The 199846-nt window shown below is 38.0% G+C and carries 181 protein-coding genes, 1 tRNA gene and 1 riboswitch (1 of these 183 running past the window's edge); of the genes, 74 read left to right on the top strand and 108 right to left on the bottom strand.

Annotated elements, in window-relative coordinates; all coding sequences use genetic code 11:
• Window positions 1-86: 86 nt before the first annotated feature.
• The 3 genes from ACFO5T_RS10815 to ACFO5T_RS10805 all read right to left on the bottom strand — a co-directional run bounded on the left by ACFO5T_RS10815 (window position 87) and on the right by ACFO5T_RS10805 (window position 3184).
• Window positions 87-752 carry a suppressor of fused domain protein gene (locus ACFO5T_RS10815; protein WP_380034291.1) on the bottom strand — a complete coding sequence of 222 codons (666 nt, stop codon included), beginning with the start codon at window positions 750-752 and terminating at the stop codon, window positions 87-89.
• Between the two features lie 48 nt (window positions 753-800).
• Window positions 801-2642, bottom strand: coding sequence for a hypothetical protein (locus ACFO5T_RS10810; protein WP_380034289.1), 1842 nt, complete (start codon window positions 2640-2642; stop codon window positions 801-803).
• Between the two features lie 158 nt (window positions 2643-2800).
• Window positions 2801-3184, bottom strand: a complete 384-nt coding sequence (locus ACFO5T_RS10805) for a VOC family protein (protein ID WP_380034287.1) — start codon at window positions 3182-3184, stop codon at window positions 2801-2803.
• A 204-nt stretch (window positions 3185-3388) separates the two neighbouring features.
• Between ACFO5T_RS10805 and ACFO5T_RS10800 the strand changes: the two genes are divergently transcribed.
• A complete protein-coding gene (locus ACFO5T_RS10800; protein ID WP_375251912.1) occupies window positions 3389-5725 on the top strand; it encodes an ATP-dependent helicase in 2337 nt (778 codons plus the stop codon).
• Between the two features lie 83 nt (window positions 5726-5808).
• Here ACFO5T_RS10800 and ACFO5T_RS10795 read toward each other — a convergent pair whose 3' ends face one another.
• Window positions 5809-6732 carry an alpha/beta hydrolase fold domain-containing protein gene (locus tag ACFO5T_RS10795; protein ID WP_380034285.1) on the bottom strand — a complete coding sequence of 308 codons (924 nt, stop codon included), beginning with the start codon at window positions 6730-6732 and terminating at the stop codon, window positions 5809-5811.
• A 106-nt stretch (window positions 6733-6838) separates the two neighbouring features.
• On the opposite strand from ACFO5T_RS10795, the gene ACFO5T_RS10790 reads away from it, so the two are divergent.
• Window positions 6839-7054, top strand: a complete 216-nt coding sequence (locus ACFO5T_RS10790; protein WP_021778714.1) for a hypervirulence associated TUDOR domain-containing protein — start codon at window positions 6839-6841, stop codon at window positions 7052-7054.
• Window positions 7055-7128: 74 nt separating this feature from the next.
• On the top strand, window positions 7129-7746 hold the full coding sequence (locus ACFO5T_RS10785) for an L-threonylcarbamoyladenylate synthase (RefSeq protein WP_380034282.1): 618 nt from the start codon (window positions 7129-7131) through the stop codon (window positions 7744-7746).
• Between the two features lie 85 nt (window positions 7747-7831).
• On the opposite strand, the gene ACFO5T_RS10780 is transcribed toward ACFO5T_RS10785, so the two are convergent.
• The 4 genes from ACFO5T_RS10780 to ACFO5T_RS10765 form a co-directional block, all read right to left on the bottom strand.
• The gene (locus ACFO5T_RS10780) at window positions 7832-8593 is read right to left on the bottom strand and encodes a leucine-rich repeat domain-containing protein (protein WP_380034280.1); all 762 of its coding nucleotides are present in this window, start codon (window positions 8591-8593) and stop codon (window positions 7832-7834) included.
• A gap of 241 nt (window positions 8594-8834) precedes the next feature.
• The gene (locus ACFO5T_RS10775) at window positions 8835-9698 is read right to left on the bottom strand and encodes an OmpA/MotB family protein (RefSeq protein WP_021778717.1); all 864 of its coding nucleotides are present in this window, start codon (window positions 9696-9698) and stop codon (window positions 8835-8837) included.
• Window positions 9699-9781: 83 nt separating this feature from the next.
• The gene (locus tag ACFO5T_RS10770; protein WP_380034278.1) at window positions 9782-10771 is read right to left on the bottom strand and encodes a glycosyltransferase family 2 protein; all 990 of its coding nucleotides are present in this window, start codon (window positions 10769-10771) and stop codon (window positions 9782-9784) included.
• A gap of 63 nt (window positions 10772-10834) precedes the next feature.
• On the bottom strand, window positions 10835-11278 hold the full coding sequence (locus ACFO5T_RS10765) for a type I restriction enzyme HsdR N-terminal domain-containing protein (protein WP_021778719.1): 444 nt from the start codon (window positions 11276-11278) through the stop codon (window positions 10835-10837).
• A 36-nt stretch (window positions 11279-11314) separates the two neighbouring features.
• Here ACFO5T_RS10765 and holA point away from each other — a divergent pair, with 36 nt between their 5' ends.
• The gene (holA, locus tag ACFO5T_RS10760) at window positions 11315-12319 is read left to right on the top strand and encodes a DNA polymerase III subunit delta (RefSeq protein ID WP_380034275.1); all 1005 of its coding nucleotides are present in this window, start codon (window positions 11315-11317) and stop codon (window positions 12317-12319) included.
• 14 nt (window positions 12320-12333) lie between these two features.
• Here holA and ACFO5T_RS10755 read toward each other — a convergent pair whose 3' ends face one another.
• On the bottom strand, window positions 12334-12714 hold the full coding sequence (locus ACFO5T_RS10755; protein WP_021778721.1) for a Rid family detoxifying hydrolase: 381 nt from the start codon (window positions 12712-12714) through the stop codon (window positions 12334-12336).
• 51 nt (window positions 12715-12765) lie between these two features.
• Window positions 12766-15555 carry a putative LPS assembly protein LptD gene (locus ACFO5T_RS10750; RefSeq protein ID WP_380034273.1) on the bottom strand — a complete coding sequence of 930 codons (2790 nt, stop codon included), beginning with the start codon at window positions 15553-15555 and terminating at the stop codon, window positions 12766-12768.
• Between the two features lie 181 nt (window positions 15556-15736).
• Here ACFO5T_RS10750 and ACFO5T_RS10745 point away from each other — a divergent pair, with 181 nt between their 5' ends.
• The 9 genes from ACFO5T_RS10745 (at window position 15737) to bshA (ending at window position 25729) form a co-directional block, all read left to right on the top strand.
• On the top strand, window positions 15737-16858 hold the full coding sequence (locus ACFO5T_RS10745) for an N-acetylmuramoyl-L-alanine amidase family protein (protein WP_380034271.1): 1122 nt from the start codon (window positions 15737-15739) through the stop codon (window positions 16856-16858).
• Window positions 16859-16924: 66 nt separating this feature from the next.
• Window positions 16925-17869 (top strand): MlaD family protein, encoded by a 945-nt coding sequence (locus ACFO5T_RS10740; RefSeq protein WP_021778724.1) that lies wholly within the window; start codon window positions 16925-16927, stop codon window positions 17867-17869.
• Between the two features lie 24 nt (window positions 17870-17893).
• Window positions 17894-19240, top strand: a complete 1347-nt coding sequence (locus ACFO5T_RS10735; RefSeq protein ID WP_021778725.1) for a 4Fe-4S dicluster domain-containing protein — start codon at window positions 17894-17896, stop codon at window positions 19238-19240.
• Window positions 19230-19568, top strand: coding sequence for a hypothetical protein (locus ACFO5T_RS10730; protein ID WP_380034269.1), 339 nt, complete (start codon window positions 19230-19232; stop codon window positions 19566-19568). Before ACFO5T_RS10735 ends, ACFO5T_RS10730 begins: the two co-directional genes overlap by 11 nt.
• The gene (locus ACFO5T_RS10725) at window positions 19561-19995 is read left to right on the top strand and encodes an LNS2 domain-containing protein (protein ID WP_021778727.1); all 435 of its coding nucleotides are present in this window, start codon (window positions 19561-19563) and stop codon (window positions 19993-19995) included. The genes ACFO5T_RS10730 and ACFO5T_RS10725 overlap by 8 nt, the downstream gene beginning before the upstream one ends.
• A gap of 32 nt (window positions 19996-20027) precedes the next feature.
• Window positions 20028-20819 carry a (Fe-S)-binding protein gene (locus tag ACFO5T_RS10720; RefSeq protein WP_021778728.1) on the top strand — a complete coding sequence of 264 codons (792 nt, stop codon included), beginning with the start codon at window positions 20028-20030 and terminating at the stop codon, window positions 20817-20819.
• Between the two features lie 122 nt (window positions 20820-20941).
• A complete protein-coding gene (locus ACFO5T_RS10715) occupies window positions 20942-21436 on the top strand; it encodes a hypothetical protein (protein ID WP_035324540.1) in 495 nt (164 codons plus the stop codon).
• A 150-nt stretch (window positions 21437-21586) separates the two neighbouring features.
• Window positions 21587-24508, top strand: a complete 2922-nt coding sequence (locus ACFO5T_RS10710) for a glycoside hydrolase family 3 N-terminal domain-containing protein (protein WP_380034266.1) — start codon at window positions 21587-21589, stop codon at window positions 24506-24508.
• Window positions 24509-24601: 93 nt separating this feature from the next.
• Window positions 24602-25729, top strand: coding sequence for an N-acetyl-alpha-D-glucosaminyl L-malate synthase BshA (gene bshA, locus ACFO5T_RS10705; protein WP_035324541.1), 1128 nt, complete (start codon window positions 24602-24604; stop codon window positions 25727-25729).
• A gap of 7 nt (window positions 25730-25736) precedes the next feature.
• On the opposite strand, the gene ACFO5T_RS10700 is transcribed toward bshA, so the two are convergent.
• Window positions 25737-26231 carry a hypothetical protein gene (locus ACFO5T_RS10700; RefSeq protein ID WP_380034263.1) on the bottom strand — a complete coding sequence of 165 codons (495 nt, stop codon included), beginning with the start codon at window positions 26229-26231 and terminating at the stop codon, window positions 25737-25739.
• A gap of 86 nt (window positions 26232-26317) precedes the next feature.
• Here ACFO5T_RS10700 and ACFO5T_RS10695 point away from each other — a divergent pair, with 86 nt between their 5' ends.
• Window positions 26318-29230: an FAD-binding and (Fe-S)-binding domain-containing protein gene (locus ACFO5T_RS10695; protein WP_380034261.1), complete on the top strand. Its 2913-nt coding sequence runs from the start codon at window positions 26318-26320 to the stop codon at window positions 29228-29230.
• Here ACFO5T_RS10695 and ACFO5T_RS10690 read toward each other — a convergent pair.
• Both ACFO5T_RS10690 and ACFO5T_RS10685 read right to left on the bottom strand, forming a co-directional pair.
• Window positions 29227-30063 carry a hypothetical protein gene (locus tag ACFO5T_RS10690; RefSeq protein ID WP_380034259.1) on the bottom strand — a complete coding sequence of 279 codons (837 nt, stop codon included), beginning with the start codon at window positions 30061-30063 and terminating at the stop codon, window positions 29227-29229. The two genes, ACFO5T_RS10695 and ACFO5T_RS10690, sit on opposite strands and share 4 nt — an antisense overlap.
• Window positions 30064-30111: 48 nt before the next feature.
• A complete protein-coding gene (locus ACFO5T_RS10685; RefSeq protein WP_380034257.1) occupies window positions 30112-30930 on the bottom strand; it encodes a UDP-2,3-diacylglucosamine diphosphatase in 819 nt (272 codons plus the stop codon).
• Between the two features lie 171 nt (window positions 30931-31101).
• Between ACFO5T_RS10685 and aroC the strand changes: the two genes are divergently transcribed.
• The 7 genes from aroC (at window position 31102) to ACFO5T_RS10650 (ending at window position 39460) form a co-directional block, all read left to right on the top strand.
• A complete protein-coding gene (gene aroC / locus ACFO5T_RS10680; RefSeq protein ID WP_021778736.1) occupies window positions 31102-32166 on the top strand; it encodes a chorismate synthase in 1065 nt (354 codons plus the stop codon).
• Between the two features lie 110 nt (window positions 32167-32276).
• The gene (locus tag ACFO5T_RS10675) at window positions 32277-33578 is read left to right on the top strand and encodes a dicarboxylate/amino acid:cation symporter (RefSeq protein ID WP_380034254.1); all 1302 of its coding nucleotides are present in this window, start codon (window positions 32277-32279) and stop codon (window positions 33576-33578) included.
• Window positions 33579-33722: 144 nt separating this feature from the next.
• Window positions 33723-34412, top strand: a complete 690-nt coding sequence (locus tag ACFO5T_RS10670) for an HAD family hydrolase (protein ID WP_021778738.1) — start codon at window positions 33723-33725, stop codon at window positions 34410-34412.
• A 39-nt stretch (window positions 34413-34451) separates the two neighbouring features.
• Entirely contained in the window at window positions 34452-34850 is a 399-nt protein-coding gene (locus tag ACFO5T_RS10665; protein WP_021778739.1) for an acyl-CoA thioesterase, read from the top strand.
• Window positions 34851-34951: 101 nt separating this feature from the next.
• Window positions 34952-35923, top strand: a complete 972-nt coding sequence (locus ACFO5T_RS10660; RefSeq protein WP_380034252.1) for a hypothetical protein — start codon at window positions 34952-34954, stop codon at window positions 35921-35923.
• 3 nt (window positions 35924-35926) lie between these two features.
• Window positions 35927-36856, top strand: coding sequence for a hypothetical protein (locus ACFO5T_RS10655; RefSeq protein ID WP_380034250.1), 930 nt, complete (start codon window positions 35927-35929; stop codon window positions 36854-36856).
• 105 nt (window positions 36857-36961) lie between these two features.
• A complete protein-coding gene (locus ACFO5T_RS10650) occupies window positions 36962-39460 on the top strand; it encodes a zinc-dependent metalloprotease (RefSeq protein ID WP_380034248.1) in 2499 nt (832 codons plus the stop codon).
• On the opposite strand, the gene ACFO5T_RS10645 is transcribed toward ACFO5T_RS10650, so the two are convergent.
• A complete protein-coding gene (locus ACFO5T_RS10645; protein ID WP_375251892.1) occupies window positions 39461-40024 on the bottom strand; it encodes a M15 family metallopeptidase in 564 nt (187 codons plus the stop codon).
• Between the two features lie 127 nt (window positions 40025-40151).
• Between ACFO5T_RS10645 and ACFO5T_RS10640 the strand changes: the two genes are divergently transcribed.
• Window positions 40152-41360, top strand: a complete 1209-nt coding sequence (locus ACFO5T_RS10640; RefSeq protein ID WP_380034246.1) for a class I SAM-dependent rRNA methyltransferase — start codon at window positions 40152-40154, stop codon at window positions 41358-41360.
• 19 nt (window positions 41361-41379) lie between these two features.
• Complete coding sequence (locus ACFO5T_RS10635) at window positions 41380-42930, top strand: family 20 glycosylhydrolase (RefSeq protein WP_380034244.1); 1551 nt, start codon at window positions 41380-41382, stop codon at window positions 42928-42930.
• Here ACFO5T_RS10635 and ACFO5T_RS10630 read toward each other — a convergent pair.
• A complete protein-coding gene (locus tag ACFO5T_RS10630; protein WP_380034242.1) occupies window positions 42920-43351 on the bottom strand; it encodes a hypothetical protein in 432 nt (143 codons plus the stop codon). The two genes, ACFO5T_RS10635 and ACFO5T_RS10630, sit on opposite strands and share 11 nt — an antisense overlap.
• 116 nt (window positions 43352-43467) lie before the next feature.
• A complete protein-coding gene (locus ACFO5T_RS10625) occupies window positions 43468-44523 on the bottom strand; it encodes a vWA domain-containing protein (protein ID WP_380034240.1) in 1056 nt (351 codons plus the stop codon).
• A 241-nt stretch (window positions 44524-44764) separates the two neighbouring features.
• Here ACFO5T_RS10625 and ACFO5T_RS10620 point away from each other — a divergent pair, with 241 nt between their 5' ends.
• Complete coding sequence (locus tag ACFO5T_RS10620) at window positions 44765-45469, top strand: hypothetical protein (RefSeq protein WP_380034238.1); 705 nt, start codon at window positions 44765-44767, stop codon at window positions 45467-45469.
• A 1-nt stretch (window position 45470) separates the two neighbouring features.
• On the opposite strand, the gene ACFO5T_RS10615 is transcribed toward ACFO5T_RS10620, so the two are convergent.
• Together ACFO5T_RS10615 and ACFO5T_RS10610 are read right to left on the bottom strand one after the other, a co-directional pair.
• Window positions 45471-47297 (bottom strand): ABC transporter ATP-binding protein, encoded by a 1827-nt coding sequence (locus ACFO5T_RS10615; protein ID WP_380034236.1) that lies wholly within the window; start codon window positions 47295-47297, stop codon window positions 45471-45473.
• A gap of 36 nt (window positions 47298-47333) precedes the next feature.
• Window positions 47334-49061, bottom strand: coding sequence for a phospho-sugar mutase (locus tag ACFO5T_RS10610; RefSeq protein ID WP_380034235.1), 1728 nt, complete (start codon window positions 49059-49061; stop codon window positions 47334-47336).
• A gap of 94 nt (window positions 49062-49155) precedes the next feature.
• On the opposite strand from ACFO5T_RS10610, the gene ACFO5T_RS10605 reads away from it, so the two are divergent.
• A complete protein-coding gene (locus ACFO5T_RS10605) occupies window positions 49156-51804 on the top strand; it encodes a T9SS type B sorting domain-containing protein (RefSeq protein WP_380034233.1) in 2649 nt (882 codons plus the stop codon).
• On the opposite strand, the gene ACFO5T_RS10600 is transcribed toward ACFO5T_RS10605, so the two are convergent.
• Window positions 51799-52740, bottom strand: coding sequence for a glycosyltransferase family 2 protein (locus tag ACFO5T_RS10600; RefSeq protein WP_380034231.1), 942 nt, complete (start codon window positions 52738-52740; stop codon window positions 51799-51801). The two genes, ACFO5T_RS10605 and ACFO5T_RS10600, sit on opposite strands and share 6 nt — an antisense overlap.
• 9 nt (window positions 52741-52749) lie before the next feature.
• A complete protein-coding gene (locus ACFO5T_RS10595; RefSeq protein ID WP_380034229.1) occupies window positions 52750-53292 on the bottom strand; it encodes a DUF4199 domain-containing protein in 543 nt (180 codons plus the stop codon).
• 181 nt (window positions 53293-53473) lie between these two features.
• Here ACFO5T_RS10595 and ACFO5T_RS10590 point away from each other — a divergent pair, with 181 nt between their 5' ends.
• From ACFO5T_RS10590 to ACFO5T_RS10575, 4 genes are all read left to right on the top strand, one after another.
• On the top strand, window positions 53474-53725 hold the full coding sequence (locus ACFO5T_RS10590) for a type B 50S ribosomal protein L31 (RefSeq protein WP_021778754.1): 252 nt from the start codon (window positions 53474-53476) through the stop codon (window positions 53723-53725).
• 185 nt (window positions 53726-53910) lie between these two features.
• Window positions 53911-54999, top strand: a complete 1089-nt coding sequence (locus ACFO5T_RS10585; protein WP_380034226.1) for a hypothetical protein — start codon at window positions 53911-53913, stop codon at window positions 54997-54999.
• Between the two features lie 161 nt (window positions 55000-55160).
• Window positions 55161-56489, top strand: a complete 1329-nt coding sequence (gene ffh / locus ACFO5T_RS10580) for a signal recognition particle protein (protein ID WP_021778756.1) — start codon at window positions 55161-55163, stop codon at window positions 56487-56489.
• A 78-nt stretch (window positions 56490-56567) separates the two neighbouring features.
• On the top strand, window positions 56568-57461 hold the full coding sequence (locus tag ACFO5T_RS10575; protein ID WP_021778757.1) for a bifunctional 5,10-methylenetetrahydrofolate dehydrogenase/5,10-methenyltetrahydrofolate cyclohydrolase: 894 nt from the start codon (window positions 56568-56570) through the stop codon (window positions 57459-57461).
• On the opposite strand, the gene ACFO5T_RS10570 is transcribed toward ACFO5T_RS10575, so the two are convergent.
• The 5 genes from ACFO5T_RS10570 to ACFO5T_RS10550 all read right to left on the bottom strand — a co-directional run bounded on the left by ACFO5T_RS10570 (window position 57462) and on the right by ACFO5T_RS10550 (window position 60062).
• Entirely contained in the window at window positions 57462-57671 is a 210-nt protein-coding gene (locus ACFO5T_RS10570) for a hypothetical protein (protein ID WP_380034224.1), read from the bottom strand.
• Between the two features lie 79 nt (window positions 57672-57750).
• Window positions 57751-58443 (bottom strand): hypothetical protein, encoded by a 693-nt coding sequence (locus tag ACFO5T_RS10565; protein WP_380034222.1) that lies wholly within the window; start codon window positions 58441-58443, stop codon window positions 57751-57753.
• A gap of 80 nt (window positions 58444-58523) precedes the next feature.
• Window positions 58524-58916, bottom strand: coding sequence for a hypothetical protein (locus tag ACFO5T_RS10560; protein ID WP_021778760.1), 393 nt, complete (start codon window positions 58914-58916; stop codon window positions 58524-58526).
• A 384-nt stretch (window positions 58917-59300) separates the two neighbouring features.
• Window positions 59301-59441 carry a hypothetical protein gene (locus ACFO5T_RS10555; protein WP_380034220.1) on the bottom strand — a complete coding sequence of 47 codons (141 nt, stop codon included), beginning with the start codon at window positions 59439-59441 and terminating at the stop codon, window positions 59301-59303.
• A gap of 198 nt (window positions 59442-59639) precedes the next feature.
• Complete coding sequence (locus tag ACFO5T_RS10550; RefSeq protein WP_380034218.1) at window positions 59640-60062, bottom strand: hypothetical protein; 423 nt, start codon at window positions 60060-60062, stop codon at window positions 59640-59642.
• A 109-nt stretch (window positions 60063-60171) separates the two neighbouring features.
• Between ACFO5T_RS10550 and ACFO5T_RS10545 the strand changes: the two genes are divergently transcribed.
• Window positions 60172-60606 carry an Lrp/AsnC family transcriptional regulator gene (locus tag ACFO5T_RS10545; RefSeq protein WP_021778763.1) on the top strand — a complete coding sequence of 145 codons (435 nt, stop codon included), beginning with the start codon at window positions 60172-60174 and terminating at the stop codon, window positions 60604-60606.
• On the opposite strand, the gene ACFO5T_RS10540 is transcribed toward ACFO5T_RS10545, so the two are convergent.
• On the bottom strand, window positions 60599-61168 hold the full coding sequence (locus ACFO5T_RS10540) for a hypothetical protein (protein WP_380034215.1): 570 nt from the start codon (window positions 61166-61168) through the stop codon (window positions 60599-60601). The genes ACFO5T_RS10545 and ACFO5T_RS10540 overlap by 8 nt on opposite strands.
• A gap of 342 nt (window positions 61169-61510) precedes the next feature.
• On the opposite strand from ACFO5T_RS10540, the gene guaA reads away from it, so the two are divergent.
• On the top strand, window positions 61511-63043 hold the full coding sequence (gene guaA / locus ACFO5T_RS10535; RefSeq protein WP_375252167.1) for a glutamine-hydrolyzing GMP synthase: 1533 nt from the start codon (window positions 61511-61513) through the stop codon (window positions 63041-63043).
• A 9-nt stretch (window positions 63044-63052) separates the two neighbouring features.
• On the top strand, window positions 63053-65107 hold the full coding sequence (locus tag ACFO5T_RS10530) for an amino acid ABC transporter substrate-binding protein (RefSeq protein ID WP_380034213.1): 2055 nt from the start codon (window positions 63053-63055) through the stop codon (window positions 65105-65107).
• Window positions 65108-65183: 76 nt separating this feature from the next.
• On the opposite strand, the gene ACFO5T_RS10525 is transcribed toward ACFO5T_RS10530, so the two are convergent.
• Window positions 65184-65957 carry a zinc metalloprotease gene (locus ACFO5T_RS10525; protein WP_380034211.1) on the bottom strand — a complete coding sequence of 258 codons (774 nt, stop codon included), beginning with the start codon at window positions 65955-65957 and terminating at the stop codon, window positions 65184-65186.
• Between the two features lie 43 nt (window positions 65958-66000).
• Here ACFO5T_RS10525 and ACFO5T_RS10520 point away from each other — a divergent pair, with 43 nt between their 5' ends.
• Window positions 66001-66531, top strand: coding sequence for a DUF2059 domain-containing protein (locus tag ACFO5T_RS10520; protein WP_380034209.1), 531 nt, complete (start codon window positions 66001-66003; stop codon window positions 66529-66531).
• Here ACFO5T_RS10520 and ACFO5T_RS10515 read toward each other — a convergent pair.
• Window positions 66524-67234 carry a class I SAM-dependent methyltransferase gene (locus ACFO5T_RS10515; protein ID WP_380034207.1) on the bottom strand — a complete coding sequence of 237 codons (711 nt, stop codon included), beginning with the start codon at window positions 67232-67234 and terminating at the stop codon, window positions 66524-66526. The genes ACFO5T_RS10520 and ACFO5T_RS10515 overlap by 8 nt on opposite strands.
• A gap of 23 nt (window positions 67235-67257) precedes the next feature.
• On the opposite strand from ACFO5T_RS10515, the gene ACFO5T_RS10510 reads away from it, so the two are divergent.
• Entirely contained in the window at window positions 67258-67752 is a 495-nt protein-coding gene (locus ACFO5T_RS10510) for a YkgJ family cysteine cluster protein (protein ID WP_021778770.1), read from the top strand.
• Window positions 67753-67768: 16 nt separating this feature from the next.
• Here the strand turns inward: ACFO5T_RS10510 and crcB are convergent, their stop codons facing one another.
• Both crcB and ACFO5T_RS10500 read right to left on the bottom strand, forming a co-directional pair.
• On the bottom strand, window positions 67769-68140 hold the full coding sequence (crcB, locus tag ACFO5T_RS10505) for a fluoride efflux transporter CrcB (protein WP_021778771.1): 372 nt from the start codon (window positions 68138-68140) through the stop codon (window positions 67769-67771).
• A 6-nt stretch (window positions 68141-68146) separates the two neighbouring features.
• Window positions 68147-69178, bottom strand: a complete 1032-nt coding sequence (locus ACFO5T_RS10500; protein ID WP_021778772.1) for an SRPBCC family protein — start codon at window positions 69176-69178, stop codon at window positions 68147-68149.
• A gap of 87 nt (window positions 69179-69265) precedes the next feature.
• Between ACFO5T_RS10500 and ACFO5T_RS10495 the strand changes: the two genes are divergently transcribed.
• Window positions 69266-71293, top strand: a complete 2028-nt coding sequence (locus ACFO5T_RS10495) for a dipeptidyl-peptidase 3 family protein (RefSeq protein WP_380034204.1) — start codon at window positions 69266-69268, stop codon at window positions 71291-71293.
• A 137-nt stretch (window positions 71294-71430) separates the two neighbouring features.
• Here ACFO5T_RS10495 and ACFO5T_RS10490 read toward each other — a convergent pair whose 3' ends face one another.
• Window positions 71431-72831 (bottom strand): fasciclin domain-containing protein, encoded by a 1401-nt coding sequence (locus ACFO5T_RS10490; RefSeq protein WP_380034202.1) that lies wholly within the window; start codon window positions 72829-72831, stop codon window positions 71431-71433.
• Window positions 72832-72900: 69 nt separating this feature from the next.
• Here ACFO5T_RS10490 and ACFO5T_RS10485 point away from each other — a divergent pair, with 69 nt between their 5' ends.
• The 4 genes from ACFO5T_RS10485 to ACFO5T_RS10470 all read left to right on the top strand — a co-directional run bounded on the left by ACFO5T_RS10485 (window position 72901) and on the right by ACFO5T_RS10470 (window position 77603).
• The gene (locus ACFO5T_RS10485; RefSeq protein ID WP_380034200.1) at window positions 72901-73593 is read left to right on the top strand and encodes a toxin-antitoxin system YwqK family antitoxin; all 693 of its coding nucleotides are present in this window, start codon (window positions 72901-72903) and stop codon (window positions 73591-73593) included.
• A 209-nt stretch (window positions 73594-73802) separates the two neighbouring features.
• Window positions 73803-74996 carry a tRNA 2-thiouridine(34) synthase MnmA gene (mnmA, locus tag ACFO5T_RS10480; protein WP_380034198.1) on the top strand — a complete coding sequence of 398 codons (1194 nt, stop codon included), beginning with the start codon at window positions 73803-73805 and terminating at the stop codon, window positions 74994-74996.
• 46 nt (window positions 74997-75042) lie between these two features.
• Window positions 75043-76656: a S8 family serine peptidase gene (locus ACFO5T_RS10475; RefSeq protein WP_380034196.1), complete on the top strand. Its 1614-nt coding sequence runs from the start codon at window positions 75043-75045 to the stop codon at window positions 76654-76656.
• Entirely contained in the window at window positions 76656-77603 is a 948-nt protein-coding gene (locus ACFO5T_RS10470; RefSeq protein ID WP_380034194.1) for an NAD(P)H-dependent flavin oxidoreductase, read from the top strand. Before ACFO5T_RS10475 ends, ACFO5T_RS10470 begins: the two co-directional genes overlap by 1 nt.
• 102 nt (window positions 77604-77705) lie before the next feature.
• Here the strand turns inward: ACFO5T_RS10470 and ACFO5T_RS10465 are convergent, their stop codons facing one another.
• From ACFO5T_RS10465 to lysA, 3 genes are all read right to left on the bottom strand, one after another.
• A complete protein-coding gene (locus tag ACFO5T_RS10465) occupies window positions 77706-78269 on the bottom strand; it encodes a PhnA domain-containing protein (protein ID WP_380034192.1) in 564 nt (187 codons plus the stop codon).
• A gap of 74 nt (window positions 78270-78343) precedes the next feature.
• Complete coding sequence (locus ACFO5T_RS10460; protein ID WP_380034190.1) at window positions 78344-79483, bottom strand: serine hydrolase; 1140 nt, start codon at window positions 79481-79483, stop codon at window positions 78344-78346.
• A 46-nt stretch (window positions 79484-79529) separates the two neighbouring features.
• Window positions 79530-80735 (bottom strand): diaminopimelate decarboxylase, encoded by a 1206-nt coding sequence (lysA, locus tag ACFO5T_RS10455; RefSeq protein ID WP_380034188.1) that lies wholly within the window; start codon window positions 80733-80735, stop codon window positions 79530-79532.
• 139 nt (window positions 80736-80874) lie between these two features.
• Between lysA and ACFO5T_RS10450 the strand changes: the two genes are divergently transcribed.
• The gene (locus tag ACFO5T_RS10450) at window positions 80875-81525 is read left to right on the top strand and encodes an LON peptidase substrate-binding domain-containing protein (protein WP_380034186.1); all 651 of its coding nucleotides are present in this window, start codon (window positions 80875-80877) and stop codon (window positions 81523-81525) included.
• A gap of 374 nt (window positions 81526-81899) precedes the next feature.
• Window positions 81900-82772, top strand: coding sequence for a M57 family metalloprotease (locus ACFO5T_RS10445; protein WP_380034184.1), 873 nt, complete (start codon window positions 81900-81902; stop codon window positions 82770-82772).
• A gap of 126 nt (window positions 82773-82898) precedes the next feature.
• On the opposite strand, the gene ACFO5T_RS10440 is transcribed toward ACFO5T_RS10445, so the two are convergent.
• The 5 genes from ACFO5T_RS10440 to ACFO5T_RS10420 all read right to left on the bottom strand — a co-directional run bounded on the left by ACFO5T_RS10440 (window position 82899) and on the right by ACFO5T_RS10420 (window position 87372).
• Window positions 82899-84398 (bottom strand): S10 family peptidase, encoded by a 1500-nt coding sequence (locus ACFO5T_RS10440; RefSeq protein ID WP_380034183.1) that lies wholly within the window; start codon window positions 84396-84398, stop codon window positions 82899-82901.
• Window positions 84399-84468: 70 nt separating this feature from the next.
• Complete coding sequence (locus ACFO5T_RS10435) at window positions 84469-85197, bottom strand: DUF3307 domain-containing protein (protein WP_380034181.1); 729 nt, start codon at window positions 85195-85197, stop codon at window positions 84469-84471.
• The gene (locus ACFO5T_RS10430) at window positions 85197-85889 is read right to left on the bottom strand and encodes a response regulator transcription factor (RefSeq protein ID WP_375252152.1); all 693 of its coding nucleotides are present in this window, start codon (window positions 85887-85889) and stop codon (window positions 85197-85199) included. Before ACFO5T_RS10430 ends, ACFO5T_RS10435 begins: the two co-directional genes overlap by 1 nt.
• 102 nt (window positions 85890-85991) lie before the next feature.
• Window positions 85992-86219 carry a hypothetical protein gene (locus ACFO5T_RS10425; RefSeq protein ID WP_380034179.1) on the bottom strand — a complete coding sequence of 76 codons (228 nt, stop codon included), beginning with the start codon at window positions 86217-86219 and terminating at the stop codon, window positions 85992-85994.
• Between the two features lie 145 nt (window positions 86220-86364).
• The gene (locus tag ACFO5T_RS10420) at window positions 86365-87372 is read right to left on the bottom strand and encodes an amidohydrolase family protein (protein ID WP_380034177.1); all 1008 of its coding nucleotides are present in this window, start codon (window positions 87370-87372) and stop codon (window positions 86365-86367) included.
• 137 nt (window positions 87373-87509) lie between these two features.
• Between ACFO5T_RS10420 and ACFO5T_RS10415 the strand changes: the two genes are divergently transcribed.
• A complete protein-coding gene (locus ACFO5T_RS10415; protein ID WP_298348496.1) occupies window positions 87510-87905 on the top strand; it encodes a TerB family tellurite resistance protein in 396 nt (131 codons plus the stop codon).
• 121 nt (window positions 87906-88026) lie between these two features.
• Window positions 88027-88461: an Hsp20/alpha crystallin family protein gene (locus ACFO5T_RS10410; RefSeq protein ID WP_375253675.1), complete on the top strand. Its 435-nt coding sequence runs from the start codon at window positions 88027-88029 to the stop codon at window positions 88459-88461.
• 55 nt (window positions 88462-88516) lie between these two features.
• Here ACFO5T_RS10410 and uvrB read toward each other — a convergent pair whose 3' ends face one another.
• The 3 genes from uvrB to ACFO5T_RS10395 all read right to left on the bottom strand — a co-directional run bounded on the left by uvrB (window position 88517) and on the right by ACFO5T_RS10395 (window position 92398).
• Window positions 88517-90517, bottom strand: coding sequence for an excinuclease ABC subunit UvrB (gene uvrB, locus ACFO5T_RS10405; protein ID WP_380034174.1), 2001 nt, complete (start codon window positions 90515-90517; stop codon window positions 88517-88519).
• A gap of 84 nt (window positions 90518-90601) precedes the next feature.
• A complete protein-coding gene (locus ACFO5T_RS10400; protein WP_380034172.1) occupies window positions 90602-91801 on the bottom strand; it encodes an aspartate aminotransferase family protein in 1200 nt (399 codons plus the stop codon).
• 18 nt (window positions 91802-91819) lie between these two features.
• A complete protein-coding gene (locus ACFO5T_RS10395) occupies window positions 91820-92398 on the bottom strand; it encodes a tetratricopeptide repeat protein (protein ID WP_380034170.1) in 579 nt (192 codons plus the stop codon).
• Window positions 92399-92596: 198 nt separating this feature from the next.
• On the opposite strand from ACFO5T_RS10395, the gene rpmH reads away from it, so the two are divergent.
• Window positions 92597-92758 carry a 50S ribosomal protein L34 gene (gene rpmH / locus ACFO5T_RS10390; protein ID WP_021778793.1) on the top strand — a complete coding sequence of 54 codons (162 nt, stop codon included), beginning with the start codon at window positions 92597-92599 and terminating at the stop codon, window positions 92756-92758.
• A gap of 106 nt (window positions 92759-92864) precedes the next feature.
• Window positions 92865-95717 carry a carbamoyl-phosphate synthase large subunit gene (carB, locus tag ACFO5T_RS10385; protein ID WP_021778794.1) on the top strand — a complete coding sequence of 951 codons (2853 nt, stop codon included), beginning with the start codon at window positions 92865-92867 and terminating at the stop codon, window positions 95715-95717.
• Window positions 95718-95834: 117 nt separating this feature from the next.
• Here carB and ACFO5T_RS10380 read toward each other — a convergent pair whose 3' ends face one another.
• The 6 genes from ACFO5T_RS10380 to ACFO5T_RS10355 all read right to left on the bottom strand — a co-directional run bounded on the left by ACFO5T_RS10380 (window position 95835) and on the right by ACFO5T_RS10355 (window position 101240).
• The gene (locus ACFO5T_RS10380) at window positions 95835-96200 is read right to left on the bottom strand and encodes a 6-phosphogluconate dehydrogenase (protein ID WP_380034167.1); all 366 of its coding nucleotides are present in this window, start codon (window positions 96198-96200) and stop codon (window positions 95835-95837) included.
• 6 nt (window positions 96201-96206) lie between these two features.
• Complete coding sequence (locus tag ACFO5T_RS10375; RefSeq protein ID WP_380034165.1) at window positions 96207-97613, bottom strand: DNA recombination protein RmuC; 1407 nt, start codon at window positions 97611-97613, stop codon at window positions 96207-96209.
• Window positions 97614-97720: 107 nt separating this feature from the next.
• Window positions 97721-98245 carry a hypothetical protein gene (locus tag ACFO5T_RS10370; RefSeq protein WP_380034163.1) on the bottom strand — a complete coding sequence of 175 codons (525 nt, stop codon included), beginning with the start codon at window positions 98243-98245 and terminating at the stop codon, window positions 97721-97723.
• Between the two features lie 4 nt (window positions 98246-98249).
• Window positions 98250-99044, bottom strand: coding sequence for an ABC transporter ATP-binding protein (locus ACFO5T_RS10365; protein ID WP_380034161.1), 795 nt, complete (start codon window positions 99042-99044; stop codon window positions 98250-98252).
• A complete protein-coding gene (locus ACFO5T_RS10360; RefSeq protein WP_380034159.1) occupies window positions 99044-100069 on the bottom strand; it encodes a FecCD family ABC transporter permease in 1026 nt (341 codons plus the stop codon). Before ACFO5T_RS10360 ends, ACFO5T_RS10365 begins: the two co-directional genes overlap by 1 nt.
• Window positions 100062-101240, bottom strand: coding sequence for an ABC transporter substrate-binding protein (locus ACFO5T_RS10355; protein WP_380034157.1), 1179 nt, complete (start codon window positions 101238-101240; stop codon window positions 100062-100064). The genes ACFO5T_RS10360 and ACFO5T_RS10355 overlap by 8 nt, the downstream gene beginning before the upstream one ends.
• Window positions 101241-101327: 87 nt before the next feature.
• Window positions 101328-101533, top strand: a riboswitch (cobalamin riboswitch).
• A gap of 34 nt (window positions 101534-101567) precedes the next feature.
• Here ACFO5T_RS10355 and ACFO5T_RS10350 point away from each other — a divergent pair.
• Together ACFO5T_RS10350 and ACFO5T_RS10345 are read left to right on the top strand one after the other, a co-directional pair.
• Window positions 101568-103424: a TonB-dependent receptor gene (locus ACFO5T_RS10350; protein ID WP_380034155.1), complete on the top strand. Its 1857-nt coding sequence runs from the start codon at window positions 101568-101570 to the stop codon at window positions 103422-103424.
• An 8-nt stretch (window positions 103425-103432) separates the two neighbouring features.
• Window positions 103433-104503: a YncE family protein gene (locus tag ACFO5T_RS10345; protein WP_380034153.1), complete on the top strand. Its 1071-nt coding sequence runs from the start codon at window positions 103433-103435 to the stop codon at window positions 104501-104503.
• Between the two features lie 56 nt (window positions 104504-104559).
• On the opposite strand, the gene ACFO5T_RS10340 is transcribed toward ACFO5T_RS10345, so the two are convergent.
• The 3 genes from ACFO5T_RS10340 to ACFO5T_RS10330 form a co-directional block, all read right to left on the bottom strand.
• Entirely contained in the window at window positions 104560-106002 is a 1443-nt protein-coding gene (locus tag ACFO5T_RS10340; RefSeq protein ID WP_380034151.1) for a S41 family peptidase, read from the bottom strand.
• Window positions 106003-106100: 98 nt separating this feature from the next.
• Window positions 106101-106751 carry a hypothetical protein gene (locus tag ACFO5T_RS10335; RefSeq protein WP_380034149.1) on the bottom strand — a complete coding sequence of 217 codons (651 nt, stop codon included), beginning with the start codon at window positions 106749-106751 and terminating at the stop codon, window positions 106101-106103.
• A complete protein-coding gene (locus tag ACFO5T_RS10330) occupies window positions 106744-108006 on the bottom strand; it encodes an exo-beta-N-acetylmuramidase NamZ family protein (RefSeq protein ID WP_380034147.1) in 1263 nt (420 codons plus the stop codon). Before ACFO5T_RS10330 ends, ACFO5T_RS10335 begins: the two co-directional genes overlap by 8 nt.
• Here ACFO5T_RS10330 and ACFO5T_RS10325 point away from each other — a divergent pair, their 5' ends adjacent.
• The gene (locus ACFO5T_RS10325; protein WP_038596993.1) at window positions 108007-109239 is read left to right on the top strand and encodes an ABC transporter permease; all 1233 of its coding nucleotides are present in this window, start codon (window positions 108007-108009) and stop codon (window positions 109237-109239) included.
• 7 nt (window positions 109240-109246) lie between these two features.
• Here ACFO5T_RS10325 and ACFO5T_RS10320 read toward each other — a convergent pair whose 3' ends face one another.
• The 3 genes from ACFO5T_RS10320 to ACFO5T_RS10310 form a co-directional block, all read right to left on the bottom strand.
• The gene (locus ACFO5T_RS10320) at window positions 109247-110866 is read right to left on the bottom strand and encodes a M1 family metallopeptidase (RefSeq protein WP_380034145.1); all 1620 of its coding nucleotides are present in this window, start codon (window positions 110864-110866) and stop codon (window positions 109247-109249) included.
• 45 nt (window positions 110867-110911) lie between these two features.
• A complete protein-coding gene (locus ACFO5T_RS10315; RefSeq protein ID WP_380034143.1) occupies window positions 110912-111451 on the bottom strand; it encodes a DsrE family protein in 540 nt (179 codons plus the stop codon).
• 99 nt (window positions 111452-111550) lie between these two features.
• Window positions 111551-112846 carry a DUF2254 domain-containing protein gene (locus ACFO5T_RS10310; RefSeq protein ID WP_380034141.1) on the bottom strand — a complete coding sequence of 432 codons (1296 nt, stop codon included), beginning with the start codon at window positions 112844-112846 and terminating at the stop codon, window positions 111551-111553.
• A gap of 372 nt (window positions 112847-113218) precedes the next feature.
• Between ACFO5T_RS10310 and ACFO5T_RS10305 the strand changes: the two genes are divergently transcribed.
• Window positions 113219-114100 carry a hypothetical protein gene (locus tag ACFO5T_RS10305; RefSeq protein ID WP_021778809.1) on the top strand — a complete coding sequence of 294 codons (882 nt, stop codon included), beginning with the start codon at window positions 113219-113221 and terminating at the stop codon, window positions 114098-114100.
• 62 nt (window positions 114101-114162) lie between these two features.
• On the opposite strand, the gene ACFO5T_RS10300 is transcribed toward ACFO5T_RS10305, so the two are convergent.
• From ACFO5T_RS10300 to hutI, 5 genes are read right to left on the bottom strand one after another with little or no spacing between them, the layout of a single operon-like run.
• The gene (locus tag ACFO5T_RS10300) at window positions 114163-114954 is read right to left on the bottom strand and encodes an MBL fold metallo-hydrolase (protein WP_380034139.1); all 792 of its coding nucleotides are present in this window, start codon (window positions 114952-114954) and stop codon (window positions 114163-114165) included.
• Between the two features lie 6 nt (window positions 114955-114960).
• Window positions 114961-115428, bottom strand: coding sequence for a GNAT family N-acetyltransferase (locus ACFO5T_RS10295; RefSeq protein ID WP_375251800.1), 468 nt, complete (start codon window positions 115426-115428; stop codon window positions 114961-114963).
• Window positions 115409-116410, bottom strand: a complete 1002-nt coding sequence (locus ACFO5T_RS10290) for a formimidoylglutamase (protein WP_380034137.1) — start codon at window positions 116408-116410, stop codon at window positions 115409-115411. The genes ACFO5T_RS10295 and ACFO5T_RS10290 overlap by 20 nt, the downstream gene beginning before the upstream one ends.
• Window position 116411: 1 nt before the next feature.
• Window positions 116412-116990 carry a hypothetical protein gene (locus ACFO5T_RS10285; protein ID WP_375251802.1) on the bottom strand — a complete coding sequence of 193 codons (579 nt, stop codon included), beginning with the start codon at window positions 116988-116990 and terminating at the stop codon, window positions 116412-116414.
• Window positions 116987-118216, bottom strand: a complete 1230-nt coding sequence (gene hutI, locus ACFO5T_RS10280; RefSeq protein ID WP_380034135.1) for an imidazolonepropionase — start codon at window positions 118214-118216, stop codon at window positions 116987-116989. The genes ACFO5T_RS10285 and hutI overlap by 4 nt, the downstream gene beginning before the upstream one ends.
• Window positions 118217-118382: 166 nt before the next feature.
• On the opposite strand from hutI, the gene ACFO5T_RS10275 reads away from it, so the two are divergent.
• Together ACFO5T_RS10275 and bshB1 are read left to right on the top strand one after the other, a co-directional pair.
• Entirely contained in the window at window positions 118383-119558 is a 1176-nt protein-coding gene (locus ACFO5T_RS10275; RefSeq protein WP_380034133.1) for a trans-sulfuration enzyme family protein, read from the top strand.
• Window positions 119559-119608: 50 nt separating this feature from the next.
• On the top strand, window positions 119609-120325 hold the full coding sequence (bshB1, locus tag ACFO5T_RS10270; RefSeq protein ID WP_380034131.1) for a bacillithiol biosynthesis deacetylase BshB1: 717 nt from the start codon (window positions 119609-119611) through the stop codon (window positions 120323-120325).
• 64 nt (window positions 120326-120389) lie between these two features.
• Here the strand turns inward: bshB1 and ACFO5T_RS10265 are convergent.
• The 6 genes from ACFO5T_RS10265 to ACFO5T_RS10240 form a co-directional block, all read right to left on the bottom strand.
• Window positions 120390-120465 (bottom strand) — tRNA-His (locus ACFO5T_RS10265).
• Window positions 120466-120582: 117 nt separating this feature from the next.
• Complete coding sequence (locus tag ACFO5T_RS10260) at window positions 120583-121653, bottom strand: M28 family metallopeptidase (RefSeq protein WP_380034129.1); 1071 nt, start codon at window positions 121651-121653, stop codon at window positions 120583-120585.
• Window positions 121654-121819: 166 nt separating this feature from the next.
• On the bottom strand, window positions 121820-122938 hold the full coding sequence (gene dnaN, locus ACFO5T_RS10255; protein WP_021778818.1) for a DNA polymerase III subunit beta: 1119 nt from the start codon (window positions 122936-122938) through the stop codon (window positions 121820-121822).
• Between the two features lie 119 nt (window positions 122939-123057).
• Window positions 123058-125487, bottom strand: coding sequence for a gliding motility-associated ABC transporter substrate-binding protein GldG (gldG, locus tag ACFO5T_RS10250; protein ID WP_380034127.1), 2430 nt, complete (start codon window positions 125485-125487; stop codon window positions 123058-123060).
• 56 nt (window positions 125488-125543) lie between these two features.
• A complete protein-coding gene (locus ACFO5T_RS10245) occupies window positions 125544-126212 on the bottom strand; it encodes a SanA/YdcF family protein (RefSeq protein WP_380034125.1) in 669 nt (222 codons plus the stop codon).
• The gene (locus tag ACFO5T_RS10240; RefSeq protein ID WP_380034123.1) at window positions 126212-126607 is read right to left on the bottom strand and encodes an acyl-CoA thioesterase; all 396 of its coding nucleotides are present in this window, start codon (window positions 126605-126607) and stop codon (window positions 126212-126214) included. Before ACFO5T_RS10240 ends, ACFO5T_RS10245 begins: the two co-directional genes overlap by 1 nt.
• 90 nt (window positions 126608-126697) lie before the next feature.
• Here ACFO5T_RS10240 and ACFO5T_RS10235 point away from each other — a divergent pair, with 90 nt between their 5' ends.
• The 4 genes from ACFO5T_RS10235 to fsa all read left to right on the top strand — a co-directional run bounded on the left by ACFO5T_RS10235 (window position 126698) and on the right by fsa (window position 129579).
• Window positions 126698-127330, top strand: a complete 633-nt coding sequence (locus ACFO5T_RS10235; RefSeq protein WP_380034121.1) for an NAD(P)H-dependent oxidoreductase — start codon at window positions 126698-126700, stop codon at window positions 127328-127330.
• A 95-nt stretch (window positions 127331-127425) separates the two neighbouring features.
• Window positions 127426-127869, top strand: a complete 444-nt coding sequence (locus ACFO5T_RS10230) for a thioredoxin family protein (protein WP_021778823.1) — start codon at window positions 127426-127428, stop codon at window positions 127867-127869.
• A gap of 168 nt (window positions 127870-128037) precedes the next feature.
• Window positions 128038-128841 carry an SDR family oxidoreductase gene (locus ACFO5T_RS10225; RefSeq protein WP_380034119.1) on the top strand — a complete coding sequence of 268 codons (804 nt, stop codon included), beginning with the start codon at window positions 128038-128040 and terminating at the stop codon, window positions 128839-128841.
• 81 nt (window positions 128842-128922) lie between these two features.
• On the top strand, window positions 128923-129579 hold the full coding sequence (fsa, locus tag ACFO5T_RS10220) for a fructose-6-phosphate aldolase (RefSeq protein ID WP_298348572.1): 657 nt from the start codon (window positions 128923-128925) through the stop codon (window positions 129577-129579).
• A gap of 68 nt (window positions 129580-129647) precedes the next feature.
• Here the strand turns inward: fsa and ACFO5T_RS10215 are convergent, their stop codons facing one another.
• Window positions 129648-131060, bottom strand: a complete 1413-nt coding sequence (locus ACFO5T_RS10215; RefSeq protein WP_380034117.1) for a TlpA family protein disulfide reductase — start codon at window positions 131058-131060, stop codon at window positions 129648-129650.
• 167 nt (window positions 131061-131227) lie between these two features.
• Here ACFO5T_RS10215 and ACFO5T_RS10210 point away from each other — a divergent pair, with 167 nt between their 5' ends.
• Window positions 131228-132847 carry an ABC-F family ATP-binding cassette domain-containing protein gene (locus ACFO5T_RS10210; protein WP_380034115.1) on the top strand — a complete coding sequence of 540 codons (1620 nt, stop codon included), beginning with the start codon at window positions 131228-131230 and terminating at the stop codon, window positions 132845-132847.
• A 10-nt stretch (window positions 132848-132857) separates the two neighbouring features.
• On the opposite strand, the gene ACFO5T_RS10205 is transcribed toward ACFO5T_RS10210, so the two are convergent.
• From ACFO5T_RS10205 to pheT, 3 genes are all read right to left on the bottom strand, one after another.
• Complete coding sequence (locus ACFO5T_RS10205) at window positions 132858-133376, bottom strand: putative signal transducing protein (protein ID WP_380034113.1); 519 nt, start codon at window positions 133374-133376, stop codon at window positions 132858-132860.
• A gap of 4 nt (window positions 133377-133380) precedes the next feature.
• Window positions 133381-134103, bottom strand: coding sequence for a hypothetical protein (locus ACFO5T_RS10200; RefSeq protein ID WP_035324617.1), 723 nt, complete (start codon window positions 134101-134103; stop codon window positions 133381-133383).
• A 212-nt stretch (window positions 134104-134315) separates the two neighbouring features.
• Window positions 134316-136742, bottom strand: a complete 2427-nt coding sequence (gene pheT, locus ACFO5T_RS10195) for a phenylalanine--tRNA ligase subunit beta (RefSeq protein WP_380034111.1) — start codon at window positions 136740-136742, stop codon at window positions 134316-134318.
• 320 nt (window positions 136743-137062) lie between these two features.
• Here pheT and ACFO5T_RS10190 point away from each other — a divergent pair, with 320 nt between their 5' ends.
• Window positions 137063-138223: a hypothetical protein gene (locus ACFO5T_RS10190; RefSeq protein WP_375251813.1), complete on the top strand. Its 1161-nt coding sequence runs from the start codon at window positions 137063-137065 to the stop codon at window positions 138221-138223.
• 80 nt (window positions 138224-138303) lie between these two features.
• Here the strand turns inward: ACFO5T_RS10190 and recG are convergent, their stop codons facing one another.
• The gene (gene recG / locus ACFO5T_RS10185; RefSeq protein ID WP_380034109.1) at window positions 138304-140406 is read right to left on the bottom strand and encodes an ATP-dependent DNA helicase RecG; all 2103 of its coding nucleotides are present in this window, start codon (window positions 140404-140406) and stop codon (window positions 138304-138306) included.
• Window positions 140407-140488: 82 nt separating this feature from the next.
• Between recG and ACFO5T_RS10180 the strand changes: the two genes are divergently transcribed.
• Entirely contained in the window at window positions 140489-142585 is a 2097-nt protein-coding gene (locus ACFO5T_RS10180) for a M1 family metallopeptidase (protein WP_380034107.1), read from the top strand.
• Here the strand turns inward: ACFO5T_RS10180 and ACFO5T_RS10175 are convergent, their stop codons facing one another.
• Together ACFO5T_RS10175 and ACFO5T_RS10170 are read right to left on the bottom strand one after the other, a co-directional pair.
• On the bottom strand, window positions 142586-143104 hold the full coding sequence (locus tag ACFO5T_RS10175; RefSeq protein WP_380034105.1) for a DUF7935 family protein: 519 nt from the start codon (window positions 143102-143104) through the stop codon (window positions 142586-142588).
• 79 nt (window positions 143105-143183) lie between these two features.
• A complete protein-coding gene (locus ACFO5T_RS10170; RefSeq protein ID WP_380034103.1) occupies window positions 143184-144785 on the bottom strand; it encodes an FMN-binding glutamate synthase family protein in 1602 nt (533 codons plus the stop codon).
• Between the two features lie 110 nt (window positions 144786-144895).
• Here ACFO5T_RS10170 and ACFO5T_RS10165 point away from each other — a divergent pair, with 110 nt between their 5' ends.
• The 3 genes from ACFO5T_RS10165 to ACFO5T_RS10155 all read left to right on the top strand — a co-directional run bounded on the left by ACFO5T_RS10165 (window position 144896) and on the right by ACFO5T_RS10155 (window position 150313).
• Window positions 144896-145972: a DUF3810 domain-containing protein gene (locus ACFO5T_RS10165; protein ID WP_380034101.1), complete on the top strand. Its 1077-nt coding sequence runs from the start codon at window positions 144896-144898 to the stop codon at window positions 145970-145972.
• An 89-nt stretch (window positions 145973-146061) separates the two neighbouring features.
• A complete protein-coding gene (locus ACFO5T_RS10160) occupies window positions 146062-149022 on the top strand; it encodes an amidohydrolase family protein (RefSeq protein WP_380034099.1) in 2961 nt (986 codons plus the stop codon).
• 1 nt (window position 149023) lies between these two features.
• Window positions 149024-150313, top strand: a complete 1290-nt coding sequence (locus tag ACFO5T_RS10155; RefSeq protein ID WP_298348599.1) for an amidohydrolase family protein — start codon at window positions 149024-149026, stop codon at window positions 150311-150313.
• Between the two features lie 64 nt (window positions 150314-150377).
• On the opposite strand, the gene ACFO5T_RS10150 is transcribed toward ACFO5T_RS10155, so the two are convergent.
• Both ACFO5T_RS10150 and thrA read right to left on the bottom strand, forming a co-directional pair.
• On the bottom strand, window positions 150378-151334 hold the full coding sequence (locus tag ACFO5T_RS10150; protein ID WP_380034096.1) for a homoserine kinase: 957 nt from the start codon (window positions 151332-151334) through the stop codon (window positions 150378-150380).
• A gap of 7 nt (window positions 151335-151341) precedes the next feature.
• On the bottom strand, window positions 151342-153777 hold the full coding sequence (gene thrA / locus ACFO5T_RS10145; RefSeq protein ID WP_380034094.1) for a bifunctional aspartate kinase/homoserine dehydrogenase I: 2436 nt from the start codon (window positions 153775-153777) through the stop codon (window positions 151342-151344).
• Window positions 153778-154108: 331 nt separating this feature from the next.
• On the opposite strand from thrA, the gene ACFO5T_RS10140 reads away from it, so the two are divergent.
• Window positions 154109-155749, top strand: coding sequence for an NAD(P)H-hydrate dehydratase (locus tag ACFO5T_RS10140; RefSeq protein WP_380034092.1), 1641 nt, complete (start codon window positions 154109-154111; stop codon window positions 155747-155749).
• A 78-nt stretch (window positions 155750-155827) separates the two neighbouring features.
• On the opposite strand, the gene ACFO5T_RS10135 is transcribed toward ACFO5T_RS10140, so the two are convergent.
• From ACFO5T_RS10135 to ACFO5T_RS10095, 9 genes are all read right to left on the bottom strand, one after another.
• Window positions 155828-156388: a type 1 periplasmic binding fold superfamily protein gene (locus ACFO5T_RS10135; RefSeq protein ID WP_380034090.1), complete on the bottom strand. Its 561-nt coding sequence runs from the start codon at window positions 156386-156388 to the stop codon at window positions 155828-155830.
• Window positions 156389-156425: 37 nt separating this feature from the next.
• Window positions 156426-158822 (bottom strand): TonB-dependent receptor, encoded by a 2397-nt coding sequence (locus ACFO5T_RS10130; protein WP_380034088.1) that lies wholly within the window; start codon window positions 158820-158822, stop codon window positions 156426-156428.
• Window positions 158823-158860: 38 nt separating this feature from the next.
• Window positions 158861-159193: a hypothetical protein gene (locus ACFO5T_RS10125; protein WP_380034086.1), complete on the bottom strand. Its 333-nt coding sequence runs from the start codon at window positions 159191-159193 to the stop codon at window positions 158861-158863.
• A 3-nt stretch (window positions 159194-159196) separates the two neighbouring features.
• Complete coding sequence (locus tag ACFO5T_RS10120; RefSeq protein WP_380034084.1) at window positions 159197-159715, bottom strand: DUF6787 family protein; 519 nt, start codon at window positions 159713-159715, stop codon at window positions 159197-159199.
• Window positions 159716-159733: 18 nt separating this feature from the next.
• Entirely contained in the window at window positions 159734-160141 is a 408-nt protein-coding gene (locus ACFO5T_RS10115) for a DUF6146 family protein (protein WP_038596968.1), read from the bottom strand.
• A gap of 204 nt (window positions 160142-160345) precedes the next feature.
• The gene (locus ACFO5T_RS10110; protein ID WP_021778848.1) at window positions 160346-160981 is read right to left on the bottom strand and encodes a DUF937 domain-containing protein; all 636 of its coding nucleotides are present in this window, start codon (window positions 160979-160981) and stop codon (window positions 160346-160348) included.
• A gap of 158 nt (window positions 160982-161139) precedes the next feature.
• Window positions 161140-162090, bottom strand: coding sequence for a D-2-hydroxyacid dehydrogenase (locus ACFO5T_RS10105; protein ID WP_021778849.1), 951 nt, complete (start codon window positions 162088-162090; stop codon window positions 161140-161142).
• Window positions 162091-162121: 31 nt separating this feature from the next.
• Window positions 162122-163186 (bottom strand): 3-phosphoserine/phosphohydroxythreonine transaminase, encoded by a 1065-nt coding sequence (serC, locus tag ACFO5T_RS10100; protein WP_380034081.1) that lies wholly within the window; start codon window positions 163184-163186, stop codon window positions 162122-162124.
• A gap of 67 nt (window positions 163187-163253) precedes the next feature.
• On the bottom strand, window positions 163254-164339 hold the full coding sequence (locus ACFO5T_RS10095) for an acyl-CoA reductase (protein ID WP_380034079.1): 1086 nt from the start codon (window positions 164337-164339) through the stop codon (window positions 163254-163256).
• 62 nt (window positions 164340-164401) lie between these two features.
• On the opposite strand from ACFO5T_RS10095, the gene ACFO5T_RS10090 reads away from it, so the two are divergent.
• The gene (locus tag ACFO5T_RS10090; protein WP_380034077.1) at window positions 164402-164755 is read left to right on the top strand and encodes a 4Fe-4S dicluster domain-containing protein; all 354 of its coding nucleotides are present in this window, start codon (window positions 164402-164404) and stop codon (window positions 164753-164755) included.
• 150 nt (window positions 164756-164905) lie between these two features.
• Here the strand turns inward: ACFO5T_RS10090 and ACFO5T_RS10085 are convergent, their stop codons facing one another.
• The 11 genes from ACFO5T_RS10085 to ACFO5T_RS10035 all read right to left on the bottom strand — a co-directional run bounded on the left by ACFO5T_RS10085 (window position 164906) and on the right by ACFO5T_RS10035 (window position 173953).
• Window positions 164906-165238, bottom strand: coding sequence for a hypothetical protein (locus ACFO5T_RS10085; protein ID WP_380034075.1), 333 nt, complete (start codon window positions 165236-165238; stop codon window positions 164906-164908).
• 22 nt (window positions 165239-165260) lie between these two features.
• On the bottom strand, window positions 165261-165608 hold the full coding sequence (arsC, locus tag ACFO5T_RS10080; RefSeq protein WP_380034073.1) for an arsenate reductase (glutaredoxin): 348 nt from the start codon (window positions 165606-165608) through the stop codon (window positions 165261-165263).
• 7 nt (window positions 165609-165615) lie between these two features.
• Window positions 165616-166248, bottom strand: a complete 633-nt coding sequence (locus ACFO5T_RS10075) for an HAD family hydrolase (RefSeq protein WP_380034071.1) — start codon at window positions 166246-166248, stop codon at window positions 165616-165618.
• A 4-nt stretch (window positions 166249-166252) separates the two neighbouring features.
• Window positions 166253-167008 carry a DJ-1/PfpI family protein gene (locus ACFO5T_RS10070; protein ID WP_380034069.1) on the bottom strand — a complete coding sequence of 252 codons (756 nt, stop codon included), beginning with the start codon at window positions 167006-167008 and terminating at the stop codon, window positions 166253-166255.
• A 34-nt stretch (window positions 167009-167042) separates the two neighbouring features.
• A complete protein-coding gene (locus ACFO5T_RS10065; RefSeq protein WP_380034067.1) occupies window positions 167043-168251 on the bottom strand; it encodes an MDR family MFS transporter in 1209 nt (402 codons plus the stop codon).
• Window positions 168252-168490: 239 nt separating this feature from the next.
• Window positions 168491-168751, bottom strand: a complete 261-nt coding sequence (locus ACFO5T_RS10060) for a hypothetical protein (RefSeq protein WP_380034065.1) — start codon at window positions 168749-168751, stop codon at window positions 168491-168493.
• 31 nt (window positions 168752-168782) lie between these two features.
• Complete coding sequence (locus ACFO5T_RS10055) at window positions 168783-171302, bottom strand: M14 family metallopeptidase (protein WP_380034063.1); 2520 nt, start codon at window positions 171300-171302, stop codon at window positions 168783-168785.
• A gap of 111 nt (window positions 171303-171413) precedes the next feature.
• Window positions 171414-172157, bottom strand: a complete 744-nt coding sequence (gene ppgK, locus ACFO5T_RS10050; protein WP_375251838.1) for a polyphosphate--glucose phosphotransferase — start codon at window positions 172155-172157, stop codon at window positions 171414-171416.
• A 104-nt stretch (window positions 172158-172261) separates the two neighbouring features.
• The gene (locus ACFO5T_RS10045; protein WP_380034060.1) at window positions 172262-173299 is read right to left on the bottom strand and encodes an AI-2E family transporter; all 1038 of its coding nucleotides are present in this window, start codon (window positions 173297-173299) and stop codon (window positions 172262-172264) included.
• Between the two features lie 3 nt (window positions 173300-173302).
• Complete coding sequence (locus ACFO5T_RS10040; RefSeq protein ID WP_380034058.1) at window positions 173303-173719, bottom strand: VOC family protein; 417 nt, start codon at window positions 173717-173719, stop codon at window positions 173303-173305.
• A gap of 42 nt (window positions 173720-173761) precedes the next feature.
• Complete coding sequence (locus ACFO5T_RS10035; protein WP_375251841.1) at window positions 173762-173953, bottom strand: hypothetical protein; 192 nt, start codon at window positions 173951-173953, stop codon at window positions 173762-173764.
• Between the two features lie 218 nt (window positions 173954-174171).
• On the opposite strand from ACFO5T_RS10035, the gene hisF reads away from it, so the two are divergent.
• Window positions 174172-174927 carry an imidazole glycerol phosphate synthase subunit HisF gene (hisF, locus tag ACFO5T_RS10030; protein ID WP_380034056.1) on the top strand — a complete coding sequence of 252 codons (756 nt, stop codon included), beginning with the start codon at window positions 174172-174174 and terminating at the stop codon, window positions 174925-174927.
• Window positions 174928-174949: 22 nt separating this feature from the next.
• Window positions 174950-175549 (top strand): bifunctional phosphoribosyl-AMP cyclohydrolase/phosphoribosyl-ATP diphosphatase HisIE, encoded by a 600-nt coding sequence (gene hisIE / locus ACFO5T_RS10025; RefSeq protein WP_021778865.1) that lies wholly within the window; start codon window positions 174950-174952, stop codon window positions 175547-175549.
• Between the two features lie 232 nt (window positions 175550-175781).
• Here hisIE and ACFO5T_RS10020 read toward each other — a convergent pair whose 3' ends face one another.
• Both ACFO5T_RS10020 and ACFO5T_RS10015 read right to left on the bottom strand, forming a co-directional pair.
• Window positions 175782-176585: a DUF1853 family protein gene (locus tag ACFO5T_RS10020; RefSeq protein ID WP_380034054.1), complete on the bottom strand. Its 804-nt coding sequence runs from the start codon at window positions 176583-176585 to the stop codon at window positions 175782-175784.
• 87 nt (window positions 176586-176672) lie between these two features.
• Window positions 176673-177107 carry a hypothetical protein gene (locus ACFO5T_RS10015; protein ID WP_380034052.1) on the bottom strand — a complete coding sequence of 145 codons (435 nt, stop codon included), beginning with the start codon at window positions 177105-177107 and terminating at the stop codon, window positions 176673-176675.
• Window positions 177108-177196: 89 nt separating this feature from the next.
• Between ACFO5T_RS10015 and ACFO5T_RS10010 the strand changes: the two genes are divergently transcribed.
• The 3 genes from ACFO5T_RS10010 to ACFO5T_RS10000 all read left to right on the top strand — a co-directional run bounded on the left by ACFO5T_RS10010 (window position 177197) and on the right by ACFO5T_RS10000 (window position 179446).
• Window positions 177197-177976 carry a tRNA pseudouridine synthase A gene (locus tag ACFO5T_RS10010; protein WP_380034050.1) on the top strand — a complete coding sequence of 260 codons (780 nt, stop codon included), beginning with the start codon at window positions 177197-177199 and terminating at the stop codon, window positions 177974-177976.
• 141 nt (window positions 177977-178117) lie between these two features.
• Window positions 178118-178666, top strand: coding sequence for a type 1 glutamine amidotransferase domain-containing protein (locus ACFO5T_RS10005; RefSeq protein WP_380034048.1), 549 nt, complete (start codon window positions 178118-178120; stop codon window positions 178664-178666).
• A gap of 96 nt (window positions 178667-178762) precedes the next feature.
• Window positions 178763-179446 carry a DUF2461 domain-containing protein gene (locus ACFO5T_RS10000; RefSeq protein ID WP_380034046.1) on the top strand — a complete coding sequence of 228 codons (684 nt, stop codon included), beginning with the start codon at window positions 178763-178765 and terminating at the stop codon, window positions 179444-179446.
• Between the two features lie 159 nt (window positions 179447-179605).
• On the opposite strand, the gene ACFO5T_RS09995 is transcribed toward ACFO5T_RS10000, so the two are convergent.
• Together ACFO5T_RS09995 and ACFO5T_RS09990 are read right to left on the bottom strand one after the other, a co-directional pair.
• Window positions 179606-180028, bottom strand: coding sequence for a glyoxalase (locus tag ACFO5T_RS09995; RefSeq protein ID WP_380034044.1), 423 nt, complete (start codon window positions 180026-180028; stop codon window positions 179606-179608).
• A gap of 145 nt (window positions 180029-180173) precedes the next feature.
• Window positions 180174-181472 carry an OmpA family protein gene (locus ACFO5T_RS09990; RefSeq protein ID WP_380034042.1) on the bottom strand — a complete coding sequence of 433 codons (1299 nt, stop codon included), beginning with the start codon at window positions 181470-181472 and terminating at the stop codon, window positions 180174-180176.
• A 273-nt stretch (window positions 181473-181745) separates the two neighbouring features.
• Between ACFO5T_RS09990 and ACFO5T_RS09985 the strand changes: the two genes are divergently transcribed.
• Window positions 181746-182342, top strand: coding sequence for a nitroreductase family protein (locus ACFO5T_RS09985; protein ID WP_380034040.1), 597 nt, complete (start codon window positions 181746-181748; stop codon window positions 182340-182342).
• A gap of 72 nt (window positions 182343-182414) precedes the next feature.
• On the opposite strand, the gene ACFO5T_RS09980 is transcribed toward ACFO5T_RS09985, so the two are convergent.
• From ACFO5T_RS09980 to ACFO5T_RS09970, 3 genes are read right to left on the bottom strand one after another with little or no spacing between them, the layout of a single operon-like run.
• Window positions 182415-182876, bottom strand: coding sequence for an arsenate reductase family protein (locus ACFO5T_RS09980; RefSeq protein ID WP_380034038.1), 462 nt, complete (start codon window positions 182874-182876; stop codon window positions 182415-182417).
• Between the two features lie 11 nt (window positions 182877-182887).
• Window positions 182888-183193, bottom strand: a complete 306-nt coding sequence (hpf, locus tag ACFO5T_RS09975) for a ribosome hibernation-promoting factor, HPF/YfiA family (RefSeq protein WP_021778878.1) — start codon at window positions 183191-183193, stop codon at window positions 182888-182890.
• 17 nt (window positions 183194-183210) lie between these two features.
• On the bottom strand, window positions 183211-184113 hold the full coding sequence (locus tag ACFO5T_RS09970) for a mechanosensitive ion channel family protein (protein ID WP_380034036.1): 903 nt from the start codon (window positions 184111-184113) through the stop codon (window positions 183211-183213).
• A 163-nt stretch (window positions 184114-184276) separates the two neighbouring features.
• Here ACFO5T_RS09970 and ACFO5T_RS09965 point away from each other — a divergent pair, with 163 nt between their 5' ends.
• Window positions 184277-185632 (top strand): NAD-dependent succinate-semialdehyde dehydrogenase, encoded by a 1356-nt coding sequence (locus ACFO5T_RS09965; protein WP_380034034.1) that lies wholly within the window; start codon window positions 184277-184279, stop codon window positions 185630-185632.
• Between the two features lie 80 nt (window positions 185633-185712).
• Here ACFO5T_RS09965 and ACFO5T_RS09960 read toward each other — a convergent pair whose 3' ends face one another.
• Window positions 185713-188799, bottom strand: a complete 3087-nt coding sequence (locus ACFO5T_RS09960) for a WD40/YVTN/BNR-like repeat-containing protein (protein ID WP_380034032.1) — start codon at window positions 188797-188799, stop codon at window positions 185713-185715.
• 85 nt (window positions 188800-188884) lie between these two features.
• Entirely contained in the window at window positions 188885-189640 is a 756-nt protein-coding gene (locus tag ACFO5T_RS09955) for a hypothetical protein (protein ID WP_021778882.1), read from the bottom strand.
• Between the two features lie 176 nt (window positions 189641-189816).
• Here ACFO5T_RS09955 and ACFO5T_RS09950 point away from each other — a divergent pair, with 176 nt between their 5' ends.
• The 4 genes from ACFO5T_RS09950 to ACFO5T_RS09935 all read left to right on the top strand — a co-directional run bounded on the left by ACFO5T_RS09950 (window position 189817) and on the right by ACFO5T_RS09935 (window position 194373).
• Window positions 189817-190719: a DUF72 domain-containing protein gene (locus ACFO5T_RS09950; protein WP_380034029.1), complete on the top strand. Its 903-nt coding sequence runs from the start codon at window positions 189817-189819 to the stop codon at window positions 190717-190719.
• Entirely contained in the window at window positions 190719-191219 is a 501-nt protein-coding gene (locus tag ACFO5T_RS09945; protein ID WP_380034027.1) for a gluconokinase, read from the top strand. The genes ACFO5T_RS09950 and ACFO5T_RS09945 overlap by 1 nt, the downstream gene beginning before the upstream one ends.
• Window positions 191220-191222: 3 nt before the next feature.
• A complete protein-coding gene (locus ACFO5T_RS09940; RefSeq protein WP_380034025.1) occupies window positions 191223-192569 on the top strand; it encodes a GntP family permease in 1347 nt (448 codons plus the stop codon).
• A 154-nt stretch (window positions 192570-192723) separates the two neighbouring features.
• On the top strand, window positions 192724-194373 hold the full coding sequence (locus ACFO5T_RS09935; RefSeq protein WP_380034023.1) for a hypothetical protein: 1650 nt from the start codon (window positions 192724-192726) through the stop codon (window positions 194371-194373).
• 85 nt (window positions 194374-194458) lie between these two features.
• Here ACFO5T_RS09935 and purB read toward each other — a convergent pair whose 3' ends face one another.
• The 5 genes from purB to ACFO5T_RS09910 all read right to left on the bottom strand — a co-directional run.
• The gene (gene purB / locus ACFO5T_RS09930) at window positions 194459-195802 is read right to left on the bottom strand and encodes an adenylosuccinate lyase (RefSeq protein ID WP_380034021.1); all 1344 of its coding nucleotides are present in this window, start codon (window positions 195800-195802) and stop codon (window positions 194459-194461) included.
• 77 nt (window positions 195803-195879) lie between these two features.
• The gene (locus ACFO5T_RS09925) at window positions 195880-197214 is read right to left on the bottom strand and encodes a DUF58 domain-containing protein (RefSeq protein WP_380034298.1); all 1335 of its coding nucleotides are present in this window, start codon (window positions 197212-197214) and stop codon (window positions 195880-195882) included.
• A gap of 8 nt (window positions 197215-197222) precedes the next feature.
• Window positions 197223-198269, bottom strand: a complete 1047-nt coding sequence (locus ACFO5T_RS09920) for an AAA family ATPase (RefSeq protein WP_380034019.1) — start codon at window positions 198267-198269, stop codon at window positions 197223-197225.
• Window positions 198269-199486, bottom strand: a complete 1218-nt coding sequence (locus tag ACFO5T_RS09915) for a DUF4350 domain-containing protein (protein ID WP_380034017.1) — start codon at window positions 199484-199486, stop codon at window positions 198269-198271. The genes ACFO5T_RS09920 and ACFO5T_RS09915 overlap by 1 nt, the downstream gene beginning before the upstream one ends.
• A protein-coding gene (locus ACFO5T_RS09910) for a DUF4129 domain-containing protein (RefSeq protein ID WP_380034015.1) crosses the window boundary here: on the bottom strand, window positions 199483-199846 show its final stretch. Its footprint extends 443 nt past the window's final position; 364 of the gene's 807 nt are visible here — the last part of the coding sequence; its start codon lies off the right edge, out of view; the stop codon is at window positions 199483-199485. The genes ACFO5T_RS09915 and ACFO5T_RS09910 overlap by 4 nt, the downstream gene beginning before the upstream one ends.

Genomic DNA, 199846 nt, shown 5'->3' with positions numbered 1-199846 from the left:
TAGGTAACATATCTCCTAAAGAATATATGCCCAGGTTTGATGAAGAATTTAAATTCTTCATCAAACCTGATCTAAATAATAATTATTTATCGAATTTTAAGGTGTCCTAAAAAGGGGAAGCCTACAAGTGCTTCTACACCTTTTTTCATTTTTAATTCTACTTCTTTGCTATAAAGAGGTATTAATGAATAAAAGTCAATTTTTTTATTCGGTAATTCCAAAGTATGAAAATCTTCACTAAACATAATTGTAGGTAAGAGTACCACTGTATTGAGCTTTGTATTAGAAGCAAAAGGTTCAGCTGGGTCGCCATTTGGAATTGTATGTCCATAACCAAGCCAAGTATTATATTCGTGAGGAAACCTCGCTAGGTACTTTAACCATCTAATAGGCCAATAATTACTTTCATCTTTAAAGTCCTCTTGAGATATTTTCCATTCTGGAGGTAAGCAAATACTTATTTCTGTATAATCACAATTTATGACATCATCTGGTGTATTCATTGGCTTATCACTCATACCGGATGTAACTAACGTATGAAATGGTTTTTCTTTTGTAGGCTTTACCCAGTGTATATCTATATGAACTTGATCTGATATGATTTCGTGAAATACCATATGAATTTCTCCAATATGTTTTTCAATATGATCTGATATTTCTTGTATTGATTCTCCTCCAGTAGCTATCTCAAAATCATTCTTTTTGGATGCCGTATAACGATATATTGGTGCGCCAGATTCAGATTTTTCCATTTAATATAAGGTAGTTTATACTTAGCTCTCTTTTAGGAATTAGTTTTTTTATTTACTCAGCGCTTTTATAATTCGTTCTTCATTAATCACAATATCGCGAAATAAAACGTGTGGAAATTCAGAATACTTTGATGATTTAAAAGCCTCTGAAATGTTTGAAAGTGTAGATGCAGTTATAAGTGATAAATTCATTTCTGTATCCATCTCACAATCTGTAACAAAATCATCACTAAACTCTGGTGCAACAAGCAGAATTTTTACAATTCGTAAATCATTTTTTAAAGCTACGTTTTGGTAAGATTTTAATTGTCTTGAGACAGAACTAAACTTGTTGTAACCTCTTTCTTTACTTGTTTTACACTCAACAATTATTTCATTGTTTTCTAAGTTTAAAAGAATATCCATCATATCCTTTTTAGTATTTAGTTTGTTTTTTAAGATTTCGTCCACATTAAAACCTAAACCACTAAAAATAGTCTTTGTCAATTCTTCAAATTTTAAACCGAGTTCACTTTCTTTTACAGTTATTCCATTTTCCTTTAAAAGGTTTAAATTCCTGTAAGCAACGTTTTCATAATTCTCTAAATATAAATTCTCAACATCTTTATAATGCTCTAGTATATTTAAAATATCATCACCACGTTGTTTAATTCCGTTGTCTTTGATGAATTTGGTTAAATCTTGTTTAACGATTAGATCTAAGATATCTCTTGGTTTAATATTGTAATCAAGCAAGAAATCCGCTTTTAAAACAAATTCGTCTTGAAGTTCAAATTGCTCTCTTATCTGTTTATTAAGTTTTGGCAACGACTGATTTAATTCTGTAAGAAGTTTTTCAAATCCATCTAAGGAAATACCAACTTTTTCGTCTCGTTCAACACTTTCAAAATGTTCAATTAGACTGCTGATTTTTTCTTCGAGAACACTTCCTTTTAGATTTTGAATATTCAAGCCTTTTTCGCACAATTCGTTCAGTGTTTTTTTCTTTTCAGTTAACGTACTTTCTGGCTTATAAATATCTTCTGAAAGTAAACTTGTAAATGAAACACCTTCTTTTATTATTTCTTCAATTTTTTGAGAATAGGTTAATTTTCTGTCAATGTTATGTTCGCGTGCAATTTGGTTAATAATTGGTGCTCTAAGAAGTTTTAACGTTCTACGGTAGAATTTTTCAGCTACTTCTTTTTGTCTAACTCTTCGTAGCATTCTAACCATTTCATCAGCTACATAGATTGTATTTTCTTTATTTGAATAAAAAATAACGCCAATATTTTTTAGTCCCTTAATTACATCTTGAATATCAAGCTTTTTAATAGGTAAAATGGAATAATTAATCAACTTTACTTCTTCTTGTGAGAGACTTAATTGTTTAGAAAGTGTAAGTATTATTGATAATTCATCTGAAGTTATTTTAGCATCTCTATTGTTCTCGACATCATTGTGATAAGCAGTGTGTAAACACGCTTTGTAAATTTTATAGTCTCTTTTCCTAGAAGCACTTAACTCTGATTTGTCATTTTCAAAATCTGCATTTAATGTTTTTATTCTACTTTTTATATGCTTGATTTCGGTTTCATATAAACGAGAAAACCAATCCTGTTTCATTATGCAATTTCCATCGCGAATTATGATGTCAATTAAAATGTCTAGTTGTGATGTGATTTCCTGAAACTCACATTTTATATGTTCTTGAAATTCGCCTGCTGTTAGAGCAAAAATTTTCGAAATATTTTGATTGTCAACAGATTTTAGACCTTTATCTGACGAGCTTAAAATCTTGTCAATTTGTTTTGCGTTTTTTGGACTTTTAGATATTATGTTATCAATTATCTTAATGAAAGAGTTCTTTTCTATCGAACCGAGTTTATCCAGAATCTTCTCTAATTTCATATATTTTTATTTTTTTACTATCGTTACTTTAGCTTACTCATAACTAGTCTATAAACACTATTGCTAATATACCCCATATAACCCCCTCACTATTACGGATTTCCGTAAAGCGGGTCTTAATATTTTCTTAAATTAAGTACTTGTAAAAAACGGAGAGGCTACACATCATCATTTACCTCTACCCAGTAGCCATCTGGATCTTGAAAGTATACCTGCTGTATGCCATCGTTGCGCACATAATCTTTAGTAGGCGTGCCGCGCCAGTCTGAGTAGTCTATGGCCAGGGTTTTGAGGTGGGAGATAAAACCGCCCAGGTCATCTGTGGCTAGGGCAAAGTGCACCGCTTTATTAGTCTTTATTTCGGCATCTGGGCGCGGTATGAGGTGTAGTTGTTTGCCATTACCCATCGCGAGCCAGCGGGTGGGAGAGACAGAGGCGGTGTTTTCTATCTCGGTAAACCCAAAGACTTTTTGGTAAAAAGCCACAGCCGCCGCCACATCTGTCACAGAGAGCGCTATATGGTTAAAGGTAAATGTATGCATAGGTGATGATTGTGAGGTTTAAAGATCATCATTTTTTTGGGTACAGGCAAGCCGGTGGTGCGGCTATCTGTCTCGGGGTAGGTGGGGTTATGGGGTGTTACGCTTTCGCGAAAGCGTACCCACATCCATTGTTAAAAAAATGGCTATAAAAGTCTCTTTTTGGGTTTTAATTCACGGGTGGAGTCCGTAATTTAGATCCCTGCTATGGATTCAAAATTAGAAGTATATATTGAGGGCTTAAATGATGCCCAGCGTGCACCTACACTACATAAAGATGGTGCTCTTATTGTGATTGCTGGAGCGGGTTCTGGTAAAACACGTGTGCTCACAATGCGCATCGCATACTTGATGTCACAAGGGGTGGATGCCTTTAATATCTTATCGCTCACCTTTACAAATAAGGCGGCACGTGAGATGAAAAAACGTATTGCCGGTATTGTGGGTAATAATGAGGCAAAAAACCTATGGATGGGAACCTTTCACTCCATATTTGCCAAAATATTGCGTATCGAGGCAGATAAGCTAGGCTACCCGTCTAACTTTACTATTTATGATACCCAAGACTCACAACGCCTTATAAGTGCCATTATCAAGGAGATGCAGCTAGATAAGGATATCTATAAGTACAAGCAGGTACAAAACCGTATCTCTTCTTTTAAAAATAGCTTGATCACCGTGCGTGCCTATGCAAATAATCCAGAGCTAGTAGAGGCAGATGCAATGGCAAAACGCCCGCGTATGGGAGAGATCTATGCAGAGTATGTAGATCGCTGTTTTAAAGCCGGCGCAATGGATTTTGACGATTTACTGCTACGCACAAATGAGCTGCTCAACCGCTTTCCAGAGGTGCTTAATAAATACCAAAACCGTTTTAAATACATACTGGTAGATGAGTATCAAGATACAAACCATAGCCAGTACCTCATTGTAAAGGCACTCTCAGATAAGTTTCAAAACATCTGTGTGGTGGGTGATGACTCGCAGAGTATATATGCCTTTAGAGGGGCAAACATTAATAACATTCTTAACTTCCAGAAGGATTATGAGAATGTGGCAATGTACCGCCTGGAGCAAAACTATCGCTCGTCAAAAAATATTGTGGAGGCGGCAAACAGCGTGATAGAAAAAAATAAAACCCGTCTTGATAAAACCGTATGGACGGCAAACGAAGATGGAGGCCAGATTATCGTGCACCGCTCGCCTACAGATGGTGAGGAGGGGCGCTATGTGGCAAGCTCCATTTTTGAAAATAGAATGAACCACCAGCTTAACAATGGTGACTTTGCGATACTGTACAGAACAAATGCACAGTCTCGTGCAATGGAGGATGCCCTGCGCAAGCGTGACATCCCGTACCGTATTTATGGTGGACTATCCTTTTACCAGCGCAAGGAGATAAAGGATGTACTGGGCTACCTGCGTGTGCTGGTTAACCCAAAAGATGAGGAGGCACTCAAGCGTGTGGTAAACTACCCTGCCCGTGGTATAGGCGGTACCACCTTAGACAAACTTACGGTGGCGGCAAAGCATTATGGCCGTTCCATCTTTGAGGTGATGGATAAAATAGAACAACTAGGTCCGTCGATGAATATAAATCGCGGTACACAGACCAAGCTTAAAAACTTTGTCACGATGATTAAGAGTTTCCAGATTCTTAATGAAGAGAGTGACGCCTTTACCGTAGCAGAGACGGTTGCAAGAAAGACAGGTCTATTACAAGAACTTAAAAAAGACGGTACCCCAGAGGGAATTGCTCGTATAGAAAATATAGAGGAGCTCCTTAACGGTATGCGCGACTTTGTAGAAGAGCAAAAAGAGCTGGCAGATGCCACTGGCTCGCTGGCAGAGTTTCTAGAAGATGTAGCGCTCGCTACCACACTAGATAATGATACGGGTGATGATGACCGTGTGGCACTTATGACTATACACCTTGCAAAGGGGCTGGAGTTTCCATTTGTATACATCGTGGGGATGGAAGAAGATCTCTTTCCTTCTGGTATGAGTATGAGTACACGTAGTGAGCTAGAGGAGGAGCGACGTCTCTTTTATGTAGCTCTCACTAGAGCAGAGAAGCAGGCATACCTTACCTACACAGAGTCTCGCTATCGCTGGGGTAAACTGGTAGATGCAGAGCCTAGCCGCTTTATAGAGGAGATAGATGATAAGTATCTGGACTACCAGACACCTATGGAGAGCTACCGCTATAAACCGCTTATAGATGCAGATATCTTTGGCGATGTAGATAAGAGTAAACTGCGTCTCAAGAAGCCGGTAAGTGGCACACCGCCTAAGGTGGGAACACCTACACAAGACCAACTACGTAAACTCAGAAAGATACGTCCAGCCGCTGGAGATAGCGCTACGCCATCACTGGCAGGTAGCTTAGAACCAGGTACTGTTGTAGAGCACATACGTTTTGGAAAAGGAATTGTAGCTGGTATAGAAGGTAAAGGTCAAGACCAAAAAGCCGAAATCAATTTTGAAAACGGCGGACTTAAAAAACTACTCCTGCGCTTTGCAAAACTTAAGATTGTAGAGTAATAGGTGAGGAGTGATAAGGGTTTTTGTTACGCTTTCGCGAAAGCGTAAACAGCCTCATTACATCTTACTCGCAAGACAGTTGTTTATTCTTCTATCGCAAGGTAGAGGTCTATGTATTGCCCTATCTTGGTACGTACGTCTAGGTAACTTGTCTCATCCCAGTTACCGTGACCACCATCATATACTGTAAAGATGTGAGGTACATTATTGTTAGATAATGCCGTATCTAGTCGCTGCCCGTTTGTGAGGGGAACCAGCGGGTCTTCATTACCATAAAACTGTAGGGTAGGGCTGCTATCTACATTTGCTACGATGGCAGGACTTAGTGCTTCGGCAAGGTTTGTATTTGCTGGGTATGCGCTCTCATCTGTAAGTGCATCTAGATATTGCTCAAAACCAGGCTCATCTGCATAAAAAGGATCTGTAAAATCTGCGGGTCCCACTATGTTTGCTACAAATTTTATTTGGTCTTGTGTATCATAGGTATAATCATACATCATAGCCAGATGTGCCCCAGCACTAAGGCCTATAAACCCATACTCGTTAAGAAAGCTTAGCTCCTCGTGGGTGTCGTCTAGTTGATCTACCACCGCCTGCACATCTAGAAACTGGTTAGGAAACGCAGGCACACTAGGAGGGTTTGCCAGCACATAATTCATATTTACCACTGCGTGATCTGGGTGTTGCGATTGCACGAGGTCTATAAAAGCAGTAACATCTTCCTTATCTCCTTCTACCCAGCCACCACCGTGTATAAGGATAATGGTTTTAGTCTTAGTAGCCTTACGACCAGCAGGGAGGTAGATGTCATACACCTGTAATGGGTCATCACCATATGACACGTCTGTGAGTACTACGGCTTCTAGATCTGCCTCTTCTGTAGGACCATCATCTGTGGCAACGACATCATCTGTGATAACCTCTGGTACTAGCTCCTCGTTATCAGAACAGTTTATTGTTAAGAATGATAGTAATACAGCAAGTAGGAGTGTGTGTAGCGGTCTCATTAAGATAGTTTTAAGTACTAACGTATAGATGTGCTTTTTATGTTAAGGTTGCGTTAGTTTTTTATAGAGTTTGTGGCAAACTCCCTAACTTTAAATAAAAAACAAGATGATTAAAGAAGGAACAAAAGTAAAATGGAGCTGGGGAAACGGCACAGCAGAGGGTAAAGTACAGTCTACATTTACAAAGAGTGTCACCCGCACCATAAAAGGAAACGAAGTTACCCGCGATGGCGAAGAAGGAAACAAAGCCCTCTACATAGAGCAAGAAGACGGTACAAATGTACTCAAGCTAGAAAGTGAAGTAGAACGCGCAGACGCATAATACTTCCTAATTATACACAGCGTCTTTATGGCGCTGTTATTCTTTGTAATTTTAACCTATCTAAATGTTATGCTATGTCACAGTTTATAAAACTCTACGAAGAAAACCCAAACCCTAAAGATCTCAAGCAAATTGTAAAGATCTTAAAAGCTGGTGGTCTTATTATTTACCCAAGTGATACTGTATATGCACTGGGCTGTGATATCACAAACGCAAAAGCACTGGAGAAGGTGGCGCAGATAAAGGGTGTAAAGCTTGCAAAGGCAAACTTTTCCTTTGTATGTGAAGATTTGAGCAACCTCTCAGATTATGTGCGACAGATAGACACAAAGACTTTTAAAATATTAAAACGTGCCCTGCCGGGACCGTACACCTTTATATTACCTGGAAATAATAACTTGCCTAGCTCTTTTAAGAAAAAGAAGGAAGTAGGTATACGTGTACCAGATAATGAGATTACAAGAGCCATTGTACGTGCACTAGGAAATCCTATTGTATCTACCTCTATTTATGATGAAGATGAGGTGATAGAGTACACCACAGATCCAGAGCTCATCTTTGAGAAATGGCAAAATAGGGTAGACGTAATAGTAGACGGGGGTTACGGTGGTAATATACCTTCTACCGTAATTGATCTTACTGGTGATGAGCCTATTCTTATAAGGGATGGAAAAGGAAGCCCAGAGCTATAAATAGAAAAACCTCTTCAAAGGAAGAGGCTCTTAACTAAATCTAATAAAAAGATTTGGGGGGCTTACTAGCTCGTAAGCTAGTAAATTATTCTCCGCCAGCAAGGGCGTCTGATGCTATTGTAGAGAAGTTGTTATCGTGATAAACTAACTCATCTAAGCTTAATGTGTTGATGCTGTTTGGAAATTCACCGCTAAAATCATTATCAAAAACACTTAGTTTCTTTAATGATGGTAACATTGCGATTCCTTCTGGTAACTCACCAGTAAACTTGTTACTGTTAATTTGTAATTCTTTTAAGTTCGTAAGGCTTGTGATAGAACTAGGTAATTCACCTTCTAAATCATTGCTGTAAATACTTAATCTTTTCAGTTTCTTTAGTCCAGAAAGATCTGCTGGTAATGAACCTTCAAGACGGTTAAAGAAAAGATCTAAATACTCAAGCGAACCCATTGCAAGAATATTTGTAGGTATTGTTCCTTCTAGTCTATTAAGAGATAAGTTAATTGTTTTTAACCCTTTTATAGTAGCAAGACTTGCTGGTATTGTTCCTTCTAGTTTGTTGTTGTGTAAGTTAAGTACTTTAAGAGAAGTTAAGTTACTTAATGAAGTAGGTAATGTACCCGTTAAGTTATTGTCTCTTAAACTTACTGCAAGAACTTGATCTCTAAAGATAGTTACACCTTTCCAGTTTTCTGGAGAATCGTTAAGATCCCAAGAGTTTGTCCACTCATTACCATTTGTACTGTTGTATAAATCTACAAGGGCTTGTTTTTGAGCTGGGCTAATTTCTGCAATTGCAAAAGCTGTAAAAAAGAAGCAAAGGATCGTTAGTGTAATTGATTTCATAGTTCTCTTGTTTATGATTGGGTTACTCAAATGTAAGTATGTTTAATCGGTAAACAACACCATTTTCTCGATTATCGACGAAATACACGATTTTTTAACATTTAATCGTATAATTTGTGTATTTAATCGATGATTTTGGATTTAACAGTGTCTTTTATCGAGTAAAAACTGTGTATATAAACGAAAAAAGGCTACCGTTAATCGGTAGCCTTTGATGAAATCTTGTTAAAATGAAGATGAATTAGTTTCCTTCTTCTTCAGACATATTTTTCATTTCTTCCTCGATCATATTATAAAATTGATCAATTTTAGGAAGTACATAAATCTTAGTTCTTCTGTTTGTAGATTTATTTTCTGGTGTGTCATTTGGTACAAGTGGCACAAACTCACTTCGTCCAGCTGCAATAAGTTGTGCAGGGTTTGCACCTAGCTCAACAAGCTTACGCACAATGGCCGTTGCTCTTTTTGCACTTAAGTCCCAGTTGTCTATAAGAACACCTCTATTATAGGGTACGTTATCTGTGTGACCTTCTACTAACGCCTCAAAATCTGGTTTACTATTTATAACTGTAGCCACTTTGCCTAAAATCTCTTCTGCTCTAGAGGTAATCTGGTAGCTACCACTCTTAAAGAGTACTTTATCAGAAAGCGATATAAATACGACTCCTTTCTCTACATTAATCTCAATGTCTTGGTCATTTATACCTACCTCACGTTTAAGACTAGTTACTAGAGCAAGAGTTACACTATCTTTTTTAGTAAGTGCATCTTGTAGTCTATTAATCTTAAGATCCTTTTCTTTTAGGCTCTCTAGTGATTTCTCAAGATTTACAGCGCCTTGTTTAGTAAGAACTGTAAGATCTTTAGAACTTTGTATAAGATTGTTCTTATCTTTTCTCATCTCGGCTACACGCTCTTCAAGTGATTTTACACGAGTGGTTGCACTCGCTTTTTCTTCAAGGCAAGCGTTAAGCTTAACCGTAGCAGAGTTTAAAAGGTCTTGAGTTTCTTGCTGTCTTGCTTCTAGCGCAGCATATTCTTTTTTAGAAACGCAAGAAGTTAAGAGTAAAGCGCTGGTGATACCAGCAATCAATAATCGTTTCATATGTTGTATAACTTTTAAATGTTTGATAAATGTACGAAACCCACTTGCTTGTGGATCATTGTTAACACTTATTTATAGATTTCTTACAGGTCCTTAAAGTACTGCTTTTTTTGAACAAAGTACTTCCAGACTATTGAGAAGGTCTGCGCGTAAGGTGTAGGATGTTTAAGCGTCATACGTTTAACGAGTAAGGAAGGTAGGTGGTAGTAAAAACTAAAGTGCGCTTTTATAATGGCAAGTAAATGCTTGGGCTTTCCTGCAAAAAGGTATTTAAGACCAGCAATACCGTCAAGTATAAGTCGTGCAAAGACGATAAAGAAAGCTCTTATTCCCTTTACGTTCTTCATCACGTTAAACAAGGTATTCCTAAAATTATAAAATGTCTTCTTAGGATTTTCTGATGGAAGTGTAGCGCCACCTAGATGTAATACTTCACTATCACCACTTGCGAGCACTTGATATCCCATATTACGTAAACGCCAGCAAAGATCTATCTCTTCTTGATGTGCAAAAAAAATTTCGTCTAGCGCCCCTGCTTGCCAGAAGTAGGGTGCTCTTACAAAAAGACAAGCTCCGCTTGCCCACTGTACCTCCCTTGTGTCATTATATTGCCCTGTATCTTCTTCACAGGTATCAAAAATTCGCCCGCGACAAAATGGATAACCAAATGCATCTAGATAGCCGCCGGCCGCTCCAGCATACTCAAAGTGTGTAGGCTTCTTAAGATCTTTTATTTTAGGTTGTGCAGCACCTACTAGCGGATTGTCAAATAATGCAATCATAGGTTTTAACCAGCCTTCGGTAACCTGTACGTCGCTGTTAAGCAAGACATACACATCACTCATAATATGTTTAAGGGCATCATTATACCCCTTTGCATAGCCACCGTTTTCTGAGTTTTGTATGATTTTTACCTCTTTAAATTGCTCTTGAACATAGGCAACAGAAGTATCTGTACTCGCATTATCTGCGACATAGATTTCGGCGTTTGGGCTATAGGCTATTACAGAAGGTAAAAATCGTTCTAGTAGCGATTTACCATTCCAGTTGAGGATGACGATTGCAATTTTCACGGTGCAAATAAAAGCTTTTTTATGTTAATACGCTTTCGCGAAAGCATAATAAAACCCATTAAGTTATTTATAATCTGGTAGTTCTCTTAAAAAGTCATAACGCTCTGCAACGCTATCTACTTTACAATAGTAATGTGAGAGACCATTTGTAACCATAAGCAGGTCTGCTTGCAACTCTAGATTATACCTGGCTATCTGGTCAAAGGTAGCTTGTGTGATTTGCACTTTTGGCGCCTTGCACTCTACTATGATATACAGAGATCCATCGGGTTTAAAAACGACAATGTCATAACGTTTACGCGTATTTCCTACGCGTATCTCTTTTTCTACATTGATAAGACTTATGGGATATCCCTTATCGTTTGTTAACCATTGTAGTACGTGCTGTCGCACCCATTCTTCTGGAGTTAACACTAAGAATTTTTTGCGTATGAGGTCAAATATATACGGTTTGTTTTCGCTATTTTTGAGCCTAAAGGAGTATGCAGGAAAAGAGAGCTGTTGCATACCACAATAGTACGAGTTCTACGGGAAAAGCCAAAGGTGAAGCACGCAAAAAACATAGTAGACGATATTAAAAATGGGATCATAAAACCTATCTATTTTTTAAGTGGAGAGGAACCCTATTTTATAGATCAAATCACAGATTACATAGAGCATAACCTCCTTGATGAAGCCGAAAAAGGGTTTAATCAAGTAGTACTTTATGGCCGTGATGTCTCTATAGATGATATTGTGAGCAATGCAAAGCGATACCCTATGATGGCTGAGAGACAGGTGGTGATTGTAAAAGAAGCGCAAGACCTCTCCCGTACAATAGAAAAGCTTGCAGATTATGTAAAAAAACCACAGCCTACTACAGTACTGGTTGTGGCTTATAAGTATAAGAAGCTAGACAAGCGCAAAGGACTCTCAAAAGCACTTAAAACGCACGGAGTGCATTATGAGAGCAAGAAGCTTTATGAAAACCAAGTAGGTGACTGGCTGCGCCGTGTACTTATAGACGAAGGCTACCACATACAGCCTAAGGCAGCACAAATGCTAGTAGATTACCTAGGTAATGATTTAAGTAAAGTAGCAAATGAGCTCAATAAATTGATGCTTATTTTACCTAAGGGGAGTGAGATCACTCCACAAGCCATAGAGGAGAACATAGGTATAAGTAAGGACTTTAATATTTTTGAGCTTCGCAAAGCCATCTCAGAAAAAGATGTTGTAAAAGCACAGCGCATCGCACAGTACTTTACACAAAACCCAAAAGATAATCCGCTAGTACTTACCGTGGGGCAACTTTTTAGCCTTTTCTCAAGTATATTAAAATATCACGGCTTACCACAAAAGGATAAAGCTACTGTGGCAAAAACACTAGGAGTATCTCCCTTTTTTGTAGGTGAGTACATCACTGCCGCTCGTAACTACCCTATGAAAAAAGTGAGCGCCTGTATCGCCCTCATAAGAGAGGTAGATGTAAAAAGTAAAGGAGTAGGAGCAAGTGCCTTTGCAAGTAATGATTTACTCAAAGAATTGCTCGTAAAGATTATGAACTAAGGGCTAGCCACCTATTATTCGGCGGCGATTACGCTTATTTCTACATTTACGTATTTAGGTAGGTTTGCCACTTCTACGGTTTCTCTAGCAGGTGCTGTTGCCTCGTTAAAGTACTTACCATACACACTGTTTATCTTCCCAAAGTTTTCCATATCACTTATGAAGATGGAAGTCTTTACCACATTTTCAAAGGTCATTCCTGCTTCGGTAAGAATCGCTTTTACACTTTGCATTACAAGCTCAGTTTCCTCTTCTATACTTCCTTTAAAAAGTTCGCCAGTTGCTGGTATAATGGCAATCTGCCCGCTAGTATATAACATTCCGTTTACAAGGGTTGCTTGATTGTACGGTCCTATAGGTGCTGGGGCGTTTGAAGTTGTGATTATTTTTTTCATTAGTATGGTTTTTAGTACGCTTTCGCGAAAGCGTAATTACTGCTATCTCTATTATAATTGCTGGTCTGGGGTACGACGTTTGTCATATTTTATATCACTAAGCAGGTTACCGGTAATCCCAATAAAGAAATTCCACGAGGTTCTACTCAGGTCATTATTTACGGGTGGTACCCAGCTAAAGCGCATATTCCAACTCTCAAGATCTCTCGCAAAGTTAAGTGAGGTGTAAGTAATACCAGGGTTTGCAAGGTCATACCCAGTAGATCCTCCTACGGTCCAGCGGTTACCTAGCTTTATATCACCACTTATTACTATAGAGTGGGTGCTTATCTGGTCTTGTCTGGCACTGTTTGCATAACCTACTTGATAGCCAAAACGTAAATTCCACGGCACTTTAAAGGTGTAGAATTCTACTTCTTTTTCTTCCTCATCCTCATCTGGTTCATCTCTTCCGGCATTTCTATTTCCGGTAATATCTACTCCTTGACCCAGTAAGTCATCTGGGCGGCCACCACCAGCAAAGGTTGAGTTTTCTGTACGATCTGTATTACGACCGGGATCTTTTTTACCACCTTTCTCAAAGTCTCTACTTGAAAAACTGTAACCAAAACTCGCTTGCCCAGAAGTAAGTCTAAAAAGACTACCACCATTATTTATGTTGAGCCTGTCTATTCTTCTGTTAGAACTATTAAGGGCATAGATATCTAGATTTCCACCAAAGTTGATATCGAGCTTGTCTTGTATAATAGGTATAGAGCCATTAATATTTATAGGAGAAAGCCTGAGGCTATCTGCCGCAATATTATAAGAGGTCCTTATGTTAAGGTTGTTTATAAGATTGATTTTACGGGGCTCTGTAGCTGTGCTGTCTTTGCTTCTCACTTTAGCCTCAAGTGTATTTGCTAGACTAAAAGAAATTGAGTTAGACACCTGGTTACTAGGTGCTCCAAAAAAACCTCCATCAAAACGCGAGTACTCAACAGTCTCATCAAATACGTCACTCAATGGATCGTTAGGGTCATTGCGCTCATAGGTGTCATAAAACTGGCTAAAGGCAGGAGTATATGACCACCCTATAGAAGGCCTTACTACGTGGCGTATGGTTTGTATTTTACTACCTTCTTTAAAGTTAAAAGTACCATATACAGTTGTCCCTAGGCTTATACCTCCTCTATAAGTGCGGTAGGCATCAAACCCATTTACAGTATCGCGCACCACTGTTTTTGTGTCTTGATCAAAACGCTGATCTATAGTCTTAAAAACCCAGCTTTCTTCAAAATTACCGCTCACAGAAGCACTTATGTAATTAAAGAGCTTAAAGTTAGTAGAGATCGGGATGCTGTGCCTTATACCTGTCTGAGCACTCTCAAACATCTCTGAGGTAAAAAACTCATCATCTGTGGTATTAAAACGATTATCTGCTCGCAGAGCATAGCTTAGGTTTACATTTTTAATAAGTCCTTTTTTAGACCCAGACTTACCTGCAAAGGGATAGATTCTATCTACGTTGAGCTGTGTGGTAGGTAGCGACATTGTAATTTGCTCCGTCTGTGAGTTTTGAGAGTGTGTTGCTGCTACTGTAAGATTTACAGGTACCGTACCCGGGAAGGTACGTGAGTAAGAGACTGAAGAACTAAAGTTGTTATTTAAAAAGTTACCTGTGTTTGCCTGGCTTAACGACTGTCTGTAAAAATTACTACTACCTAAGTTTACAGAGGCAGAAAATCTACTGTTAGGACTAGACTTTGTGTCTTGAGAGTGGTTCCAGCGTATGTTATAGGTATTTGTTTCAGAAAAATCTGGTAAGCCTCGCTCACTAAAAAGAATACGCTCAGAGCTAAAACTAAAACGCCCACTAAATTTGTAACGCACCTTATACTCACTATCTGCACGTAGGGCATAACTACCATTTGTATAATAGTCTCCAGTAAGTGCAAGGTTAAAGTAATCGCTTAGTGCAAAGTAATAACCTCCATCTGTTACAGAGTAGCCGCGCTCATTACTCTCACCCACACCAGGTACAATAAAGCCAGAGACACTACGCTCTTTCTCCATAGGGAAAAAAGCAAAAGGAATCCCTATGGGTGTAGGCACATCTGCGATGTACATATTAGTAAGCCCCGCAACTAGCTTTTTACCAGGTACAAACTTTACGCGCCTTGCATAAAAGTAATATTCTGGATTGTCTAGATCTTCTGAAGTGGTGATCTTTACATTACTCATAAACACCACAGAGTCGTTTACACGTTTACTACGTTCGGCTTTGAGATTTATTTGTTGCCCTCCAGCACCTTCTACGCGTGAGCCATAGATGAGGGCGCGCTGTGTGTCAAAATTAAATTTTATAGAGTCTGGCTGTACTTCATTTACACCCTGTATAAAGACTGGTATTTGAGAATAATTCCCAGCAGAGTCTTTTATACCTTTTGCAAACACCGTGTTAGACTCATAATCAAGTATAATCTCTCCGGCATTAATTTTCATATCCTCATAAAGAATCTCGGCTTCATTGTATAAGTATATCTTCTTCTTGCGCTGTGAGATGCGCTGGTAATCTGTAGCCTTATAGGTTACCTTATCTGTAAGTGTTTCTGGTTTTTTCTTTAAAGAGTCTTGAGGTGTTGAGAGTAGTTCCTCTACGGTAATATCTTTTGTAGTTAGAGTGTCTACTGGTTTAGCAAGCGTTTTAAAACCTTCTGTGGCACTCTGTATAAGCGTTGTGTCTTGAGGTGGGACACGTCTGGCATCATTCTTGGATGGAACGTCCTGAGCATTTACTGTAAGAAGCGGCAGCAAGCAAAGTGAGCAGATAATAAGAAGGAGTCCAGTTTTTGTTTGCAATGGGATTAGCCTATTTTTGTGCGAATATCAATCAATTAAAGTGCCAAAATTACGTATATTTTTTTCGGCTTTTGCCTTAGAAAATATTTTTTGAAAATAACACCCGTATTCAGTACGTTACATCAGTAAACGAGTTTAATTTTATACCTAACGCTTAAAAGAGTAAGATTTGATACAAAGGATGCGTAAAAAAGACACATTTAAGATTTATTTAACCATTGGGCTACTCGTGTGGAGTTGTTTTAATGGCGCTTTCGCGAAAGCGCAATCATCTTCAACCAGTAAAAAATTTAAGGTCGTGCTTGATGCCGGTCACGGTGGTGACGACAGCGGAAACCGTGGAAATGGGTATTATGAAAAAAATATTGCGCTAGACATTGTACTCGCCGTAGGTGCCGAACTTGAAAAGCAAAAAGACGTAGAAGTAATCTATACTAGAAAGAAGGATGTCTTTATACCACTAGCAACCAGAGCAGATATCGCAAACGAGGCAAATGCAGATCTCTTTATAAGTGTGCACTGTAACTCACACTCTAGCCAGGCAAAGGGTACAGAGACGTTTGTAATGGGTATTGATAAGAATGAAAAAAATATGCGCATCGCCAAAAAGGAAAATGCGGTAATCCTTCTTGAAGATAATTATGAAGAGCGCTATGCTGGCTTTGATCCTAATAAACCAGAAACAATGATAGGGCTGGAGCTTATGCAAGAGGAGTATCTAGACCAGAGTTTAAACCTAGCGAGTTTTATAGAAAAAGAATTTACGAGTGCTGTAAAAAGAAGCAGTAGAGGAGTAAAGCAAGGTCCCTTCTGGGTACTGCACAGGTCTGTAATGCCTAGTGTGCTTGTAGAGACTGGTTTTCTTACTAACAATGAAGAGGGAAGATTTTTAAATTCAAATGCTGGTAGAGTTAAGATGGCAAAGGCCATAAGTACCGCGGTGACTAATTACAAGAAGGCTATACAAGCGACAGAAAGTATTACAGTAGCGGCAGATGCGCCTGTGGCAAATAAACCAGTGCGTGTTGAAAAATCTAAGGTGTATAAAGATGTTACTTTTAAAGTACAGCTAGCGGCAAGTAAGCGTAAACTTGAGACTAAATCTTACAATTTTAAGGGACTTAAGAATGTGAGTCGTATCAAAGATGGGAGACTTTATAAATATTATTATGAAGCAACCTCAGATTATACGCTGGCTAGAAGATTTTTACAAGATGCAAAAGCAAAGGGGTATAAGGAAGCTTTTATTGTACCTTTTGATAAAAGTAACAAGAAGTTACAGCTTAAGCAAGTGTTAAATTAGTCTTATCTGTAAGGTAGACCTTTAACAATTCACCTACATTTGTTTTTATAACCATCATCTCAATTAATGTCTAAAGAAATCAAAACCGCCATACTAGTAATTGCAGCATTGCTGTTACTTATTTTTGGCTACAATTATCTTAAAGGAAATAATCTACTAGATAAGAGTAAAATTCTCTACGCAAAATATGATAATGTAGAAGGTCTTGCACCTTCATCACAAGTGACTATTAATGGATTGCCAGTGGGTAGAGTATTATCTATAGACTTTGCAGACAGTTCTGGTAAGCTTGTCGTAAAGTTTGTGGTTGAGAAAGATTTTGAGTTTTCAAACCAGAGTCTTGCTAGAGTCTACGGTGGAGGATTAATAGGAGGTAAGTCACTAGCGATAGTTCCTACCTATGAGAAGGGACAAAATGCAAAAACTGGAGATACATTACCAGGTGAGATGGGAGAAGGAATTATGGAGCTCGTAAATGAGCGCCTTACGCCATTACAAAATCAAGTTGAGAAGGTAATAGGCGATACAGATTCTCTTCTGGTAAACGTAAATTCTGTACTAGATAGAGATACAAGAGCAAACTTAAGAGACGCGATTGCAAACTTTACAACGGCTTCTAGAGAGCTTAAAGGAATATCTGGCTCTGTAAATGCCTTATTATCAGAAAACCAAGTAAAATTAGACCGTACCATAGCAAATCTTGACAAAATGAGTGGTAATTTTGCAACATTATCAGATTCGTTGTCACAGATACAAATGGGGACAATGGTTGCAGATTTAGAAAAAACTATAGCAGATTTTCAAGAAATCTCTAATAAGTTAAATTCTCCAGAAGGAACCGTAGGTAAACTTTTGAATGATGAGCAACTTTACTTAAATTTGGATCGTACAGCAAATCAGATGGGGGACTTACTTCAGGATATGAAGCTCAACCCAAAGAGATATGTTCATTTTTCGCTTTTTGGTAAAAAACCGGGAGCGTATACTCCGCCTAAAGATTCGTTACAGTAGGCGCGAGCTTAACTAACGAATTTTATGCAATACATTCAAAATTTTATTTTCCTTGTAGCCCTAGTTCTTGGGGTTGGTTTCTTTGTAAAAAACATTAAAAAGCTTTCCCGTAATATAAATCTGGGAAAAGATGTAGATCGTTCTGATAACAAGCCACAGCGCTGGAAGAATATGGCAAAGATTGCCTTAGGCCAGTACAAGATGGTAAAAAGACCAGTATCTGGTATTCTACACGTTGTTGTTTACGTAGGTTTTATCATTATAAACATAGAAGTGCTAGAGATCATTATAGATGGTCTTTTTGGTACACACAGAGTATTTAGCTTCTTAGGAGGGTTATATGATTTTCTTATAGGTAGCTTTGAGATTCTTGCATTTTTAGTACTTGTAGCTGTAATCATTTTCTGGTTACGTCGTAATGTGATTAAAATACAGCGATTCTTAAAACCAGAGATGAAGGGATGGCCTAAGTCTGATGGTAATATTATACTCTATTTTGAAGTAGTATTAATGGGGCTTTTCCTCACAATGAATGCTGCCGACTTACAATTACAAACTATGGGAGCTGCTCACTATGCATCTGCAGATGGCAGTATAATGGGTTCTTTCCCTATAAGTAGTTTTATAGCACCCCTTTTTGAAGGAATGTCTGAGAGTGCTCTTATAATCGTAGAGCGCGCTGCCTGGTGGATACACATCTTAGGAATATTAGTTTTCTTAAATTACCTATACTACTCAAAACACTTACACATCTTACTTGCATTCCCAAACACTTGGTATGCAAAACTTAAACCACAAGGTGAGTTTAATAACCTACAAGCTGTTACAGATGAGGTAATGCTTATGATGGATCCTAATGCAGACCCATTTGCCGCACCACCAGAAGGAGCAGAAGAGGCAGAGGTAGGAAAATTTGGTGCAAGTGATGTGACAGATCTTAACTGGGTACAACTTATGAACTCTTACAGTTGTACAGAGTGTGGACGTTGTACGAGTGAGTGTCCTGCAAACCAAACAGGAAAAAAACTAAGCCCTCGTAAGATTATGATGGATACTCGTGATCGTCTTGAGGAAGTTGGTAAAAATATAGATAGCAATAATGGCGTGTTTGTACCAGATAACAAGCAGTTGCTAGATGATTATATCACAAAAGAGGAGCTTTGGGCTTGTACTACGTGTAATGCTTGTGTTGAGGCTTGTCCTATAGGTATTGATCCATTGAGTATCATTGTAGATATGAGACGTTATATGGTGATGGAAGAAAGTGCAGCACCTACAGATTTAAATAATGCAATGACTAACATAGAGAATAATGGTGCACCGTGGCCGTTTAATCAGTTAGACAGAGGAAACTGGATCAATGAGGCGTAAACTTTTTATAATAGTAGGAGTGTTTTTTTTCGCTTTCGCGAAAGCGCAAACCCCTACAAAAAATTATAAAATAGATAGTTTACAGTTTAAGATGTACACACGTCTCTTCGTAGGGCCGCAGTTACAAGTAGATAGTATTACCGTCAAAAAGATATTTTGTGATTGGTGTACAGAGACCCAGATGCAAGTCTTAAGAGATGAGGCAATGCGACAATCTATGATAGAGCGTCACAACCCTCGATATAAAAAACCTGGAGAGCATAGACTGGCCCTCTACGTAAGATTTAGTAAAGAAGATTTTAAAAACCTAAACAATACCAATGAATAAAGAAGACGTAGACAAGCTATTAAGCGAAAAGCTAGAAGACGGAGAACACGTAAGTCCAGTACTTCCAGAAGGTGTTAAAAATTATCTTATTGATATAGATGGTACCATTACAGAAGATGTTCCTAATGAGGAGCCAGAGCGTATGGGTACTTGTGAGCCTTTTCCAGATGCATTAAAAACGCTTAACAAGTGGTATGATGAGGGGCACATTATCTGTTTCTTTACTTCAAGAACAGAAGAGCACAGAGATGTAACTACAGAGTGGTTAAATCGTCACGGGTTTAAATTTCATAGCCTTTTGATGGGGAAACCTAGAGGAGGAAATTATCACTGGGTAGATAATCACCTAGTTAAAGCAACACGCTACAAAGGTAAATTTACGGACCTAGTAGAGAAGAAAGTGACCATAGAGGTCTTTGAAGATTAAATTATAATTAGATTACATAGTAATATACGCATATGAGTGAGACACTTAAAGTACCCACAATGGCCGAATATCTGGCGCAAGGAAAGCAGCCAGAAGTACTCTTTTGGGTAGGTTGTGCAGGGAGTTTTGATGACAGAGCAAAGAAAATTACAAAAGCATTTGCTCGTATATTAAATAAAGCAAACGTAGATTTTGCAGTTTTAGGCGCAGAAGAAAGTTGTACTGGAGATCCAGCAAAAAGAGCAGGAAATGAATTCTTGTTCCAGATGCAGGCAGTTACAAATATTGAAGTGCTTAATGGTTATGAAGTAAAAAAAATAGTAACGGCTTGCCCGCACTGTTTTAATACACTTAAAAACGAGTATCCATCACTAGGTGGAAACTATGAAGTAGTACACCATACACAGTTTTTAAAATCACTACTTGATGACGGTCGTCTTACAGTAGAGGGAGGTAAGTTTAAAGGAAAGCGTATCACCTTCCACGATCCTTGCTATTTAGGACGTGCAAATGGAGTCTATGAAGCACCTAGAGAATTACTACGTAAACTTGATGTAGAGCTTGTAGAAATGCGCAAGTGTAAGACTAATGGTTTATGTTGTGGAGCTGGTGGGGCACAGATGTTTAAAGAGCCAGAGCCAGGTAATAAAGATGTGAATATAGAGCGTACAGAGCAAGCACTAGAGGTGAAGCCAGACGTGATAGCAGCAGGATGTCCTTTTTGTAATACAATGATGACAGATGGTGTTAAGAATAAAGAAAAGGAAGGTAGCATCGAGGTAATGGATGTTGCAGAGATGATTGCTTCTGCAGAAGAATTGTAGAGCACCTGTCATTTCAAGAAATAAGTAGTGCGGTTATGGTATCGTTTTAACGTGCACTTTAATATCAATTTATTTTCAAAGCGGATGTAACATCCGCTTTTTTTACTTTTAAATAGAATAGTATGCTTGTAGATTTTAATTCACTTTCAGACACATCAAGAATCTGGTTATACCAGTCTGATCAAAAATTTACAGATGAGCAAGTAGCTCAACTAGAGAAAGATTTGAGTACATTTTTAACTGGCTGGACAGCGCACGGAGCAAGTCTTAAAGCAGGTTTTGAAATAAAATATAATCGTTTTATAGCCATAGGCCTTGATCAAACAGAAGCTGCCGCTAGTGGATGCTCTATAGATAGCCAGGTGCGATTTATTATATCATTACAAGAGGAGCTCGGTGTAGATCTTCTTGATAAAATGAATGTGACTTATTATCAAAATGATCGCATACATTATAAAACACTTCTTGATTTTAAAAAAATGATCAAAGATGGTGCAGTAGGTAAGAACACTATAGTGTTTAATAATCTAGTAGCTACTGTAGGTGAGTATAAAGTAAACTGGGAGATTGCTGCAAAAGATAGCTGGCATTCTCGCTTTCTTAAAAAAGGAAAATAGCTAGTCTCTCTTAGTTCATAAGATGTTGTTAAGATTTCTAATTTTTAAGAACAGGGTTACAATAAACCCCCTATTTTTATATTAGTAATTAGAAAGCGCTTCTTGGCGTTATTTTTGATTTCTACAAGACAACTTAAAAACTTAGACTATATGGCGTTTACACGCAATCTTACCATACTATTATTTCTTTTATTTACCACCTTTGCTTTCGGTCAAGAGCGATACCCCTTATATGCAAATGATATTGTGGCTCAACGCGCTTGGGTTGATTCTGTTTATCAACAAATGACTCCAAAAGAGCGAATAGGTCAACTATTTATGGTGGACATATTCTCAAGTGATCCTCAAGTCAAGATAGATAAAATCAAAAAGCTCATTAAAGAAGAGCACATAGGCGGTCTCATCTTTTCCAAAGGTGGCCCTATGCGACAGGCAAAACTCAATAATGAGTTTCAAGCAATGTCAAAAACAAAACTGCTCGTGGGTATGGATGCAGAGTGGGGACTTGCAATGCGACTAGATAGCACATATGCTTTCCCTTGGAATATGACACTTGGTGCCATACAAGATAATAATATTGTAAAGAAGGTGGGGAGACGCATAGGCGAGCACTCAAAGCGTCTTGGTGTACACATTAACTTTGCTCCTGTAGTAGATATAAATATCAACCCTGCAAATCCTATTATAGGTAACCGCTCTTTTGGAGAAGATAAAATAAATGTTACAGAAAAGGCAATTGCCTTTATGGAAGGAATGCAAGAGGCGGGTGTATTAGGCAGTGCAAAGCATTTTCCTGGTCACGGAGATACAGATAAAGACAGTCATAAAACGCTTCCTACTCTCAATTTTACAAAAGAGCGACTTCAAGGTGTAGAGATGTACCCCTATAAACCTATTATAGAAAATGGTATTGCCAGCATTATGGTAGCACACCTCAATGTACCAGCACTTGTGCCAGAAAAAGGTGTACCCACAAGTATATCACCTACGGTGGTTACAAAAATACTCAAGGAAGATTACCTCTTTCACGGTTTAATATTTACAGACGCCCTTAATATGAAAGGCGCTGCAAACTTTAAAGAACCTGGAGATATTGATCTCGCAGCCTTTAAGGCAGGTAATGATATCTTACTTATAAGTGAAAATGTTCCTTCGGCTTCCGCCAAAATTTTAAATGCATTACAACAAGGTGAGATTACAGAAGAGCGGTTAGCCCATTCTGTTAAGAAAATACTATATGCAAAATACAAAGTAGGACTACATAATTATACACCTGTCACAACTAAAAATCTAGTAAATGACCTGAATTCTAGATATGATGATATCGTATATAGCGAGGCAATCGAAAATGCAATTACTGTTACAAAAAACAATAATAACGTTATCCCAGTTACAAATATTGATCAGAAAAAGATAGCTTATGTAGGTCTTGGTGATGATGACGGTTCGGCTTTTAAACAGCAACTACGCAAGTATGCTTCTATTGAAAATATTACAACAAAAACCCTAGAGGCCACTCAAGAAAAACTAACCGATTTTAACTATGTGATTATTGGTTTTCATAGATCTAACGCAAACCCTTGGAAGTCTTATAAGTTTACAAAAGAAAACATACGCTGGATTAAGGAGATAGCCAAAACAAAAACGGTCGTATTAGATCTTTTTGTGCGTCCGTATGCAATGCTAGACTTGCAAGACACACAAGATATAGAAGCGATAATACATAGTTACCAAAACAGTAAACTAGCACAAGAAAAAAGTGCACAGCTCATTTTTGGAGCAATCCCCAGTAAAGGAAGATTACCCGTATCGCTAGGGGAGACACCTATACGCACAGGGTTACAGTCTGGAACCTTAAGAAGAATGTCTTACGGTATACCAGAAGAGGTAGGTGTAGACTCAGACACGCTCAATATTAAGATAGACTCTCTTGTTAATCTAGGGATTAAAAGAGCAATGATGCCTGGAGCACAGGTGCTTGTAGCGCGCAGAGGTAAGGTGATTTATGATAAAAGTTTTGGTTATCACACCTATAATAAAAAACAACCTGTACGTCCAGAGAGTATGTATGACATCGCCTCTATGACAAAAATTCTTGCCTCATTACCGCTCTTAATGGAGCTTGAGAGCGAGGGAAGTATCGATCTAGAAGACAAGTTAGGCACGCTTATACCAGAACTAAAAGGTAGTAATAAAGCAAACATAACACTTAAGAAGGCCCTTTCTCATTATGGTAGATTCAAGGCGTGGATTCCGTTTTACGTGAGCACGCTAGACTCGGTTACAAAAAAACCGCTAGATGATTACTACAGCACCTCATACTCGCCTAATTATAATATTAAGGTGGCAGAGAAGATGTACCTGCGCACTGGATATACAGATACCATCATAAAGAAAATAGCCGACAGTGACTTACGCTCTCGCTTATCTTATAAGTATAGCGACTTGCCTTATTATCTGATGAAAAAATTTCTTGAAGATTATTATGGTAAGAATCTTCAAGAGATCACAAGTAGTCATTTTTATAACTCAATAGGAGCAAACTACACTGGATATAGGCCCCTTAGAAAGTTTAGAAAAGAAATGATTGTACCATCAGAAAATGATACCTACTGGCGCAATCAAAAAGTACAAGGATATGTACACGATATGGGAGCAGCGATGCAAAGCAATATGGGTGGCCACGCCGGGTTGTTTTCAAACTCAAATGATGTAGCAAAGTTGATGCAAATGTATCTTCAAGATGGTTATTATGGAGGCAAACGCTATTTCTCAAAAGAAACAATGGACCGCTTTAACACCTGTAATTATTGTGATAATAAAGTGCGCAGAGGTGTAGGCTTTGATAAACCACAACTTAGTGGTGGAGGCCCTACTTGCGGTTGTGTGCCTATGACGAGTTTTGGACATAGCGGTTTTACAGGGACTTACACCTGGGCAGACCCAGAAAATGAGTTAGTTTACGTGTTCTTATCTAACAGAACATTTCCTACTATGGAGAATAGAGCACTTATAAAATCAGGGTTGAGAACCACCATTCAAGAGGTGATTTATCAATCTTTAATTGATTAAATTTGTAAGGCTATGAGCTACTTGTACTACTTATAAAGTGTATGAGTCCGCTTTCGCGAAAGCCTAAAAAGAAACAACCCAAAAAACCGTACTATGAAAATTGCAATTGTCTGTTACCCAACCTTTGGAGGAAGTGGTGTAGTAGCAACCGAACTTGGAATCGCTTTATCAAAAAGAGGTCACGAGGTACACTTTGTTACCTACAAGCAGCCAGTGAGACTTGCATTGCTTAATGACAATATTCATTTTCACGAGGTAAATGTACCAGATTATGCGCTGTTTCATTATCAACCTTACGAGCTTGCTTTGTCTAGTAAGTTAGTACGTATTATAAAAAAAGAGAGCATTGATATCTTACACGTGCACTATGCAATACCACACGCATATGCGGGTTATATGGCAAAAGAAATGCTCAAGCAGGAGGGAATAGAAGTGCCTATGGTAACCACACTTCACGGTACAGATATAACTCTTGTAGGGAGTCACCCTTTTTATAGACCAGCGGTAAGTTTTAGTATTAATAATAGTGATGTTGTTACCTCTGTTTCAGAAAGTTTAAAGCAGGATACACTTCGCTTATTTGATATCACAAAAGAAATAGATGTGGTGCCTAACTTTATAGACTATACCGCTGTAGATGATAGTTTTACAGACTGCCAGCGCAGCCTTATGGCAAATGAAGATGAGCGTATAGTAACTCACATAAGTAACTTTAGAAAGGTAAAGCGTATCTCAGATGTTATCGAAGTGTTTTATCGATTACAACTTGAGATTCCTTCTAAGCTTCTTATGGTAGGTGAGGGGCCAGAACGTGAAGCGGCAGAGCAGCGCGTGAGAGAACTAGGTATAGAGGAGAAAGTACGATTTTTAGGTAATAGTAACGAGGTAGATAAAATACTTTGCTTTTCTGATCTTTTCTTACTGCCATCTGAGGCAGAGAGTTTTGGGCTTGCAGCGCTAGAGGCTATGGTAAACCGTGTACCAGTTATTTCAAGTAATGCCGGTGGTATACCAGAAGTAAATGTAGATGGTGTAACAGGTTATTTAAGTAACGTAGGTAACATTGCAGATATGGCTCAAAATGCTATACGCATACTTGAGGATGATGCTACCTTGGAACAGTTTAAAACTAATGCCAAAAAAGAAGCGGCCAAGTTTGATATTCAAAACATTGTACCGCTTTATGAGGAGTTATATGAAAGAGCTTTAGTAAAAGCTTAGATTTCTCTTAAAAAAGGTATCTTATACCTAGTGCTACATCAAACTCAAGACTATCATCAAAGTCATTAAGTATTGCTATCTCTGGTCTAAAATCTAGAGAGAGTAGCAGTGGGAAGTCAAACCTATATTCAATTCCGATATCACCAGCCGCGTTGAGAAAAAACTCACTGTCGTTATTATCAAATCCAGGAAAATCTTCGTCTACATCAAAAGATCCTACAGATGCACCTGCTCCGGCATACCAGTTTAAGCCACCATCTATATTCCATACCCACTGATAAATACCTGTACCTTTTATAGCATCAAAGTTATTACCCGTTCTCCACGAGAGGCCTAACTCTAGTCTATTATTCTCACTTAGTGCTCGCTGGTAGTTTACCTCTGTGCTAAAACCGTTATTATCGCCTAGTCTTAATCCTATAGCATTTGGAGAGATCTCTTGCCCTATAGCCGTTGCGCTAATTCCTATAAAGAGAAGTAGGGTATATATTGTATGTTTCATAGTTATTTATTTTAAGTGTAAAATTATTAAGAACACTACCTCTATAACGTTAACGACTGCATAAAATTTTATCTATTTTTATCCCTGTGAAAATATTATTAAAAAAATTACAGGCTCAATTAGAAGGAGAACTTTACTATGATAACCTTCATAAAACTATTTATGCGACAGATGCATCTGTATATCGTAAAATTCCGCTAGCTGTTGCTCTTCCTAAAACAGCGCAGGATATTAAAGTTTTATGTGAGTTTGCTTTACAAAATAGCATCACACTCATACCACGCACCGCAGGAACATCCCTAGCGGGACAGTGTGTAGGAGATGGGATTGTGGTAGATGTGTCAAAACACTTTACAAACATTATCTCTTTTGATAAAGAAAAGAAACAGGTTGTTGTACAGCCCGGAGTGATACGCGATGAGCTTAATTTATTTTTAAAGCCTCACGGCTTGTTTTTTGGACCTAATACATCTACTGCAAACCGCTGTATGATAGGGGGTATGGTAGGTAATAACTCTTCCGGAACCACCAGTATTCAGTATGGCGTGACCAGAGATAAGACGGTAAGACTTAAAACTATATTATCTGATGGGAGTGAGGCTACTTTTGAGAATTTAGATGAAGTACGCTTTCGCGAAAAGTTGACACACACCACCCTAGAAGGAAGTATATACAACACAATTTATACATCTCTAAAAGACGAGGAGTCAAGAGCAGAAATTGCAGCACATTTTCCAAAACCAGAGATACATAGAAGAAATACGGGCTATGCCCTAGATTACTTGGCACAAATGAACCCTTTTCACGTAAGTGGAAAAGATTTTAATATGTGTAGTTTACTCGCAGGAAGTGAGGGTACGCTTGCTTTTACTACAGAAATCACTTTACAACTTGACGAGTTACCTCCAGCATATAATGTACTTGTAGCCGCGCATTTTGAGGATTTAACTAGTTGTCTTAAAGCTGTTGTACCTGCGATGCGTCATAATCTCTTTACCTGCGAGATGATGGATAAAGTGATTTTAGACTGTACAAAAAACAATCGTGATCAGCTTAAAAATAGATTTTTTGTAGATGGTGATCCGGCAGCAATATTAATGCTAGAAGTTTGTGACCATACACTAGAAGGAGCAAGAGCACAAGCAAGTGCTGTTATTACAGATTTACAAAAGGAGCAAATAGGTTATGCCTTCCCAATACTAGAAGGACCAGAAGTAGCTCAAGCTATAGAGTTGCGTAAAGCAGGCCTGGGGCTCTTAGGAAATATAATAGGAGATAAAAAGGCTGTAGCTTGTATAGAAGATACGGCGGTGGCTCTAGAAGATCTAGCGGCTTATATAGATGAGTTTACCGCTATTATGGACCGTTATGAGCAAGATGCAGTGTATTATGCACACGCGGGCGCTGGAGAGTTGCATTTACGACCCATACTTGATTTAAAGAAAAAGGAAGATGTATCGCTCTTTAGACAGATTACTACAGATGTAGCGCATCTGGTTAAAAAATATTATGGCTCAATGAGTGGTGAGCACGGTGATGGTATTGTACGTGCAGAGTTCATACCACTTATGGTGGGTAAAAAAAATTATGAGATGATGAAAGCAGTTAAGAGTGCTTTTGACCCTCATCATATTTTTAATGCCGGAAAGATAATAGATGCTTTCCCTATGGATCAAAATTTGCGCTATGAAGTTGGTCGTCAAGAACCAGAGGTAGAGACGCTATTAAATTTTAATGACAATCAAGGAATACTACGCCTAGCCGAAAAATGTAATGGTAGTGGTGATTGTAGAAAGATGCCTAGCGCTGGAGGTGCTATGTGCCCTAGTTATCGTGCGACTCGTGATGAGAAAGATACAACTAGAGCGAGGGCCAATACCTTACGTGAGTTTTTAACAACTTCAGAAAAGGCAAATAAGTATAATCACAAGGAACTTAAGGATGTTTTTGACTTATGCCTTAGTTGCAAAGCGTGTGCAAGCGAGTGTCCAAGTAATGTAGATGTTGCTACGCTCAAAGCAGAGTTTGAGTATCAATATCAAAAATCTAATGGGAGTAGTTTACGCACCAAATTATTTGCGCATAACACAAAGATTAATAAGCTAGGAGCTGTAGCTCCTAGGTTTTATAATACAATGCTAGCGGTAACTGGTGGTGTTGCAAAAGCCACTTTAGGTATTGCAAAAAAGCGTAGTTTGCCTAAACTTGAGGTGTTTTTAAATCCTCAAGAGAGTAATGTAGCTCGCTGTACTAATTTGAGTACTCCAGCTATATCCAAAACTAAAGTTGTTCTTTATATAGATGAGTTTACACAATATCTAGATGGATCAATAGCGCAAGATGCTGTTGTACTTTTAACTAAGCTTGGATACGACTTGCAGGTAATTACAAACCACGATAGTGGTCGTTCTTACATCTCAAAAGGATTTTTAGATGAAGCAAAAGTTTTGACAAATAAAAACATTGCGGCGTTTAAAGATATTGGTGATGATACTGTTATAGTGGGTATAGAACCTTCGGCGTTGCTTACGTTTAGAGATGAATATATTCGACTGGCAGATGACGTAGAGATAGCAAAACAAATAGCTGCAAAGGCTTTTCTTATAGAAGAGTTTTTACATAATGAAATTAAAAAAGGAGTAATTACTGCCGAGCAGTTTTCCGCGAAAGCGAAAAAACTCAAAATACACGGGCATTGCCATCAAAAGGCACTCTCATCTGTATCACACACATTTGCAATACTTAATTTACCGGTAAACTATGTGCCTACCATTATACCATCTGGCTGCTGCGGTATGGCGGGCAGCTTTGGGTATGAGAAGGAGCATTATGAAGTGAGTATGAAGGTAGGTGAGCAAACCTTATTTCCCGCAGTGCGTAAGGCAGGTAATGACACTGTTATAGTTGCAAACGGGACTAGCTGTAGACATCAAATAAAGGATGGTACACAGCGTGTAGCTTTACATCCTGTTACGGTTTTAAGACAAGCCCTTAATTAATCATCACCAGCGACATCATAAGTAGTAATCACTTGATTAGTAAAACTAGAAGCACTCTCAGGAAATGGCAGTGTTACACCAAAGCTGCTTAAGTCCTCAAATTCATATTGAAAATCTAAATCAGAATTTACAAGACCAATATTTTGAGCATAGGTGTTTGTAGTTATGATAACATCTTGTGACTCAAGAAGTGTTACTTGTACACCTAATATAGATGCGCTTATAGTAGCATTAATAGTAAGTGTTGCTGTCAGAACACGTGGGAATGTCACTCCATTTATACTACTATTTTCTATTGTATTACCACTAGTAGATGTAACAAATGCATCTATAGTAACAGGGATTCCTTCTATTTCTTGAGTAATAGTTTGTGTAATCTGGTCAACTTGTGTGCCTGCTGTCGTAATTGATTGATCATATAATTTTATTACTGGTATAAGCAGCGAGATATTATTAGTCTCATCTAGAGGTATAGTAACTTCTCCAGAGTAACGTAAGGTACCTTCACTTTCTACAAGTCCACCAGCAGCGATAAGATTGGTAATAAAGCCTGCGCTATCTACATTTGACTCAAAACCTGTAAAGCTTGTTCCATTAATTTCGGTGAGTCCTATTACCTCAAGATTGTCTTGTGTAGTATCCATATCATCTGTGGTGACGTCATACTGCCAGTTATCTCCAGTGGTTAAAGAGTAGTAGCTATATACTGGAGCATCTTCCATCTGGTCCTCACTCTCACCCATATCTGTAGTGCTCTGAGTATCCTCATCTGAGTCACTGCAACTTATAAAAGTTATAAAAAGGGATAAGGCGAGTAGTGTGTGAAATTTCATAATGTACTTATTTGCTTTAAAACAAATATAGTAAACAATGCCTTGCTGCTATTTTAGAACATTAGGTAACAACGCGCTAAGATCATACATAGGGTCTAAAGCTTCTTCAACGTAAGAGGTTTTATCAAACTCTGCTCTGTAGTTTTTGAGACTCCACTCTTTATCGTGATATTCTAGGTATGTTAGATTTTCAATCCAGTCTCCACTATTAAGATATAAGGTACTTCCTTTATGATTTTTTACCTTACGTATAGCAGGCTGGTGTATGTGGCCACATATTACATAATCAAACTTGTTTTCTATAGCAAGATCTGTAGCCGTGTTTTCAAAATCGTTTATAAACTTAACAGCTCCTTTTACACTATTCTTTATTTTTTTAGAAAGCGAGTATTTCTCTCTTCCCATTTTTACAAGCCATTTATTAAGTAGTCTATTAAATAGTATTAAAAAGTCGTAACCCCATCCGCCTAGTTTTGCAATCCACTTGGTGTGCTGTATGGAGACATCAAAAACATCTCCGTGAAAAAACCACGCTTTTTTACCATCTAGGTTAAGTACTAACTTGTCTATGAGATGGATATTACCCATCACAGCATCGCTAAATTTGCGAAGCATTTCATCGTGATTACCCGTAATATAATAGACCTTGGTACCCTTTGAGGCGAGTGTGATAATCTTTTTAATAACCTTAAGATGCTCTTTTGGGAAAAACCGTTTTCTAAACTGCCAGATGTCTACAATATCACCGTTAAGGATAAGAATTTCTGGTTTTATTGAGTTTAGATATTGAAAAACCTCTGTAGCGTGACAGCCGTAAGTGCCTAAATGTATGTCTGAAAGTACAACTATTTCTACAGGTCTCTTCAATGTATCGTTTTGAATGCAAGTTCTTTATAAAACATAATGTAGTTGTTAATAAGCGGTTAAGTGCTCAAAAAGTTTTTGTTATGATTTTTGAGCTACTTTAATTAATCATTAAGTGAGTTATTAGTTTTTGATTATGAGCTTTTCAATTTACATTTGTTGAAAACAAGTACAATGGCTGGTAATACCTACGGAACTATATTTAAACTCACCACTTTTGGCGAGTCTCACGGTAAGGCAATAGGAGGAATCATAGATGGATGTCCTGCAGGTCTTGAGATAGATTTTGATGCAATACAAAGAGATCTTGATCGTCGTAAACCAGGACAATCTAAAATTGTAACCCAGCGTAAGGAGCCAGATACGGTAGACTTTTTATCTGGTATTTTTGAAGAAAAGACTACAGGGACTCCTATAGGTTTTCAAATTGTAAACACAAATCAGAAATCTAAAGATTACGGTCATATAAAAGACACCTATAGACCAAGCCACGCAGACTATACGTATGATAAAAAATATGGTAACCGCGATTATCGTGGTGGTGGGAGATCTTCGGCTAGAGAGACTGCGAGTAGAGTAGTAGCTGGGGCGATTGCAAAGCAATTTTTAAAAGGCATAACCTTTCACGCATTTACAAGTGCGGTAGGAGATCTATCTATGGATACTCCATATCAAGAACTTGACTTTAATGAGATTGAAAAAAATGATGTGAGATGTGCTGATCCCGCTTTCGCGAAAGCGTGTGAAGAAAAAATTAAAGTAATTAAAAAACAAGGTGATACCATAGGAGGTGTTATAACTTGTGTGATACAAAACGTACCTATAGGGTTAGGAGAGCCTGTGTTTGATAAACTACACGCAGAGTTAGGTAAAGCTATGCTTTCTATAAATGCTGTAAAGGGCTTTGAGTATGGAAGCGGTTTTGAGGGAGCAAAGATGAAGGGCTCAGACCATAACGACCATTTTAATAATGACGGTACCACAAAGACCAATCTTAGTGGTGGCGTACAAGGCGGTATCTCAAACGGGATGGATATTTATTTTAAAGTAGCGTTTAAGCCTGTAGCTACTGTAATGCAAAAGCAAGAAACGATTAATGCCGCTGGAGAAACTGTAGAGATGCAAGGTAAAGGGCGTCACGATCCTTGTGTAGTCCCTAGAGCGGTGCCTATAGTAGAAGCAATGGCAGCACTTGTGATTGCAGATTTTGTACTACGAGATAAATCTGTTAGATTGTAGCATAATTTATTTATTTAATAAAAAGCTCACTTACTAAAAAGTAGGCTTTTGTATAAACTATATCGATATAGCGTGGCTTTACGTCGTGCCTAGTAAATATTAAGACCTTTATGAAAAAACTTGCGTTACACTGGAGAATATTAATAGGAATGGTTTTAGGAGTTGTTTTTGCTCTCATTATGACAAATTTTGAGTGGGGAAAGGACTTTGTAAGTGACTGGATAAAACCCTTTGGGACCATCTTTATTAACTCTTTAAAGTTAATTGCAATACCATTAATACTTGCCGCGCTCATCAAAGGAGTGTCAGATCTTAAAGATATATCTAAGCTCTCACAGATGGGAGGGCGTACTATAGGGACGTATGTTGTCACTACGGTTATTGCAGTGTCTATAGGGCTTGTTTTAGTAAATATTGTATCTCCAGGTAAATCTATCTCAGACGAGACGCGTACAGAGCTTGTAGAAGGTTATACAGATAGTACAAATAAATATAAAGAAACTGCAAAGGCACAGAAAGAAACAGGACCATTGCAGGCTCTTGAAGACCTTGTACCACAAAATATATTTTCGGCAGCGACAAGTAATCGTAATATGCTGCAGGTAATCTTTTTTGCAGTATTCTTTGGCATAGGGCTTATTTTAATACCTGAAGAAAAGAGTAAGACGGTAAAAAGCTTTTTTGATGGTGTAAATGAAGTGATACTTAAAATGGTAGATCTCATTATGCTCGCAGCACCCTACGGTGTGTTTGCACTTCTTGCAGCCCTTGTGGTAGAGTCGCCTAATGCAGATCTTTTTAAAGCCCTGGGCTGGTATGCATTTACGGTTGTACTTGGTCTATTGTGTATGATAGGCGTTTATATGCTCATCGTTATCATCTTTACAAAAAGAAGTCCAGCATCATTTCTTAATGGTATTTCTCCAGCACAACTATTAGCATTCTCAACAAGTTCTAGCGCTGCTACATTACCAGTAACAATGGAGCGAGTTACAGAACACTTAGGTGTAGAGGAAGAGGTGGCTAGTTTTGTCTTACCTGTAGGAGCGACTATCAATATGGATGGTACTAGTTTATATCAAGCAGTAGCGGCAGTATTTATAGCACAAGCTTTTGGTATGGATCTTACACTAGGTACACAACTGGGTATTATAGCAACAGCAACACTGGCTTCTATAGGTAGTGCTGCAGTACCTGGTGCAGGTATGGTAATGCTTGTGGGTGTACTAGGTTATGCAGGAATACCTGAGGCAGGACTTGCACTTATTTTTGCGGTAGATAGACCTCTTGATATGTGTCGTACAGTAGTAAATGTGACTGGTGATGCTGCGGTATCTATGGTAGTTGCAAAGTCTGTAGATAAGCTAGGTGATCCTAAGGTAAAAGACTGGGATGACAACTACAAGGGATAGAAGCGCTAGCTTTTATTTGTCATTATCAATATCATAATTTAAGAAGGTTTATTGCGTCGTTTTTTGCGAGTCTAGTATTGTAGTTTTAGGAGATTTTCTCCTTGTATTCTGTACTTTTATAGTCACTAAGATGATTGTAAAATAATGAAGAATATAAAGACTATTGCTTTTGATGCAGACGATACTCTATGGGTAAACGAAACTTTCTTTAGAGATGCAGAACATACTTTTTGTGAACTGCTAAGCGATTATATAGACTACGATAATTGCCAGAAGCGTCTTTTTGAAATGGAGATGCGCAACCTAGCACTATATGGTTATGGTATCAAGCCTTTTACATTATCACTAATAGAATGTGCGCAAGAGGTGTCTGATGGGAAAGTTTCTAATGCCATTATAGGCGATATTATAGATCTAGGTAAGGATATGCTCAACGCGCCTGTTACCTTACTACCGCATATAGAAGAGGTGCTAGAGGAGCTATCAAAGCATTACAAGCTTGTAGTTGCTACTAAAGGTGATTTACTAGATCAAGAACGTAAGCTCGAGAAATCTGGTCTGTCAAAATATTTTCACCACATAGAGGTAATGTCTGATAAACAACCGGCAAATTATCTAAAGCTTATAAAACATCTAGATATAGACCCTACTTCATTTTTAATGGTAGGGAACTCTTTAAAGTCTGATGTGTTGCCGGTGCTTGAGGTAGGTAGTTATGCGGTGCATATTCCTTTTCATACTACTTGGGCTCACGAGCAGGTAGATATAGAAGTGTCTCACGAGCGTTTTAAAAGTCTTGAAGATGCTAGGTCTTTAAGTTCCATTTTATCTTAGTTTTATACGAGTAGATTAAAAATATAAAAATAAAAACCTATGAATTTTCACACACGCAAATGGATTAAACCAGAAGACTTAAACCCAAATGGAACTTTGTTTGGAGGAAGGTTGTTAGAGTGGATAGATGAAGAAGCTGCATTATATACTATAATTCAGATAGAGAACCCTCGATCTGTCACAAAGTATATGAGTGAGATAGATTTTCGCGCAAGCGCAAAAAAAGGTGACATTATTGAGATAGGTCTTGAGGCTACTAAGTTTGGGACAGCATCTGTTACTCTTAAGTGTGAGGTGAGAAATAAAATGACACGAGAGACTATTATTACTATAGAACGTATTGTGATGGTAGGACTAGATGAAGAAGGTAAGCCCCAACCACACGGTAAGACAGAAATAGAGTATGTAAAAAATAGACTAGGTGCATCTACAGAGTAGAGAAGGTAATTCTTCTTAAGAATGGGTTAACTCTTATCGGTTGCACCTATAAATGAATATTTTACGTTTAGTTTTATTGTGTCAAAATGATGCTTTACTAAATGAAAAAACTATTACTACTTGTATTACTTATTATTATCACATCTTGTGATGAGGGAGATGTCGTCTCTACCGAAACTATTGCAGAGGAGATTACAAGAGGGGCTGTTTTAAGAACGCAGGAGTACATAAATAATGACTACTTAATTACAGATCTACAAAGCGATTTTCACGTTGTAATTGAAGAGCAAGATCTTGAAGATGGAGACTTGCTAGATGAGGTTGAGGTTTATATACAGTACATAGGTAATACTTCGGTCACAGAGGCACTTTCTACACAAGAGGTATTATATGATGTTATACCGGCTTCAGATTTTTATGAAGGCGAATTTGGTTTACCTCGATATGAACTTAATATATCATTTCAAGAGGCACTTTCCTTTGTAGACTTACAGCTTAGTGATGTTGCTGTAAAAGATCAATTTATATACAGGCTTAATTTAAAACTTACTGATGGTAGAAATTTTACCACAGGTACTTCTAGCTCTATAATAATCGCTTATGATACGTTCTATAGTTCCCCATTTCTTTATACTATTAATGTAGTATCACCCATAGATGATACGGCATACACGGGGGTGTATGCCGTAGAGTCTATACTGGATGGACCAGCCCCAGATGGAGAAACCTTTGTAGATTGCTATACGGTAGAAATTACAAAAGGGCGATCTAATACCACAAGACAATTTTATGCCTGGCATTGGAGGTATCATAGGGGAATAGAGCAAAAACGAAGATGGGAGTTTAATATAGTGGGAGATGAGATTGTTTTTGGTAAAAATCAGCTGTCTTCACCAGAAGGTTATTGCAGCTCTACAGCGCCTATTTTACTTGGGCCTGATACAGAAAATGGGAGTGCAGATATTGTAGATGATACTGTTTTTGAACTCTGGTTTGTAGAGGGCTACCTTAACTTTGATGGTGGTTGTGGATTTAACACCGCACCATCTAGATATAGATTTACAAAACAATAAATTATGAAAAAAATATACTTTATAATCTTAGTAGGCATTTTAACAACCTGTAGTGATGACGAAAAAGCGATAGAGGTTGTTACTGAGGAAATAGAACGTGGTGCCGTGTTGAGAAACATCACTCGTATTCAAAACAATTTTGAAGCAGGAGATCTTACTAGTGCATTTGCTGTAGAGATAGAAGAGCAAGATGAAGAAGATGGAGCATTGTTAGACTTTGTACGAGTTTATACAAAGTATATAGATCGTGACGTGTCAAACGGAAATGACACATCTCCAGAGATTATACTTAAAGATATTGAAGCTTCAAGCTTTACCACAGGACCAGTGGGTTTACCTAGGCACACATTAAATGTGAGCTATGAAGAGACTGTCACTTCGCATAATCTAGATTTAAACGCAATTCAACCAGGAGATCAGTTTGAGGTAAGGCTAGAGGTTTTCTTAACAGATGGTCGTAGTTATAGTAATGATAGTGGCTCTGCTTCTATACTTACAGACTTTTGTTTTTTTAAATCCCCATATCGTTATGTGATTAATGTGATAGAACCCATCCCTGATGCAGATTTTACAGGCACCTATTTTTACGAAATTATAAGTGATCAAGATGACACGGGTGTAAATGCTGAAGGCTTTATTACTATAAATAGTACCTCTATGTCTAACGTACGTTATATGCCATTATATACAGATGCGTTAGAATTTACTATTGCTGGAACTTCTATTTATCCAAAAATTTATGGATCATATAATGGTTTTTGTAGGGACTCGACTTTTCATATTCTTACAGGGCCAAGTGATACGTCCTTTGGACAAGTAAACTTAATAGATGATACCGTTTTTGATATGACTATCGTGATAGGTTATGAAGGTTGGGATGGACAGTTAGGAAATAACGTGAGAGAGTTTACTTATAGATTTACAAAGCAATGATATGTTTACGCTTTCGCGAAAGCGTAATACCCAATTGTTAATATTATCTAAATTAAATTAACTCCCAGCAGTCAATTCTTATTTTCGAGTAGAAATACACTATCGATGAAAAGAATACTACTCCTTTGTTTACTAGCCACTTTTTTTACAGCACAAGATTCCTTTGCACAAGGCAAAAAAACACGCCGTAAAAAATCTAAAAATAAGACTGAAACGAAGGCTCCAGAAGAAAAGCCAGATAAGAGTGGTTTTAAACCATACAATAAAGTAATCACAAAAGAAGCGGTTACAGATTCTGGATTATTTCAAGTACATAAAGTTAAGGATGAGTTCTTTTATGAGGTTCCTTTCTCACAGCTTAACAAAGATATGCTGTGGGTAACCCGTATTGCTCAAATTCCTAATGGATTAGGGGGAGGTTATATAAATGCTGGCTCAAAGACCAATGAGCAAGTAGTGCAGTGGGAGCGTTTTCAAGATAAAATACTTATTAAAATTAAATCGTATGCCAGTGTAGCAGATAGTACAAAGGCGATAAGTAATTCTGTACGTGTAAATAATTATGAGCCTACACTCTACGCGTTTGACATCAAGGCTTTTGATAAAGACTCTACAGCAGCTGTTATTAATGTAACAAAGCTATTCTCGTCTGATGTAAAGGGTATAAGTGCACTATCTGGTCGTTTACGTAAACAGTATAAAGTAAAAAAACTAGATGCGAGTCGCAGTTTTATAAACAGTGTTAAGAGTTTTCCAGAAAATATAGAGGTAAAACAAGATTTTACATATGATGCGGCAGAGCCACCTACAGAGAGGGCTGCAGAGAGTATAAGCCTTCAGGTAAACCAGTCTATGATATTACTGCCAAAGCAACCTATGCAACCTAGATTGTACGACCCAAGAGTAGGCTTCTTTACAGTAAAGCAATATGATTACGGTAGTGAGGCGCTCAAGGCAGATCAAAAAACATACATACGTCGCTGGAGACTAGAGCCTAGTGATGTAGAAGCATATAAGCGAGGAGAACTTGTAGACCCTGTAAAACCTATTGTATATTATTTAGATCCTGGAACGCCAGAGTCACTTAAGGAGTATATAAAACAAGGTATAGAGGACTGGCAAAAACCGTTTGAAACAGCAGGTTTTAAAAATGCCATTATAGCAAAAGATGCTCCTACACCAGAAGAAGATCCTGAGTTTAGTCCAGAAGATATACGTTACTCTGTAGTGCGCTATGTAGCCAGTACAACTCGTAATGCCGTAGGCCCTAGCGTGTCTGACCCACGTAGCGGGGAGATTATAGAGAGTGACATTATCTGGTATCACAATCACTTAAGAAGTTATAGAAACCGTTATTTACTAGAGACTGGTGCGGCAAACCCAAGCGCACGCACACTAAATACTCCAGAAGAGGAGATAGGGGAGATGATGCGTATGGTGATAGCTCACGAGGTAGGTCACGCACTTGGTTTTCCTCACAATATGGCGGCAAGTTATGCATATAATGTAGAGTCATACCGTGATGGAGCATTTACTCAAAAAAATGGTATCGCAGCGAGTCTTATGGATTATGCTCGTTATAACTATATCGCACAGCCAGGAGACACAAACATTCGCTTTGTGAGACAGATGGGACCTTATGATCACTATGCTACAAACTGGGGTTATAGATGGATACCAGATGCTACCTCACCGTTAATGGAGAAAGCAACCCTTAACCAGTGGATTCAAGAAAAAGCTGGAGATCCAATCTATAAATTCGGGAGACAGTCTAGTAGCTTTGACCCACAATCACAAACGGAGGCGATAGGTAATGACCCTGTAAAGGCAAGTACGTATGGTATTAAAAACCTACGCTACGTAGCGCAAAACTTACCGTCGTGGACATCTAGCAAAACAAACGATTACCAAGACCTAGAAGAACTCTATGGAGAACTCATAGGGGTGTATAGTAGATTTGTAGGTCACGTGGTGACTAACGTAGGTGGCGTATATGAAAACATCAAAACTCCTGCACAGGGAGGCGTGGTGTACACGCACCTAGATGAAGCATCACAAAAGGAATCTATGCAATGGTTACAGAATAACCTTTTTGAAACACCTATCTGGCTTGTAGACCCTGCTATCTTACAAAATATAGACCACGCCGGTTATGCAGAAAAAATAAGAAGAACACAATCTAGATACTTAAATAGACTTTTAAGTTTTGATAGATTAGGGAGATTAATAGATGCAGAGACTACACAGACAGAATATTATAGTGCTCTAGAGATGCTTTCAGACCTGAGGTCTGGTATCTGGTCTGAGACAAGAAGAGGTGCTTCTGTAGATATCTATCGTCGTAACTTACAGCGATCATACTTAGATCGTATGGCGTTTTTAATGACAGATGAAGGGCCAAAATCAAGATCTGGAAGACCAGGTTTTGAGGGAGCTTTACGTTATGATATAAGCGCATCAGATGTAAGACCCCTTGTACGTGGAGAGTTGCAAAAACTTAAAAAGATATTAAGGTCAGCGCGCAATGCAAGTGTAGATACAATGACTAAGTACCATTATGAAGATGCAATTGCACGTATAGATCAATTACTTGATCCAAAATAATTACTCACAGTCAAAGTCTATGTCGAGCACTTTTAACCCGTAATTTTTTGCGTCATAGTTAAAGTGCCACCATTCGGTACGTATAGGTGAAAAGCCAAATTTTTTCATCACAGACCACAGCTGTTTTCTATTTGCCGTAATGGTATCGTTATGTGGGTGGTCTATATGAGCTTCTTTTCCAAAAAAGTCATAGTCACTACCCATATCTAGCTGCGTGCCGTCCAGCTTTACAATGGTCATATCTATTGCAGCACCACGGTTATGTATAGACCCACTACCGTAAGGATTGCCCACGTAGCCAGGGTTAGGGTAAATCTCCCACATCTTTTTTTGTACAGAGAGTGGGCGATAGCAATCATATAGCTGTATCATATACCCTAGCTCGCAAAAGTAGTTATTTGCCTCAACGAGCGCCTCTGCAACCTCTGGTATAAGGAGACACTGCACACAGTCGTAAACGGTTTGTTCTAGAAAATTATCATCTGTAGCATAGCGTACATCATATGAAAATTTTGAATCAAATTCGGCTATATTAACCAGCGGACTTTTTTGATCGCTTTGCATTGCAAGAAAAAAAAGTGCTGATAGTACTAAAAAAAACGTGCGATATATCTTCATACTGGAAAATTACGATTAATTTGGTTTTTTACGCTTTCGCGAAAGCGTAATTTTAATAATACAATGCTCCTTAATGATTGATTTACCTAAAATTGAAACCAAACGTCTTGCTGTAAAGCTCACTGCTAGAGCCGAAAAGCTTGTTAAACAAGGGCACCCTTGGGTTTTTGATAATAGTATTGCAAAACTCAATAAGGAAGGTCAAGCTGGAGATCTTGCCATTCTTTTTGATAACAGGGCAGATAAGGTGTATGGTATCGCTCTTTATGATCCAGATTCACCCATACGTCTTAAGGTACTAAGTAGTACCCCAGCTACTGCAAATGAAGCATTTTTTAAGGATAAAATTCAAGTAGCTTTTAAAAAAAGAGCTAAACTCTTACGTACAGATACTAATAGTTATCGACTTCTTTTTGGTGAGAATGATGGTTTTCCTGGTCTCATTGCAGATGTGTACGATAACGTGATTGTAGTAAAAGTATATAGCGCTATCTGGTTTCCATACCTAGAGATGGTATTACCCCATTTACTAGCTATTTCTCATACTGAGATTATGGTGTTAAGGTTGAGTCGTAATGTGGGTAAAGGCAATACTTATGGTCTTACAGATGGACAGGTGATACACGGCGTACTTAAAAACGACGTTGTCACTTTTGTGGAGCACGGTGTAAAATTTTCGGCAAATGTGATTTATGGTCATAAAACAGGTTACTTTTTAGATCATCGCAACAACCGTAAGCGTGTGGGAGAACTTTCTAGAGGAAAGAGTGTGCTAGACGTTTTTAGTTATGCCGGAGGATTTTCTGTACACGCGCTTGCTGGTGGAGCAAAAGAGGTAGTGAGTCTTGACATAAGCGCACAGGCGCTAGAAGTGGCCGTACAAAATGGAAAGTTAAACCCGCATAAGGGTACGCATAAAACGATGGCTATAGATGCTTTTGTGGGATTACAGCAACTTATAGATGAGCAACAGCAGTTTGATATTGTTGTGATAGACCCGCCTAGTTTTGCAAAAAGTGCGAGAGAAGTGCCTACTGCTAGAAATAGTTATGCAAGACTGGCACAACTGGGAGCGCAGCTCACTAAGAGAAATGGGTTACTGGTACTAGCATCTTGCTCTTCTAGAGTTGAGGCTCAGGTCTTTTTTGATATATGTGAGGCACATATAAGAAAGTCTAATAGAACCTTTAATGTAGAAGATAAAACCTACCACGACATAGATCACCCTATAGGTTTTCCAGAAGGTGCTTATCTCAAATGTGGGTACTACAGGCTTAATTAATTACACTAAAAATAAACATATGCGTTGCCTACTAGTTCTTTTTATATCGATAGCTATACTTTCTTGTAAAGAAGAAAAACCGCTTGTAGAAACCACTATAGAAGATGTAAATTTTATCCCCATACCTAATGAGGTAAAAGCGCACCCGTATGGTTTTCTTTTTGATATAGAAACAGTAATAGTAAGTGACACGCTCACAGAAGTTAGAAATGTGGCTAGTGATTTTAAAAAGTACTTTAAGGCAACACCATTTTTAAAAGAAGCCGTACAAACCACCCAGAAAAAAGAAAATGTTATCTCATTTTCTCTGGTCTCTCCAGATAGTATTCAATCTGAAGAGGGTTATGTGCTAGACATAACGCATCATAAAATTGCCCTTGCAGGATCTACAGAAGCGGGACTTTTTAAAGGTGTGCAAACATTAACCCAGCTACTTCCAGACAGTCTAATAGCTGCTAAGCGTATGGATAGTCTTGTTATACCGGGTATACGTATTGTAGATGAGCCTAGATTTGCATATAGAGGGATGATGCTTGATGTAGCCAGACACTTTTTTACCGTAAACCAAGTAAAGCGTGTCATAGATCAAATGGCGTCTTATAAGCTCAACAAGCTACACTTGCACCTTACAGATGATCAAGGATGGCGTATTGAAATTAAATCTTGGCCCAAACTTACAGAGATAGGAGGAAGCTCATCTGTACGTGATGAGAGTCCAGGCTTTTACACACAAGAAGATTACAAGGAAATTGTGGCTTATGCACAAAGTAAATATATTACGGTAATTCCCGAAATAGATATGCCAGGTCATACTAATGCAGCTCTTGCATCATACCCAGAGCTTAATTGCAATGGCAAAGCGACAAAACTTTATAGAGGTATGCGTGTAGGTTTTAGTACGCTATGTGTAGATAAAGATATCACGTATAAGTTTATAGATGATGTAATAAGAGAAGTAGCAGCAATAACTCCTGGAGAGTATATACATCTAGGCGGTGATGAATCTCACGTTACTTCAAAAAAGGACTATAATATATTTTTGCACAAGGTTTTTCCTATTGTAAAAAAGTATGGTAAAAGTGTTGTGGGCTGGGAAGAAATACAAAGTGCAAATATAGATAGTACCTACGTAATACAGCACTGGCAAAAAGAAGCTACCGCTCAAAAAGGAATCGATAAAGGGGCAAAAGTGATTCTCTCACCGGCTAAGAAGATGTACTTAGATATGAAATATACAAAACTGTCTCCCATAGGTCTTACTTGGGCGGGTATGGTAGAGGTAGATAGTGCTTACATCTGGCAACCGTCTTCTATATTTAAGGATATAGATACCTCGCAATTACTAGGTTTAGAATCACCATTATGGGCAGAGACAATACAAACATCAGACGATATTGAGTATCTGGCCTTTCCTAGAGTTATAGGACACGCAGAATTAGGCTGGAGTAATCCAGCAAATTATAATTGGGATAATTACCGAGTGAGATTACAAAAACACTATGCTAGAATGGATATATTAGGTGTAAACTTCTATAAATCTCCACTTATTAATACTTCTCTTAAGCAGTAGTTTTGCGATCATCATATTTTAGTTGCTCACTTATAGCCCATTTTACAGCTTCTTCTAAATCAAAGAATTTTTTAATTTTTGATTTGAAAAATAAACGTTCTAGTAAAATATTAGATCGTTCTTGCTGGCTGTATGAGACCACAGCAAAAGCACTAATAAAGTTTTTAGCTTTAAAAAACTTAAGCCAGTCTTGAGGAACAAGTGAGTATGGATGTACTCTGTTAGAAATATAAGCTATCTTTTGACCTACCCCATAGTATGACTCTGCAATAGCAATAATTTCTTGAGCCATCTCCCAGTCAAACAACACCCCTTCTTTAACTTCTGATATGATAAAATTATCAAAGAAGTAAAAAGTGCCATTATCTAGAATATAGATGTCTTGTAATTCGTAATTAAGATTTGATTCGGATACTAACATATGTCAAAATTAAATCTTTAGTAATAATCTGAAATTTAAAAATTTATGATGAATGTGTCAATAGATAACAAGATTAAAAAACCCGATAAAGTGCTATAAATGAGTAAAATATTGTGTTATTCACAGCCACTAGTGAACCCTGTTGCATCAAAAGAGGTTTGAACAATACCATCTCTGTCACCAGTTATGACTTGTATAATAAGATCATTATCACCACTACCATCACGTTTTGGGCTACAATATTCAAAAAGATAGAAACTATTTGCCTGCCCAGCGACTCCGTTTGATATGTCATTAAAAACAGCTTCCAGTTCGTTACTATTTTCGGCAAAAGCGCTACCCGTTTTACCTATAGCTGTTAGAACCTCCTCATCTATTTCTGAGCCTAAACCTATGGTAAAAAAACTTATATCTTCTCCGGCGTTACTTACAGCATCTAGTGCTTCTTGCTCACTATATCTAGCAGCTTGATCTGTTCCATCTGTAAATATTACGACAGATGCAGCTGCAAATAAATCTTCATTTTCTAAGGTATCTACTATATTTTCGGCATTTGTAGCTGCTTTTATTACAGCTCCATACAAGTCTGTAGAGGGGTCATTACTTATATCATCTGTAATGCCATCTATAGCCTCTTGAAGTTGAGTAGCGCTCGTAGTGAGTGGTTGCAACTCGTGTAGTACATCTTCTCCATCAAACCAATAAATAGCCATTTTAAAAGATTCTGTAGGTACGGCTGGCATCACATTAGTAATAAAACTGGTAGAGGCCTGCTTTAATTCTTGTAGACTTGAACTCAACACGCTATTACTTAAATCAAGAACAAGGAGTGTATTGTTTGAAAATATTTGAGCATTAGGAGATATCGCGGCAGATGCTTCTGAGCTAGAAATCTCATTATAACAATCATCATTACGACCTTGTTCAAATATGGTAAAGTTAGAAGGAGTTAATCCGGCCACAGGGCTTCCATCTGTGCCATTTACTTTAAAAAATACAGAAACCTTAGAGGGTAAGGTTGTGTATGATTCTTGAATTGTAATATCTAATTCTTGAGTGCCTAAGTTAAGACAGGCTATGCTATCATCACCACCTCCGTCATCGTCTCTTGAGCTACAAGAGGTTAAAATTGAAATACTTAAAAGGGCAAAAATTGCGATGTATAATTTCATAATTATTCATTTGGGATTGATGCTTAGAGAACGTCTTACTTTTCTATTTATTTCTTCCATTCTGTAATGTATGCATCTTTTTCACTATTCAATTAAGGGCTAATGAGTTGTAAATATTTTATATTTGAATGTTGGTAAAAGTGATTACGCTTTCGCGAAAGCGTACTAATAGTAACTAATGGCACACTTTGTGTAATACCCTAATTACATAAAGTCATATTGTAAAAACGTATTACATCCCTTGAAAACCTTTTCTCCCATAACGTTATCTCTCATTGTAGCATTGCTACTTGTATGCGTTACAACCACTGCCACAGCACAGATAGATGCGCCCAGAGCCTCTATAGAAATAAAAGGAGAACAACCCAATGAGGTGCCTACAGAGGTTTTTATGTCACCTACAGCTCCAAAAAAGGATAACACGATCCAGTCTGGATCTCTTGTTTTTAAGAGTAAGATAAAGTTAAGCGACCCTTTTGCTGCAAAAGAAAAACGTGAAATCAATCTTATAAAAGGAGACGATTTTGCAAAAAAAGACTTTAGTGCACTTGAGAATAAAATGAATAACTCAAATGCAAAAGATAAAGAAAAGTTAAGGCCAGAGTATTATAGAGATCAATATCTAGGAGATTTTAAAAGTGGCTCTAAGTTTGTAAACTTTACATATCGTGATCACGGTACTGTAGATGGTGACCTTGTGAGTGTAAGCGTTAATGGTACAGTGGTTCACCCCCGTATCTTTTTAGAAGGAGAGTTTCAAGGTTTTTATCTTGATCTTGTAAAAGGGTTTAATAAAATAGAAGTAAAGGCTTTAAATCAAGGTTCTGTAGGAGCAAATACTGCACAGTTTGTGATGTATGATGATGAGCGACAGGTCATCTCGTCAAACGCTTGGTTTCTTGCTTCTGGATTTACCGCTACCGTTATTATAGTAAAAGAAGAGTAATCTACTCCTCAAAGGATTGCATAGATACCAGTTTGTGGTACATTCCTTTCTGATTTATTAATTCTTGGTGTTTTCCTTGTTCTACAATTTCACCTTTTTGCATAACCACAATCTCATCTGCATTTTGAATAGTTGAGAGTCTGTGAGCAATCACAATAGAGGTGCGATTCTTCATCATATTTTCTAGTGCCTTTTGCACGAGACGCTCACTCTCTGTATCAAGAGCAGAGGTAGCTTCATCAAGTATCATAATAGGCGGGTTTTTAAGCACTGCTCTCGCGATAGACAGTCGCTGCTTTTGTCCACCACTTAGCTTGTTACCACTATCACCTATATTAGTGTCAAGACCCTCTGGAAGCTCTTTTACAAACTCCCAAGCATTTGCAATTTTAAGCGATTCTATAATTTCCTCATCTGTTGCAGTTGCTTTACCTACAATCATATTATTGCGTAGTGAATCGTTAAATAGAATAGCATCTTGTGTTACAATACCTATATTTTTTCTTAAGTCTTTAAGAGACATATCGCGTATGTCTACTCCATCTACTGTAATATCACCAGACACAACATCATAAAAACGGGTAAGTAGGTTTGCAATGGTACTCTTACCAGAACCAGACTGGCCTACTAGTGCAACTGTTTTGCCTTTTGGGACGTTAAGTGTGAAATTCTTAAGAACTAGTTGTTCTTCATACTTAAATGAAATATTATTAATTGCAATAGCCTTTGCAAAGCCTTCTACCGGTGTTGTGATGTCTTTATTTGTAATCCTATTTTCTGTTTCAAGAATTTCTAGAATACGTTGCGCAGAGGCATTACCACGTTTAACACTGTAACTAGCTTTAGAAAATGCTTTAGCTGGCGTTAATATCCCATAAGCGAGTCCCATAAATGCAATAAAGGTAGGGCCATCTAGAGTTTCTTCTGTAAGCACCATATTACCACCAAACCATAGTAAAACACCTATCACCACAATTCCTAAAAACTCACTTGTAGGCGAGGCAAGAGCCTGGCGTTGCATCAAACTGTTTGCATAATCATTAAAGCGCTTTGTGCTCGTGTTAAAGCTATTTTGAAAACGATCTTCGGCATTAAAACTTTTTATGATTTTGAGTCCGCCTAGAGTTTCTTCTAGTTTTGATAAAATCTCTCCTTGCTCACGTTGCACACGGTCAGACTTCCTTTTGAGTCTTTTACCTATAAGTGATATTACAAATCCCATAATAGGTATAAACGTAAGTACAAATACTGCCAGCTGCGGGCTGAGTAAAAACATAGTTCCCAGCGCAAATATGATGGTAAGAGGCTCTCGTACAATGAGCTCTAGTATGCTTAAAAATGAATGCTGTACCTCCTGAACATCTGATGTGACACGAGCAATGGTGTCACCCTTTCGTTTTTCTGTAAAGTATGCCACAGGTAGTGAGACAATTTTCTCATACATAGCATTTCTAATATCCATCAAGACGCCATTTCTTAAAAAGGTAATGAAGTACATCGCTAGATAACCGAAAAGGTTTTTGAGTAAGAATACCGCAATCACAAATCCTATCATTAGCGTGAGGGCTTGCACTTTATCATCTTTTGCAATTTCTGTGACATAATATCCCAGAGAGTCTTCCATAAAGTCTTTTGCTTTGAGAAGGCCGTTCCACTCTGGTTTTTCGGTAACTGTTTTTGTTTTATCAAAAAGGACCTGTAGCATAGGTATAAGTGCTACAAAACCTAAGGTGCTAAATAATGCATAAAAGACATTACAAATGATATTGAGAATCCCATATCCCTTGTAAGGCATTGCGTAAGAAATAATCTTCTTAAAATATTCCATAAAGTATGTGTGCGCTTTCGCGAAAGCTAAAAAAGTTTATACCCCTAATGCAGTTTTTATACCAGCAATGCGATTTTCTAGTATAGCAGAAACACTGTCATACTCTCCTAGTGTAGTAAGCGGTGTATGAACGCTTATATAAAATTTGATTTTGGGTTCTGTACCACTTGGTCTAGCAGCTACTTTACTACCATCTTGAGTGTAATAAATAAGCACGTTAGACTTAGGTATGTCAATGGTAGTAGTCTTTCCAGTGGTTAGATCAAGTGATGTAGACGCTTGATAATCTTCTACGCGCGTCACCTTACTGCCATTTATTTCTTGCATAGGGTTCTCGCGTAGGTCTTTGAGCATTTGTTTTATTTCGGCTGCGCCAGATTGTCCTTTTTTAACAAGTGAGATAAGCGTTTCTTGATAAAAGCCGTGCTTTAGGTAAAGCGTTTTAAGTTTTTCAAATAGTGTTTGTCCATTTTTCTTTGCTTCGGCTGCAATGGTACAAGCGAGTAGGGTAGCAGTTACGGCGTCTTTATCTCTCACAAAATCACCTACCATAAAGCCAAAGCTTTCTTCACCACCACCTATAAAGTGTTGTTGTGGGTAGTCTTCAATCATTTTTGCTATCCACTTAAAGCCAGTAAGTCCAGTTTTACATTCTACATTATAAGAGGCAGCAAGTACATCCATCATAGGTGTAGATACGATTGTACTCCCTACAAATGGTTGTGGGTGCTGGTTTGCGCTTTCGCGAAAGCGTTCTAAAAGATAATCTGTCATTAAGATCATAGTCTGGTTACCGTTTAAGATGGTAAGTTTACCATTATCACCTCTTACAGCTATACCCAGGCGATCACAATCTGGATCTGTACCTATCACGATATCTGCTCCTTCTTTTTCTCCTAGCTCTAAAGCCATTTTAAGAGCAGCAGTCTCCTCTGGGTTAGGAGATACCACAGTAGGGAAGTTACCATCTGGTATTTCTTGTTCTTTTACAATAGATAGGTTTGTAAAACCAGCCTGCTTTAAAGTGTCTGGTACTAGTGTTATAGAAGTCCCGTGTAAAGAAGTAAATACGATACCTAAATCTTCTTTGGTTTTATTGTCAAAACCAAAAGATACCTTTGCAACACTTGCGTCTATAAAAGCTTTATCTACTGCGGTGTCAATACGCTCTATGAGATCATCATTACCCTTAAACTTTATATCACTAAAGTCCAATGCATCTATGGTTTTAATTATTGCAGCATCTTGTGGTGGCACTAGTTGCCCTCCATCTTGCCAGTATACTTTATAACCGTTATACTCTGGTGGGTTATGACTCGCAGTGAGCACGATACCACAGTGACAGTTTAAGTGTCTCACAGCAAAGCTAAGCTCTGGTGTAGGTCTCAGGTCTGAAAATAAGAAAACCTTAATGCCATTTGCCGAAAATACATCTGCTACAACTTGTGCTAGTTCTTTACTATTGTGACGACAGTCATAAGCTATGGCGACACTTATTTGCTCATCTGTAAACTGAGTATATAGGTAGTCTGAGAGTCCCTGAGTGTTTTTACCTAGGGTGTACTTATTAATTCTATTGGTTCCTGCGCCCATAACACCGCGCATACCTCCTGTACCAAATTCTAGATTTTTATAAAAACTATCTGCTAGCTCCTCTGGGTTATGAGCTATGCTATCTTTAATGCTTTGCTGTGTCTGTGCATCAAAAGTGTCAGTAAGCCAGGCATTTGCCTTTTCTAAAATTGCAGGATCGTGGTATACCATAATATTCTATTTGTTAGAGTAACAAAAGTACGGTTTTGTGTTAATTTTTATCGGGAAATACCAATTTCTCATAAATAGATTTGATATTTGAAAGATGCCACTTAAAAGTCTGACATTATTTTTTCTGCTATTTACCACTGTTGCGTTTAGTCAACTAGAGGCATCTAAATGGTATTTTGGTAATGGGGCAGGGTTAGATTTTTCTGAGGGTTGTGCAATGTCTTTTAATGGTAGTGTTATAAATACCATTGAAAGTAGCTGTGCTATTAGTACTTCACTAGGGGCATTACTCTTTTATAGTGATGGTCGCACAGTGTATAGAGCAGACAACCAGATAATGGAAAATGGAGAGGAATTGCTAGGAGAGTTTTCTTCTACAAACGGAACATTGATTCTACCTGCACCTGGAAGTTTCACCCGATATTACATATTTACAGCAGACGCTGCTCAAAACTATTTTGTTAATGGCGTGGGTAATGGTATTAATTACTCAATTGTTGATATGAATGCTGGAGGAGGAAATGGAGCTGTTATTGAAAAAAATGTCAATATCTTAAATCAAGGTTCTGAAAAACTTACTGCGGTTAAAAGTCCCAATGGCTACTGGTTGCTTACTCACTTTCAAAATAGCTTTTATGCATATCCCGTTACAGCAGCAGGAGTGGGGACACCAGTTATTACAACTATAGGACCAGATATTTCAGATTTTAGAAACATAAGGGGAGCTATAAAATTTTCTCCAGACGGATCTAAGGTTGCTATATGTCATTCATATTTTGAGCCAGTGCTCTCTGGAGAGTTATTATTATATGATTTTAATATAAATACAGGTGTTCTAAGTAACGAACAATTACTAGGAAATGACGTGGTGTACTACGGAGCGTCTTTTTCTCCTAACTCTCAAGTATTGTATACCTCAGGTAAAGTTCCAATAAATGGAGGCCAAGAGACCGGTAATTCTCGCATATTTCAATATAACCTTCAAGCTGCAGATATACCTGCATCACGTATACAACTAGCAGATTATCTATCAAGTCCATTTGTTAATCTTGCAGGGTTGCTGCAACTAGCTATAGATGGTAAATTGTATCATAGTTTTAGTGGGATACGACTCTCTGCTATATCATTACCAAATAGAGTGGGTGATGATTGTAATTTCCAATACAGAGCAGTGGGGCTAGGTCTTAATACCTCTTCATTAGGTTTGCCTCCTAGCAATGAGGAGTATTTTAGAAATATTATTGAATATGAAAACCTATGTGGAGGAGATAGTACACTATTTAGTCTTAATACACCTCAAATTATAACAGGCGTACAATGGAATTTTGGTGACCCAGCATCTGGCATTGCAAACCAAAGTACTGAGCTGGCCCCTTCTCACGTTTTTTCTGATGTAGGTACATTTACAGTCACGGCTCAAGTTACTTTTGCATCTGGAGAGGTTGAAGTTTATAGAGTTATAGTAAAGAGTATTGTAGCGCCAGACCTTATGCCTGGTGAACTATTTCAATGTGACGTAGATGGTAACATTGATGGAATTTCTCAATTTAATTTATTTGATGCTCTTGATGTATTATTTATACAAAATACAAACGTTACTGGTGGTGTTAACTTGACTTTTTACGAAAGCGAAACAGATGCAATACTTGCTCAAAATCCAATTACAAACCCAACAAATTATGTTAACCTCTCTAATGGTCAAGTAATTTACGCTAGCATTGCCCCATCATTAGACTGTGCGCGAACTACAGAAGTAACTTTAAATGTAGATTTAGGTGAGCCTCTAGAGGATATAGAGCTGCTTGTATGTCCATCTGTAGAGGGAGAAAACTCATCGGTAGTACAAGTAGAAAACATTCTCGATGCTTTACAAGATATATATCCCAATACTCTAGTACGGCTATTTGAATCTCTAGAATTTGCAGGATTACAAACTAATGAAATTGTGGGTTCTGTGTTGTTTAGTTTTAATGATCCTAACATTTTGTATTATAGACTAGGTGAGCCAGATGAGTGTATAGGTATAGGTAAAATTATGATAACACTTAGTGACCCCCTAGACTTAGAAAACCAAGAACTCGTGGTTTGTTTTACAGAAGAGGGCACTATATTAGAGGGGCCAGAAGGGTTTATGGAGTATGAGTGGAGTACTGGAGAGACCACAAAAGATTTATTTATAACAGAAGCTGGAGTTTATACACTAGATGTCACCTTATTTGCAGGTTGTAGTGGTTCACTATACTATGAAGTTGTAGCAGGACCTCAGTTACAAGTAGAGGTTAACGTTAATGACTTTTTACAGAGCAATACAATAACTATAGATGCTTATCTGGCAGAGGGAAATATTTATTACAGTATAGATGGAGGTAGTACTTTTAGTACGTCTAATGTGTTTGCAGATTTGCCTCCCGGTATCTATCAAATTGCAGTGAGAGATGAGGTGGGTTGTAATTATATTACAAGAGAGGTAGAAGTAAGGGGTGCACCTAAGTTCTTCACGCCTAACAGCGACGGCTACAATGACACTTGGCACGTTATAAATGCTCAAAATTATCCAGGATTGACCGTAGAGGTATTTGATAGATTTGGAAAAAAAATGACCTCACTCACAAGTAACTCCTCAGGATGGGATGGTACCCACAACGGTAAAAAGCTAGAAACCAATACCTACTGGTATAAAATCACCTATGAAGAAAGAACTACATATGGTTTCTTTACTTTAATAACAAGAGGTGACTTATAGAGTTTCTTTTATGTGATATCGCTGCTTTTCTCTCTTTGTACGTAAGATGAGTTCTCCTATAAAACCAGCTATAAATAGTTGGATACCTATAAGCATAGATACAAGAGAGATATAAAACTGTGGTCTTTGTGTAATGAGCCTCCCTGCTTTATTTAAGAATAGCTTATCAATACCTAGATAGGCTGCAAAGCCAAAACCTACTATAAACATCACCACGCCCAGTGCTCCAAAGAGGTGCATAGGTCGCTTACCAAAACTACCTAAAAACCAAATAGTCAATAGGTCAAGAAAACCGTTTAAAAAACGTTCCATCCCAAACTTAGTCTCCCCATACTTGCGAGCTTGATGCTGTACAACCTTTTCACCTATGTTAGAAAAACCAGCATTCTTAGCCAGTACAGGGATGTATCTGTGCATCTCGCCATAAACATCCACCGTTTTTATAACTTCATTTTTATAAGCCTTAAGACCGCAGTTAAAGTCGTGTAGTTTAAGACCACTTGTTTTGCGAGCGGCGGCATTAAAGAGTTTTGAAGGTAAGTTTTTTGCAATTACAGAGTCGTAGCGTTTCTTTTTCCACCCAGAGACAAGATCATAATTTTGTTCTGTAATCATTTTATAGAGCTCAGGGATCTCTTCGGGGTTATCTTGAAGGTCTGCATCCATTGTGATAATTACATCACCTTCGGCAGCTTTAAAACCAGCGTGTAGCGCTTGTGATTTCCCAAAATTGCGATTAAAACGTATCGCTTTTATGTTGTTACGCTTTCGCGAAAGCGTACTTATCACCTCCCAAGAACCATCTGTACTGCCATCATCTACAAATATAATTTCATAAGAAAAACCATTGGAATCCAGGGTTTCTGAAATCCAATGGTGTAATTCATTTAGTGATTCTTCCTCGTTGAGCAGAGGGATAACAACAGATATTTGCATATGTATTTTCTAAGCGTCTGCGTGCGGGTTCTCTTTCTTTAATATTAATCCAGCTATAAGCGATATGATAAAACCAAAAAACAGAGACATCATTATAGCTACTGGTAACATAAAGCTAATCTTTGTGAAAGGCTCTTGAAAAGAAATAGATTGGTCTAATTGTGCATCACTCATATCTGGGTACATCTCGATTATTTGATCACGAGCCGCATCTAGTGCAAGTTCAGAATAATTAGGTTCTAGCACTTGGGTGAGTATAAGAAGCCATATACCTCCTAGTAGTGCTGCTATAAGTGATACGCCAAGTCCAATTTTTATCGATTGGCCAAGCTTCATAAAGCCACCATTACCTTGTTTAAAAGCTTTTAGAGCCATTACGATTATAATGATTGTAATCACAAAGTTTAAAACACCTAGTGACCAGTGTGGTGCAAGAAAATTATCTGTGACATAAAGTACAACATTGAAGAGTATAGATATTACACCAAGTACGACACCGAATTTAATCATTACATCTTTGATAGTAGTCGTGTTTGTAGTTTCAATTTTCATAATAGTATGATGGTTTGGTTATGGCTAGTTAGTACACAAATATACGATATCGTTACATCGAGCCTATAAAAATCGTAACTTCGTATAATAGGTGAGAATTATTTTAAATAATAGTTGTAGTTTTTTAAAAATTATGTAAATTTGCACCTCGAAAAATCGAATATTAAAGCACTGAATTAAGATGAAAGCAGGAATACACCCAGAAAATTTTAGAGTAGTAGCATTTAAGGATATGTCTAACGATGAGGTGTTCTTAACTAAGTCTGCTGCAGATACAAAAGAAACAATTGAGATAGAAGGAACTGAGTATCCTTTAATCAAACTTGAAATCTCAAGAACGTCACACCCATTCTACACTGGTAAAGCTAAGCTAGTAGATACAGCTGGACGTATTGACAAGTTCAAAAACAAATACGCTAAGTTTAAGAAGTAATTCTTATACTTTAATTTATAAAAAAAGCCTCCTTATTCAAGGAGGCTTTTTTTGTGCAAAAAATTAACATATTAAGCACAATAATATTTTTCTATAGATAATAGTAAAAATAACGCAACCTACAGGCAAATAGTAGTCTTATAGGTATAAACAAACATTCAATAATCATCAATTAAATTTTATCTATGAAACTATCACACATAATACTCTCAATTTTTGCACTTCTAGTTTTTGCTAGTTGCGATAATGAAGATGTAGACGATTTAAATCAAACCACAACAGCAGATCTTATTGCCGAAGAATCAAATCTTTTTGACCTTTTAGATCAGGTAGTAAAAGATGATCCCAATGAAGTAGACATTACGTGTATAGACTTTATATACTCTTTTATTGTAATAGTGTATAATGAAGACTTGCAGATAATATCATCACAAACAGTATCTAATGATGGAGAGTTTAGTACTATACTGAGCAATATTGAAGCAAATCAGTTTATAAATGTCAGTTTTCCTATCACGAGTGAGCTAGAAGACGGGACTACTTTTCAAGTAAATAATAAAGAAGAGCTAGAAGCGGCTATACTTGCTTGCAAGGCAGAAGAGGAGGAAGAACTCATAAATGAGTGTACTGGGTTATTCCTAGAGTGCGTATGGGAGGTAGCATTACCAGATGATGTAGCTTTTAGTACATATACAAATGCTGTATTTGATAATGAAGATGATGGTACTACAGATTTATATTACAGAGGAGTCTCTTATAATGGTACTTGGACGGTCTATCTAATAGAAGGTGAACTTCATATAAACATTAACCTTCAAGGTGAAGGTGATGTGCAGTCTGCTTGGAATTTTGATTGGAAAACAGTCATCCAGAGTAACGACACTATGACAATTACAAATGATGAGGGTGTCTCCTTTGTGCTCAATAAAGAATGTGATGAGGCAAACTATTGTAAAACGTTAGACTTTGAGAGTTGTATTATAGATGGAGAATCTTCATTTACATTATCAGATTATGATGATTGTGTCATAATTATAGCGGCACCACAACAAGAAGTAGATGAGGTTACGGGTGAGGTATCACCACTAGTAGAGTGGGATATTACCTACTATGATTCTCAAAGTGATGCAGATGCTGCAATTAATATACTTGCAGATCAATATATTATAAGTGCTACAGCGGGAACTCAAGTAGTTTATGCCCGTATTGAAAACCCAGAAACACTTGAGTATACAGTTGCTACTATAAACTTAATTCCAGAAGATTGTGAGTAAGCGAAGCTATCGCAGTACTGAGTAAGCGATATATATGATATGGCTATCTTTATAGGTAGCCATATTTTTTTGATTCTTTTTTCTAGAATCTACATCTGTTAATCTGTGCAAAACCGCTTCAAATTCTTAAATTTGCAACCTTTACATACTACCAGAAAACTATGTTTGATAATTTAAGTGATAAGTTAGATAAAGCCCTCCACGTCTTAAAAGGACACGGAAGCATTACAGAAGTAAATGTAGCCGAAACTCTTAAGGAAGTACGTCGTGCGCTTATAGATGCAGATGTTAACTTTAAAACTGCCAAAGAATTTACAAATCGTGTAAAACAAAAGGCACTAGGATCTGACGTATTAACGACTCTTCAACCGGGTCAATTAATGGTTAAGATAGTAAAGGATGAGCTTACAGAGCTTATGGGAGGTGATGCTGCAGGCATAAACCTTTCTGCAACTCCGTCTATTATCCTTATGTCTGGGCTGCAAGGTTCTGGTAAAACAACCTTCTCTGGTAAACTGGCAAACTTTCTTAAAACTAAGAAAACTAAAAAACCACTTCTAGTAGCTTGTGATGTATATCGTCCAGCGGCAATAGACCAGCTACACGTAGTGGGAGACCAGATTAAGGTAGATGTATACTCAGACCGTGATGAGAAGAATCCTGTAAAAATTGCTCAAGATGGTATCGCTTTCGCGAAAGCAAACGGTCACAATGTAGTAATCATTGATACCGCAGGTCGTCTAGCAGTAGATGAGGCAATGATGAAAGAAATAGCAGATGTACACACTGCTATACAACCACAAGAGACACTTTTTGTAGTAGACTCAATGACAGGTCAAGATGCTGTAAATACAGCAAAAGCCTTTAATGATATTCTTAACTTTGACGGAGTTATACTTACAAAGTTAGATGGTGATACACGAGGTGGAGCCGCAATCTCTATAAAATCTGTAGTAGATAAACCTATTAAGTTTATAGGTACAGGAGAAAAGATGGAGGCTATAGATGTCTTTTATCCTTCTCGTATGGCAGACCGTATCTTAGGTATGGGAGATGTTGTCTCACTAGTAGAGAGAGCACAAGAGCAGTTTGATGAGGAAGAAGCTAGAAAGCTTCAAAAGAAGATAGCAAAGAACCAGTTTGGTTTTGACGATTTCTTAAAGCAAATCCAGCAAGTAAAGAAAATGGGTAATATGAAGGACCTAATGGGTATGATCCCAGGTGCCGGAAAAATGCTTAAGGATGTAGATATAGATGACGACGCTTTTAAACATATAGAAGCAATCATACACTCTATGACACCAGGAGAACGTGAAAACCCTTCTACTATAAATGCAAGTCGTAAAAAACGTATAGGAAAAGGATCTGGTACCTCTGTACAACAAGTAAACCAGTTGCTCAAGCAGTTTAACCAAATGAGCAAAATGATGAAAATGATGCAAGGCGGCGGTGGCCGAAAGATGATGCAGATGATGAATCAAATGAAATAGATTATAGATAGAGGCATCCTTAAAGGATGCCTTTGCTCTTTTATATACCTAACTAATCAAAATAATAAGTAGTCACTTATGGTAATTCTCGACGGTAAAAAAACCTCAAACGACATTAAAAACGAAATCAAAGCCGACGTTGATAAGATGAAGGCAAATAACGAGAAGGTGCCTCACCTTGCTGCAGTAATTGTAGGTAATGATGGTGCTTCTCTTACTTACGTGGGTAGCAAAGTGCGCGCTTGTGAGCGTGTAGGCTTTGAGTCTACTATGGTGCGTATGCCTAATACCACTAGTGAGATAGAGTTGCTAGATAAGATTGAGGAACTTAATGATAATGATGATATAGACGGTTTTATTGTACAGTTACCATTACCACCACAAATTAATACTCAAAAAGTACTACTAGCAGTAAACCCAGATAAAGATGTAGATGGTTTTCACCCTACAAACTTTGGAAAGATGTCACTAGATATGAGTACGTTTATACCTGCAACACCATTTGGTATATTAGAACTTATGGATCGTTATGGTGTAGAGACTAAGGGTAAACATACTGTGGTTATAGGTCGTAGTCATATAGTAGGAAGACCTATGAGTATCCTTATGGGGCGTAAAGGTTTTCCAGGAAACTCTACGGTGACTTTAACTCACAGTCACACAAAAAATATAACTCAGATTACTTCACAAGCAGATATTATTATCACTGCATTAGGTGTCCCTGGTTTCCTTAAAGCAGAGATGGTAAAAGATGATGCAGTAATTATAGATGTAGGTATCACACGTGTGCCAGACGAGTCTAGAGAGAGAGGGTATTACATCACAGGTGATGTAGATTTTGATGCTGTAAGTAAGAAAGCTAGTTTTATTACCCCAGTACCTGGTGGAGTAGGACCTATGACTATTGCTATGTTGCTTAAAAATACATTACTAGCAAGAGAGCGTCACAGAGCAATGTCTAAAAGTAAATAATTAATTATGCTTTGCTGCCCCAAAAAATATGGGGATAGCAATCATAAGCATAGTAGCAATGCCCATTATCGTTACAATCCAGTTGTAACGCTTTGTAAACAGTCTAGATATTGCATATATTATAATGGTCGCAATGCCTATAATGATAGGTATGTAAACAATAGACTGTGAAGACTTCTGTAGCGTTCCATAATCGCTGTATGATAACATTAAGGAACTTAGAAATATAAAAAAGCCCAAGGTGATTAGATTCCACTTTGGGCTTTTGCTTTTTTGACTAAAACTCATATTAATTGTATGCTTTTACATCTGTAAAATAGAGCCTAAAACTACCATCTTCACTTTTATGATCTGTAGCAATCTGTAAGCCATTTATATCTTCATAGCCTTCAAAAGTGGTAATCATAGACGGCTCGCTAGCATTTGCTTTTCTAAAAACCCACTCTGTGATACGGTAATCATCACCGTAGTAAAAATCATAAGCATCTCCTGGTGTATAACCACCTTCATCTCCATAAAGTAAGGTAAGTTTATGACTACGCTTTCGCGAAAGCGGACTCATAACACTATCATTTACAGTTACTGTTGTTCCTTCATCCCATAATATCTGGTAAGGTGCTAGTAGCCAGTATTTGTCATTTATAAAACCTTGGTCTGCCGCCATTGAGGTACTGTCTATGCTTGCACGATTGTAAGTAACGGTATCGCTGGCAGCGGTCATTGTTACTTCATTTTGTTTTGGTTTCCAAGACCAAGAACGCTTTGCAACGGTACTACCACCGCGATCTACATTAAAGGTAAAGTCTAGTTGTGTTACCTTATCCCAGTTTTCTATACCGTTTGCATAAGCAATTTTTTCGGCTTCGGTAGTGGGAGTAAATGTTACTTCTGCTTCATCTTGAGTACCTGTTGCTGTTTTTGAATTTTCATTACAACTTATCGTTATAGCAAAAAGAGATAGTAATGCGATGTATTTTTTCATAGTGGTAGTTATCTGGTTCAAAAATAACCAAAAAAAAGCCCCATACATAAGGTATGGGGCTTTGATAGCTGTAGTGTACCTTATTCTACTATAAGAACGTTATCTGTAGCTGTTTTGTTAAGTGGGCAGAAGTATACGTACTCACCTTTTTTAAGTGTAGTTGCGTTTGAGCTACCTGTCGTATTGTTGGGTACAACGGCAGTTACATAAGCTGTTTTAATGTGATTTTCTGGATTTGAAATGTCTTTACCTTTTGGTACTAAAACAAACCCTACATCTGTACCTACATTGTTATTTGCAATAGAGAAGGTGTAAGTTCCCTCATTTACAACAATTTGTTTTTGAGTAAACTCACCTTTAGTTTGCTCTAAGGCAATAACTTTTGTAGGAGCGTCTTTCATCATTTTATCTTGCGCTTGTGCTGCAAATGTTACAGATAAAAGTAAAACGAACATTGAGATTAATTTTTTCATAGCAATTTTTTTTTTTTGATTTTTAGCCTTCAATTATGAAGCTTTGTTATTAATAATCTCTTTGACGCTGGTTTTACAATGCACTTACAAGTTTTATAGAACTTTAAGAGTGAAACGCTGTAACCTATTTAAAATGAGTGTATTTAATTTTTATTTTTTTAAATGTAAGATCCATAACAGGTGTTTGTATCGTATAATGATTGTAAATGCTATTTGAGCGTATAAGGTTTCGTTTATAATAGAATAATAAATAGCCATCATTATCTATACCCTCCTCTGGATAACAAAAGGTCTTAGCACAATATGCTAAGACCTTTTCTAATTTTAAACCATAAAAAAGCCTTTCTTATTATAGAAAGGCTTTTTGTTTATATGTTTAGATGATTAGTCTACTAAGTTCTCAACATCGTCTACTGCATTTTCAACAGCATTACCTACTTTTTCTCCAGTTGTTTTTTCTCTACAGCTAGAAAATGAAAGTGTAAATATGGCTACGGCTACTAGTGTTAAAAATTTCTTTGTCATAATGTTTGATTTTAATGGTTACTTGTTTTTTTTTTTGATAATGTTCTTCTACATAAAAAGGAAGTTGTCATTCATTATCTTGAATTAAAAGTACATTGGTTTTTGAGCAACCTGTTTCGACTTAACGATATTTAACATCAAAATCATAAAAAAAGAAAAAAAACGCTAGCAAGGTAAATGCTAGCCTTATTACTATCTTTAATTTTGAGACGTTAGATGTAGCGACCATTTTTTTACACCTGCTTGTAGTTTATTTGCGGCTCTATATAACTGCTTTGCCCTTTTGTCTTTAGGTTGATACAAGTCCTCAAGGGTATTACATAGAGATAATATCTTTTCTACACGTTCTTCTATGGTGTTTTTAAAAAACAATTTTTTGCCATAATCTACTGTAATAGAAGCTTCGGCGATGGTCATAGGTAATGATAATGCGCTGGTAGAAATATTTTCTGTAAGGTGTGCAGCTAGCTTTCTTTGCTTCAAGCATCTCCATTTACTGGCGCATAAATTGTTTTTAGACAGCTTTCGCGAAAGCGTAAAAAACGCAACAGCATCTCTGTAAGCTGTGCACTGAGATGCGTCTTTGTGGTTTGCGATTTGTATGTCTTTTAAAGTAAGCATTGTGAACGTAAAAATACAAGCTTGCTTTGAGATGCTTATTTATTTTTTTAAGTTAATAGCTAGTATTGCTTAATAATAAGTGTATTTTTAACTATAAACTTTAAATACTATGATTGATTCTTTAAATAATCGCATTTTACAATGTTTACAAGAGGATGCTAGGCAGTCTAATACGGCTATAGCAAAAAAGGTGGGCGTGAGCTCTCCAGCAGTGGGTGAGCGCATACGTAAAATGGAAGATGCAGGTATTTTACAAGGGTATAAAGCAATAGTTAATCCAGAGGCAATGGGCTATCAACTTAAGGCTATAATAACAATACGAGCATTTATGGGTAAGCTTAAGCCATTTATAGAAAATGTAAAAAAATGGGAAGAGGTAGTAAACTGTTATCGTATTACTGGTAATGAGAATATAGTGATGGAAGTTGTACTACGTAACCAGAAGCATCTAGAAGAGCTTATAGATAGAGTGATTACCTATGGCGAGTCAAAAACCCAGATTGTATTATCTCACGTAGTGTCTTATAATCCTATTGTTAAATAAGGTCATCATCATCTCCATCATCCCAGTCGTCTTCTAAGTCTCTTAAGAAGGACTTACTGTCAAAACTCATTGTATCTACAGGATCATCATAAGATACTCCAGGTGGATTAAATAATCCCCAGCGATCTATGATAAAGTTTTTTGTACTAAAGGATTGCACCCACTCTGCAAAGAGTGGTCTAAACTCTTCGACTGCATCATAAAGTAGTTCTAAGTACTCTGCTTCTTTATAACCAGAGGCTTGTAATCCCTTACTATCTGTAATAATTTCTTTTGCTGCTTTACGTATAATGGTTGCATTTTCCATTTTATGATCATAAAGATCAGTACTATCTGCTGTAGCGATTTCTGACGGAATAAGAAGTGCATTTTCCATCATTTGTCTCGTGTATCGTTCGTACAATCTAAGCTTATAGTGAGTGCTAGGATGAGGGTCGTCAAGGTGTATGCCCTCTATAATATGCTCTACAAGGTGCAGTATTACAAGAGCTTGTTTAAAAACAGGTAGTTTTCGCCACTCGTCTAGTTCACTGTTAAAACGTTCATCTTCGTCATTTATCATAAATTGGCTAGTAAAGTTGGTAATATTAGATCCAATCGGTGATAATTACCTAGAGGTTCCTTATAAATGTACGGCTTATTTGGCTTCTAAGTTTCTTGTAATGCCGTATGTAGGGTACTTTTCGACAAGTAGATATAAACACCCGATGAGCGGATAGCTTTTTCTATTTTAAAAAGTATTTGTACGTATTGCGACACAGTTGTAACTACTTTATTTACCTAAATATGATATCCTGCAGCTCTCTTGAGTAAAAAACACAACAGATTAATACTGTTAAAAACTCCGTTATTTTTTGTCGAATTATATAGCCGGTATCTTTGTATAATTATGCTATTTTTGCCTATGCAAAATAACGTTCTCATCTTAGACTTCGGGTCTCAATATACGCAGTTAATAGCACGACGTGTGCGTGAGTTAAATATCTACTGCGAGATTAAACCATTTAACAATCAACCTAAAGATCTGTCTTCTTACAAGGCTGTAATCTTATCTGGGTCTCCACACTCTGTACGTAGTGAAGATGCACCGCATCCTGACCTTTCAGAGATAAAAGGAAAAAAACCATTACTGGGTGTATGTTATGGAGCGCAATACTTAGCACAATTTTTTGATGGAGAGGTAGGGCAGTCTAACACACGTGAGTATGGTCGTGCAAAACTGTCTATGGTAGAAGAGGGTGAGACCTTTTTAGAAGGAGTATCTACGGGTAGTCAAGTATGGATGAGTCACAGTGATACTATAAAAAAATTACCAGCAGGAGCAAAGCGCATAGCCTCTACCCACGATGTAGAAAATGCAGGGTATAAAATAGAAGGTGAAGACACTTATGGTATACAGTTTCACCCAGAGGTATATCACTCTACAGATGGGAAGAAAATATTAGAAAACTTCTTAGTAAAAATCGCTGGTGTAGCACAAACCTGGACACCAGATGCCTTTGTAGATACCACTGTGGCAGATCTTAAGGATAAACTTGGAGAGGATCGCGTGATACTCGGTCTTTCTGGAGGTGTAGATAGTACTGTTGCAGCAACACTACTACATAAAGCAATAGGAAAAAACCTGTATTGCATCTTTGTAAATAACGGTCTATTACGCAAAGATGAGTTTACTCAAGTACTTAAACAGTATGAAGGTATGGGACTCAATGTAAAAGGAGTAGATGCTTCGGCACGCTTCTTGGAAGCACTTGAGGGAGAAAGCGACCCAGAGACAAAGCGTAAGGCTATAGGTCGTGTTTTTGTAGAAGTTTTTGATGATGAAAGCAAGCTTGTAGAAAATGCCAAATGGCTTGGGCAAGGTACCATCTATCCAGATGTGATAGAGTCTGTAAGTGCAACAGGAGGTCCTAGCGCTACCATAAAATCTCACCACAATGTAGGAGGTTTACCAGATTATATGACACTAGAGGTAGTAGAACCTCTTAGAATGTTATTTAAAGATGAAGTGCGTAGAGTAGGAGCAAGTATGGGATTATCTCCAGAGCTTTTAGGTAGACACCCTTTTCCGGGACCTGGTCTAGCTATTAGAATACTTGGTGATATCACTGCAGAGAAAGTACGCATACTACAAGAGGTAGATCATATATTTATAAGTGGTCTTCGTGAGTGGGGATTATATGATAAGGTATGGCAAGCAGGAGCAATGCTTCTCCCAGTAAACTCTGTAGGAGTAATGGGTGACGAGCGTACCTATGAAAAATGTGTAGCATTAAGAGCTGTAGAGAGTACTGATGGTATGACGGCAGACTGGGTAAATCTTCCTTACGAATTTTTACAAAAAGTGTCTAACGATATAATTAATAAGGTAAAAGGCGTTAATAGAGTAGTATATGACATAAGCTCTAAGCCACCAGCCACTATCGAGTGGGAATAAAATATGAATATGACTAAATATATTGCAGCAATAGCGGTTGTTTTTTGTTTCGCTTTCGCGAAAGCGAACTCAACCACAGCAGTTTCAAAAGCATCTAGTAACTTTTTTCAAAAATTTATATCTCACCAAGTAAAAGGAGGTGAGACTGTAAAGGATATTGCAAAGAAGTACGGTATAGGTGAGAAGGAAATCACAAAGCTCAACCCAGATGCCAAGAAGGAAATTTATGATGGTTTAGTTCTTATTTTACCAGCCTCTTCACAAGTAACCACGCAAGTTGTAGAACAAGATAATCTTACCTTTAAGACACATAAAGTAAAACGTAAGGAGACGCTTTATAGCTTATCAAAACGTTATGGTGTTCCTCAAGATGTTATAAAGAGATACAACAAGCGTTTATATAGTGAGACACTTAGAAAGGGGGATAAACTACGTATCCCAACTAACTATAAACCAGAAATAGTTACCGAGTCTGTAGTATCACTTCCAGAGTCTACAACAGCCGCACTAGAGCAAACCACACATAAGGTAATTGCAAAAGAGACTAAATACGGTATTGCTAGAAAGTACGGTATCACAATAGCAGAGCTAGAGCAGGTAAACCCACAAGTAAAAGATGGTCTTAAAATAGGCGATGTGATTAATGTGCCTAAGGCAAACTTTGCAGAAAGTACTATTATTAATAATGAAAAGTATGCTTTTTATGAAGTTAAGAAAGGCAATACAATGTATAGCTTGCTACGTTCTTTGAACCTTGAAGCAGATGAACTTTTAACACTTAACCCAGCACTAGATGAAGGTCTTAAGGAAGGTATGATACTTAAAGTACCTAAGGGAAGTCCAGGATCAGATAATCCTACACCTGCATATGGCGAAACCTCTGCGCAACCAGAGGTGATAATGGTACCTGGAAAGAAAGGTAGTCTTGAAACTAGCCTAACAGATTTTTCGACAAAACGAATAGCGGTAATGTTACCTTTTGGTGTAAACCGTGTTTCAAGTGATAATATAGAGACTAATGAGGATTTACTTAAAAATGATCGTATACTACGTTTATCATTAGATTTATATAGCGGTATCCTTATGGCTGCAGAAGATGCAAAAAAGTTAGGTATATCTGCAAGTATAGATACTTATGACACAGCATATAACCGTAAGGATGGGAAGGCAGTAAATGCTAGAAAAGTAGAGACTATTATACAGTCTAATGATTTTAACGGTGTAAATGCCGTAATAGGACCTCTTTTAGGAAGTAATATAGATCGCGTTTCTTCTATGTTATCCTCGCGTAATATTCCTGTAATATCCCCTATATCTAATAAGGTAATCGGGCGCGGTAATATATTTGTCTCAAAACCTAACGATGTATTGTTAAGAGACAAAATGCTATCATTCCTCAAAGAAAATGGAGAGGGCAAAAATATTGTCATTATTGCAGATGCTAAAAACGGAAGTACAAAATCTAAAATTAAGGCACTTTTTCCAAATGCTAAGACTGTTGCACCTAGGTCTGGAGATAAAGGCTACTTTTTATATCCAGATGATATCCCTAGTCAACTCTCAGACGAGCTTGAAAACTGGGTGTTCTTAGAGTCTAACGATGTACCATTAATAAGTAATGTTACGACTAACCTAAATGCTCAAGTGGGGGTTCGTAAGATCGTATTACTCACAACAAATAGAGGTAGTGCATATAATAGTGACGAGATACAACACGAGCACTTAAAAAATCTTTCATTTCACTTTCCATCAGTAGAGAAGGAGTATAAGTATAAAGATGTAAAAGCCTTTGTAGATAATTATGAGACTAAGTATGGAGTGAGCCCAAGTAAAGAAGCCATACGTGGTTATGATCTTATGTATGACACACTACTACGTCTAGCTTATGCTCAAGACTTATATAGAGCAGCTTCTTCTGGTGTAGAGACAGACTACATAGAGAATAAATTTAAGTATGATAGAAGAGGTGCAGGTGGTTTTTCTAACCAGGCAGTGTACTTAATAAAATATACAGACACGTTGCAACTTGAAGAAATCGTGACAACATCTTTATTAGAAGACTAGTTGAAGTTGATTATAAACTATAATAAAAGGGCGATTGAGTTATCAATCGCCCTTTTATTTTTTTATGTAGTACAATCTATAATCCACCGTTGGCCTGTAGATCTTGAATACATAAATCATCAAAATCTGGTATGCTTTCTATTGAGCTTGTATTAAAGGAATTTGTTACTGTCTGAAAATACATAAGGCAGTCCTCTACATTGCAATGTCTAGTGTTATCTGAATCTTCGTGACCAGATAAATCTGGCGTTCCCGTATTTACAAGACCAAATATGTGTCCAAACTCGTGACGTATAGTAGAGGTCTCTATAAGTGTTCTATTAATAGGTGTAGTAGAGTTATTTGCCAGTTCAATAAAGGTTTTCTCATAAATAACCATAGACGTATTTCTATACGCAGAGCCTAGTACTACAGAGTTACCACTGTCTCCCTCGCTGCGCTCGTCAGAAAAGAAAAGCCACACGCCTAGTTCATCACCATTGTTAAACACCGTTCTATTCGCATCCTCAATAGCTACTATCTCGTTTATATCATAAGGTCCAGTTTCATCTGTTGTTATAATAGATTCTACCATTGTAATACCGTCTGGTTTATCCAGTCTTTCTTCTAAAAATGGTAAGAGTAAATCTAGGGTTTGCTGTGTAGGTCTAAAACCTTGTGGGTAAGCTATCTCTACACGCATACTTGTAAAGTCCTCACTAGATAGTAGTTCTGCAGCAGAGCTTCCTAGAGGTTGTTGGTTTGCGGCATTTTCATTTGTTTCTGGAACAGTTGTTGTATCATCGTCACTACAACCTAAAGCGATAGTAAGGATAAGGATTAAAAATGTGAGATATTGTGAGGATTTCATATGTTATATGTTCTATATTTATCGCTATAATTTAATCGTAAAAATGATGAAAAAATTACTTTTAGCCATATTTTTTATTTCTTCTCTGACTATTCAGGCTCAAGATACTAGTTATCACGAAGATGTACTTGCTTATTTTAAAGTAAACGGAACAGAGGCACAATATAGTAATGCTACAGATGGTCTTTTTGATCTTCTTAAAAAGCAATACGAAAGTCAGAATGTGCCAGAATCTGTATGGACAGAGCTTAAAGCAGACTCTCCAAAACAGGTAGAGCGTGTATTAAATATGCTAGTTTCTGCTTACAGAGGGACATATAGTCACGAGGATATCCAGAATATGCTTGCCTTTTATGAAACAGGTACAGGTCGCCAGTTACTTGCAGATAGAACAGCGCTAGATTATGAACAGCAAAAAGAAGCTTCTGTATTTTACAATACACCTACAGGACAAAAAATATTAATGGCAGAGCCAGATATCGCACAAAATATAGGTGAGATTTCTCAAATATGGAGTAGAGATTTATATCGCTCTATGGTAGATAAACTTGCCGAAAAGGGTTACTCTATGTAAGCGATAGCCTTGCAAGATAATCATAATGATCACCTTCAAAAATGAGCTCACACTTGAGCTCATTTTTTTTTGCATACCACTCAAGCTTTGCATAATCTAGATATAACCAGTCAAAAGTGTCTCCCTGCACACCCTTGTAACTCATACTGTAAGTAACTTCACCATAATAATCACGATGGGTGTCTACCCAGAAACCACCATCTTCGTCTTCAAACATATAGACAATATCAGAACCATCTATGAGAATTTGCCCTTCAGGCGATAGTAGTGATTTGAGATGTTTTAAATAGCTATCTATTTTTTGCACTTTTTCAAATATTCCCGTACCGTTCATTAGTAATAGTAGCGTGTCGTAAGTGCCCTTGTGATCAAGTAAAGCCTCGTGTATAGAATTTTTAAGACCACGCTTTCGCGAAAGCGTAACAGCCCCCTCACTTATATCAAGACCAGTAACATCAAGGCCTTGCTCTTGTAACCAGAGACTATGGCTACCAGCACCACTGCCTATATCAAGTATTTTACCTTTAGAAAGTTCTAAAGCTTTCTGTTCAAGTAAAGGCATTTCTTTAAAATCTCTGAATAGATAAGGAACGGGTATCACATCATCTTCGGCTATAGAGGAGTGTACCACAATATCTTCTGTATACTCATCATTCATAAAATCAAGAAGCGCTGCCCCAAAAATATCTACCTTTGTACCCATACCTTTATTATTACCTTTGCGCGATGGAAGAAGTATTAAAAAGCCTCCCACAGCTGGCCAAAGATAAGCAGAATGAGAACAAAAAATTCTTTGCAAAGCTGCGCAATAAACCGCCAAAAAAACTTGACTACATAATGCAAGAATTGCACGAAGAGGAGTTTGAAAGAACAGACTGCCTTACGTGTGCAAATTGTTGTAAAACCACAGGACCTTTATTTACAGATAAGGATATACAGCGTATTTCAAAACACTTCAGAATGAAGGAATTTGATTTTATTAAAACTTATTTGAGAGTAGATGAAGATAAGGACTATGTACTGCAGGAAACCCCGTGTACCTTTCTAGGAGCAGATAATTACTGCTCTATATATGAGGTGCGCCCTAAGGCTTGCAGAGAGTTTCCGCACACGGATAGAAAAAAGTTTCAGCAAATCTCTAAGCTCACGTTAGAAAACGTAAAAATGTGCCCAGCTGCCTTTAATATCGTAGAAGAAATGAAAAAGCGTATTAAGTTGTAATAATATAACTTTAAAGCTATAAAGCCTTTGCAATTTCCATACCGCCAAAGACCGCAAGTATCCCTAGCGCAAAACTAGCGATAGCATAAAGTGCAAAAGTCATAAAGTCTCCAGATTTAAGAAACACGTGGTTCTCATAAGCAAAGGTTGAGAAGGTCGTAAACCCGCCACAAAATCCTGTAGCCAGTAGCAAGGCTGTATTACTAGAAAGCGAATTGTTTTTAAGCGCCCACCCTAAAATGATACCTATAAGTAAACTACCCAGCACGTTTGCAGCAAAGGTCCCATAAGGTATTCCCGTTGTTGTGCTGTTAAGGTATTTACCTAATAGATATCTGGCTACACTGCCAGTGCCACCACCTATAAAAACGAGTAAGAGCGATTTCAAATTGGTTTATTTTATATCTTCTATAGGTACATAAATCTCTGTCACCCAGTTTGCAGGGTTAGGGTGATTTTGAGGATCTGTTACGTACACCTCAAATGGCTTTTCGCTTGATAATGTGTATCCTTGATCTTGTACATATTGCATCGCTGTTGCCCAGGCTTCACCTAGGTTAACATAATTGCCACGTAAGGTTGCCTTTACAGCAGTAACCGTAGGCATATAACCACTAAAGACGTTTGCATCACCTGCAACAATTATTTTTTCTCTTACCGGTAGGGCATTAGTCATAATAACATCACCATTATCTAGCGTCTCATTATATATAGTAAATGGCATCCCACTTATTGCGATGTTGTTTTCATTCATAAAAGCAGTAATACCACCATAATTCTCACCCATTATTTGAGAAACTTTATTAGCCTTTGCAGAGGTAGTTCTATAAAGGTAAAAACCGCCGCTGTATTGCGTGATACCATCTACATTAACAGTGTATTTTGAGATTTCTTTTCTGGCTGCAGCTTCCAGTCCTGTAAGCCCTTCATCATACATCGCCATCATATCACCATCAAAGTCCATACCTGTGATGGCATAGTACACCTTATCCATAAGTGTATGCTCTCCTTGTATACCCCAGGTAACGATGGTTGCTAGTTCTGGTGTAGTTTCAAAAGTCCAGTAAACCTCTGGCTTGCGCTCTCCACCTGGAGTTTGTAAAGTCATATCCTGTTTTATAGAAGTATGAGGTATAGCCTCTGTGGTAGTCATACTACCATCCATCTCACCTTGCCAGCTGTATGAAGCACCCTCGCCAGATGTTTTATCTGCATAGTTAAAAACCATTGTAGGCTCTTCTTTTTTCCAAGGTCCCCAGTCTTCCCACGTTTTATACTCGTTTACAATATCATAAATCACCTCTTTTGGTGCATTCATCGTGCGTGTAGATTCTATTTGATAAGTGCCGTCTTGTGTACCAAAATAAATAGCACCTCCTATAACTACGATAAGAATAAGAAAAAGGAAGAATTTTAAAAATTTCATTGGTGATGTTTTGGTTTATGGGTAAAGATAATAAAATTCATCGTGTGGAATTTCGTTATATTTACGACCATTATTTACACAAAACATATGAAATATAAAGGAGTATACGCACTTGCCATTGCCGCTATGGTAGCAATAGGATGCGCAGAAGACAAGAAGGGTGATAACGCTTTCGCGAAAGCGGAAAAAACCGCCACCACAGACTTTGATTTTACAGTAGGTCAGTTTGCAGATATTAAAATACTACGTTATCAAATACCAGGATTTGAAGATCTTACACTAAAAGAGCAAAAGCTAGTGTACTATATGACACAGGCTGGTCTTGCTGGTCGTGATATTATGTGGGCTCAAAACTACAGACATAATCTTGCTATTAGAGAGGCTCTTGAGACTGTATATACATCAGATAAGGTTGAAAAAACAGGCGAAGAGTGGGCGCAGTTTGAAACATACCTAAAGAGAATCTGGTTTGCAAACGGGATACACCACCACTATAGTAATGCAAAGATGAAACCTGCCTTCTCACCAGAGTATCTTAAAAAAGTGCTTGCAGAGAGCGGTGCTACGCTGGAAGGTGAAGCTTTTGATGTACTTTTTAATGATAAAGACAGCAAGAAGGTAAACCTCTCTAAAGATGCAGATATTGTACTTGAGAGTGCGATAAATTTTTATGGCCCAGATGTTACCACAGCAGAGGCAGAGCAGTTTTATGACGCCATAAAAGTAGATGCAAATGAGCCTATAGAAAAAGGACTTAATACACGTCTAGTAAAAGAAAACGGAAAACTTGTAGAGCAAGTTTATAAAAGTGGCGGTCTTTATGGAGAGGCGATAGATAATATTATAGGATGGCTAGAAAAAGCAAAAACTGTTGCCGAAAATGAGCAACAAGAAAAAGCCTTAGGATTACTTATCGAGTACTACCAGACGGGAAGTCTAGACACTTGGGATGATTACTGTATTGCCTGGGCAACTTCTACCGAGGGAAATATAGACTGGATAAACGGCTTTATAGAAGTATATAATGATCCTAAGGGATATAAGGGATCTTATGAAACCATCGTACAAATCAAAGATTTTGATATGTCAAAAAAGATGGCTGTACTCTCAACAGAGGCACAATGGTTTGAAGACAACTCACCACTTATGCCAGAGCATAAAAAAGAAACTGTAAAAGGTGTTTCTTATAAAACAGTAATTGTTGCTGGTGAGGCCGGAGATGCATCACCTTCTACACCTATAGGAGTAAATTTACCTAACAATAACTGGATACGCCAGACCCACGGTAGTAAGTCTGTATCGCTAGGTAACATAATAAACGCATATAACAATGCGGGAAGTTCTGGACGTCTTAAAGAGTTTGCACACGATGAAGAAGAGATTGCGCTAGAGGAGCAATATGGTCAACTAGGAGATAAACTTCACACAGCGCTACACGAAGTAGTAGGTCACGCCTCTGGTCAAATTAATAAAGGAGTAGGGACACCTAAGGAAACACTTAAACGTTATAAGTCTACCATAGAAGAGGGTAGAGCAGACCTTTTTGGGTTATACTATCTTATGGATCCAAAACTTCAAGAACTAGGTCTTGTAGAAGACTGGGAGAAAACGGGTAAGGCTGCTTATGACGGTTACATACGTAACGGTCTTATGACGCAACTTATACGTTTAGAACTTGGTGATATGGTAGAAGAAGCACATATGGTAAATCGCCAGTGGGTGAGTGCTTGGTCTTACGAGCGCGGTCTAGAAGATAATGTGATAGAAAAAGTTACTAGAGATGGTAAGACATACTATAACATAAATGACTATGTAAAGCTGCGTGAGATTTTTGGAGAACTTCTTAGAGAGACACAACGCATCACTTCTGAAGGAGATTATGAAGCTGCAAAAAATCTTGTAGAAGATTATGGAGTACAAGTAGATCAAGACATTCACAAAGAAGTGCTTGACCGCAACAGCCAGTTTAAAAGCGCACCTTACAGCGGTTTTGTAAACCCAGCTATTGTGCCTACTATGGATGGTGAGGAGATCACTGGTTTTTCTATCCAGCAGCCAGAGAGCTTTGAGTCACAAATGCTAGAATATGCATCTAAGTATGGATCACTAAAATAGTGTTATAACGCTTTCGCGAAAAGTAAAAAGGCTCTCTTTCAACATTGAAAGAGAGCCTTTTTTAATTCATAAAATAAAGAAAGCCCCACCGTATGAGAAGTACAATGGAGCTTATCTAAACAAAGTTTTGAGGGATATTATAAATCTCTTAATACTCTACTTACAGCGTGTATAACGCCATTTGTAGCCTGTACATTTGTAGCAACTATTGGGTTCTCACCATTATCTGGATCAATTGCCGCTGCAGGATCTGCCTGTATAGTAATATTTGTACCGCCTAGTGTTTCTACCATCATTCCATCAAGACCAGCAAGATCTTCTGCTCTTACATTTGCTCCAGCAATAACGTGTAGTTCGAGTGTAGCAGCGAGTGTAGCAGTATCAATATCATCTAGAGAATCTACACCAAGATCAGTAAGTAAATTTTCAAAAGCCGTGTTTACGGGAGCAAGCACAGTAAACGGCGCAGGATCTGTTCCATTAGGAGTTTGTAAAGCACCTACGTATCCAAATGATGCATCTGCAGTAAGCGCTGATACTAATGTAGAAAAGTTAGGATCTGCCGTAGCAAATGTTGTTACATCTGGTAACCCTATTACAGTATCTACTACGTGTACAACACCATTTACTGCAACAATATCTGCAATGATTACATCAGACCCACCGTTAAGAGTAACACCGTTATCTGTATTAATATATAAGCTTAAAGGTGCATCTGCCTCACCATTAAAGGTAGCTGCAGTATTTACATAACTATTAGTAAGTGTCCCAGAGATGGCAACTGCGCCAGGTACCACGTGGTTAGATAATACTTGTGCTAGTACATCATTATCTACATCTTCTAGTGCTGCACCATCAAGAAATGTGTCAAACGCATCATTAGTAGGAGCAAAAACTGTAAAGTCTTGTTCTGTGTCGCTAAGTAGTGTTGTAAACGCTGTGTTTCCCTCATCTGTGAGTGCCGCAACTAGTGAGGTTAATGCAGGATTTGTTGTGGCAAATGTTGCTATGGTAGGTAAGGCTATTACCGTATCTACAGCGTGTATAACACCATTATCAGTTTCAATATCTGGTGTAGTCACAGATGATTGACCATTTAGAACCACCCCATCTGTTGTGTCTACATATAAACTAATATTAGCATTAGAAGAAGGCTCTGTTGCGAGATTTGTTACATAACCCGTTGTTAGGTCTGTAGATGTAAGCGTCGTGTTAAGAACGTGATTAAGTAGTACTTGTCTTAGTACGTCTGTATCTACGTCTTCTAAGGCTGCTCCGTCTAAGAAGGTTTCAAATGCAGCATTGTTAGGGGCAAATACTGTAAATGTTCCATTACCAGCAAGTGTTGCATCTAGATCTGTTTGTTGAAGTGCAGCTAGTAAAGAACTGTAGTCCTCATTTGCTGCAACAAAGTCTGCAATAGTGTTGCTTTCTCCTTCGATAATATTTCCATTATCATCATCATCATCACACGATACTGAGACAAATAGCGTTAAAGCAAGAAATGCTAGTTTTGTAAGATTAAATAAATTTTTCATAGTTTGTAGTTTTTGTTTAGTGTAAAACTAAAATAGATAAACAAAAAATAATCCCAATAAATAGTTAAAATGTCAAAATTAACAGTTTGCTTATTCCTAATTGTAGTTCATTTTCAGTGTGTTACAGCCGCTCAAGAAATTAATCAATATGACGCTGCTGGAAAGCGTCACGGCGAATGGCAAAAAACCTATGAGAGTTCAAAACAATTAAGATATACTGGATCTTTTAACCACGGTAAAGAAATAGGCGTATTTAAATTTTTTGATTCTAGTGGTGGCCATCCCACTGCTATAAAAGAATATACGACAGATTCACCTTTTGTAGATGTTACTTTTTATACAACAGAGGGAAAGAAAGTAAGTTCAGGTAAGATGAAGAACCGTAAAAGACAAGGTGAGTGGCTGTCATATCACCAAGACGGCTCCACAATTATGATAAAAGAGCAGTATAAAAATGGGCTTCTTGATGGACAGCGCAATGTCTTTTTTATAAGCGGACTTCCGGCACTTGTCGAGCAATATGTAGATGGAAACAAAGAAGGAAAGGCTAACACATATACAGAAGAGGGAAAGGTGCTTAAAAGTGTGACCTATAAACAAGATAAGCTAGAAGGGCCAGCCATCTTCTATAACGGTTATGGAGAGAAAGAAGTAGCGGGTAATTATAAGAATAATAGAAAACACGGCCTCTGGAAGTATTATAAAAATGGTCAAGTAGACAAGGAGATTAAGTATCCTCGTAATAAAATAGGCGTACAATAGTACTGTTCTGTAAGGAAATCATAGCAGTTACTACTACAATAGACTAGAGTATATAAGTAGTTATACAGTGCGTATAAAAGTAACATTTTGTCATTCTTATAATGGCTTGTTATTTCGTAATTTTGCGCCACAATTTTTTTAAGTGTTTCTAGGCACTTTATGCGAGTCTCAAAAGGGACTATTGAGTATACAATATCTAAGTAAAAGTTATGAAAACGGTAGTAGTAGGTCTAAGTGGAGGAGTAGATAGTAGTGTTACAGCATACTTGCTTAAGGAGCAGGGATACAATGTGATAGGCCTTTTTATGAAAAACTGGCACGATGACTCTGTAACAATCTCTGACGAGTGCCCGTGGCTAGATGATAGTAACGATGCGATGCTTGTTGCCGAAAAGTTAGGAATCCCTTTTCAAACGGTAGATCTTAGTGAGCAGTATCAAGAACGCATTGTAGATTATATGTTTAGAGAGTACGAGATGGGTCGCACGCCTAATCCAGATGTTCTATGTAATCGCGAGATTAAATTTGACGTGTTTATGAAAATTGCACTTTCACTGGGTGCAGACTACGTCGCAACGGGACATTACTGTCAGAAATCATCTATAGAGGTAGATGGTAAGACAGTATACCAACTTATCGCTGGGGCAGATAATAATAAAGATCAATCTTATTTTTTATGTCAGCTATCGCAGGAGCAACTGGCAAAAACGTTGTTTCCTATAGGCTATTTACAAAAGCCAGAGGTACGTGACATTGCACTGCAACAAGAACTCGTTACTGCGGGTAAGAAAGATTCTCAGGGACTTTGTTTTATAGGGAAGGTACGTCTGCCAGATTTTCTTCAGCAGCAGCTTAAACCTAAGGAAGGCGTTATCGTTGAGGTGCCAGAAACCGTTATACCCGAAGTTGCGGGTGGGGATAAGGCTAGTAACGCTTTCGCGAAAGCGGAATTAGAAAACCTTGTAAAAAAACCATCATATACCGTAGCCGAAGGAAAAGTAGTAGGGAAGCATCAAGGGGCTCATTATTTTACCATAGGCCAGCGCAAAGGACTAGGCGTAGGCGGAACGGTAGAGCCACTCTTTGTAATAGATACAGATGTAAAGGATAATGTGATATACACCGGTCAAGGTAAAAACCATAGAGGTTTATATCGTAAAGGACTTTTTGTAAAGGAAGAAGAGATACACTGGATACGAGAAGATCTTACACTTGCGGTAGATGAGACAATGCAGGTAGAGGCACGCATACGTTACCGTCAACCTCTTGAGAAAGCCACTTTATATAGAGTAGATGGGGGTATGTATGTCATATTTGACAATCCGCAAACAGCCATAGCCGAGGGGCAATTTGTAGCCTGGCATCACGGTGAGGAGTGTCTTGGTTCTGGGGTTATTTCGTAACTTACGTACGAAATCCTACGAGCCCTGGCTCATAAACTATGTCGCTATGAGATCCCTATTATTTTTAAGTCTACTGTTTGTATGCTTTTACACAAATGCCCAAGAGGCACAAGATGCCTGGGTTTATTTTGTAGATAAAGAAAATGTCACCCAGAGCCTAGAAAACCCAATAACAATACTCTCACAAGAAGCACTTGATCGTAAAGAACTACACGGTGTTATTATAGATGAGCGTGATGTCCCTGTGAATGAAAGTTACATTACTGAGATAAAATCACAAACAGGCATTACAGTGCTTGCAAAATCAAAATGGATGAACTGTGTACACGTACGTGGTACAGAAACCCAGATAGCAACACTAGAAAGCCTACCATTTGTTAGTGCCATTGAGTATGCAAATAAGAGTATTACCAGAGCTGCGACACCATTACTTTTTTCTAAAGAAGATCCTCTCCAATCTCAAAGTAGAGTAGTTTTTGAGTATGGGGCGACAGATAATCAAGTTACTATGCTATCGGTAGATGAGTTACATCTACAAGATTATACAGGTGAGGGGATGGTTATAGCCGTTATGGATTCTGGTTTTCCTGGAGTTGATGAAAATGAAGGTTTTGCACGATTGAGAGACGCAGGAAAGTTACTGGATGGTTATGATTTTGTAAGTAGAGAAGATAATGAGTTTGCATTTTCAAATAGCAGTCACGGTACACGAGTGTTGAGCGATATTGTAGGGTTTGTAGAAGATGAGTTTGTGGGAACAGCTCCAGATGCTGCTGTATATTGTTTCCGTACAGAAGATGTAGCTAGTGAAAATCCCGTAGAGGAGTCTTACTGGGTAGAAGCAGCAGAGCGAGCAGATAGTCTGGGTGTAGATGTTATAAATACCTCACTAGGCTATCGCACTTTTGACAATCCAGATTATGACTATACGTATGAAGATATGGATGGCCAGACTACCTTTATATCGCGCGGCACAAATCTCGCTTTTGAAAAAGGAATGCTTGTGGTAACTAGTGCTGGTAACAGTGGTAATGGGATGATAAGTGCTCCAGCAGATGCTTTTGGATCTTTTACGGTAGGAGCTGTAGATGAAAACGGCGATTATGCGAGTTTTAGTAGTATAGGTCCTTCTAGTGATGGTCGTATCAAACCAGATGTGGTTGCAAAGGGTGCTGGTAGTGCTGTGATAGATCAAAATAATAACATAACTACAAACAATGGTACGAGCTTTAGCTCACCTATAATGGCGGGAGCTATCACAAGCTTTTGGCAAGCAAACCCGCAACGTACTAATGCAGATGTTATGCAAATAGTGAGGGAGTCTGCTTCTCTATACACGAACCCTACGGCACAGCTTGGGTACGGAATACCAGATTTTGGCGCAGCACTAGATGATTTATTAACTCTAGAAGATTATAATAATAAGAGCACGTACCAAATCGTGCCTAATCCTGCCTCGGAGATTGCGATGATAGTATTTCCTGAAGATGTAAGCAAAGTAGATGTATATATCTATGATATTCTTGGAAAACTCGTAGCAACAAAAATAGTAGAGTCTCAGGCAAGTTATCTACCTATAGCAAATCTAAAAAAAGGAGTGTATCTCATACAGATTAATGATGGTACCACGCTCATTACACAAAAATTTATAAAGTCCTAATGAATAGAATTACTTCGTTATTTAAAATAAAATATCCTCTTATACAGGGAGGAATGATTTGGAACTCGGGATGGCGTCTTGCTAGTGCTGTAAGTGACGCTGGCGGTCTTGGTATTATAGGTGCTGCTTCTATGTATCCAGATGTGCTTGTAGAGCACGTTGAGAAGTGCAAGAAAGCTACAGATAAACCTTTTGGGGTTAATATACCTATGTTGTACCCTAACATAGAAGAGCATATGAAGACTGTAGTAGACTATAAGGTGCCTATTGTTTTTACAAGCGCAGGTAATCCAAAGCTTTGGACTAAAGAATTAAAGAAGCACGGTATTAAGGTTGTACACGTAGTAAGTAGTGTGAAGTTTGCACTAAAGGCTCAAGAAGCTGGTGTAGATGCCGTTGTAGCCGAAGGTTTTGAAGCGGGTGGTCATAATGGTCGTGAGGAAACAACAACTTTTACACTCATCCCTATGGTAAAAGATAAGATAGATGTACCTCTTATTGCAGCTGGTGGTATTGCTACGGGTAGAGGTATGCTTGCTGCAATGACACTAGGAGCAGATGGTGTACAGGTAGGAAGTAGGTTTGCAGCAAGTGATGAGTCTAGCGCGCATCAATTATTTAAACAAGCCATTATAGATACTCAAGAGGGAGATACGGTATTAACTCTTAAAGAACTGGCGCCTGTAAGACTTATAAAAAATAAATTTTATGAAGAGGTAGCAGCATTATATACTACTGCACCTACTAAAGAGCAACTAGTTCAATTATTAGGTCGTGCAAGAGCAAAGAAAGGAATGTTTGAGGGAGACCTAGATCAAGGAGAACTTGAAATAGGACAAATATCTGGACTTATAAATGACATAAAACCTGCTGCAACTATAGTGAGCGATATGATAGCGGAGTATACGGAGGCAAAAAATGCATTACTCAATTTTGATAACTGGTAATACTACTATTATAGATTAGAGAAAGGCCAACAATCACATTAGATAGTTGGCCTTTTTTTATTGGTTTTATACACCTTTGAGATGTATTAACCTTGTTATTTACTAGTTGCTCTTTTTTACATATTTTGTTACAATAACAACTTGCTGCCCTTGTATTCTACCTTCTATATGCTCTGCATTATCGTGTACTAGACTTATGTTTTTCATAAACTCTCCACGCTTTGCTGTAAAGTTTGCTCCTTTTACATCAAGATCTTTTATGAGCACGACGCTATCACCATTTGCAAGGCGTGTACCATTTGCGTCTTTGTGTATTACTGTATTCTCATCTTCTTCTATATGCTCACCTGTGGCTTTTGCCCACTCTAAGGTTTCTTCTTCTAAATACATCATATCAAGAAGATCTTGTGGCCAGCCTTCTTTACGAAGTCTAGTAAGCATACGCCACGCCACGACCTGTACAGCTGGTACAGTACTCCACATACTATCATTAAGACAGCGCCAGTGATTTACATCTACCTCCTCAGGATTTTCTATCTGAGTAATACAAGTCTTGCAAGCGAGTATATCTTCTTCTTTAGGAACTACTATAAAAGGGGAGAGGTCATACTCATTACTACAAAGTTCACAAATGATGGTACGTTTATTAAGTTCTCTTAAGCTCACGGCAATTAGTTTTTATTGATAAAAAGAATATGTAGGGTAATAGCGCGAAGAAACAAAATTTAGCCGTAAGCTAGTTATTCCTTTCGCTCTTTTTCTTGCTCGTAAAATTCACGTCCTAATTGAGCGAGAAAGGGAATACCTATTTGCTCATACTCATAAGTGTCGTCATTAAAAATTTGATTGTCATTAACAAGTATGGTGGCAGAGATTATAAAGCGTATATCATTTTGAGTATCCTCAATATATGCTGTTTCTGTAAGCGTGCCGTATGCAAACCCTACTTTGTTATAGATATGTATATTATCTGGGATGGGCGTTGTTACGTCTCCATACATAAAGAATTTTACATAGCTGTCGTAGTATTCTTCTTGATTATACTTTGCATCACGCGGGAGCGTTTTCATAGCCTTAAGTACTCTTTGTCTTGATGTTTCAGATAATTCAAACTTTTTTGAGGTTTCAAAAGAGTTGGGGAATACCAGACTTTTTACAAAATGATGTTGCTCCTGTAATGGGAAGTGATTTTTTAAACCAAAATCCATAGGCTCATTTACAAGTTTTCCATTTTCAATATAGCCCAGTCCTTTTTTATTACCTACCACATTGTTAGCAATGAGGTCTTTATCTTCTTTATTTGTGATAATAATACTTTCGGCTGTATAGCTTGGGAAAAATTGAATTGTTTTTCTAGCATTAACTGCTGCTTCAGGTGTAGCTAGTCTATGTTGTATGGTAGTTTGTGTGTAGCCTTTTTCGCGTAAGCGGGAGTTTATATAATCTCTACCTAGTAATTCATAAAGACGGTTATAAGCTTTATTATCGCTTACGGCAAAAATCTGTCGTAGATCATCACTTATGCTATGCAACTCCTCATCACCGTCTATGATGTAAGGTGTATCTAGGGTTATATCTTCTCTAGCATCTGCATATTCTGCGGCGAGTACGGCAACTGGAAGTTTTACAGTGCTTGCTGGGTAAAAGTAATTTTGTTCATTGAGTCCATAACTGTAATCTGTAAACTGCACTTCACCACTATCTGTGGAGTCAATCTGAGTAAAAAGAATCTGGACTTCGTATTTGTCTATACTATCTGTAACCCTTGTGATAAGCGGGCTAGATGAGTTAAGGGCTTTCTCTATGGGTGTAGAGCAGCTTGCCACAAATAAACATAATATAAGTACATATCTCATATTATAAATGTAGTTAGTATTCATAAAAAAGACCAGCTTAAGGCTGGTCTTTTTATAAAATATATCATTACTATTCTTCTATGAGAACTTGATTTGCAATAAGATCATCAAAGGTCTCTCGCTTGCGTATAAGGTGAGCTTTACCGCCTTTTATGAGTACCTCTGCAGGTCTGTAACGGCTATTGTAATTACTTGCCATCGTAAAGCAGTAGGCACCTGCGTTATCAAAAGCGAGAATGTCTCCTTCAGAAATTTCGGCGATGCGTCTGTTGTTTGCAAAGGTATCTGTCTCACAGATGTAGCCTACCACGCTATAAAAGCGCTCTCTTCCGTTAGGGTTGCTTATGTTGTGTATCTCGTGCTGGCTACCGTATAGCATAGGTCGTATAAGATGGTTAAAACCACTGTCTACTTGGGCAAATACTGTTGAGGTAGTTTGCTTTACTACGTTTACCTGTACTAGAAATTTACCAGACTCACTTACCAGAAACTTACCTGGCTCAAAGGTGAGGGTTAATGGTTTTTTATACGCTTTCGCGAAAGCGTTAAAACGTTTCCCTAATTTTTCTCCTAGCTCCTCAATATTGGTTTCTATATCTCCTTCTTTATAAGGCACTTTAAAACCACTACCAAAGTCAATAAACGTAAGGTCGCTGAACTGCTTTGCCGTCTCAAAAAGGATTTCTGTAGCATACACAAAGACATCTATATCTAGTATATCACTACCGGTATGCATATGTATACCGTTTATATTCATACCCGTATTTTCTACAATGCGCAGTACGTGTGGTAACTGGTGGATACTAATGCCAAATTTACTATCTATATGTCCTACAGAGATATTTGTATTACCTCCTGCCATCACGTGAGGGTTGATACGTATACATACAGGTGTCTCTGGGTGTTTTGTCCCAAACTGCTCTAATATAGATAGGTTATCTATATTGATTTGCACGCCCATTGCTGCTACTTCTTCTATTTCTCCCAGAGATACCCCGTTAGGAGTAAAAATGATACGATCTGGTGTAAAGCCAGCCTTAAGACCAAGTTGCACTTCTTGTATAGATACCGTGTCAAGGCCTGACCCCAGTCCTTTTAAGTGTTGAAGAATAGACAAGTTACTTAACGCTTTTACGGCATAGTTAAGGCGTAACTGTTTTACACTTTTAAAGGCGTTTGTAAGTCTATTATATTGTGCTGTAATTGTGTCTGCATCATACACATACACAGGGCTTCCGTAGTTTTTTACTACGTCTAAGAGGTCTTTATTAGTCATCACTTTATATTTAAAGTAAAATTAACTGTCTTCTATAAATAGAGAGAATACTTTTGTTGTAAATGTTGAACAATAAGGTTAAAAAATGTTCATTATATAACAGCCTGCATAGGCTTTTGTACATTTCAAAATAAAAACAATGACTACAGCTGTTTTACCTATGTTTCCTCTTGAGATGGTTGCCTATCAAGGTGAGCTACTTTCTTTGCATATTTTTGAAGAGCGATACCAGCAATTACTTAAGGACTGTGAGGAGAGTAATATCACCTTTGGGATTCCTACTTATATTAATAACACCTTATCTTATGGCACAGAGATGCAGGTAATGCAGGTTGTAAAGCGATACCCATCTGGGGCTGCAGATATTATATGTAAAGGACTGCGTGTGTTTAAACTAGTGGACTTTTACAGCACGCTAGGTAAGCGGCTCTATGCTGGAGGTGAAGTGGTATACGTACCTTTTGAGCATAATGCATCTCTAGATCTCAAAAAAGAATTTGTAAAACTACTTACTACATTTTATGACTTACTTGATGTAAAAACACCAGAGGTTGCTGTACAAACTATAAGTGCTTTTAGGTTTGCACAAAAAATGGGACTCAATATGCAGCAGCAATATGAATTATTACAAATTTCTTCAGAAAGTGATTGTTTTTATTATCTCATAGCACATTTAAAAGCAGCTATACCTACACTTAAATCTGTAAATAGAACAAAAGAGCTTATTAAACTAAATGGACATTTTAAAAACTTTGATCCATTAGACTTTAAAGATTATAAGTTAGAATAGGTTTTTCTTATTGAATATACAGGATTATAATAAAATGTCTGATAAATTATCAAATCCTTAAAAATGATATTTTCTTAGCATTTTCTTAATAGTCACTTTACACTCATCTTAATGTAATTATTGACGTTAACGGGGCTAATCTCTACCAATTTACTAGATTAATCACGACTCCATATCCCTTGAAGTTGTTGTTAATCAGATTGTTAAAATTCAATAAAGGATTTCCTTTATTGAATTATTAATAATGCAATAAATAACATAGTTATATGATAAAAATAGTTACGAAAACGTTGTAGTCTTGATTATTGGCAATTATTAATGTTAAAATAAGTTAATTTTGGATCATATATTAATCCTAAAATATGCAACCCAAAATGAAAAATCAATTCAAATTTAGTGCGATGGCACTAGCACTAGTAGCGGTATCATTTACCTCTTGTGAAAAAGATGAGGCAGATGCTATTCAAGACGATCAAGCAAATGTAGAAGTAGTAATCGAAAACAATCGTGTTGAGGTTACAGATCAAGCTATTATTGATCAAGTGCGTGGTATGGCTATAGATATAGCTGCTATCACAAAAGGAGATTTCCACCTTCCAGATGGTACTGTAGAGCAGCGTATCTACATAGGTGATGACATTGTTACTACAGAGAAAGAACTACAACAAATGCAGGTTAACGACAAGCGCCAGTTTAGAACTTTCAATCTAGTAACTGGAGCAAACAGAACAATAGACATTATAGGTTACACAGGTAATGATCAATTTGGTCTTACTAATAAAGGTAGAACAGCTTTACAGTGGGCAGTAAATAACTTTAACCGTATCTCAGGATCTGCGCTACGTTTTAGACTTACGTTTGGAACAAACTTCTCAAACAGCGATATGGTTGTTTATGATAACTCTGCAAATAACTCTGGTTCTGGAGGTGTAGCAGGTTTTCCAGATGCACAAGGACGTCCTAATAAATTTGTACAGATTTACAACCTTGAAGGTTCTAGTACAAATGTTAATGAGCACGTAATTACACACGAGATAGGTCACTCTATAGGTTTCCGTCACTCAGATTACTACGATCGTCAGAGCTGTGGTAGCGGTGGAGGAGAGTCTGCAGGATCTACAGGTGCTGTGCAGTTACCAGGTACTCCTACAAGAGATTTTGACTCAATAATGCAAGCTTGTTTCTCAAATAATGAGGATGGAGAGTTTAGCAGCGCCGATGTTACTGCTTTGCGTGCTATGTACTAAAGTTTAAGGTTTTCAAATTTAAATAGTACCTAAGCAAAACGCCCTATCTTTTTTAGATAGGGCGTTTTTATTGTTGGTTATTTTTACGCTTTCGCGAAAGCGTAATTCTCATCCATAGGTCATCTCTTATTTATGCATCGCACCTTTTTCAATGCCGATAGATGATTTTTTTATAAATGCACGTATATCGTCATTTGCCTTGATTAAGTCCTCATTACGTAAGTACATCATATGTCCAGATCTATAACCTTTAAAGCTTAATCTATCTGCTAGTTTACCGCTAGCATTAAGCTGCCACATCACATACTTAGCATTAAAGTAAGTCGTAGCACCGTCATAATAACCGCTCTGTATCATTACATTAAGGTTAGGGTTTACACCCATCGCTCTGCGTAGACTTGGTCCTGCATTATTGTTTGATCTGTCCCAAGGTCGTACTGGGCCAAACATATTATAAGATAGATCTGTCTTTAATCCTAGCTCTTGGCTATAGTAGTAATTTATCGCTGGAGTAAATGAGTGTAACCACGAGGTGAGCTCGCAATTATAATCTGGTCGGTCTCCAGATTCTTTTACATCCATTCCCTTATAGCGAGAGTCTAGTCTACCTATAGTAAGGCCATCACGATCTCTTAAGAGATCTTTCCAGAAGTAGTTAAAGGGTACTTCAAGATTGTTTTGGCGTATAGTTTTTTCAGAAAGACCAGAATAATATGCCATTTTTTTGATTGCAGCTTCTTTTTTTGATGCATCTAGGTAACCAGACTTTACAATAAGTGGCAGGAGTTCATTTACAGCATAGTCTTCACTTTCGGCTAGTACTTCTGTAAGGTCTTTTTGTTGTAATGCTGGTGGTAACATATTATGGTACCAGGCAGCCGCAGTAAAATATGGAAGCCTGTTTGCTACTTCTACAGGACCGTCAAAGTCAAAACCTATTTCTGTAGGCGATACAAGTATCACTCCATTTATAAACATCCATTTACTGTCTTGAAGCTCTGCGGCAAGTCCAGAAACTCTTGTTGTACCGTAGCTTTCTCCTATAAGAAACTTAGGTGATCTCCATCGATTATTTCTTGTAACAAAAGTGTTTACCCAGTCTGCTAGGTATTTAATATCTGCATTAACGCCAAAAAATTGTTTCTTATCTGGCATTTCTCCTTTCTCATTAGGTAACATTCTACTGTATCCTGTATTTACAGGGTTTACAAAAACAATGTCTGCCACGTCAAGTATCGAGTTAGGATTGCTTTTTATACCGTAGGGTTGTACAGGGTAGCCCTCATCATCTATCTTTAAGATGCGTGGCCCTGTGTATGCAATGTGCATCCATACAGAGGCAGAGCCTGGCCCTCCATTAAAAGAGATTACTAGTGGTCTCTCTTGATCATCTTTTATATCAGACCTTTTATAATAGGTGTAAAGTAGACTAGCTACTGGTGTTCCTTCTTGATCAAAAACGGGTTGAAACCCTGCAGTTGCTATATAAGGAATGGTTTTTCCCTTTATGGTGGTGGTGTGTTTTGTGACAATTGTGGTGTCTACCGGGACTGGGATTTTTTGAGAATACGCTTTCGCGAAAGCGGAAACAACAAGCAACCCCGTTAATAGGTGTTTGAAATACATATGTTGGATATTTTGGTTGTGGCTCCTAAAATACCAACTGCCATTCTATTATTTTAAAATTGGGAAATTTTTAACGTGGTAGTAAGGGGAAAATAAACAGCGTGAGAATAAGTGCAGAAGCAATCGCAATGGCAAAACTGAGCATTGTGCCTATTAGTACGTATTCGGTTTTAAGGTAATCACCATCTTTAAATCTTAAGATAGATTTTGCGGTAATTAAAAAGCCTACAGCGCTAAACTGGCCGATAATAATAAGTACAAGCACGAGCCAGCGCTCTGTGATACCTATGAGTCTACCTGCATTAGGTAAGTCTTGTGACTTCTCTGTAAATGATACAGAGAAGAGGGTGAAAATTTCTTTAATAAGGATATTAGCCGGCTTTGTACAAAACAGAAATGCGGCTACTAGGCTTATGTATTTTAAATGTAGAGTATCTATAAGTATAGGTTGCCACTGTAACAATTGCACAAAGGCAGTACTCACTAGCGCGTATATAAGAATGTGCAATAACTGATCTATAAAAAAGGCTCCTTTATATAGTCTTTTACTAGCAAGCATTTGAGGTTTAAAACCGTCTATCACCCAGTGTAATCCTGCTATAATCAAGGCTACAGGAAGAAATCTATAATCAAAAGAGAGTAGGTAAGAACACACAAAAACGATTAATATATGCCACTTGAGATACTTACTTTTAAACCCCTTTTTTGCCTTAGATTTTGCTGTTTTCTTAGATTGAAAGGTATAGTCTGCCAGTAGGTGAGCTATAGTCTGTAGGGTAATTAACGTGATAATTTCCATTAAGTAAGTGCGCTTAAAAGATGAGAAAAATAACGAATAGATTTATCCATACCGTTCCACCCAGAGGCGGTCGAGTGCTGGTTTATAGATGACTGACTCACAGATAACTGCTTTGCAATGATCTTCTCACTGTTACCCATAATTTTTAAAAACAACACTTCATTTTGTCTACTTGTAGCTCTGGCGAGCAGGTGATCTAGCAGTGCGAGTATGGTTTCTATATTAAAGGTGAGATCTTTATTTTTTGAGCTAAAGAATAGCGTGTTTTTTATAACCATACGCTCCTTGTTGTGTGTGCTCTCGTCGCTTATAGCGCGACCACTTCTATAGATGGCGTCGCCATCTATGACATTATTTGCAATGTCAAAACGATCTAAAGTGCCTAGACCCATTGCGAGACGTATACTGTACGTCTGGAATACTTTTGATCTGTTATTATCTGCTTTTTCTTCTATTTCTAGAGACTTAATAAAAGTCTTTATAGCAAGCATCACAGAGAGTCCATTTGCAGGATCTGGCACTACACACTCTAGGTAGTCACCCTTTATGAGTCTAGAGAAGGTGTCAAATTTTTCTTGAAGCTGGCTAAACAGTTTGTACAGTGATTGCTCAAGAATTTTCTTTTCATCTGTACTTAAACTTGTGTAAGCAATGAAGTCTCCAGAGATAACGATATGTTGTTTGTCTTTCACTTAGATGGTTTAATTATTCAAATATAAGCATATTTACTTATAATGCATATTTATAAGTGTATTTACTTATAAAAGTATTTTATAAGTTTTTTGGCTTATAGATTAATCTTTGTTACGTACGACTGCTCCGTTTTTAATAACAAGCCAGATATCTTTTGTTGCATTTGTATCCTCAAGTGGGTTGCTATTAAGTACTACCAAGTCTGCAATACCTCCCTTAGAAAAGGAGTATGAAGTCTTATTTAAAAAACGCGCTCCCTCATACATAGCAGTAAGCGCTGTTGCAGGTTTAATATTTGCTCGTGTAAGTTCTTTAAGCTCTCCGTGCAACGACGGCCCAGGGTAGGTATATGAATTGTAAGCACCACTATCAGAGCCAGCAAGGAGAGTGACTCCAGCGTCATTAAGTTTTTTGGCTAGCGTTAAGAAGAATACTTGTAAATCTTTTCGGCGTTGTATTGCTTCTGGAGTAGCGTTAAGTGCTTCCTTTATAGGTCGCGATAAAATCTTCTTCTAGCAGCGCTAGGTATGTATCATTACTGTGATCTACCTCGTCCATATAGCTCAGAATGTCGCCTATAAAAAGGGTAGGAGTGACATATACATTGTTGTCTTTGAGTTTTTTAAAAGTGCGCTGCGCGGTATCCTCATCATAGGTTGCTATAAGCTGCTCCATACTATTCCAAAAGCCTAGTTTACCTTCTTTTATTTGTGCTGTGATTTCTTTTTCTTGAGATGAGCAGCCCTTTAAGATGTAATACAGATGCTCAATGTTGTCTATGCCCGCATCTATAGTTTCATCAAGGGTGACGGTAAATGGCATATGTCCAGAAGTTATCATACCGCGAGACTCTGCTTGTTTTATAATCTCTAGGTACTGCTCTCCAGATAGTGTACTGTCATAAAGCTTTACATAATCTACATTTATAGATTGTAATGAGTCTAATGCTTTGCTTATCTCATTGCTGTTAGAAACACCTATAGATCCTGCCCAGCGTGCATTTTTTCCATCTAGCTTAGGTCCAGAAGTATAAATTGTAGGACCTATGCGTGTGCCATTTTGTATCTCTTTGTTCCACTGCTGTACTTGTGGTGTAAGATCACCACCTGCATCTCTTACAGTAGTGATACCGTACTTTATAAACTGCTTTAAAAAAAGTTCGTTTTGAGTAATCAGTTTAGATCCTCCTCTAAAATGTGTGTGATTATCCCAAAACCCAGGTAAAATATACTTGCCACTTCCATCTATTTCCTTTGTGGCAAATAAGGATTTTGAAGTGTCCAGTGGGTCAATCTCGGCTATTAATCCATCTTTAATATAAACTGTGTAAAGATCGCCATCACTTATTCCTTTCTCATTTATAATCGTGATGTTCTTTATGGCGAGGTCATAGGTGTTTTGAGTAGTTTGCTCTTGACAAGCGTTTAGAATACTAAGATTTACAAAAGCAATTAAATAGTAAAAGCGTACAGATAGATTCATATAATAGGTCTAGATACTAGGTGAGTTACGCTTTCGCGAAAGCGTAATTAATCCCCTAAAACTACAAATTATACAGCAACCAAAACATTTTTATGACTCCAAAATAAAAGTTACATTGCGCCATTAAACCATTATAAATGACTACCGAAAATCTACAAATTATATCAGATATGATTGCTATGGCAAAAGCAGATAGCCACTTGCACGAGCGTGAATATCACTTTATACTCGAGGTTGCAAAGCGTCTTGAGATATCTAAGGAGGCGGTAGATGAGCTTATTAAAAATCCGCTGCAGGAAATGGTTTTTAGTACAGAGTTACAGCGCATCACACAGTTTCATAGATTATTGCTCGTAATGAATGTAGATGAGCAAACACATTTTGTAGAGATTGATGCCCTTAGAAATTATGGTCTCAAACTAGGTATACGACCAGAGGCGGTAGAACAAATACTAGGGGAGATGGGTAATTATGATGGTAAACTTATACCGTCAGAACGTCTTGTAGAAATCTTTAAAAGATTCTACAATTAATAAAAAGCGACAAAAAGTCACTATTTAAATTTTAAAATGTGTCATAACGTCATAATTTTAGTGTTGGAACTGAATTTGTCTATAGCTGTACAAATTTGAAAACAATTTAAAAATTATAGTTATGACATTAGTTAGAAAAAATACCGCACCATACTTACCATCTGTTTTTGAAGAATTACTTAACACAGACTGGCTAGGAGGGAGAACAAACACATTTACAAACGCAACACCTTCTGTAAATATTATAGAAAAAGACGACGCGTTTGAGCTTCACGTAGCCGCTCCGGGCTTAAAGAAAGAAGATTTTAATATAAACCTTGACAATGACTTACTTACAATCTCCTCAGAAATTAAGAAAGAGGAAGAAGTAAAAGAGACAGCAAAATTTACTCGTAGAGAGTTTAACTATGCTTCTTTTAAACGCTCATTTAATTTACCAGAATCTGTAGATACGGCAAAAATCACAGCAAGTTATACAGATGGTGTTCTTGCGGTTTCTTTACCTAAGCGTGAAGAAGCTCAAGTGCAGCCTTCAAGATTAATTGAGATACAATAATAAATTTGGTTGGTTAGTTTGAGATGGGGTTCCCGCAAGGGAGCCCTTTCTTTATTTATGCTAGTTCCTTAATTTGCTCTTGGTATACTTTTATCTGGTCTCTAAGCTTTGCAGCCTGCATAAAGTCTAGCTCTTTGGCAGCAGCTTCCATTGCCTTTCTAGTGCTTCGTATTTTCTTCTCTATTTGTGGCTTAGTAAGATACTCTTCTGCATCTTCGGCAGCGAGATTTACGAGCTCTTCGGCTTCAATTTTGTAAGTTTCTTTTCGCGTAAGCGCATTATCAAGACTCTTTCTAATAGCCATAGGAGTGAGGCCTTTTTTAGTATTATAGTCTATTTGCTTCTGGCGACGGTAGTTACTATCATCTATGGTTTCTTGCATAGACTTTGTAATCTTATCTGCATACATAATAGCCTTGCCATTTACGTTACGTGCGGCACGTCCTATGGTTTGGGTAAGTGATCTGTTACTACGTAAAAAACCTTCCTTATCTGCATCAAGTATAGCTACCAGTGATACTTCTGGTAAATCTAGACCTTCTCTAAGTAGGTTAACACCCACAAGTACGTCATAAACGCCTTTACGTAAATCTTGCATTATTTCTACACGCTCAAGTGTATCTACATCAGAGTGTATGTAGCGGGTACGTATGTCTATACGGGTGAGATATTTTGTAAGCTCTTCTGCCATACGCTTAGTAAGCGTGGTGACAAGCACGCGCTCATTGCGCTCTGTGACTTTGTTTATTTCTTCTATCAGGTCGTCTATCTGGTTAAGAGATGGGCGTACTTCTACTATAGGGTCTAAAAGACCTGTAGGACGTATAATTTGCTCAACATAAGTTCCTTCAGACTTTTGTAATTCATAGTCTGCTGGGGTAGCCGAAACATATATAACTTGATTTTGCATCATTTCCCACTCTTCAAATTTAAGTGGGCGATTATCCATCGCGGCAGGTAGTCTAAAACCATATTCTACTAGGTTTTCTTTACGACTCCTATCACCTCCATACATCGCACTTACTTGCGAGACCGTCACGTGACTCTCATCTACAACCATCAAGTAGTCATCTGGAAAGAAATCTAGTAGACAGAAAGGTCTTGTACCTGGCTCGCGACCGTCTAGATATCTTGAGTAATTTTCAATACCAGAGCAATAGCCTAGCTCTCGTATCATTTCTAAGTCAAAATTTGTGCGCTCATCAAGCCTTTTTGCCTCTAGGTGTTTACCTACTTCCTCAAAAAAGCTTACCTGTTTAGTAAGATCTTCACCTATTTGATTTATGGCTCCTTGCAAGACATCTTGTGAGGTAACAAACATATTTGCAGGATAAATACGCAGGCGAGAGTACTTCTCAATCACCTCTGCAGATGCTGGGTCAAAAGCCTCTATCTCTTCTATCTCATCACCAAAAAAGTGAACTCTAAAAGCCATATCTGCATATCCCGGGAACACCTCTACCGTATCTCCCTTTATTCTAAAATTACCACGATTAAACTCTCCCTCTGTACGTGAGTAGAGTCCTTGCACGAGTTTTTTAAGAAACATCGTGCGTGCCATAACTTGGTCTTGCTTGATTTCTGTTATGTTTTTTTCAAACTCGGCGGGGTTACCTATACCGTATAAGCACGATACAGATGCAACCACAATAACATCGCGACGCCCAGAGAGTAGGGAAGTCGTGGTGCTTAGTCGCATTTTTTCTATCTCTTCATTGATAGAAAGATCTTTCTCTATATACACCCCAGAAGAAGGAATAAAGGCCTCCGGCTGGTAATAGTCATAGTATGATACAAAATACTCTACCGCATTATCTGGAAAAAATGCTTTAAACTCGCTGTATAATTGCGCTGCGAGTGTTTTGTTATGAGCGAGTATGAGTGTTGGTTTTTCTGTCTCTTGTATCACATTTGCGACCGTAAATGTTTTACCACTTCCGGTAACACCTAGTAGTGTCTGGTAGGTTTCGTTTTTATTGATACCGTCTACTAGTTGTTTGATTGCAGAGGGTTGATCACCAGTAGGTTTAAAGTCAGATTGTAGTTTAAATTTCAAGAGCAGCTTTTTTTATAAAATTACGAGTTTTTACGCTTTCGCGAAAGCGTAACTATCCCAATGAATTGTTATAAAGTATTTTAATTATGTTAAGCTACCGTGCTTCTCTAGTGCTTGGTCTAAGGCTGCTAGCAGAATAGCGCATCCTTCTATGATTTCTTCTGTTGTGATCGTAAGTGGCGGAGTGATGCGTATGGCGCGATCTTCAAAAAGTAGCCAAAACAATATAAGACCCGCATCTTGACAAGCAAGTATCACCTCAGAAGTAATTGCTGCCGAAGGGGTGAGTGCTGCAAGCATAAGGCCGCGTCCTCTTATTTCTGTAATATATGGGTGTACGAGTTGCTCGCGTATGAGTTGTTCTTTTATTAAGGTATCTGCTATAAGAGTGGTCTCTGTGATTTCTTGTAGTGTGGCTAGCGCTGCCGCCGCAATAACTGGGTGCCCGCCAAAGGTGGTAATATGTCCCAGTTTAGGATTATCTGATAGTAACGCCATTGTCTCTTGTGATGCAGTAAATGCACCTATAGGCATACCGCCGCCTAGCCCTTTACCTGTCACGAGAATATCTGGAACGACATCGTAGTGCTCAAAACCAAAAAGTTTACCTGTGCGCCCCATACCTGGTTGTATCTCATCAAGTATGAGTAGAGCGCCTACGTCTCTACATCGTTGTTTTACCTTAAATAGAAAGTCATTAGTAGGCTCTATAAAACCTGCACCGCCTTGTATGGTTTCTAATACAACTCCGGCTGTATGTTCGGTGATGCGTTCAAGATAGCGGTCACAATTAAATTTTATAAAAGAGACATCGCCTATCATAGGTCTAAAGGGCGCGGTGCGCTCTTCATTACTCATAAGGCTTAGTGCTCCATAGCTATTACCGTGATAGGCATCTACAGCTGCGATAATCTCTGTGCGCCCTGTCGCTCTACGAGCGAGTTTTATGGCGCCATCTATAGCTTCTGTACCACTATTTACAAGGTATGTACTCTGTAAAGATGGAGGTAAGTGGGCGGCAAGGAGCTTTGTGAGCTGTACGGCTGGAGACTGTGCATATTCTCCATACACCATCACGTGGGCATACTTATCTAGCTGATTGATAATTGCAGCTTTCACTCTAGGATGTTGATGTCCTAAGCTACAGGCAGAGACGCCTGCTACAAAATCTAAAAATTTCTTACCGTCTGTATTATATATGTAACTGCCTTCTGCACTTGCTACCTCCATCGCTAGTGGGTGAGGGGTGGTTTGTGCTTGGTATGTTAGAAAATCAGCTTTCATTGTTCAGTAAAAGCTATACTATCGCTGTCTTCTCCCAGCTCTGGCAGATGTAGGTCTACCGTACTGGTGTTTTGGTTGATTACCAGCGGCCTTGAAGTTTGCTTTCATAGTCTTGAGTTGCTCTCCTAGCATACCGTGCTTATCGTGAGCCTCTGCCTCTTTCATAAGAGTTTGTGCCTCACGTCTTCTATTTTTACTCATTGCAATACCTGCAAGACTTAATTTTGCCATAGCAAGATCTGCATCCATAGAGAGACCTAGGCTTATGGCTTTCTTAAAATATTTTTCGGCCTGAGTCATATTAGTTTGTGATACCATAAGTCCTTGTAGGTAATTATAGTATCCTTCTTGTTTTGTAACTAGAGCGCTGTTAGGGTTTTTAATTTTTGCAAGCCACTTTTGAGCTCCTGGGAAGTCTTGTTTACGTAAACGTAAAAAGGCAAGTAAGATAATTTCGTTTTTAAAATATAAGAATATAAAGATTCCCATAAGTAAGAGTAGCATTATACCATTACCTATTTCATTCTCTGTAAATTGCCATATTGCTGCTGCAAGAGTTGCTATAGCTAGAACGAGTTTGATGTTTTTATTAAACATAGATTATATTTAGACCGTTTGTTTTCTTATTTTTGCCCTATATACAGGCGGGAGCAAAGGTATATAAAAGGAGATAAAAAAAATTTATTTTTCCATTTGTAGAAGTAAAAACTTCTCGTATATTTGCGCCCAGCTTAGAAAGCTGTAAATAAAAGAAATTATAAGGCGGTCCTAACAAGACATTAAAGAAGATACAAAATGAGCAAGAGAACGTTTCAGCCATCAAAAAGAAAAAGAAGAAACAAACACGGTTTTAGAGAGCGTATGGCTTCTGTAAACGGTCGTAAAGTTTTAGCACGTCGTCGTGCTAAAGGAAGAAAGAAAATAAGCGTATCTTCTGAACTACGTCACAAAAAATAATGCATCTATTTGATGTAAATATATAGGTGTTACTTTTTTTAAGTAACACCTTTTTTTATACCCTTTCAGTTCATAATTTTAGATAATTCTAGAAAAACCACAGTAAATGCCTAAAAATAAAGACTTAAAATCGATTCTACTCATAGGTTCTGGACCTATAGTTATTGGTCAAGCGTGTGAATTTGATTATGCAGGATCACAATCACTAAGATCATTAAGAGAGGATGGAATTGAGACTATTCTAATCAACTCTAACCCGGCAACGATTATGACAGATCCCTCTATGGCAGATCACGTCTATTTATTGCCACTTACTACAAAGTCTATTGTAGAGATACTCAAAAAGCATCCTAATATAGATGCAGTACTTCCTACTATGGGAGGCCAGACTGCGCTTAACCTTTGTATTGAGGCAGATGAGAAGGGTATCTGGAAAGATTTTGATGTAGAGCTTATAGGTGTAGATATCGCGGCTATTAATATTACAGAAGATCGCGATCAGTTTAAAAACTTAATGCGTGACATAGGAATCCCTATGGCACCACAGGCAAGTGCAAACTCATTCTTAAAAGGAAAAGAGATTGCTCAAGAGTTTGGTTTTCCATTAGTAATACGTTCTTCTTTTACACTAGGAGGGGCGGGAGCATCTTTCGTTTTTGAAGAAGAAGATTTTGATAGACTCCTATCTCACGGTCTAGAAGTTTCACCAGTACACGAGGTGATGATAGATAAAGCCTTACTAGGCTGGAAAGAGTATGAGCTTGAGTTACTACGTGATGCAAATGATAATGTGGTTATTATCTGTGCTATCGAAAATATGGACCCTATGGGTATCCACACAGGAGACTCTATTACTGTAGCACCTGCAATGACATTATCTGATGTTACTTACCAAAAAATGCGTGATATGGCTATCCATATGATGCGCAGTATAGGTGACTTTGCTGGAGGGTGTAACGTACAGTTTGCGGTAAACCCAGATAATGAAGAAGAGATTATCGCAATTGAGATTAACCCACGTGTATCTAGATCATCTGCACTGGCATCAAAAGCAACGGGATACCCTATTGCAAAAATCGCTACAAAACTAGCGATAGGATATAACCTTGATGAACTAGATAACCAGATTACAAAATCTACATCGGCGCTTTTTGAGCCTACATTAGATTACGTGATTGTAAAAATACCACGTTGGAACTTTGATAAATTTGAAGGAAGTGACCGCACCCTAGGCTTACAAATGAAATCTGTAGGAGAAGTAATGGGTATAGGACGCTCTTTTCAAGAAGCCTTACACAAAGCAACACAGTCACTAGAGATTAAACGTAATGGTCTAGGAGCAGATGGTAAAGGATATAAGAGTTACGACCAGATTATAGACAAACTTACCCACGCAAGCTGGGACCGTGTATTTGTGATTTATGATGCTATCCAGATGGGTATCCCGCTTAAACGTATACACGAGATTACAAAAATAGATATGTGGTTCCTTAAACAATATGAGGAGCTATATGCAATGGAAAAAGAGATATCTACTTTTAAGGTAGATACGCTTCCGCGAAATTTATTACTCGAGGCAAAACAAAGAGGTTTTGCAGATAGACAAATAGCACATATGCTAGGATGTCTCGAAAGTGCAGTAACAAGCAAGCGAGATGAATTAAAAATAAACAGAGTTTATAAACTGGTAGATACTTGTGCGGCAGAGTTTGTAGCACAAACGCCATACTTTTACTCAACTTTTGAAAATGAAATGGAGCTTCCTGACGGAACTCGATTTGCTCAAAACGAAAGTGTAGTTTCAGACAAGAAAAAGATAGTAGTACTAGGTTCAGGACCTAACCGTATAGGGCAAGGTATCGAGTTTGATTACTGCTGTGTGCACGGTGTACTTGCTGCTGCAGAGTGTGGTTATGAGACTATAATGATAAACTGTAACCCTGAGACTGTATCTACAGATTTTGACACGGCAGATAAGTTATACTTTGAGCCTGTATTCTGGGAGCATATTTATGACATCATACGCCACGAAAAGCCAGAAGGTGTAATTGTACAACTGGGAGGGCAAACAGCACTTAAACTTGCCGAAAAGCTGGACCGTTACGGTATCAAAATTTTAGGTACAAGTTACCAAGCACTAGACCTTGCCGAAGACAGAGGAAGCTTCTCTACATTATTAAAAAATCTTGATATTCCTTATCCAGAATTTGATACAGCAGAGACGGCAGACGAGGCGCTTGCAGTAGCACAAAAACTAGATTACCCTATCCTAGTAAGACCATCTTATGTACTAGGAGGGCAAGGAATGAAGATTGTAATAAACGACGACGAGCTAGAAGAGCACGTTGTAGACTTACTACGTAAGATACCTAATAACAAACTCCTACTAGATCACTACCTAGACGGAGCGATAGAGGCAGAGGCAGATGCTATTTGTGATGGAGAAGATGTATACATCATAGGTATTATGGAGCACATTGAGCCTTGTGGTATACACTCTGGTGATAGTAATGCAACATTACCTCCATTTAACCTTGGAGACCTTATACTAGAGCAAATTAAAGATCACACTAGAAAAATTGCACTAGCACTTGATACAGTAGGTCTTATAAACATACAGTTTGCTGTAAAAGATGATAAAGTATACATCATTGAGGCAAACCCAAGAGCATCTCGTACGGTTCCATTTATAGCAAAAGCTTACAAAGAACCATATGTAAACTATGCAACTAAGGTGATGCTAGGTGAGAAGAAGGTAAAAGACTTTAACTTCAACCCACAGCTAGAAGGATATGCAATCAAGCAACCAGTATTCTCTTTTAATAAGTTTCCAAATGTAAATAAGAACTTAGGACCAGAGATGAAGAGTACAGGAGAGAGTATCTTATTTATAGATAACCTTCGTGATGATGCTTTTTACGATTTATACGCAAGAAGAAAGATGTACTTGAGTAACTAATTCAACTGCTCAAATTACAGTATTAAAAAAGGTCTACTCAATGAGTAGACCTTTTTAAGTTTATGGGGTTTTGAGTACGCTTTCGCGAAAGCGTAATAAACACTCTTAATCTCCCTATTATCTATTAAAGTGTGGTGATTGCTCTGGTACTACCTTTGTAATAAAGTACTTAGTATCTCCCCAGAAAGAGAAGGTCCCAAAGCGCTCGATATACTCAACCTTTACATATTGACCTTGATATTTATTAAGCGCCTCAATAGCTTCCTCTTCTTGATCTAATACCGAAAAGCTAAAGATTTGTGCTCCACTTATACCCTGGCTTATCTCACCTTCCCAAGTTTTAAAAATCACTCCTTTGCTAGAGAATTTTATGAGTTCGCCGGCGCGTGTTCCTTTACTGTAAGGGACGTAGTAAATGAAGGCAAACCAAGCAGCTGCCAGTAAAAAGATGGTAGTAAGAACTACAAATAGTATTTTTTTCATAATTATTTAGTCTAGTAAAGTTAGGTCATCATCTGCATTTGAACGCTTAATGATAGCTTCTGGAAGTGCTTTTTTTGCTTTGGCTCCCATTTTTTTAAGGCGTTCTACTCTTGTGATTAGGTTACCATTACCTTCTACAAGTTTATTCATAGCGGCAGAGTACCCACTTTTTGCATCATCCATCTTTTTACCCACGGCCGTAAGATCTGTTACTAGCCCGTGAAATTTATCATAAAGTCCTCCAGCTTGTTTTGCGATCTCTAGCGCATTTTGTTGTTGCTTCTCATTATTCCACATTGAGTCTATAGTGCGCAGTGTGGCAAGTAGGGTAGAAGGTGTAACGATAACAATATTTTGCTCAAAAGCTTTATTATAGAGTTCATTTTCGGCATTTATGGCAATGGCAAAAGCTGGCTCGATAGGTATAAATAGCAGTACAAAGTCTGGGCTTTCTATCTGGTAGATATCTTGATAGTTTTTATCACTAAGCTGTTGTACGTGGCGCTTTAAATCATTTACGTGCTGCTTTAAATGCGCATCTCTAAGATGTGGGTCTTCTTCATTTACAAAACGTTCATAGGCACGTAGGGATACTTTACTATCTACAATCATCTTCTTATTTGCCGGTAAGTGTATCACCACATCTGGAAGTACACGTTTACCCTCTTCTGTAGTAAAGCTTTGTTGTATAAAATACTCGCGGTCTTTTTCTAGCCCAGATTTTTCTAGCACACGCTCTAGTACAAGCTCGCCCCAGTTACCCTGCATCTTACTATCTCCTTTGAGCGCTTTAGTAAGGTTACTGGCTTCTTTTGTCATTTGCTCATTAAGCGCTGTAAGACCTTTTATTTGCTCTCTAAGGGCAGAGGTTCTATCTATTGCCTCTTTATTAGTTTCTTCTACGCGCTTCTCAAAGTTTTGAATTTTTTCTTGAAGCGGTTTTAAGATGATATCAAGGTTTTGTTTGTTCTGTAAAGTGAACTTATTAGACTTTTCATCAAGAATTTTACTAGCGATGAGCTCAAAATCTTTGGTAAACTTTTCTTGCAGCTGTTCTAGCTCTGCCGTTTTTTCTTCCATACGTTTCTCTAAGCCTTCAAAGGCTACGTTACGAGCGGTAAGTTCGTTTTGAAACTGATCTTTTTCTTCTCTAAGGTAGCTAAGTTGTTTCTCACTATCTGCGCGTAGCTGCTGGAGTTGCTCATTGTTTTCTGCGCGAAGTTGCTGCATTTGTGTCTCTACTTTAAGGCTTGTGTTTCTAGCCTCTTCTAGCTTAAGTTCTTCTTGACGCAAGCGCTCTTGTAAACCACTAAGTTCTCCCTTCTTTTTTAGATTTGAGATAAATATCCCTAAGAGCGTACCGCCCACTAAGCATATGAAAGCAATAAGAAAAAGTAATAAAGTATCATTCATACGGTAAAGATATAAAGAAGATCGTGCAATACGTATTTTAAAAGATGATGTTAGGAGGAAATTGTGAGTGGAGGGTATTCAAAACTGTACAAAGTTTTCAAAACTCACTACCACTCCGCCTCGGCAACAACCACGTTTGCCGGAATAGCTATGGCTACGTAATGACTTATACTTTTTGTGCTTTGAGAGTAGAGTGATAAGGTGTCACCATTCGGCTCGTGTACTTGTGGGTTGTAAAATTGTTTTCCACTCTTATTTGTGAGGTGATGCCTTGTATATAAGGTGTTGTATGTATAATCGTAATAACCGTGATCGCTTGCTTTCGCTTTAAGCGTATCAATGCTTGTGAGGTCAAAATCATCAAAAACCGCTAGCTTTCCATCTTTGTAAAATTTCAGGTATTTCTTGTAATTATATTCGGCTACTACATTGGTTTGATTGCTATCATATTTATAATAACTCGCCACGAGCTTATAAATTTTTGATGTGTCTATAATCTTATAAACTGCCTCTGTAGTAGTAGGGGAGGGTGTTTTTACGCTTTCGCGAAAGCGCTCTTCTTCACCCTTATAAGAGTGTGCAGAACAGCTAGCGAGCACCATAGCTACTAGAAATAATTGAAGAAAACGCATCGTCTTACTTTTTGAGAAAAAAGATACGGTTTTTACGGTCAAACCCCACATTATGAGATGGGAAGAGTATATCAAAAACTCCCTGAGCAATAAGTGCTTCTGGAGTGTCGTATAAGGCTTGTCGCTCTTTCATCACAATCATTTTATCACAACGGGTAATGGCATAATCTATCTCGTGTGTACTAAAAATGATGGTTTTACGCTCTTCTGTTGCGATTCTAGCTAGCAGGTTTAATATAGAGGCTTTGTGATGTAGGTCTAGATGTGTCATAGGTTCATCTAGCATAATTATGGGTGTGTCTTGTGCAAGTGCTCTTGCTATGAGGACACGCTGCAGTTGCCCGTCACTAAGCTCGTAGCACTTCTTGTCTTTAAGTATGTAGGTTTCGGTACGTTTTAAAGCTCTTATTATAATATCCTTATCTACCTCTGTGAGCGTGCCTAGCCAGTTTGTATAAGGCTGTCTGCCCAGTGCTACTAGCTCTGCTACCGTAAGGTTTTTTGAAATGGCTTGATTAGTCAATACAACACTAAGTTGCTGTGCGAGTGATGCTGGAGTTACTTTGGCAATTTCTTTATCATTAATATAGACAGCACCAGCAAGCGGTTCTTGAAGTCCAGCGAGTGTTCTAAGCAATGTAGATTTACCAGACCCGTTTATCCCTACTAGCGCTATGAGTTCTCCTTTTTTACAATCTATATTAAGATTTTTTGCAATAGGTGTTTCCTCACGATTATTGTTATAGCCTATAACAAGATCTTTTGTGCGGAGGGTGATATGATTGTTTATAGATTGCATTAAAAAAGAAGTTTCTTTTTACGAACTAATAACCATATCACTACAGGAGCACCCACCATAGCAGAGATAGCGTTTATAGGTAATGTGTACTCACTGTACGGCACCTGTGCTATTGTATCACAAACCAGCATAAGGATTGCCCCTCCTATAATAACGGCTGGTAATAGTATGCGATGATTTGCCGTAGGTATGAGCTGGCGTACTAAATGTGGTACTGCAAGACCTATAAAAGCAATGGGACCTGCAAAAGCAGTGATACTACCCGCTAGCAAACTTGTCGTAATAATAATGAGTAGACGCGACTGACTAAATTTTGTACCTATCGTACGTGCATATGCATCTCCTAATAGAAGGCTGTTAAGTGATTTAAGACAAAAAACAGCGCCCATAATCCCAATGACAAAACAAATAGAAAGGATGCCCACGCCACGCCACGAGACGTCACCAAGACTCCCAAAGGACCAAAAAACAAATCGTTGTAACTCTTCTGCTTTACTAAAATAGGCTAGTACACTTACTACGGCACTTGTAAGGCTTCCTACCATTAAACCTATGATAAGGAGCGCCATTGTATCTTTTATACGCGTAGCTACACCTAGCACCATAAGTAAGACTAAAAAACTTCCTACACTAGCCGATATGATGAGCCCCCATTTACCAGATAATAGGGTAGAGGATAGCCCCAGTGCCGTACCTCCTAAGATGTATAAAGCGACGCCTAGACTGGCACCACTACTTATACCTAATACAAAAGGCCCCGCCAGCGGATTGCGAAAAAGCGTTTGCATTAACAAGCCAGAAACCGCAAGACCTGCACCCGCAATAATTGCCGTAATAGCCTTAGGTAATCTATAATCTACGATAATATATAACCAAGATGTTTTTGACACATCACCACCCAGTAGTCCAGAGATAACCTCTGTAAAAGGAATGTTTACGGAGCCTAAACTTATGTTTACAATAAAACACAACACTAGTACAAAAACTAATATGCAAAAGGGTATGATGTAACTTTTATTACTCATCTAGCGGTGCAAAAAATGTAAACTCTTCTGTAATAAGCGCTGGGTGTAAGATTTTGGTAAGATCTCTTAAGACAAGGTCTGGTCTATTAGGCGCAAGTTCATAATATAATAAACCACCCGTTGCTCCCTTACTCTTTGCAAAGGTATAGACCTTCTTATTCTTAAATGCATCAAACTGTCCGTAGGCAGGGTTGTCACTTAGTAGTTTTGAATATGACGTATACTGCCCAGGTGCAATCCAGAAGTCTGCTTGCTGCCCTTTTTCCAGCACAGATTCTATACTCAGTGCAATACTTCCCACTCCCTCGGTATCTGCCCATAAGTATGAGCCTCCGGCATCTTCTAGAACTTTAGCCTGCCAGCTATCACCCTTAGGTAAATACCAAACGTCTTTATACATCGCACCACTTAAAATAGTAGGACTTGACGTTACAGATGCAAGTTGTTTCTTAGTGGCTAGATATTGATTTTTTATGGTGGTAAAAATGCTATCTGCCTCTTTTTCTTTCCCGTACAGAGCGCCAAAGAATTTGATCCACTCTGCTTTGCCTAGCGGTTCTTTTTCTACCCAGTCGCCGTTATAAAGCACAGGGATTCCTGCACGTTGTAGCGTGTTTACAGATTTGTTTTCTCCTTCTACACCAAAGGTGATAACTGCATCTGGATTGAGATTTATTGCAAGTTCTGTATTAAGCGATTCGTTTTGACCTAGCTCTGTAATGAGATCGTTTTCAATACGCTTTCGCGAAAGCGGACTCGACACATAATCAAGATTAGGAAAACCTTTTAGAGTTTCAATAACCCCAAGCATTTCTAACGAGGGGATGTGCGTAGTAGAGGTAACTACTACATTTTTTATAGGTGTTTTTATAATGGCATCTACACCTCGATTAGTAAGTAACTCGGTGAGGCTTTTACTGTTTTCTTCTTCTATAGAAGCTTGCAACCCTCCTTCTGGTACAAGGGCGTAGGTAAAGGTTTTATCTGCATTTGGGAATGCTTCTGTAACCGATAGCAATGTGTAGTTTTCATACTTTGTAATGGTAAAACCATCTGCATAGGTTACTGCTTGTGATGCACTCATTGTGGGAGTAACAGTCGTGACTTCTGGTTCATTTTTACAAGCTGTTACTAGAAATATAAGGCAGACTAAAAGGTGTAAGTGCTTCATTTGCCAAAAGTAGTATTAAAATAGCCAATGCCGCAAGAGGGCTTTCTTCTTTTTGATTTACTGCTAGGTATGGTAGTAATGTTATGTATATTTGCGACGAATTTTGGTTTTGATGCATCACACGGGTGCTGAAAATTAAAAGGGAATTCCGTATAAATCGGAAGCTGTTCCCGCAACTGTAAGCTAAGCCCATAAAGGGTTTGTTACTACTACAAAGCCACTGTCATAAGGTGTTATGATGGGAAGGTGTAACAAAAGCAAGCCAGGAGACCTGCCACTATTCATAATTAAAATCAAGCAACTTTCGGGTAAAAAGTTGGTAGATAGATGAAACATAGATTCCTTTTTATTGTTGTCGTGCTATACGCACTTACAACTGCCGCACAAATAGATACACTTCAAGTTTTACCTGAAGTAATACTTAGTGACTCAAAGTTAAAAAACCACAGCGTAGGTATAGCTCTTGAGAAGATAAGTGATAGCACCATACAGCGCTCGCGCACGGCTCTTACAGAGGTGTTGCGAGCAAATAGCACCATATACTTTAGAGAAAATGGGCCAGGCGGCGTAGCCTCTGCCTCTTTTAGAGGGACTAACGCGGCACAGACAGCCGTCGTGTGGAACGGTATAAACATAAATAGCCAACTCACTGGCCAGTCTGATTTTAATACCTTATCGTCAAAAAATTATGATCAGCTCGATGTGAGAGCGGGCGGCGGGAGCATTATATATGGATCTGGAGCAGTAGGTGGTAGTGTTCATCTAGGTAATGATATTAGATTTAATAAAGGACTGAGCACGACAGTAACCGCAGGTTACGGAAGTTTTGATACTCAAATCGCAACGGCCAAAACGCAATTTTCAAACACTAATTTTTACATAGATGCCGGCCTAGATTACCAACGTTCTGAAAATGATTTTGACTACCTCGATACAGAAAATCAGTTTAATGAAAATGGTCAATATGATAATCTTAATGCCATTTTTAATATGGGTTATCTCCTTAAAAATAAGGGTGATCGTACACATTTATTAAAACTGCACCACAATACCTATGTAGGTAATCGTAACTTTTCTGGCACACTCACGGCACCGTCTAATGATGGGTATGAAGACAGAAATACAAGAACACTTGCCATATGGGAAAACCTGGGTACAAGATTTAATGGCAAGTTGCGTGCGGCTCATATTTTTGAACAGTTTCGATATTTTGCAAATAACCAAACTGACGATAATGATCTAGGTAAATCTATACGCTACCTGGCAAACTACGAGGCAACTTATAAGCTGGATCGTAAAAAAGAACTTACCGTAATAGGTGAGGTAAACCATATTTCGGCAACTGGTGCGTCTATCGTTTCGACTACTAGAAATCAAGGATCTATAGTCGCCTTGTGGAAACAGCAACTTACTAATCAATTTACCTATGAGATTCAGGCTAGACAAGAGCTGGTAGAAGGTTTTGATAGTCCATTTCTTTTGGGAGCTGGTTTTGATTACGCTTTCGCGAAAGCGTATACACTTACATTTAACGCGTCAAAAAATTATAGAATTCCCACATTTAACGATGCTTACTGGTCTGGACCAGGTGCTATAGGTAACCCAGATTTAAAACCTGAAACAAGCATACAAGCCGAAATAGGCTTAAAAAGAACACGTAAAAACCTCACTTTAGGATTGAGAGGGTTTTACATAAACACAGATGATTTGATACAATGGCAGCCTAATCTGAGCGGTATCTGGTCACCTATAAACATAGCAGATTCTGAGCATTATGGTATAGAGGGAGCACTTGATTATACGGCTATTATGGGTAGCCATAAAGTTACAACCACTGCTCAGTATGCCTATACACAGGCCGAAGATGTAGCTAGAGGCAAACAACTTATCTATGTACCAGCTCATAAAGCGATACTCGGTATCTCGCATAACTATGGCAGGCTGAGTAGTTATGTGCAAACTACCTTTGTAGATCGTGTTTTTACAACTACAGATAACACGGCGCAGGTAGACGGCTATGCGATTGCTCATATAGGGACAAGCTATGACATCTTACACAAGCAAGGAACTAAGCTCCAAGTAATGGCGAGAGTCAATAACTTATTTAATACGAACTACCAGACGGTTGCTTTTAGACCTAACCCTGGAAGAAACTTTTTATTACAAACAACTATTACTTTTTAAACACACTTATGAAACATTCTTTTTACACATTTTGTATTGCAACACTCTTATTATTTTCTTGTAATACAGATGATGATATTTTTATACCAGTTACCCCAGAGGTTGAAGGGCCATATGCTACTGGATTTTTAGTGACAAATGAAGGGCCTTTTTCAAATGGTTTTGGAACGGTAGATCATATAGATGAAAACCTTACTACGGTGTCACCATCTATCTATCAAGCTGTAAATGATGATAACCTGGGTAACATCGTGCAATCACTAACTATGACAGATGATAATGTTTATGTAGTTACAAACGTAAGCTCACGTATCACGGTAGTAGAAAAAGATACCTTTGAAGAAATAATCCAGATTACAGAAGGACTTAATAACCCACGTAATATTGTAATAATAGGGGATAATGGCTATGTGACTAACTGGGGAGATCCAGCTGTTGCTACAGATGATTATGTGGCTGTTTTAGATTTAAATACAAATGAGATAGTAAGCACAATTGCTGTGGCAGAAGGGCCAGAGCAAATCGTAGCAAAAGGAGATGCTATTTATGTAGCACACAAAGGAGGTTTTGGAGTAAATAATATTGTATCTGTAATCTCTAGTGAGCAAGAAAATGTTGTTACTACAATAGAGGTTGGTGACGTACCTAACTCATTACAGTTTGACACAGCGGGACGTCTTGTAGTTCTAGCTAGTGGCGCTCCAGCATTTACAGGTAATGAGACAGGAGGACAGTTTACTATTATTGATACAGATACAAATACTGCTGTCGAAACAGTTTTATTTACAGATACCGAACACCCTAGCTTCTTAAATGTAGTAGGTGATGATGTGTTTTATTATCTAGGTGGAGCAGTTTATAAAACAACCATAGCAGATTTTACTACGACTAGTACTGCAATTATATCTGGATCATTTTTCTATAATATGACCATACTCAGCGATGGTACACTAGCTGGATGTAACGCTGCAGATTTTGCTAGCAATGGTACTGTAGAGCTTTATGATACTACTACGGGTACTTTATTAAATACGCTTAATGTAGGTATTGTACCAGGTAACGTTTACGAGATTAACTAGGTTATTCTCTAATAGTTAATTAAAAAGGGGTGACATAATTGTCACCCCTTTTTGTGCTAGTTTATATCAAGTTGATCAACTATCATACGCTGGTAGAGCGGGTCTTGTTGCTCTGTGTCATAATATGAGGATTGTATCGTCGTGTTATATTGTGCGTTGCTTCTTCCGTTAAGAATAACATCTATGGCTGCGTCTAGAAGTGGCTCGCCTTGCTCACCTAGCTGGCCATAGTTTGTAAAATCTTCGGCTATTTCAATATCTGGTGTAAAACCGTCAAAATAGTCTGTAAGACCATTTGCATTTACAGACTTAAGTACAAGCGGTAGCATTACGTATCTGTGATTTGGGTTTGCCTCAGATCTTCTAAAACCTGGAGCCGGCGCATCATATAATAAGAAGGACCCTTCAAATTTTCCTACGGTGTTTGTACCTATCTGTATAATCTCAATATATGGATCTAGACCACTTAGTATAAGTTCGCTGGCACTTGCGGTTCTTCCTGTAGTGAGTATGAATACTCTAGAAAGTCCTAAGCTGTTTATAGTTACACCATCATTGCCACTTCCTAGATTATTATTAAAAGTGCGTGTAAATTGATTCTCTGGGTTGCGATCTGAGTTATACTGTTGAGTGATAAATGTTTGTCCTTCAAACTGACCAGTAATCATAGATGAGAGGTCGTTTGCCGTCTCTATAGAGCCACCACCATTATAGCGTAAATCAAGCACAAGATCTGTAATGCCAGCTGCCTGAAACTCTGCAAAAGCATTATTAAGATCACTATCAAACTCATTTGTAAAGCCGGTATAATGTAAGTACCCTATCTCATTACCACCTACACTTAGAACATTTACGGTATGTACAGGGTTTATAATGAGCTGTATTTTATTAATAACGATTTCTTCTCCCGTAAGGTCAAAATCTGTACCATTAAAGGTTGCTGTACTTATGGTATGGCTTTCTGGACTAAAAAAACTAGAAAAACTTGTGTTACCATCTATAGGCTGTCCAGTTGCATCTTGTAAGGGTTGCCCGTCTACAAGTGTAAAAATCATACCTCGCTGGACACCCGCAATAGCTGCTGGACTATCATTTACCACATATCTCACAATACCAAAGGCTCTAGTAGGGTCGTTAGGCATAATAAGCAGGGAGATATTCATACCAGAAGCAGTGCGAATTCCCGCTAGCGAGTTTTCTAATTCTGTATAATCATTTCGTAATATACTGAAACGGTCTACAGGCGCCGTAAGCGCATCAAAAGCATCCTCTACAGAAGCAAACTGCGATAAGTAGTCAAATTTTTCTCCATCATTACTAAAAAAATCATTTGCTAGCTCTGGCACTTGGTCTTTATATAATGACCAGTAATTGAGACCTCTATAAACAAAGTCAGACAGCTCTACTGTAGTTGCTGGTCTTATAGTATCATCAAGATCATCATTACAAGAAAAAAAAAGCATTGTAAACGCGAGTAGGAGTAGGGTAATCTTTTTCATAGGATTATAATTAAGGCAGTGTATCGTAATCTAGTATCAAATATAGTTAAACGTAAAAAAGTCACTACAATTATATGGTCTGCTTTAAAGTTTTGAGATTAATTAACAAGCTTTGCTAACAACGGTAAATCGTGATCTAGTTGCTCAAACGCGGTTTTTGGTGTTCTATACCCTAAAAAAGGGGCAAAGTAAATATAAGATTCAAGCTTGTGGCTATAAGCAAGTTTGTTATATGTAGACAGTTTTTTATCAAAATCTAGGCTAATATCCATCCACTCAGAAGAAAAAAACTGAGCGCCTTGTCTATTAAAAAGTAAGATAAGCTTAGGAGCAACATAGGTAATGACCTCCTTAGTAATCTCAAGTTGATCTCTGAGAAACTGTTTACCTATCTCATTGTTAAGAAAGTGTGCTATTTGTTTTTGCTCCGTATGTCGTTGATAAAATAAATCGCAATAAGTAATTCCTTTTGGTTCAAGAGCTGATAGTAAGTTGTAAAATTTTTTAAAGTACCTATCCTCGTTCAATTTACTATAATCATAGCTATACATATCGTCACTTATAAAATCTGTGCGTAACGATGGATTTATACCCATAACCAGTACGTTTGCCGTAGGATCTATCTTAGAGAATACAAAGCCATTACGCATAATGTCTTGCTGTTCTTGTGTATGAAGAAGCTTTGTGTAGGTGGTAAATAGGGTTTCAATTTTCGCTTTAAGCGAAAGCAAAAACGCATCCCTACTCATACATTAGATATTTAGAGCGTATTTTTTTAAATCGTTCTATACCTGGCAACCATTTTCTTTTAATCTCCTTAAAGGTGTATCCCGCCTCAATGTCTTGCTGTAATTGTGTGGAACCTGCGTGAAGTGTAAAACTGGCTGTTTTAAAGAAGGTATCCTTCTTGCTACTAGCAGCATAGGCTTCTATGAGCCATTCAAGATTTACAGTGTTCATATAAGCCTCATCACGTAGGTCTTTACCGTTACAGGTGACTCCCTTATATTTTGGTGATTTTGAACCAAAATTAGGTTGTGGCGTGTATAAGAAAGAAAAGTGCTCTTTAGGAAAATCTGGTGCGCCAAAGATTTGAAACTGCATCTCTGTCCCGCGACCAGCATTTACCGTAGTTCCTTCAAAAAAGCCTAAGCTAGGATATAAATTGATACTCTTATCATTAGGCAAATTAGGCGATGGTCTTGTAGGGAGTGCATACTTTTTCTGGTATGACCAGTTTTCAAGCGGTATTACCGTAAGATCTACTGTGATTTTATCTTTTAGCCAGCCTTCTCCATTTACCATTTTTGCATATTCTCCTATCGTCATACCATACACAAGTGGTATCTCGTGCATTCCTAAAAAGCTAGTGTGTTCTTTTTCTAGTGTAGGACCGTCTATGTAATGTGCATTAGGATTAGGTCTGTCTAGCACTATGACAGGAATCCCACTTTCGGCGGCTGCTTCCATAACATAGGTGAGGGTAGATATGTAGGTGTAAAAACGCACGCCCACATCTTGTATGTCAAAGAGTAAGACATCAACCCCTTCTAATTGTTGTGCTGTGGGTTTTTTATTCTTTCCGTAAAGAGAGATGATGTTGAGACCCGTTTTTGGGTCCTTACCGTCCTTTACCTTTTCGCCGGCATCTATATTTCCTCTAAAGCCGTGCTCTGGCGAGAAAACCTTCTTTATCGTAACTCCCGTACTGAGTAAGGAGTCTACTAGGTGAGTGCTTTGCGCTTCTGTATGCGATGTCTCGGTAAAGATGAGTCCACTTTTATTTGTAACCACTCCTATGTTTTTATTTGCTAGTAATGGGAGGTACAGCTCTGTTCTATTTGCACCCACAGTAATGCTAGAATCTATGACTACTACGTTACTTGTCGTGGGTTGTTTTGATTCCGCTTTCGCGAAAGCGGTCTTATCTCCACCCGTATTTGCACAAGAAATTAAGAGTGTGAGCGTTAAAAAAAGGGTATTTTTGAATAAAATGAGACGCATTTGAATCTAGAGTATTTTATAGCCAAACGCCTAAATGGCGGGACATCGTATAAAAGTAGTGCTTCCAGTACGATAATTAAAATTGCCATTGCAGCAATCGCAATAGGTATGGTGATGATGCTTATATCTATCGCAACGGGTATAGGTTTAAAAAGAGAAATACGACAAAAGGTGTCTGCCTTTTCTGGTGATATACTTGTCTCAAACTTTGATGGAAATAATAGCGAAGAGACCGTAAACCCAATTACTATTAATCAAGACTTTTACCCAAACTTTGATGCTGTACCAGAGGTAACACACGTGCAGGCAATCACAACTAAGGCAGGAATGATACGCACTGCAGAGACCTTTGAGGGTGTGGTTTACAAAGGTGTGGGTGATGATTATGACTGGTCTCGCATAGAAGATTATATCATAGAAGGCCGCAAGCCAGAGCTCACAGGTGACCTCAATAATGAAATTTTAATGAGTACCTATCTCGCAAAACGTTTGGGTTTTACGGTAGGAGATAAAGCGGTAATACACTTTGTAAATAAAGAAAACACACGATTTAGATCACGATCACTTGATATTGTAGGTCTTTATGAAAGCGCTTATCAAGAGTTTGATAAGATTTACATTATAGGAGACCGCCGCCATCTTACTTTTATAAATAAATGGGAAAAGGACGAGGTAGGTGCGTTTGAGGTTTTTGTAGATGATTTTGATAATATAGAGCGAGTTAATAACGAAGTGTATGAAAACTCTGGCTCTATGCTTAGATCCATATCTATCATACAGCGCAACTATAATATCTTTGAGTGGATCAAGTTATTTGATTTTAATATAATGCTCATTATTGTCGTGATGATCCTTATAGCAGGTATTAACATTGCGGTAGCACTGCTTGTACTTGTACTTGAGCGCACTCGTATGATAGGTATTCTCAAAGCTCTAGGTGGCTCAGATTGGAATGTACGTAAGATATTTATCTACAACGCAATGTATCTTATAGGTCTAGGTCTCTTCTGGGGTAACCTTATAGGCCTAGGAATTTTATTTGCTCAGAAGTATTTTGGTTTTATAAAACTCGACCCATCTACGTATTATGTGAGTGAGGCACCAGTTCTCATAAATGGATGGCATATTTTATCTCTCAACTTGGGGGTTTTTACTATATGTGTACTTATCTTACTTATACCATCTTATATTATAACCAAAATTAGCCCTGTACGCGCAATACGATTTGAGTAAGTTGTACTTACTTTTTTCTAATATCTACATACATATTGCGATCTATTTGTACGGTGCTAGTACCTTTTGGTACGTCTAAGCATTGCCATATATCTGTAGGTTCAAGCCATATGTACTTCTCATTAATCTTAATACGTAAAGGCATTGTAAAACCTTGTATGGTATTATTAAATCGATAGTGCATTTCTTTTTTATCGATTTTGTACTCAAATGTTGGGATATCTTTTTCTCTTAGATATTGATTAAAGAAAGGCGTTAAGTCTAGATTTAGCGCATTTGCAATATAATTTTCTACAGCAGCCGTTGTTGTCGTTTGGTGATAAAATTCTTTGCTTAAGCCTCGTAGTGTAGCGCGCCATAAATCATCATCTTGTGCTATGGTACGTAAGGTGAGCAATATGTTTGCACCTTTGTAATACATATCACCACTTCCTTCCTTATCCACATTATAGGTACCTATCATAGGTCTATCATTACGTATTTTATCACGAGTACCTATGGTATAAGTTGCAGCACTTTCTTTTCCAAAGTGGTAATCGAGATATAGATTTTCAGAATATGAGGTAAAGCCTTCGTGTATCCACATATCTGCCACGTCTTTATTTGTAATATTATTTGCAAACCACTCGTGACCAGCCTCGTGAATGATGATAAAATCAAATTTTAATCCCTCACCCGTACCAGAGAGATCTCTACCTAGGTATCCATTTTTAAATCTATTACCATAGGTTACAGAACTTTGATGTTCCATCCCAAGGTAAGGTGCTTGCACAAGTTTAAAACTATCCTCATAAAATGGGTAAGGACCAAACCAGTGTTCAAAAGCCTCCATCATCATAAGGGCTTGTTTAAACTGCTCTCTAGCCTTCTCCTCATCCTCTTTGAGAACCCAGTAGCTCATATCTAGAGGGCCTTTCTCTCCTTTATAAACCTCAGAGAAGTTTACATAATCACCTATATTTAAGTTTACACCGTAGTTATTTATAGGGTTTTTAACCGTCCAGTGGTATGTTTTTGTAGTTGCGTCTGTATCGATGTGCACAAGTCTTCCGTTTGACACGTCTACGAGATCTTTAGGCACGGTAACGTGCATATCAAGACTGTCTACCTCGTCTGCCGGGTGATCTCTGTTAGGCCACCACACACTAGCGCCTATGCCTTGATTTGAACTGGCAATAAAATGTTTTCCGTTGCTATCTTTTTTCCAGGTGATACCCCCATCCCACGGCGGGTTTTTTGCAATTCTAGGTTTACCTTCAAAACTTAGCGAGATCTTCTTTAGCTCACCCTCACGTTGTGGGTCTTCAAGTTGTATAAAATGCGCATTACCTTCTGACCGTACATCCAGTGAGTGACCATCTTGCATTACTGCGGTAAGCTCCATAGGTGCTTGTAGATCTATTTGTAACTCATTTGTACCTTCATTAAGCACTTTGTAGGTCATCACATTAGTCCCTATAATTGTCTTTGACTCCGGCAACACCTCTACAGAAAGGTCGTAATGTACAAGGTCCCACCACGCTCTTTGCGGTGTAATGCTACCACGTAAACTGTCTTGACGAGTTATTTTTTGAGAGTATGAAGATAGGCTCGTGAGTATAAAGCCCAGTAAAAATAGGTAACGCATTAATCTGGTTTAATTTATTGTGTAAGGTATGCTAGTAGCGGTTTTTTAAAATGCAATAAGTGAGTATCCACTCATTTGTGACTGGCTTAAAACGGTCATTGCAGAGAGGGCTACATCTATTATTTCCAATCTTCGTGCCGAAGTAATGTTGCGTGATCCCGCCGTTTGCCCGCAGACTATAAGTTCTACCCCTGCATCGTTTAGTGCTTCTAGAAGTGCAATGTTGGGGTTATCTACTCCATATTTTTCTTTATAAAGTTCATTTGTAAGTACGCCATATGCCGCCTTACCGTGTATAGCTGCACGTATGTGCATATTCTCCCTAGGGATACCTGCTTTATCGTGCATATTTAAAAAGCGAGCCATTGTCTCTATGTATGGATTTCTTACACTAGGGTCTTCTGGGGCTTTTGCCACATCAAAAACAATATAAAATTGTGCTTCAGTATCGGTTTTAAAATCTGGTTCTGGTACGGCAAAGGTTTTTCCAAAATCTTTGATGACGTTACCAGGTTGTGATGAGGGTTGTTGTGAGTACGCTTTCGCGAAAGCGAAACACAAAACAATAAGAAGCAAATTTTTCATAAAAGTAAAAGTAGTTTTTAGCAATGCTACAAACATTATATAGCGCATAAAGAAAAAGAAAACTAGTCAAAAAACCTTAACTGATGGTAATAATATCATCTAGCTTACTTGCACTTCACTAGCCACCTTGTTTAAAATAGCAAGATCTGACTCGTTTTTAATAAATTGGTTTGCATCATCTATAATGAGTTGTACTTGGTTGATAATAGCCTCTGTATACTCGTCCTTTAACGCATCAGATGTACTTAGGTATCTCAAGCTTTGTAACATTTTGTGTAGCATAATAAAGTCTGCTTTGCAATACTGCCTTAGGGATGCAAAAATGAAATAAAGAACCTCATCAAAGTTTATTGTGCGTAGTGATACAAGGGCATTACCATCTTTATCTGTCACAAAGCTGTTATCTCTCTTTTGCATACGTAATACAAATAGCTCGGTAAGGTAGTCTAAACAGGTAATTGCCGTGCCGGGATCATTTATACCCGGGCTCATTGCTTTTACAGCAATCTCTGTAAGTTGTTTAAATCCTAGGATATAATTATTTTTCACAATCTCAGACCTAGAAAAGCCAAAGCAAGAGCGTAGCGCCTTAATAGCCTCTTCATTAAGATCCTTATTTACACTTACTATTTTTGTACTATCTAGTACAAATGATCCTTTAGGAACTAGAAGTGAAACTTTACAAGAGTGCTCATTACAAAAATCTACAAGGGAGTCTAGTGCTATATCATTAAGATGTCCAGAGAACTTAGTAGTATAGCTTTGCCAAGAATTATTGTCTTTAAAAACGTCTACTCCTTTTGGATCACTCTCTGTGTCTATAAGTTGCTGGATGCGATCCCGTGATACCTTGTAAATGCGATCTATAATATTATTAATCTGTATAGCTTGAGATATAGAGTGTATAAAGTATATAAAAGCTGCAAGCACGTGTATACTTAATACAATCCCTATAAGTACTGCAAAGCCTGGTAGTTGCGTTTTAGACTGTTCTGGCTCAATACTAAGTAAAATAATGATACAGTAAATGATGACAGCAATATAAAAGCCCAGTACCACCTGGTGACGTTTATTTGCAATGAGTCCAGGTAATATGCGTGGTGAATAATTACTAGACGCCTGGTTAAGTATGAGCATAACCATAGAAAAGCTAAAAACCATCAGGCTAAAAATACCACCTATAAAGGTACTAAGAAGCGTGCGAGCCGTATCTGCATCATTAATTACAAGAGCCGGTATAGTGTCTATGAGATACTTTGATATCCCCTGTTGCTCTGCATAAGACATTAAGAATCCTAACGCTAGCCCCATAAAAGCAATAAGGCTAGGGTAAAAAGCTACATTACCCGTGATGCGGCTATATAAAAGCTCCAGTTTTGTGTACAGTTTATTCATAAACTACAATTTCCGTAAAAAACTTTGGGATAGCATTGCTTTTAGAATTACGTTAACAACGAGTAAGGATTGTTTTTACGCTTTCGCGAAAGCGTACTCATAGCAATTACCCAATAACTTTATGAACTGATTTATAGAAGAATTTAAATCAAAACTATGTCAACCTCCTTGCTGCAGTGCTTTATATATTTGTACATCAGGAAGTTTGCTACGTGATTAAGTCGCATATGGACTACGTGTATTTGTTATTTTAACAATTTTTAATATCGGGCGTTAATTGTATGGTAAAAAGAATATTTTAGCAGAAGCAATTAAAATAAAATCCAATTCTTTGCATTAGACGTATAACCAATAAAAATTAAACTAAATATTATGGACAACGAAAAAAGTGGTAACGGTATTAAGATCATTGCAGGGATTCTTGCAGTACTTTTAGTCGTTGCTGGGGCCTTTGCAGTAAAACTGTACAACCAAGAAAAAGATACCAAAAGCCAACTTACAAAAGAGAAAAACGTTGTGCTTGCAGATCTTAAGGAGATGGTAAGTAAGTATGATGTGGTTATAGAAGAAAATAATCTGAAGGACACAGAGCTTAACGATGCTCGTGACAGAATACAAGGACTCATTGCAGATATTAATGCAAAAGATGCTACCATTGCTAGCCTTGGTAAGTATAGAGCAGAGGTTTTTAAACTACGTAACGAGCGCGATTTCTTATTTGCTCAAAATGACTCACTACGTGGTAGTAACCAGATGCTTGCGATGCGCGTAGACAGCACAACGTATGAGCTAGAGGTACAAAGAGGTGTAGGAGATTCCCTATCACTAGAAAATCAAGCACTAGCAGAGCGTGTAACTCTAGGATCTGCACTGGCGGCAAATAAGCTTAGTGCCACTGGAGTTATAGAACGCTCTTCTGGAAAGCTTATAGAGAACTCAAATAATAGACGTGTAGATAAGTTACGTGCGTGCTATACAGTACCACAAAATCGTCTTGCCGAAGCTGGTGACCGTATGCTTTATGTACAGGTTGTAGACCCAGAAGGAAACACCCTAGGTGATAACAAGCAAGTAGCCTTTGACGGGACAGTTGTAACTTATAGCACAATCTCTAAGTTCTATTATGAGAATACGGCGCTAGATATATGTGAGAATATAGGGAAGACCACAAAAGATTTTCCAGAAGGAACTTATAATGTCTATGTATATGATAAAGGATCACTTCTTGCACAGACGTCTTTTAGTCTAAAGTAGGAGTAAACATATTTTAAATTAAAATCACCGCTCTAGGATGGATATCCTAGAGCGGTGATTTTTTATTCTGCTGTAGGGTACCAGTCTAGCTGAGTAACATTTATGCTACTATCACCATTATTAACTAGTTCTTTAAATTTTGAAACGTCGCTTAGACCTTCTGTCCCTCTGTAATGATAAGGAAATACGGTCTCTGGCTTAAAGTCTAATACCGCGCTCGCAGCGCTCTCTACCGTCATTGTGTATGGCAAGTTCATACATATAAAAGCTATATCAATATCTGCTAGATTGCGCATTTCTGGTATGTCTTCTGTATCTCCAGAGATGTAAACTCGCTTATCATCTTTTTCAATTACATAGCCATTTCCTCTGCCTTTTGAGTGAAATTTAAGTGCTTCCTCTCTAAGGTTGTACATAGGGATCGCAGTAATGTCAAAACCATTTTTCATTAATGAATTGTCATTACTAAGTACGGTTGTGATTTTTTGTAAATCTTCTGGAAGTTTATCTACTACTGCTTGTGGCGCAATAATCTTTGTAGATTCAGTTAGAATACCTTGTACAGTATTTACGTTTAAGTGATCACCGTGTATATCTGTAATCAAGATAAGATCTGGCGCATCATAAAGGTCAAAATTTTCTGGACCTCCTACGGGGTCAATATAAATAGCATTATCATCCCATTTTAAAACCATAGTAGCGTGCGATACTGGGTAAATTTCAAAGTTACTTTTCTTTGTAGTCTCCTCATTTGCAACCTCTGTAGTTGTTTTGGTTTCGTTTGATGTGTTCTCTTTACAGCTTGTAATACCTATGGTAAGAGCCGCTAAGAGTAAGATGTTGTGTAATTTCATTTTCTGTTATTTATGATTAATTATTTTTTCCATTTTTATGTTTGCTCGCTCGTATGATGCATTTTCTTCTACGGGAATCTCAATAAAACCCCATTTTTTATAAATATGAATAGCATTTTCTAGAATGGTGTTTGAATAGAGTATGAGTTTTGAAAGGTTTTCCGCTTTCGCGAAAGCGATACAATGCTCCATTAATTTTTGACCTATGCCCAGACCTCTGGCCTGTGGAGATACTGCCATTTTTGTAAGTTCTAATACCCCGTTTACTGCTGTGGGCATAAGCGCTACGGTGCCAACAATCTCATCATTGTGCTGGGCAAAAAATATGTATCCTCCTTTATTTATAATGTAAGTTTCTGGCTTACTTAATACTTCTAAGTCATAAGGTTCTACATAAAAATAGGTCTCTAGCCATTCTATATTAAGATGTTTGAAGGCGTCTTTATGCTTTGTGTTATAGGGTATAATGTTCACGATGATTTCTTATAAAGTCTGTAACGAGGTAAGATAATGCTTTACCTACTTGTTGATAATTTTTCTTTGTTGGAGCGGCCTCACAAATATGTAAATAACCACATTTAGTCTTTCTTGCAAGCTGGCCTAAAAAATAACGCATCACCTCTAAGTTAAATCCAGAAGGCGTTTGTGCACTACTTGAGAAATTTGCAATACTATCTACATCTATCTCAATACCCAGTGTATTGTCACTTAACTGGGAGATAGCGGTTTCAAAATTTTCTACCTGTTTACTTTCTAACAGCATATCTTCTATATCAAAAACGGAGATATGATCGCGAGTAGCTATCATATTGTAAATATACTGTGGTGTGTAGTTTTTATGTAACCCGAAGATACAATAGGTGTTGAGATATGAGTTCTCACTTTCTAGTCCATACGTAAAGCCATTACCGCTATGTCTATAATCTGTTTTTCTTAAATCTGTATGAGCATCAAAATTGATGACATTTATCGCTTTTTGCAAAGCCGTTGCAGTACCTTTTATATTTCCGTAGGCATTATTATGACCACCTCCTATCACTATAGGTATTTTCCCTGCACTTACTATGCGGTTTACCACGGTAGCTACTTTACTATCTATTCTTGCTACAATACTACCTAGTGTTTCTGGATTCTCCTTATCTATATCGTCTATATCTGGAGATACAGCTATATGACCTAATAGTAGGATATCGTTACCATTATTAAAATGATTGTCTTGAACGTTTACTAGAGCTTTTATAAAGCTTCCCCAAGCTTTTACTGCCCCGGGCTTACCGTAATTTGCACGAATACCTATATCCTCACAAATTCCAAAAAGAACATAGGTGCAATTATTATTTACAACGTCATCTAGGCTATCACATAGTTGCAAGGTTTCTCCTAGCTTGGTTTCACCAGCTCGAAGATGTGTGAATGGTTTAATATCACTTTCTGTTGCAATGTGTAGCTGTATCATATCAATGCGTTGTTGCGTTTGAGAGCGCTTCAATACACTCTTCTCTTATAGTATAGAGTTCGTCTAGCGTGTATGGTAAGTGATCTCTTTTTATCCAGTCTGCAAGTACAGATTTGTGATAGCTCTTTTTATACTCACCTATCTGATCTGTATCTATTGTGGTTTGCATAAGTATAGAATCTGTCCACGTAAGGTTTTTAGACTGTGCAAATGTGTAATCATACACCTCATCATCATAGCATAAAAAGGTATGAGCTTCTAGCATATATGGCAGGTTGTATTTATCAAGAGTCGCTCCCACACCTGGGGTGTTCTCTTCACTCATAGCGTATATGGCAAGTTCTAACTGTAAACCATAAATTGCGTGCTCATCTGTAAGCATTTTAAGGGTCGCGTGCTTAGTACTACAGGTACCTCGACCATTTGTAATAATGCTTCCAAACTCCAAAGGGTTTTCTACTCTGCCGTACGGTAGATTTTGCACTTTGCGTATCGCCTCGTAGAAGGTTTTAACTTCGTGTTCAATAAAAATGTCACTTACCGGGCTTCCCGGTACGATAGAAAAATTAGGTATAATCATAAGACTTCTCCATTTACAATTACCTTATCAATCTGGTGTTGTCCAAAATGATAGGGAATTGCATTGTAAGAGGGTAGGGGTTTAGTAATTATTAAATTTGCTTTTTTTCCTTTTGTAATACTTCCAGTTTCTTTTGCAACATCCATTGCAAATGCACCATTTATAGTAGCTGCAACAATTGCCTCTGCAGGGGTCATTTTAAGATTGATGCACGCCTGTGAGACTATAAAATTCATAGAGCTGCTAGGTGATGATCCTGGATTGTAGTCCGTTGCCACAGCAAAAGATAGGCCTGCGTCTATAATCTTGCGTGCGGGTGTATATGGTATATTTAAGAAGAAAGAACAGCCTGGTAAGGCTACCGGTATCGTATTTGATGTTTTTAATGCATCTATATCTTTTTCGGTAAGTTCTTCTAGATGATCTACGGTGAGTGCTTCAAGCTCTATAGCTTTCTGTATACCACCTATACTTGTAAACTGGTTGACGTGTACCTTAGGTTTTAAGCCGTGCTCCTTTCCTGCGTTTACTATGGTATCCATTTCTGCTACAGTAAAGTATCCTGTTTCACAAAATATGTCTATAAAATCTACTAATGACTCCTTTGTAAATGCTGGTATCATCTCATTTACAATCTCATCTATATAAGCTTCTCTATTTTGTTTATGACGTTCTGGTATAGCGTGAGCAGCTAGTAGCGTTGCTTTTACAGGGATATTTACGGCAGTACTGAGTCTTTTAATAACGCGCAGCATCTTAAGTTCTGACGCTACTGTAAGACCATAACCTGTTTTAATCTCTATAGCCCCAGTACCCGTTTTAATACATTGTGATAAGCTCTCTAATGCATCTTCATAAAGTTCATCTTCGCTCATTGCCTGTAACTTGCGAGCACTGTTCAAAATTCCACCACCTCTGGCAGCAATCTCTTGATAACTCAAGCCTTTTATGCGATCTACAAACTCATCTTCACGAGTTGTAGCAAATACTAGATGCGTGTGTGAGTCGCACCACATAGGTAATACTATTTGACCCGTTGCGTCTATAACTTCATCTACAGCGATGGGATGTAAATCATCCATACTACCGTACTCATAAATGCGATCTTCATCTATTACGAGATACGCATTCTCAATATACGGCATAGCACCCATCTCCTTGCCACAAAGAGGCTTATCATATTCTCCAGTTACTAAAAGCTGATATATGTTAGTAATCAATTTCATCCTTTTAAAGGTAGCAACTTTATACGACTATTGCATTAACATTTTTAAGAGAATGTCTAAAACTGTGCTAAGCCATTGGCCTAGAGTACACTATTTTATTCTTTAATAATGAGAGAGGTGCTCTAGGTGTTTTTTGTATTTTTAGAACATTAAAAAAAGTAAAGTTATGTCAAAGTCAAACCAGGGTCTCAATACCATTTGTACTCACACGGGAGAAGTAAAAGACGAGCAGTTTCAAGGAGCTGTTTCTCCTATATTTATGTCATCTTCATATGCCTTTATGGATGTAGATGTAAAGCGCTATCCACGTTATTTTAATACACCTAACCAAGAAGGTCTAAGCAAGAAAATTGCAGCTTTAGAAAAAACTGAGGCGGGAATGATTTTTGGCAGTGGTATGGCTGCAGTGAGCACAACCTTACTTGCGTTTTTAAGAAGTGGCGATCACATTGTATTACAAGAAACTTTATACGGAGGGACTTATAATCTTGTGGTGGAGGAGTTTGATAAATATGGTATCACCTATACGTTTACAGAAGATCTTAGTGAGGCCGCTTTCGCGAAAGCGATCACCCCACAAACCAAAGTTATCTACATAGAGACACCGTCTAACCCGCTTATGAAAGTGACAGATATGGAAATGGTCTCTGCACTAGCCAAAAAGCACGGCATTGTAACGATGATAGATAACACCTTTGCATCACCTGTAAATCAAAATCCAAAAGATTTTGGCATAGATATAATGATACACTCGGCAACAAAATATATGGGTGGTCATAGTGATATCTGTGCAGGAGCCGTTGCAGCAAGTCAAGAGCATATAGACCGTATCTGGAACCTAGGTAAAAATCTAGGAGGAAGCTTAAGTGATCTTATGGTCTGGATGCTTGAGCGTAGTATCAAGACAATGGCGCTACGTGTTAAAGCTCAAAATAGAAATGCAAAGAAGCTTGCCAAATGGCTCGATAAAAAGGAGGAAATAGATAAGGTGTATTATCCAGGTCTCAAGTCGCATCCTGACTATGCTCTTGCAAAAAAGCAAATGAGCGGTTTTGGTGGTATGATGTCCTTCGAGTTAGCACCACACATTGATGCAGAGGAGTTTCAAAAAGCGCTTAAACTTATAAAACCTTCTATGAGTCTTGCAGGTGTAGAGAGTACAATGCTTTGCCCAGCGCAAACCTCTCACTTTTTACTAGGAGAAGAAGAGCGTGCAAAACAAGGCATTGCAGATGGCTTGATACGCTTTTCTGTAGGTATAGAAGAGAAAAAAGATCTTATGGCAGATATTGATCAAGCGCTTGAAGTTGTACTTAAAAAAGCAACAATAATAGCAGACTAGAATTGTACGACTTATAAAATGCCATTACAGGCATTATAACAATATATTTTATGAAATTAGACATACTAGCTATAGGAGCACATCCAGACGACGTAGAGTTGGGCTGTGGTGCAACGATAGCAAAGGAAATAGCAAACGGAAAGATAGTAGGTATTCTTGATCTTACAAGGGGAGAGTTAGGCACCAGAGGATCTGCAGAGATACGTGATGTAGAGGCAGCAAATGCAGCAAAGATTTTAGGCGTGAGCGTACGAGAAAATATCGCACTTGCAGATGGATTCTTTGTAAATGATAAAGAAAGCCAACTCAAAATCATAGAAATCATACGTAAATATCAACCAGAAATGGTACTCTGTAATGCTATAACAGATAGGCATATAGATCACGGTAAAGGAAGTAAATTAACCAGTGATGCTTGCTTTTTAAGCGGTCTTAAAAAAATAGAAACTATAGTAGAAGGAAAGCCTCAAGAAAAATGGCGTCCCAAAACTGTGTATCACTATATACAGTGGCAAAATATAGAGCCAGATGTGGTAGTTGATGTAAGTGGCTTTATAGATAAAAAATGTGAGGCTGTGTTTGCTTACACATCACAGTTTCACGATCCAAATAATAAGGAAGGAGATACGCCTATATCTAGTAAGACTTTTAAAGATAGTATAAACTATAGAGCAAGAGATCTAGGTAGACTTATAGGTACAGAGTATGGTGAAGGTTTTACTGTAGAGCGATATGCAGCTGTAGATAGCTTATTTGACTTAATATAAGAGCTCACAACACACAAGGCATATAAAAACAAAAAAGCTATCCAGAAGGATAGCTTTTTTTTAAGGGTGGAAGACCGGTTTCGAACCGGCGACCTCTGGTACCACAAACCAGCGCTCTAACCAGCTGAGCTACAACCACCATTTTAATTGCGAGTGCAAAGATAATTAATATTAATAGATGTACAACCTTTTATCAAAAAAAATGGAGCATTTTTTTGCTCCATTTTTTATAATTCTGATAATGAGTTGTTTTTGTTTTACTCTTTTTCGGCTTTATCTACTACCGGTTTTTCTTTTCTGTTTGCAAGTTCCCACGCTGTTGCAAAAACGAGCTTTGTGCGCTTCTCAAGTAAAGGATAGTTGATCTTATCTGGAGTATCACTTATTTTATGATAATCATCGTGCGTTCCATTAAAGTAGAAGATTACTGGCACATTGTGCTTTGCAAAGTTATAGTGGTCTGAGCGGTAGTAAAATCTGTTAGGTTCATTTTCTACATTATAACGGTAGTCTAGGTTGATGTCAAAGTACTTTGCATTTACTGCAGATGAGATATTGTGTAAATCTGTACTAAGCTTATCAGAGCCTATGAGGTATACATAGTTATTATCTTCTTTGTGCGCATCATCATTACGACCTATCATATCAATGTTAAGATCTGCAATGGTATTTGCAAGTGGGTATACTGGATTTTCTGAATAATATTTTGATCCATAAAGACCTTTCTCTTCACCTGTAACGTGTAAAAATAGGATAGAACGTTTAGGTCCCTTACCATCTTTAACAGCTTGTTTAAAAGCCTCTGCAATCTCAAGTAAAGCTACTGTTCCAGAACCATCATCGTCTGCACCGTTATATACATTTCCTTTTGCGTCCATACCTACGTGATCTAGGTGTGCAGAGAGTACAAGAACCTCTTCTGGCTTTTCTGACCCTTTTATAAAAGCAAGAACATTTTCAGAATCATTAAGTCCGCTTCCTTTTCTAAAAAATGTATTTGGAACGATTTGATAGTAATCACCATTATTACCTGGTTGTACGTCTAGTTCTTTATAATAGTTTACAAGGTATGCTGCTGCCTTTTTTTGACCTGGGTCTCCTGTGTTACGCCCTTCAAATTCATCACTGGCATACACGTAGAGCATTTCTTTGAGTTCTCCTTCGGTGATGGTGTTTGTGTATTTACGTACATCTACATCATTACTTTCAAGTGTAGTTACATCTATAATAACAGGACCTTCTGGTTGTGCTGGAGTAACTACTTTTTTTGATTCATTACAAGATAGTGCAACAAGGCTTAGTCCTAAAAGCGCAAAATATTTTTTCATTCATTTTATTTTAAGATTGCTAAAAGTACAGAATTCAACCGAATAAAATAGAGGAGTGCTGTAAATGCTGTTAGTACGCTTTCGCGAAAGCGTACAGAAACTGCATAAAAAATGCCACTCTAGTTAAGAGTGGCATTATGGTATTACTTTATGAGATGTAAGTCTCTTAGTTGTTAAGCATTACTGGCATTACAAGCATTGTTACTTGCTCACCTTCATCAAGACCATCTACTGGAGTTAAGATACCTGCTCTATTAGGAAGTGACATCTCTAGAGAAACATCATTTGCGTTCATATTATTAAGCATCTCTGTTAAGAATCTTGAGTTAAAACCTATTTGCATATCATCACCTTGGTAATCACAAGTAAGTCTCTCTTCTGCCTTGTTGCTGTAATCTATATCTTCGGCAGAGATGTTAAGTTCTGCTCCAGCAATTTTAAGACGTATCTGGTGTGTTGTTTTATTTGAGAAAATAGATACACGACGCACAGAGTTTAAAAACTGGTTGCGGTCTATAGTAAGTCTATTTGGGTTCTCCTTAGGTATTACGGCCTCATAGTTAGGGTATTTACCATCTATAAGTCTACATACAAGCTCTACGTTATCAAAAGTAAATTTTGCATTGCTCTCGTTGTACTCTACAGATATCTCATCGTCAGATGTAGAAAGGATTCCTTTAAGTAAGTTAAGTGGTTTTTTAGGCATAATAAACTCTGCTGCCTGTGATGCTACAACATCTGTACGACCATACTTTACAAGCTTGTGAGCATCTGTTGCTACAAAGGTTAAACCATCTGTTGCAAACTGAAAGAAAACGCCGCTCATTACTGGGCGTAAATCGTCGTTACCTGTTGCAAATATGGTGTTGCTTATAGCCGTAGCAAGCACGCTTCCAGGTATTTTTACCACACTAGGATCTTCTAGTGATACGGCATTAGGAAACTCTGCACCATCTGCATATGCTAGTGCATATTTACCGTGGTTAGAGCTTATCTCTATGGTATTATTTTCGTGCTGAGTAAAAGTTAGGGGTTGCTCAGGAAATGTTTTAAGCGTGTCTAGTAACAAACGCGCTGGTAATGCAATAGCTCCATTATCACTGGACTCTACATCAAGTTTTGAAGTCATTGTAGTTTCTAAATCTGATGCCGAAACCGTAAGGGCGTTACCATCAAGTTCAAAAAGAAAATTATCTAGTATAGGTAATGTGTTGCTATTATTAATCACCCCTCCCAACACTTGTAGTTGTTTGAGAAGGTAAGAGCTAGAGACTATAAATTTCATAGTATTATTAGGTTTTGCTATGCAAGAAAATTGAATATAAAGTGATGCAATAAATTACCTGCACACTACTTACAAATATATTTGAAATGCGACGGCTTTAGAAATTAACTTATCAACATCTAGCGGGCGTAACGGCGCTTTCTTATTGCGGTATATATGACACCAAAAATAAGTAGTATCACAAGCGGAAGCCCAATGGTCAAGACTTGCCACGTGGTGATCTCTTTTGAAACCTTCTGGGTGTCTATAAATGGAAGGGCAATTTTTTTACTTCTTATGTTAATAAGACCATTATCATCGAGCAGGTAATTAACCGCATTAAGCAAAAACTCTTTGTTACCATAGCTGGTTCTCGTGTAGTAGTCAAAGCCTAATTCTAGTGGCTGCCCGCGGCTATCTAGTTCGTTTGCTATAATGTCACCATCAGATATTAGTATGAGTTTTGAAGGGTTTGTTGCGCTTTCGCGAAAGCGTTCTTTATCACTTCCATCTGGTAACACACGATTTGTAAATGCCGAAGAAAATGCACCTTCTACTAAAACAGCTAGTGGTTGTTGTCCTGCTTGAAAATCTGCCTCCTGAGGTTCTATGTCTACTTGTGCAAGTGCAATTTCTCTAGGGGTTGCTTCTACCTTTGTATAGATACTAGATTGTAATAATACTGTTTTTGAGAGTTCATTATTAGACTCAAGAAGTTCTATAGGGTTTGCGTAGTTAAAGCGTACCGGTTTTTCAATATTAGTATTTATAGGGTGGGTGTTAAGGCTAGGTACCTGTGGTCTGTATAACCACGGTAGTTGTATGTATTGTGACTCACTTCCTTCTCCAGATGCTACACTTAGTGGAGCAGAGTAGAGGTCTACTACTAGTGAGGGATTAATGCGTATACCATACTTAAAGAGTTGATCGTCCAGATTGAGATTTCTAGGAAATGCAACTGTTTTACCTGCATCATTACGCAGACTATCATCTTCTATTGCGACAGCATCGAGCATCCAGAGGCTGTTTCCGCCGTTTATAATATATTGATCTATCACATATTTTTGTTGCTCTGTAAATGCCTTTGTAGGCTTTGCGATAACCACGAGGTCAAAGGTGTTTTGTAAGGCTTTGAGTGCTTTTTCTGGATCTTGGTTTGCCACCTCCATTGGGAAGGGTGCAATATTATAAGTATCACCCAGCTTACGGAACATATCTGCAATTTTTGCATCTGGTAATTCACCATTATTTCGTAGTACTGCTATGCGCTTAGACTTTGCATTTAAAGAGATGTTTAGCCCCTCTGCAAAGGCATACTCAAGATTTTGAATAGACGCATAAACCAGCTGTTCTGGAGAAGACCCAACCACATTTTTTACTAAAGAAACAGGAACGGCTTTACCATTAAAGTTAATAGTAGCCCAGGGGAAAATAGTTTGAGTAGTCTCCTTGCCGTCTTGTTTTACTTTAAGCGGGATAGTGGTCATTCCAAACTCGTTAAATTGCCCTGCTACTTGAGCGGTCGTTTCGCCAGGCTCTACAGGGTTTGAAAACTCAAAGTAAATATTAGGATTGTGAGCCTGCATTTCTTCAAGAAGGTAGCGCGTCTCGTTCTGAAGCTTTTTAAATTCTGCAGGAAAGTCTCCTTCAAGAAAAACATCTATGATAAGCGGACTTTTAATTTGGTCTAATAATTCCTTTGTAGGCGTGCTTATAGTATACCTACCATCTTGAGTTAGGTCATAACGTTTATGTGCAAATGAACCTGCATAATTTATAAGTAGTAACCCTACAAACAAGAGTAGCGGTTGCGCTATGTTAGAGATTTTTTTCACGTAAGTGTATTGGTTTTTTTGCAATCTCCATATCGTGAGTATGATAAAAAACGCAGTTACACTTATAAAATAGATAAGGTCTCTCGTGTCTATGACTCCTCTACTTATACTTTCATAATGTGATTTAATACTTAAGCTTGATAATAAGGTTGTAGTACCCTCTAGGCTGCTGTAGGCTACGATACCTTCAATTCCAAAATAGAGAAAAAAGCAAAGCGCTACTGACGCAATAAAGGCAACAATTTGATTACTAGTACAGGCAGATATAAATATTCCTAATGCCGTATAAATACTGGCAAGTAGTACGAGTCCAGCATATGACCCTATGGTTACACCTACGTCTAGATTACCTAAGGGATTACCTAGCATATATATAGCGAGCACATACATTAACGTAGGTATAATAGCAATAATTATGAGGCTGTAAGCACCTAGATATTTACCTAGCGTAAGTTGTAGTGTAGTAATGGGTTTTGTGAGTAATAATTCTAAGGTTCCTGCTTTTTTTTCTTCACTAAAACTGCGCATTGTTACCGCAGGAATAAGGAAAGTAAACATCCACGGGGCAATAAGAAAAAATGGAGCAAGGTCTGCAAAGCCTGAGTTAGGAATGTTAAATTCTCCTTCAAAAACCCATAAAAATAATCCTGTGACCACTAGAAATAACCCTACGACTAAGTAGCCTATAGGGGAGGAGAAAAATGTGGTGATTTCCTTTTTTAATATTGCGTACAATGGGTTACTTTTTTTGAGTAAAACTACAGTAGATTTTTTAATTTTTGAAATACATTTTAATCTGAGTATGTAGATTGAGGAGGCCCATCTATTGGGATTTTTGCCCCTAGATAGGTAGGCTCTTTACTTATGCCTAGCTCTAGGTATGCTTTTACATTTGCCAGAAGTTCTCTGCGCTTATTAGCATTCTCACGCTGGTAGATATGTTTATCTCCTATAAAGCCGTAATAGTCAAGACCTAATCTATTTGCAATAAAAAGTGCTCGAGGTAGGTGAAATTTTTGAGTTACTACAATAGCTTCCTTTACATCAAAAACTGAGCTTGCTCGATACATACTATCATAGGTGTCAAAACCTGCATAATCTAAAAATATATCTTCTTCTGGCACACCTTGGTTAATAAGGTACTGTTGCATAGCCTTAGGCTCATTATAAGATTTTGTACCATTATCTCCAGAGAGTAAAAATCTAGATACTTTACCCGCGCGATAGAGCGAGAGCGCGCTCGATACTCTATCTTCTAGCATAGTAGATAGATCACCGTTAGATCTCACACTAGCACCTAGTACGATAACTGTATAAGCTTGAGGTACCTCGGTAATATTATTATAAGTTTGATCTCTAGTGCTAGATTTAACGTGGCCAGAGAGTATAAATATCCCACAAGCAAGAAGTGCCAAAAAAGCAAAGAGTAGAATGGTTATTTTCTTAATAATTTTTCTCACTAGGCCTTATCAATAATAGTAATAGGTTTCTTGTCATCATTTATAGCGACAAAGGTAAATTTACCTGCAACGGCTAGCTCGCGATCATAGCTATACATATCTTCTTTGTAAATCTCAACGCGTACTACACAGCTTGTATTGCCTACAGATTCTACCTGAGCAATAAGTTCTACAATGGTGCCCTCTGGAATGGCCTTTGTAAAATCTATCTTATCTGTAGATATAGTAACAACCTTCTTACGGCTAAAACGTGTTGCACATATAAAAGCAGCCTCGTCCATCATATGTAATGCGGTACCCCCAAAGAGGGTGTCATAATGATTAGTCGTATTAGGAAAAACCGCTTTAAAGATGCGTGTCTCACTTTCTTTAATACGTTGTTGTACTGTAAGCATAGATAGATGTGACTTAGTAATTCTTACTGCATAATATACTAGATATGCAGCCTTGTGTCTGTATCTTTGCAAGGTCTAAAAACAGAACAAATGCTACAAGTAATAGAAGCTTTAAAATGGAGGTATGCGACTAAAAAGTTTGATAACAAGCGTATGCTCTCTAGCGCTCAAATAGATATTTTAAAAAATGCCTTTAATCTTACGGCCACAAGTTTTGGGTTACAGCCCGTGCGACTTGTAATTATAAGTGATAAAAAGCAGCAAGAGGCTTTAGTACCTGTAACAATGAACCAGCAGCAGGTGGCAGATGCTTCTCACGTACTTGTATTTTGTATAGAAAAAAACGTAGACGGCACCTATGTAGAAGATTACTTTAATAATGTCAAGGCCACACGCAACACACCAGACGAGGTTCTAAAACCTTTTAAAGATTATCTATTAGACCATTTTAAAAACGTAAGTGTTGCAGATAATCATCTCTGGGCGACAAAGCAAGCATATCTCGCAATGGGTAATTTACTTACCGTTTGTGCGCTAGAAGAGATAGACGCCTGCCCTATGGAAGGCTTTTCTCCAGAAGGTTACAGCAAGTTGCTTGACCTAGATAAACACGGCATACAGCCAGTACTGGTTATGCCAGTAGGGTATAGAGCAGAAGATGATATGTTTTCTTCCTTAAAGAAGGTGAGAAAACCTATTGCAAATGCAGTTTTAGAATTATAGTATGTTTTGTAAATTGTAGGCAATTACAATATTGTGGCAAGATTGTTGTTTATTTCTAGAAGTTTTAAATTTGCAACAGCCCTAAAACAACTATAATGAAAAAACTCATCGTCTTTTTACTACTCATTTCGGCAGCGACTATGCAAGCGCAGCAGGCAAAATGGTACACAGATTTTGATAAAGCAAAAAAAGTAGCACAGCGTCAAGGTAAGCCTATCTTAATGTATTTTACAGGTAGTGACTGGTGCGGCCCGTGCAAAATGCTTAAAAAAGATCTTTGGGAAACAGATAAATTTATCCAGCAGGCAGACGACTTTGTGCTACTCGAGATAGATATTCCTTTTAGAGAAGATATCATCACACCAGAGCAGAAAAAGAAAAATATGAAGCTGCAAGACAAGTATAATAGAGACAAGTCTTTCCCTACCGTACTATTACTAGATGCAAATGGAAGAAGAAAAGACGAAGTGTCTGGATACAGTATGCTACGAGACACAGCACCGTACTACGCGTTTTTTGATAAAGCACGTCGCTTATAATAACGGTTCAAAAGAAATTATTTTAAAAGCGTTCAAGTAATTGGGCGCTTTTTTTTTACGCTTTCGCGAAAGCGTAATAACAACCCATCAACTCTTCCTTAGTAATTTGAGACGAAGGTATCTGTAAAGGTGATATCTTCTTATCTTTGACCCACTCTAAAATAACATATGTCAAAAGTAGTTTTAATCACCGGTGCCTCTTCTGGTATAGGGCAAGCCATCGCACAGTTTTTAGTAAATCATTCATACACCGTCTATGGTACAAGCCGTAATCCTAAAAATAGTTTAGAAAATGGTGTGCATATGCTCGCACTTGATGTAACAAAGCCAGAAACCATAACGGTAGCCGTAGCCACACTCCTCAAAGCCGAAGGTAAAATTGATTACCTTATAAATAATGCAGGTATGGGCATAACCGGACCTCTTGAAGAAACTCCAGATACTGAGACGAGACGTGTTTTTGAAACAAATTACTTTGGCGCGCTAGAAGTGATTAAAGCAGTATTACCTACTATGCGAGCACAGCGCTCTGGTATGGTAATAAATATTACATCTATAGCTGGATATATGGGGTTACCGTATCGCGGTATTTACTCAGCTACAAAAGGTGCACTAGGTATCACTACAGAGGCATACCGTATGGAACTTAAAGAGTTTAATGTGAAGATGACTACCGTAGCACCAGGCGATTTTGCAACCAATATTGCTGCGGGTAGATATCACGCTCCCGTACTAGATAACTCGCCTTATAAAGATAATTATAAGAACACGCTAGCTCTTATGGATGAGCACGTAGATAAAGGAATGGACACCGCTATTATGGCAAAAGTCATAAAACGCGTTATGGAATCAAAAAATCCAAAAGTGCATTATCGAGTTGGGTTCTTTATGCAACGTTTTAGTATAGCACTTAAGCGTATGCTGCCAGATACTTGGTATGAAAAACTGTTGCTCAACCATTACGGCTTGTAGTTAACAAACAATTAATCCTTGTAAGGGAAACCACTTATCACTTTTAGCTACATTTGTGTATAATCAACAAAATAAAAACCTATGAAATTTTTTATAGACACCGCAAACTTAGACCAGATTAGAGAAGCGCAAGACCTTGGTGTTCTTGACGGGGTAACTACAAACCCATCACTTATGGCAAAAGAAGGTATCACAGGCCGTGAGAATATCTTACAACACTATAAGGATATCTGTGCTATTGCTACAGGAGATGTGAGTGCAGAGGTGATCTCTACTACTTATGATGAGATGATTAAGGAAGGGGAGGAGCTCGCTGCATTACACGAGCAAATTGTCGTAAAGGTGCCTATGATCAAGGACGGTATTAAGGCTATAAAATATTTTTCTGATAAAGGAATACGTACTAACTGTACCCTTGTATTTTCTTGCGGGCAAGCATTACTTGCTGCAAAGGCTGGTGCAACATATGTATCTCCATTTATAGGGAGACTAGATGATATCTCTACAGATGGACTTAATCTTATAACAGAGATACGTCACATATATGATAACTATATGTTTGATACACAAATTCTAGCTGCCTCAGTAAGGCATACAATGCACGTAATAGATTGTGCAAAAATAGGGGCAGATGTTATGACAGGTCCTTTATCTTCTATAGAGGGATTATTAAGACACCCACTTACAGATAGTGGTCTTGCTAAGTTTCTAGCAGACTATGAGAAGGGTAACAAGTAATCCTCATTAATTACTAAGCATAAAAAGCCTCCTTAATAAGGAGGCTTTTTTATGTGATTATATGTGGTCTATTGATTTAAATAGGCAAGAAGCTCATTCTCAAACTTTGGACTGTGTATGTTTGCGTGGCTATTAAGAATCACACCTTTTCTATCTAGCACTATTGTCTTGTTAATATCATTGAGTACAAGTTGCTTTCTTCCTAAAACGGGCTTTGCAAGTTGATATTCCATAAGGGAATTATAATTCTTATTGTCTAGATGACGTAACCATTTGTCTTGTTCCTTGTTGACATTAATCGCAATAAAATTAAACTCAGGATATTTTTTTTGAAGGTCTTGAGCCTTTTTATGAGAATTGTTCATATGTGACTTTCTTAAATAAGACCAAAAGTATAGTACCGTTGGTTTTGTAATGCGACTAGACAGCGTGCTCATTGCTAGGTTTGTGTCTACAATAAGAACATCTGGTATGACATTACCGGCCTCCATACTTTTATTATTTGCATAAAGGGCATCTATATCTGCTATTGTTTCTTGTGAAGAAGATACTGCTTTAATCTCGTCAAACAGTGTTGCCACTTCTTGAGAATTATTGCTGTTTGCAATAAAAATACGTGCCATCTGGTAGAGTAAACGTTCTTTAAGTGGCTCATTACTTACAATACTATCTATAACCGCAATCTGGTGGTGATTGTGTACGTAAGACATACGGTCGTAACTTGATGAGTCACCATACCTCAAAAAGCTCAGATGATTTATATACGAGCCCAGATATCTTCTAAAACCGTATAACTCATCAAGGTTTGGATTATTTATATCTACGCTTTCGCGAAAGCGGTAAAAGTCTCCAGGTAACGTTTCAATAAAATTCAGTTTGTCCTTACCATAATGAGCAAAGGGGTAAAGCTCCTTGCGCTGAAAATTGTCCATTTTAGAAACCGCCTTAGCAATATCTATAAATTCTTCAGAGTAGGTAGCTTCTGGATTGTTCAAAAATGTATTGAGTTCTTCTTGATGTATAATAGACATTGAGTCTAATGTCTTTTGAAAATTCTCTGGATTTTTTTGATATTTTCTTTTAAAGTTTTTGTTTTCAGACTCCCAGTGAAGGTACATATCTATGAGGAATGAACTCTTTTCTGAACCATAACCAGAGAAGCTTAAAGACTCGTCAAACTCTTTTGTGTTTACACGCAACAAGATGCTGTCTCCTTCTTCAATATGAACAATCTGGTGTTCTCCGTGCTCAAAGCGGTAAAGGCCGCTTTCAAAATTCTCCAGTTTGTATAAAAATCTATTACGTCTGTCTAGGGGTATACTGTCTGTGACTTTCTCACCTTTACGTAAAAGTACATAGCTCTGTACAGGGTTGATAATCTCACCACCTATATATGTTCCGTCTGCCTTGTCTTTGTCTTCAGAGATACAACTGGTTGTAAATACTACAAGTAATGAGAGAAGAGCGATGTGATATTTCATATAGGGTATTAATTTATGCTTTAAAGGTAAGCATAGCGCATTGTTCTCAAAAATAAGTTTAACGGTGTGTTTAAGTTGTTAAAGCCACGTTAAAAGCATTTTACTATTCTAATGTTTAAAATTTCTTTAATTATAGGTATTTTTGCAGGCTCTAAACAGACAATTTTATGTTATCAGTTTCTAATCTTTCGGTTCAATTTGGTAAACGCGTTTTATTTGACGAGGTAAACACCTCGTTTCTTAATGGCAATTGCTATGGTATTATAGGTGCAAATGGTGCAGGGAAGTCTACGTTCCTTAAAATATTAACGGGACAGCAAGACCCTACCTCTGGTCACGTTCATCTAGAGCCAGGTAAACGTATGTCTGTACTAGAGCAAAATCACTATGCTTATGATGAGTTTGCGGTACTTGAGACTGTGGTAATGGGTAATAAGCCATTATATAAAATCAAGTCTGAGATAGATGCACTATATGCAGACTACTCAGATGAGAATGCAGACCGTATAGGAGAGCTTCAAGTACAGTTTGAAGAGATGAATGGATGGAATGCAGATAGTGACGCAGCTACAATGCTATCTAACCTTGGTATAAAAGAGGAGCTTCACCACACATCTATGGCAGATCTAGATGGTAAGCAGCGAGTACGTGTCTTAATTGCACAGGCGCTTTTTGGTAATCCAGATGTGCTTATTATGGATGAGCCTACAAACGACCTGGATTATGAAACAATTGCTTGGCTAGAAAACTTCTTAGCAAACTATGAGAATTGTGTGATTGTAGTCTCTCACGACCGTCACTTTCTTGATGCAGTTTGTACACACATATCAGATATAGATCACGGTAAGATCACTCACTATAGTGGTAACTATACCTTCTGGTATGAGTCATCTCAACTAGCAGCAAGACAACGAGCACAGCAAAACAAAAAAGCCGAAGAGAAGAAAAAGGAATTACAAGAGTTTATCGCTAGATTCTCTGCAAACGTTGCAAAATCTAAGCAAGCTACATCTCGTAAAAAGATGATAGATAAACTTAATATAGAAGAAATTAAGCCATCTAGCCGTCGTTACCCGGGTATTATATTTGACAGAGATCGTGAGGCTGGAGATCAGATTTTTAATTGTGCTGGTCTTACTGCAAGTCTAGATGGGGAAACACTATTTAAGGGCGTAGATATAAACTTAAATAAAGGAGATAAAGCTGTATTATTCTCTCGAGATAGTCGTGCTACTACAGCATTTTACGAGATTATAAATGGTAATCAAACTGCAGATAGTGGTAGCTTTGATTTTGGAGTAACAACAACACAATCTTACCTGCCACTAGATAACTCATCATATTTTCAAGATGGGACTCTTAACCTTGTAGACTGGCTGCGCCAGTATGCACAAACAGAAGAGGAGAGGGAAGAGGTTTTCTTAAGAGGTTTCTTAGGTAAAATGATTTTTTCTGGTGAAGAAGCTCTTAAAAAATCTGATGTTTTATCTGGGGGAGAAAAAGTGCGCTGTATGATTTCAAAAATGATGATGAAGCGTGCAAATATCTTAATGGTAGATGAACCTACAAACCACTTAGACCTTGAGTCTATTACAGCATTTAACAATGCGCTTAAAAACTTTAAGGGCACTGTAATGCTCACAACACACGATCACGAGTTTGCAAGCACAGTAGGTAACCGTGTAATAGAGCTTACTCCTAAAGGAGTTATAGATCGCTTTATGAACTTTGATGAGTATATGAGTGATAAGAGCATCAGAGAGCAGCGTATGGCGATGTACGAGTAGGTTACTCCCCTTACTTTTTATTAGTGAAGTAAGAGATGAGCATATAAATACAGAATATACTTAACGCACCACTTATTATAATGCGAAGCATAGGTAACTCTTCACCCTTTAATAAAGGTGACAAACGCCATAAGGAGTATAATAAGAAGAGTACATAAAAGATAAGACGGCCAGGAGATACTCCTGGCTTTTTCTTTTCTGTAGTATTTCTATTGATTGTTTTTATGGGTGTACTTTGCGATTCTTCTTGTGAGAGTGAGTTGAGCTCATCATCTGTAAGGGCATTTGTTTTAAAATCTTCTAGTGTGGCTGCTACAATATGCTTAGCTTTTACAAGGTGTTCCTTGTCAACCAGTAATCTAGATTGATCTGGGGAGCCTAGCGCATAGCCGGCTAGCTTTGCACTCTCATTATCATCTCTTAGTATACTAGGGATTCCTTTTTCTTCTAGAATGATCTGTAAACGTTTTGTCTCAATGGCAGACCCAGTGTGGATCTTCTCATAACGGGAATCTGGTAGTATACTCATATAGTTATCTTGTTTTATCGTAAGTGCTATTCCATATCGCTTTATTGAAATTTTTACCTAATGCAAAGGCATAAAATAATACAATAGCTCCTATAGACTTAAACATAAAGAAAAAGACCATAACATCTTGACTTAAATCTTGATTCTTTGTAAAAAGACCGTCTGGTATAAGCATAGTAGCGACTAGACTTATTAAAAGTGTGGTTACAATTAGATTTTCAAAAGATTTAAACGACCAGGCCCACTGCTTTCTAAAGGGGTTAAGATCATTTCCCCATTTATGTATGAGGTAGTAATATCCATTACCCATAGGAGCAAAAAGTAAAGGGTCATCTGCTTTTTCTAGTACAAACATTTTTGACGGTGCTATGATTTTAAAACCATCTAGTTCTGTATTGTGCGTGTTTTCAAGATATTTAATATTGTCTAGCGCTTGCTGTGGATATTTCCCTTTAAAGTACTTTGTATCTAGAAAGCGAAGTCTGTAATCTATACAAATCTTCTCTATTTGTTTAATATGGAAGATATTTTCGGTTGCTAGTAAGTCTATATTAAACTCATTGTAACCTGAGCCTGAAGGGCTATTAAGGGTTTTTATGATTCCGCTTTCGCGAAAGCGGTCTTGTGTAAAAATAGCTTCTACTTGAGCCAGAATATCTTGCTCTTGCTCACTCTTGCTGCGCTCACGTAATAATTTATCGTGAATGTTTGTTCTGGTTAATAGCATCTCTTTTTTTCTACTAAATATACAATACAAAAGCCGCAATGTCAATGCAACAGTCATACTGTATAAAATTATTGAAACTATTAAACAAATATGTTAAGGTCTTAAGAGCAGTAAGTTGTGCTTATCTAATTGTAAGATGTCGAAATTCTAGATCATAAAAAAAGTCCCAAATTCTTAATAGAATTTGGGACTTGAAGTAATTTGTAATGTAATTATCTAAGTGTTGCTCCTAGTTCTTTTTCAAAACGTTGTTGCAGCTTGTTCATCACTTTGTCAATATTCTTATCTGTAAGTGTTTTGTTTTCATCTTGTAATAAGAAACTCACAGCATAACTTTTCTTTCCTTCTGGCAAGTTTTTGCCCTCGTATACATCAAAAAGGTTTACGTCTTTGAGAAGTTTCTTTTCCGTTTGTTTTGCAATGGTTTCAATCTCTTCAAACTGAACTTTTGTATCTAGTAACAAAGCAAAGTCACGTCTTACGGCAGGGTATTTTGGTATTTCCTTAAACACTACTTTGTTGCGAGCAGCAATCTCTAAGACCGCATCCCAGTTAAAGTCTGCAAAGTATACCTCTTGAGAAATATCAAATTTCTTTAAAACACTTTTCTTTACAATGCCGTAGGTAACCACTTCTTGTTTTCCAAGAGATAAACCTACCGCTTCAGAAAATAAATCATTCTTAACACTCGCACTACGTAGTCGAGCTATATTTAACTTTTCAAGTAAAGCTGTTACTACTCCTTTTAAGTAAAAGAAGTTAGTAGGTGCGCTTGTATTTGCCCAAGACTCATCTGTACGATTACCTGTTACAAATAAGGCAAGGTGCTTATCTTCTTTGCGCTCACCAGGGTAGTTGTGATACGTTTTTCCAAACTCAAAAAGCTTGAGATCACTACGGCGACGATTTATATTATACGAGATTGCCTCAAGTCCAGAAAACAGCATAGACTGTCTCATTACGCTAAGCTCTTTACCTAGCGGGTTAAGCATCTCTACATTATATGCTTCTTTTAAATTTTCTGAAAGAGCAGTATAAGCTGGAGTGGTAAGGCTGTTTGCCATCATCTCATAGAAGCCTTGTGCCGCGAGCTGGTTACCCACTACATCACTTACTCTGTGATCATCAAATTTTGAGGTAGATGATACGGTAGCATTAAGCTTGTTGCCAAAAGAGATATTGTTATAACCGTATACACGTAGTATCTCCTCTATAACATCTGCCTCTCTAGTTACATCGTTTCTAAAAGCTGGTATGGTCATACCTATACCACTTTCTGTCACATTATTAATTTTAATATCTAGTGACATTAATATTTCTTTAATCACCTCACGAGGTAATTCTTGACCTATAAGTTTTGTAGTATTATCAAAGTTTAAGAACACCTGTTGGTCTTCTATCTTTTTAGGGTAGATATCTACTATCTCGCTTGTAATCTCTCCACCGGCAATCTCCATAATAAGTATAGCAGCTCTCGTAAGCGCATACTCAGTAATATTAGGGTCTATACCTCTCTCAAAACGGAAAGATGCGTCTGTATTAAGTCCGTGGCGCTTTGCTGTTTTACGCACAGCCACAGGGTTAAAGTAAGCACTTTCTAAAAAGATGGCATTTGTATTTTCTGAAACGCCACTATGTAAACCACCAAAAACTCCTGCAATACACATAGGCTTCTCTGCATCACAAATCATAAGATCATCTTCGTGCAGTTCACGTTCTACACCGTCTAGTGTGGTGAACTTTGTTCCAGCTTCTAGTGTGCGTACTTCAATCTTTTCTCCAGTGATTTTACTAAGGTCAAAGGCGTGTAGCGGTTGCCCTAGCTCGTGAAGTACATAATTAGTCGCATCAACAATATTATTAATAGGCGAGAGGCCTATAGCTTTAAGTCTGTGTTGTAACCACTCTGGCGAGTCTTCTACTTTAAGACCGCTTATTACAACTCCCGCGTAGCGTGGTGCTTTTTCTGAGTCTAGTACATCTACATCTATTTTGTGTACACGCTTTTCTATTTTAAAAGAAGAGGTAGATGGAGTGATAAGTCCTTTGTTTATTTCTTTCTGTAACAATCCAGCTTTAAGATCACGGGCAACACCCCAGTGACTCATAGCATCTGCACGGTTAGGCGTAAGGCCTATTTCAAAAACTTGATCATTTTCTATTTCAAAAACTTGAGCAGCTGGTGTTCCTGGTACAAGTGCGTCGTCTAGTATCATAATACCGTCGTGACTCTTACCTAGACCTAGCTCATCTTCTGCACAGATCATACCGTGAGATTCCTCACCACGTATTTTTCCTTTCTTAATTTTCCACGCTTCACCTTCTTCTGTGTATAGCGTAGTGCCTATAGTTGCAACTGGCACTTTTTGACCTGCAGCTACATTTGGCGCACCACAAACTATCTGTACAGGAGCCTCAGCACCTATGTCTACCGTAGTTACTTTAAGCTTGTCTGCATTGCTGTGTTGCTCGCAGGTGAGCACGTGACCTATTACAATCCCTTCTAGACCGCCTTTTACACTTTGGTATGTGTCTATACCTTCTATCTCTAGACCTAGGTCTGTTAGGAGTTCGCCAGTTTTTTCGGCATCCCAATCTATATCAATAAACTGCTTTAACCAGTTGTAAGAAATTTTCATAAAAATGGAGCTTTTTGAAGTAGGCAAATATAGGATAAGTAAGCAAGTAGGCAAAGGAGAAGAGTGAGTATCTGTGTAGTTTTTTACGCTTTCGCGAAAGCATATATATCCCCATTTTACTACTTATAATCGCATATTTTGTGCTTAACTTAATAAAGTGATTAACACGTCTTTTCTAAAGTTGTTGTTACTGAGTTGTAAGATAATCGTTTGACTTAAAAAATTCTGAGATTTGAATTTTTATGGAATATATAGATATTTAACAAATAGTTAACTATATATTGACGTAGATGTTTTTTTTTTTGCTAAAAATGTGAAATATGTATCTAAAACGAATCATCTTAGTTTTTGTAGTCTTAATCTTTATCTCTTGTGACACAGATGATACCAGTCTTGATACTAATGCCACAAGTGATACTTCACAACTTTTTCCAAATTTTCAATTTATAGAATTAGGACAAGGCTCTCTTTTTTTAAATAGTAGAGAAGCATTATTTAACTCTGATTCTCAAAGTTTTAATTTTAATGAGTTGGTGGATAATTCTGGTGGATTCTCTGATCGATTTTTACTGTTTGGTGACTATTATATGAGTTTTGATTTTGTCGAAGAAGGTGAAGATTTACCTGTATTTATTAGGAGGCAATATGGCTCAGAAGGAGATGTTTACATCTTGCCAGCTACTGAAAACCCAACTAATGGTATTGTTGTGGTAAATAATAGACAAATAATTCGTTCCGTTTTGCGAGAGGATAATTTCTCTTTTGATTTGAATGTATACAACTACATTACAGGTGAAACTTCAATTATAGAAAGTACATTAAATCTTAGTACGTCTGGAGGTACGCAGTTTAAGGTTTTTAACAATGATTATCTTATTATCTTTAATCAAACCGATGATTTTAAAACATTGGTTCGTATTTATGACCTGAATTCTTTAACAGAATCTGCTTCTCTAATAATAGACGATTTAATAAATACATCATCTGGTGGACCTGTAATTCAAGAAATTATTGGAGATAAACTTTTTCTAACGGGATCAGGAACTACAGACACACTCTATGAATTTAATTTAAGTTCAGGTGTATATAATGGTAGTCAATCTTATGGTGTTTTTCAAAATGAAAGAAGTGTACAAGCTAATGGTCGTATTTATTTAGGTACAAAAAATGCGAATAACGAGTTGTTTTTTGATTTAAGTACAATTAATGTATCAAATAGAACTATGTCCAGTTTAGATATTAGTGAGTTAATTATAGATAGAGCAAATGATAATGGATATTTTACTTCAAGGCCCTATAGATTTACCTACAGTGATGAGCAAAATGTTTGGATTGTTGCAGTTTTGAATTTTGATGATAGTAATCTTGATACTGCTGATATTGAATACCTGAAAATTTCAAATGAGGGTGAGATTGTAGCATCGACTGAAACTCCAGAAGATAATGAGACACGTCCAATTTCTAATCTTAGAGCAGATTAATTTTTAAACTTATTTAAAATTGCCATAATTGTATAATAGAGAATTGTGTGTTGTTTTTAAGATGAATACCTTTTGTAGGGCTAACTTATATAACTCCAGATATTTTTAAACTTCATCATCTGGACATACATAAAGCGTATGATCTGGTTTTCTTCTTTCTCAAACTTAGGATCGTCTTTTACCAGTTGCCAGGCATAGCTTCTGGCTACCTTAAGAATGTCATTGTCACGTATAATATCAGCTATTTTAAGGTTGAGCGCGCCACTTTGCTGGGTTCCTGTAATGTCGCCTGGGCCTCGTAGCTTGAGATCTACCTCTGCTATTTCAAAACCATCATTAGTGCGTGTCATTGTCTCTAGGCGCACTTTGCTATCGCTAGAGAGTTTGTGACTGGTCATAAGGATGCAATAGCTTTGCTCTGCACCTCGACCTACACGACCACGCAGCTGGTGTAACTGGCTTAACCCAAAACGCTCTGCACTCTCAATAATCATCACAGAAGCGTTAGGAACGTTTACGCCAACTTCTATTACGGTTGTGGCGACCATAATTTGAGTTTCACCTTTTATAAAGCGATTCATTTCAATCTCTTTATCGTCTGGTTTCATCTTTCCGTGCACGATAGAAATCTGATATTCTGGCATCGGAAATTCACGAGAAATACTCTCGTAGCCATCCATCAAATCTTTGTAATCCATCGCCTCAGATTCTTGTATTAATGGGTACACAATATAGACCTGTCTACCCAGGGCAATTTCGTCTCTAATAAACTTAAAAACTTTGAGTCTATTTGCGTCATATCTATGCACCGTTTTTATGGCTTTTCTGCCCGGTGGTAACTCGTCAATTACACTTACATCTAGATCACCATAAACGGTCATCGCAAGGGTGCGGGGGATAGGGGTGGCGGTCATCACAAGTACGTGTGGCGGGTACTCATTTTTGTGCCATAACTTGCTGCGTTGCTTTACCCCAAAACGGTGTTGCTCATCTATCACTGCGAGCCCAAGATTCTTAAATTTTACCTTGTCTTCTAGTAGAGCGTGTGTACCTATAAGGATGTCTAGCTCACCATTTTCTAGCTGCTCGTGTATGATTTTACGTTCTGAAGCTTTGGTTGAACCTTGAAGTAATGAAATACTGGTATTCAGTTCTTTACATAATTCTACTAATCCTTGATGGTGTTGCACTGCCAGGATGGCAGTAGGCGCCATTAAACAAGCCTGAAAACCGTTGTCAAGTGCCATTAACATTGACATAAGCGCTACTATGGTCTTCCCAGAACCCACATCTCCCTGTAAAAGCCTGTTCATTTGTGCATTTGTACCTAGGTCGTGACGTATTTCTTTAAGAACACGTTTTTGTGCACCAGTCAACTCAAAGGGTAAATGGTCATTATAAAACTCTGTAAAAATGGGACCAACTTTCTCAAAAGGATACCCTTTTATTTTAGTCTTATGGTTTACATTTTTAAAGGCAAGTTGAAGCTGGATATAAAAAAATTCTTCAAATTTTAATCGGTATTGAGCACGTGCAAGATGCTCTTGAGATTGCGGAAAATGAACGTTTAAAAGTGCCTCTCTTTTTGGCATTAATTTGAGCTCTGTAACGAGGGGTTTTGAGAGGCTCTCAAAGAGATGATTTTTTGCCTCCATAAAGAGGGTTTGCATCACTCCATTTACCACCTTATTTGTGATGCCACGATTAGATAATTTTTCGGTAGATGGGTACACGGGTTGCATTGCAGATCGTATACTTTTTTCGTGCTCAGAAAGCAGTTCCATCTCTGGATGTGGCATCGAGAATTTACCGTTGTAATAATTACATTTTCCAAAAATCACATAAGGCGTATTCATCTTGATACCCTCCTTGATCCATTTATGACCTCTAAACCATACTAACTCCATCTGCCCACCATCATCTCTAAAGGTTGCCACAAGCCTGCGACCTTTACCCTCTATCATCTTCATACTGGTAAACTTCCCTATAATCTGCACCTCTGCATTGCTACGCTCAAGCTCGCTTATTTTATAATAGCGCGTTTTATCAATATATCTGTGCGGGAAAAGATGCATTAGGTCCTGAAAGGTGTGTATACCCAGCTCAGACCGCAATAAGTCTGCTCTGTTAGGACCTACGCCTTTAAGGTAATCTATGGGAGTTTGTAAAAATGTGGGATTCATTAAAAGTAAAAATAAGCCTTTAACTCAAATTTTCGAATGCCTGTATAAAAGATACTGGCTCAAAAGTTGTTATTTTGAGTATATGAAATACCTATTGCTCGCTATTATAACATTATCCGCTTTCGCGAAAGAGTATACCCAAGAAATATCTGCTCAAACCAAAACCATAGATTTTAAGCAAGTTACCGCTTCCTTATCGCTTGATTTTGATACGAAATCTGTTTTAGGAAAAGTGACTACAACCTTTACCGCATTACAAGATGTAAATCAAGTTGTGATGGATGGAAAGGCGATGCAGCTCGTAGATAAAACAACCACATTTGCCATAAGTGCAACAGATACTACCATAGTTTTTAATGGGACGTTTAAGGCTGGGGAGAGCTATAAAGCAACTTTTGACTACTCAGTGCAACCTACACAGGCAGCATATTTTGTAAATAACAACGGGAGTGAGCAGTTCTGGACGCAAGGTCAAGGTAAGTATACCTCACACTGGCTGCCTAGTATAGATGATATGAATGATAAAATCATATTTGATCTTAAAGTGACGGGACACAATAGGCATACAGTTATTGCAAATGGCGTAGCTGCAAAAACATTAAAGGATTATAATGTGCTAGTTTCAGAATTTGATATGGATAAGCCTATAGCAAGTTATCTCGTGGCGCTTGTGGTGGGAAATTATGATGTAAAAACAGCTACCGCCTCGTCTGGTGTGCCTTTAGAGTATTACTATTATCCAGAAGACTCTTTGCAGGTAGAAGCTACTTACAGATACTCTAAGGAGGTTTTTGACTTTTTAGAACGTAAAATAGGCGTGCCGTTTCCTTTTAAGGTCTATAAGCAAGTACCTGTAAAAGATTTCTTGTATGCAGGTATGGAGAATGCGAGTTGTACCATCTTTTCTGACGATTTTATGGTAGATGCAATAGGCTTTACAGATCGTAATTATATAAACGTAAATGCACACGAGCTTGCACACCAGTGGTTTGGAGATCTTGTAACTGAGACTAAAAGTGAGCACCACTGGCTACAAGAGGGATTTGCCACTTACTATGCACTTCTTGCCGAACGCGAGATCTTTGGGGATGACTATTTTTATTTTAAACTCTTTGAAACTGCAGAGCAGTTACGAGCTTTAAGCGATCAAGGCAAGGGGCAAAAGCTTGTTGCTTCTGGAGGAAGTAGTCTTACCTATTATCAAAAAGGTGCTTGGGCAATACACATATTACGAGAGCGAGTAGGGGCAAACACCTTTGATCTCGCTGTGCAGAATTATCTCAAAAAGTATGCATATAAAAATGTAACTACAGAAGATTTTATGACAGAGGTTGAGGCGCTAGCTACCGTAGATCTCACAGACTTTAAGAAGAACTGGCTATACCAGTCGGCTTTTCAAGCAGAAGATGCCTTACAGTCGCTTAAAAAGAGCGAATTTATGCAACAGTACTTTAGATTACAGTCAGGTAGAGAAGCTCCGTTATCAAATAAGTTTACACAACTTATGGATGCTGTAGCCTCAGGTAACGACTACCTAGGGCAAGAGGCGGTATACCAAGCGGCTCAAGAATCTATCAACGCGACACTGCCTGTTTTTAAACAAGCTATAAGTTCTAATAATGTCTTTATACGTCAGGCTGTGGCTACATCGCTAGAAAATGTACCCAAATCACTTGCTACCGATTTTTATAAGTTGCTTAAAGATGATAGCTATGTCACGCGCGAGCAGGCAATGATTAAATTATGGGTGTACCACCAGCAGCGCAATGATCCTGCATCACAGCGTAGGGTTCTTGATATAATGGATGGGCAGTTTGGGTTTCAAGACGGGAACTTACGTACCTTGTGGCTTGCACTATCACTGGCAACACCAGAGTATAAGCCGTCACAATCTTTTGGGCGATATCAAGAACTCATAAGCTACACACAACCAGAACAAGCTTATCAGTTGCGACAAAATGCCTTTAGCTACCTGCGCCAGCTAGGCTCTTTTGAAAAGGAAAGCTTACAAGCACTCGTAGAGGCGAGTGTGCATCACGTATGGCGCTTTCGCGAAAGCGCAAGAAAACTACTCAAAGAGCAGCTTAAAAACCCTAAGAATATTGCTGTTGTAAAAGGACTTACCAGCTCTCTTACCGAAAAAGAAGTTGCCTATCTAAAGCGGGTAGATGTGTTGTAACTAGATTATCTCGCTTACCTCTTGCTTTATGTATTGTAGCGCAGTCTCACTAGGGGCTACGCTGTCCATAAGGTCACGTAGCAATGTCTCACGCAGTTGATCGCTAGTTGCAACCCTGCTGCTCATATTAGTCTTGCTTATGATGGCGGCAGTACTACTTTTTGCCGTGCGCACAACGTTCCAGCATTCTTGTGTTACATAAATTTGCTGCGCTAGGTTATGTTCAAATTCTTCATTTATCGTGCGCAGTAACAGTGCTTCATAATCATTAGGATCATCATTATACGGTTTTACACGTGTAACTAGTTTGCCAGGAGAGATACGCTCTAGAAATAGTGTGAGACGCTCGTAAGCCTGTAGTTTTTGTGGTAGCGCCTTTGCCTGATTGTCTTTATGTAATAAGAAACGGCGACGCCCTTCTTGTTCTTTTGTAAACTGGTTAAAAAAGTAGTAGGCTAGGAGCGCTACAACTATGGCTGGAAGAAGGTTATAAGCAAGGTTTGTTAGGTCTTGAGTCATTGGTTGTATTGGGTTTAAAGCTGGTTATCTTTATAACTAGGGTATACTATTTTTAGTATGTGCAATGTATTGAGAGACGTTAATAACGCACGTCATCCATATCTATTTCTTTGGCTACCTCTTTTTTATTGTAGTTTCCACCTAGGTCTGGACACTTCATAAGTGCTTTTGTACTTTTAAAAGGAACAGCTACTTTATTGTAACCATAAACATCTGCTAGGGTTTGCGTGAGGTTTTTATCACCTAGGTTGATATCTACATCATCCATTGTGAGTTGCGCTGGGTGCTCATAGCCACAGGCACGAGTAATCTCTAGTAATTCCTTTTTAAAGTTTTTAAAGTAGTAGTGTGTGCGCTCTGCTTTGTCTTCTATGTTAATACCACGCTGCAGCCACTTGTTTTGAGTAGCAACACCAGTAGGACAGGTGTTGTTGTGACATACTTTAGCTTGTATACAACCCACAGCAAGCATTGCCTCACGTGCTACGTTTATACAATCTACGCCCATAGCAAACGCCATTGCAGCCTTTGCTGGGAAGCCTAGCTTACCAGAACCTATAAAAACTACACGATCTGTGAGTTTATATTCTTTAAAGATTTTATAAATATCAGAAAATCCATATACCCAAGGCACTGCTACGTGGTCTGCAAAGCTAGGTGGCGCAGCTCCCGTACCACCTTCACCACCATCTACAGTGATAAAGTCTGGCCCCTTGCCAGTACTTGCCATAACTTGAGCAAGCTCTCTCCAGGCATCAAGTTTACCTATAGCGGCTTTAATACCTACAGGTAATCCAGTCTTGGTTGCAATATCTTCCACAAAATCTATAAGTTCTGGTACGTTTGAGAATGCTTTGTGATTAGGAGGGGATAAGACGTCTTCGCCTTGTTTTACCCCGCGTATCTCTGCAATCTCTTTTGTGATTTTAGATCCTGGTAATACGCCTCCTTTTCCTGGCTTTGCACCTTGAGAGAGTTTTACCTCTATGGCACGCACCTGCGGATTTTCTGAAACGAGTTTCTTCATTTTAGGCATTGAGAAACCACCTTCTTCACTTCTCACACCAAAATATCCTGTACCAAAGTGAAAAACAACATCACCGCCTTTTTTGTGATATGGTGATAATCCACCCTCGCCAGTATTATGATATGCATAAGCCTTTGCACAACCTCGATTGAGAGACTCTATAGCTTTCGCCGAAAGGCTACCATAACTCATCGCACTTACATTAATTATTGAACTAGGTCTATAAGGACGTGCTCTTCTTCCTGCACCCATTACTTTTGCACACGCTAGGAAGTATGGATCTTTTGCATTAGGATGATCCTTTTCTACCTTATAAGGCATCATCGCATTGTTTATAAAAATGTAATGAGACTGGTTAATATCACGGTCTGTACCGAAACCTTCGTAATTATTTTCATTTTTTGCAGAGGCATAAATCCACCCGCGTTCTATACGGTTAAAGGGTAGCTCCTCACGATTATTTGCCACAATATACTGGCGTAGCTCTGGACCTATACTTTCAAGCATATATCTAAAGTGGCCTACTACAGGGAAGTTTTTTAAAATGATATGCTTCTTCTGTATAAAGGTGTCATAAATAGCTACAAGAACTACAACGAGTATGAGCCACATCCACCAAGAAATAGCACCTAAGAATGATAAAATAGAATCCATAAACTATATTTTTTTTACTAAAATACGACTAGAAGCAATTTGAATTGTAATTTTTAAGTCAACTTTGTTAAACTCACATTGTAAATTGTGACGAATTTAAATCATATCGCTTGAAAAAGAATCGCATAACCCTCATAATTGGATTACTATTATTTGTACAAATGCTCGTTGTACGACTACTAGCTTTATATCCACAAGCTGTAGAGCAGTGGTACAGTAATGGGATATATCCTGTGATTTCAAAAGGTTTTAGATATGCTTTTGGGTGGTTACCGTTTTCCTTTGGAGATATTATGTATGCGGTTTTAATCGTGCTTGCGGTACGTGAGATTGTAATCTTGGTAAGAAATAGATTTAAGACCATCAAGTCGTTCTTACTACGGACCCTTGCGATGCTTTCTATTGTATATTTTGCCTTTCACCTGCTTTGGGGGATGAATTATTACCGCTTACCACTACACAAATCCTTGTCAATAGATAATGAGTACACCACCCAAGAGCTTGTGTCACTTACAGAAAAACTTCTTTATAATAGTAATAGATTACACTCGGCACTTGCTGTAAATGATAGTGCGGTGGTTGATTACGCTTTCGCGAAAGCGGAAATATTTAATCAAACCCTCAACGGCTATGAAACTTTACAACAGAAGTTTCCTTCCTTGCAATACCCTCCTAAAAGTATAAAAAACTCATTATTGCGATATCCATTATCTGTTATGGGATATAGTGGTTATCTCAACCCCATCACAAATGAGGCGCAAATAAATGGGATGGTACCCGCTCACAGGTGGCCTGTTATATCTTGTCACGAGCAAGCCCACCAGCTAGGGTTTGCCAAAGAAAATGAGGCAAACTTTATGGCAGTTATGGCTACGCTTAATAATGAGGACATACATTTTCAATACTCGGGAAGTATTTTTGCACTTAGGTATTGCTTAAATGATGTGTACCGCCGAGATAAAGAGCTAGGTAATTTATTAAAAAGTAAGGTGCATCCTGGAATACTTGCACAGTATCAACTCTCCAGAGACTTTTGGGATGAGATGGATAACCCGCTTGAGCCCTTATTTGATCTCTTTTATAGTAACTACCTTAAGGCAAATAACCAGCCGGGTGGTTTAGAAAGCTACAGTTATATGGTTGCATTACTGGTGAACTATGACAAGCAGTTTCCAGAGACTTTTTGATGTTAAAAGTCTCTTAAATATTTATTAAACCTTAACCCTTGCTTAACAAGGTAGTTATCTTTAAGAACTAAATAATTTACAATCTAAATATGTTCTTTAAAAAATTACTTGTCTTAGGGCTGGTAACTTGTTCATTTACAATGTATGCGCAAGATTACTTTCCGGCAAATGCTGGAGTTAAGTCCAAAAATGAAAACTTTACGGTGTTTACAAACGCCACAATACACAGCACACCAAGCGAAACTATTAAGAAAGGTACCCTAGTGGTACAAAATGGTAGAGTGGTCTCTGTAGGTAAGTCATCTAAGTACCCGGCAAATGCTGTTGTGGTAGACCTAGATGGTAAGCACATCTATCCATCTTTTGTAGATATCTATACAAACTTTGGTATTGCAAAGCCTAAGAGGGCTGGAGGTTCTGGTCGTGCTTCTCAATATGATAACTCGAGAGAGGGAGGATACTGGAATGATCATATTCTCTCAGAGCAAAATGGCTATGACGACTTTGAGTATGATAAAAAGAAGGCTACCGAATATATAAACGCAGGTTTTGGTGTAGTAGCAACCTTACAACACGATGGTATCGCTCGTGGTACGGGAGCACTTATAGCTCTTAACAATGATGGTAATACGGCAAACCGAGTGATGGAGGAGCGTCTTGCACAATATTTTTCTTTTGACAAGAGCGTTACTTCTCGACAAGCATACCCTTCTTCAAAAATGGGAGCTACAGCCTTACTACGTCAAGTACAACACGACTTAGACTGGTATGAGAAAGGAAATGTAGATACAAAGGATATGTCTCTTGAAGCGCTTACGCGAAATAAAACCTTACCGCAATTTTTTGAAGGTGACGGGCTTTATGACGACTTACGTATAGATAAACTAGGAGATCAATTTGGGATAGACTACGTAATTGTTGCAGGAGGTGACGAGTATAAGCGTATAGGTGAGGTGCAAGCAATGAATCGTAAAATGATCTTGCCACTTAAATTTCCAGATGCCTATGATATGGAAGATCCATATGCAGCCGAATATGTAGCGCTGTCTGATATGAAGCACTGGAATCAAGCACCTACAAACCCTAAAGCATTACAAGATGCTGGAGTGACATTTGCACTTACTACATTTAAGCATAAATCACCAAAGGATTTTAAAAAGCACCTTATGAAGGCGATTACGTATGGTCTTTCAAAAGAGCGTGCGCTAGAAGCACTTACTACGATACCAGCGCAAATGGTAGGTAAGAGCGGTGAGATAGGTGTTCTTAAAAATGGAGCGTGGGCAAACTTTATGATTACTTCTGGAGAGGTGTTTGAAAAAGACACAAAATTATTTGAGCACTGGATTCAGGGTAATAAAAATGTCGTTAAGGATATGACTACAGTAAACATAGATGGCAACTATGCAATTAACCTTAACGGTGCTACTTACAATCTAGAAGTAAAAAACTCAACCGAAAAGGCAAAAGCGACTCTTAAAAAGGGAGGAGAAGAAGTAAAGAGCGAGTTTGCTTATAAACAAGACTGGGCTACAGTTACTTTTAAAGAAGCCGAAGGTAAGTTTATAAGACTTGTTGCTAGAGCAGATGTAAATGGTCTTAATGGTAAAGCAATTCTTGCAGATGGAACAGAAAAGAACTTTACCTCTAGAAAGACAGCTTTAGAGGCAAGTGAAGCTAAGGATGATAAAAAAGGTGGTGATAAAGCTTTGGGTGTTATGCCACTTACATATCCTAATATGGCTTTTGGTTATGAGACACGTCCTAAGCAACAAGATATTTTAATCACAAACGCAACAGTCTGGACTAATGAGGCAGAGGGTATTCTTGAGAATGCAGATGTCTTAATCAAAGATGGAAAAATAAGTGCAGTTGGAAAAAATCTATCAGCGCGAGGAGCTATGGTTGTAGATGGTACAGGTAAGCACGTTACTTCTGGTATTATAGATGAGCACTCACATATTGCTGCTTTTGCAATAAACGAGTCTGGTCATAACTCTACAGCAGAGGTTCGTATGAGTGATGTGGTTAATCCAGATGATTCTGATATTTATCGTAACCTAGCTGGTGGAGTAACGGCCATCCAGTTACTACACGGATCTGCAAACCCAATAGGTGGACAGAGCGCAGTGATGAAGCTTAAGTGGGGAGCACCTATAGATGAAATGGTAATTAAGGACAAGAAGTTTATCAAATTTGCCTTAGGTGAAAACGTAAAACAAGCAAACTGGAATAGCTACTCAAGATTTCCTCAAACGAGAATGGGAGTAGAGCAGGTATTTGTAGACTACTTTACAAGAGGTAAAGAATATGAAGCAAAGAAGAATAGTGGACAACCGTATCGTGTAGATGAGGAAATGGAAACTATAGTTGACATTCTTAATATGGAGCGTCTCATCTCTTGTCACTCATATGTACAGAGCGAGATCAATATGACAATGAAGGTGGCAGAGCAGTTTGGTTTTAATGTAAACACCTTTACACACATACTAGAAGGTTATAAGGTTGCAGATAAAATGGCAAAGCACGGCGTAGGAGGATCTACCTTCTCAGACTGGTGGGCTTATAAATATGAGGTAAATGATGCGATTCCTTATAATGCTGCTATTATGCACAGAGCAGGAGTTACAGTAGCCATTAACTCAGATGATGGAGAGATGTCGAGACGTCTTAATCAAGAAGCTGCAAAAATCTATAAGTACGGAGGTATTGAAGAAGAGGACGCTTGGAAAATGGTCACATTAAATCCAGCAAAGCTTTTACATATGGATGATCGTGCAGGAAGTCTAAAACCTGGTAAGGATGGAGATGTCGTTATATGGTCAGATCACCCACTTAGTATAAAAGCTAGAGCAGAAAAAACTATAATAGAAGGAAAAGTATTCTTTGATATAGAAAAGGATAAGGAACTACGCGCAACGGTACAAAAAGAAAAAGCACAACTTACTGCAATGATGCTTGCAGAAAAGAACAAAGGCTTAAAAACACAGCCGGCAAGAAAGAAAGAAAAACAACGTATGCATTGTGATACAGAACAAACAATTTACTAAGATGAAAACACTACAACAATTACTAGTAGCCGTTGTTTTCCTTTTAGGAGCAACAACAAATGCACAACAAACACCTGCACCAGCTCAAGCAACTGCTTATACAATAACGGGAGCAACAGCACACGTAGGTGATGGGACCGTAATAGATAATGCCACTATCGTTTTTGAAAATGGTAAAATATCTACAATTCAAAGTGGTGGTAGCGCCACAAAGGGAACAGTGATAAATGCCACAGGTAAACACGTATACCCTGGTTTTATAGCAACAAATACAACGCTAGGCCTTGTAGAGGTAGGCGCAGTAAGACAATCTAATGATGATGATGAGATAGGAGAGATGATCCCACACGTACGTGGTATCATTGCTTATAATGCAGAGTCTAAGGTTGTAGAGTCTATGCGTCCTAACGGAGTACTTATGGCACAAATTAGACCTGTAGGAGGGACCATCTCTGGAGCCTCTTCTGTAGTGCAGCTAGATGCTTGGAACTGGGAAGATGCAGCTTATAAAACAGATGAAGGTATCTTTATGGACTGGCCTCGTACAATGCGTCGAGGTAGATGGTGGCTAGGTGAAGAGCCTGGTTATAAGCCTAACAAGTCGTATAAAGAGGATATAAATAAGATTAAAGTGTTTTTTAACAACTCAAGAGCTTACAGTAAAGCTAAGGGAACTAAAAACTTACCTTTTGATGCGATGAAGAATGTCTTTAACGGCACACAAAAAGTATATATAAGTGCAAATGACCAAAAGCAAATTCTTGATGTGATAGCATTTGCCAAAGAGATGCAACTTACTAATGTAGTGCTTGTAGGAGGATACCAATCTTATAAAGTAGCAGAAGAACTAGCTAAGGCAAACATACCTGTGATACTACAACGTGTACAAGGACTACCATCTATGGAAGATCACGATTATGACCTACCTTATAAATTACCAAAGTTACTTACAGATGCAGGTGTGACTGTAGCTTTAGGCTATGATGCAGAGTACTGGCAAGTGCGTAACCTGCCATTTTATGCAGGTCAAGTAACACAATTTGGGTTAAGCGATGAAGACGCGCTTAAAATGATTACTTTAAATCCTGCTAAGATTATGGGGATAGCTTCTACAACTGGTACGCTAGCGCCTGGTAAAGATGCTACACTTTTTATAAGTGATGGCAATGCGTTAGATATGAGAGGTAACAATCTATCTAGAGCCTTTATACAAGGTCGTGATATTAGTTTAGAATCACACCAGACTAAGCTTGCAAAACGATATGCAGAGAAGTATGGTCAGAATGAATAATTAATTACCTTCACAATCCAACCAAAGAAAAATGCCGGGCAATTGCTCGGCATTTTTTATTGTATTATATGGTATGGCAACCCGCGCCAGAAATCCGGCTGGAGTAGCTGTCTACTTGGAGACCGTTTTCTTGATACAAGGCTACACTCTTAGCTAGATATGAGTCTATGTGCGCTTTCGCGAAAGCGAGACAAAACATACTAGGCCCGCTACCAGATATGCCAAAGGCAATGCATTGGTTCTCCTTAGAAATAGTGCGTATCTCATCAAAATGCGGAATCAATTGCTTGCGGTGGGGCTCTACAAGCATATCTTGTATACTCTCTGAAAAAAGTTCTTTATCCCATTCATATAGTGAAGCGACAAAACCGGCTAGATGTTGCGATTGCTTAATGGCATCTGCAAGAGGTACCGTTTTGGGTAAAATCTCCCTTGCTTCTTTGGTTTTTATGGTAATATGCGGGTGTAGTATACCTACGTATACCTTTTCCAAAGGTGGGAGCGCTATAATTTTAAGAGGAGAGTAGCCGGTAACTAGCGTTGTGCCTCCATAAATACAAGGAGCCACATTATCTGCGTGTTCATTACCACTTGCAAGTGCTTCACCCTTCATTGCATAGCGAGTGAGTTCAAGATTAGATAATGGCTCATCAAGTAATTGATTGATACCGTAAACGGCACCAGCCGCGCTTGCACTGCTACTGCCTATACCAGAACCACATCGTATTTTTTTATGAATCTCTATTTCAACTCCAAAGTCATCGTTAATGCCTTCTAGCATTGCATTACCTGCCACGCCGGCAACATTATTATGCGCCTCCATAGGTAAATCGTCACCTGTAATTTCTGTAATCGTTACTCCGCGACCTTCGGTTTTTCTAAAAACCATCTCATCACCTATGCCCTCAAGGGCAAAGCCTAGCGAATCAAAACCGCAGTTTACGTTTGCAACAGTTGCGGGGCAAAAAATACGTACTTCATCACGAGTTTTAGCGCTTTCTTTATGTGTTTGTTGAGACATATTAAAATTATCTAAGTCTTATGATATCGCTGAAGAGTCCGCTGGCGGTAACGTCACCACCTGCACCTGCACCTTTTACAATAAGCGGTTGCTCTGGATAACGTGCTGTGTAAAAAAGCACAATATTATCTGACCCCTCGAGGTTGTAAAACGGACTGTCTGAACCTACAGACTGTAAGCCTACGCTTGCTTTACCATTATCTAGCTGGGCTACATACTTAAGGCGCTTGCCATCTGCTGTAGCATCGGCAACTAGTTTTTCAAAGTGTGCTGCATCTTCTTTAAGGGTTTCAAAGAAGTGAGGAACGTCTGTGCTTTCGAGATTGTTTTTGGTTAAAAAAGGTGTGTTTACAATATCTTCTAGCTCTAGCTCAAGACCGCTTTCTCTAGCTAGTATAAGAATTTTACGTGCCACATCTACACCACTTAAGTCTATGCGTGGGTCTGGCTCTGTATATCCTTCTTCTTTGGCCTGTTGTACCACATCATAAAAGCTACCACCACTTTTAAAGTTGTTAAAAACAAAGTTTAAGCTTCCCGAGAGTACGGCCTGCACCTTAGTAATTCTATCACCAGAGGCAATAAGGTTTTGCAAGGTGTCTATTATAGGCAGTCCTGCGCCCACATTAGTCTCAAATTTAAACGGAGCGTTGTACTTGCGGCTAAGCCTTTTTAGATTTGCATAATACTCTTGCTTACCTGCGGCGGCTATTTTGTTACAAGCAACTACGGCAATGCTATTTCTTAAGTATTCCTCATATGCCATTGCCACAGGTTCATTTGCGGTGATGTCTACAAAAACTGAGTTGCGCTGGTTGAGGTTTATTACGCTTTCGCGAAAGCGTAAAATATCTGCTTTTTCTCCTCCATCTAGTTGTGCCTCCCAGTTATTGAGATCTATAGGGTCTTGCGATACGAGCATCTTGCGACTGTTAGAAAGTCCCAGTACTCTTATGTTGAGGTTGAGGTGCTCTTTAAGATATTGCTTTTGATTGTTAATTTGCTCAAGAAGCTTTGCACCTACGTTACCTACACCTGTTACAAATAGGTTTATTTGCTTACGGTTACCTTCAAAGAATACTTCGTGCAAGCTGTTAAGCGCTTTCTTTACATCCTTCTCGGCAATTACTGCCGAGATATTCTTCTCACTCGCTCCTTGTGCAATGGCGCGTATATTTACGTTGTTTTTACCAAGTGTGGAGAACATTTTACCAGATATCCCTTGATGACTTTTCATAGATTCTCCTACGAGTGCGATTATTGCAAGAGAAGTCTCAACAATCACCGGGTCAATCTTACGTAGCGATAGCTCGTAAGCAAACTCTGTTTCTATTGCTGTTTTTGCACGCAAGGCATCTGCCTCCATTACTCCTATACATATACTATGTTCGCTAGAAGCCTGTGTAATTAATATTACATTAATCTGCTGTAAAGAAAGTACTTCAAAAAGGCGTTTTGAAATTCCAGAAATACCCACCATTCCTGCGCCTTCTAGCGTGAGTAGTGCAACATCACTTATATGAGAGATTCCCTTAATAGGGTTTCCATTACTTCCTTCTTGCTCGCCTATACGAGTTCCAGCTTCATCTGGAGCCATTGTATTTTTTATGTAAATAGGGATATTTTTACTAAGCGCAGGCACAATAGTAGGAGGGTAGAGCACCTTTGCTCCAAAATGCGATAACTCCATCGCCTCGTGATATGATATGTCACGTATAGGTTTTGCCTGTTTTACCAGCTTTGGATTTGCCGAAAACATACCGCTTACATCTGTCCAGATTTCTAGTTGCTCTACATCTAGGGCTGCTGCTATAATTGCTGCTGTAAAGTCTGATCCTCCACGACCTAGTGTACTTGTATCACCTGCCTCTGTACGTGCGATAAATCCGCCTAGAACGGTGATTTTTGCTTTCTTTTCAGCAAAATATGTGGTGATGTTTTGGTTTGTAATCTCATAAAGAACCCCAGCCTTTGTATGGTTTGCATCTGTTATAATAAGTTCTCTACTATCTTTAAGACTTGCATCTATACTTTTATGTTTAAACGCAGCAGCTATGATGTAACTGCTTGTAAGTTCTCCATAGGCAGCTAGTTTATCTAAGGTTTTTGGAGAGAGTTCATTTATAAGATAGATACCTTTAAGTAAGTCCTCTAGGTGTGACATTTGTAAAGTAATCGCTTTGAGAATCTCTTGGTCACCACCAGTGAGTGTATCTGTAAAAGATATATGCTTTTGAGAGATTTCTTTAAGAATATCTTTGTAGCTCTCTTCTTTTTTTGCTGCTAGTGCTCCAGCCCTTAGTAACAAATCTGTTACACCACCTAGGGCAGACACGACTACGGCTACAGGACTTTGAGCTGCCTGGTTTGCCACGATGGCAATTGTTTTTTCTATGTTTTCTACACTTCCTACAGAAGTGCCTCCAAATTTTAATACACGCATATACAAATGCTTTGTCATTTTTACCTGAGTAAAAACTAATGAATAAATCTAATTTGTGTGTGTGAAGAGTGTCCCGCGACTACGGAAACTAAATGAACGATATATATACAGAATACCCCATAGGGGTAATTGTACCTATAGTAATAGAGGTAGTATAAAAAGTAGTTATGTTTTGTGCTTCGATCATCTTGTCTGTGATGAAGTAAATGTATTACTTTTACCTAAACAGGCAATGCAGAGAATTTAGTTTTACGGATATCATAAATAACCATAAACAATCCTTGCTTTATTGTAAATGTGATAATTTCTATAAAGTTTTCTCTCTTATTTAATGATAGAACATAGATCTTATCATTATTTTGATAATACACTTACTTATACTAATGACTGTGAGCAAAGAAGCTCATTAACACCTATACTTATGAAGATTTTTAGTTCTAAACAACTATACGAAGCAGACAAAGTAACAATAGAGAAGGAGGGTATACCATCTTATAACTTAATGGAGCGTGCCGGAGGTTATGTATATGAGTGGATGCATAAACGATTGCAAGGACAGCCAGTACCTATAAAAGTATTTTGTGGTATAGGAAATAATGGTGGTGATGCCTTAGTTATAGCAAGGTTACTACTTAAAAATGGCTATAACGTAGATACATACATTGTAGATTGTAACGATAAGCGATCTACAGATTTTTTAAAGGCATATGAAGCTCTTAAAAATGAAGTAAAAAAATGGCCTGAGATAATTAAGGGAGTAGAAAACTTCCCAGAGATAAGTCCGCAAGATATTGTGGTAGATGGAATTTTTGGAATAGGACTTAATAGATGTCCAGAAGATTGGGTAAAAGCACTCTTTGTAAAGATTAATGAGTCTAAAGCCTACACTTTATCTATAGATATACCCTCAGGAATGTATACAGACAGAGGCTTAGAGAAGGATGATATTGTTGTACACTCCACCTTTGTATTGAGTTTTATGTCTCCTAAGCTTGCTTTCTTTTTACCAGAAACAGGGAAGTATATAAATATGTGGGATACTATTGATATAGGTCTGGACCCTGAGTATCTAGCAACCACACCTACAGATGTACAGCTCATAAGCAAACCCGAAATACAGCAAATGTATAAAGGTCGCTCACAGTATACTCATAAAGGGATGTTTGGGCATAGTTTAATTATAGGAGGAAGCTTTGGTAAAATGGGAGCAGTACAGCTTGCCAGTAAGGCTGCACTAAGAGCTGGAAGTGGCCTTGTAACTGCCTATGTACCACAAATAGGGGTGCCTATCTTACAAACAGCATTGCCAGAAGTAATGGTTGAAACGGATAACTTTAATGGGAAAGTTTTTGAAGAGATAGATTTTCAGACAGAGGCAAATGCTATTGCTATAGGTCCAGGTATGGGGACAGATGAGAAAACTGTTGCCGCGATGGAGTCGTTTTTAAAATCACAAAAAGCACCACTAGTTATTGATGCAGATGCTATAAACATAATAGCAAAGCGACCTGCACTTATGAAGCAAGTACCTGCATTATCTATACTCACGCCTCATCCAGGAGAATTAGAGAGGCTAGTAGGGAAGTGGGATGACAACTTTGATAAGCTAGAAAAAACAGCAAAATTTGCAAAAAATCATAATGTTATCATAGTTATAAAAGGAGCACATACTATTACAGTGTATGATATGCAGCTTTATATTAATACTACAGGTAATCCAGGTCTATCTACAGCAGGAACAGGAGATGTGCTTACAGGAGTCATTACGGGACATCTAGCACAAGGATACCACCCTATGGAGGCAGCGATGATGGGAGTTTACTTTCACGGTCTAGCAGCAGATGTTGCCGTAAATCAATACGGTATAGAAGGACTTATAGCAGGTGATGTAACAGAGTTTTTGGGAAGAGCAGTAATGAGTCTTTTTGAAAAACCAGAACAAGAAGGAATACAGGCACCACCGCAACAGTAGGATATACATCATAAAATAATAAAAGGGATAGCGCACTAGCGCTATCCCTTTTATTATTAAAAGCATACCTACTTTACATTACTCAACAGTAATAGGAAAAGTAACTTGAATATCTGTTTCACCACCAGCAGCACTTAACGTTCCATCGTTAGGCTTAGTAGGCTCGTGACGTAGGGTAACTGTAAGTGAACCTGTACCAGCAGTTGCTCCAGTAGTAAGTGTTATTACAGTACCAAGTGCGTTGTTATCACTATCAAAGTTACCGTATGTAATCGCTGCATCTACTCCAGAGCTCGGTGTATAAAACACTTGGTGCTCATCTGCCTCTTCTTCTACCTCTTCTGTAATATCATCGGCAGGGCTTTCTGTTTCGTTAAGAAACTCTACAGTACCGTTATAAACAGTACTTACATCTAAGTTGCCAGATACAGTAATTGTAGGTGCGTTAGGACCATCTCCATCAAGATCTTGTGATGTAAGAACGATTGTTTCTGCGCCAGACTGTAGTGTAAGATTTAAGGTTGTTATTACCTCTTCTTCATTGATTATTTCTGGAATATCTCCATCATCATCACTAGAACAAGCTGCAAGGCTAACGGCAGTAAGGGCGATAAGTGTGTAATTTCTAAAATTTTTCATTGTTTGTGTGTTATTACGCTTTCGCGAAAACGTGATTCTAATAATTAATTTTAAGTTGTAATAAAACATTTCTACCTAGATCGTCTGCAAAATAGCGCTGGCGATTTAAGTACTCCCTATAAGAGGTGTCAAATAGATTGTTTACCATAAGGCCTACATTAAGATTGCTCTTGTCATTTATTGCAAAATCAATAGAGCTTCTAAAGTTGAGAAGATGATACGCATCGGGAGGTGTGCTTATATCTACTATCTCTGTTGTGTTAGTCTCAGGTAGAAAAACGTCAAAGTTTGTGTCTGGAAATTCATTTTGACGAAATACATAGTTACTCTCAAGTGACAGCTTTAAGTTATTTACAGACGGCATTGTATACGTAACACTGTTACGCGTACTCGCCGAAGGCACATTAATTAAAGCATTATCAAAGGTTACATCCTTTCCTTTTACCAGTGAAAACTGGTTAGAAAATTCAAAACGATCTGTTACTTGAACGTTGTTATCTATGTCAAAACCTAACAGTCTAGCTTGTGTCTGTCTATACTCCCATACAGGAAAACTACCTCTTAAGGTTTGCTGTACGCCTGTAGGCTCTATAAGGATAAAATCCTCAATAAAGTTTGCAAACGGAGCAATAGTAAAACTCCAAGTGTCTGTAGATCTTGTAAAATTTAATGAAATTTTATTTGCGACTTCCTGATTAAAACTTAGGTCACCTAGCTCGAGACGGGCAGCACTCTGGTGTAATCCATCAGAAAATAATTCTGATACATTAGGCGAGCGCGATGCTAGTGCGTAGTTTAAGGAAACCGTAGTCGCATCATTTACCTCATAAGAGGCTCCTGCTGTTGCTGAGAAATTATGATATTCAAATTCTGGTTTTACAAATATTTGATTTTCAAATTCTTCAACTACAAACTGAGCAAAGTTTACATCATATTCCCTGGCTTCCCAGAGGCTAGTGATGTAAAACTTTTCTGCATTGATGCGGTTGTAATCATATCTTGCACCTGCCTCTATAGTCCACTTTCCAAAGTCTTTAGAACCTAATGCATAGATACCAAAGTCATAACCTTGGTAATCTGGTATTAGTCTTCTTACTCCAGTAACGGGGTCGGGAAAGTGATCTTGATATCTTCCAGAAACACCCACCTTTGCGGTAATGGTATTATCTGCAGTGTAGTCAAAATCTATTTTTCCTCCTATAGTTTCAAGTTGTAGATCAATAGATGGTCTTAAGTCATCGCTGTCGCGACGTATATCAAACTCAAGTCTGTTATTGCGCTGGTAATCTACTTGAGCACTTAACTTCCCAAAGTTATCAAAGCGATAAAATGACTTTAGTTTTGCAATTTGATGTTTTACATCCTGTCTTGGAGCATTAATATCATACGTAAATGGCTCCACTACAAAGGGCTCTTGGCTGTTTATAGCAACCGATAGATCTGCAGCATTACCTACGTGCGATGAGCGTAAAATACCAGATTCTTTGTCAAAAATCGAGTAGCTAGCCTCTACGCCATAACGATATTTATTAACTCCTATACGTACAGAAAGGTCTCTCTCATACAGAGCTGTGTTACTTAGTACATAATCTGGCGCTTCAAAATCCCCAAAGCGTTTTAAAGTTCCATTTATGCCGCCATACCAGCCGTTATTATATGATTTTATCAAAGAAGTAGTCAGAGAACCTCCACGACCATTGGTCGCACCGGTAATAATTGTTCGTCCAAAAAGGGTATCCTTTACAGGTACCTGCTCTGGCTCTATGATAATGGTGCCTCCTATAGCATCACCACCATATTGCAATCCTGCCGCTCCTTTAATAACTGTGACTTCACCAGCTGCATTTACATCTATATTAGGTGCGTGTTCTACACCCCATTCTTGATCTTGCAATCTCGTACCCTCTGTAATAAGTACTACTCTACTAGAGTGTAGACCTTGTATTACAGGTTTTACAACAGAGTTACCCGTGTTTAAAGAGGTAACACCACTTAGGTTTTTAAGCGCATCACCTAGTGATGCTGCGCTATTATTTTCTAAGAGGTTGTGGTCTACCACACTCTCTGTCGCTGTACGGCTTTTACTTTTATGAGCGTGTGCAACAATCTCTACATCGCCTAGAGACTCTAGGTGATGCTCCATATTAATAGTACGAGTTGTATTACCGCTTACAGTTACTTTTACAAGCTGTGTCTCACACGCAGGATGAGATACCTGTAATGTATACTGGTCCTCACAAAGATCTGTAATCACATATTTTCCTTGAGCATCTGTTGTCACAGATCGCTCAGAACCTACTATAATAATGGTCGCTTCTTGAAGCACTTCATTATCGTGTAAATCTATAATGTATCCAGATAAAGTGTACGAGCACTCTTGTGCTGTAGCTGTAATGCTCAGCAAGGCAATGCTAAGCCATAAATAAAATTTCATAAAAATTGTTTTGGTAATTATTGAATGTTATTCAATGCTTAACAAAACGGTGGTCCACGGTCTGAAGATGTTATGACTGTGGTTGTATATGATGTACTTAACTGTGCATCATTACTTTTTTTAATTAAAATTGTGGTTGTTTGGTACGCTTTCGCGAAAGCGTAAACTCCTTCCTTTACAATATGAAGATCTCCTAGATCACAATCTAGCTTCTTCTCGTGTACGTGAGTTTTATTACCAAATGAACAGGTATCGTAATGTGTGTGGTTTTCTGTACTGTGTATGAAAGAGACAAGCGCAGGTAATAGAAAGGCAAGCATTATAAGAAATGCAGCTGCGCGTTGTAAATTATGTAGTCTCTGTTCTTTCAAAATCTATTTTGTAAATATAAAGCCTAATCCCATTCTAGAAACCATTTTTATGGCAAATGCCTTAAAGAATGTGTACTGACCGAATAACCAACCAAATATCACTAATAACACTTGATATATTGGGAAAATTAACAAGATTCTAACAGGCCAATAAATCCACCCACTAGTGAGATTTTTATCTAAGCCTATAATTTCCATTAAAGGGTTAGATAACCTACCTGCTGTTGAGCCAGTTACGGCAAAGGCAAGAAAAATTGCAATAAGCTCCCATCTATAACTAACGCCCCATCTGTCATATAATTTTGTAAATAACCACAGGGTAAATTTAATGATAAGGTAGGTGAGTAGGAGTGTACCGAGCGAGAGAAGCACTAGATAGGTAATAGAAGTTGCTTCTAAAAATTTTGAAATAATAGCTTTCGAAAGTAAGAAAGCCGATATGAAACTGGCAATCAATCCCAGTATAACGTGAATAAATTGCCAGCTTTTTGTGATTTCCCAGCGCGTTTTAAAGTTTTCCATAGCGCTGCAAAAATACGATTATCGTAGTTTCTGGTTGTTACGTTGTTGAAAATATTCAAACCAGTTATATAACAAGTAGTTTACTTCATAACCGTAGTCTATACCACGCTGGTAATCTATTTGTTGTATGTAAAGGTTAGGGTCATACTGCGTTGTATTTACTACGCGATTATTATATTCATTTACAAAAATTACATTTCTATTCTCAAGCCAGAACTGCTCATAATAACCTCTAGGGGGTTGTGTGACTAGCCACTGATTAAATCCAGGTTCTATAATTATAATCTCGTATTCAAGACTATCATTTGCGATGCGTACCGTGTCAGACATAGCCTCTGAGCTATTTGTAATGTCTTGTTTTTTTGAGGTGCTGGCGCATCCTATAATGACCGCTGTGAGTAGTAGTGTGTAACATAGTTTTTTCATAATACTAAAATTAATGGTTTTACAAATAATTTCTGTAGCAATTAATAAGGTATTAACGATAGCTTGATAATTGTACATTGTAAATTTAGAATGCGGCATTCATTAATAGTATCACCATTGAGTGAACGTAGCCTTACACTTAGGGAACAAAAAAAAGGATGCCTACGTAGGCATCCTTTTACTATCTTAAATGGTGTAATAATCTTATTTTCCAAAAAGACCACCTAGTAGGCCTCCTATACCACCTTTTTCTTTATTACTTCCTAATACCATACCAGCTACATCGTCAAGGATGCTACCGTCCCCGTCTGAGTCTAGTAGTGTTGTAATAAGGCTTTGGTTTTCTTGTGGTTGCCCTCCTAGCATACTTCCTAAAAGTGCATTCATACCACTACCATCGCTTACATTATTTTGCTGTGTTTGTTTTCCTAACACACCCATAAGTACTGGAGCAGCAACTTTAAGAATTTGTGCGATAGAACCAGCATCTACACCCGTTTTACTACTTAGTGCGTTTTCTACTTGTGGCTGGTTACCACCTAGTAAGTGTCCTAAAATACCTGCACCATCTTGTAATACGTCATCACTAGGTCCTCCATTACCCATAAGATCTCCTAGTTGGTCAAGAATACCACCACTATGTTTTCCACTTAAAGCTCCCATTAATCCAGCAGCACCTTCTGGGGTTTGTACATTTTTTTTCATTGCACCCATAAGTACTGGCAAAGCCATACTTAATACGTTTGCAGTATCTCCTTCAGATTGTCCAGCTTTTGCGCTAGCTCCTTGGATGAGCGTTTTTCCTATTGGTCCATTAAGTAGATCTAGTAATCCTGACATATTATTTTAGTTTTAATTGTGAGTTTTCAATTTACGAATTAATTTAAGCGGTTTGACAAACAGCCATAAAAAAACCATCCAAAAGGATGGTTTGCTTGTTTTTATCGATAAAAAGCAATTTAATTCAATTTAGAAATCAAATGTTTAATGTCGTTGCATTATTTTAAAATACTCATAATCTGTTCTGCTAGCTCTGTACCTATGCGATCTTGAGCTCCACCAGTTGCCGCCCCTATGTGTGGTGTAAGGCTTACTTTAGGATTCATAAGTACTTGTACGGCTGGAGTAGGTTCGTTCTCAAAAACGTCAAGACCTGCAAATGATAATTTACCACTGTCTAAAGCTGCGATAAGAGCTACTTCATCAATAACTCCACCACGAGCTGCATTTACAATTGCTGCACCATCTTTCATAAGCTCAAACTCTGGTTTACCTATTACGTAGTCCTTTTGTGCAGGTACGTGAAGGGTCACAAAATCTGCAGATTTTAATAACTCTTCTTTAGATATAGATTGTATTGTAAAAGAAACCGACTGTCCATCAAAGAATGGAACTTCAACAGTAGCCTCTTCTGTAAATGGGTCGTGAAAGATTACTTTCATCCCTACACCAAGAGCAATTTTTGCAGTTTCTTGACCTATACGTCCAAAACCGATAACACCAAGTGTTTTACCACGTAGCTCGGTTCCTTTCGCGTAAGCTTTCTTTAAACCTTTAAATTTTGTATCACCATCTAGAGGCATATTTCGGTTTGAGTCAAACAGAAAACGTACACCATTGTAAAGGTGAGCAAAAACAAGCTCTGCAACAGATGCCGAAGAAGCTGCTGGTGTATTAATCACGTGAAGTCCTTTATCACGTGCATATTGTACATCAATGTTATCCATACCTACCCCACCACGGCCTATAACTTTTATAGAAGGGCAAGCGTCTATTAACTCTTTACGCACTGTGGTTGCACTGCGCACAAGTATAACATCTATCTCATTTGTGTTAATATAGTTCTCAAGTTGATCTTGAGCTACGTTTGTAGTAATTACTTCAAAGCCTCCTGCTGTAAGCGCGTCAACTCCTGTTTGTGATATTCCGTCGTTTGCTAATACTTTCATAGTATATAGTGTTGTATGCGTTTTTTTTAAATTATGCTTTTCTTTCTAGCTCGCTCATTACGTCTACTAATACACCTATACTATCCATAGATAGTGCATTATACATAGACGCTCTATAGCCTCCTACACTTCTGTGTCCATTAAGACCGTTTATACCGGCTTCTTTCCACATTGTATCAAAGGCATCTTTAAGATCTCCATCTGTTAGTGAGAAAGTAGCATTCATTGTAGATCTATCTTCTTTGGCAGCAAATCCTTTAAATAATGGGTTAAGCTCAATCTCACTATAGAGTAAGGTTGCTTTGCGATCATTAATCTCCTCAATAGCTTTTACACCTCCTAGGTTTTTAAGCCATCTCATTGTAAGCATAGAGACATATACTGCATAGACTGCAGGTGTGTTAAACATACTTCCTTTGCTTATATGCGTTTCATAATTGAGCATAGAAGGTATTTGACGTGTCACTTTCCCTAAGATGTCTTCACGTATAACAACAAGTGTAGTACCTGCTGGTCCCATATTTTTTTGAGCACCTGCGTAGATAAGATCAAATTGTCCAAAATCTATCTCTCTAGAGAAGATGTCACTACTCATATCACATATGAGAGGACAGTCTACTTCAGGAAAATCCTTTATCTGTGTCCCGAAGATGGTATTGTTACTTGTAAGGTGTAAATAATCTAGTCCTTCTGGAATTGAGTATCCTTTAGGTATGTAATTAAAGTTTGCCTCTTTACTAGACGCAACCTCTACAATCTCCCCAAAAAGCTTAGCTTCCTTTATTGCTTTATCACTCCAAGTACCGGTATTTATGTAACCAGCTTTAGATTGCAATAAGTTATATGCAGTCATTAAAAACTGTGTACTCGCACCTCCCTGTAAGAAAAGCGCTTTATACCCTTTACCTTCTAGGCCCAGTAGCTCTAGGGCCAGTTGCCTAGCCTCATCCATTACATCTACAAAGTCTTTACTTCTGTGAGAAATCTCCAGTATGGATAAACCAGAATCATTAAAATCTAATATGGCTTGTGATGCTTCTTGAAAAACATCTTGAGGTAAAATACAAGGTCCTGCGCTAAAGTTGTGCTTCTTCATTTTATGCTAATTTTGAAATGCAAAGATGCTCAAAACCCCATAGAATATTATAGATAAAATGATAAAATTATGGCAAAATCGATACTAAAAATGCAATAGTATCAACTCCATCGGCATAATCTTGAAGATTCGGTTTTTGAGTCTTTCCAAATGGTATAAGTGATTTGAAACCTTGCAGATTTTTATCATCACCTACAATGCACTGTATTTTATCTGCATCTTGAGAAAGTTTTAAATCAAGAGATTCTTTTGACTCATATTTTTCATAAAATAATGTAGCAATAGGAGAGCCGTAACTTTCATCTTCCTTAAGCATTAAAAACCCATTTTCTAGTAGGTCAAAAAGGCTCATAAGGTATACTGCCTTATTATAGTCATAGTTATTTGCATACTTTGCGTCGTTCATCACATCGCTCCACGAGTAGATAGCTTTAAAAAAAGCGTCAAAGTTATATCCTTCTGGCACCAGTAATTTAGATACATTGCGACAGCCTAGACCGTAGTATCTAAATATATCTTCACCTAGCGCTTTAAGTTGCTCTTCACTCTCATCACCCGTAAGTATGGCAACAGAGTTTCTGTTTTTTCTTATAATGTTAGGCTTCATACCAAAGTAATATTCAAAATATCTTGCTGTATTATCACTTCCCGTAGCAATCACAGCATCGTGTTCGGGTAGTTTTTCTTCTGTAAATGAGATACGACCTTTAAAGTCTGGTGCTACATATTCCAGATATTTGGCTAGGTAGGGTAGTAGGTGCTTATCGTTTGAAGATTGTTTTATTGCGACGTTTTGACCTGCAATAAGTACACACAAAAAGTCGTGGAAACCTACTAGCGGGATGTTACCTGCCATTATGATAGCAACGGTTTTTTGGGATTGCGCTTTCGCGAAAGCGTCATTATAACCGCTCATCCACTCGCTAAGCTTTTCTTCGGTAAGGAGTGCAGCCCATCCCTCAAGTGCAAAAAGAATATTTTCTTGCGTGAACCACCCGTTGTTTTCTCGCGCGAGTTTAAACTGATGTTTCATTCCGTCAAAAAATAGGTCATTGTGTGCAACTCCCTCTTTTTGAGCAATATTAGTGCGTGAGAACTGACTCAAGAAAGTCCCGAGTTTACTAAAAGCGTTAATTCTTTGTTGAAGCGTCATAGTGTTTTGGCAAATCGATGGCTAGGCATTATTTTTGTGCAAAGTTACCCAAAAAGAAACCTATGGCAATTATCATAACAGACGAATGTATAAACTGCGGTGCCTGCGAGCCAGAATGTCCTAATACGGCAATATATGAAGGAGCAGATGACTGGCGCTATGCAGATGGTACAGATCTGGAAGGAAATGTAGTACTACCTAACGGTAAAGAAGTAGATGCAAACGAGGCGCAAGAGCCAATGAGCGATGAGATTTACTATATTATACCAGATAAGTGTACTGAGTGTAAAGGTTTTCACGAAGAGCCACAGTGTGCTGCCGTATGTCCAGTAGATTGCTGTGTACCTGATGATGATCACGTAGAGACAGATGAAGTTTTACTTGCAAAGCAAGCCTTTATGCATAAGGATGCATAGAGCATTATGATACTTATAATAAAAAAGCCACTCGTACGAGTGGCTTTTTTTGTTAGGTAGATTATCTTGATATGCAATATTTTATAATTATTACATAAAAAAAAACCAAACTGAATTAAGTTTGGTCTTTTAAATTATGTTGTTTTATTCTTAAAGCTGTGTAAGCTTCACATATATAGCATACTGCTCATCTGTGAGGTATGTCTTTAAGTTTCCGTTTTTACGACTTGCCACTTTGTCTAGTGCTGCTTGCTTGTCTGTCGCATTCATATTACTAGCTTTAAGTCTATCTTCTGTAGCTTTAAAACCTGTAAGAGTCTTTGCAACATTTGCTTTTTGCTCTGCTGTAAGGTTTAATTTTTGAGCAAGCATATCAATTTGGCTTACTTGTTCTTTTTGTACTGGCGCATTTGCAACTTTTTGTGCTTGTACGGTTGTCATACCAAGAAAAGCAACGATGGCTAGAGTGACTATTGATTTCATAATGTCTTAAAATTGTAGTTATTTATTTCTCTAAGAGTTCATTAATTAACTCTGTTGGTCTACCAATAACGCCATTTTTATCGAGAATTACAATGGGACGCTCAATTAATTTTGGATTTTCACTCATCGCAGCCACTATTTGAGCATCTGTGAGGTCTTTTCCTTTATAATCGCTTTTCCAGATGGCTTCATTTTTTCTAACGAGCTCTATGGGTTTAATATCAAGTATGTTTATAATCTCATTAAGTTGCTCTGTACTAAGAGAAGTATCAAGATACTTGACTACTTCAAACTCTTTTCCAAAAGCCTCTACGACAGCAAGACCTTGTCTACTTTTTGTACAACGAGGATTGTGATATATTTTAATCATTATATAATTATTGTAAAGTTACGTGTACACCAAGTGTTCTAAGTTGTACAGCTAGTGTTTTTGCATTTTTAAAATGAATTCCGGCTATGCCAGAGCGTTTACAGCCCTCAACATTGTTAAGACTGTCATCTATAAAAACAGCCTCTGCTGGATTAATATGATACCTGTCTAGCATAAGGTCGTAAATTTCTTTAAAAGGTTTGCGCGTACCTTCATCACCAGAAACTAGAATTCCTTCAAACCACTGCAGCCAAGGAAACTTTTCTAGCGCAACAGGAAAGGTCTCTCCGCTCCAGTTTGTTAATGCTAGCACTCTATAGTCTGGATTATCTACTAGTTCTTTTAATATTTTGAGCGTGTCCAGGTGTGTAAAACCAAGCATCTCCTCCCAGCGGCCGTAATACATTTTTATGAGCTCTTCATACTCTGGAAACATAGCGATGCGGTCTTGGGTTGCTTTTTCTAATGGATAGCCTGCATCTTGATTTACATTCCAGTCCCAAGCACAAACGTGTTCTAAAAACCAGTCCATTTTCTCTCGATCGCCTCTAAATTCTTTGAGATATACATACTCGGGGCTCCAGTCTATGAGAACGCCTCCTAAGTCAAAAATGACGGTAGTGATTTTTGAATTTTCCATATTATTACTTTGTTATGAGGTGCGGTACATCATCTAGTTTCCAGTCAATCACTAACCCTCCAGCTAGTGATCTTGCAATTTCTGCGCCGTAAAGAAGTTCGGTAAGATAGAGAGCGGCTTCAAAACTTTTTGCACCTCCGGCAGAGGTGATATACTTCCCATCGTGTACAAATAATACATCTTTTCTAATATCAAGTTTAGGAAACGTCTCGCGCATCTTATCGATGTCACTCGGGAAGGTCGTTGAGACACTGTTGTCTAGTAAACCTGCCTTTGCTAGTACAAAAGCACCATCGCAATGTGAGGTTACAAACATAGCTTCTTTATCTACTTTTTTTACAAAGTTAATGAGCGCTTCATCCTCCAGATCTGTATCTAGGTGATGCTCTGCACTTGGTACAACTAGTATATCTATTTTAGGTAGGTCTTTGGCAGTATAGTCAAAATCTGGTAGGAGATACATTCCTTCAAAGGTACGCACGGGTTGTAGAGTGTTTGCTACTGTAAAAACATTCATCGCTTTTATATTCTCTCTATAAATAGTATGCTGAAAAATATCAAAAGGTGCCGTAAGCTCTGTGTTAAAAGTGCCATCCATAATTAAGAAGGCTACATTGTAGCGCGTTGAGTCTAGTACTGGTTTAGCTTTCGCGAAAGCGTTATCAACCTCATTAGTAACAGCGGGTTGTTCTATAGTTTTAGGTTCTGTATTGCAACCTATTAATATAAGCGTTGTAAGTAGTAGTATATAGTATTTCATTAGGTTCTCTTTTTAATGATAAAGATACGAGTTCTCATAGGGTTTCTTTGGCAAGCATTCTCTTTACAATGTAGAGTAGGAGCCAGGCAATAAGCGTGAGCCCTATCAAAAATATCCAAGTGGTCTGAAAACCGTAATATGCCGTAATTTGCATCCCGCTATTGTGACCAAAAATATGAGCTACAGAAAATGACATACTGTAAACACCCATATATGCTCCTTGTCTCCCTAGCTTAGATCTGTCTAACGCAAATTTGTTACTAAAAGGGAAGGAAATCATCTCTCCAAAGGTTGCGATTACCATACCTATCACAACAACACCTACCCAAGTCTCCCACAGCAGTAATAGAAAACTTGCGCCCGTCATAAGCAAACCTACAATGGTGCTTTGCACGTTAGTAAGCGCTTTTTTTTCCATCCAGGCTATTAGTGGCATTTCAAACACAACAATGAGTGCACCATTAAGCGCTAGTATGAGACCTATGGCGTCTTCATCAAGTTTATAGGCATCCTTGTAATAAAGCGGTACAGTAGAAAAATATTGTACAAATATGATCCCAAAAAGCGCAAGTGCTATTAAAAATAATACATAAGGCGTATCCTTAAGAGGTTTTACTGGGTTTTGAACCACGACCTCTTTATCTAGTTCTTTTACTTTTTTAGGGTTGAGTACTTGCATCATAAGTACACCCGCAAGCAAACAGGTGATGCCGTCTACATAAAACAATGTCTTATAGCCAGCGAGTGCTATTAGAAAACCACCTATAGCTGGCCCAACAGAAAATCCTAAATTAATTGCGAGCCTAATGAGTGTTAATGACCGCGTTTTATTTTCTGGTTTTGAGTAGGCGCTTAGTGCTACAAAAAAAGCAGGGCGTCCCATATCTGCCACGGCAATAAGAACAAAGAATGAAATACACATCATCCAGAAACTCTCTACGTGCATTACCCATAAAAAGTTAATACCAGTGAGTAGCAGGCTTAATAAGATGACTTTATAATACCCTATTACATCACTTAGTTTACCGCCTATCCAAGCACCAGCGAAAGAACCTAGACCGTACGAAGTCATTATCCAGGCGACGTCTTGTAAGCTAAAATGTAAACTCTTATTGAGGTAAATAGACAAGAACGGGATAACCATCGCCCCAGATCTATTAATGAGTGTGATGAGTGACAGCCACCAGATTTCTCTTGATAGGCCATCAAAGGTTTTAAGGTAATTGCGCAGTAGTGTTTTCATACAGTTGGTTGGTTAGCTTGTTAAGACCTACGCTTGCCCATAAATATAAAGAGTCCAGCGTGGTGGCCGGACTCTTTAATATCGTTACTTCTTATAATCCTATAGTGACAACATATCAAGTCTGGCGCAGCAGTGTGCACGAGGTAAGTTTATATGTTGTGACTACATTCATAATGTGGTGTAAAGTTATAAAAATAATTGAGTTGAGTACGCTTTCGCGAAAGCGTAATACGTTTCTATTATAATGTCTCTTCTCTCTTTATTAATTCTACCTTGATTGCTTTTTTTGACATAAACTGCACAGGCAATGTTGCTGAACAGCATAAGCCTACCGCTAGTGTTGCTATAAATGTGGCATTATCGTCCTTTGTGAGCATACCATAAATAGATATACCTATAAGCAATGATAAGATGATGAGTAGGGCAACAATGAGCACCTTAATCATATTTAAGTTAGAGAGCAGTTGTGCCGTTGTCTCTGTTGAATAATCTATTTTCATTATCTGAAATTGAGTTTTTTTTAAATAAAAATTACATCTCGCTCCCGAAGAAGATAGCATTCATAAGCAGTTTGTTTGTTCCATACCAGAAGGCTCTAAAGTTTGTGTTATCTGTAAATAAGATAACCTCACCACGACCCGCACTCTGATGTACAAAAGGTCTTGTCTCTGGGATAGCCTTAAGATTAATCTTAGAGATGTAACCAGCTTGTAGCGGTGACTTAGTATACTGTATAGGGTTCTTGTAACTTGTAGAGTCTGCTTTTATAAATAGCGTAGTGTTTCTAAAAAGAGATACTTTATCACCCGTATATCCAAAGTTAATAGGGTGTGAGCGATCTTGCTTTGCTTCAAAAATTGCACCTCCTATTACTTGTGCTCCTGTAAAATCTCTACGTTGCTCAAAGCTCACGTTTTTTGCAGGGTTTTTAGTTTTTACAAAATCTATGTCTAGCATCTTATTTCTTTCAAACCAGTTTGCTACGTTTTTATAACCTATGAGGGTTCCTCCAGATCGTACCCACTGTTTTATCTTATCTGTGTTGCCTTTGTTTATAGCATTACCCCATAAATTAGGTAAGATAATGTCTGTATATCTAGACAAGTCTGCACGACCTAAATCTTTAGTATCAATTTTTGTGATACGCATATTGTAACGAGTGTCAAATAGGTGCCACATCTCTCCCGCATCATACGGGTTGATACCTTCACCTACTATCATTGCCACGCGAGCAGGCTCTAATGCTCTAAACTGGTTACTACCAAGATCTATACCTTCTGTGAGGCCAGTACTTACTGCCTTGATGGTGACATTTGCATCTTGTGCCACTTCGTTTATGAAACTAGCTAGTTCTTGCTTATTAAGCGATTGATTTTGCACAGGTATCATAATGGTACCATAGTCATAAGAGATACCTTCTACGCTAAATTTTTGCATACCCACCTTTGCTCTTATACCTTTGTTAAGTATGGTGTTGAGCGCCTTAGGGGTGTAGTAATCGTGCCATTCCATAAGGTATGCATAGGTACTAGTACCTACAGCTGGGGTAGGTTTTCTTTTTAAATCTTGTATCTCGTTGCCAGCTTTGCTTAAAGATGCATTTTCTGTAAAATCTACACCAAAAGAGAGTGGGAAAGACCAAGCACTTATATCATAAAATAAACTATCTTGAAAGGTAGTACGCTTTTCAAACATCGCTTTTATGAGGCGGCTCTGTCTTTGGTTTTTAGGGACGATGTAGCTCATTCCTTTTTTAAAGTTTGCTCCATCTTGCGAGAAGTCTTGTGCTACCTCGTGTACTTTTATTTGATGTCTTTTAAGCACCTCTGCTAAGTGGTATGCGCTACCAGCATCTTTCTCACTCCCAAAGGCATATGCGCCGCTTCCTTTTTCGCCTCGAGCGTTCTTAAAAAAGTCACGTTGATAGTCTAGTAATTGCTTGCGCATACCTTGTGCAGCCTCAAGGGTAGATAATATAGCTGTAAACTGGTTGCGTATCGTAAACGGAAACTCAAGCAAACCGTTTTCTGTTTCTTGAGCGTGGCCACGGCTACTTCCTTGCTCAAAGAGAATACCTATACCACCATTTATGTCTGGAAAGGTAGATCCTTTACCATAGTAAAAATCATCAAAACTCTCTTCTGTATAGTAAAAGCTGCCTATTTTATCTAGTGCTGCCGCGTGGTAGTTTCCTATTTGCTTTGTGAGTTCTTGGTTAAGCGCAGGTGTCAGCGGGTGTGTACGAGATTGTATACCTGGCTGAAAGAAAAAGCTACTGTTAGATCCCATTTCGTGATGGTCTGTAAGAATGTTAGGATACCAGTTATGAAATGTCTTAATACGCGCTTTTGACTCTGGTAGTTGTACCGGTAGCCAGTCTCTATTCATATCAAACCAGTAGTGGTTAGTACGACCACCTGGCCAGACCTCGTCATACTCGCGGTCTTGAGGGTCTGCATTTATGTTTATACTCTTATTTGTATTTGCCCAGTAAGCAAAACGCTGTAAACCATCTGGATTAAAAGATGGGTCAAAAAGTATAATGGTGTTATCTAGTAGTGCATCTATTTTAGGTCCTTGAGCGGCAGCGAGATAGTATGCAGCTATAAGCCCTGCATTTGCGCCAGAAGGTTCATTACCGTGTATAGACATTCCTTGGTATACTACAATAGGCATACTGCTTGTGCTCAAACTAGCACTGCCATCTTCTACCAGTTTTACGTGTTCTTTACGTATGTTTTCAATATTAGCGTGATTACTAGGTGAGGTAACCGTAAGTAATAAAATAGGTCTTCCCTCAAAGGTAGTTCCTCGACTTTCTATAGTCATACGGTCACTTGCTGCTGCAAGCGTGCGCATATATTCTGATAACTTGTCGTGACTTACGTGCCACTCTCCAGGTGTGTAGCCTAAAACACTTTCTGGTGTAGGGATATTTAGATTATAAGTAACATCTGTAGGTAAATAGTAATCCATATCTACCTTTCCGCTTTGTGCGAGTGTAGATAGGCTACTTAATAGTAGGGTAATAAGTACGAGTAGTAAGCGCATTCTATAAGCTATTTTTTGAGTTGTTAGACTCTAAAAATAAGCAAAAGAAGTAACGCCTGCACGTAACAATTGTTAACTAAAATATGTGGTAGTATGAGATCTTATACTAGACTAGCGCTCTAGTTTATCTAGATAGCCGCAAGCAGCTCCTATAATGCCAGCGTGATTCTTAGTTTTTGCCGCAACAATAGGGATATCTGTAGTAAGATATCTTTCAAACTCTGCCATATGCTTACTTATACCACCGCCTATTATGTAATGGTTTGGTGTACATATTAATTCTACATTTTTTAGAAAGAAATTAAAGCGCTCTGCCCACTCTTTATAAGTGAGTTTTTCTTCCTTTCTTACAGAGTTTGCTGCATATTTTTCAATAGGTTTTTTCTTATATGGAATACGACCAAATTCAAAATTTGGGATGAGTTTACCATTATAGCAAAGTCCAGAGCCTATACCTGTGCCTACTGTTATCACAGCAACCAGACCTTTTAAATCTTTTCCGGCTCCGTATCTAACTTCGGCGAGGCTTGCGGCATCTGCATCGTTTATAACAGAGCAAGGTAAACCAGTTTTTTCAGAAAAAAGTTCATCTATCTGTACACCCATCCAGCTCTTGTGCATATTACCATATGCCATAGCTTTACCATCTACGATAACGGTAGGAAAGCCTATTCCTATAGGTCCTGTCCAGTTAAAGTGATCTACGAGTTGCTGTACACAATCTGCTACAGCCTTAGGTTTTGCAGGGCGCGGGGTTTCTATTCTAAAACGTTCACCTATGTACTCTTCTGTTTCCAGATCTACAGGGACACCTTTTATTCCCGTTCCGCCTATGTCGATACCTAATATCTTCATCTATGATTGTTTTTGTGTGGCGAAAGATAGGAATTTTTGAATAATATAGAAGTGGTGCGGCTGAGTCCGCTTTCGCGAAAGCGTAACACTAGATAATCAGATAATTAAAGTACTTCTTCTTGTTTTGAAGGCACTTCTTTGCCATATTCTTGTTTGTAAATTTTTACAATAAGCAGAAAAATACTCACTACAATAGGTCCAAAAATGAGACCTATAAATCCAAATAAAGGCACACCTACGATAACTCCAATAATGGTAATAAGTGGGTGCACGTCTGCCAGTCGCTTTTGAATCACGAGTCTAAAAAGATTATCTGTAGAGCCTACTACGACCGTACCATAGATAACCATCACGATGGCTTGCCAGATGTCACCAGCAGCATATAGAATAATGCACACTGGTACGATACCTAAGGCGGTACCCACAAATGGTATCATAGACCCAACGGTTACAATTGCAAACCAGAAAAAGGGATCTTCTACGCCAAGTATTAAAAAGCCTATAAGTGCCACAAGTCCCTGCAGTAATGCTACTAGTGGTATGCCTATGGCATTTGACTTTACAAGCTCCTGACTATCTTTACCAATGAGTTTTAAGTTTTTCTCACTGAGGGGTATATACTCTAGCATAGACTCTCTAAAAGTCCTTCTATTAGTAAGCATATAGTACAGCATAAAATACATAAGACCTATGGCGATAAAAACATTAAAGGTCCCGCCAGCTAGCCCTTGAAGGTTACTACTTATCCAGTCTGTTACAGAACTGGTGTCTATGGAGCTTGCGATATCGAGACCAAAGCGAGACTCTATATCTGCCATTTCTGTTTTTACAATGTTTATGACTTTGCCACTATTTTCTACCGCTTTACTAATTTTTGAGGTGAGCATTAATACAAGACCAGCAATAGGTACTAGTATTACAAGAAATGAGCCTGCCATAAGGACACAAGCAGCAACGCCAGAGTTCCATTTTCTTTTTTTTACTAAGTATCCTTGCCACTTACGTAATAAAACAAAGAGTGTAATCGCACCTAGTATACCTGATAGATAGCTTGCCATCTCTTTAAATATTAACCACCCAAATAGGATGATTAAAAAGATGATAAAAAACTGTCGTAAAAGGTTAGGTTTGAGTGTTTGCATATATTATTTGGCAAATATTTGAGAGTCGTTTCTAAAGGCTTTAAACTCAAGCGCGTTACCACAGGGGTCATAGAAGAACATTGTAGTTTGCTCACCAGTAAGGCCTTTAAAGCGTACATAGGGTTCTATTACAAAATCTACGTGTGGTGTTATTTTTTCGGCAAATGCTTCAAAATCTTCCCAAGCGAGTACAACTCCAAAATGAGGAACAGGTACCGCTTTACCATCTACTTCATTATGGACTTCATCTACAGTAGATTTTTCCTTGTAATGAATCACTAGCTGGTGACCGAAAAAGTTGAAATCTACCCAGTGGTCGCTGCTGCGGCCTTCAGGTAGGTCAAGTATATCGCGATAGAAGGCGCGTGCTTTTTCTAAATTATCTACAGGTATAGCGAGGTGAAAAGGTCTTGTACTCATTTTTAGTATAAAATTGAATTACTAAGCTACGCACAAATTTTTTTATTTATCTAGTGTATCTGTATCTTTTATGTGTTTTAATAGAGAGATACCAGAGAAGAAAAAGATCAAACCTAATATAGTAAATGCCCACGGACTTATACCTGTTTCTAGACTCCCGAAAATTCCAAGAATTCCTAAAACAAGTAATATTGCTCCCGCAACTAGCGCTATGACACCTATAAGTTTGATCATTTGACAGTATTTGTTATTTATAAAACTAAAGGTAAAGAGATATGACCTTTTACCGTGATGGCTTAACACGTTATTACAAGATTATTAATATCACTTTGTGAATTTGGACTAAATTTTAAGAGGGTTTAAGAAATGCTGTGACCAATTGTAAGTTTATAGAGGTGGTTTTCTATAAATTTGCGTTTTTTATAATATGAACCTTCAGAAAGATACATCACGTGATTACTAAGCGTATTATTCCTTGTTTAGATATTAAGGACGGTAGAACTGTAAAGGGAACAAACTTTATAAACCTTAGAGATGCTGGTGATCCAGTAGCACTTGCAAAGATCTACTCAGAGACTAGAGCAGATGAGCTTGTGTTTTTAGACATATCTGCTACAGAAGAACGTCGTAAGACCCTTGCAGATTTAGTTTTAAGAGTGGCCTCTCAAGTAAACATACCATTTACCGTAGGGGGAGGAATATCGTCTGTAGAAGATGTAGATATCTTATTACAGAATGGTGCAGATAAAGTTTCTATAAACTCTAGTGCTGTAAAGAGACCAGAACTCATTAATGAGCTTGTAGCAAAATTTGGTTCTCAATGTATTGTTGTAGCTATAGACGCAAAGTATGTAGAAGGAGAGTGGATTGTACATCTAGTAGGAGGAAAGGTGCCTACGGAGTACAACCTCTTTGACTGGGCAAAAGAAGTAGAAGAGCGCGGTGCTGGTGAAATACTTTTTACCTCTATGGATAATGATGGTACAAAAGATGGTTTTGCAAACGAGGCGCTAGCCAGACTTTCCGAAAGTCTAAATATCCCAATAATTGCAAGTGGAGGAGCGGGAAATATGCAACACTTTGCAGATGCTTTTACAGAGGGTAAGGCAGATGCAGCTCTTGCAGCCAGTGTTTTTCACTTTAAAGAAATAGAAATTCCAAGTTTAAAAGAAGAGTTAGCCACGCAAGGGATTGCGATGAGATTATAACTTTTACCAGATATTACAAGCAATGAAAATAGATTTTGATAAGTATGAAAACGGTCTTGTTCCAGCAATAATACAAGATGTAAGAACTAAAAATGTGTTGATGCTAGGCTTTATGAATCTTGAGGCTTATGAGAAAACACTTGCTTTAAAAAAAGTTACTTTTTTTAGCCGCTCTAAAGGGAGACTTTGGACTAAAGGTGAAGAGACTAAAAACTATTTACATCTTGAAAATATTGCGGTAGACTGTGATAATGACACACTACTAGTACAAGTAACCCCTCAAGGACCTACTTGTCATAAAGGTACAGATACTTGCTGGGGAGAGACTAACAAGGTAAACTTTGGCTTTTTATCAAAACTCGAAGAAGTCATAGAAGATCGCTGGAATACTAAGGATACAGCAGACTCTTATGTTGCGTCACTTTTTAGAAGCGGGATTAATAAAGTAGCTCAAAAGGTAGGAGAGGAGGCCGTAGAGGTGGTTATTGAAGCAAAAGATGATAACGATCACCTATTCCTTAATGAAAGCGCAGACCTCTTGTTCCACTATATGGTTTTATTACAGGCAAAAGGCTTTCACCTACGTGATATAGAAAAAACGCTTATTGCTAGACATAAATAAGCTTAGTTAAGAAAACGCCAGACTACAAAAAATACTAGAACGTATCGCTTGTTTTAAATTGATTTACATCAAGCGGTTCTGTGAGAAAAAGAAATGCAAATACCCAAATAGCCAGCCCTAATGCAGTAAATAGATAACTGCTAAATTTTTGGTCAAATGGATATTTTTGCAAGACTTTAATTTTGCTTCAATTTATGAAGTACATCAATACCAGTCAAGTGTCCTGTAGATTTTACCACCATACCACAAAAGCTTTATCAACTGTGGCGTCATCTTTTTCTATCCATACAAGAGGTGCCCTCTTGAGCGTATGTTTTTCTCTTATAATAGCTAGTGCCTCTTTGTGATTGAGCCAGTTTACTTCATTATATGGCTCGTGTAACCACTCTGGCTTAGTAGTTATATAATATCTGTAATCTAGAAAGGATGCGGTGCAAAAGTCATCTAGTTGCATCCAGTAACCTATTATGGCACGAGGATTTATTTCTTCTGGGAGTATTATGTCTTTATTAAAGGGTGTAAAAATTTGCCCCATAAAGAGTGTACGTTGTTCTAGTTGTTGTGGGTTAACATTTATAGACTGTAGCGCCTCAAGTCCTTCTGCAGAGTAGGCAAGAGGTAATTGCTTATCTCTTGTTTTTTGCATTTTTAGGTAGAAGTGATCTTTTCGGTTGGGTCCCATAAGTTGATGTATGGGGCTAGTAACCGCAGTATCTATAATGTAGAATTTATAGGTAAGCTCAATGTGTATTTTTACGCTTTCGCGAAAGCGGTCTTCTACTACAAAATCAAGTTCACCTAGTGTTATTTTATCTCGCTTAATCTGGATGTTGTGAGCGAGCACGGTATATCTTTCAGAATGATCTAGTAGTTGTTTGAAGATATATTCTACCTGGTGGCCTAATCTTAAATGAGGTGGTATAGTCGTGGCGCTGAATGTAGATAAATCAATACGAGGTATTTCAAATTGAGTTAGGGAGAATTGTGTGCCCGTCCACAAGGGAGGCGTGTTGAGAAAACCAGCATATTGCTTCATTGTCTAAAAATACTCATTGTAAACATTTACATACAAAAAAAGCCATCACAATAATGTGACAGCTTATTAAATAATATGGAGTGGCTTTTATTTTAACCACCCTTTTGATGCACTATATTTACTCCACCAGTATTCAAAAATAGCGAGGAGTATAATGATAAGAGGAAATATAAGACCAGCTCCCACACCAAAAAGTTCCATCGCATTTGCAAAGCCTATATTATATACTGTGTGTATAATAATAGCAATAAGTGATATTGCATAGATACGCACGGCACCTACTTTTCTGGCAAGTAGTAATATTGCAGCTAGAAGCCCACCTATAGTAGAGATTCCATAAAGTATCTTAGACCAAAAAGGAGTTGCGTTTATGGCAGCCATTTGCTCTTCATTATAAGCGTTTGCAATCATATCTGTAAAGAAGTTGTCTACTATAAAGGCACTAGCCCCCATTAAATTCCAGAGGAGGAGCACTATACCAATAATCCAGAAAAGTGTAGAAGGTTTTTGTGTAGTCGTCATAATAATTGGTTTAAGTTATTTGAGTTTTAATTTACAATTATTTTTTAATTATCAATCTAAAATTAAAATGAGGCAGCTATTTTTGAAGGATGTTTGATAAGCGATACTACTATCTTTTAAAGATTCAATACTTAGGTTTTAGATACCACGGCTGGCAGAAGCAGCCAGATGTTCTCACTGTGGAGCGTATGATGGAGCGTACCTTTGCCTATGTGCTTGATCGCAAAAATTTTAAACTATTGGCTTCTGGTAGAACAGATGCAAAGGTCTCTGCAAATGTGGCTTATGTTGAGTTGTTTTTAAATGATAGCCCACTACCAGAAGAAGGTTTTCTTACACTGCTTAATGATAACTTACCGCAAGACATACGCTGTCTTGAAATTACTCAGGTAGATAAAAAATTTAATGTGATGGATGCTCCCATCGCAAAGGAATATGTGTATCTCTTTTCTTATGGAGAAAAGAATCACCCATTTGCCGCACCTTATATGATTAATATAGCGGGTGATCTAGACATCGAGCTTATGAAGGAGGCTGCAAGGCTTTTCGAGGGTGAGCACGATTTTAGATCGTATGCTTATAAGCCTAATCCCCAGACTCAAACTATTGGTCACGTACTATCATCTACAATTGAGATTAATGATTTGTATACCGCTAGCTTCTTTCCGGAGGAGAGTTATGCTTTTCGCGTAAGCGGTAAAGGGTTTAAACGCCACCAGATACGTCTTATGATGGGTGCACTTTTTGATCTAGGGCAGGGTAATATTGATCTTGAGTTTTTTAAAAAGACACTCGACGCTAGTAATGATATTAAGCTCACACACATTGCCCAGGCAAGCGGTTTATTGCTGCAGGACGTCCAGATTTAACATTCTTAACAGCTTTGCAGGTCATTTAATAAAGGTTTAACCCTAATGAATTTTATCTTATCATCTCTTTAACGACGGCCAGTAGAGCCTCCCTGTATCTTTGTATCATAATTAATTGTTTAATAAAAAAGAAGAAAGATTATGACAAAGAGAGTAGCAATATTAGCAACAGACGGATTTGAAGAGAGTGAATTAAAATCACCACTTGAGGCGATGAAAAATGAAGGCTTCACCGTAGATATAATAAGTGAGAAAACAGGAACCATAAAAGGATGGGCAGACGGTAACTGGTCTGGTGAGTATAATGTAACAGACACAGTAGATAACGTAAGTGCAAAAGATTATAATGCACTAATGCTACCTGGAGGAGTTATTAACCCAGATAAATTAAGACGTAATGATGACGCGCTTATATTTATTAGAGACTTTTTTAAGCAAAGCAAACCAGTAGCAGCAATATGCCACGCACCGCAATTACTCATAGAGGCAGATGTAGTAAACGGGAGAACAATGACATCGTTTAACAGTATTAAGACCGACCTTAAAAATGCGGGAGCATTGTGGGTAGATAAAGAAGTAGTAGTAGATGAGGCGCTCGTAACAAGTCGTAATCCTGGAGATCTAGAAGCTTTTAATGCTAAACTCATAGAAGAAGTAAAAGAAGGAAAGCACGAATTACAACACGCGTAATTCAGGTTTGATTTGATTGATGACTGAAATAGCCACCACATTTTGTGGTGGCTATTTTTATTTATATAAGTAACTTAGACAACCTAAAGACGTTTTATGATTACAGCTGTACCTAGGGCTTCCCTCACATTTCTTAAAGATCTTAAAAAGAATAATACACGTGAGTGGATGGCAGAACACAAATCTAGATATCAAGATAGTGAGAAGATTTTAAAAGACCTCTATGCTACTATTAAAACGGGACTTAATGAAACCGATGACATTGAGAAGCTCAAAGTCTTTCGTATCAATCGTGATATACGTTTCAGTAAAGATAAAACCCCTTATAACGTACATAGGTCTGCGAGTTATAGTAGGGCGGGAGCTCACAGACGTGGCGGCTATTACTTACGTATAGAGCCTGGCAATAAATCTGTAATTGCAGGTGGTTTTTTCAACCCAGAAAAGGAAGATCTCAAGCGAATACGTACAGAGTTTCATCTTGATGCTAGTGAGATAAGAGATATACTTAATGATTCCGCTTTCGCGAAAGCGTTTCCTAATGGATTTGAAACAAGTAATGCTGTAAAAACTGCTCCACGAGATTTTGAAAAAGCCGACCCAAATATAGATTTAATAAAACTCAAGAATTTCTTTGTACGTAAAGAATTTACAGATCAAGAAGTGATGGCTAGTGACTTTAGCGATCGTGTACTTAAGCATTTTAGATTATTAAGGCCCTTTTTTAATTATATGAGTGACGTTCTCACAACAGATCTCAATGGCGAGTCCATATTGTAAATTACTTCTTTTTCCTTTTATTCCTCACACGTTTTCTGTTTACAAAATACACTACTATAAGTAGTATGGGTAACGCAATAAAGATAATGAGCTCTAGAGGTGATGAGGGATCTATAGGGCTATTGTTTTGCGGCTTTGGTATGTCTGTAGGTATTTGCATTAACTTGCTTTGATAAGTATGTCTGAGGGGTTGTTAAATAATTGTATCTGGCTTACAAGACGTTCTCTTATGAGGTTTGCCATTCTTTTATTAAGTGCAGAGGAGTTTTGTATATAAATAAGATACTCCTCTACAGTAAACTGTCCTATTATCATTCCCTTAAGACTATTGCGAAATTTCATATCCTTATTAACAGCATTTTCTACATAATCAAGTCGCTTCTCAAGAGATAGATTATAAAACACATTTTTCCTTTTTGAAATATAGTTTCTAAACATTTCTATAAGCAGTGGATTTTGCAATTTTACCACCGGGCGGAGTGTAATGTTTTGAAAACGCTCCTCATCGCTCATTTGGTCGTTGACACGAGCTTTTGGAATTTCTGGACGTATTCTCTTAATATCATTTGGTCTATCATTCATAACTCCTTGTGTTTTCTTTAAAGTTAGGTAATCATTGTGCGCTTTCACGAAAGCGTACTCAATACTTCTCAACACCTTATTAACGAGCAAAGCCCCCGAAAAATCGGAGGCTTTGCAATTAACACTTAAAGTAATCTATAATCGATTAGTTAAGTTTAAAAGTTACTCTTCTTACTAACTGACGAGCAGGAGCAGAGTTTTTATCTACAGAAGCATCTTCACCGTTACCTGTTGCAGTAAGACGGCTAGCAGAGATTCCTGCAGCTACCATAATATCTTTTACTTTTTGAGCTCTTCTCTCAGAAAGACGTTGGTTAGTTGCTGGGTTTCCAATCTCGTCTGCATAACCTACAAGTTGAGCAGATGCACCAGCATTTTCAGTCATATACTTAATAAGGTAGTTAATAGACTCAAGGCTGTAAGTTTCAGGCTTAGTGCTATTGAACTGGAAGTATACGTTTACGTATCCATCTTCGATTAATTTTTTGATTACGTCATCTCCTGAAGCGATAGCTGTAGTAGAAGAAGGGATATCACCTTTCTTAGCGTAACGGTTATCTAGCGTAGACTCTAACTCGTCTGGCACTCCGTTTTTGTTTTGGTCTACAGCCACACCTTTAGTATTTACTGCTACACCAGAAATAGTGTTAGGCTCACGATCTAGGTAATCTGCAACACCATCTTGATCTGTATCGATAAGATCTGTTTCAACTTTTGCTAGACGGTTCTGTAAGTCTGCGATTTGCTCCTCAGCAACGTTTTTGCTTGAGTACCAGTCTGCGTGCTTCTCTGCTTTACCTAGGTATATATTTATACCTGCAGTTGCGTTTACATAAAAACCATCAAAACCACTAACTTGTCCTTGATCTTGTAATCCATCGAAAGTTAAATTCTGACGAACATTTCCTACTACAGTTAAATCTGCTACAAAAGCAACTCTGTTTGTTATTTTTATCTGAGGTGTAATACCTGCCATAAAGCTAATCATATTGTCACCATCACCAAAATTTCTCACAGCTGCTGGGGTATCTGTTGTAAGTTGAGAATATCCCATACCACCGTGAACTAGAAGATTGAAACGATCTGTAAGATCTCTAAAACCCAAAATGTTACCAGCATTAACAACACCCTCTAAAGAAAAGTTGTATAAAGCAGTATCGAATTCAGTGCTGTTGTCGTCGTTTTGAAAACTATTGTAAGCAACTCCTCCCTTAAGACCAAACTTTTCATTAAACATATATCTAACACCTCCGGTAACAGTATATAGAGATGGAGTATTAGAGTAAGCTCCGGTTGATAGAGGTCTTACAGCTTTATTTACTCCGCCAGTAAGATCCACAGACCATTTGTTGAAGTCATTTGAAGCGGTATCGTTGCTCTCTTGTGCATTTGTTGCTATTTGCATTCCTACTAATGCGATTATAGCAAGTGTAATCTTTTTCATAAATGTTATTGTTAGTTCAAATTCAGCCGCAAAATTAATCTTTAATGCTGCCTAAACAAGAATATTCGTACTTATTAACTAAGATTTACCATATTCTTAACACGCTGAATTTTAGTTATAATCCATTCAAAAATTGAACTTTTTAATTGAATATTTTGTATAAATATTCCCATTTTATAAAGAATAGTTAAAATATTAAGCTTCTACACGTTAATTTTTATTAATGTGACTAGTGGTTTGATATGATAAAAATACTTTTAGGCAAAAAATAATATGAAAAAAGAAACAACAACAGCATACCCTATTAACACACTCATAGAGAACAGATGGAGTCCAAGAGTTTTTGGAAAAGAAGCCATCTCAGAAGAGCAGCTTAGGGTTTTATTTGAAGCAGGGAGATGGGCTCCTAGTTCAAATAATCACCAGCCGTGGGTTATCATATGGGGTATTAAAGGGACAGAGGCATATGATCGTATCTACTCGTGCCTAGATGAATTTAACCAGTCGTGGGCAAATAATGCGCAGGCACTTATGCTAGGCGGTTATAAAAAGACTACTCCAGATGGAAGAGATAATTTTCACGCGCTACACGATTTAGGTCTTTTTATGGGTAATGTGTCTGTACAAGCACAACAATTAGGAATAGCGCTACATCAAATGGCCGGTGTAAATTATAAGAAAGCAATGACAGAGTTTGCTATGCCAGATAACTATCATATTGCCACGGCAACGGCTATAGGCTATTATGGAGGTGACTTAGATAAACTATCTGATGACCTTCAAGAAGAAGAGACAAAATTAAGATCAAGAAAATCTCAACATTCTTTTACTTTTAATGGAGATTTCAATGAGCAAATCTTTGAAAAATAGTTGTAAGCTATTTTAATAAAAAGGAGCCACTTTAATAAAGTGGCTCCTTTTTTATGAGATGAATTTTAAATTTTATACTTGTTGTTCATCATCAGTGTTAGGTGCTATTTCTGGCTCATCACCTACAGGGTGCTTTCCTAACCCAGCCGAATCTACATCAATAAACTGTAAAACGTCTGATGGGGTTTCAACCTGCATAGCTTTTTTACCTTTAATAAGGATAGGTTTTTGTATAGCATTGCTGTTATTTTGTATAAAATGAATCCAGTCGTCATCGCTTAGTGTAGCATCTTTTGCAAAATCATCTACATCTGGATGATCCTTAGAAACAAGTTCATCTATACTAGCGCCTAGCATATCTGCTACCTCGCTCCATTGAGTACCTGTAAGTCCAGCTTCTGATATATTAATCAGATTTACTTTACTCTCGCTACTCTTGGTATAGCCTATTACTTGTCTTCCTATACTAGACTCTTGTGAGTAAATCACAATGAGTTCATTATTATCTATTGCTAGTGTCATATCGGTTGGCATTCTTTTAGGTTTTAGTGGTGAGCTTGCATTTTTTCTTTTTTCTTTCTTAACTGAACTTCTACTTCATTTATCGCTTCCTTTAGTGAAGGGTAAAAGTCGTCAGAGCTATGCTCGGCAAATAATCTTGGACCAGGCATACTTATGCGTACTCCAGAAATTTTTCCCGTCTCGTCACTTGAGGTATTTTCAAGTTTAAAAAACACATCTGCTCTGTGTATAAATTGATATTTATCTGCAAGTTTTTCTAATTGCGCTTTCGCGAAAGCTTCTAACTCAGCACTTGCAGTTACGTCGTGATATTCAAATATTATTTCCATAGTTATCTATTTTTAATTTAATTAGTATTCTTATTAAAACTAAGCGGGAATTCCTTTACACCGCCATAGAGTTTAATTTCTTGTATATCTGCTGGCATATAATATCCATCATCTTCTAGTGCTTCTTTTACTTTACGTACCACATTACCCTTTGTGATCATTGCTTGTTTTCTAAAGTCTTTAGTGTCTACCCAAAAGAAAACTTTAAGATTTACGGTGCTTGTTGCAAGTTCATCTTCTATTACAAAGTTTTCGTGTATCTCGTCATTAATAACATTAGGCTCATCTTCAAGAGCTCTAAGTACGGTTTCTTTTGCACCTTCTATATTATCTTCATAAGCAATACCTATCACAAAGTCCCATCTGTAAAAACCATCTTCTGTGTAGTTTGTAACGGGCTCTGTGAGTACATCACTATTAGGTATATAAACATCTTTGCCGTCAAAGGTTTTGAGCTTTGTATATCTTAAATCAAGAGTTTTTACTTTCCCAAAATTTGACCCTACCATAACAGTATCATCTACATCAAAAGGTCTATTAAACGCAAGAATAATACCTGCTATAAAGTTTTCGCCTATATCCTTAAATGCAAACCCTAGTACTACAGCACTTGCACCGGCAGCGGTGAGTATTCCCGTAGCTACACCAGCAAGTCCCGCTGCGCGTAATGCCAGCATTATAGTAATTATAATTACCAAGTACTTAATAGCGGTGCCCAAAAATTTGCTCATTAAAGGATCGTCTGTTTTAGCTGAAATTCTCTTTCTTGCAAAACGGCCTATCCATCCAGCTATTAAAACTCCTAGCACAATGATTAGTACACCCATTGTGATTTGCGGTAGCTGTTCTATAAAGCTCTCTGTCGCATTATTAAATGCTTCAGAAATTGTAGTTGTAGTAGATTGTTGTATTATGCTCATAATAATGGTTGGTAGTTTTAAAAGTACGTTTAAAGTTTGCAAACTTTCTTAAAACAAAACCAATTCACATTTTGTTAAGACCTTTTACCTATGTTGCGTTAAAATGCTCTTAACCATACACACAATCCTTTATAGGCGGTGTAACTTTATAAAAAAATAGACTATGAATATTACTTCAACAAACCCATATAATAACGAAGAAGTTGCAACAATAAAAGCTTTTAATCTTCAAGAAATTGAAGAAACGCTTGCCCTAGCACAGCACACTTATTTAGAATGGCGTACCACGAGCTTTACAGAACGTGCAGAGCATTTACACAATGTTGCCTTAGAGCTAGAAAAAAATAAGGAGGAGTATGCAAAAACTATGACACTTGAGATGGGAAAGCCCATAACACAAGCCATCGCTGAGGTAGAAAAATGTGTTTGGGTATGTAGATATTATGCAGATAATGCTCCAGATCACCTCGCACCAAAAACAATAGAAACAGACGCTACAAAAAGTTATGTACGTTATGAACCTATAGGTGTTGTACTAGCCGTAATGCCTTGGAACTATCCTTTCTGGCAGGTTTTTAGATTTATAGCGCCTGCGCTTATGGCGGGTAACATAGGAGTACTTAAGCACGCAAGTAATGTAATGCAAAGCGCCCAGAATATCCAGAGAGTTTTTGAACGAGCAGGTTTACCTAAAGGTGTTTTTCAAAATATGCCCGTGGGTAGTGACCGTATAGAAAATATCGTGCGTGACGCTCGTATAAAGGCAATCACTCTTACTGGGAGTAAACCGGCTGGTGCTGCCGTGGCTAGTACAGCAGCTAGTGAGATTAAGAAATCTGTACTTGAGTTAGGAGGCAGTAATGCATTAGTGGTTTTTGATGATTGTGATTTTGAGCAAACAGTGACCACTTGTGTTCAGGCACGTTTTCAAAACACGGGGCAGAGCTGTATTGCTGGTAAAAGACTCTTGATACACGATAAGGTATATGATAAATTTATGTACGCTTTCGCGAAAGCGGTAACACAACTAAAGTCTGGTGACCCTCTTGATAAAGATACCTACATAGGAGTAATGGCACGTGAAGACCTCGCTATAGAACTTGAAGAGCAACTCAAAGCAACGGTAGATGCTGGTGCCAAAGTGCTAGTAGGAGGTCATAGACAGAAAGCCTATTTTGAGCCTACGATTGTTACCGGAGTAACGCCAGCGATGAGTATTTTTAAAGAAGAAACCTTTGGGCCTGTGATAGGGGTGACCCGCTTTACAGATGATCAGGAAGCTGTAGATCTTGTAAACCAGTCAGATTTTGGGTTAGGAGTATCAATTTTTACTCAAGATACGGTGCGCATAGAAAAGCTTATACCACTTTTTGACGATGGTGCTGTATTTGTAAATGATATGGTTAAGAGTAATCCTAACTTACCTTTTGGCGGGACTAAGATTTCAGGTTATGGTAGGGAGCTATCGCTAGATGGTATACAAGAGTTTGTAAATAAAAAAACGGTTTATATAAAATAGGTATCCGCTTTCGCGAAAGCGTAAAAATAAAAATCCCGATATGCAGTTGCACATCGGGATTTATTATGAGTGATTATCGTTTACTCTTTGCTATCTAAAAAGGCTTCTTTAGTATCAAAGGTAATAGGCTTCATTTCTAGCTTTTCTAAGTATTTTTCAAACTTCACTAGGCGTTTTGATTTAATCTTTTTAAAGTCTGCTTTTGCAGTATTAAAGCGTTCTAGTAGTAAGTTTATATTCTCCTTTTGAGCAGCACTAGGCGCTTCATAGTTTGAAGCAACATCACTGTACAGTGTGCTTAGTTTTTCTCTAAGTTGTGGTGGGGCAGTACCTACGTAGTTGTCACCTGTGGTAACTACTAGTGTGTTTTTAAGCTCATTGAGGTCATCTATGAGTGGTTGTGCAACCTTTGTTGCTTTTGCATTTGCCTCTATGGCATCTTGAGCACTGTTTACCATCAAGTTAATTTGATACACCATATATGCTAGATCTTCTTGAACATCAAAAAGTTGTTTTGAAGTTTTATATTGCTCCTTTCTTTCTGGTGCTGTAATAAATGATTTTGGGTCATTCTTTACTTCAAAGGTTGTTTCATAAGTGTCCTTACCTTTTTTAAGAACTGCTTTATACATTCCTGCCTGTACTCTTACTGGAGTAAACCCTCCAAAGGCAAATGTCTTTGCCGCGGCAAGCTTAGGTGACTTGCTTGCATAGTTCCAAGAGACAATGTTTATTCCTTTTGATTTACCTGGCGCAAGCGTTGTTATCTCATTGCCCTCCATATCTTGTATGGCAAGCGTCATTTTACCAAAGGTGTGTCTCTTCTTTAGATAGTATTTGATTTTGAGAGCATTTCCAGGGTTAGGGCCCACGAACTCAAGCTCTGTGCTTCCGCCGCCAAAACCGCCTTCTTCTACCATTGTACCTGGCTTAGTATCAAAAAAGTGTACATTCTTGTCTAGTATTTCTGGCTTGATATCTCTTAAGATACTTATGTCATCTATGATAATAACACCACGCCCGTGAGTACCAGCAACAAGGTCATTAGTCTGTTTTTGTAAATCAAGAAAGTGAACAGCGGTCGCTGGAAAGTTATTTGTAAATTTTGACCAATTAAGACCTCCATCTACGGTTATATACAGACCATTTTCTGCTCCCAAAAAGAGTAGATTTTCATTTTCATAATCTTCTTGAATGTTGCGAGCAAACATTGTAATATCATCTGTTGTGATACTTTTCCAGCTTTTACCATAATCTGTAGTTTTATATACATAAGGTTTCATATCACCTCTTGCGTGTCCTTCAAAAACAGCGTATGCAGTTCCGGCACCGTGCACAGATGCTTCTATGTGGTATACCCAAGTATTTGCTGGTAGGCCTGGTACATTTGCAACTACATTAGTCCAGTTTGCGCCACCGTCGCGTGTTATTTGCACATTACCATCATCTGTACCTACCCAAATAACTTTTTCATTTATAGGTGATTCTGCAATAGTAAATATCGTGGTGTGTGTTTCTGCTCCCGAGTTATCTGCAGAGAGTCCTCCAGAGTTTTTTTCTTGTTTTTTTGGGTCATTTGTAGTAAGATCTGGAGAGATTACCTTCCAGGTGTCACCCATATCTTCACTCACGTGTAAAAACTGGCTCCCCATATAAAAGCGATCTGGCTGGTGCGTACTTGTTGCCATAGGAGGGTTCCAGTTAAAGCGTAGATCTGCGCTACCCTTTGCAGGTAGTGGTTTTACATTTTTTGTGTAGTTACGCTTCATATCATAACGCCACACATTATCTGCACCTTGCATCTCAGAATATAGTATGTCCTTAGTAGGGTGGGGTAGTACTCTAAAACCATCACCTACACCTACACGTGTCCAGTCTCTAGCTTCTATCCCACCTGGAGAAGAAGATGGACCGTACCAAGAACCATTATCTTGTAAACCACCGTAAATATTATAAGGCTCTGCATTATCTACAGAGATGTGATAAAATTGAGATAAAGGAAGGTTAGATACTATTTCCATTGTTGTACCACCATTCCAAGAGCGATATACGCCACCATCTGTACCCACGTGCATCATATCAGAATTGTTTATGTCAAAAACAATATCGTGTATGTCTGAGTGCATATTGCCCAGAGGTTTAAAGGTATTACCACCATCACGAGATATTGAACCACTAAGTCCACCTTTTACTACTACATCAGGATTTTTTGGATCTACTACTATTCTTGAAAAGTAAAACGGGCGCACAGTAAGTGAGAAGTCTCCATTAGTACGTTTCCAGTTTGCTCCGCCATCTTCAGATCTGTATAATCCTTTATCTTTTTCTTGTTCTGACTCGATTACCGCATAGACAATGCTAGGCTCACTAGGTGATACTGCAACGCCTATACGTCCCAATTTACCTTCTGGAAAACCATTGTGTATTTTTTTCCAGGTCTTACCACCATCTGTAGATTTATGCAGGCCAGAGTTAACACCGCCAGAGTTAAAATCCCAAGCCGTACGTCTAAACTCCCACATAGAAGCATAGAGTGTGTTTGAGTTGCTAGGATCCATAATAAGATCTGCAACACCTGTAGTATTATTTATGTAAAGAACTTTTTCCCAAGTCTTACCGCCATCTGTTGTTTTATAAACACCACGATCATCACTATCGCTCCATAAAGCACCCAGCACCCCTACATACACTGTATTACTATCATTAGGATCTATCTCAATACCAGAGATGCGCTCACTGTTATCAAAACCTGGTATTTTTTGCCAGTTGCTACCTCCATCTTTTGTGCGGTATAGGCCATCTCCTACAGAGACTGAGTTACGAGTCCATATTTCTCCTGTACCTACCCATACCGTTTGATCTGGATCTGTAGGGTCTATAGCCACTTGACCTATAGACTGTATGTGATCATCAAAAATAGGAGCGTAGCTAGCACCTCCATCTTGAGATTTCCATACACCACCACCTGCGGTACCGGTGTAAATGATTTGTGCATTAGTAGGGTGAACTTCCATATCTATAATACGACCAGACATAAGAGCGGGTCCTATCTGTCTAGCGGTAATATCGCCAAAGAGTTCTTTGCCCTTGAGGGCAATTTCTTGTGCCTGGGTAGGTATGCTTAGTGCAGCAATACACAGACCTAGGAGGATGTGTTTAGTTTTCATATGGGTTGGTTTGGATTGATATTTTCTCAAAATATGCGCTAAAAAAATCCCCAAGATTTCTTGGGGATTATGTCATATGTGTTTTTTATTTTCCTTCTGGAAAAGCAAACATCTCATCAGATACTTCGGGATTAATTTCAACAGATTTAATTACAATTTCTTGTCCTCCAGGTTGTCCTTTTGCACCAGCTACAATAGAGAAAGGAAAATATATTCCGCCAGCTTCTTGATAGTCACTTAACTTAGTCTGTCCTGTCATTCCTTTACCTGGACCTGTAAGTAGATCTTGCTCTATTACAATAGGTACAAAGTTGTCCATATCAAAATAATAGTATGCTACGGTAGGTACTTCTGCACCATCTACCATTGTAGGTTCTTTTGTGAGTTTAATTTTATAAGTTTCCGTCCCTTCAATAGTCTCGTTACCTAAAAGTTCTACAGTATACCCTTTATCTGCATAGTTTAAAAATGGATCACCAAAGTCATTCATCTCTAGCTTTGCATTTGCAGTAGTCTCTGCATCACTCTTTTCGGCAGCCATTGTCATTTGGTTTGTATTCCACATAGTCTCACCGTCAAAAACACCTTGGTAAAACTTCATTCCTTGAAATTCTGCAACAGAAAGTTGTTTTCCTTCTTTAGTCTGAATCATTGTCATAGGTAGTTCCATACCTTGAACTTTTATCGCGCCTTCAAATTTTAGAGCTTCCAGAGAATTCCAGGCATCCATCCCGCCTGTGTTTTCAAAATAGTTTGCAATGATTTCTTCGGCTGTTTGTGCCTGTGCCATTGTGGTAAAACTTACGATAACGGCAACTAGTAATAATTTGATAGTTTTCATATGATGTTGTGTTAATGATTCTTGTTTGCACATAAGACTATTAAGAGCGCATAATGTTACAAGTTATTCAATAAAATATCATCTTTTGTGTACTTACATTATCTTTAAACCCGTAGTTCTTTAGATATGATAAATTTTTAGTCACAGTAAAGAACATATTATAAAAATTTAAGAGTATGAAATTTGGCGCCGTAGAGCAACCAGAGTTAATTGATTTTACCTTACCTCCAGATCACCCTGCAACTAGAGGTGTGATTGAGGACGCTTTCGCGAAAGCGCAAAACAAAAATCTAGAAGTCTATGTAGGTTGTGCAAAATGGAATAAAGCAGAGCTCAAAGGTTTTTACCCCAGAGGAACTAAAGACGAACTTTCGTATTATGCAAAGCAGTTTAATAGTATAGAGCTTAACGCTACATTTTACAGGCTGTTCCCAAAAGAGCAGTTTGAGAAGTGGTATAATAAAGCGCCAGAGGGGTTTAAATTCTTCCCAAAAATCACAAATATGATAAGTCACCGTAAGCGACTTATAGATGCTCAAGATTTTATCCCAGAGTATGTAGATCACGTGGCGATGCTCAAAGAAAAGCTGGGTACCGTGTTCTTACAGATGCACAATAACTTTCAACCCAAAGATTTTGACCGTGTAGATAATTTTGTAAACCACTGGCCAGAAGCGCTTCCCATCGCGTTAGAGTTTAGGCATACAGACTGGTTTAATAACCCAGACACTGCAGAGCGATTATATACCCTTCTAGAAGAGCATAATATGGCAAATGTTCTGGTAGACACTGCTGGAAGGCGAGACATTATGCATATGAGGTTAACAAATGGAGAGGCCTTTATACGTTATGTAGGAGCAAACCATCCTAGTGATTATGCACGACTAGATGCTTGGGTAGAGCGACTTACGTACTGGGTGAGTCTTGGCCTACGTAAAATTCATTTTTTTATACACCAAAACATCGAGCAAGAGTCCACCTTACTATCTGCCTATTTTATAGAGCGACTCAACCCTGCGTTAGGAATTAATCTACGCGTACCACAAAGTGCAAGTAGTACGACAAATACCCTTTTTTGATGAGTGTAGTATATATAGTTATGGGCGTTTCTGGCTGCGGTAAAACCACTATAGGTAAAAAGCTTGCGGCAGCTCTAGACCTACCATTTTATGATGCCGACGATTTTCACCCTCAAGTAAATATTGATAAAATGGCTTCTGGGAAGCCTTTACAAGATAGTGATAGGTGGCCGTGGCTAGATGTGCTAGCGATTAAAATAAATATGTGGTCACAGGCAGAAGGTGCAGTTCTAGCGTGCTCTGCTCTCAAGGAGGTGTATAGGGAGCGATTGTATAGTGATAACGCTTTCGCGAAAGCAAAACAAAACTTTGTCTATCTTGATGCGAGTTTTGAGACTATAAGCAAGCGACTTGTATCAAGGCAAAATCACTTTTTTAATCCCTCGTTATTACAATCACAATATGACACACTTGAAGTTCCGTCATACGGTATAAAAGTATCTGTTGCCCAAAGTACAGATCAAATACTTACAGACATTTTAAAAGAAATAGAAGCATAATTTATGGATTACCAACTATTCTTTGCTGTTATAATAGGCATCTCAATATTGCTATTTCTTATTTTAAAATTAAAAATGCAAGCCTTTCTTGCATTGCTTATCACGTGTATTGCCGTAGGAGTTATTGCTGGAATGCAACCATCCTCTATACTAGATTCTGTAAAGAATGGAATGGGCGGGACTCTTGGTTTTGTTGCCACTGTGGTAGGTCTAGGAGCTTTGTTTGGAGCCATACTAGAACGTTCTGGTGGTGCTCAAAGGCTCGCAGCATCTTTGTTAAGTAGGTTCGGAATAGAAAAGTCTCCTTGGGCAGTAATGCTTACAGGTTTCTTTGTAGCGATACCCGTATTTTTTGATGTGGCATTTATTATACTTATCCCCATCATCTATGCATTACAAAAGAAAACAGGGAAGTCATTACTGTTGTATGCTATACCCTTACTTGCAGGACTTGCCATCACACATACATTTATACCACCTACACCAGGTCCCATAGCCGTTGCCGAAATTTTAGGAGCAGATTTAGGTTATGTCATCATCTTTGGTTTTATAGCAGGTATACCTTCTGCAATAATTGCTGGGCCTATGCTTGCAAAGTATTTATCAAAAAGAATGCATATCGAGACACCAGAAGATATGGTTTCTGAGATGAAAGTCCCAGATAACGCTCCTAGTGCTGGAACCATATTACTCATCATAGCAATCCCTATATTTTTAATTGTATGTAACACGGTGCTTAATAGTCCGTTATTTGCAGAAGGGGAGTTGCCAGCGTGGCTTATCTATGGTGCAGATCTTCTGGGGCACCCATTTGTGGCGCTTATTATTGCAAATCTAGTTGCTTGGTACTTTTTAGGGATAAAGAAAGGATTTACTAAAAGTGAATTATTAGATATATCTACAAAATCACTGTACCCAGCAGGAGTTATTATATTACTTACAGGTGCCGGCGGGGCTTTTAAACAAATATTAATAGATACTGGAGCCGGTAAAATGATAGCAGAAAGTTTGAGCAGTGATATCTTTCCTCCTGTAATTTTTGGGTTTATAGTCGCAGCTATTGTCCGTGTTTTACAAGGGAGTGCCACCGTTGCAATGATTACCGCTGCCGGTATAACCGCACCACTGTTAGGTCTCTCTGAGACTAGTGCACCTCAACTAGCTGTGCTTGTCATAGCCATAGCTTCTGGTGCGAGTATCTTTTCTCACGTAAATGATAGCGGCTTCTGGCTTGTAAAACAGTACCTTGGCCTTACAGAAAAAGAAACCTTTAAGTCGTGGACGGTAATGACCTCACTTATTGCTATTGTTGGGCTTGTGGTGTCTACAGTGCTTTGGTTTATAGTATAATACCTTACTTATGATTAGAATGATAATAATTTTGTTTTGTTTAATTTTCAATTCTTGTGGAAACACGCAATTACTGAGTGTTGACGTGAATAAAGTCGGGAATAATAGGCCAATTTCAGTAATTGGTAATGTTGACAAATCACAGTCGTACATTATGGCTAAAAATTACGGAGCCAAGGGGGATGCGTTACAACTTTCAGATTTTTCTTTAAAAGGTGATATCTTATCTTCACCTACAGCAAGTTTTACAAGTTTAGATATAGGTAAATCTGTAAGTATCGCATTTGCAGGAAAAAATGCGGAACATTTAGTAAGTACGATAATTTCGGTAATTGATAATAATAAGGTTAAAATTGCGGATAAGGCGTCCAAAGATGTGGTAAATGTTTTAGGTAGTTATGGTACAGATAACATTAAGTATCTACAAAAGGCTATAGATGCGGCTATTAACCTCGATAAAACTCTATATGTAGATGAAGGAATTTATCTAGTAGGTGATCGTAATAGCATCACTGGAAATACTTCTCTACGAATTAATATGAACAAAAACAACCAGAGCTTTAGACTAGTAGGTGCTGGTAAGAATAAAACCATTTTTAGAGAAATAGATGGTAAAACACAACGTCTAGGTAGATATACTAAGATATTTTACCACTACTTAAATAATTCTAACAATATTAATGAAATAGAATTATCAAACTTTTCTATCGACAAAAATGGTAGATCACTGACTAAAAGTCCTGCTACATTATACACTTGGGAGCAGGCACACGGATGGTCTTGGGCGGCTAGTAAAAATGTGTCAAGTAAAATTAATGCAATAATTTTGAGAGACTTAGAAATTATAGACAAAATAGGCGCAGGTATTAATTTTTCATCATCAAATGTCTTAGTAAATGATGTTGTAATTCAGAATATTACAGAACGAAATTTTAACGGCTCCATAAAAGGAGCTATTAATTATGGACAGAGAGGAGACTTAGAGATAAGTTGTTTTAGCCCTAGTATTACAATGAAAGAGTTAGATTTACGGTATATCCAAATAGAGCCCGTTAGGTCTATGTCTGCGATTAAGGGAAGAGAACGGCACGTGACTATTAAGAACAGTATTATTCAAACTTTAGATTACACAGAAAGTGATAATGGCAATCCATTATATAGTTCGCTTACGGTTGATAGTTTGGTTTCATCAAATTTTTTAGTGAGATCTATTCGGTTCTCTGTAACTAATAGTACGTTATCTGTTAAAAATCTAATTAATTCAGTAGATGGAAGTTTTAGGAATTGTAGATTTTTATTGCCTTACGATCTAGAAACAAATAAAATTAAACCAATCAATAACTCTTATTTGAAAACTTTAGGTAATATAAAGAATAACATTAGTTATGATAATTGTTCTTTTATTATAGATGATTCTAATCCTTCTATAAAACCAATAGGTAATGCTCTTACTGCAAGTAGCAAGGTGACTAGATTAGATAATAATACTATTACTATCCAAAACTGCACTTTTGACGAACGTTTAGAGAGTACAGTAAATGCTTATGGAAATGGAAGCTGGAGCTTTATAAATAATAAGCTATCCGGTAGAGATAAAATAATAATTGGTGGCAGTTACGGCGTTTACACAAGTCAAATGACGTTAGACAATAATACGATTACAAATAATAGTCAGGGAGAAATATTTGTAAATAATAACAATGATTTATGGACAATAGATCTTAGCCAAGAGAATGAAGAAATTACTCAAAGGCTAAAATTAAAAAAGCCTAGATCTTTTAAAAAGAATCAAATAATAAAGTAATTATACATTAAAGAACAAAAGACTAGGTTTATTCCCAGCCTTTTGTTTTTAATAGATGTCACGCTTTCGCGAAAGCGTTCTTAAACTATATACCTGTATAATTTTGAGGTGTAATAGCTTTAAGCTCATTCTTGATATCTAAACTTACATCAAGAGTATCTACAAATTCTGCCATAGACTGTTCTGTAATTTTACTGTTTACACGAGTAAGCTCTTTAAGTGCCTCATAAGGATTAGGGTAGCCCTCACGTCTTAAAATGGTCTGTATTGCCTCTGCAACTACTGCCCAGTTGTTTTCAAGATCTGCAGCGATTTTTGCTTCGTTTATAAGGAGTTTATTTAAACCTTTTACCGTTGACTGTAAACCTATAAGTGTGTGTCCTAATGGTACACCTATATTACGTAAAACCGTACTATCAGTAAGATCACGTTGTAATCTAGAGATAGGTAACTTAGCAGAAAGGTGTTCAAAGATTGCATTTGCAATACCTAAGTTACCCTCACTGTTTTCAAAATCAATAGGGTTTACTTTGTGTGGCATTGCACTAGATCCTACCTCACCGGCTTTAATTTTTTGCTTAAAGTAATCCATAGAGACATATGTCCAGAAGTCACGGTCAAGATCTATTAGAATGGTGTTAATACGCTTTAATCCATCAAAGAGTGCCGCCATATGGTCGTAGTGCTCAATTTGAGTAGTAGGAAATGAGTGTTGCATCTTAAGTGTATCGTGCACAAAAGATTGTCCAAATGCTTTCCAGTCTATATGTGGGTATGCCACTTTGTGTGCATTAAAGTTACCTGTAGCTCCACCAAATTTTGCTGCGCTCGGGATATCATTAAGCAAGTTAAGTTGCTCTTCTATACGTACTACAAAGACTTGTATTTCTTTCCCTAAGCGAGTAGGAGAGGCTGGTTGCCCGTGTGTGCGTGCTAGTAATGGTACATTCTCCCACTCATCTACGAGCTGGCGTAAGTGATCTACAACTTCCAGTAGTTGTGGGATATAAGATTGATTCATCGCATCCTTAAGTGATAAAGGAATTGCAGTGTTATTTATATCTTGAGAAGTAAGTCCAAAGTGTATAAACTCTTTAAACTCTGACAGCTCAAGAGCGTCAAATTTTTCTTTTATAAAGTACTCAACCGCTTTGACATCGTGGTTTGTTATCTTCTCTATATCCTTTATAGCCTGCGCATCTTCTATTGTAAAGTTCTGGTAGATATCACGTAAGTCTGTAAAGATGTTTTTATTTACACCGGTAAGTTGCGGTAGTGGTAACTCACAAAGAGCTATAAAATACTCTATCTCTACTTTTACTCTATATTTTATTAAAGCAGCTTCAGAAAAGAAGGGAACTAAGGCTTCAGTTTTTGAAGCATATCTACCATCTATAGGTGAGATGGCTTGAAGTGGTGACAACGACATTTGTTGTGGGTTTAGTTAAGGGACAAATATAAAAATTAGACTCCGTCTGAACGAATTATGAGAGATAAATCACAGTATTATAATATACCTCTTGCTTTAATCTCTAGATATTTATTAATTATATTTACAGTGAGATCATCTGGTTTTGTTAATATGGTTTGTATTCCATATTGTTCTAGACGTGCTACCATTACTTTTTTATCATAATCTGCTTTTTGAGCAATGGTCTTATGATAGACATCAGGTAAGGAGGTTGCGGGTTTTGTAATAAGTTGATCTAACTCTGTATTCTGAAAGAAAATAACGACGAGAATATGCTTTCGCGAAAGCGCTTTTAAATAAGGTAACTGTCGCTCTAGCGCAGTAATATGTTCAAAATTTGTGTACAGTAATAATAGACTACGCTGTGTGATTTTACGTTTTACTTGATTATATAAACCACCATAGTCACTATCTAAAAACTTAGTGTTTATATTATAAAGCACCTCTAGTATGGTTTGTAGATGGGTTTTCTTACTACTAGCAGGCAGGTGATTTTTTACCTCTTCAGCAAAGGTGAGCATACCTACTTTATCCTTCTTTTTAAGCGCAATGTTAGAAAATGCAAGGGTACTGTTTATGGCATAATCTAGTAGGGTAAGTCCTTTAAAAGGCATTTTCATTACCCGGCTGGCGTCTATTAATGCATAAACGGGTTGTGACTTTTCATCTTGAAACTGATTGACCATAAGGCTACCTCTCTTTGCCGTCGCCTTCCAGTTTATAGTACGAGCGTCATCACCAAGTACGTAATCTTTAATCTGCTCAAACTCCATAGTGTGACCTATACGGCGTATTTTTTTCATACCGTGTAAGGTGAGTCTATTGTCTAGTGCGAGAAAGGCATATTTCTTCATCTGGATAAAAGAGGGATATACCTTTACCATCTGGTCTTTCTCAAAACGGTAACGTCTTCTTACTAATTTTAGTTTTGTGCTAGCGTATAAATTAAGATGTCCAAAAACATACTCTCCACGCTCCGTAGGTCGTAATGTATAGCTAAATGAACTAGACTCCCTGGCTGGTATCTCAATATGCTTACTAAAGTCTCGCTTTTGAAACTGCACTGGGATCTCATCTATAATATCAAGAGATACGGAAAATGGATATTTATTTTCTAGTGTGACCTTAAGTTCATTAACGTCACTATTAGAAAACTTTTCTGGAAGCGCACGTGTTGCTTTAATTTTTCCGCTTCCGCGAAAGAGGACTAGGGTATCTATAAATACCACAAGCAAAAACACCAATAATAAAATGTTTGTAATTCCAAAAAGGCCGTGAAACCAGAAGGAGAGAAGGTATAGCAAAGCTAGTACTGCCAGCCCATAAAATAGACGCTGGTGTAAAAATAATTCCTTTATGAATCTAATAATGGCCAATACTATCGAGGTATTTCAACAGATTGTACAATCATATCTATCACTTGCTCTGTAGTCATTCCCTCCATCTCACGCTCAGGAGCCATAATAAGACGATGTCTCATTACTGGTACTACAGCACGTTTTACATCTTCTGGAATAACAAAGTCTCGTCCAGCGATTGCAGCAAATGCTTTTGACGCATTCATAATAGCTAGTGATGCTCTAGGAGAACCACCTAAGTATAAGTGAGGGTGTGTACGTGATTTTACAACAATCTCTGCCACATAGTTAAGAATCTTCTCTTCTATAATCACCTCTTGTGCTTGTTTTCTAAACGCAGCAAGTCTTGCAGGATCAAGTACAGATGCAATAGCAGCTTGTGGTGCACCTCCCTTACGGTCGTGATGACTTTGTAAGATGGCAACCTCTTGCTCAAGTGTAGGGTAGTCTACTTTTATTTTAAATAAGAAACGATCTAGTTGTGCTTCTGGAAGCGCATACGTCCCTTCTTGCTCAACAGGGTTTTGTGTTGCTAGTACCATAAATGGTGGGTCCATCTTATACTTTGTACCATCTATAGTAACCTGGCGCTCTTCCATCACCTCAAAGAGGGCTGCTTGCGTTTTTGCAGGAGCACGATTAATCTCGTCTATAAGTACAATATTTGAAAATATAGGCCCTTGCTTAAACTCAAACTCACTAGTTTTCATATTAAGTATAGAGGTACCTAGTACATCACTAGGCATAAGATCTGGTGTAAATTGTATACGTCCAAAGGCGGTATCAAGTGTTCTGGCAAATAGCTTTGCTGTTACCGTTTTTGCAATACCAGGAACACCTTCTATGAGTACGTGACCATCACTAAGCAATGCCACAATAAGAAGCTCTATAAACTCGTGCTGGCCTATAATAATTTTACCTAGCTCTGCTCGTATTGCCTCTACAGCAGTGCGTAATTCTTCTAGGGGTATACGATTCTTAAAAGCCATACCTTCACCTTGTGGTACGTTTTCTTGTGGAAGTCCATCTGTAGTGTGCTCAGAATCTTGTGGTGTGATATCGTCCATTAGTTTTGTTTTTTAAATGCTTCAATGCGTTTATTGAGTTCTAAAAGTTCCTCTTGAGTAAGTGCTTGTCTAGAACGTAAGGATACTATGTAATTAATGAGTAATCTCGTTTCTTCAAGAGTATTATCACTCTTTAGCGCCAGTTTTTTTATAAACTCATCGTTTATAAAATTTGTATCTAGATTATAGGTGCTTCGTACAAATTCTAGAAAGTGATTAATTTGATGAAGGGCTATGCTCTTATGGTCCTTTTTATCAAAGTACATACCAGCAATAGTTTTTGTAAAAGTAAGCGTCTGGTTAGGTAATGGTGTAACAATAGGTATTGCACGTTGCTTGCGCCTTCCTTCAAAGATTACCCAGAGTACCGTACCGATAAGTAGGATGTAGTATGCCCATTTTAAATATCTATTTCTTAAGAAAATATACAACGGACTCGAGTAAACGGTCTTACCATTTTTATGGTGATTATCCCATAAAAGATCTTTCTCTTGATCTATGTATGAAAGAACGTTCTGAGTGTATTTATAATTGTTTTCTCTTAAAACAAAGTAATTTGTAAATACTTCTGGCATTAAGTGTATGAGAATCTCACCATCGCCAAAGGACTGCTTGACAAAATTTACTCGAGGCTCCTCCATATGCAGCGTGTCTTTATCTACCATAAGGCTAAACTCTCCTAAGGCTACTGTAGTAAGTGTATCTACTTGGTCAAAGTAACCTGCTGTAGTTTCTTTATCTAGGTAAAATGGGCGCTCGCGATGTAGTGCAGGGTTAACTAAGTTTACAAGAGGCTTACGTTGTAGATTATCCAGATCATAAAATAAATCTGTGCTTAAATTAAGTGTATCGAGTATAGTCTCGCCTATACCTCTTGAACCTATAAATAGCGTATTACCTTTACTTACCCACGAGAGTAGTTTTTTTGACTCGGCTTCGTCAAAGAGTATGTATTGATTTATAAATAAATAGGTACCAGAGACCGTCGTACTATCATCAAGAAACTCATAAGGTGGTTGTCTCACCTCCTTAAAATTATCTTGGGTACGACTGTTTGAGAGCAGGTCGTGCAGTACGTACGTACCGTAAGGTATTTTATCTGTTTTAGAATAACTCTGAAACCAGTTTACTTCATCTTTCTCCCCAGACTCCATATAAATCACCAGAGCAAGAGCAAGGAGCAGCACACCGGCTAAAACCTTATATTTATTACTCATAACTGATTTTTTATAGATTTAAAATGGGTTTCCGCTTTCGCGAAAGCGGTCTTATCTACCTCAAAATTACCGTACCAGATATAATCGTAAATATCTGTGACTTTTCTAAAATCACCCTGAAGCTGCGTGTTTTGAATCTCAAAGATATAGTCGTGGTTAGTCTTTTGAACTTGCCAGTCTATAAGGTCTTTTGTACTCAATTGCTGAAGGATAAATAAGTAATAAAACCGTACAGCGAGTCTGTAATTACCATCTTTTATGGCTTGGTCTATAAGCTCATTTAGGTCTTGGCGCTGTATGAGTTCTTCATCATCTGAGATTAAGGCTTCGGGAGCTTTTATATTTTCCATTAATAGAGAA

Origin of the sequence: Dokdonia genika, from assembly GCF_042652845.1 — a bacterium.
In the GTDB taxonomy this organism is placed as follows: Bacteria; Bacteroidota; Bacteroidia; order Flavobacteriales; family Flavobacteriaceae; genus Dokdonia; species Dokdonia donghaensis.
This window is presented reverse-complemented; position numbering and strand designations above follow the sequence as displayed.

Coding starts and splice junctions, on each gene's coding strand:
- ACFO5T_RS10815 (WP_380034291.1), bottom strand. CDS start 752: ATGGAAAAATCTGAATCTGGCGCACCAATATATCGTTATACGGCATCC.
- ACFO5T_RS10810 (WP_380034289.1), bottom strand. CDS start 2,642: ATGAAATTAGAGAAGATTCTGGATAAACTCGGTTCGATAGAAAAGAAC.
- ACFO5T_RS10805 (WP_380034287.1), bottom strand. CDS start 3,184: ATGCATACATTTACCTTTAACCATATAGCGCTCTCTGTGACAGATGTG.
- ACFO5T_RS10800 (WP_375251912.1), top strand. CDS start 3,389: ATGGATTCAAAATTAGAAGTATATATTGAGGGCTTAAATGATGCCCAG.
- ACFO5T_RS10795 (WP_380034285.1), bottom strand. CDS start 6,732: ATGAGACCGCTACACACACTCCTACTTGCTGTATTACTATCATTCTTA.
- ACFO5T_RS10790 (WP_021778714.1), top strand. CDS start 6,839: ATGATTAAAGAAGGAACAAAAGTAAAATGGAGCTGGGGAAACGGCACA.
- ACFO5T_RS10785 (WP_380034282.1), top strand. CDS start 7,129: ATGTCACAGTTTATAAAACTCTACGAAGAAAACCCAAACCCTAAAGAT.
- ACFO5T_RS10780 (WP_380034280.1), bottom strand. CDS start 8,593: ATGAAATCAATTACACTAACGATCCTTTGCTTCTTTTTTACAGCTTTT.
- ACFO5T_RS10775 (WP_021778717.1), bottom strand. CDS start 9,698: ATGAAACGATTATTGATTGCTGGTATCACCAGCGCTTTACTCTTAACT.
- ACFO5T_RS10765 (WP_021778719.1), bottom strand. CDS start 11,278: ATGCAACAGCTCTCTTTTCCTGCATACTCCTTTAGGCTCAAAAATAGC.
- ACFO5T_RS10755 (WP_021778721.1), bottom strand. CDS start 12,714: ATGAAAAAAATAATCACAACTTCAAACGCCCCAGCACCTATAGGACCG.
- ACFO5T_RS10745 (WP_380034271.1), top strand. CDS start 15,737: ATGCGTAAAAAAGACACATTTAAGATTTATTTAACCATTGGGCTACTC.
- ACFO5T_RS10740 (WP_021778724.1), top strand. CDS start 16,925: ATGTCTAAAGAAATCAAAACCGCCATACTAGTAATTGCAGCATTGCTG.
- ACFO5T_RS10735 (WP_021778725.1), top strand. CDS start 17,894: ATGCAATACATTCAAAATTTTATTTTCCTTGTAGCCCTAGTTCTTGGG.
- ACFO5T_RS10730 (WP_380034269.1), top strand. CDS start 19,230: ATGAGGCGTAAACTTTTTATAATAGTAGGAGTGTTTTTTTTCGCTTTC.
- ACFO5T_RS10725 (WP_021778727.1), top strand. CDS start 19,561: ATGAATAAAGAAGACGTAGACAAGCTATTAAGCGAAAAGCTAGAAGAC.
- ACFO5T_RS10720 (WP_021778728.1), top strand. CDS start 20,028: ATGAGTGAGACACTTAAAGTACCCACAATGGCCGAATATCTGGCGCAA.
- ACFO5T_RS10715 (WP_035324540.1), top strand. CDS start 20,942: ATGCTTGTAGATTTTAATTCACTTTCAGACACATCAAGAATCTGGTTA.
- ACFO5T_RS10710 (WP_380034266.1), top strand. CDS start 21,587: ATGGCGTTTACACGCAATCTTACCATACTATTATTTCTTTTATTTACC.
- bshA (WP_035324541.1), top strand. CDS start 24,602: ATGAAAATTGCAATTGTCTGTTACCCAACCTTTGGAGGAAGTGGTGTA.
- ACFO5T_RS10700 (WP_380034263.1), bottom strand. CDS start 26,231: ATGAAACATACAATATATACCCTACTTCTCTTTATAGGAATTAGCGCA.
- ACFO5T_RS10690 (WP_380034259.1), bottom strand. CDS start 30,063: ATGAAATTTCACACACTACTCGCCTTATCCCTTTTTATAACTTTTATA.
- aroC (WP_021778736.1), top strand. CDS start 31,102: ATGGCTGGTAATACCTACGGAACTATATTTAAACTCACCACTTTTGGC.
- ACFO5T_RS10675 (WP_380034254.1), top strand. CDS start 32,277: ATGAAAAAACTTGCGTTACACTGGAGAATATTAATAGGAATGGTTTTA.
- ACFO5T_RS10670 (WP_021778738.1), top strand. CDS start 33,723: ATGAAGAATATAAAGACTATTGCTTTTGATGCAGACGATACTCTATGG.
- ACFO5T_RS10665 (WP_021778739.1), top strand. CDS start 34,452: ATGAATTTTCACACACGCAAATGGATTAAACCAGAAGACTTAAACCCA.
- ACFO5T_RS10660 (WP_380034252.1), top strand. CDS start 34,952: ATGAAAAAACTATTACTACTTGTATTACTTATTATTATCACATCTTGT.
- ACFO5T_RS10655 (WP_380034250.1), top strand. CDS start 35,927: ATGAAAAAAATATACTTTATAATCTTAGTAGGCATTTTAACAACCTGT.
- ACFO5T_RS10650 (WP_380034248.1), top strand. CDS start 36,962: ATGAAAAGAATACTACTCCTTTGTTTACTAGCCACTTTTTTTACAGCA.
- ACFO5T_RS10645 (WP_375251892.1), bottom strand. CDS start 40,024: ATGCAAAGCGATCAAAAAAGTCCGCTGGTTAATATAGCCGAATTTGAT.
- ACFO5T_RS10640 (WP_380034246.1), top strand. CDS start 40,152: ATGATTGATTTACCTAAAATTGAAACCAAACGTCTTGCTGTAAAGCTC.
- ACFO5T_RS10635 (WP_380034244.1), top strand. CDS start 41,380: ATGCGTTGCCTACTAGTTCTTTTTATATCGATAGCTATACTTTCTTGT.
- ACFO5T_RS10630 (WP_380034242.1), bottom strand. CDS start 43,351: ATGTTAGTATCCGAATCAAATCTTAATTACGAATTACAAGACATCTAT.
- ACFO5T_RS10625 (WP_380034240.1), bottom strand. CDS start 44,523: ATGAAATTATACATCGCAATTTTTGCCCTTTTAAGTATTTCAATTTTA.
- ACFO5T_RS10615 (WP_380034236.1), bottom strand. CDS start 47,297: ATGGAATATTTTAAGAAGATTATTTCTTACGCAATGCCTTACAAGGGA.
- ACFO5T_RS10610 (WP_380034235.1), bottom strand. CDS start 49,061: ATGGTATACCACGATCCTGCAATTTTAGAAAAGGCAAATGCCTGGCTT.
- ACFO5T_RS10605 (WP_380034233.1), top strand. CDS start 49,156: ATGCCACTTAAAAGTCTGACATTATTTTTTCTGCTATTTACCACTGTT.
- ACFO5T_RS10600 (WP_380034231.1), bottom strand. CDS start 52,740: ATGCAAATATCTGTTGTTATCCCTCTGCTCAACGAGGAAGAATCACTA.
- ACFO5T_RS10595 (WP_380034229.1), bottom strand. CDS start 53,292: ATGAAAATTGAAACTACAAACACGACTACTATCAAAGATGTAATGATT.
- ACFO5T_RS10590 (WP_021778754.1), top strand. CDS start 53,474: ATGAAAGCAGGAATACACCCAGAAAATTTTAGAGTAGTAGCATTTAAG.
- ACFO5T_RS10585 (WP_380034226.1), top strand. CDS start 53,911: ATGAAACTATCACACATAATACTCTCAATTTTTGCACTTCTAGTTTTT.
- ffh (WP_021778756.1), top strand. CDS start 55,161: ATGTTTGATAATTTAAGTGATAAGTTAGATAAAGCCCTCCACGTCTTA.
- ACFO5T_RS10575 (WP_021778757.1), top strand. CDS start 56,568: ATGGTAATTCTCGACGGTAAAAAAACCTCAAACGACATTAAAAACGAA.
- ACFO5T_RS10570 (WP_380034224.1), bottom strand. CDS start 57,671: ATGTTATCATACAGCGATTATGGAACGCTACAGAAGTCTTCACAGTCT.
- ACFO5T_RS10565 (WP_380034222.1), bottom strand. CDS start 58,443: ATGAAAAAATACATCGCATTACTATCTCTTTTTGCTATAACGATAAGT.
- ACFO5T_RS10560 (WP_021778760.1), bottom strand. CDS start 58,916: ATGAAAAAATTAATCTCAATGTTCGTTTTACTTTTATCTGTAACATTT.
- ACFO5T_RS10555 (WP_380034220.1), bottom strand. CDS start 59,441: ATGACAAAGAAATTTTTAACACTAGTAGCCGTAGCCATATTTACACTT.
- ACFO5T_RS10550 (WP_380034218.1), bottom strand. CDS start 60,062: ATGCTTACTTTAAAAGACATACAAATCGCAAACCACAAAGACGCATCT.
- ACFO5T_RS10545 (WP_021778763.1), top strand. CDS start 60,172: ATGATTGATTCTTTAAATAATCGCATTTTACAATGTTTACAAGAGGAT.
- ACFO5T_RS10540 (WP_380034215.1), bottom strand. CDS start 61,168: ATGATAAATGACGAAGATGAACGTTTTAACAGTGAACTAGACGAGTGG.
- guaA (WP_375252167.1), top strand. CDS start 61,511: ATGCAAAATAACGTTCTCATCTTAGACTTCGGGTCTCAATATACGCAG.
- ACFO5T_RS10530 (WP_380034213.1), top strand. CDS start 63,053: ATGACTAAATATATTGCAGCAATAGCGGTTGTTTTTTGTTTCGCTTTC.
- ACFO5T_RS10525 (WP_380034211.1), bottom strand. CDS start 65,957: ATGAAATCCTCACAATATCTCACATTTTTAATCCTTATCCTTACTATC.
- ACFO5T_RS10520 (WP_380034209.1), top strand. CDS start 66,001: ATGATGAAAAAATTACTTTTAGCCATATTTTTTATTTCTTCTCTGACT.
- ACFO5T_RS10515 (WP_380034207.1), bottom strand. CDS start 67,234: ATGGGTACAAAGGTAGATATTTTTGGGGCAGCGCTTCTTGATTTTATG.
- ACFO5T_RS10510 (WP_021778770.1), top strand. CDS start 67,258: ATGGAAGAAGTATTAAAAAGCCTCCCACAGCTGGCCAAAGATAAGCAG.
- ACFO5T_RS10500 (WP_021778772.1), bottom strand. CDS start 69,178: ATGAAATTTTTAAAATTCTTCCTTTTTCTTATTCTTATCGTAGTTATA.
- ACFO5T_RS10495 (WP_380034204.1), top strand. CDS start 69,266: ATGAAATATAAAGGAGTATACGCACTTGCCATTGCCGCTATGGTAGCA.
- ACFO5T_RS10490 (WP_380034202.1), bottom strand. CDS start 72,831: ATGAAAAATTTATTTAATCTTACAAAACTAGCATTTCTTGCTTTAACG.
- ACFO5T_RS10485 (WP_380034200.1), top strand. CDS start 72,901: ATGTCAAAATTAACAGTTTGCTTATTCCTAATTGTAGTTCATTTTCAG.
- mnmA (WP_380034198.1), top strand. CDS start 73,803: ATGAAAACGGTAGTAGTAGGTCTAAGTGGAGGAGTAGATAGTAGTGTT.
- ACFO5T_RS10475 (WP_380034196.1), top strand. CDS start 75,043: ATGAGATCCCTATTATTTTTAAGTCTACTGTTTGTATGCTTTTACACA.
- ACFO5T_RS10470 (WP_380034194.1), top strand. CDS start 76,656: ATGAATAGAATTACTTCGTTATTTAAAATAAAATATCCTCTTATACAG.
- ACFO5T_RS10460 (WP_380034190.1), bottom strand. CDS start 79,483: ATGAATACTAACTACATTTATAATATGAGATATGTACTTATATTATGT.
- lysA (WP_380034188.1), bottom strand. CDS start 80,735: ATGACTAATAAAGACCTCTTAGACGTAGTAAAAAACTACGGAAGCCCT.
- ACFO5T_RS10450 (WP_380034186.1), top strand. CDS start 80,875: ATGACTACAGCTGTTTTACCTATGTTTCCTCTTGAGATGGTTGCCTAT.
- ACFO5T_RS10445 (WP_380034184.1), top strand. CDS start 81,900: ATGAAAAATCAATTCAAATTTAGTGCGATGGCACTAGCACTAGTAGCG.
- ACFO5T_RS10440 (WP_380034183.1), bottom strand. CDS start 84,398: ATGTATTTCAAACACCTATTAACGGGGTTGCTTGTTGTTTCCGCTTTC.
- ACFO5T_RS10435 (WP_380034181.1), bottom strand. CDS start 85,197: ATGGAAATTATCACGTTAATTACCCTACAGACTATAGCTCACCTACTG.
- ACFO5T_RS10420 (WP_380034177.1), bottom strand. CDS start 87,372: ATGAATCTATCTGTACGCTTTTACTATTTAATTGCTTTTGTAAATCTT.
- ACFO5T_RS10415 (WP_298348496.1), top strand. CDS start 87,510: ATGACTACCGAAAATCTACAAATTATATCAGATATGATTGCTATGGCA.
- ACFO5T_RS10410 (WP_375253675.1), top strand. CDS start 88,027: ATGACATTAGTTAGAAAAAATACCGCACCATACTTACCATCTGTTTTT.
- ACFO5T_RS10400 (WP_380034172.1), bottom strand. CDS start 91,801: ATGAAAGCTGATTTTCTAACATACCAAGCACAAACCACCCCTCACCCA.
- ACFO5T_RS10395 (WP_380034170.1), bottom strand. CDS start 92,398: ATGTTTAATAAAAACATCAAACTCGTTCTAGCTATAGCAACTCTTGCA.
- rpmH (WP_021778793.1), top strand. CDS start 92,597: ATGAGCAAGAGAACGTTTCAGCCATCAAAAAGAAAAAGAAGAAACAAA.
- carB (WP_021778794.1), top strand. CDS start 92,865: ATGCCTAAAAATAAAGACTTAAAATCGATTCTACTCATAGGTTCTGGA.
- ACFO5T_RS10380 (WP_380034167.1), bottom strand. CDS start 96,200: ATGAAAAAAATACTATTTGTAGTTCTTACTACCATCTTTTTACTGGCA.
- ACFO5T_RS10375 (WP_380034165.1), bottom strand. CDS start 97,613: ATGAATGATACTTTATTACTTTTTCTTATTGCTTTCATATGCTTAGTG.
- ACFO5T_RS10370 (WP_380034163.1), bottom strand. CDS start 98,245: ATGCGTTTTCTTCAATTATTTCTAGTAGCTATGGTGCTCGCTAGCTGT.
- ACFO5T_RS10365 (WP_380034161.1), bottom strand. CDS start 99,044: ATGCAATCTATAAACAATCATATCACCCTCCGCACAAAAGATCTTGTT.
- ACFO5T_RS10360 (WP_380034159.1), bottom strand. CDS start 100,069: ATGAGTAATAAAAGTTACATCATACCCTTTTGCATATTAGTTTTTGTA.
- ACFO5T_RS10355 (WP_380034157.1), bottom strand. CDS start 101,240: ATGAAGCACTTACACCTTTTAGTCTGCCTTATATTTCTAGTAACAGCT.
- ACFO5T_RS10350 (WP_380034155.1), top strand. CDS start 101,568: ATGAAACATAGATTCCTTTTTATTGTTGTCGTGCTATACGCACTTACA.
- ACFO5T_RS10345 (WP_380034153.1), top strand. CDS start 103,433: ATGAAACATTCTTTTTACACATTTTGTATTGCAACACTCTTATTATTT.
- ACFO5T_RS10340 (WP_380034151.1), bottom strand. CDS start 106,002: ATGAAAAAGATTACCCTACTCCTACTCGCGTTTACAATGCTTTTTTTT.
- ACFO5T_RS10335 (WP_380034149.1), bottom strand. CDS start 106,751: ATGAGTAGGGATGCGTTTTTGCTTTCGCTTAAAGCGAAAATTGAAACC.
- ACFO5T_RS10330 (WP_380034147.1), bottom strand. CDS start 108,006: ATGCGTCTCATTTTATTCAAAAATACCCTTTTTTTAACGCTCACACTC.
- ACFO5T_RS10320 (WP_380034145.1), bottom strand. CDS start 110,866: ATGCGTTACCTATTTTTACTGGGCTTTATACTCACGAGCCTATCTTCA.
- ACFO5T_RS10315 (WP_380034143.1), bottom strand. CDS start 111,451: ATGAAAAATTTGCTTCTTATTGTTTTGTGTTTCGCTTTCGCGAAAGCG.
- ACFO5T_RS10310 (WP_380034141.1), bottom strand. CDS start 112,846: ATGAATAAACTGTACACAAAACTGGAGCTTTTATATAGCCGCATCACG.
- ACFO5T_RS10305 (WP_021778809.1), top strand. CDS start 113,219: ATGGACAACGAAAAAAGTGGTAACGGTATTAAGATCATTGCAGGGATT.
- ACFO5T_RS10300 (WP_380034139.1), bottom strand. CDS start 114,954: ATGAAATTACACAACATCTTACTCTTAGCGGCTCTTACCATAGGTATT.
- ACFO5T_RS10290 (WP_380034137.1), bottom strand. CDS start 116,410: ATGATACAGCTACACATTGCAACAGAAAGTGATATTAAACCATTCACA.
- ACFO5T_RS10285 (WP_375251802.1), bottom strand. CDS start 116,990: ATGATTATACCTAATTTTTCTATCGTACCGGGAAGCCCGGTAAGTGAC.
- hutI (WP_380034135.1), bottom strand. CDS start 118,216: ATGAAATTGATTACTAACATATATCAGCTTTTAGTAACTGGAGAATAT.
- ACFO5T_RS10275 (WP_380034133.1), top strand. CDS start 118,383: ATGTCAAAGTCAAACCAGGGTCTCAATACCATTTGTACTCACACGGGA.
- bshB1 (WP_380034131.1), top strand. CDS start 119,609: ATGAAATTAGACATACTAGCTATAGGAGCACATCCAGACGACGTAGAG.
- ACFO5T_RS10260 (WP_380034129.1), bottom strand. CDS start 121,653: ATGAAAAAATATTTTGCGCTTTTAGGACTAAGCCTTGTTGCACTATCT.
- dnaN (WP_021778818.1), bottom strand. CDS start 122,938: ATGAAATTTATAGTCTCTAGCTCTTACCTTCTCAAACAACTACAAGTG.
- ACFO5T_RS10240 (WP_380034123.1), bottom strand. CDS start 126,607: ATGCTTACAGTACAACAACGTATTAAAGAAAGTGAGACACGCATCTTT.
- ACFO5T_RS10235 (WP_380034121.1), top strand. CDS start 126,698: ATGCTACAAGTAATAGAAGCTTTAAAATGGAGGTATGCGACTAAAAAG.
- ACFO5T_RS10230 (WP_021778823.1), top strand. CDS start 127,426: ATGAAAAAACTCATCGTCTTTTTACTACTCATTTCGGCAGCGACTATG.
- ACFO5T_RS10225 (WP_380034119.1), top strand. CDS start 128,038: ATGTCAAAAGTAGTTTTAATCACCGGTGCCTCTTCTGGTATAGGGCAA.
- fsa (WP_298348572.1), top strand. CDS start 128,923: ATGAAATTTTTTATAGACACCGCAAACTTAGACCAGATTAGAGAAGCG.
- ACFO5T_RS10215 (WP_380034117.1), bottom strand. CDS start 131,060: ATGAAATATCACATCGCTCTTCTCTCATTACTTGTAGTATTTACAACC.
- ACFO5T_RS10210 (WP_380034115.1), top strand. CDS start 131,228: ATGTTATCAGTTTCTAATCTTTCGGTTCAATTTGGTAAACGCGTTTTA.
- ACFO5T_RS10205 (WP_380034113.1), bottom strand. CDS start 133,376: ATGAGTATACTACCAGATTCCCGTTATGAGAAGATCCACACTGGGTCT.
- ACFO5T_RS10200 (WP_035324617.1), bottom strand. CDS start 134,103: ATGCTATTAACCAGAACAAACATTCACGATAAATTATTACGTGAGCGC.
- pheT (WP_380034111.1), bottom strand. CDS start 136,742: ATGAAAATTTCTTACAACTGGTTAAAGCAGTTTATTGATATAGATTGG.
- ACFO5T_RS10190 (WP_375251813.1), top strand. CDS start 137,063: ATGTATCTAAAACGAATCATCTTAGTTTTTGTAGTCTTAATCTTTATC.
- recG (WP_380034109.1), bottom strand. CDS start 140,406: ATGAATCCCACATTTTTACAAACTCCCATAGATTACCTTAAAGGCGTA.
- ACFO5T_RS10180 (WP_380034107.1), top strand. CDS start 140,489: ATGAAATACCTATTGCTCGCTATTATAACATTATCCGCTTTCGCGAAA.
- ACFO5T_RS10175 (WP_380034105.1), bottom strand. CDS start 143,104: ATGACTCAAGACCTAACAAACCTTGCTTATAACCTTCTTCCAGCCATA.
- ACFO5T_RS10170 (WP_380034103.1), bottom strand. CDS start 144,785: ATGGATTCTATTTTATCATTCTTAGGTGCTATTTCTTGGTGGATGTGG.
- ACFO5T_RS10160 (WP_380034099.1), top strand. CDS start 146,062: ATGTTCTTTAAAAAATTACTTGTCTTAGGGCTGGTAACTTGTTCATTT.
- ACFO5T_RS10155 (WP_298348599.1), top strand. CDS start 149,024: ATGAAAACACTACAACAATTACTAGTAGCCGTTGTTTTCCTTTTAGGA.
- ACFO5T_RS10150 (WP_380034096.1), bottom strand. CDS start 151,334: ATGTCTCAACAAACACATAAAGAAAGCGCTAAAACTCGTGATGAAGTA.
- thrA (WP_380034094.1), bottom strand. CDS start 153,777: ATGCGTGTATTAAAATTTGGAGGCACTTCTGTAGGAAGTGTAGAAAAC.
- ACFO5T_RS10140 (WP_380034092.1), top strand. CDS start 154,109: ATGATAGAACATAGATCTTATCATTATTTTGATAATACACTTACTTAT.
- ACFO5T_RS10135 (WP_380034090.1), bottom strand. CDS start 156,388: ATGAAAAATTTTAGAAATTACACACTTATCGCCCTTACTGCCGTTAGC.
- ACFO5T_RS10130 (WP_380034088.1), bottom strand. CDS start 158,822: ATGAAATTTTATTTATGGCTTAGCATTGCCTTGCTGAGCATTACAGCT.
- ACFO5T_RS10120 (WP_380034084.1), bottom strand. CDS start 159,715: ATGGAAAACTTTAAAACGCGCTGGGAAATCACAAAAAGCTGGCAATTT.
- ACFO5T_RS10115 (WP_038596968.1), bottom strand. CDS start 160,141: ATGAAAAAACTATGTTACACACTACTACTCACAGCGGTCATTATAGGA.
- ACFO5T_RS10110 (WP_021778848.1), bottom strand. CDS start 160,981: ATGTCAGGATTACTAGATCTACTTAATGGACCAATAGGAAAAACGCTC.
- ACFO5T_RS10105 (WP_021778849.1), bottom strand. CDS start 162,090: ATGAAAGTATTAGCAAACGACGGAATATCACAAACAGGAGTTGACGCG.
- serC (WP_380034081.1), bottom strand. CDS start 163,186: ATGAAGAAGCACAACTTTAGCGCAGGACCTTGTATTTTACCTCAAGAT.
- ACFO5T_RS10095 (WP_380034079.1), bottom strand. CDS start 164,339: ATGACGCTTCAACAAAGAATTAACGCTTTTAGTAAACTCGGGACTTTC.
- ACFO5T_RS10090 (WP_380034077.1), top strand. CDS start 164,402: ATGGCAATTATCATAACAGACGAATGTATAAACTGCGGTGCCTGCGAG.
- ACFO5T_RS10085 (WP_380034075.1), bottom strand. CDS start 165,238: ATGAAATCAATAGTCACTCTAGCCATCGTTGCTTTTCTTGGTATGACA.
- arsC (WP_380034073.1), bottom strand. CDS start 165,608: ATGATTAAAATATATCACAATCCTCGTTGTACAAAAAGTAGACAAGGT.
- ACFO5T_RS10075 (WP_380034071.1), bottom strand. CDS start 166,248: ATGGAAAATTCAAAAATCACTACCGTCATTTTTGACTTAGGAGGCGTT.
- ACFO5T_RS10070 (WP_380034069.1), bottom strand. CDS start 167,008: ATGAAATACTATATACTACTACTTACAACGCTTATATTAATAGGTTGC.
- ACFO5T_RS10065 (WP_380034067.1), bottom strand. CDS start 168,251: ATGAAAACACTACTGCGCAATTACCTTAAAACCTTTGATGGCCTATCA.
- ACFO5T_RS10060 (WP_380034065.1), bottom strand. CDS start 168,751: ATGAAAATAGATTATTCAACAGAGACAACGGCACAACTGCTCTCTAAC.
- ACFO5T_RS10055 (WP_380034063.1), bottom strand. CDS start 171,302: ATGCGCTTACTACTCGTACTTATTACCCTACTATTAAGTAGCCTATCT.
- ppgK (WP_375251838.1), bottom strand. CDS start 172,157: ATGAAGATATTAGGTATCGACATAGGCGGAACGGGAATAAAAGGTGTC.
- ACFO5T_RS10045 (WP_380034060.1), bottom strand. CDS start 173,299: ATGCAAACACTCAAACCTAACCTTTTACGACAGTTTTTTATCATCTTT.
- ACFO5T_RS10040 (WP_380034058.1), bottom strand. CDS start 173,719: ATGAGTACAAGACCTTTTCACCTCGCTATACCTGTAGATAATTTAGAA.
- ACFO5T_RS10035 (WP_375251841.1), bottom strand. CDS start 173,953: ATGATCAAACTTATAGGTGTCATAGCGCTAGTTGCGGGAGCAATATTA.
- hisIE (WP_021778865.1), top strand. CDS start 174,950: ATGAAAATAGATTTTGATAAGTATGAAAACGGTCTTGTTCCAGCAATA.
- ACFO5T_RS10020 (WP_380034054.1), bottom strand. CDS start 176,585: ATGAAGCAATATGCTGGTTTTCTCAACACGCCTCCCTTGTGGACGGGC.
- ACFO5T_RS10015 (WP_380034052.1), bottom strand. CDS start 177,107: ATGACGACTACACAAAAACCTTCTACACTTTTCTGGATTATTGGTATA.
- ACFO5T_RS10010 (WP_380034050.1), top strand. CDS start 177,197: ATGTTTGATAAGCGATACTACTATCTTTTAAAGATTCAATACTTAGGT.
- ACFO5T_RS10005 (WP_380034048.1), top strand. CDS start 178,118: ATGACAAAGAGAGTAGCAATATTAGCAACAGACGGATTTGAAGAGAGT.
- ACFO5T_RS10000 (WP_380034046.1), top strand. CDS start 178,763: ATGATTACAGCTGTACCTAGGGCTTCCCTCACATTTCTTAAAGATCTT.
- ACFO5T_RS09995 (WP_380034044.1), bottom strand. CDS start 180,028: ATGAATGATAGACCAAATGATATTAAGAGAATACGTCCAGAAATTCCA.
- ACFO5T_RS09990 (WP_380034042.1), bottom strand. CDS start 181,472: ATGAAAAAGATTACACTTGCTATAATCGCATTAGTAGGAATGCAAATA.
- ACFO5T_RS09985 (WP_380034040.1), top strand. CDS start 181,746: ATGAAAAAAGAAACAACAACAGCATACCCTATTAACACACTCATAGAG.
- ACFO5T_RS09980 (WP_380034038.1), bottom strand. CDS start 182,876: ATGCCAACCGATATGACACTAGCAATAGATAATAATGAACTCATTGTG.
- hpf (WP_021778878.1), bottom strand. CDS start 183,193: ATGGAAATAATATTTGAATATCACGACGTAACTGCAAGTGCTGAGTTA.
- ACFO5T_RS09970 (WP_380034036.1), bottom strand. CDS start 184,113: ATGAGCATAATACAACAATCTACTACAACTACAATTTCTGAAGCATTT.
- ACFO5T_RS09965 (WP_380034034.1), top strand. CDS start 184,277: ATGAATATTACTTCAACAAACCCATATAATAACGAAGAAGTTGCAACA.
- ACFO5T_RS09960 (WP_380034032.1), bottom strand. CDS start 188,799: ATGAAAACTAAACACATCCTCCTAGGTCTGTGTATTGCTGCACTAAGC.
- ACFO5T_RS09955 (WP_021778882.1), bottom strand. CDS start 189,640: ATGAAAACTATCAAATTATTACTAGTTGCCGTTATCGTAAGTTTTACC.
- ACFO5T_RS09950 (WP_380034029.1), top strand. CDS start 189,817: ATGAAATTTGGCGCCGTAGAGCAACCAGAGTTAATTGATTTTACCTTA.
- ACFO5T_RS09945 (WP_380034027.1), top strand. CDS start 190,719: ATGAGTGTAGTATATATAGTTATGGGCGTTTCTGGCTGCGGTAAAACC.
- ACFO5T_RS09940 (WP_380034025.1), top strand. CDS start 191,223: ATGGATTACCAACTATTCTTTGCTGTTATAATAGGCATCTCAATATTG.
- ACFO5T_RS09935 (WP_380034023.1), top strand. CDS start 192,724: ATGGCTAAAAATTACGGAGCCAAGGGGGATGCGTTACAACTTTCAGAT.
- purB (WP_380034021.1), bottom strand. CDS start 195,802: ATGTCGTTGTCACCACTTCAAGCCATCTCACCTATAGATGGTAGATAT.
- ACFO5T_RS09920 (WP_380034019.1), bottom strand. CDS start 198,269: ATGGACGATATCACACCACAAGATTCTGAGCACACTACAGATGGACTT.
- ACFO5T_RS09915 (WP_380034017.1), bottom strand. CDS start 199,486: ATGAGTAATAAATATAAGGTTTTAGCCGGTGTGCTGCTCCTTGCTCTT.